Annotated in this window: 211 protein-coding genes, 7 tRNA genes, 3 pseudogenes and 1 riboswitch (1 of these 222 cut by a window edge); of the genes and pseudogenes, 127 read left to right on the forward strand and 94 right to left on the reverse strand. The window is 41.1% G+C overall.

The features are described 5' to 3' along the window. The first annotated feature begins 136 nt into the window (after nt 1-136). The 6 genes and pseudogenes from MMO42_RS09255 (at nt 137) to MMO42_RS09280 (ending at nt 3,744) form a co-directional block, all read left to right on the forward strand. Nucleotides 137-478, forward strand: a pseudogene (locus tag MMO42_RS09255) (hypothetical protein). A gap of 97 nt (nt 479-575) precedes the next feature. Continuing rightward, a complete protein-coding gene (locus MMO42_RS09260; protein WP_241320301.1) occupies nt 576-968 on the forward strand; it encodes a DUF2007 domain-containing protein in 393 nt (130 codons plus the stop codon). An 83-nt stretch (nt 969-1,051) separates the two neighbouring features. Continuing rightward, nucleotides 1,052-1,435, forward strand: a complete 384-nt coding sequence (locus MMO42_RS09265; protein WP_241320303.1) for a hypothetical protein — start codon at nt 1,052-1,054, stop codon at nt 1,433-1,435. A 78-nt stretch (nt 1,436-1,513) separates the two neighbouring features. After that, nucleotides 1,514-1,861: a GFA family protein gene (locus tag MMO42_RS09270; protein ID WP_241320305.1), complete on the forward strand. Its 348-nt coding sequence runs from the start codon at nt 1,514-1,516 to the stop codon at nt 1,859-1,861. A 22-nt stretch (nt 1,862-1,883) separates the two neighbouring features. Continuing rightward, nucleotides 1,884-2,447 carry a DUF4256 domain-containing protein gene (locus MMO42_RS09275; RefSeq protein ID WP_241320306.1) on the forward strand — a complete coding sequence of 188 codons (564 nt, stop codon included), beginning with the start codon at nt 1,884-1,886 and terminating at the stop codon, nt 2,445-2,447. A 133-nt stretch (nt 2,448-2,580) separates the two neighbouring features. Then, nucleotides 2,581-3,744 (forward strand): acyl-CoA dehydrogenase family protein, encoded by a 1,164-nt coding sequence (locus MMO42_RS09280; RefSeq protein WP_241320308.1) that lies wholly within the window; start codon nt 2,581-2,583, stop codon nt 3,742-3,744. Nucleotides 3,745-3,772: 28 nt separating this feature from the next. Here the strand turns inward: MMO42_RS09280 and MMO42_RS09285 are convergent, their stop codons facing one another. From MMO42_RS09285 to MMO42_RS09300, 4 genes are all read right to left on the reverse strand, one after another. After that, nucleotides 3,773-4,168 carry a hypothetical protein gene (locus MMO42_RS09285; protein ID WP_241320310.1) on the reverse strand — a complete coding sequence of 132 codons (396 nt, stop codon included), beginning with the start codon at nt 4,166-4,168 and terminating at the stop codon, nt 3,773-3,775. 22 nt (nt 4,169-4,190) lie between these two features. Continuing rightward, nucleotides 4,191-4,547: a hypothetical protein gene (locus tag MMO42_RS09290; RefSeq protein ID WP_241320312.1), complete on the reverse strand. Its 357-nt coding sequence runs from the start codon at nt 4,545-4,547 to the stop codon at nt 4,191-4,193. A gap of 91 nt (nt 4,548-4,638) precedes the next feature. Then, nucleotides 4,639-5,148, reverse strand: a complete 510-nt coding sequence (locus MMO42_RS09295) for a GNAT family protein (protein WP_241320314.1) — start codon at nt 5,146-5,148, stop codon at nt 4,639-4,641. Then, on the reverse strand, nt 5,145-5,744 hold the full coding sequence (locus MMO42_RS09300; RefSeq protein ID WP_241320317.1) for a TetR/AcrR family transcriptional regulator: 600 nt from the start codon (nt 5,742-5,744) through the stop codon (nt 5,145-5,147). The genes MMO42_RS09295 and MMO42_RS09300 overlap by 4 nt, the downstream gene beginning before the upstream one ends. Nucleotides 5,745-5,939: 195 nt before the next feature. Between MMO42_RS09300 and MMO42_RS09305 the strand changes: the two genes are divergently transcribed. Continuing rightward, nucleotides 5,940-7,742, forward strand: a complete 1,803-nt coding sequence (locus tag MMO42_RS09305; RefSeq protein ID WP_241320318.1) for an acyclic terpene utilization AtuA family protein — start codon at nt 5,940-5,942, stop codon at nt 7,740-7,742. A gap of 69 nt (nt 7,743-7,811) precedes the next feature. Here the strand turns inward: MMO42_RS09305 and MMO42_RS09310 are convergent, their stop codons facing one another. Next, nucleotides 7,812-9,779 carry a DUF2075 domain-containing protein gene (locus tag MMO42_RS09310; RefSeq protein WP_241320319.1) on the reverse strand — a complete coding sequence of 656 codons (1,968 nt, stop codon included), beginning with the start codon at nt 9,777-9,779 and terminating at the stop codon, nt 7,812-7,814. A gap of 180 nt (nt 9,780-9,959) precedes the next feature. Here MMO42_RS09310 and MMO42_RS09315 point away from each other — a divergent pair, with 180 nt between their 5' ends. From MMO42_RS09315 to MMO42_RS09335, 5 genes are all read left to right on the forward strand, one after another. Further along, complete coding sequence (locus MMO42_RS09315) at nt 9,960-10,835, forward strand: SDR family oxidoreductase (RefSeq protein WP_241320320.1); 876 nt, start codon at nt 9,960-9,962, stop codon at nt 10,833-10,835. A gap of 2 nt (nt 10,836-10,837) precedes the next feature. Beyond that, a complete protein-coding gene (locus tag MMO42_RS09320; protein WP_241320321.1) occupies nt 10,838-12,451 on the forward strand; it encodes a carboxyl transferase domain-containing protein in 1,614 nt (537 codons plus the stop codon). 99 nt (nt 12,452-12,550) lie between these two features. Further along, nucleotides 12,551-13,711 (forward strand): acyl-CoA dehydrogenase family protein, encoded by a 1,161-nt coding sequence (locus MMO42_RS09325; RefSeq protein WP_171551105.1) that lies wholly within the window; start codon nt 12,551-12,553, stop codon nt 13,709-13,711. 10 nt (nt 13,712-13,721) lie between these two features. Next, nucleotides 13,722-14,555 carry an enoyl-CoA hydratase-related protein gene (locus MMO42_RS09330; RefSeq protein WP_241320322.1) on the forward strand — a complete coding sequence of 278 codons (834 nt, stop codon included), beginning with the start codon at nt 13,722-13,724 and terminating at the stop codon, nt 14,553-14,555. A gap of 72 nt (nt 14,556-14,627) precedes the next feature. Next, on the forward strand, nt 14,628-16,586 hold the full coding sequence (locus MMO42_RS09335) for an acetyl/propionyl/methylcrotonyl-CoA carboxylase subunit alpha (protein ID WP_241320323.1): 1,959 nt from the start codon (nt 14,628-14,630) through the stop codon (nt 16,584-16,586). Nucleotides 16,587-16,617: 31 nt separating this feature from the next. Here the strand turns inward: MMO42_RS09335 and MMO42_RS09340 are convergent, their stop codons facing one another. From MMO42_RS09340 to MMO42_RS09385, 10 genes are all read right to left on the reverse strand, one after another. Next, nucleotides 16,618-17,091 carry a hypothetical protein gene (locus MMO42_RS09340; RefSeq protein WP_241320324.1) on the reverse strand — a complete coding sequence of 158 codons (474 nt, stop codon included), beginning with the start codon at nt 17,089-17,091 and terminating at the stop codon, nt 16,618-16,620. A 126-nt stretch (nt 17,092-17,217) separates the two neighbouring features. Beyond that, the gene (locus MMO42_RS09345) at nt 17,218-18,144 is read right to left on the reverse strand and encodes a lipase secretion chaperone (protein ID WP_241320325.1); all 927 of its coding nucleotides are present in this window, start codon (nt 18,142-18,144) and stop codon (nt 17,218-17,220) included. Nucleotides 18,145-18,157: 13 nt separating this feature from the next. Next, nucleotides 18,158-19,501, reverse strand: a complete 1,344-nt coding sequence (locus tag MMO42_RS09350) for a sphingomyelin phosphodiesterase (RefSeq protein WP_241320326.1) — start codon at nt 19,499-19,501, stop codon at nt 18,158-18,160. 359 nt (nt 19,502-19,860) lie between these two features. Continuing rightward, complete coding sequence (locus MMO42_RS09355; RefSeq protein ID WP_101235518.1) at nt 19,861-20,280, reverse strand: roadblock/LC7 domain-containing protein; 420 nt, start codon at nt 20,278-20,280, stop codon at nt 19,861-19,863. 22 nt (nt 20,281-20,302) lie between these two features. Next, entirely contained in the window at nt 20,303-20,845 is a 543-nt protein-coding gene (locus MMO42_RS09360; protein ID WP_241320327.1) for an ATP/GTP-binding protein, read from the reverse strand. 8 nt (nt 20,846-20,853) lie between these two features. Continuing rightward, the gene (locus tag MMO42_RS09365; RefSeq protein ID WP_005296888.1) at nt 20,854-21,822 is read right to left on the reverse strand and encodes a hypothetical protein; all 969 of its coding nucleotides are present in this window, start codon (nt 21,820-21,822) and stop codon (nt 20,854-20,856) included. A 147-nt stretch (nt 21,823-21,969) separates the two neighbouring features. Next, the gene (locus MMO42_RS09370) at nt 21,970-22,329 is read right to left on the reverse strand and encodes a hypothetical protein (RefSeq protein WP_005296886.1); all 360 of its coding nucleotides are present in this window, start codon (nt 22,327-22,329) and stop codon (nt 21,970-21,972) included. 386 nt (nt 22,330-22,715) lie between these two features. Continuing rightward, nucleotides 22,716-23,381, reverse strand: a complete 666-nt coding sequence (locus MMO42_RS09375; RefSeq protein ID WP_241320328.1) for a hypothetical protein — start codon at nt 23,379-23,381, stop codon at nt 22,716-22,718. Between the two features lie 15 nt (nt 23,382-23,396). Next, the gene (locus tag MMO42_RS09380; RefSeq protein WP_005149684.1) at nt 23,397-23,822 is read right to left on the reverse strand and encodes a ClpXP protease specificity-enhancing factor; all 426 of its coding nucleotides are present in this window, start codon (nt 23,820-23,822) and stop codon (nt 23,397-23,399) included. Nucleotides 23,823-23,836: 14 nt separating this feature from the next. Beyond that, complete coding sequence (locus MMO42_RS09385) at nt 23,837-24,496, reverse strand: glutathione S-transferase N-terminal domain-containing protein (RefSeq protein WP_005296879.1); 660 nt, start codon at nt 24,494-24,496, stop codon at nt 23,837-23,839. 127 nt (nt 24,497-24,623) lie between these two features. On the opposite strand from MMO42_RS09385, the gene MMO42_RS09390 reads away from it, so the two are divergent. Further along, entirely contained in the window at nt 24,624-25,028 is a 405-nt protein-coding gene (locus tag MMO42_RS09390; protein ID WP_241320329.1) for a hypothetical protein, read from the forward strand. A 64-nt stretch (nt 25,029-25,092) separates the two neighbouring features. Here the strand turns inward: MMO42_RS09390 and rpsI are convergent, their stop codons facing one another. Continuing rightward, nucleotides 25,093-25,479 carry a 30S ribosomal protein S9 gene (rpsI, locus tag MMO42_RS09395; protein WP_004640839.1) on the reverse strand — a complete coding sequence of 129 codons (387 nt, stop codon included), beginning with the start codon at nt 25,477-25,479 and terminating at the stop codon, nt 25,093-25,095. 12 nt (nt 25,480-25,491) lie between these two features. Next, nucleotides 25,492-25,920 carry a 50S ribosomal protein L13 gene (gene rplM, locus MMO42_RS09400; protein WP_004802631.1) on the reverse strand — a complete coding sequence of 143 codons (429 nt, stop codon included), beginning with the start codon at nt 25,918-25,920 and terminating at the stop codon, nt 25,492-25,494. Nucleotides 25,921-26,187: 267 nt separating this feature from the next. Here rplM and MMO42_RS09405 point away from each other — a divergent pair, with 267 nt between their 5' ends. The 17 genes from MMO42_RS09405 to MMO42_RS09485 all read left to right on the forward strand — a co-directional run bounded on the left by MMO42_RS09405 (nt 26,188) and on the right by MMO42_RS09485 (nt 42,243). Continuing rightward, a complete protein-coding gene (locus MMO42_RS09405) occupies nt 26,188-26,808 on the forward strand; it encodes a hypothetical protein (RefSeq protein WP_241320330.1) in 621 nt (206 codons plus the stop codon). Nucleotides 26,809-26,897: 89 nt separating this feature from the next. After that, on the forward strand, nt 26,898-27,866 hold the full coding sequence (pdxA, locus tag MMO42_RS09410; RefSeq protein ID WP_241320331.1) for a 4-hydroxythreonine-4-phosphate dehydrogenase PdxA: 969 nt from the start codon (nt 26,898-26,900) through the stop codon (nt 27,864-27,866). 32 nt (nt 27,867-27,898) lie between these two features. Further along, complete coding sequence (gene rsmA / locus MMO42_RS09415) at nt 27,899-28,711, forward strand: 16S rRNA (adenine(1518)-N(6)/adenine(1519)-N(6))-dimethyltransferase RsmA (RefSeq protein ID WP_005296871.1); 813 nt, start codon at nt 27,899-27,901, stop codon at nt 28,709-28,711. Then, complete coding sequence (locus MMO42_RS09420) at nt 28,711-29,550, forward strand: symmetrical bis(5'-nucleosyl)-tetraphosphatase (protein WP_241320332.1); 840 nt, start codon at nt 28,711-28,713, stop codon at nt 29,548-29,550. The genes rsmA and MMO42_RS09420 overlap by 1 nt, the downstream gene beginning before the upstream one ends. A 430-nt stretch (nt 29,551-29,980) precedes the next feature. Continuing rightward, on the forward strand, nt 29,981-31,252 hold the full coding sequence (locus MMO42_RS09425; RefSeq protein ID WP_241320535.1) for a glycosyltransferase family 1 protein: 1,272 nt from the start codon (nt 29,981-29,983) through the stop codon (nt 31,250-31,252). A gap of 37 nt (nt 31,253-31,289) precedes the next feature. Next, complete coding sequence (locus tag MMO42_RS09430; RefSeq protein ID WP_241320333.1) at nt 31,290-31,841, forward strand: phosphatase PAP2 family protein; 552 nt, start codon at nt 31,290-31,292, stop codon at nt 31,839-31,841. Between the two features lie 96 nt (nt 31,842-31,937). Continuing rightward, nucleotides 31,938-32,138, forward strand: coding sequence for a Fe-S cluster assembly protein IscX (gene iscX, locus MMO42_RS09435; RefSeq protein ID WP_004652532.1), 201 nt, complete (start codon nt 31,938-31,940; stop codon nt 32,136-32,138). Nucleotides 32,139-32,245: 107 nt separating this feature from the next. After that, nucleotides 32,246-32,677 (forward strand): nucleoside-diphosphate kinase, encoded by a 432-nt coding sequence (ndk, locus tag MMO42_RS09440; RefSeq protein WP_005296864.1) that lies wholly within the window; start codon nt 32,246-32,248, stop codon nt 32,675-32,677. Nucleotides 32,678-32,798: 121 nt separating this feature from the next. After that, nucleotides 32,799-34,034 (forward strand): 23S rRNA (adenine(2503)-C(2))-methyltransferase RlmN, encoded by a 1,236-nt coding sequence (rlmN, locus tag MMO42_RS09445; protein ID WP_241320334.1) that lies wholly within the window; start codon nt 32,799-32,801, stop codon nt 34,032-34,034. A 17-nt stretch (nt 34,035-34,051) separates the two neighbouring features. After that, nucleotides 34,052-34,858 carry a type IV pilus biogenesis/stability protein PilW gene (pilW, locus tag MMO42_RS09450; RefSeq protein WP_241320335.1) on the forward strand — a complete coding sequence of 269 codons (807 nt, stop codon included), beginning with the start codon at nt 34,052-34,054 and terminating at the stop codon, nt 34,856-34,858. Next, nucleotides 34,849-35,646 (forward strand): helix-turn-helix domain-containing protein, encoded by a 798-nt coding sequence (locus MMO42_RS09455; RefSeq protein ID WP_005208885.1) that lies wholly within the window; start codon nt 34,849-34,851, stop codon nt 35,644-35,646. The genes pilW and MMO42_RS09455 overlap by 10 nt, the downstream gene beginning before the upstream one ends. Before the next feature lie 22 nt (nt 35,647-35,668). Further along, the gene (ispG, locus tag MMO42_RS09460; protein WP_005296856.1) at nt 35,669-36,784 is read left to right on the forward strand and encodes a flavodoxin-dependent (E)-4-hydroxy-3-methylbut-2-enyl-diphosphate synthase; all 1,116 of its coding nucleotides are present in this window, start codon (nt 35,669-35,671) and stop codon (nt 36,782-36,784) included. After that, on the forward strand, nt 36,781-38,073 hold the full coding sequence (gene hisS, locus MMO42_RS09465) for a histidine--tRNA ligase (protein WP_241320336.1): 1,293 nt from the start codon (nt 36,781-36,783) through the stop codon (nt 38,071-38,073). Before ispG ends, hisS begins: the two co-directional genes overlap by 4 nt. Before the next feature lie 29 nt (nt 38,074-38,102). Next, the gene (locus MMO42_RS09470) at nt 38,103-38,801 is read left to right on the forward strand and encodes a tetratricopeptide repeat protein (protein WP_005296851.1); all 699 of its coding nucleotides are present in this window, start codon (nt 38,103-38,105) and stop codon (nt 38,799-38,801) included. Further along, nucleotides 38,801-39,943: an outer membrane protein assembly factor BamB gene (gene bamB / locus MMO42_RS09475; protein WP_241320337.1), complete on the forward strand. Its 1,143-nt coding sequence runs from the start codon at nt 38,801-38,803 to the stop codon at nt 39,941-39,943. The genes MMO42_RS09470 and bamB overlap by 1 nt, the downstream gene beginning before the upstream one ends. 174 nt (nt 39,944-40,117) lie before the next feature. Further along, on the forward strand, nt 40,118-41,527 hold the full coding sequence (der, locus tag MMO42_RS09480; protein WP_005149719.1) for a ribosome biogenesis GTPase Der: 1,410 nt from the start codon (nt 40,118-40,120) through the stop codon (nt 41,525-41,527). Between the two features lie 62 nt (nt 41,528-41,589). Continuing rightward, on the forward strand, nt 41,590-42,243 hold the full coding sequence (locus MMO42_RS09485) for a 4'-phosphopantetheinyl transferase superfamily protein (RefSeq protein WP_241320338.1): 654 nt from the start codon (nt 41,590-41,592) through the stop codon (nt 42,241-42,243). 84 nt (nt 42,244-42,327) lie between these two features. Here the strand turns inward: MMO42_RS09485 and secF are convergent, their stop codons facing one another. The 7 genes from secF to queA all read right to left on the reverse strand — a co-directional run bounded on the left by secF (nt 42,328) and on the right by queA (nt 50,143). Then, nucleotides 42,328-43,296, reverse strand: coding sequence for a protein translocase subunit SecF (gene secF / locus MMO42_RS09490; protein ID WP_241320339.1), 969 nt, complete (start codon nt 43,294-43,296; stop codon nt 42,328-42,330). A gap of 10 nt (nt 43,297-43,306) precedes the next feature. Beyond that, a complete protein-coding gene (gene secD, locus MMO42_RS09495) occupies nt 43,307-45,208 on the reverse strand; it encodes a protein translocase subunit SecD (RefSeq protein ID WP_241320340.1) in 1,902 nt (633 codons plus the stop codon). A gap of 51 nt (nt 45,209-45,259) precedes the next feature. Then, complete coding sequence (gene yajC / locus MMO42_RS09500; protein ID WP_005149729.1) at nt 45,260-45,589, reverse strand: preprotein translocase subunit YajC; 330 nt, start codon at nt 45,587-45,589, stop codon at nt 45,260-45,262. Between the two features lie 109 nt (nt 45,590-45,698). Next, complete coding sequence (gene tgt / locus MMO42_RS09505) at nt 45,699-46,829, reverse strand: tRNA guanosine(34) transglycosylase Tgt (protein WP_005193126.1); 1,131 nt, start codon at nt 46,827-46,829, stop codon at nt 45,699-45,701. A 441-nt stretch (nt 46,830-47,270) separates the two neighbouring features. Next, nucleotides 47,271-47,840: a LemA family protein gene (locus tag MMO42_RS09510; protein WP_241286117.1), complete on the reverse strand. Its 570-nt coding sequence runs from the start codon at nt 47,838-47,840 to the stop codon at nt 47,271-47,273. A gap of 63 nt (nt 47,841-47,903) precedes the next feature. Continuing rightward, nucleotides 47,904-48,932 (reverse strand): hypothetical protein, encoded by a 1,029-nt coding sequence (locus tag MMO42_RS09515; RefSeq protein ID WP_241320341.1) that lies wholly within the window; start codon nt 48,930-48,932, stop codon nt 47,904-47,906. A 173-nt stretch (nt 48,933-49,105) separates the two neighbouring features. Then, complete coding sequence (queA, locus tag MMO42_RS09520; RefSeq protein WP_241320342.1) at nt 49,106-50,143, reverse strand: tRNA preQ1(34) S-adenosylmethionine ribosyltransferase-isomerase QueA; 1,038 nt, start codon at nt 50,141-50,143, stop codon at nt 49,106-49,108. A 180-nt stretch (nt 50,144-50,323) separates the two neighbouring features. On the opposite strand from queA, the gene MMO42_RS09525 reads away from it, so the two are divergent. The 11 genes from MMO42_RS09525 (at nt 50,324) to MMO42_RS09575 (ending at nt 63,126) form a co-directional block, all read left to right on the forward strand. Continuing rightward, a tRNA-Leu gene (locus MMO42_RS09525) sits at nt 50,324-50,410 on the forward strand. Nucleotides 50,411-50,967: 557 nt separating this feature from the next. Beyond that, nucleotides 50,968-51,765, forward strand: coding sequence for a nucleotide-binding protein (locus MMO42_RS09530; protein ID WP_241320343.1), 798 nt, complete (start codon nt 50,968-50,970; stop codon nt 51,763-51,765). Between the two features lie 199 nt (nt 51,766-51,964). Then, nucleotides 51,965-52,765, forward strand: a complete 801-nt coding sequence (locus MMO42_RS09535; protein WP_241320344.1) for a nucleotide-binding protein — start codon at nt 51,965-51,967, stop codon at nt 52,763-52,765. Nucleotides 52,766-53,073: 308 nt separating this feature from the next. Continuing rightward, a complete protein-coding gene (locus tag MMO42_RS09540; protein WP_241320345.1) occupies nt 53,074-54,345 on the forward strand; it encodes a HAMP domain-containing sensor histidine kinase in 1,272 nt (423 codons plus the stop codon). Nucleotides 54,346-54,417: 72 nt separating this feature from the next. Continuing rightward, nucleotides 54,418-57,165, forward strand: a complete 2,748-nt coding sequence (gene glnE / locus MMO42_RS09545; protein WP_241320346.1) for a bifunctional [glutamate--ammonia ligase]-adenylyl-L-tyrosine phosphorylase/[glutamate--ammonia-ligase] adenylyltransferase — start codon at nt 54,418-54,420, stop codon at nt 57,163-57,165. Nucleotides 57,166-57,194: 29 nt separating this feature from the next. Further along, nucleotides 57,195-58,121, forward strand: a complete 927-nt coding sequence (locus MMO42_RS09550) for a branched-chain amino acid transaminase (RefSeq protein WP_005149867.1) — start codon at nt 57,195-57,197, stop codon at nt 58,119-58,121. Between the two features lie 138 nt (nt 58,122-58,259). Continuing rightward, entirely contained in the window at nt 58,260-59,420 is a 1,161-nt protein-coding gene (locus MMO42_RS09555; protein ID WP_241320347.1) for a nucleotide sugar dehydrogenase, read from the forward strand. A gap of 173 nt (nt 59,421-59,593) precedes the next feature. Then, nucleotides 59,594-60,349 carry a glycosyltransferase gene (locus MMO42_RS09560; RefSeq protein ID WP_241320348.1) on the forward strand — a complete coding sequence of 252 codons (756 nt, stop codon included), beginning with the start codon at nt 59,594-59,596 and terminating at the stop codon, nt 60,347-60,349. Nucleotides 60,350-60,372: 23 nt separating this feature from the next. Further along, the gene (locus tag MMO42_RS09565) at nt 60,373-61,368 is read left to right on the forward strand and encodes a Stealth CR1 domain-containing protein (protein WP_241320349.1); all 996 of its coding nucleotides are present in this window, start codon (nt 60,373-60,375) and stop codon (nt 61,366-61,368) included. Between the two features lie 15 nt (nt 61,369-61,383). Further along, nucleotides 61,384-62,142 (forward strand): glycosyltransferase family 25 protein, encoded by a 759-nt coding sequence (locus tag MMO42_RS09570; protein ID WP_241320350.1) that lies wholly within the window; start codon nt 61,384-61,386, stop codon nt 62,140-62,142. Between the two features lie 72 nt (nt 62,143-62,214). Next, on the forward strand, nt 62,215-63,126 hold the full coding sequence (locus MMO42_RS09575; protein ID WP_241320351.1) for a capsular polysaccharide synthesis protein: 912 nt from the start codon (nt 62,215-62,217) through the stop codon (nt 63,124-63,126). Nucleotides 63,127-63,143: 17 nt separating this feature from the next. Here the strand turns inward: MMO42_RS09575 and MMO42_RS09580 are convergent, their stop codons facing one another. Together MMO42_RS09580 and MMO42_RS09585 are read right to left on the reverse strand one after the other, a co-directional pair. Beyond that, nucleotides 63,144-64,040 carry a lipopolysaccharide biosynthesis protein gene (locus tag MMO42_RS09580; RefSeq protein WP_241320352.1) on the reverse strand — a complete coding sequence of 299 codons (897 nt, stop codon included), beginning with the start codon at nt 64,038-64,040 and terminating at the stop codon, nt 63,144-63,146. A gap of 79 nt (nt 64,041-64,119) precedes the next feature. Then, complete coding sequence (locus MMO42_RS09585) at nt 64,120-65,022, reverse strand: glycosyl transferase (protein WP_241320353.1); 903 nt, start codon at nt 65,020-65,022, stop codon at nt 64,120-64,122. A 115-nt stretch (nt 65,023-65,137) separates the two neighbouring features. Here MMO42_RS09585 and MMO42_RS09590 point away from each other — a divergent pair, with 115 nt between their 5' ends. The 4 genes from MMO42_RS09590 to MMO42_RS09605 all read left to right on the forward strand — a co-directional run bounded on the left by MMO42_RS09590 (nt 65,138) and on the right by MMO42_RS09605 (nt 70,020). Further along, the gene (locus tag MMO42_RS09590) at nt 65,138-67,105 is read left to right on the forward strand and encodes an HAD-IA family hydrolase (protein ID WP_241320354.1); all 1,968 of its coding nucleotides are present in this window, start codon (nt 65,138-65,140) and stop codon (nt 67,103-67,105) included. Nucleotides 67,106-67,539: 434 nt separating this feature from the next. Further along, nucleotides 67,540-68,316, forward strand: a complete 777-nt coding sequence (locus MMO42_RS09595) for a glycosyltransferase family 25 protein (RefSeq protein ID WP_241320355.1) — start codon at nt 67,540-67,542, stop codon at nt 68,314-68,316. Beyond that, on the forward strand, nt 68,313-69,086 hold the full coding sequence (locus MMO42_RS09600; RefSeq protein WP_241320356.1) for a glycosyltransferase family 25 protein: 774 nt from the start codon (nt 68,313-68,315) through the stop codon (nt 69,084-69,086). The genes MMO42_RS09595 and MMO42_RS09600 overlap by 4 nt, the downstream gene beginning before the upstream one ends. Nucleotides 69,087-69,213: 127 nt before the next feature. Beyond that, on the forward strand, nt 69,214-70,020 hold the full coding sequence (locus tag MMO42_RS09605) for a glycosyltransferase family 25 protein (RefSeq protein WP_241320357.1): 807 nt from the start codon (nt 69,214-69,216) through the stop codon (nt 70,018-70,020). Nucleotides 70,021-70,033: 13 nt separating this feature from the next. Here MMO42_RS09605 and MMO42_RS09610 read toward each other — a convergent pair whose 3' ends face one another. The 4 genes from MMO42_RS09610 to MMO42_RS09625 all read right to left on the reverse strand — a co-directional run bounded on the left by MMO42_RS09610 (nt 70,034) and on the right by MMO42_RS09625 (nt 73,984). Continuing rightward, nucleotides 70,034-70,909 (reverse strand): lysophospholipid acyltransferase family protein, encoded by an 876-nt coding sequence (locus MMO42_RS09610; RefSeq protein ID WP_241320358.1) that lies wholly within the window; start codon nt 70,907-70,909, stop codon nt 70,034-70,036. 4 nt (nt 70,910-70,913) lie between these two features. Then, nucleotides 70,914-71,135 (reverse strand): hypothetical protein, encoded by a 222-nt coding sequence (locus MMO42_RS09615; RefSeq protein ID WP_005296760.1) that lies wholly within the window; start codon nt 71,133-71,135, stop codon nt 70,914-70,916. A 152-nt stretch (nt 71,136-71,287) separates the two neighbouring features. After that, on the reverse strand, nt 71,288-73,069 hold the full coding sequence (gene aspS / locus MMO42_RS09620; RefSeq protein WP_241320359.1) for an aspartate--tRNA ligase: 1,782 nt from the start codon (nt 73,067-73,069) through the stop codon (nt 71,288-71,290). 150 nt (nt 73,070-73,219) lie between these two features. Then, nucleotides 73,220-73,984, reverse strand: a complete 765-nt coding sequence (locus MMO42_RS09625) for a DUF4184 family protein (protein ID WP_241320360.1) — start codon at nt 73,982-73,984, stop codon at nt 73,220-73,222. 198 nt (nt 73,985-74,182) lie between these two features. On the opposite strand from MMO42_RS09625, the gene MMO42_RS09630 reads away from it, so the two are divergent. The 4 genes from MMO42_RS09630 to MMO42_RS09645 all read left to right on the forward strand — a co-directional run bounded on the left by MMO42_RS09630 (nt 74,183) and on the right by MMO42_RS09645 (nt 80,130). Then, nucleotides 74,183-75,433: an O-antigen ligase family protein gene (locus tag MMO42_RS09630; RefSeq protein WP_241320361.1), complete on the forward strand. Its 1,251-nt coding sequence runs from the start codon at nt 74,183-74,185 to the stop codon at nt 75,431-75,433. A 219-nt stretch (nt 75,434-75,652) separates the two neighbouring features. Next, nucleotides 75,653-77,749, forward strand: coding sequence for a zinc piracy TonB-dependent receptor ZnuD (gene znuD, locus MMO42_RS09635; protein WP_241320362.1), 2,097 nt, complete (start codon nt 75,653-75,655; stop codon nt 77,747-77,749). Nucleotides 77,750-77,828: 79 nt separating this feature from the next. Beyond that, nucleotides 77,829-79,292 (forward strand): phospholipase D family protein, encoded by a 1,464-nt coding sequence (locus MMO42_RS09640; RefSeq protein ID WP_241320363.1) that lies wholly within the window; start codon nt 77,829-77,831, stop codon nt 79,290-79,292. Nucleotides 79,293-79,317: 25 nt separating this feature from the next. Next, nucleotides 79,318-80,130: a hypothetical protein gene (locus tag MMO42_RS09645; protein ID WP_241320364.1), complete on the forward strand. Its 813-nt coding sequence runs from the start codon at nt 79,318-79,320 to the stop codon at nt 80,128-80,130. A gap of 80 nt (nt 80,131-80,210) precedes the next feature. Here MMO42_RS09645 and MMO42_RS09650 read toward each other — a convergent pair whose 3' ends face one another. Then, complete coding sequence (locus MMO42_RS09650; protein WP_241320365.1) at nt 80,211-80,657, reverse strand: hypothetical protein; 447 nt, start codon at nt 80,655-80,657, stop codon at nt 80,211-80,213. Nucleotides 80,658-80,826: 169 nt separating this feature from the next. Here MMO42_RS09650 and MMO42_RS09655 point away from each other — a divergent pair, with 169 nt between their 5' ends. Then, nucleotides 80,827-81,318, forward strand: a complete 492-nt coding sequence (locus MMO42_RS09655) for an RcnB family protein (RefSeq protein ID WP_241320366.1) — start codon at nt 80,827-80,829, stop codon at nt 81,316-81,318. Nucleotides 81,319-81,471: 153 nt separating this feature from the next. Then, on the forward strand, nt 81,472-81,843 hold the full coding sequence (locus MMO42_RS09660) for an RcnB family protein (RefSeq protein ID WP_016660161.1): 372 nt from the start codon (nt 81,472-81,474) through the stop codon (nt 81,841-81,843). A 42-nt stretch (nt 81,844-81,885) separates the two neighbouring features. Here MMO42_RS09660 and MMO42_RS09665 read toward each other — a convergent pair whose 3' ends face one another. The 4 genes from MMO42_RS09665 to MMO42_RS09680 form a co-directional block, all read right to left on the reverse strand. Beyond that, nucleotides 81,886-82,383: a phosphate-starvation-inducible PsiE family protein gene (locus MMO42_RS09665; protein WP_005296737.1), complete on the reverse strand. Its 498-nt coding sequence runs from the start codon at nt 82,381-82,383 to the stop codon at nt 81,886-81,888. Nucleotides 82,384-82,504: 121 nt separating this feature from the next. Then, nucleotides 82,505-84,286 (reverse strand): acyl-CoA dehydrogenase C-terminal domain-containing protein, encoded by a 1,782-nt coding sequence (locus MMO42_RS09670; protein ID WP_241320367.1) that lies wholly within the window; start codon nt 84,284-84,286, stop codon nt 82,505-82,507. A gap of 162 nt (nt 84,287-84,448) precedes the next feature. Continuing rightward, a complete protein-coding gene (locus tag MMO42_RS09675; protein WP_241320368.1) occupies nt 84,449-86,251 on the reverse strand; it encodes an acyl-CoA dehydrogenase C-terminal domain-containing protein in 1,803 nt (600 codons plus the stop codon). A 289-nt stretch (nt 86,252-86,540) separates the two neighbouring features. Further along, on the reverse strand, nt 86,541-86,915 hold the full coding sequence (locus MMO42_RS09680; RefSeq protein WP_241320369.1) for a heavy-metal resistance: 375 nt from the start codon (nt 86,913-86,915) through the stop codon (nt 86,541-86,543). A 131-nt stretch (nt 86,916-87,046) separates the two neighbouring features. On the opposite strand from MMO42_RS09680, the gene baeS reads away from it, so the two are divergent. Together baeS and MMO42_RS09690 are read left to right on the forward strand one after the other, a co-directional pair. Beyond that, entirely contained in the window at nt 87,047-88,717 is a 1,671-nt protein-coding gene (baeS, locus tag MMO42_RS09685) for a sensor histidine kinase efflux regulator BaeS (RefSeq protein ID WP_241320370.1), read from the forward strand. A gap of 44 nt (nt 88,718-88,761) precedes the next feature. Further along, nucleotides 88,762-89,448 (forward strand): response regulator, encoded by a 687-nt coding sequence (locus MMO42_RS09690; RefSeq protein ID WP_241320371.1) that lies wholly within the window; start codon nt 88,762-88,764, stop codon nt 89,446-89,448. 275 nt (nt 89,449-89,723) lie between these two features. Here MMO42_RS09690 and MMO42_RS09695 read toward each other — a convergent pair whose 3' ends face one another. From MMO42_RS09695 to MMO42_RS09705, 3 genes are all read right to left on the reverse strand, one after another. Beyond that, the gene (locus MMO42_RS09695; RefSeq protein ID WP_241320372.1) at nt 89,724-90,305 is read right to left on the reverse strand and encodes a L,D-transpeptidase family protein; all 582 of its coding nucleotides are present in this window, start codon (nt 90,303-90,305) and stop codon (nt 89,724-89,726) included. Nucleotides 90,306-90,376: 71 nt separating this feature from the next. Further along, entirely contained in the window at nt 90,377-91,819 is a 1,443-nt protein-coding gene (locus MMO42_RS09700; protein WP_241320373.1) for a protein adenylyltransferase SelO family protein, read from the reverse strand. A 135-nt stretch (nt 91,820-91,954) separates the two neighbouring features. Continuing rightward, nucleotides 91,955-93,124 (reverse strand): acyl-CoA desaturase, encoded by a 1,170-nt coding sequence (locus MMO42_RS09705; RefSeq protein ID WP_241320374.1) that lies wholly within the window; start codon nt 93,122-93,124, stop codon nt 91,955-91,957. 211 nt (nt 93,125-93,335) lie between these two features. Between MMO42_RS09705 and MMO42_RS09710 the strand changes: the two genes are divergently transcribed. Continuing rightward, nucleotides 93,336-93,863: an META domain-containing protein gene (locus tag MMO42_RS09710; RefSeq protein ID WP_241320375.1), complete on the forward strand. Its 528-nt coding sequence runs from the start codon at nt 93,336-93,338 to the stop codon at nt 93,861-93,863. A gap of 34 nt (nt 93,864-93,897) precedes the next feature. Here MMO42_RS09710 and MMO42_RS09715 read toward each other — a convergent pair whose 3' ends face one another. The 3 genes from MMO42_RS09715 to MMO42_RS09725 form a co-directional block, all read right to left on the reverse strand. Then, a complete protein-coding gene (locus MMO42_RS09715) occupies nt 93,898-94,614 on the reverse strand; it encodes a glycerophosphodiester phosphodiesterase (protein WP_241320376.1) in 717 nt (238 codons plus the stop codon). Between the two features lie 22 nt (nt 94,615-94,636). Next, nucleotides 94,637-95,224, reverse strand: coding sequence for a cob(I)yrinic acid a,c-diamide adenosyltransferase (locus MMO42_RS09720; RefSeq protein ID WP_241320377.1), 588 nt, complete (start codon nt 95,222-95,224; stop codon nt 94,637-94,639). A 103-nt stretch (nt 95,225-95,327) separates the two neighbouring features. Further along, nucleotides 95,328-97,190 (reverse strand): TonB-dependent receptor, encoded by a 1,863-nt coding sequence (locus MMO42_RS09725; RefSeq protein ID WP_241320378.1) that lies wholly within the window; start codon nt 97,188-97,190, stop codon nt 95,328-95,330. Nucleotides 97,191-97,226: 36 nt separating this feature from the next. Further along, nucleotides 97,227-97,441, reverse strand: a riboswitch (cobalamin riboswitch). Between the two features lie 119 nt (nt 97,442-97,560). On the opposite strand from MMO42_RS09725, the gene MMO42_RS09730 reads away from it, so the two are divergent. The 3 genes from MMO42_RS09730 to MMO42_RS09740 are packed head-to-tail and all read left to right on the forward strand — an operon-like array spanning nt 97,561 to nt 99,967. Next, the gene (locus MMO42_RS09730; protein WP_241320379.1) at nt 97,561-98,220 is read left to right on the forward strand and encodes a phosphoribosylanthranilate isomerase; all 660 of its coding nucleotides are present in this window, start codon (nt 97,561-97,563) and stop codon (nt 98,218-98,220) included. Continuing rightward, the gene (trpB, locus tag MMO42_RS09735) at nt 98,201-99,445 is read left to right on the forward strand and encodes a tryptophan synthase subunit beta (protein WP_241320380.1); all 1,245 of its coding nucleotides are present in this window, start codon (nt 98,201-98,203) and stop codon (nt 99,443-99,445) included. The genes MMO42_RS09730 and trpB overlap by 20 nt, the downstream gene beginning before the upstream one ends. Before the next feature lie 9 nt (nt 99,446-99,454). Further along, nucleotides 99,455-99,967, forward strand: a complete 513-nt coding sequence (locus MMO42_RS09740) for a DUF1543 domain-containing protein (RefSeq protein ID WP_241320381.1) — start codon at nt 99,455-99,457, stop codon at nt 99,965-99,967. 59 nt (nt 99,968-100,026) lie between these two features. Here the strand turns inward: MMO42_RS09740 and MMO42_RS09745 are convergent, their stop codons facing one another. Continuing rightward, on the reverse strand, nt 100,027-101,802 hold the full coding sequence (locus MMO42_RS09745; protein WP_241320536.1) for a bifunctional metallophosphatase/5'-nucleotidase: 1,776 nt from the start codon (nt 101,800-101,802) through the stop codon (nt 100,027-100,029). Nucleotides 101,803-102,019: 217 nt separating this feature from the next. On the opposite strand from MMO42_RS09745, the gene MMO42_RS09750 reads away from it, so the two are divergent. Further along, the gene (locus MMO42_RS09750) at nt 102,020-103,015 is read left to right on the forward strand and encodes a DUF2804 domain-containing protein (RefSeq protein WP_241320382.1); all 996 of its coding nucleotides are present in this window, start codon (nt 102,020-102,022) and stop codon (nt 103,013-103,015) included. Nucleotides 103,016-103,071: 56 nt separating this feature from the next. Here MMO42_RS09750 and MMO42_RS09755 read toward each other — a convergent pair whose 3' ends face one another. Then, nucleotides 103,072-103,947, reverse strand: a complete 876-nt coding sequence (locus tag MMO42_RS09755) for a metal-dependent hydrolase (RefSeq protein WP_241320383.1) — start codon at nt 103,945-103,947, stop codon at nt 103,072-103,074. Between the two features lie 116 nt (nt 103,948-104,063). Here MMO42_RS09755 and MMO42_RS09760 point away from each other — a divergent pair, with 116 nt between their 5' ends. Further along, a complete protein-coding gene (locus tag MMO42_RS09760; protein WP_241320384.1) occupies nt 104,064-105,086 on the forward strand; it encodes an AraC family transcriptional regulator in 1,023 nt (340 codons plus the stop codon). 261 nt (nt 105,087-105,347) lie between these two features. On the opposite strand, the gene MMO42_RS09765 is transcribed toward MMO42_RS09760, so the two are convergent. Then, the gene (locus MMO42_RS09765) at nt 105,348-106,679 is read right to left on the reverse strand and encodes a Na+/H+ antiporter NhaC family protein (RefSeq protein WP_241320385.1); all 1,332 of its coding nucleotides are present in this window, start codon (nt 106,677-106,679) and stop codon (nt 105,348-105,350) included. A 275-nt stretch (nt 106,680-106,954) separates the two neighbouring features. On the opposite strand from MMO42_RS09765, the gene trpA reads away from it, so the two are divergent. The 5 genes from trpA to MMO42_RS09790 all read left to right on the forward strand — a co-directional run bounded on the left by trpA (nt 106,955) and on the right by MMO42_RS09790 (nt 112,017). Continuing rightward, on the forward strand, nt 106,955-107,758 hold the full coding sequence (trpA, locus tag MMO42_RS09770) for a tryptophan synthase subunit alpha (RefSeq protein WP_005149961.1): 804 nt from the start codon (nt 106,955-106,957) through the stop codon (nt 107,756-107,758). After that, on the forward strand, nt 107,755-108,651 hold the full coding sequence (gene accD / locus MMO42_RS09775) for an acetyl-CoA carboxylase, carboxyltransferase subunit beta (RefSeq protein WP_005296685.1): 897 nt from the start codon (nt 107,755-107,757) through the stop codon (nt 108,649-108,651). Before trpA ends, accD begins: the two co-directional genes overlap by 4 nt. Beyond that, entirely contained in the window at nt 108,648-109,934 is a 1,287-nt protein-coding gene (gene folC / locus MMO42_RS09780; protein ID WP_241320386.1) for a bifunctional tetrahydrofolate synthase/dihydrofolate synthase, read from the forward strand. The genes accD and folC overlap by 4 nt, the downstream gene beginning before the upstream one ends. Continuing rightward, nucleotides 109,925-111,001, forward strand: coding sequence for an SPOR domain-containing protein (locus MMO42_RS09785; RefSeq protein ID WP_241320387.1), 1,077 nt, complete (start codon nt 109,925-109,927; stop codon nt 110,999-111,001). Before folC ends, MMO42_RS09785 begins: the two co-directional genes overlap by 10 nt. A gap of 89 nt (nt 111,002-111,090) precedes the next feature. Next, on the forward strand, nt 111,091-112,017 hold the full coding sequence (locus MMO42_RS09790) for a hypothetical protein (RefSeq protein ID WP_241320537.1): 927 nt from the start codon (nt 111,091-111,093) through the stop codon (nt 112,015-112,017). A gap of 144 nt (nt 112,018-112,161) precedes the next feature. On the opposite strand, the gene MMO42_RS09795 is transcribed toward MMO42_RS09790, so the two are convergent. The 3 genes from MMO42_RS09795 to MMO42_RS09805 form a co-directional block, all read right to left on the reverse strand. Continuing rightward, nucleotides 112,162-112,746 (reverse strand): dual specificity protein phosphatase family protein, encoded by a 585-nt coding sequence (locus MMO42_RS09795; RefSeq protein WP_241320388.1) that lies wholly within the window; start codon nt 112,744-112,746, stop codon nt 112,162-112,164. Beyond that, a complete protein-coding gene (locus MMO42_RS09800) occupies nt 112,743-113,561 on the reverse strand; it encodes an MBL fold metallo-hydrolase (protein WP_241320389.1) in 819 nt (272 codons plus the stop codon). The genes MMO42_RS09795 and MMO42_RS09800 overlap by 4 nt, the downstream gene beginning before the upstream one ends. A gap of 269 nt (nt 113,562-113,830) precedes the next feature. Continuing rightward, the gene (locus MMO42_RS09805; RefSeq protein ID WP_005296677.1) at nt 113,831-114,466 is read right to left on the reverse strand and encodes a peroxiredoxin; all 636 of its coding nucleotides are present in this window, start codon (nt 114,464-114,466) and stop codon (nt 113,831-113,833) included. A 362-nt stretch (nt 114,467-114,828) separates the two neighbouring features. Between MMO42_RS09805 and secA the strand changes: the two genes are divergently transcribed. Then, nucleotides 114,829-117,552 carry a preprotein translocase subunit SecA gene (gene secA, locus MMO42_RS09810; protein WP_241320390.1) on the forward strand — a complete coding sequence of 908 codons (2,724 nt, stop codon included), beginning with the start codon at nt 114,829-114,831 and terminating at the stop codon, nt 117,550-117,552. A 146-nt stretch (nt 117,553-117,698) separates the two neighbouring features. Next, nucleotides 117,699-118,103 carry a hypothetical protein gene (locus tag MMO42_RS09815; RefSeq protein WP_241320391.1) on the forward strand — a complete coding sequence of 135 codons (405 nt, stop codon included), beginning with the start codon at nt 117,699-117,701 and terminating at the stop codon, nt 118,101-118,103. A 64-nt stretch (nt 118,104-118,167) separates the two neighbouring features. On the opposite strand, the gene lpxO is transcribed toward MMO42_RS09815, so the two are convergent. The 3 genes from lpxO to MMO42_RS09830 form a co-directional block, all read right to left on the reverse strand. Then, nucleotides 118,168-119,073 carry a lipid A hydroxylase LpxO gene (lpxO, locus tag MMO42_RS09820; RefSeq protein WP_241320392.1) on the reverse strand — a complete coding sequence of 302 codons (906 nt, stop codon included), beginning with the start codon at nt 119,071-119,073 and terminating at the stop codon, nt 118,168-118,170. A 163-nt stretch (nt 119,074-119,236) separates the two neighbouring features. Beyond that, complete coding sequence (locus MMO42_RS09825) at nt 119,237-120,547, reverse strand: MFS transporter (protein WP_241320393.1); 1,311 nt, start codon at nt 120,545-120,547, stop codon at nt 119,237-119,239. Nucleotides 120,548-120,648: 101 nt separating this feature from the next. After that, nucleotides 120,649-121,290, reverse strand: coding sequence for a hemolysin III family protein (locus MMO42_RS09830; RefSeq protein ID WP_241320394.1), 642 nt, complete (start codon nt 121,288-121,290; stop codon nt 120,649-120,651). Nucleotides 121,291-121,391: 101 nt separating this feature from the next. Between MMO42_RS09830 and MMO42_RS09835 the strand changes: the two genes are divergently transcribed. Both MMO42_RS09835 and MMO42_RS09840 read left to right on the forward strand, forming a co-directional pair. Further along, entirely contained in the window at nt 121,392-122,609 is a 1,218-nt protein-coding gene (locus tag MMO42_RS09835) for a methyltransferase (protein WP_241320395.1), read from the forward strand. Nucleotides 122,610-122,626: 17 nt separating this feature from the next. Then, the gene (locus tag MMO42_RS09840; protein ID WP_241320538.1) at nt 122,627-123,055 is read left to right on the forward strand and encodes a GNAT family N-acetyltransferase; all 429 of its coding nucleotides are present in this window, start codon (nt 122,627-122,629) and stop codon (nt 123,053-123,055) included. Nucleotides 123,056-123,069: 14 nt separating this feature from the next. On the opposite strand, the gene MMO42_RS09845 is transcribed toward MMO42_RS09840, so the two are convergent. The 5 genes from MMO42_RS09845 to MMO42_RS09865 form a co-directional block, all read right to left on the reverse strand. Further along, nucleotides 123,070-123,306: a hypothetical protein gene (locus tag MMO42_RS09845; RefSeq protein ID WP_241320396.1), complete on the reverse strand. Its 237-nt coding sequence runs from the start codon at nt 123,304-123,306 to the stop codon at nt 123,070-123,072. A gap of 202 nt (nt 123,307-123,508) precedes the next feature. Continuing rightward, nucleotides 123,509-124,363 (reverse strand): patatin family protein, encoded by an 855-nt coding sequence (locus MMO42_RS09850; protein WP_241320397.1) that lies wholly within the window; start codon nt 124,361-124,363, stop codon nt 123,509-123,511. 65 nt (nt 124,364-124,428) lie between these two features. Continuing rightward, on the reverse strand, nt 124,429-124,653 hold the full coding sequence (locus MMO42_RS09855; protein WP_241320398.1) for a hypothetical protein: 225 nt from the start codon (nt 124,651-124,653) through the stop codon (nt 124,429-124,431). Nucleotides 124,654-124,820: 167 nt separating this feature from the next. Further along, a complete protein-coding gene (locus MMO42_RS09860) occupies nt 124,821-126,956 on the reverse strand; it encodes a 3-hydroxyacyl-CoA dehydrogenase NAD-binding domain-containing protein (RefSeq protein WP_241320399.1) in 2,136 nt (711 codons plus the stop codon). 10 nt (nt 126,957-126,966) lie between these two features. After that, nucleotides 126,967-128,172, reverse strand: a complete 1,206-nt coding sequence (locus MMO42_RS09865; RefSeq protein WP_241320400.1) for an acetyl-CoA C-acetyltransferase — start codon at nt 128,170-128,172, stop codon at nt 126,967-126,969. Between the two features lie 226 nt (nt 128,173-128,398). Between MMO42_RS09865 and MMO42_RS09870 the strand changes: the two genes are divergently transcribed. The 3 genes and pseudogenes from MMO42_RS09870 to MMO42_RS09880 all read left to right on the forward strand — a co-directional run bounded on the left by MMO42_RS09870 (nt 128,399) and on the right by MMO42_RS09880 (nt 130,537). Then, nucleotides 128,399-129,496 carry an agmatine deiminase family protein gene (locus MMO42_RS09870; protein ID WP_241320401.1) on the forward strand — a complete coding sequence of 366 codons (1,098 nt, stop codon included), beginning with the start codon at nt 128,399-128,401 and terminating at the stop codon, nt 129,494-129,496. An 83-nt stretch (nt 129,497-129,579) separates the two neighbouring features. Beyond that, nucleotides 129,580-130,112: pseudogene (locus tag MMO42_RS09875) on the forward strand (adenylate kinase). Beyond that, nucleotides 130,109-130,537 carry an NUDIX hydrolase gene (locus tag MMO42_RS09880; protein ID WP_241320402.1) on the forward strand — a complete coding sequence of 143 codons (429 nt, stop codon included), beginning with the start codon at nt 130,109-130,111 and terminating at the stop codon, nt 130,535-130,537. Before MMO42_RS09875 ends, MMO42_RS09880 begins: the two are co-directional and overlap by 4 nt. Before the next feature lie 14 nt (nt 130,538-130,551). Here MMO42_RS09880 and MMO42_RS09885 read toward each other — a convergent pair whose 3' ends face one another. Together MMO42_RS09885 and MMO42_RS09890 are read right to left on the reverse strand one after the other, a co-directional pair. After that, nucleotides 130,552-131,022, reverse strand: a complete 471-nt coding sequence (locus MMO42_RS09885) for a GNAT family N-acetyltransferase (RefSeq protein ID WP_241320403.1) — start codon at nt 131,020-131,022, stop codon at nt 130,552-130,554. 92 nt (nt 131,023-131,114) lie between these two features. Next, a complete protein-coding gene (locus MMO42_RS09890) occupies nt 131,115-132,128 on the reverse strand; it encodes an AraC family transcriptional regulator (protein ID WP_004652394.1) in 1,014 nt (337 codons plus the stop codon). 213 nt (nt 132,129-132,341) lie between these two features. On the opposite strand from MMO42_RS09890, the gene MMO42_RS09895 reads away from it, so the two are divergent. The 6 genes from MMO42_RS09895 (at nt 132,342) to MMO42_RS09920 (ending at nt 140,107) form a co-directional block, all read left to right on the forward strand. Further along, nucleotides 132,342-133,460, forward strand: a complete 1,119-nt coding sequence (locus MMO42_RS09895; RefSeq protein WP_241320404.1) for a CaiB/BaiF CoA-transferase family protein — start codon at nt 132,342-132,344, stop codon at nt 133,458-133,460. 144 nt (nt 133,461-133,604) lie between these two features. Next, complete coding sequence (locus tag MMO42_RS09900) at nt 133,605-134,828, forward strand: carbohydrate porin (protein ID WP_241320539.1); 1,224 nt, start codon at nt 133,605-133,607, stop codon at nt 134,826-134,828. A gap of 140 nt (nt 134,829-134,968) precedes the next feature. Continuing rightward, nucleotides 134,969-137,374: a glucose/quinate/shikimate family membrane-bound PQQ-dependent dehydrogenase gene (locus tag MMO42_RS09905; protein WP_241320405.1), complete on the forward strand. Its 2,406-nt coding sequence runs from the start codon at nt 134,969-134,971 to the stop codon at nt 137,372-137,374. Between the two features lie 173 nt (nt 137,375-137,547). Continuing rightward, the gene (locus MMO42_RS09910; protein WP_005296633.1) at nt 137,548-139,191 is read left to right on the forward strand and encodes a nitrite/sulfite reductase; all 1,644 of its coding nucleotides are present in this window, start codon (nt 137,548-137,550) and stop codon (nt 139,189-139,191) included. Continuing rightward, on the forward strand, nt 139,184-139,669 hold the full coding sequence (locus MMO42_RS09915; protein WP_241320406.1) for a DUF934 domain-containing protein: 486 nt from the start codon (nt 139,184-139,186) through the stop codon (nt 139,667-139,669). The genes MMO42_RS09910 and MMO42_RS09915 overlap by 8 nt, the downstream gene beginning before the upstream one ends. Nucleotides 139,670-139,753: 84 nt before the next feature. Then, nucleotides 139,754-140,107, forward strand: coding sequence for an SMR family transporter (locus MMO42_RS09920; RefSeq protein WP_241320407.1), 354 nt, complete (start codon nt 139,754-139,756; stop codon nt 140,105-140,107). A gap of 54 nt (nt 140,108-140,161) precedes the next feature. On the opposite strand, the gene MMO42_RS09925 is transcribed toward MMO42_RS09920, so the two are convergent. From MMO42_RS09925 to MMO42_RS09935, 3 genes are all read right to left on the reverse strand, one after another. Continuing rightward, on the reverse strand, nt 140,162-140,605 hold the full coding sequence (locus tag MMO42_RS09925) for a VOC family protein (RefSeq protein ID WP_241320408.1): 444 nt from the start codon (nt 140,603-140,605) through the stop codon (nt 140,162-140,164). A gap of 133 nt (nt 140,606-140,738) precedes the next feature. Further along, nucleotides 140,739-141,914 (reverse strand): thiolase family protein, encoded by a 1,176-nt coding sequence (locus MMO42_RS09930; RefSeq protein WP_241320409.1) that lies wholly within the window; start codon nt 141,912-141,914, stop codon nt 140,739-140,741. Between the two features lie 110 nt (nt 141,915-142,024). Then, nucleotides 142,025-142,540, reverse strand: coding sequence for a GspH/FimT family pseudopilin (locus MMO42_RS09935; protein WP_241320410.1), 516 nt, complete (start codon nt 142,538-142,540; stop codon nt 142,025-142,027). 368 nt (nt 142,541-142,908) lie between these two features. Here MMO42_RS09935 and omp38 (MMO42_RS09940) point away from each other — a divergent pair, with 368 nt between their 5' ends. Both omp38 (MMO42_RS09940) and omp38 (MMO42_RS09945) read left to right on the forward strand, forming a co-directional pair. Continuing rightward, entirely contained in the window at nt 142,909-143,967 is a 1,059-nt protein-coding gene (gene omp38, locus MMO42_RS09940; protein WP_241320411.1) for an outer membrane protein Omp38, read from the forward strand. A 451-nt stretch (nt 143,968-144,418) separates the two neighbouring features. After that, complete coding sequence (gene omp38, locus MMO42_RS09945) at nt 144,419-145,534, forward strand: outer membrane protein Omp38 (protein ID WP_241320412.1); 1,116 nt, start codon at nt 144,419-144,421, stop codon at nt 145,532-145,534. A gap of 129 nt (nt 145,535-145,663) precedes the next feature. Here the strand turns inward: omp38 (MMO42_RS09945) and MMO42_RS09950 are convergent, their stop codons facing one another. From MMO42_RS09950 to MMO42_RS09970, 5 genes are all read right to left on the reverse strand, one after another. After that, nucleotides 145,664-145,822: a hypothetical protein gene (locus MMO42_RS09950; protein WP_241320413.1), complete on the reverse strand. Its 159-nt coding sequence runs from the start codon at nt 145,820-145,822 to the stop codon at nt 145,664-145,666. A 4-nt stretch (nt 145,823-145,826) separates the two neighbouring features. Next, nucleotides 145,827-147,032: an RtcB family protein gene (locus tag MMO42_RS09955; protein ID WP_241320540.1), complete on the reverse strand. Its 1,206-nt coding sequence runs from the start codon at nt 147,030-147,032 to the stop codon at nt 145,827-145,829. Nucleotides 147,033-147,321: 289 nt separating this feature from the next. Beyond that, nucleotides 147,322-148,779 carry an amino acid permease gene (locus tag MMO42_RS09960; RefSeq protein WP_005296608.1) on the reverse strand — a complete coding sequence of 486 codons (1,458 nt, stop codon included), beginning with the start codon at nt 148,777-148,779 and terminating at the stop codon, nt 147,322-147,324. An 18-nt stretch (nt 148,780-148,797) separates the two neighbouring features. Next, nucleotides 148,798-149,814 carry a methyltransferase gene (locus MMO42_RS09965; RefSeq protein ID WP_241320414.1) on the reverse strand — a complete coding sequence of 339 codons (1,017 nt, stop codon included), beginning with the start codon at nt 149,812-149,814 and terminating at the stop codon, nt 148,798-148,800. A 62-nt stretch (nt 149,815-149,876) separates the two neighbouring features. Next, the gene (locus MMO42_RS09970; protein ID WP_005150035.1) at nt 149,877-151,235 is read right to left on the reverse strand and encodes a nucleobase:cation symporter-2 family protein; all 1,359 of its coding nucleotides are present in this window, start codon (nt 151,233-151,235) and stop codon (nt 149,877-149,879) included. A gap of 176 nt (nt 151,236-151,411) precedes the next feature. Here MMO42_RS09970 and typA point away from each other — a divergent pair, with 176 nt between their 5' ends. The 3 genes from typA (at nt 151,412) to MMO42_RS09985 (ending at nt 154,411) form a co-directional block, all read left to right on the forward strand. Then, on the forward strand, nt 151,412-153,247 hold the full coding sequence (gene typA / locus MMO42_RS09975; RefSeq protein ID WP_005150036.1) for a translational GTPase TypA: 1,836 nt from the start codon (nt 151,412-151,414) through the stop codon (nt 153,245-153,247). Nucleotides 153,248-153,493: 246 nt separating this feature from the next. Then, complete coding sequence (gene mscL / locus MMO42_RS09980; RefSeq protein WP_241320415.1) at nt 153,494-153,925, forward strand: large conductance mechanosensitive channel protein MscL; 432 nt, start codon at nt 153,494-153,496, stop codon at nt 153,923-153,925. Between the two features lie 153 nt (nt 153,926-154,078). Then, the gene (locus MMO42_RS09985) at nt 154,079-154,411 is read left to right on the forward strand and encodes a gamma-glutamylcyclotransferase family protein (RefSeq protein WP_241320416.1); all 333 of its coding nucleotides are present in this window, start codon (nt 154,079-154,081) and stop codon (nt 154,409-154,411) included. 63 nt (nt 154,412-154,474) lie between these two features. Here the strand turns inward: MMO42_RS09985 and MMO42_RS09990 are convergent, their stop codons facing one another. Together MMO42_RS09990 and mutM are read right to left on the reverse strand one after the other, a co-directional pair. Further along, nucleotides 154,475-154,765 (reverse strand): peptidylprolyl isomerase, encoded by a 291-nt coding sequence (locus MMO42_RS09990; RefSeq protein ID WP_005150039.1) that lies wholly within the window; start codon nt 154,763-154,765, stop codon nt 154,475-154,477. 32 nt (nt 154,766-154,797) lie between these two features. Continuing rightward, complete coding sequence (gene mutM, locus MMO42_RS09995) at nt 154,798-155,619, reverse strand: bifunctional DNA-formamidopyrimidine glycosylase/DNA-(apurinic or apyrimidinic site) lyase (protein WP_241320417.1); 822 nt, start codon at nt 155,617-155,619, stop codon at nt 154,798-154,800. 208 nt (nt 155,620-155,827) lie between these two features. Between mutM and MMO42_RS10000 the strand changes: the two genes are divergently transcribed. Further along, a complete protein-coding gene (locus tag MMO42_RS10000; RefSeq protein ID WP_241320418.1) occupies nt 155,828-157,957 on the forward strand; it encodes a TonB-dependent receptor in 2,130 nt (709 codons plus the stop codon). A 44-nt stretch (nt 157,958-158,001) separates the two neighbouring features. Here the strand turns inward: MMO42_RS10000 and MMO42_RS10005 are convergent, their stop codons facing one another. From MMO42_RS10005 to MMO42_RS10025, 5 genes and pseudogenes are all read right to left on the reverse strand, one after another. Further along, nucleotides 158,002-158,814 (reverse strand): sel1 repeat family protein, encoded by an 813-nt coding sequence (locus MMO42_RS10005; RefSeq protein WP_241320419.1) that lies wholly within the window; start codon nt 158,812-158,814, stop codon nt 158,002-158,004. Nucleotides 158,815-159,070: 256 nt separating this feature from the next. Further along, the gene (locus tag MMO42_RS10010; protein WP_241320420.1) at nt 159,071-159,796 is read right to left on the reverse strand and encodes a DsbC family protein; all 726 of its coding nucleotides are present in this window, start codon (nt 159,794-159,796) and stop codon (nt 159,071-159,073) included. Nucleotides 159,797-159,870: 74 nt separating this feature from the next. Further along, nucleotides 159,871-160,224, reverse strand: coding sequence for a protein tyrosine phosphatase (locus MMO42_RS10015; protein WP_241320421.1), 354 nt, complete (start codon nt 160,222-160,224; stop codon nt 159,871-159,873). Then, nucleotides 160,196-160,426 (reverse strand): annotated as a pseudogene (locus MMO42_RS10020) (hypothetical protein). Before MMO42_RS10020 ends, MMO42_RS10015 begins: the two are co-directional and overlap by 29 nt. Before the next feature lie 90 nt (nt 160,427-160,516). Further along, the gene (locus MMO42_RS10025; RefSeq protein ID WP_241320422.1) at nt 160,517-161,239 is read right to left on the reverse strand and encodes a folate-binding Fe/S cluster repair protein; all 723 of its coding nucleotides are present in this window, start codon (nt 161,237-161,239) and stop codon (nt 160,517-160,519) included. Between the two features lie 182 nt (nt 161,240-161,421). Between MMO42_RS10025 and MMO42_RS10030 the strand changes: the two genes are divergently transcribed. From MMO42_RS10030 to MMO42_RS10050, 5 genes are all read left to right on the forward strand, one after another. Next, nucleotides 161,422-161,871, forward strand: coding sequence for an SRPBCC family protein (locus MMO42_RS10030; protein ID WP_241320541.1), 450 nt, complete (start codon nt 161,422-161,424; stop codon nt 161,869-161,871). Nucleotides 161,872-161,932: 61 nt separating this feature from the next. Further along, nucleotides 161,933-162,271 (forward strand): DUF2004 domain-containing protein, encoded by a 339-nt coding sequence (locus MMO42_RS10035; protein WP_241320423.1) that lies wholly within the window; start codon nt 161,933-161,935, stop codon nt 162,269-162,271. A 24-nt stretch (nt 162,272-162,295) separates the two neighbouring features. Beyond that, nucleotides 162,296-162,652 carry a DUF488 domain-containing protein gene (locus MMO42_RS10040; protein WP_241320424.1) on the forward strand — a complete coding sequence of 119 codons (357 nt, stop codon included), beginning with the start codon at nt 162,296-162,298 and terminating at the stop codon, nt 162,650-162,652. Nucleotides 162,653-162,704: 52 nt separating this feature from the next. Further along, nucleotides 162,705-163,049 (forward strand): zinc ribbon domain-containing protein YjdM, encoded by a 345-nt coding sequence (locus tag MMO42_RS10045; RefSeq protein ID WP_241320425.1) that lies wholly within the window; start codon nt 162,705-162,707, stop codon nt 163,047-163,049. A 150-nt stretch (nt 163,050-163,199) separates the two neighbouring features. Continuing rightward, a complete protein-coding gene (locus tag MMO42_RS10050) occupies nt 163,200-163,535 on the forward strand; it encodes a YegP family protein (RefSeq protein ID WP_241320426.1) in 336 nt (111 codons plus the stop codon). 56 nt (nt 163,536-163,591) lie between these two features. Here MMO42_RS10050 and MMO42_RS10055 read toward each other — a convergent pair whose 3' ends face one another. Continuing rightward, nucleotides 163,592-165,307 (reverse strand): proline--tRNA ligase, encoded by a 1,716-nt coding sequence (locus MMO42_RS10055; RefSeq protein ID WP_241320427.1) that lies wholly within the window; start codon nt 165,305-165,307, stop codon nt 163,592-163,594. 198 nt (nt 165,308-165,505) lie between these two features. Further along, on the reverse strand, nt 165,506-166,159 hold the full coding sequence (locus MMO42_RS10060; RefSeq protein WP_005296575.1) for a hypothetical protein: 654 nt from the start codon (nt 166,157-166,159) through the stop codon (nt 165,506-165,508). A gap of 279 nt (nt 166,160-166,438) precedes the next feature. Between MMO42_RS10060 and pilG the strand changes: the two genes are divergently transcribed. The 6 genes from pilG (at nt 166,439) to MMO42_RS10090 (ending at nt 175,630) form a co-directional block, all read left to right on the forward strand. Then, complete coding sequence (gene pilG / locus MMO42_RS10065; protein WP_004652356.1) at nt 166,439-166,822, forward strand: twitching motility response regulator PilG; 384 nt, start codon at nt 166,439-166,441, stop codon at nt 166,820-166,822. 20 nt (nt 166,823-166,842) lie between these two features. Further along, complete coding sequence (locus MMO42_RS10070) at nt 166,843-167,205, forward strand: response regulator (RefSeq protein ID WP_004652355.1); 363 nt, start codon at nt 166,843-166,845, stop codon at nt 167,203-167,205. A 40-nt stretch (nt 167,206-167,245) separates the two neighbouring features. Further along, nucleotides 167,246-167,782 (forward strand): chemotaxis protein CheW, encoded by a 537-nt coding sequence (locus MMO42_RS10075; RefSeq protein WP_005150072.1) that lies wholly within the window; start codon nt 167,246-167,248, stop codon nt 167,780-167,782. Nucleotides 167,783-167,828: 46 nt separating this feature from the next. After that, entirely contained in the window at nt 167,829-169,913 is a 2,085-nt protein-coding gene (locus tag MMO42_RS10080; protein WP_005296573.1) for a methyl-accepting chemotaxis protein, read from the forward strand. Between the two features lie 157 nt (nt 169,914-170,070). Next, entirely contained in the window at nt 170,071-175,161 is a 5,091-nt protein-coding gene (locus MMO42_RS10085) for an Hpt domain-containing protein (protein ID WP_241320428.1), read from the forward strand. Between the two features lie 13 nt (nt 175,162-175,174). Then, complete coding sequence (locus MMO42_RS10090) at nt 175,175-175,630, forward strand: hypothetical protein (protein WP_005296569.1); 456 nt, start codon at nt 175,175-175,177, stop codon at nt 175,628-175,630. Nucleotides 175,631-175,678: 48 nt separating this feature from the next. On the opposite strand, the gene dapE is transcribed toward MMO42_RS10090, so the two are convergent. The 3 genes from dapE to MMO42_RS10105 all read right to left on the reverse strand — a co-directional run bounded on the left by dapE (nt 175,679) and on the right by MMO42_RS10105 (nt 178,058). Beyond that, nucleotides 175,679-176,812 carry a succinyl-diaminopimelate desuccinylase gene (gene dapE / locus MMO42_RS10095; RefSeq protein ID WP_241320429.1) on the reverse strand — a complete coding sequence of 378 codons (1,134 nt, stop codon included), beginning with the start codon at nt 176,810-176,812 and terminating at the stop codon, nt 175,679-175,681. Between the two features lie 123 nt (nt 176,813-176,935). Then, on the reverse strand, nt 176,936-177,079 hold the full coding sequence (locus MMO42_RS10100; RefSeq protein ID WP_016541456.1) for an entericidin A/B family lipoprotein: 144 nt from the start codon (nt 177,077-177,079) through the stop codon (nt 176,936-176,938). A 121-nt stretch (nt 177,080-177,200) separates the two neighbouring features. After that, on the reverse strand, nt 177,201-178,058 hold the full coding sequence (locus MMO42_RS10105) for a DUF1853 family protein (protein WP_241320430.1): 858 nt from the start codon (nt 178,056-178,058) through the stop codon (nt 177,201-177,203). A gap of 100 nt (nt 178,059-178,158) precedes the next feature. Between MMO42_RS10105 and MMO42_RS10110 the strand changes: the two genes are divergently transcribed. From MMO42_RS10110 to MMO42_RS10150, 9 genes are all read left to right on the forward strand, one after another. Further along, the gene (locus MMO42_RS10110; RefSeq protein ID WP_005288785.1) at nt 178,159-178,524 is read left to right on the forward strand and encodes a YbaN family protein; all 366 of its coding nucleotides are present in this window, start codon (nt 178,159-178,161) and stop codon (nt 178,522-178,524) included. 213 nt (nt 178,525-178,737) lie between these two features. Continuing rightward, on the forward strand, nt 178,738-179,247 hold the full coding sequence (elsL, locus tag MMO42_RS10115) for a cell wall-recycling L,D-carboxypeptidase ElsL (RefSeq protein ID WP_241320431.1): 510 nt from the start codon (nt 178,738-178,740) through the stop codon (nt 179,245-179,247). Between the two features lie 163 nt (nt 179,248-179,410). Next, a tRNA-Val gene (locus MMO42_RS10120) sits at nt 179,411-179,486 on the forward strand. Between the two features lie 23 nt (nt 179,487-179,509). Beyond that, nucleotides 179,510-179,586: transfer RNA gene (locus tag MMO42_RS10125), tRNA-Asp, on the forward strand. Between the two features lie 43 nt (nt 179,587-179,629). Continuing rightward, nucleotides 179,630-179,706, forward strand: a tRNA-Asp gene (locus MMO42_RS10130). Between the two features lie 92 nt (nt 179,707-179,798). Then, nucleotides 179,799-179,874: transfer RNA gene (locus tag MMO42_RS10135), tRNA-Val, on the forward strand. A gap of 40 nt (nt 179,875-179,914) precedes the next feature. Continuing rightward, nucleotides 179,915-179,991 (forward strand) — tRNA-Asp (locus tag MMO42_RS10140). Between the two features lie 101 nt (nt 179,992-180,092). After that, nucleotides 180,093-180,168, forward strand: a tRNA-Val gene (locus MMO42_RS10145). An 88-nt stretch (nt 180,169-180,256) separates the two neighbouring features. Next, nucleotides 180,257-180,739 (forward strand): DUF2750 domain-containing protein, encoded by a 483-nt coding sequence (locus MMO42_RS10150; protein ID WP_241320432.1) that lies wholly within the window; start codon nt 180,257-180,259, stop codon nt 180,737-180,739. 22 nt (nt 180,740-180,761) lie between these two features. On the opposite strand, the gene MMO42_RS10155 is transcribed toward MMO42_RS10150, so the two are convergent. After that, the gene (locus MMO42_RS10155) at nt 180,762-181,547 is read right to left on the reverse strand and encodes a YdcF family protein (protein WP_241320433.1); all 786 of its coding nucleotides are present in this window, start codon (nt 181,545-181,547) and stop codon (nt 180,762-180,764) included. Between the two features lie 122 nt (nt 181,548-181,669). Further along, nucleotides 181,670-184,207: a sulfite reductase flavoprotein subunit alpha gene (locus tag MMO42_RS10160; RefSeq protein ID WP_241320434.1), complete on the reverse strand. Its 2,538-nt coding sequence runs from the start codon at nt 184,205-184,207 to the stop codon at nt 181,670-181,672. Nucleotides 184,208-184,646: 439 nt separating this feature from the next. On the opposite strand from MMO42_RS10160, the gene MMO42_RS10165 reads away from it, so the two are divergent. Then, nucleotides 184,647-186,842 (forward strand): TonB-dependent siderophore receptor, encoded by a 2,196-nt coding sequence (locus MMO42_RS10165; RefSeq protein ID WP_241320435.1) that lies wholly within the window; start codon nt 184,647-184,649, stop codon nt 186,840-186,842. A gap of 54 nt (nt 186,843-186,896) precedes the next feature. On the opposite strand, the gene MMO42_RS10170 is transcribed toward MMO42_RS10165, so the two are convergent. Together MMO42_RS10170 and yccS are read right to left on the reverse strand one after the other, a co-directional pair. Beyond that, nucleotides 186,897-187,478, reverse strand: a complete 582-nt coding sequence (locus tag MMO42_RS10170; protein WP_005150099.1) for a YcxB family protein — start codon at nt 187,476-187,478, stop codon at nt 186,897-186,899. Nucleotides 187,479-187,557: 79 nt separating this feature from the next. Further along, nucleotides 187,558-189,732 (reverse strand): YccS family putative transporter, encoded by a 2,175-nt coding sequence (gene yccS / locus MMO42_RS10175; protein WP_241320436.1) that lies wholly within the window; start codon nt 189,730-189,732, stop codon nt 187,558-187,560. A 107-nt stretch (nt 189,733-189,839) separates the two neighbouring features. On the opposite strand from yccS, the gene MMO42_RS10180 reads away from it, so the two are divergent. After that, nucleotides 189,840-191,054: a multidrug effflux MFS transporter gene (locus MMO42_RS10180; RefSeq protein ID WP_241320437.1), complete on the forward strand. Its 1,215-nt coding sequence runs from the start codon at nt 189,840-189,842 to the stop codon at nt 191,052-191,054. Between the two features lie 22 nt (nt 191,055-191,076). Here MMO42_RS10180 and MMO42_RS10185 read toward each other — a convergent pair whose 3' ends face one another. After that, on the reverse strand, nt 191,077-191,781 hold the full coding sequence (locus MMO42_RS10185) for a nitroreductase (RefSeq protein ID WP_241320438.1): 705 nt from the start codon (nt 191,779-191,781) through the stop codon (nt 191,077-191,079). A gap of 423 nt (nt 191,782-192,204) precedes the next feature. Here MMO42_RS10185 and MMO42_RS10190 point away from each other — a divergent pair, with 423 nt between their 5' ends. The 6 genes from MMO42_RS10190 (at nt 192,205) to MMO42_RS10215 (ending at nt 201,385) form a co-directional block, all read left to right on the forward strand. Beyond that, the gene (locus MMO42_RS10190) at nt 192,205-193,557 is read left to right on the forward strand and encodes a DcaP family trimeric outer membrane transporter (protein WP_005296551.1); all 1,353 of its coding nucleotides are present in this window, start codon (nt 192,205-192,207) and stop codon (nt 193,555-193,557) included. Between the two features lie 189 nt (nt 193,558-193,746). Beyond that, nucleotides 193,747-194,982, forward strand: coding sequence for a sodium/glutamate symporter (gltS, locus tag MMO42_RS10195; RefSeq protein ID WP_241320439.1), 1,236 nt, complete (start codon nt 193,747-193,749; stop codon nt 194,980-194,982). A 94-nt stretch (nt 194,983-195,076) separates the two neighbouring features. After that, the gene (locus tag MMO42_RS10200; RefSeq protein ID WP_005296547.1) at nt 195,077-196,558 is read left to right on the forward strand and encodes an alanine/glycine:cation symporter family protein; all 1,482 of its coding nucleotides are present in this window, start codon (nt 195,077-195,079) and stop codon (nt 196,556-196,558) included. Between the two features lie 157 nt (nt 196,559-196,715). Then, nucleotides 196,716-197,699, forward strand: coding sequence for a patatin-like phospholipase family protein (locus MMO42_RS10205; RefSeq protein ID WP_241320440.1), 984 nt, complete (start codon nt 196,716-196,718; stop codon nt 197,697-197,699). A 224-nt stretch (nt 197,700-197,923) separates the two neighbouring features. After that, complete coding sequence (gene sbmA, locus MMO42_RS10210; protein ID WP_241320441.1) at nt 197,924-199,117, forward strand: peptide antibiotic transporter SbmA; 1,194 nt, start codon at nt 197,924-197,926, stop codon at nt 199,115-199,117. A 216-nt stretch (nt 199,118-199,333) separates the two neighbouring features. Then, a complete protein-coding gene (locus MMO42_RS10215; protein ID WP_241320442.1) occupies nt 199,334-201,385 on the forward strand; it encodes a M13 family metallopeptidase in 2,052 nt (683 codons plus the stop codon). A gap of 55 nt (nt 201,386-201,440) precedes the next feature. Here MMO42_RS10215 and MMO42_RS10220 read toward each other — a convergent pair whose 3' ends face one another. Next, nucleotides 201,441-201,956, reverse strand: coding sequence for a chromate transporter (locus tag MMO42_RS10220; RefSeq protein ID WP_005296540.1), 516 nt, complete (start codon nt 201,954-201,956; stop codon nt 201,441-201,443). Next, nucleotides 201,953-202,525: a chromate transporter gene (locus MMO42_RS10225; protein ID WP_241320443.1), complete on the reverse strand. Its 573-nt coding sequence runs from the start codon at nt 202,523-202,525 to the stop codon at nt 201,953-201,955. The genes MMO42_RS10220 and MMO42_RS10225 overlap by 4 nt, the downstream gene beginning before the upstream one ends. Before the next feature lie 99 nt (nt 202,526-202,624). Between MMO42_RS10225 and MMO42_RS10230 the strand changes: the two genes are divergently transcribed. Beyond that, complete coding sequence (locus MMO42_RS10230) at nt 202,625-203,524, forward strand: LysR family transcriptional regulator (protein WP_005296537.1); 900 nt, start codon at nt 202,625-202,627, stop codon at nt 203,522-203,524. A 13-nt stretch (nt 203,525-203,537) separates the two neighbouring features. Here MMO42_RS10230 and MMO42_RS10235 read toward each other — a convergent pair whose 3' ends face one another. Further along, nucleotides 203,538-204,287 (reverse strand): DUF4850 domain-containing protein, encoded by a 750-nt coding sequence (locus MMO42_RS10235; protein WP_241320444.1) that lies wholly within the window; start codon nt 204,285-204,287, stop codon nt 203,538-203,540. A gap of 132 nt (nt 204,288-204,419) precedes the next feature. Between MMO42_RS10235 and MMO42_RS10240 the strand changes: the two genes are divergently transcribed. From MMO42_RS10240 to MMO42_RS10250, 3 genes are all read left to right on the forward strand, one after another. Next, nucleotides 204,420-205,484, forward strand: coding sequence for a DUF1176 domain-containing protein (locus tag MMO42_RS10240; RefSeq protein WP_241320445.1), 1,065 nt, complete (start codon nt 204,420-204,422; stop codon nt 205,482-205,484). A gap of 36 nt (nt 205,485-205,520) precedes the next feature. Then, nucleotides 205,521-206,291 (forward strand): hypothetical protein, encoded by a 771-nt coding sequence (locus tag MMO42_RS10245; RefSeq protein WP_241320446.1) that lies wholly within the window; start codon nt 205,521-205,523, stop codon nt 206,289-206,291. A gap of 153 nt (nt 206,292-206,444) precedes the next feature. Further along, complete coding sequence (locus MMO42_RS10250; protein ID WP_241320447.1) at nt 206,445-206,960, forward strand: hypothetical protein; 516 nt, start codon at nt 206,445-206,447, stop codon at nt 206,958-206,960. Between the two features lie 51 nt (nt 206,961-207,011). Here MMO42_RS10250 and MMO42_RS10255 read toward each other — a convergent pair whose 3' ends face one another. The 4 genes from MMO42_RS10255 to gatC all read right to left on the reverse strand — a co-directional run bounded on the left by MMO42_RS10255 (nt 207,012) and on the right by gatC (nt 210,910). Further along, the gene (locus tag MMO42_RS10255) at nt 207,012-207,494 is read right to left on the reverse strand and encodes a hypothetical protein (protein WP_241320448.1); all 483 of its coding nucleotides are present in this window, start codon (nt 207,492-207,494) and stop codon (nt 207,012-207,014) included. 97 nt (nt 207,495-207,591) lie between these two features. Continuing rightward, nucleotides 207,592-209,061 (reverse strand): Asp-tRNA(Asn)/Glu-tRNA(Gln) amidotransferase subunit GatB, encoded by a 1,470-nt coding sequence (gene gatB, locus MMO42_RS10260; protein ID WP_241320449.1) that lies wholly within the window; start codon nt 209,059-209,061, stop codon nt 207,592-207,594. Next, complete coding sequence (gene gatA, locus MMO42_RS10265; protein WP_241320450.1) at nt 209,061-210,539, reverse strand: Asp-tRNA(Asn)/Glu-tRNA(Gln) amidotransferase subunit GatA; 1,479 nt, start codon at nt 210,537-210,539, stop codon at nt 209,061-209,063. The genes gatB and gatA overlap by 1 nt, the downstream gene beginning before the upstream one ends. A gap of 53 nt (nt 210,540-210,592) precedes the next feature. Next, nucleotides 210,593-210,910, reverse strand: coding sequence for an Asp-tRNA(Asn)/Glu-tRNA(Gln) amidotransferase subunit GatC (gatC, locus tag MMO42_RS10270; RefSeq protein WP_004652310.1), 318 nt, complete (start codon nt 210,908-210,910; stop codon nt 210,593-210,595). 133 nt (nt 210,911-211,043) lie between these two features. Between gatC and MMO42_RS10275 the strand changes: the two genes are divergently transcribed. The 6 genes from MMO42_RS10275 (at nt 211,044) to MMO42_RS10300 (ending at nt 215,811) form a co-directional block, all read left to right on the forward strand. Continuing rightward, a complete protein-coding gene (locus MMO42_RS10275) occupies nt 211,044-212,084 on the forward strand; it encodes a rod shape-determining protein (RefSeq protein WP_004652309.1) in 1,041 nt (346 codons plus the stop codon). Between the two features lie 17 nt (nt 212,085-212,101). Further along, nucleotides 212,102-212,959, forward strand: a complete 858-nt coding sequence (gene mreC, locus MMO42_RS10280; protein WP_241320451.1) for a rod shape-determining protein MreC — start codon at nt 212,102-212,104, stop codon at nt 212,957-212,959. Continuing rightward, nucleotides 212,946-213,437 (forward strand): rod shape-determining protein MreD, encoded by a 492-nt coding sequence (gene mreD / locus MMO42_RS10285; RefSeq protein ID WP_241320452.1) that lies wholly within the window; start codon nt 212,946-212,948, stop codon nt 213,435-213,437. The genes mreC and mreD overlap by 14 nt, the downstream gene beginning before the upstream one ends. Next, on the forward strand, nt 213,425-213,985 hold the full coding sequence (locus tag MMO42_RS10290; RefSeq protein ID WP_241320453.1) for a Maf-like protein: 561 nt from the start codon (nt 213,425-213,427) through the stop codon (nt 213,983-213,985). The genes mreD and MMO42_RS10290 overlap by 13 nt, the downstream gene beginning before the upstream one ends. 62 nt (nt 213,986-214,047) lie before the next feature. Beyond that, nucleotides 214,048-215,502 (forward strand): ribonuclease G, encoded by a 1,455-nt coding sequence (rng, locus tag MMO42_RS10295; protein WP_005296508.1) that lies wholly within the window; start codon nt 214,048-214,050, stop codon nt 215,500-215,502. A 135-nt stretch (nt 215,503-215,637) separates the two neighbouring features. Continuing rightward, complete coding sequence (locus MMO42_RS10300) at nt 215,638-215,811, forward strand: PA1571 family protein (protein WP_005296506.1); 174 nt, start codon at nt 215,638-215,640, stop codon at nt 215,809-215,811. A 36-nt stretch (nt 215,812-215,847) separates the two neighbouring features. On the opposite strand, the gene MMO42_RS10305 is transcribed toward MMO42_RS10300, so the two are convergent. Together MMO42_RS10305 and MMO42_RS10310 are read right to left on the reverse strand one after the other, a co-directional pair. Further along, on the reverse strand, nt 215,848-217,233 hold the full coding sequence (locus MMO42_RS10305; RefSeq protein ID WP_241320454.1) for a wax ester/triacylglycerol synthase family O-acyltransferase: 1,386 nt from the start codon (nt 217,231-217,233) through the stop codon (nt 215,848-215,850). A gap of 186 nt (nt 217,234-217,419) precedes the next feature. Further along, on the reverse strand, nt 217,420-218,040 hold the full coding sequence (locus tag MMO42_RS10310; protein WP_005192766.1) for a phosphoadenosine phosphosulfate reductase family protein: 621 nt from the start codon (nt 218,038-218,040) through the stop codon (nt 217,420-217,422). Nucleotides 218,041-218,248: 208 nt separating this feature from the next. Here MMO42_RS10310 and thrH point away from each other — a divergent pair, with 208 nt between their 5' ends. After that, the gene (gene thrH / locus MMO42_RS10315; protein WP_005296503.1) at nt 218,249-218,866 is read left to right on the forward strand and encodes a bifunctional phosphoserine phosphatase/homoserine phosphotransferase ThrH; all 618 of its coding nucleotides are present in this window, start codon (nt 218,249-218,251) and stop codon (nt 218,864-218,866) included. A gap of 74 nt (nt 218,867-218,940) precedes the next feature. Here the strand turns inward: thrH and MMO42_RS10320 are convergent, their stop codons facing one another. Beyond that, nucleotides 218,941-220,170, reverse strand: a complete 1,230-nt coding sequence (locus tag MMO42_RS10320; protein WP_241320455.1) for an outer membrane protein transport protein — start codon at nt 220,168-220,170, stop codon at nt 218,941-218,943. 252 nt (nt 220,171-220,422) lie between these two features. Continuing rightward, nucleotides 220,423-221,913 (reverse strand): long-chain fatty acid transporter, encoded by a 1,491-nt coding sequence (locus MMO42_RS10325; RefSeq protein ID WP_241320456.1) that lies wholly within the window; start codon nt 221,911-221,913, stop codon nt 220,423-220,425. 487 nt (nt 221,914-222,400) lie between these two features. Here MMO42_RS10325 and kdpA point away from each other — a divergent pair, with 487 nt between their 5' ends. Genes kdpA through MMO42_RS10350 form a run of 5 tightly spaced genes read left to right on the forward strand, consistent with a single transcriptional unit; the run spans nt 222,401 to nt 230,116 of the window. Further along, nucleotides 222,401-224,098, forward strand: a complete 1,698-nt coding sequence (kdpA, locus tag MMO42_RS10330; protein WP_241320457.1) for a potassium-transporting ATPase subunit KdpA — start codon at nt 222,401-222,403, stop codon at nt 224,096-224,098. A gap of 16 nt (nt 224,099-224,114) precedes the next feature. Then, the gene (kdpB, locus tag MMO42_RS10335; protein ID WP_241320458.1) at nt 224,115-226,127 is read left to right on the forward strand and encodes a potassium-transporting ATPase subunit KdpB; all 2,013 of its coding nucleotides are present in this window, start codon (nt 224,115-224,117) and stop codon (nt 226,125-226,127) included. Nucleotides 226,128-226,136: 9 nt separating this feature from the next. Continuing rightward, nucleotides 226,137-226,748, forward strand: coding sequence for a potassium-transporting ATPase subunit KdpC (gene kdpC, locus MMO42_RS10340; RefSeq protein WP_241320459.1), 612 nt, complete (start codon nt 226,137-226,139; stop codon nt 226,746-226,748). 12 nt (nt 226,749-226,760) lie between these two features. Beyond that, entirely contained in the window at nt 226,761-229,406 is a 2,646-nt protein-coding gene (locus MMO42_RS10345; RefSeq protein WP_241320460.1) for a sensor histidine kinase KdpD, read from the forward strand. A gap of 11 nt (nt 229,407-229,417) precedes the next feature. Beyond that, nucleotides 229,418-230,116 (forward strand): response regulator transcription factor, encoded by a 699-nt coding sequence (locus tag MMO42_RS10350; protein WP_241320461.1) that lies wholly within the window; start codon nt 229,418-229,420, stop codon nt 230,114-230,116. Between the two features lie 29 nt (nt 230,117-230,145). Here MMO42_RS10350 and MMO42_RS10355 read toward each other — a convergent pair whose 3' ends face one another. Beyond that, a protein-coding gene (locus tag MMO42_RS10355; protein ID WP_241320462.1) for a long-chain fatty acid--CoA ligase crosses the window boundary here: on the reverse strand, nt 230,146-230,686 show its end. The gene runs 1,085 nt beyond the window's last position; only the last 541 of its 1,626 coding nucleotides appear in the window; the start codon falls outside the window, past its right edge — the gene reads right to left on this strand; it ends in the stop codon at nt 230,146-230,148.

Genomic DNA, 230,686 nt, shown 5'->3' on the forward strand with positions numbered 1-230,686 from the left:
CCCGAACTCAGAAGTGAAACCTCTTAGCGCTGATGGTAGTGTGGCACTTGCCATGTGAGAGTAAGTCATCGCCAGCTTTTAAATACTAACACCCCTCAACTAACGTTGAGGGGTGTTTTTTATTGCATAGATGAAAATGATTAATAATAATGTTTCTATTGCCTCAGAAGAATTCGTACAGGAATTTAAAGACTTAAGGGATGAGCTAGTTCGGAACTACTTTACTATTGATTCCGACACATCACGAATTGATTTATTAGACAAATCTGGAATGAATAATGAACAAATTAATTTAACTGAAAAAATTGTTTCGGAGGCTTTAACCGATGCACTATATACCGTCTTACTAGGTCTTTAGGGTAGTGCATCAATTGGTCAGCATCAAATCATGTATAAGCTATTTGATGAGCAATCAAATGAACTGACTGGCAATATAGAATCCATAGCATGGGAAAAATTTCACAGCGAAAATACATAACAAGGTATTGCTGAGTGCAGCATATGAATATATTTTTGCAATATACACTTAAATGAGTTGAGATTAGAATTCAGTTTTATCCCTATTAGTTATTCTTATGCAATGGCTTGTCGCTGAAACGTATTCTTTTCCCTACGAGGCTCATATTGCCAAAACTCAATTAGAAGCATCTGAGATTCCAGCACGTATTGAGAATGAACATACTATTAATATGGATTGGCTTTATTCCAATGCATTAGGTGGTGTTCGGTTATTGGTTCCAGAAAGCTATGTAGAGGAAGCAAAAATGATTCTCGGACAAGATTTTAGCCAAGAATTAGAACAAAAGTTCGGTTCAAGCGAGTGCTGTCCCAAGTGTGGAAGTACAGATATAAAGCCCTATACGGAAGGAAAAAGGCCTGCATATTTGGTTTTTTTATTGCTTGGATTCCCTTTATTTTCTTATAAACATGGAACTAAGTGTCAGCACTGTGATCATTTTTGGTGTTAGTATTTCTCTTAGAAATAAAAAGTTAGTAAATAAAAACAAATGGTTGGCTTGTTCTAAAAACTAAAGCAGAAGAGCATTCAAGCATGAATATTGCAAAGAATATTTTGTGGGTAGATTGCTGCGCAGCTGGATTCGCAGGCCTCATCGTCTTGTTTGCGAGTGAGTGGTTCAGCCAGTTGTATCATTTACCTAGGTATGTCGTCATTTTCATTGGTTGTATTAACCTATTATATGCATGTTATTCATTTACATTAGCCAATTATAAAAAACGCTCACTGTTCCTCATCAACATCTTGGTGATTGCGAATGCCATTTGGGTTATGGCTTGCTTAATCATGTTGGGCATGTTTTGGGATGAAATGACGATCTTTGCCATGATTCATATTGGTGGAGAAGCTATTTTTGTTGGCACTTTAGCTCGATTGGAATATCAATGGCGGTATCAACTTACATTTCCTTATCGCTAAACAAGTAACCAAACTAACTGGACAGAAGTTAAACAGCTTTGTTTAATAGAGAAGAAAAAGATAAGAAAGGAAAACAAAATGGAATATAAGGGAAGTTGTCACTGTGGAAAAATCTCCTTTGTGGCGCAAGGGGAATTAACCGAGGCTCTGTCATGTAACTGTTCGATTTGTCAGAGAAAGGGTTCTTTATTGTGGTTCTTGCCTACGGATCAAGTCGACATCTCCGTTGAAGAGAACGCGTTAGCGAGCTATCAATTTAATAAACATGTGATCGACCATCATTTCTGTAATACCTGTGGTATTCATCCTTATGCAACTGGAGTTGATCCAAAAGGCAAGCAGATGTATGCCATTAATATAAGGTGTATTGAAGATCTTGATTTGGAAAGCATCAAGATCAACCATTTTGATGGCCGTTCAGTGTAATCATAAAATCTAGAGTATAAAAATGACCAAGAGTAAAAAGTTAGAGCCTGAACAAGCTACAGTGTTACTAGAAATCTTGAAAAAGCGTTTTGAAAAAAATATGCATCGTCACAAAGACTTGAATTGGTCTGATATCGAAGATCAATTACAACAGCAACCAGAAAAATTATGGTCTCTTAATCAAATGGAAGATACGGGTGGAGAACCAGATGTGGTCTCGTTTGATCTGACAGCATCTGAAATTGTGTTTTATGATTGTGCTATGGAAACACCAAAAGGTCGTAGAAGCCTGTGTTATGATCGTGCGGCTTTAGAGGCGCGCAAAGAACATAAACCTGAAAACAATGCAGTTGAGCTTGCTGAGGTTATCGGAATTGAACTGTTAACAGAAGAACAATATAGGCAGTTACAGTCAGTTGAGCATTTCGATTTAAAAACTTCAAGTTGGGTCAAAACATCTGAGGATGTGCGTAAATTGGGTGGTGCAATTTTTTGTGATAGCCGTTATGGCCGAGTCTTTACTTATCATAATGGAGCCCAATCTTATTATGCGACCCGTGGATTTCGTGGCCGATTAAAAATATAGTTTCTCGTCTTCACTGGCATTTCTAAGTATTTTTTAACTTTTAATTTTGCCAAGCGCTTGCTTGGTTTTTCTGGTTTTGCTACTTTAGTGCTCATTCAATAAACAATGATCAATAATTGCTAGGAAGCAGAATATGCACCTTAATCCTTTGTACTATAACGAGCAGCATCTTGAGTTTTCCAAGAGTATCCGACGCTTTGTAGAAAAAGAGATTTCACCTTTTATCAATGAATGGGATGAAAGTGAAACCTTTCCGAGAGAACTCTATAAAAAAGCTGCAGACATTGGTTTGTTAGGATTAGGGTTTGAAGAGCAATATGGTGGCATTGCAGGAACAGATGCATTTTATACCCTGTTAGCCTCTATTGAGCTGGCGAAATGTGCATCGGGTGGTTTAGCTGCTTCTTTACTGTCACATACAATTGGCGCGCCACCCATCCAGCATTTTGCCAATGAAGAGGTCAAAGCTCAGGTACTTCCGCAGATTTTATCGGGTGACAAGATCTCAGCATTGGCGATTACTGAGCCTGGCGGTGGTTCAGATGTCGCTGCTCTTAAAACCAAGGCAGTGCGTGAAGGTGATTATTTTCTGGTGAGTGGAGAAAAGACCTTTATCACTTCAGGGATACGAGCGGATTATTACTCGGTTGCAGTTCGTACTGATCCAAATGCCAAAGGTGCAAATGGTATATCCATGCTGTTGATTGATGCGCATAGTGAGGGGATCAGCAAAACCAAACTAGACAAAATGGGCTGGTGGGCGTCAGATACGGCACATTTACATTTTGACAATGTCAAAGTGCCTGCTAGCCATTTATTAGGTCCTGAAAATATGGGCTTTCTGGTGATTATGAATAACTTCAATATGGAGCGTTTTTTCCTTGCTGCCAGTAGTTATGGCTTTGCTTTGACTTGCTATGAAGAAGCATTGGATTGGGCACAGCAACGCCAAACCTTTGGTAAGCGTTTGGTCGATCATCAGGTGATGCGTCATAAGTTGGTGGATATGGCAACTCGATTGACTGCAACGCGTGCTTTATTGGAGGATACTGCTTATCGCTTGGGTAAGCCTGAATTGCAAGGCAGTGAACTGATTGCCCAGATTTGTATGCTTAAGAATGTTGCTACTCAAACCATGCAATTCTGTGCAGATGCTGCGGTACAGACGCTAGGTGGAATGGGCTTTATGCGCGGTACTAAATCCGAACGTATTTATCGTGAAGTGAAGGTGAATATGATTGGTGGTGGCGCAGAAGAAATTATGAAAGATTTAATTAGTAAACAATTGGGTTATTAGTTAACGTTTGCATGCTTTATCGAACAATCTAAGAGCTGATCTCTTTAGTGAAAATATCAATAATTCGAGTTTCTGTATTTTCTAAGGTGATTAATATTTTAGAAGGAGAAACTTGTTGAATGGCATCAATCCACCAGATAGAGGGTGGATTTCGATGTAATTCAAAATACTGAGAGGTCGGCTGGTCGTATTGATAAGGAGTAAATGGTTCTTTGATAAGGTAAACAATCAGTCCACACCCTCCAATTGCACACCATTTCTCATGATGATCAATGATCGCCACTTCTGGATTACCATAAAAATCACCTATTTCAATGTAGTCTTTTATACAAGTAGACTCTAACGGTGCAATATAAACACTTTCATGAAGGTGAATAATTTTAAAGTTCTTAGACTGTGTAAGTTGAATATAATTCGTGTGCATGATTATAAATTCCTCCTTCTTCTTACTCTAGCCATGCATTGCCAATATTCCGAATATACACTTTATCAGGTTCATCCTCATCTTGATAAAGATAACCATTATCTTTCAATATATTGAGCTCAATAAGCTCTTTAATAAGCTCGGATGTCTTATCAGGATAAGACCAGAGTGTCTGTCTGTCTCCAGATTCAAATGGCCAATCTAATTCCGTATCTGATACAAATTGAATAAGATCTCCTTGGTTATTTAATAAATACCACGTGACAATAGCTGATTGGGCTACGTTACCTGCTAATTCTTTTTTCTTATTGCCATTCAAATGAATAAACGAGATGATTTCTTTTTTAGTCTCATTAACGAGTACGTATTGTATTCCCATAAGATGCTCATCTTCTCACTTAATAAACTATATTTATTATTTCTAGTAATAGAAATAAAAGTACCATGAGCATAATTTAGAAGCTTAATTTTTAGAACGCCAGATATTTCTTATCTGTCCAATCCGAATTTAAAATTGCCCAACGTTCATGATCTTTCCATTCTTTTCCACCGACTCGTAGGTACTTGCGAGAAAAGCCTTCTTTCACAAAACCTGCATTTGATACAAGGCGAATAGAGGTCAGGTTGTCTGGTTGAATATTAGCTTCTAGTCGATGTAGATTCAGTGTTTGAAATGCTTTTTCTAAAACCAGTTGTAGTCCATGTCGCATATAGCCATGTCCTGCATAAGGATAAAAGGCTTCATAGCCTAAATAGGCAGAATGGAAGTAACCACGAACAATATTCGATATATTAAAGGTGCCAACAATGGCATGATTTTCTGTTAAACAGACAAAATAACGGTGTTCTTGAGCGAGGTAGTGTTCAAAATCAGTCGGCGGATAGGTCCACGGTTGATGTAGATGAATACTATTTGAGTAGGCATGTTTGATTTCAGCTAAATCACTGAGTTGAGGCTTACGCAAATAGACTGGACTCATTTCACCGTCATTTCCCAAACCATTTCAGTCAATTCATCAATTTTGACTTTGCCTTCTGGTCGATACCAAGTCACCGTCCAAGAAATCGAACCACCAAGTAAACGACGCCAGATAAAAGCATCATGTTTCACCTTGCCTTGAGCCCGTAATTTTTCAATCACATCCAGCCAAACTTGCTCATATTCATTACGCATCTTCAAAAGATAGTCTTGTTTTTCTTTTGATAGCGCAAACCATTCATGTACCAGTACGGCCATAGCCGCACCTGTATCACCAGCAATGGAGAGTAATTCAGCTTTGATCAAATGACGTAATTGCTGTTCAGGATCAGTTGAACGTTCAGCTGCTTCTTTTAAGCGGGCAAAGTTATAAATGATGGTTTGTTCCATCACTGTCGCAAGAATCTCATCTTTACTTTTAAAATGATGAAACAGGCTGCCAGATTGAATTCCAATAAACTCACCGAGTTGACGAACCGTGGTTTTATCATAACCCTGCTTATAAAAGAGATAGGCTGCACCTTGCAATAAACGCCCACGTGGACTGTCATCAAAACAAACAATTTTGGGGATTTGTTCAATTGAAGTTGCGATCATGCCTATCCGTCTATCCTATTTAAGCTGAGGTACATTGTAACAAAATTCATTTGATGCATTGTCTTATCTTTTTATAACAAGCATTTGCTTTAATTTGACCATTTTTGCCAATACATCATAGCATTATGCACTTTACAAACCAAGCACTTGCTTGGTAGTGTTAAGGCGTTTTTAGCAATAACAATGAGAAAGCGTATGACAAGTGTCAAACAGGATGACCAGAGGGTAGTCAAAATCGGGTGTGCATCAGGGTTCTGGGGCGATACCAATACCGCTGCTTTTCAGTTGGTACACCTAAGTGATATTGATTATCTGGTCTTTGATTATCTGTCAGAAATCACCATGTCGATTATGGCCAAGGCGATGATGATAGATCCAAGTCATGGTTATGCTTTGGATTTTGTCAGTCGAGTCATGACACCACTGATCAATAAAATTGCTGAGAAAAAAATTAAAGTAATTAGTAATGCGGGTGGGGTAAATCCGCTGGCATGCCGTGATGCATTACAAAAAATGATTGATGAAAAGGGCTTAAATTTAAAAGTCGCAGTGGTACTGGGTGATGATGTACTAGCAAAGCATGCTGAATTACTCACCCAAAATATTCAGGAAATGTTTAATGGCGATGCCTTGCCTGCACATGTTGCCAGTAGTAATGCCTATTTAGGCGCTGTTGCGATTCGCGATGCGCTCGATTTGGGTGCAGATATCGTGATTACAGGTCGTGTAGTCGATTCAGCCGTTGTGCTTGCACCACTGTTGCATGAGTATAAATGGTCACTTGAGGATTATGACAAGCTGGCGCAAGGCGCATTGGCAGGGCATGTCATTGAATGCGGTGCGCAATGTACAGGTGGAAATTTTACTGATTGGCGGCTAGTTCAAGGCTTTGACAATATGGGCTTTCCTATCGTGGAAGTGAGTGACGATGCTTCATTTATCGTGACCAAGCCGAAAGGGACGGGGGGATTAGTTTCGACTGCGACTGTGGCAGAGCAGATCGTTTACGAAATTGGCAATCCGCAAGCCTATCTTTTACCTGATGTGGCTGCTGATTTTAGTCAGGTCCGTTTAGAACAGGTGGGTGAACATCGAGTCAAGGTGACAGGTGCAACAGGGCGTGCACCCACCCAGCAATATAAAGTCAGTGCAACCTATGCCGATGGCTACCGAGTTTTAGTCAGTTTCTTAATCGCTGGTCGTGAAGCACCAGAAAAAGCACAAATGATTGCGGATGCCATTATCAACAAATGTGAACGCGTTTTGGCATTGCGTTCAGTCCCACCGTTTAGTGAAAAGTCTGTTGAGATTCTCGGGGTTGAAAGTACTTATGGTACACATGCCCGAATCAAAGACAGCCGTGAAGTAGTGGTTAAAATAGCGGTCAAGCATTTGTTCAAAGAAGCTTGTATGTTCTTTGCTTCTGAAATTGCCCAAGCTTCAACAGGCATGGCACCTGCATTGGCAGGAATTGTCGGAGGCCGTCCTAAAGCATCGGCAGTGGTGAAATTATTTTCATTTTTGATTGATAAAGATCAATTAAAGGTAGAAGTCGATTTTGCAGGACAGCGTTACCCCGTACAGATTCCTACGGGGCAAAAGGCACCAGCTGTCGAACTACATCCCGTCGGTGAAGTGGCCACCTATCAAGGTGATGAAGTTGAAGTGCCTTTGATTGAGGTGGCACATGCGCGCAGTGGTGATAAGGGCAATCATAGCAATATCGGGGTGATTGCACGCCAAGCGGAATATTTACCTTGGATTCGTGCGGCACTGACTGAAACCAATGTTGCCGCGTATATGCAGCATGTTTTAGACCCAGACAAATCCAAGGTGATCCGTTATGAATTGCCAGAGATGAATGCGCTGAATTTCATGTTGGAAAATGCTTTGGGTGGTGGTGGGATTGCCAGCTTGCGAATCGATCCACAGGGTAAAGCCTTTGCACAGCAATTATTGGATATGCCGGTGAAAGTGCCTAGAAAACTGATAGTTTAAGCTGTACTTTACTAATACGAGATTTTTCGCTTGTAATAGAATCGAGCAAGCGAAAGTCTCATGTCTTTTTTATATTTTATCTAGTCCGCAAGAGACGAGATAGTTATAGATTGAGTCATAGTATTTTTGGGGTCTTGTTGGATCCGTACCATCTACTGCCGGAATAAAAATAACCATACCTTGTCGGGCTCGAGTCAGTAACACTCTATAAGCATTAAGAAGATAACTTTTGGTAGCATCTTTCTTAATATTTTGCCACTTAGAACCTTTAAAACTTTGAAATTGCCAACCATTCTCGTAATAGAGATTTATATCCCAGCTTACACAGGTATAGTCGATTTCAAGTCCTTGGATATCAAACTCAGTCGCGATATCCTCTAAGTAATAAGACGAGCGTGTATCCTCTTGAGTGTTTAAAAACCAATCAGTTGGAGATATATCATTCTTAACATAGATTCCTTCTGCTTTTAGTCGTTTAGCACCTGAACTTGCAATCAAGCCAATTCTTTCAGTACCTCTAGCTTGATTTCTTAACCAGATTTTTGCCTTGGCTAAGTCCCTAGTGATTTTAATGGGATAATTGTGTTTAATTTCTTGATAAATCTGAGCAGCTTGATCATTTTCATTGTCTAAAATGGATTGGATCAAGGATGCAACTTTTTCACTTCGAAATGAGCGGACAGAGGTGGATAAATGAAGATCAGTTCTTTGATGTCCATGTTGTTTTAGCCAATTTGATAAATTTAAATCATTCAGATAGGTGTTAGGTTCTGCCAAAATCTTATCTGAATAATAAATATCCCAAGATTGGTATTTTGTTTTTAGCGACTCAATCCATTCTGAAACGCCTGCTTCACCTGTATTAATTTCTTGTCCACCACCGATTAAGCATATAATTGCACACCAATCTTCATGTCGATCCATCACACTAATTAGATATTCTGGTTCAGACATGTCAAAGTTTTGGATTCCCTTTTTCTGTTGCATGAACTTAGAGACCTGGTCCTTCTGCCAAGCTCTTTGTGCTTCATCGAAAACAACAACTTTTTCAATAGGGGCATGGGGCGTTCTTAAATTGTCATCTCTAAAATGATGAATGTTTTGGATAAAAGCTTTTGCTTTCCTTTCAGCTTCTGTGCGTAAAATTTTCTGGCCACTTTTTTTAGCAGATTGTACAGAGTCTCTAGAGAGCGCTTCTCTTAATACATCTACCAACGGGCCATTACCTGATAAAAATACCGAATGTTCAGATTCATCTGCTTTTAGTCGTTCATTCGCGATGTTTAGACCCGCAAGCGTTTTTCCAGCGCCAGGAACCCCTGTTAAAAAGCAGATTGATTTTTTATGCTGAGTTTTAGAGTTTTCGATAATTTCATTTATTAAATTCGAGGTGTTTGATAGGTTAATTGCACCTGCATCACTTCTTGAAATTTCTTTAACGCTATGGCCCCTATATAAGGCTTGAGCGGCCTCAATAATAGTCGGTGTCGGCTTATAGATACTATTTTCCCAAGTATGAATATTTAAACTATCTTTTGTCTTTACTTGGTCCAAAATTTGAATCAACGTTGCTTTAAAATTCTCTTTATTGCATAAGATACAGCTGGTTAAAGCTAAAGTGCTATCGATCTTAGAGGTGGCACTTGGGGCATTTGTCGCAATAAGGATAGGGACAATTGTTTTATTATGACTTCCTCCATGAAAATTTTGTAAATCTAGGCAATAGTCGATGGTTTGATTTTGAGCATGTTTTGAATAACTTTTTTCGCCTACTTTGAACTCCATTACAAGGATTAAATTATTTATAATTAATATGTTATCTACTCGTTTTCCCATTCTAGGGATCGAGAACTCGAAATATAAATGACCATATAAATCTTTGAGCTCTTGTTTTAGAAAATCAATTTGCTCAAGCCAAGCATTTTTCTGTAAATCTTCTAAATCATGTTGATGATGGCGTGCAAGTTGTCCAAAAATTGCATTTTTATTTTCGTTTAAAAATAAATCTATCGAACTTTGATAATAACTTGTATTCATTGTGAGTTTTTAAATTTTTAAAAATCTTAAATTGAACAGTATGTTAGCACTAGAAATAATGTTTTAGCAAAAAATGACATTTAAATTCGGATGATAAAGGCATCTTTGCACTTTACAAACCAAGCACTTGCTTGGTAGTGTGTGATCAGTTAAAAATAATATATGCATGGATCATAAAACATGGGTTATCAATCAATTTTCAGGGCAGATGCATTTGCTAACAAAGTGATTATCGTGACAGGCGGTGGCTCTGGTATTGGCCGTTGTACTGCACATGAATTGGCATCCTTAGGTGCGCAAGTCGTGATCACGGGACGTAAAGTTGAAAAATTAGAAAAGGTCAGTCAGGAAATTTTAGAAGATAGAGGTAAAGTTCATTTCATCGTCTGTGATAACCGTGATGAAGAACAAGTTAAAAGCATGATTGCTGAAGTCATTGAAAAATTTGGCAAGCTCGATGGTTTAGTCAATAACGCAGGTGGACAATTTCCTTCTGCGCTTGAAAATATTTCTGCCAATGGTTTTGATGCGGTGGTCCGTAATAACCTGCATTCAACCTTCTATCTGATGCGTGAAGCTTATAATCAATGGATGGCAAAGCATGGTGGCAGCATTGTCAACATGACCGCAGATATGTGGGGCGGTATGCCAGGTATGGGCCATTCAGGTGCAGCACGTTCAGGTGTAGATAACCTGACTAAAACAGCTTCAGTTGAATGGGGTAAATCAGGGGTTCGCGTCAATGCGGTTGCACCAGGTTGGATTATTTCTTCAGGCATGGATAACTATAGTGGTGATTTTGCCAAAGTGATTATTCCAAGTTTGGCGAGCAATGTCCCATTAAAACGTATGGGTACAGAGTCAGAAATTTCTTCTGCGATTTGTTATTTACTCTCCGATGCCGCTGCTTTTATCTCAGGGGTAACACTCCGCATCGATGGGGCTGCTTCACAAGGTACACGGATGTATCCATTGGCAGATGCGACCAACAATGAAGCCTTTAATGGTTTCCATCGTGCTTTTATTCCTGACATATTCAAAACAGATGGAGAATAAATATGAGTATTCTCCAATCTGAAATTGCAGTGGGTAGTGAGCAATACGAGCAAAATAGAGAGGCGTTATTAACGCAGCTGGCTGAAGTTCGTGCGGTGCAGCAAAAAAGCATCGATAAATCTTATGCGGCAAAACCCAAGTTTGATAAGAAAGGCAAAATTTTGCCCCATGAGCGTATTCGACTGTTATTAGATGCGGATTCACCTTTTGTCGAGCTGTGTGGCTTGGTTGGCTACAATATGCATGATGATAAAGATGGCTCCGAGGCTGGTGGTGGCGTTATCGCTGGGATTGGTTTTGTCAGTGGTGTACGTGCGCTGGTTTCTGCCAGTAATAGTGCGATCAAAGGTGGCACCATGTCACCGATGGGGGTACATAAAACCCTCCGCCTGCAAAAGATTGCATTAGAGCAAAAGTTGCCGATGGTCACCTTGACTGAAAGTGGTGGGGCTAACCTGAACTATGCTGCGGAAGTGTTTACCTATGGTGGTATGACCTTTGCCAATCAGGCACGATTGTCTGCTGCGGGGATTCCACAAGTCGCGGTGGTGCATGGTAATGCGACCGCTGGTGGGGCTTATCAGCCGGGTTTATCTGATTATGTGATTGCCGTACGCAAACAGACAGAAATGTTATTGGCAGGACCACCATTATTATTGGCGGCAACAGGTGAGGTTGCAACGGCAGAAGAGCTGGGTGGGGCAGAAATGCATACTCAAGTCTCAGGCGTGGCGGAATATCTGGCGGAGAATGATGCGGATGGTATTCGTTTGGCGCGTGAGATTTTTGAACATCTGAACTGGAAAGAACAAACCGCGCAATCGAATCAGAATTATAAGGAACCACGTTATGCTGCGGAAGAATTGTTAGGTATTGTTCCTCAAGATCCGAAGCAACCTTTTGATATGAAGGAAATCATTGCACGGATTATTGATGATTCAGACTTTCTGGAATTTAAACAGGAATATGATGCTTTAACGGTCTGTGGCTGGGCAAAAATGGGGGGGCTGCATATCGGCATCATTACCAATAATGGCCCGATCACACCACAAGGGGCAGCTAAAGCAGCGCAATTTATTCATCTGTGTGAACAGACCCAACGTCCACTTTTATTCTTGCACAACACCACAGGTTTTATGGTCGGAACGGATGCAGAGCAGAACGGTATTATCAAGCATGGCTCTAAACTCATTCAGGCAGTCGCCAATGCGACGGTGCCAAAAATCTCGATCGTGGTTGCGGGTTCTTATGGGGCAGGCAACTATGCGATGTGTGGGCGCAGTTTGTCACCGCAATTTATCTTTGCATGGCCAAATTCGCATGTGGCGGTAATGGGCGCGGCACAAGCAGGTAAGGTGTTGCGTATCGTGGCTGAGGGTAAACAAAAAGCATCAGGGATGGAACCCAATCCACAGATGCTGGATTTCTTGGAACAAAGTACAGCAATGAAACTGGAACAGCAGTCGACGGCTTTATTTAATACCGCAATGCTCCATGACGATGGGATTATCGATCCAAGAGATACCCGAAAAGTACTGATTTTCTTATTACAAACCATTTTTGAAGCACAACAACGTGAGTTAAATCCAACACGATTTGGTGTGTCGAGATTTTAAAAAATCTCCCCTAACCCCTCTTTAAAAAGAGGGGGGACTCCTCCCTTTTCTAAAGGGAGGCTGGGAGGGATTTACAAGATTAAATTTAAGGAAAAAACAATGAAATTTACCGCAGAACATGATGCTTTACGCCGTACCACACGCCAGTTTGTGGAAAATGAATTGAATCCCTTTATTCCAGAATGGGAAGAGGCAGGACGTTTTCCCATTCATGATGTGTTTAAGAAAATGGGGGATTTAGGTTTATTGGGGATTTGCAAGCCTGAAGAAAATGGTGGTTTAGGGCTCGACTATTCTTATAATCTCGTGGTGGCAGAAGAGTTAGGTCGTGCTGCGTGTGGGGGGGTGCCACTGGCGATTGGCGTGCAAACCGATATGGCAACGCCTGCACTGGCACGTTTTGGCAGCAAAGAACTACGAGATGAGTTTTTAAATCCTGCGATTCGTGGTGAATATGTCGCGTCGATTGCAGTATCCGAAGTGCATGCGGGTTCTGATGTGGCAGCCATTAAAACGACTGCAAAAAAAGATGGCGACGACTATGTGATTAACGGCAGTAAAATGTGGATCACCAACTCATTACAAGCAGATTTCTTCTGTTTACTTGCCAATACCTCTGATGACAAACCACACGTCAACAAATCCATGATTATTGTGCCAGCAAAAACGGCAGGGATTAGTTTCTCTGAACCCTTAAATAAACTAGGTATGCGCTCAACCACCACTGCACAGGTCTATTTCGATAATGTTCGTGTACCGCAACGCAACCTTGTGGGTGCAGAAGGCATGGGCTTTATGATGCAAATGATGCAGTTCCAAGAAGAGCGGATGTGGGCTTGTGCCAATGCGGTGGGCGGGATGGAAAAAGTCATTCAGCAAACCATTGATTATGCTAAAGAACGTACCACCTTTGGTCAGCCTTTGATTCATAATCAGTATGTACATTTCCGTTTTGCTGAGTTGATGACCGAAGTAGAAGCATTGCGTGCCTTAACTTATCAAGCATGTGAACAGCATATTGCAGGTGAAAATGTCACGATGATGGCCTCAATGGCAAAGTTAAAAGCGGGTCGTTTAAGTCGTGAAGTGGCGGATAGCTGTCTGCAATATTGGGGCGGTAATGGCTTTATGTGGGATAACCCTGCGTCGCAACTATTCCGTGATGGTCGTCTAGGTTCAATTGGCGGCGGTGCAGATGAGATTATGTTGGGGATTATCTGTAAGCTCATGGATATTCTGCCTAAAAAGCAGAAAAACTAGGAGACGAAAGATGGTGCTTTCAACTTCTCTTGCAGACTTGAATATTGATGACAGCATTGAACTAGAGCAACAGGGCAGCATTTTGACCTTATGGCTGAATCGTCCTGAAAGCCGTAATGCCATGAGTTTGAATATGGTGACTGCCATTCAACAGGTGTTTAGCCAGATTGCCGATGATTCCTCAATTCGAGCTGTCGTTCTCAGAGGTAAGGGCGGGCATTTCTGTGCGGGCGGTGACATTAAGGATATGGCGAGCTTACGTATTGAAGCTGCAAATAGTGGCAGTTTGCAACCCTACGTCGATTTTAACCGCCGTTTTGGAGCCATGATTGAACAGGTTGATCAAGCACCCCAAACCGTTGTTGTTGTACTGGAAGGGGCCGTACTTGGTGGTGGCTTTGGTTTAGCGTGTGTTTCGGATATTGCCATCAGTCGTGATAGCGCCCAGTTTGGTCTGCCAGAAACAGGTTTGGGCATCTTACCCGCGCAAATTGCGCCTTTCGTGGTAAAGCGGATTGGTCTGACTCAAGCCCGCCGTTTGGCTTTATTAGGTTTACGTTTTGATGGTCACACTGCTTTGAATTTAGGTGTGATTCATCAATTGGCACAGAATGACGCTGAACTGGAACAGCAGCTTGCTGAGACCATTCAACAGATTAAGCGTGCTGCACCTTTGGCTTCCCGTGCCACCAAAGCTTTATTACATCGAACGCTCAATGAACCTTTAACCTCTCTTTTAGATGATGCTGCACAACAATTTGCACAAGCAGTCGGTGGCGCAGAAGGACAAGAAGGAACGATGGCTTTTATTCAAAAACGTTTGCCAAACTGGACTGAGCAGTAAAAGAGCAAAGTATGTCTTTGCGCACCGTATCGGTCAAAACCATATAAATACGGTGCTTTGAGGGATTAAATAATGAAATTTTCAAAAGTGTTAGTGGCAAACCGTGGTGAAATCGCTGTTCGTGTCATGCAAACGGCCAAAGCGATGGGCTATCAAACGGTTGCCGTGTATTCAGATGCCGATGCCAATGCACGCCATGTCCAGTTGGCAGATGAGGCGGTTTATATCGGTGCTTCTAAAGTTTCAGAATCCTATTTATCCATTGCCAATATTATTGAAGCCTGCCAAAAAACAGGTGCGGATGCGGTACATCCCGGTTATGGTTTCCTGTCTGAAAATACTGATTTTGCTCAGGCTTGTCTTGATCATGGTATTACCTTTATTGGACCAACAGCGGCTGCGATCGAATTAATGGGCAGTAAGCGCCTGTCTAAAATTGCCATGATTCAAGCTGGAGTACCTTGTGTGCCCGGTTATGAAGGTGATCAGCAGGATATTGATTATCTAGCTGAACAGGCAGAGAAGATTGGTTATCCTTTGATGGTTAAGGCATCGGCTGGCGGTGGTGGACGTGGCATGCGCTTGGTCCATCAGGCTTCGGATGTCTTGGATGCCTTAAAAACAGCGCGTTCAGAAGCAGAAAATGCCTTTGGCTCAGGTGAGCTGATTTTAGAGAAAGCGGTGATTGCCCCACGCCATGTCGAGATCCAGATCTTTGGCGATACGCATGGCAATTATGTGTACTTGTTTGAGCGTGATTGTTCAATTCAACGTCGTCATCAAAAGGTGGTAGAGGAAGCTCCTTGTCCTGTGATGACGCCTGAACTGCGTCAGAAAATGGGTGAGGCAGCTGTTGCAGCGGCTAAAGCTTGTGATTATGTCGGGGCAGGTACAGTGGAGTTCTTGCTGGATCAATCGGGCGAGTTCTATTTTCTGGAAATGAATACCCGTTTGCAGGTCGAACATCCTGTCACGGAAATGATTACAGGGCTAGATTTGGTGGAATGGCAGCTTCGTGTTGCCAATGGTGAAACTTTAGCTTTGCAGCAACATGAACTGACCCTGAATGGGCATGCGATTGAAGTCCGTTTATATGCAGAAGATCCGCGGCAGGATTTCTTGCCACAAACAGGTAAAGTGCTTCGTTGGCAACCCGCTGGTGCTGATGGTATGTTGCCGCATGTCCGTATTGACCACGGCATGTTAGAACAAGGTGAAATTAGTCCGTTCTATGATCCGATGGTGGCCAAGGTCATTGCTTATGGAAAGACCCGTCAGGATGCGATTCGACTGCTCGCTCGTGCCGTTGATGATTGTGTCTTGTTGGGTGTGAATAGTAATAAACAATTCTTGAGCAATTTATTACGACATCCGATTATTGTTGCTGGAGATACCAATACTGCCTTTATTCAGCAGCATTTTCAGGATGATATTAGTCTGCATCAACAAACCTTAAAGATTGAAACGCTTGCAGTGGCAGCAGCACTATTCACTCAACAAAATCAGCAGCGCGTTGCTTGGCAAACGGGTGTTGGCATGCCATTTCCGCTGAAACTGAAATATGCAGACCAACAGTTATTGTTACATGTACAAAATGATCAGCAGCAGGTCAAAGTTGAATTATGTGACCAACAGGCAACGATCAAAATTATAAGCATCAATGGTGGAGAGATTGTTTATAGCTGTGGAGGTGTTCGCCGTAAGCTCGCGTATGTGTTTGATCAAGATCAGCTGTATTTAGATGCGGACAATGGCAATGTGGTGATTGAAAATATGACCTATGCAGCTCCAGAAGCCGCAGAAGTTGTAGGGGATGGAAAAATCCGAGCACCAATGGATGGGGCTATCGTGAATCTGTTGGTCAATGTTGGCGATCAGGTGGTGAAAGGACAAACCTTATTGGTGCTCGAAGCCATGAAGATTCAGCAACAGATCAAATCCGATGTCGATGGTGTAGTCGAGGAACTGATTGGTCAGGTTGGGCAGCAGGTGAAAAAACGACAATTGCTGTTAAATCTAAATATGGTCTAGTCATCTATAACAGCAACTAAAAAGCGAGGTTTTATGCCTCGCTTTTTAGTAAGCTCAATACAGCTTCTAAGGAATGTTGATGGTTCCCTTGTAATTCCTGTGCTGCAAACTCTGCTAAGGCTTGTTCATGAGCCAGTAAATAACTTAGAAATTCTTGAGTCGTTGCATCGGCATGTTGAGTCATTCTCTCAAACGTTTCCATAAAAGGTTTTGTACCTTGTTTGAGTAAATGCATGGCAGCTTTCCAAGGAAGCTTTGCCATAGCGATACCTGATGCTTTGGCTTGCAACTTAATGTGTGGTCGAATTGAAGCAGTGTGACTATGTTGCGCTAAGAAATCCTCTAACCGTTGAAGTGTTTGAGTTTCCAGTTTAGCCAAGGTTTGCCATTTTTGTTGTTGTTCGATTGAACGCGTATATTTAGCGGCATTGAGAAAAATCAGTTCGCCCAATATTTCTGATTCGAGTGCAGTATTTAGATCTTGTTGATATTGTGGGTAATGCATTCCTTTGATTTCCATGAATAAGAATCGATTGAACAGTGGTAAGTTGACTCATTATAAATAGCATAAAAATTGTGCAAGACAAGCACTTAACCATCTATGTTGGTTATATAGATGGTTGAAGCGAAATCAAGGAAACATTTTTAAGCGCAAATTCTCTAAATGGCTTTGATACTGCTTTTGCCATTCTGTTTCTGAGAGTTGTGCTTTTAATGGTTCCATCTCTTGTTGTAACTGCTGCAAGGCTTTTTGGTATTGATCGACTTGCTGCTGTTGCTGAGCTTCACGTCGTTCTCTTTGCTGAACCTCTTGGCGTTCCTGTTCTGTCAAATATTGCTGTTGCAATTTCTGCTTTAAACGTTCAGTTTCAGCAGCATTTTGTTGGCCTTGCTGAATCAAATTTAAGGCTTGTTCATATTGCCCGATTTTGCTTTGTTGTTGAGTCTCAGCAGGATACTGTTTTTGTAACTCTTCAAAGGCTTTTAAACGTTGTTCAGCACTGAGTTTTTGATTCTGAGCTAAATCATTGTAGGCAAAACGATAATCCGCATACTGGCGTTCTTGCCCAAAACCAAGCATTGTCTCTGCTTGTCCTAACGTCTGCTCTCTCAGTTTCCACAAAGCATCAAACCGTTCTTTTGGCGATAAAGCGGTTGATAGCACTGTACTTTGCATACGTTGCTCGTATTGTGGCAGGCGTTTTAATAAGTTCGCGACCAGTTGTGCGAATTTCTGATCTGGGTAATTGGCCAAGGCTTTTGCCAAAGCAGCATTACAGTCAGATACAGGGCAGTTGGCCTTAAAGTCATTGAGAAACTGAGTGATATTGCCAGGTTGTTGTTGTAACTTTTTGAGTTGTTTCAACAGCGCGTCCTGAAAAATTTCATCCTTGTTTTTATGAGGCATGTTGTCATCACTCATCGGTGTCGATGAATCTTGAGATGATGTGGATTTGGTGTGCTGGATTGCAGCGGAAGAGGCGGTGCTCTTCCAGACTACAATCGCAACCAAGACCACGAGAACAATAACAATTGTTAGCAATAGTCTTTTATTCATACCGCCTTCCGCTTTATGGGTTGTAATTAAATTGTCCCATCACAGGGAAGTGATCTGAGAGATCCCATGTCATGTACAGTGGATCAGCTGTAGTACGCAAGATACGAACATCATTACGCGCCTGAGTGGGCTGGCGATGGTTATTCGATGCTACGATATAGTCCAGATATTCAACAGTTGAACCCCCAGAACCTGCTGCTCCTGCCAATTTATTCACACGTGGGTCAAAGGTTGACGCGGTATAGCCTGTGCTCGTTGCTGCGGTGGCATTCAGATTGGTTAACATGTCTTGATAGTCTTGCGGCCAAAGTAATTTATTCACATTAAAATCGCCACCCATCAATACGGCATCAAAACTTGGAATATTTTGTTGATTGACCAATTGGCGGATTTGTTTGAACTGAACTTGGCGTAGGGCGCGTGCTTCATCGGTATCAAATGAGGCGGTATGCGTTGAAGTCACATGATAAGCCTTACCATTTTTAATGATTTCAGCATACAGCACACCTTTATCGGCGAAGCAATCGGTCCCTGTACAATCTGGATATATCAATTGAGCAGTTTTCGCGATTGGATAACGGCTGACAATCACTAGACCGCTATCAAACAAGTTATAGCCAGAACCGACAGGAATATGGGTTTGATAAGGATATTGTTGTGCCAGTTGATTCAACATGCCTGTACGCGATGATGCAAAGGCTTCCTGCATCATAATCACATCATAGCCATTTAGATGATTTGGCAATTCAGCCAAACGTTCGCTGATTTTACTCGCGACCATTGGCAGCGCATAAACATTATAAGTCAGGACTTTGAGTTCATCTGCACTAGCTGAAACAGGCTCTTGTACCGTGTTTTGATGAATAGTGTAGTGGAAGTCATCATAACCACCTGTATATTCAGCTTTTACTGCTGCCTGAGCAGATAAACCCGCATAAGTTGTACTGATACGATGTACATCACGGTCCGAATACCACGGAGATGTGGTAGTCGCCGTTTGAATACCGTGCTTAATGTTGCTACCAGACCACGTACCAGTCATGGTTTGTTTTAAGGTCACTTGTGAGTTGCCGCTGCTGAGAACGGTATCAAAGTTATAGGTTTTACCTGATTTGATTCCTGTATAACGGTTGATACGTAATACCCGTTTGGTCTCGTATGGTGCAAGTTGGGTCGCTTCCTGCGCCCATTCATTGCCTTGCTGTAAGCTTGCCCCAGTTTGATTGACTTGTATCGATACGGTTTGTGGCGTGGTGTTGGTCACGAACACGTAGGAATCAGCCAAGGTCTGTTGGGTGGAAAAACCACCGATTAATAGCGCGACCCCTGCACCTAGTTTTAAGCTCTTCAGCTTCATCTTTTATCTCTCCATAGTGCTTAATAATGTCAGAACAAACACAATCGCATATTGTTTAAATTATTCATTTATGAAAATTTTGTGATTGTTATTTGTTCGAAAATTATAATAATGAAAAAATATTGCTAAATCATTTAAATTTACGACCATTCATCTGATGTTTTTAAAAACAATATTTTATTTAATATTGCTGACTTAAATCGAGATTTTTTGGCAGATAAAGGCGATTAATTAGTGAAATTGAGCGAAGGTTGATATTCAAAAATGAAAATTGAAAAGTGGTGTATTGAGTATATCGTCAATAAATGAAAAAAATCTGACAAGCCGTTTAGACCTGTCAGATTTTTTGATGTGAAAAATTAAGCTTGGTCAGCGTCAACAATTGCGCCGCTGGTTTGTTTTAAGCTATAGAGCAGTTGCCCCAATAAGACATCTTTATTGCTCAAGGTCACCATCACCATCGGGTGATGTGGGGCTGGAATTGAAGTTAAAATTGCTTTACCGTTCTCTGCATCCAAAGTAATACTCTGGCATCCCGTCAGCTGAATTTCATTGAGAAAGGCCGTCACCATCGCCAAGATCGAACTACTCACAGCGGCAAGTTTGGTGCTGTTATAGGGATTCTTCTTGTAAATTGAGGCAAGTTCAAATCCATCTGTAGAGCAGAGCATAATATAATCTACTCCGCGAATATTGGTTAAAATATCGTTGGCTTGAGCCTTCGCAAATTGGATCAGCTCTTTGGGTGCCGTACGTTGCTGACTGGGAATACTGAACATAATTCTTCTCTTTATAAAGTAATTAATTTGTTGCTTTTAAATTGACTTCTAATGCTGCAATGAGTGATTCAATCATCAGCAAGATATGTTCTTGTTTACGTGCATCGATAAAAAATAGAGGATAGTGGTAGTCGTTTTGAACCAACCACTCACGATATATGGTGGTGGGTTGTCCTTTATTTTCATCGACATGGGTGATGCCAATGGAAATGTTCTGGGTATAGTCTTTAAAGGTGTCTAAGTAGCCTTCAAGTTCTTCAATTGGAACTTTACTATTGTGATCGACCAGTAAAATAACACCTAATGCACCTTGGCAAATGACCGGCCAGATAAAATCAAAGCGTGATTGTCCAGGGGTGCCATATAAGCCCACTTTTACACCGTCATCTAATGTAATCTCGCCATAATCAATACCCACCGTAGTTTGCATTTTATTATGAGCCTGACTATCTGTATTGAATGCTTCGGTCGCGAGTACGGGAATTTCTGAAAGCGATTTGATTGCTTCCGTTTTACCGGCGCCCATGCTTCCTGCAAAAACAATTTTGTATTGTTGGAGAATCATATCAATCCTTAAAGCCCAAAGCGGCGTCTAATCTTGCCGAAAAATTTATTTAAAAAGCCTTGTTGTTCAATTGTTTGCTCAGTAGTTTCTGTTTTTAAATAATGACTTTCTGAAGCAGGGATAATGCCACCATTGTCTGAAAGAATGCAGGCAGCGATAAATTGTTGAACCGTTTGAATAGGAAGTTTTAATTGTGTTGCAACTTGGTACAGTTGGGCTCCTTGTATAAAGCAAGCGGCAAGTAATAGAGTGGTTTTCCGCTCTGTGTTTTGCGCTGGCTGTGGCCAATATTCGATTTTGTAGTATTCATTTTCATTTGGTGCCAAGCGTTGGAACTCAAGTGAATGCCAAAATAGATTCCATAACCAATCATTGAGATTGTATTCAACCTTACGCGATACTTTGGTGAAGTTCGATGTGGTTGCGAACTCATATTTAAAGCTGTGGTTGGTTTGCGTATGGATACGCGTGGGTTCTAACCATGCAATCTGGCTGCGGGTGTCGATGATGGCTAGGGTGCCATGATCATCAAACAGGTGCAGTCGGGCATTTTCAGGATTCAACATGTCAGTTAAATACTTTTCATTGATTGCATTATGAGTCGAAACGGATTCAACTTTGGGCTGTTGTGCTTGTTGATGGGTGAGATAACTTAAAAGGCGAATATGAATCCAGTTTTTTAATGCATCAGTGTGCTGAAAAGGTAAATAAAGCGTATTGTGTTCTTCTATATGTTGGGTGCCTTCTCCTTTCGATACTTTTAAGCAGGGAAGTTGTTTTTGTTCTAAAATGCGTTGAATACCTTCAGTATCAAAAAAGTTTTCATTTATTAATAATAAGTCGATATTTGGATCGGCAATATTGATCCAGTTAATGCCAAATTCATGAGGTATTGTTTTTCTAAGCTCTATTTTTAATTCATCTGAAACTTTTAAACTTATACCTGAAATTGCGATATTAATGCAATGTCCATTCATAGTATCACTTTAATGTTTTATAAAATATTGGACTGCACAGAATTAGTCTAATAATAGACTGCTTATATAACTCTTAATTTATTTTAAATAAATAAAATAAGAGTATATACAAGTAGCCTAATATATTAAATGTATTTAAATTGAGAGTTAAGCAAAGTCTAACTCTTTTTCAAATGTTTTTAATTCGTGACGAGCCATCGCTAGGTTAGATTTAGTGCGGTCTAATACAAGATAAAGGAACAGGTTGCCATTGCTTTCTAGTGGGCGGATTAAGTGATATGCCTTACCAAGCGTGATGAGGATATCTTCAATATCATCGTTAAGTTTCAGTGAGTTAGCTACACGGCGTTTTGCACGAATAACTTCGGTATTACCCGCAGCTGCCAATTCTAAGTCGATTGAGCCCCCACCTTGTGTTGCTAGCGCCAAACCACTTTCTGTGTCTACTAAAGCTGCTGCAACGAACCCATCAATATTTGTTAAGCTTTCTAATGAAATTTTAGCCATGATTTTATCTCTACTAATACATCTTTGTTTATGAATTTATATTTGCCACTTCTGTTTTTGATTAGTTTTCAAAAGTAGTTAATCTCATTATAGGAAACTCTTTTATTAAATCAATCATACTTTAAAATAATTGAATTGACTGATTTGCTAATAATTGACAATTTTTGTCAAATAAACAAATAAAAATATTAATTGAGGATTGTATTCTGTTTTTATTGTGATATTAAGCACATTAATATCTAGGTTTAAAGCTAATCTTTGATTGTAAATAAATGTAAATTATTTTAATTAAAATAAATTAATTAATATTTTAAGCGAAGTTAATTTTTTCGTAAGCCTATGATAAAGAAAGTAAATACACTTTCTTTATCATTTTATTGTGAGTCTTAGGTTGAAATTAATTGGCAATATGAACAATACAAAAAGATCAAAATGACCAATGCCACAAAAGGAGAAACAATATACGCCCAAGCAGGAACTGCAGGCGTTTCAACCTCAACTATTTCCTCATGATCATCATGTGCAGTTGGTTGTGCTTGATGAACCATTTGATTGAATTCTTGCATGGTAGCTTCAAGCGACACTTCTTGCTGTACCACAGGCTTGGAACCGAGTAATTCGGTCAGTTGATTGGTTGACCAGACCCAGTCTTCCGCTTGCCCAGATAAATGTTCAATTTGACCGACTAGAAGTTCTGTCAATCCTGTTTGCCCAAAGCTTCCAGTTTGATCCAGTTGCTTCAATTCGGCCAACTGTAGCGTCAGTACATCAGAGAGGCTGGTTTCCAACTCAGCGGCTTTCAGCGTGGATTGATTATGGGCTGAGGTAGTAAGATGGCGAGCAACCTCCTGAATGTAAAGCGGATCAGCAGTTTGAACTTCTTGATATAGCTTTTGTGGATTTTGTTTCCACAGACTAATCAATTGCCCAAGTGCTAACACGTTCACTTCATCAATATAAGCTTGTTTTTCTTTAGGAGAATATTGATTAAAAAGTTGTGGTTTTTGAATTTTAATTTGTTCAGAAAAATATTGAACTAAGTCAAATGCCATCTTGTCTATCCTCGCTTAATCTAAAATTCTGAGTGAAGGTTTCTTTTTAGTTGGTTCAGCGTCTTGCTTACCTTCATCCACTGGAGGGGCAGTTGTATCTTCGATTTCTGCATATTCAGAAGCATCAAAGAATAAACCTTGTCCATTTTCTCTTGCATAAATCCCTAATACAGCACGAATAGGCACATAAATCTCTTTTGCAACACCACCAAAGCGAGCCGAAAAGGTGATTGCGTCATTGCTCATATGGAATTGATGAATGGCATGTGGTGCAAGATTTAAGACAATTTGTCCATCTTTGACAAATTGTAATGGAACATCGGTATGGGGTTGTGTTGCATCAACCAATAAATAAGGGGTCAGCTGGTTATCGCAAATCCATTCATAAATGGCACGAGCAAGATAGGGGCGTGTAGGCGTAAAAGTTATTTGCTCAGACATAATTGAAAAACTTATTAAATCGTTGAAATCAATTCATTGTAGCTGTTTTTTTCTTGAGCTGTCATTGATTTAATGAAAGATGGTCGGCTAAAGATACGATGACAATACAAGAATATAGGCCGACAGTGCTGTGCAGGTAATTCAATCCCCATACTTTTTAGACGTAGAAAGATTGGGGCCAACATACAATCAAGGATTGAAAATGTTTCTGACATGAAAAATGGGAAATGCTGAAAGAGTGGTGTCAGAGAAATCAGCGTATCTCTTAGCTCTTTCTGAGCCTTTTGTTTTTGTTTAGGGTCTAGCGTATCTGTGTGTCTCAACATGTGATCGGCCAATTTGAACCAATCCTGTTCGAAACGCCAAATATATTGACGTTGTTCCGCTCGCGCCATGGGTGCATCAGCATACAGCTTATTTTGGCGGTAACGATCATCTAAATATTCAGCAATGACATTGGCTGAAAAAAGTTTCAGGTTTTGTTCAATCAACATCGGAAGTTGGTTATAGGGATTAAGATCCGCTAAATCCTCATCTTCATGGTCGGTAAGAATAAGATGATATTTGATTTGTTTTTCAGCCAGTAAAAAACGGATCCAGTGTGAACGGAAATCGTCTGCATGACTATAAAGCGTAATGCCTTGGACAGGGGTTGGGGGATTTTCTAAAGACATAAGTCCAAAAAATTATGGTTGACTGTTTAGAATACTAAAATTAACGTTGGAAATCACTTAAAGCTGAACAATATGATTGTTACAGAATAGATTTATGATTCAATAAGTTCAAAGAGAGAAAAATACAATGAAGCGATATTATCTGACGACCTTATGTGCAGCACTTATGCTCGGTGGATGTACTAGCTTAGCATCTACTTCAGAGAAGCAGGCAGTCGCATCTTCAGATCATGAGATCGGTGCTGCTGCCGATGCTGTTATTGCGGATGCGGCCGATGAGGATAACGGGCAACAGTATGGCGGCATAAAAAAACAGTATGTCGTGAAAGGTTGTCAGGTCACTATTTACAATGATGGGCCGATCCAAATGGTGGATGAAAAAACTGACCAACCATGTAATGCACCTATTCCCAAAGACCACCAATTTTCTAAAGTGAGTAAGACCTATACACAGAATGGCTGTAAGGTCACGGAATTTTCTTCTGCCGATGGCACAGGTGATGCAATAATGGACTGTTCTAAAAAGAAATAACCAACGCTAAGCAATAAAAAAACCTCGGAAAATTCCGAGGTTTTTTGTCCAATTCGTAAAACGATTAACGTTTAGAGAATTGAGGACGTTTACGAGCTTTACGTAAACCAAGTTTCTTACGTTCAACTTCACGAGCATCACGAGTAACGAAACCAGCTTGACGAAGAGCAGGTTTTAAAGTTTCGTCAGCAGCGATCAATGCACGAGTAATACCGTGACGGATAGCGCCTGCTTGACCACCGATACCACCACCTTTAACAGTGATGTAAAGGTCAAATTTTTCAGTAACTTCTAAAAGCTCTAAAGGCTGACGCACAACCATACGAGCAGTTTCACGACCGAAATATTGCTCAAGCGTACGGTTGTTAATTACGAGTTTACCTGTACCAGCTGATAAGAAAACACGTGCAGTTGCGGTCTTACGGCGACCTGTACCATAATTAGTAGCCATGTGCTGTATCCCTTAGATGTCCAAAACTTGTGGCTGTTGAGCAGTATGAGGATGCTCAGTACCAGCGTACACTTTCATTTTTTTGATCATTGCATAACCAAGAGGACCTTTTGGTAACATACCTTTAACAGCTTTTTCTAAAACTGCTTCAGGTTTGTGAGCAATTAACTTCTCGAAGTTAGTCTCACGGATACCACCAGGGAAACCAGTATGGCGATAATATTTCTTATCAAGCGCTTTTTTACCAGTCACTTGAACGTGTTCAGCATTGATCACAACGATGTAGTCGCCAGTGTCAACGTGAGGAGTATAAGAAGTTTTGTGCTTACCGCGTAAACGACGAGCGATTTCAGTCGCAAGGCGACCTAAAGTTTTGCCAGAAGCATCAACAACATACCAGTCGTGTTGAACTTCAGCTGGCTTAGCGCTGAGAGTTTTCATTTAAACCACTACCTATTATAGTTGGTTTGGACGGTGAAATCTGTCCAAACAAAAGGAGACGGAATTCTACATGGATTTATAAAAATGCACAAGAAAAAATCAGCTGAAAGGTCAGAAAATGCTGCAATGTGACTGAATTTGTAAGTAAGGCGACCTTTATTGAAGGCAACATTATTTGCCTTGTGAGGGGGGCGGATTTGACCTATTATTTTTTTAGCAAACGTTTGAAATAAATAGAAGTATTAAGCTTTTCTGCTGGGGAATTTGATGAAGTTGTCGTTTTCTACAAAAATTGTTGTAGTTACATTATTAATAGGTGTTTGTTCTACACAGACAAATGCACGACGGCTTTATAAGTGGGTGGATCAAACCAGTGTGACCAATTATTCAGAGTTTCAGCCGAAAGAAGGGACCAGTCGAAAATTAGAGGTTCTGGAAAGTCGAGGCAATGATCACGTCGATCCCGCTATGGCTGTAACGGCTGAGATGAAAGCGATCGAGATTCCTGTCGATCAACTCAATCTTCAGGGGCAAGCTGCCAATGCAACGGTTCAGCAACCGACGACACAAACTGTAGTGAAACAAGGGGTAATTGCAGCACCCTATACTCGGTCTGTAAGTACTGTGGTTGCAACACCTGTGATAGAGAAGAAGGAATCTCCGATTGCACAGCCCGTTCAGGTTGCAGAAAAGAAAGACGTGGTTAGCAATCCATTGGTAGAAAAAGCCTCAAGTAGTGTTGTGGTCGCTGAGAAAAAAGAAGAAGTCGCTGTGGTACAGCCTGAGAAAAAAGTCCAACCAAAGATCAATCCCTGGACACGTCAGGTGGAGTTTGTACCATCGAATTTAGTTCCACAGAACTTACCAAAAGTTTCAGCAACACCTTAAAGTAATTAAATTATTAAAAATGAAGCACTATAGCTGCCCTGAGATTTTCGTTACACTAGATGGGAATCAAAAAAAGACTGGCGGAATAGATGCTTCCTTTATATGTTACTTCAGGCGAACCAGCAGGAATAGGTCCTGATATTTGTCTCAGTCTGGCAGAACGTGTAGATGAGCGACCGATTGTTATCCTTGCCGATCTACAGATGTTACAGCAGCGTGCCGATCTTTTAGGAATCGATGTTGAATTGATTGCTTATCAAGGACAAGCAGAATCCAGTTTGAGGGGGCAACTTTTTGTTGAACATGTCCCTTTAGCAAAACCAGTCACTTTAGGTCAGTTAGATTCAGCCAATGCCGCTTATGTATTGGAACAATTACGCCGTTCAGCCGATTATGCGGTGTCTGGGCAGAGTGTTGGGGTTGCGACAGCGCCAGTGCAAAAATCGATTATCAATGATGCGGGCATTGCATTTAGTGGGCATACCGAATATTACCAAGAATTTGCTGGCATTGATCGGGTGGTGATGATGTTGGCCACCAAAACATTACGTGTTGCCTTGGCGACGACACACCTACCTTTGCGGGATGTAGCGGATGCAATTACGCAACAGCGTCTACATCAAGTGATTGATATTCTGATTCATGATTTAAAAACAAAATTTAAAATTGCACAGCCTCGTATTTTGGTGTGTGGCCTGAACCCACATGCAGGTGAAGATGGCTATTTGGGTCGTGAAGAAATTGAAGTGATCAACCCTGTGTTGGAAAGCTATCGAGCGCAAGGGATTGGAATGAGTTTAAGCTTACCCGCAGATACCTTATTTACCCCTGAAAATCTAAGCCATGCAGATGCAGTTTTAGCGATGTATCACGATCAGGGCTTACCTGTGTTAAAATCACAAGGCTTTGGTGAAGCAGTTAACATTACATTAGGCTTGCCATTTATTCGAACCTCTGTCGATCATGGTACAGCACTTTCTCTTGCAGGCACTGGACAAGCAAAAGCATCGAGCTTGCATGTCGCAGTGGATTTAGCACTTGATTTAGCTCGTCAGTGATTAACGAGTAAATTATTCACGTTGGAATTATTATGTATCAAATTAATGCCCTAAACCCTAAAGATGAAGGGCATCAGGCTCGAAAACGTTTTGGTCAAAACTTCTTACATGATCAACGTGTGATTGCCAAAATTGTACGCTCAGTGAATCCACGTACAGGCGAAAATATTGTTGAAATTGGACCTGGTTTGGCTGCATTAACATCACCATTGATTGGTGAGTGTGATGCTTTGACCGTAGTTGAGCTTGACCGAGATTTGGCAGCAGGGTTACCTGGGCGTGTGCCGCATCCTGAACGTTTGACCATTATCGAAGCCGACGCATTAAAATACGATTTCACGGAATTGTTTAAAGATGGCCGCCCACTGCGTGTCGTTGGAAATTTGCCATATAACATTTCTACGCCTTTGTTATTCCATCTCTTGGAGTTTGGTGACAAAGTCAAAGATATGCACTTCATGTTGCAAAAAGAAGTGGTTGACCGTATCACTGCGACGCCAAATACTAAAGAATATGGTCGTCTGTCGGTGATGATTCAGTATTACTGCAAACCAACGTTTTTGTTTGAAGTACCACCAGGATCATTTAATCCGCCACCGAAAGTGACATCGGCAGTGTTCCGTTTAGAGCCATACCAAACCAAGCCCATCGTGGCAAAAGATGAGAAAGCCTTGGCACGTTTGGTTGGACATGTATTTACCCAGCGTCGTAAAACGCTACGGAATAGTTTGAAAGGCATGTTGGCAGAAGATGGCTTTGAAAAAGCAGGTGTTGATCCAATGGCGCGTCCTGAAACTTTAAGTTTGGCTGATTTTGTTGCACTTTCTGATCAGATGGTGTCTTAATGTCAAAACGCTATAACTATGTCATTGGTGATGTGCAAGGTTGTTTTGAAGCACTGAAAGCGTTGTTGAAAGAAATTCGCTTTGATCCAGATCAAGACTTTTTATGGTTTACAGGTGATTTGGTTGCACGTGGTGAAAACTCTGTCGGTGCATTGCGCTTTATTAAAAAGCTTGCTGATCGTGGCGCTGCAGCAACGGTACTGGGCAATCATGATCTTACGTTGATTGCCTGTGCGCGTGGTTTTAAAAAAGCCAAAGACAAAGATCATACGCAAGAAGTGATAGATGCGATTGATGGTGATGAGCTGATTGATTGGCTGCGAAAACAGCCTTTGAGCCTATCTCCAAATGAACACACTTTGATTACCCATGCAGGCGTACCCTGTATTTGGACTGTGGCAAAAACAGTTGCACTGGCGCAAGAAGTGCAACAGGTGGTTGGTCATGATGATCTTGCAGTATTAGACAGTTTTCTTGCTGAGATGTATGGGTCTCAACCCGATCTGTGGTCAGACGATTTAACGGGTTTAGCGCGTTTGCGCTGTATTACCAATTATCTGACCCGGATGCGTTTAACCGATGCGGAAGGGCGTTTGGAATTCGATTTTAAAGATGCGCTTGATGCACCGATGCCAGCAGGCTTTCAGCCGTGGTTTGAGTTTGAAAGTCAGGCGGCACAAACTCATCAATTAATTTTTGGACATTGGGCTGCATTACAAGGCAAAACCATTAGCGCTCACATTCAAAATGTGGATGGTGGTTGTGTTTGGGGACAGCAACTGGTGGCTTTCCGCTTGGAAGATCAGCAAATTTTTGCGGTGGATAATCCTTTGGCTTGAATAAGTGCAATTTGAGTTTGATCTAAATATTTTTATCTAGAGTCTGTTGGAAAAAATTATCTTAACGGTTTCTTGATAAATTCTCATCGAATTACAGGATCAGCCTGCGGCTCGCCCTACTTTTCGTTTGGGAAAAGTAGGCAAAACCATTGTCATCAGCAAAACCTGTTCATTTTTTGGATGTATTAAAAATATATCGCAGAAACATTATCTTGCGTACATTGCGCAGGTTGCTGACGACGTTTCCGAGTACCATATTTCTGATCAAATTTAGGTTAAGTATTTATTGTGTTGTATACAAATACCCAGTTTCAGGCTGGGCATTTTTTATTTTAAGACTGTCAAAAAACTGTCATACACTGATCATTAAAGTGTCAAATAATGTTTTTAAGCTGAAAGCATGAAAATAACGACACAAATGGATGGCGATATGCAGAGTACATACGCGACATCTCTATTCAAGCAAGAGTTTCCTGAAAATTTTAAATTTTACTTTAAAAGGAAACAACTCAAAAATAAACAAGATGAATTGTCTGAACTACGTGATCTCGTTCGTCCTCGTCTCCGAATCGCTATTGTGACTGAAACATGGCCGCCAGAAATAAATGGTGTGGCTTTGTCGATGATGCAATTGTGTCAAGGTTTACAACGACTAGGGCATAAAATTTTACTGGTACGACCAACCCAAAAAGCAATCTGTACCGAGTTTCACCCTGAGCAAGAATGCTTGGTGATGTCACAACCCATTCCTAAATATCCAAGTATTCAATTTGGTTGGCCGCAATATATCAAGGTCTCAAAAGCCTTCGAAAAATTTGCGCCAGATGTGGTGCATATTGTGACCGAAGGACCTTTGGGATTGACTGCACTACAAGCAGCAAAGTCGAGAAAAATCGCAGTATCCAGTGGTTTTCATTCAGCATTCCATGATTTTAGTCGCTTCTTTGACTTGGCTTTTTTAGTCAAGCCAATTCAACGCTATTTGACTTGGTTTCATAACAGTACCGATGTGACGTGTGTCCCGAGCCAATATACCGAGCACGCTTTACGTGGTTTCGGTGTGACTTGCCCATTGGTGGTGGTTGGTCGCGGTGTGGATACCGAAAAATTTTCACCTCAGCACCGTTCGCAACAGCTTCGCCAGCAGTGGGGTGTCGATGCCGATACTCGGGTGATGCTATATGTCGGACGTTTATCACCCGAAAAAGAAGTCGATGTGCTGATTAAAAGCTTTCAGGCGCTACAGGCGCAACAAGGCAAAAATAGCAAATTTGTGATTGTCGGTGATGGCCCAGATCGTGCTCGACTCAGCAAAATGGCCCAATCCGAAGATGTTATTTTTATGGGAAGTTTAAGCGGACGCGAGCTATCAGCAGCTTATGCCAGCGCAGATGTTTTTACCTTTGCTAGCCAAGCTGATACCTTTGGCAATGTGGTGTTAGAGGCGATTGCCAGTGGCTTAGCCGTCGTTGCCTATGATTATGTGTGTGCACATCAACATGTTCAACCTAATGTGACTGGTTGGCTGAGCCCATTGGGGCAACCAGATCATCTAATTCAGTCGATTTGCCAGTTACCTGCGCTACCGCAGTTAAGACAGATGGGTTTGCTGGCCAGTGAAAGTGTGCAACAAAGCAGTTGGCAGTTTCCAGTACAACAATTAGAACAAGCATTATATCAAGTCGCGAGGAGTCTCCCATGACCGCGACTTAAAGTATTCTCATCAGAGGAGAAAAAGTATGAATCTTCAAAATGCAAAAATAAAAATACTTGATTTAGATTTAAAAGGGTGTGTCTACCTCAATCATCTCTCCCATTCGCAGCGAGTTGCTTTATTTTTTAAAACGATCAGTCGTTTGGGGGATGGGCCATTTTGGTATGTCATGTTGTTGTCGGTTTGGGCAATGCAAGGTTTGGCATATGGTCTGCAAATTTTGTACTTGATTGCGGCTGGTTCAGTGGGAACCTTGATCTATAAAATTTTGAAAAATAAAACCACACGTCCAAGACCCTATCAGGTGCATCAAGTGATTGTCTTGGGGGAACGAGCATTGGATCATTTTAGTTTCCCATCAGGTCATACGTTACATGCAGTGATGGTGACCATCACTTTAGGTTATGTTCAGCCGCTGTTATTGATCTTGATGTTGCCGTTTACCATTCTCGTCGCATTGTCGCGTATGGTATTGGGCCTGCATTATCCAAGTGATGTGATCGTTGGGGCGATGATTGGTGCATCGGTTGCCAGTGCTATTATCTTGTTGGCACCTAGCCTGAATATCGCGTTGTAATGTATTTTATGCTGAATTTCGCAATCGAACACTATCTCTTAAATTACATGATTTGTTAAAGTATGCTCAATCACATACATTTATTTAGGTTGTCATATGGGCTTACGTTGGACAGATACGATTGATATTGCGATTGAACTCACCGAAGCACATCCAGATGTAGACCCACAATGGATCCGTTTTACCGATTTACATGCATGGGTTTGTGCTTTGCCTGACTTTAGTGATGATCCAAATAAGTCGACTGAAGGTTTGCTTGAAGCCATTCAAATGGCATGGCTGGATGAAGTTCGTTAAAAATTCGTCAGAAAACGCTTAAGTTTTGCATATTCAAGCTGATTATTAGCGATGACATCGGTATAATGCGGCAAATTTTTTAGTTTAAACCATAATAGGAGTCAATCATGGCGATTGAACGTACTTTATCTATCGTAAAACCAGATGCAGTTTCTAAAAACCACATCGGCGACATCTTTGCTCGTTTCGAAAAATCAGGTTTGAAAATTGTTGCTACTAAAATGAAACAACTTTCTCAAGCTGATGCTGAAGGTTTCTATGCTGAGCACAAAGAACGTGGTTTCTTTGCTGACTTAGTTGCATTCATGACTTCTGGTCCAGTCGTTGTTTCTGTTCTTGAAGGCGAAAACGCTGTTCTTGCTCACCGTGAAATCTTGGGTGCAACGAACCCGAAAGAAGCGGCTCCAGGTACAATCCGCGCTGACTTCGCTGTAAGCATCGACGAAAATGCTGCTCACGGTTCTGACTCAGTTGCTTCTGCTGAGCGTGAAATCGCTTACTTCTTTGCTGATAACGAGATTTGCCCACGCACTCGTTAATCCAAAGTATTCAGACCAGATAAGTGGTATACTACTTATCTGGTTTTTTATTTCTTATTGCTTGTTTTGTGCGAATAATGCACAGCATTTTTTAGCGTCGATATTGTTTAGGTAAATATACATGAGTTCTGCAGTGGTCGTTTCATCAGAAAATTTGGATGAAAAACAACAGTCCTTCGCTACGTCTGTCGTTTATGCTGCCGAGAAAAAAGTAAATTTACTTGGCATGTCGCGAGCTGAATTAGAAAAATTCTTCGAAGACTTAGGCGAAAAGAAATTTCGTGCGGGTCAAGTGATGAAATGGATTCATCAATATTTCATAACTGATTTTGCTGAGATGAGCAATATCTCAGGAAAATTGCGAGAGAAACTCGAAAAGATTTGTGAAATTAAAGCCCCTGATGTCGTGCATCGTAACTACTCTAAAGATGGAACCCGTAAGTGGGTATTCCGTGTTGGAGATGGTGAGGGATCATTGGTTGAAACCGTATTGATTCCTGCGGAAGATAAGACGGGTGCTCGTAAGACTTTGTGTATTTCATCACAAGTGGGCTGTGCCTTGGATTGTTCATTCTGCTCGACAGGCAAGCAAGGGTTCCAACGTGACTTAACCCCAGCCGAAATCATTGGCCAATTGTGGATGGCAAATTATTCCTACATGGAAGAAGTGCCTGTTGCCGAACGTGAGCGTACGGTTACCAATGTTGTGATGATGGGAATGGGTGAACCATTGTTGAACTATGATGCTGTGCTCAGTTCTATGCGGTTGATGCTGGACGATTTTGCTTATGGCATGTCGAAGCGCCGTGTAACGTTATCAACGTCTGGCGTGGTGCCTAAAATTGACCAATTGGCACAAGACATTGATGTGGCATTGGCGATTTCACTGCATGCACCGAATGATGAGTTGCGTAACGAACTGGTTCCAATCAATAAAAAATATCCATTACAGCAGTTAATTGCTGCATGTCAGCGCTATTTGGGCAAAGATGGCAATGAAAGCTCACGTCGCCACGTTACCATTGAGTATGTGATGTTAGACGGTGTCAATGATAAGCCTGAACATGCACAACAACTTTTAAAGTTATTGAAAAACTTACCGAGTAAGATCAATCTTATTCCATTTAACCCGTTCCCGCATGCACCGTATGGTCGTTCGAGCCGTAACCGTATCATTGCGTTCCAAAAAACTTTGTCGGATGCAGGATTTGTGTGTACGATTCGTCAGACACGTGGTGATGATATCGATGCAGCGTGTGGACAATTGGTAGGACAGGTTGCTGACCGTACTCGTCGTGCTGAACAATGGAAAAAGAAAGTGGCGCAACAACAAGAAATTTTGCGCACACAAGGATAATACTTGGGGAAAAGGCGTTGAATACCACTCGACCAAAAACGATTATTGCGACAGCTGTTGTGTTTACTTTACTTGGCCTAACAGCATGTCAAACACCCTCTACAACATTAAAAAAAGATCCAGAAAAAGCAGTGCAAGTTCGTACCCAACTTGCAGCAGAGTATATTCGCAGCCGTGATTTAGATGCAGCCAAGCGTTCGCTTGACCAAGCTTTAAAGATTGATTCCCGTGATGCCAATGCCAACATGATGATGGGAATCTTGCTGCAACAAGAAGGCAGCACGACAAATATGGAAAAAGCCGAAGCTTATTTTAAGCGTGCAATTTCCTCAGAACCTGATAATGCTCAAGCGCGTAATAATTACGGTACATATTTGTATCAACAGCAACGCTATAATGATGCCATTGAGCAATTTACCCGTGCGGGTGCAACCTTAGGGTATGAACAACGTTTTCAGTCGTTGGAAAACCTAGGGCGAATCTATTTGAAATTGGGCGATGTTGCGAATGCTGAAAAATCATTCAAACAGGCGCTACAAGCGAATCGAAATGCAACCATTTCAATGTTAGAGTTGGCGGAAATTTTCTATTTGCAACAAAATAATAGAGATGCAGCGCAACTATACGAACAATATGTTCGTAACGTGGGACAGAAAAACCAAGGTGCTCGGGCGCTTTGGATTGGTCTACGCATTGCTCGAGCGAATGCGGATCAATTAGGAATGCAAGTGTTAGTCAATCAACTACGTGCGCTATTTCCTGATAGTCCAGAATATCAACGTTATTTGCAATTACAGTACAGTACTGAGGCCGTATGGAAATAAATCCAAATTCACATCAGCCAACTGGCTCAACCTCGCCAGCGTCAACGTTAGGAAATATTCAACGACCTGGTGAGTATTTGCGTCAAATTCGTATTGCACAAAAGAAAGAAATTGATGAGATTGCAAACGTATTGAATATGCCTGTCAAAACATTGACAGCATTAGAGCAAGACGACTATAAATCATTACCTGAAGCCACGTTTATCAAAGGCTATTATCGTGCTTATGCAAAGCATTTAAATGCAGATGCCAGTGCGATCATTCAGCGTTTTGATGAAATCTATGCCAATGATACTGGGCTTAAAGCGAGCCATGCCTTGAATAATTCTCCTATTAAAATTATGGGGAAATTATCAGGTTCGAAAAGTGTACGTAACCGTATCTGGTTAAAGCGTATCGCGATCGTGGTTGCCGTTGCCGTATTGGCTTGGTTAGCGGTTATGGCAGTTCAAAACTGGACATCAAGCCATAAAGATGATGAAGATGTGCCGAAGATCAAGAATTCTGACGTTCAAATTCTACCCATGAGTGGGACTACCACGACTGCAACATCTGGTGACCAATTGGTGTTGAGTTTTAATCGTCCGACCTCTGTGCATATTGTAGATGCAACAGGTAAAGTATTGGCAACAGGTCGCCAAGCATCGACATTGACTTTAAGTGGCGAATCGCCATTTCAAATTCGTTTAGATGATGCGACAGCAGTAGCATTGACTTTAAATCAGGAGCAAATTTCATTGTCTCCATATACAGTTAATGGAAAAGCAGAATTCCGTTTGTCTCGTTAATGCCAAAGAGTAGAGCTATACGATGATTGTGAACCCTATTAAACGCCGTCCAACACGTAAAATTCGCGTCGGTTCGGTGTATGTCGGTGGTGATGCACCGATCAGTGTTCAAAGTATGACGAATACTGAAACCTGTGATGTCGATGCAACTGTCGCACAGATCCAGCGTTGTGCAGATGCAGGTGCAGATATCATGCGTGTTTCTGTGCCTTCGATGGAGGCGGCAGAGGCATTTGGTGCAATTCGTAGACGTGTGACTGTTCCTTTAGTTGCAGATATTCATTTCGATCATCGTATTGCACTTGCTGTTGCAGATTACGGTGCAGATTGTTTGCGTATCAATCCAGGGAATATTGGCTCGGATCAGAAAGTACGTGAAGTGGTTGCTGCGGCAAAACATCATGGTATTTCGATTCGTATCGGTGTGAATGCGGGTTCATTAGAAAAAGATTTACAAGTGAAATATGGTGAGCCAACAGGACAAGCGTTGCTTGAGTCTGCTATGCGCCATATTGATATCCTTGATCGTTTAGATTTTCATGAGTTCAAGGTGAGCGTAAAAGCATCGAATGTGTTTTTGACCATGGATGCTTATCGTTTACTGTCTCAACAGATTGATAATCCGCTACATCTTGGTGTAACTGAGGCAGGGATTTACCGTACTGGTACGGTGAAGTCTGCGATTGCACTAGGTGGATTATTGATGGAAGGCATTGGCGATACCATGCGTATCTCGCTGGCTGCTGAACCAGAAGATGAAATTAAAATCGGTTTTGATATTCTAAAATCGTTGGGCTTACGCTCAAACGGTATTAACTTTATTGCTTGCCCAAGCTGTTCACGCCAAGAATTCAATGTAATTCAAGTGATGCAAGCATTGGAAGAGCGTTTAGAAGATATCCGCACTCCGATGGATTTGTCTGTGATCGGGTGTAAAGTGAATGGTCCTGGTGAAGCCAAAGAGGCAGATATCGGGATTGTAGGAGCATCTCCTCGTTCACTGGTCTATCGTAATGGTGAAAAGAGCCATTTGATCGACACAAATCAGTTGGTTGATGAAATTGAAACAATGGTTCGTCAACGTGTCCAAGAGCTTGAAGAAGCAAAATCTAAAGAAATTATTCGTAGTTCATCATGAGTTCAATCGTCGCTATCAAAGGTTTTAATGACATCCTTCCAACGCAAACTGCGGCTTGGAGAAGTCTGGAACAACAACTTGCATCTCTGATGGATGCGTATGGTTATCAACAGATCCGTTTACCGATCGTTGAGCAAACTGGTTTATTCAAACGTGCTATTGGTGATGCGACCGATATCGTCGAAAAAGAAATGTATACCTTTTTCGACAAAGGCAATCCACCTGAATCACTTACGCTACGTCCAGAAGGGACTGCGGGTTGTGTACGTGCGTTGCTTGAACATAATTTGTTGCGTGGCGCGACACCGCGTGTGTGGTATATGGGACCTATGTTCCGTTATGAAAAACCGCAAAAAGGCCGTTACCGTCAGTTCCACCAGTTTGGTGTCGAAACTTTTGGTGTGGCAACGCCAGATATTGATGCAGAATTAATTTTACTCACAGCGCGTTTGTGGAAGCATATGGGGATTGCTGACAAGGTTCAACTTGAGTTGAATACCTTAGGCGAAACCGATGAGCGTACAGAATACCGTGCAGCATTAGTTGAGTTTCTAAACCAACACAAAGATGCGTTGGATGAAGATTCTCAACGTCGTTTAACCACCAATCCATTGCGTATTTTGGATTCTAAGATTGAATCGACCCAAAAGATTCTGGAAAATGCACCGAAGTTGCATGATTTCCTTAAAGAAGATTCAATCAATCACTTCCAGCAATTGCAGCAATATTTAACCGATGCTGGTATTGAGTTTGTGATTAACCAAAAGTTAGTGCGTGGTCTGGACTACTACAACAAAACTGTATTTGAATGGACCACCACGATGTTGGGTTCACAAGGTACGGTGTGTGCAGGCGGTCGCTATGATGGTTTGGTTGGTCAGTTGAAAGGTAAAGCCGATCAGTCTGTACCTGCAGTTGGTTTTGCGATGGGGATGGAGCGTTTGCTACTGTTGCTTGAGCAAGTTGAACAAACCAAAGAGGTTCGTGATTGCGAAATCTTCTTGTTGGCTGAACCTGCTTACCAAGCCAAAGCATTGGTCTTGGCAGAGCAAATTCGTGACCAATTGGAAGCGGCAAATAGCTCGATTCGTTTGAAAACTGGATCTCAAGGCAGCATGAAAAGCCAAATGAAAAAGGCGGATCAGTCTGGTGCAACCTTCGCGGTTATTTTGGGTGAGCGTGAGTGGGAATCTCAACAGCTTCTCGTAAAAGAGCTTGCAACGGCTGAACAGTCGCAAGTTGCTTTAGCTGAACTGACGCCATTTTTTATCGAAAAATTTAAACAATAAATTGCAAAATTTAGGAAAAGGACAATCACATGAGTTTAAGTGATGATGAACAACTCGACAGTTTAAAGTCGTTTGCCAAAAAATATGGTTCTGCAATGATTAGCGGAATTCTCATTGCCTTGATTGCCTTTTTCGGATGGGAATACTGGCAAAAGAAAAACCTTGCTGAAGCCCAGAACCAAACCGCAAAGGTACAAAAGTTGATGGATGAGGCAAAAGCCGCATCAGGTCAACCGAATGCCTTTGCAAGCTTATCTGAAACAGCTGATAAAATTGTGAAAGATGACGCTGACTCTGCTCAAGCGATTCAAACACAATTTATCATGGCGAAACTTGCTTATGACAAGCAAGATTATGCTGCTGCTGAAAAAGCCTTGAAGAAAGTTGAAAATTCAAAGGTGAAAGATGCAGGTTTGCTGCAAATTGTTAAAATACGTTTAGCTGATACGCAATTGGCGCAAAGCAAATACGATGAAGCTTTGAAAACCTTATCAAGCGTGACTGATCCAGCATTTAAAGCATCAGCAGAAGAGCTGCGTGGTGATATTTTTGTTGCGAAAAAAGACAACGCATCTGCGCGTAAAGCGTATCAAAGTGCATGGGATAACTTGCTCGAACGTAAACAAGAGCGTCAGCTTTTACAAATTAAACTCGAAAGTGTTGGCGTTTTAGTAGATGATCCTGAGTTTGAGCGCCCGATCTTAGATACCAAAGTGGATGAGTCTTAATGCAGAATAAACTAAAACTACCTTTGGCAATTGCAATTGCTTCAGCTTTATTGGTTGGTTGTTCAAGCAATAAAGTAAAAGAAGTCAAACCAAATCCATTGCCAAAAATCACGCAAGAACAAAGTTTAAACCTTGTGTTTTCACAAAGTGTTTCGTCGACCAATGCCGCTGAAGCTTTACGCCTGCAGTTGGATACCGACAATGGTGTAGTTTTTGCGATTGATCCTGATGGTCAGGTGTCTGCGTACAAAGGTAAAGAACGTCTTTGGAAAAGTAAAATTACCAAACAAGAACTCACTGCGGGTGTAGAAGCGGGTGAAGGGATTGTGGTCAGTGGTAATCGTAAAGGTCAGTTATTTGCTTTAGACCAAGCGACTGGCGAACAAAAATGGACAGCGAAATTGTCTGGAGCAATTTTGTCTCCATCACTGATCCAGTCTGGTCGTGTCATTACCATTGCCAATGACGGTACGGTATTTGCGCACGATGCAGTGACAGGACAACAGGTTTGGGCATATAAGCTGCCAAATGTACAATTCAGTTTGCGTGGCCAGCCAGCACCAGTTCGTTTAGATGAGCGTACTGTACTGATTGGTTCTGCCAATGCCTATGTGTATGCCTTAGATATCATTAGTGGTATACCGCGTTTCCAACGTCGTGTCGCGATCAGTGAAGGTCGTTCTGATATCCAGCGTTTGGTGGATGTTGTGGGTGATCCAGTTGTTTCAGGACAATATTTGGTGACTACAAGCTTCCAAGGCCAAGTGACTGTGACGGATCTTGCAACACAACGTGTCGTGTGGAGTGAAGATGCAAGCAGCACCAATAGTGCTGAAGTGGCTGATGATAAAGTCTATGTTGCAACGACTGACGGTAAATTGAATGCTTATAATTTAGCGACAGGTGAGTTGGTTTGGCAAAATGAAGAGTTGCTGAACCGTAAGCTCAGCAATCCTGTGATGTTAGGACAAAACCTTGTTGTGGGTGATTTGGATGGTGTGATTCATCTGATTAATCCAGCCTCAGGTAAGCTCATTGGCCGTGCTAAAACCAGTGGTGAAGTGCGTTCATTACGCGTGATTGACAATCAACTTTATGTTGCGACGCGTAAAGGTGCATTAAGCATTTGGCAGAATCGTTAATTTTTCCTAAATGTGGTAAAATTAAAATAGCGAATTGCACTTTTAACAAATTCTTCGGGGTATTTGTCAGACAAATCCCCGAATTTTTATTATGATCATTTGATCACCAAAATCTTCCCTACAGTTTCTGATACGATGTCATCAACGATGGCTCGTCTGAATTAAGGTTAATTTATGAAACCCGTTATTGCGCTCATTGGTCGACCAAACGTCGGAAAATCAACGCTATTTAACCAAATCACCAAAAGTCGTGATGCTTTGGTTGCCGATTTTGCTGGTTTAACCCGTGACCGTAAATATGGTGATGCTGTTTTTCAAAATAAGTCATTCATTGTCGTCGATACTGGTGGTATCGGTGAGAATGAAGGTGGTATTGACTCGTACATGGCTGAACAGTCGAAAACTGCGATTCATGAAGCAGATATCATTGTTTTTGTTGTGGACGCGCGTGCTGGCTTATTGGCATCAGATGAACAAATTGCACGTGAATTACGTACGCTAGGTAAGAAAGTTTACTTGGTTGCCAACAAGGTGGACGGTGTCCATGCTGAGGCTGCATTGGTTGAGTTCTACAAGCTCGGTATGGGTGAACCCTTACAAGTTGCTGCAAGTCACGGACGTGGCGTACAGCAAATGCTTGAAGATGTTTTGGCTGAAGTTCCTGAAGATGAAAATCCAGAAGAACATGACAAGGCGACTGGTTTACGTTTGGCGATTATTGGTCGTCCGAATGTCGGTAAATCGACCTTGGTCAACCGTTTGTTGGGCGAAGACCGTGTGGTTGCATTTGACCAACCAGGAACAACCCGTGATTCGATTTACATCCCGTTTGAACGTGATGGACGTCAATATACGTTAATCGATACTGCGGGTGTGCGTCGTAAAGGCAAAGTAGAGGAAATGATTGAGAAGTTCTCAATTGTGAAAACCCTACAAGCCATTAAAGATGCGCATGTCATCGTGGTGGTACTGGATGCCCGTGAAGGGGTGGTCGAACAAGATTTACATTTGATTGGTTATGCACTTGAAGCTGGCCGTGCCATGGTGATTGCGATCAACAAATGGGACAACATGACCGAGTATGATCGTAAGCAATGTAAGTTGGATGTTGACCGCCGTTTTGACTTTATTCCTTGGGCCAAAGTACATTTAATTTCAGCATTGCATGGTACTGGCGTCGGGGAAATGTACCCAACGATCCACCGTGCTTATGATTCATCGCATTTAAAAGTTTCTCCTGCGAAATTAACTCAGATCTTGAATGATGCAACTGAAGCGCATCAACCGCCGATGATCGGTGGTAAGCGTATCAAAATGCGTTATGCGCATATGGGCGGACAAAATCCACCAACGATCGTGATTCACGGTAACAAGGTAGACAAAACGCCTGCGGATTATCGTCGTTATCTGGAGAATGTGTTCCGTAAAGTTTACAAACTGGAAGGAACGCCAGTGCGTGTTGATTTTAAAACTTCTGAAAATCCATTTGAAGGGCGTAAGTCACAAGTGGATGAACGCGTTGCAGCACGTAAACGTCGTTATGTACAGAAATTCAAAAAAGCAGAAAAGAAATTCAAGCGTTAAGCTGATCTTGATGCCAAGAGCCCAAAGTTTGCTTTGGGCTTTTTTATATCAAAGGAGAGTGAGTGGTGACACGTCAAATTGAAATCCATGTTCAGGCATTGGCTCAACTCCTTGAACAAAGTAAAACTGATTTTGCCGATTTAAGCAGCTTTAACCATTATAAAAAAGAACAAATCAAACAGTATCGTAATGTTCTTTTAGCTGAGCGACTGCATTGTCCAGTTGAGGCATTAAGCTTTTCAAAACATGAACATGGGAAGCCTTTTTTAAGTTCTCATCCCTTGCATTTTAACCATACGCATAGTCAGCTGTATTATGTATTGGCCATGAGTGAACGCGTAAAAGATCTTGGTGTTGATGTGGAAGAACTCGATCGTAAAGTACGCTTTGATGCTTTGGCACAACACGCTTTTCATGCCGAGGAATACCAAACTTGGCAGCAGCAGGATCAAGATCCAGAATATTGGTTACGGGTGTGGACCACCAAAGAAGCAGTATTAAAAGCGTCAGGGTTGGGGATTCGTTTAGATCTGAATAGCTTAAATACTCAAGTTCATCCATCCAATCATGGTGGCATGTGCTCTCATCCTTTGATTGGTAGTTTTGCGTATCAGAATTTTATTTTAAATCAGACGATTGTGCTGACAGTGGCATGGCGGGCAGAGCAGTCCTGTCGTGGCTTTCAATTTCCTCAGATCCAGATTATTCAGCATTAACCGTAATTCAAATTATTCAATTGCCTTAAATAAAAAATGCCAGCATGTCGCTGGCATTTTATTTGAATGAAGAACCGAAAAGATTTAAGGAATCTCTTCTTCTTCAAACTCAGGTTTAACTTGAACAATAAAGTCCTGACGATTCAGACCGCGCCATAATGCGAATGCAGTACCGATATAGATCGATGAGTAGGTACCGACAAAGATACCGACAAACATCGCCACAGAGAACCAATGTAGACCATCACCGCCTAAGAACATCATGGCAAGGACCACAAGTAATAAGGTCATCGAGGTATGGATGGTACGACGTAAAGTTTCTGTCAGCGCGATGTCCACGATTTCACGCGGAGTCGCACCACGAATCTTACGGAAGTTCTCACGGATACGATCCGATACAACGATGTTATCGTTGAGCGAGAAACCAATGACCGCGAGTACCGCTGCTAAAACGGTTAAATCAAATGGCCATTGGAATACCGCAAATGCACCAATAATGATGATGATATCGTGGAATAACGACATCACCGCACCCATCGCCAGTTTAAATTCGAAGCGAATGGTGACGTAGATCAACATCAGGATCAATGCCAGCGCAACAGCACCCGCAGAGCGTACATACAGCTCGTTACCTACAGCACCGCCCACAGCATCGACCTTATGGACTTCTACTGTGTTATTTGGCAATTGCACTGCTTTGGTAATGCTATTGCTCAGGTCTTCTACATTGAGGTCTTCTTGTACTGGCATACGTACAATCAGGTCAGTATTACTTCCCAATGTTTGTACAACAGCATCTTTAAAGCCAGCACGATCTAAAGCTTGAACCACTTGAGCAGGTTGAACCCCTTGCTTATAGTTCAATTCAGCTGAAATACCCCCAGTAAAGTCTAAACCGAGGTTCAGACCTTTGGTGACAATAAAGAAGATACTGGCAATGGTAATCAGGACTGAGAAGATAGCCGCTGGTTTGGCAATCTTCATGAACGGGATGATTTTTAGATCATCTGGGCGACCGTATTGCTTTGAGTCTTGTTGAGTCAGATCAGTCATGTGAATCTCCTTAAATACTCAACTTGGTCAAATTACGGCGTTTGCCATAAATGAGCTGTACGATTGCACGTGTTACGGTAATTGCAGTAAACATCGAACAAATAATACCGATCATCAAGGTGACTGCGAAGCCTTTGATTGGACCAGTACCAATCGCGAATAAGATAAACGCAACGAGGAATGTGGTTAAGTTCGAGTCAAGAATGGTGTTATAGGCCCGATCGTAACCCGCAACAATTGCCTGTTTGGGTGAGGCACCCCAGATCATTTCTTCCCGTATTCGTTCACAGATCAGGACGTTGGCATCGACCGCCATACCAATGGTAATGACGATACCCGCAATACCCGGCAAGGTGAGCGAAGCACCAATCCAAGACATCACTGTTAAGATCATGGCAAGGTTAAATACCAAAGCAAAGTTCGCGATTAAACCGAATAAACGGAAGAACACAACCATCCAGATGGCAACCAGCAAGAAGCCGATTTGAGTAGATAACACACCCTTGTCAATGTTTTCTTGACCAAGGCTTGGACCAACTACACGTTCTTCAACGAAGTACATTGGCGCAGCCAAAGCACCTGCACGTAGCATGAGCGCAAGTTCAGCAGCTTCTTGTGGTGAATCAAGACCAGTAATACGGAATTGTGAACCCAATACCGCTTGAATAGTTGCGGCATTAATGACTACAGATTCGGTATATGGAGTACGAACTTCAGTTTGTACACCTGTGTTTGGATCAGCAACATAAGAGATTTTTTGTTTATTTTCGATAAACAAAACCGCCATACGTTTACCCACAGCACCACGGGTTGCATCAGCCATGAGCTTACCACCTGAAGAATCTAGGGTGATATTAACTTCTGCACCACCAGAGTCTTGGCTGAAGCCAGAGCTTGCATTTTGAACACGTTCGCCCGTCAAAATACGGTTACGTTGCAACAGTAACTGACGACCACTGTCTAAAGACTGATAAGCAAATACTTCAGTGCCTGGAGGAAGTGGCTGACCATTATATTTACCTGTATATGGATCGATATATTGATCGTTGCTGTCCGCAACTAAACGGAATTCCAAGTTCGCCGTACGACCCAAGACACGTTTTGCTTCCGCAGTATCTTGTACACCTGGTAATTCAACTACGATACGATTACTACCTTGGGTTTGTACCAGTGCTTCGGCTACACCCAGTTCGTTAATACGGTTACGTAGAGTCGTTAAGTTTTGGTTCACTGCATAAGATTGAATTTCCTGACGACGTGCGTCGGTATAAGTCAGTCTTAAAGTTGCACCAGATGATGTTGCAACCGCTTGTTGAGTATATTCATTACCATTACGACGTAAAAAATCAGTCGCAGCATCACGGTCTGCATTGCTGGCAAACTGGACAGTAATGGTATTGTTACTTAACGCAAGGTTGTTAAATTTGATTTTGTTATCACGGAATTGACGACGCAAATCAGTCGCAGATGTTTCCATGCGCTGACTAATTGCTTTATCCATGTCGACTTCGAGCAAGAAGTGTACACCACCACGTAAGTCCAAACCGAGTTTCATCGGTTTTGCCCCAATCTTTTGCAACCATTCTGGTGTAGTCGGTGCAAGGTTGAGCGCAACAACGTAGTCTTCACCTAAATCACGACGCAATACTTCTTTGGCTTTTAACTGTTCTTCAGAAGAGTTTAAGCGTAATAATGCTGCGTTATTGGTAAAGCTATTGTCGTGACTGCTAATGTCGGCAGTTTTTAAAATCTGCTCAGCTTTTTGCACGATGGTCTGATCAATTTTTGTGCCTGCTTTTGCGCCAGAAATTTGGACAGCAGGTTCATCTGGATACAGACTTGGAAGTGCATATAACGTACTGATCACAAGTACCACAAGGATCAGCAAATATTTCCATGCAGGGTAACGCATTTGCTTTCTTCTTAAATGAAAAAGTCGTGCTGAGGCACGACTATTTTATGATTAAAGGTTATTTAGTGTGCCTTCAGGTAAGACTGAAATGACACTCGCACGTTGAATTTTTACATCAACACCACGAGCAAGTTCAACTACTGCAAAGTCACCTTCAAGTTTGGTAATTCTCCCCATTAAACCACCCGCAAACACGATTTCACTGCCTACGCCCAAGCTTTCGATTAAAGAACGGTGTTCTTTGGCACGTTTCGCTTGAGGTCTCCAGATCAAGAAATAGAAGATTGCAATAAAAACAGCAATCATCAAGATGTTTGCCATCAGGCTAGGACCTTGTGCAGCCGCAGGTGCAGCGTGAGCAGTAGAGATTAAGAAGCTCATTTCGTTTTCCTAAAATTAAAAAGCCAAAAAATTAACAATAAATTCCAATTTGTTTTGCAATGTACCTTGTCTTGCGATCAGGCGCAAATCTTGATGCATTTACTTCACATTAGTCTTCAGGGCATGGTGGAACGTCTAATCCACGACGCGCATAAAAGTCCTGAACATATTCATCAAATGTGCCGTTATCCAATGCATCACGCATACCTTGAGTGAGGCGTTGGTAGTAACGCAAGTTATGAATAGTACCGAGCATCGATGCCAGCATCTCACCACACTTCTCTAAATGATATAAATAGGCACGACTGAAGTTTTTACAAGTGTAGCAATCACAATGTGGGTCTAAAGGACCTTGATCATGACGATAGCGACTGTTGCGGATTCGGACCAAACCATCGGTGACAAAGTAGTGACCATTACGTGCATTGCGGGTTGGCATCACACAGTCAAACATATCGACACCACGACGAACCGCTTCGACGATGTCTTCTGGTTTACCGACACCCATTAAATAGCGAGGCTTGTCCTGTGGCATTTTGTTAGGTAAATAATCAAGCACCTTGATCATTTCCTCTTTCGGTTCACCTACCGATAAACCGCCAATTGCATAACCATCAAAACCAACTTCCAATAAACCAGTCAATGACTCATCACGTAGGTCTTCATACATGCCACCTTGAATAATGCCGAATAAGGCATTTTTATTCTTGAGCTCATCATGATGATGGGTTTTACAACGCTTTGCCCAACGCAAAGAAAGCTGCAATGATTTTTGCGCTTCTTCATGGGTTGCAGGGTAAGGGGTACATTCATCAAAGATCATCACGATATCTGAGTTGAGTACGTGTTGAATCTCCATTGAAATTTCTGGAGACAAGAACACCTTAGAACCATCAATCGGAGAGCGGAAGGTCACACCTTCTTCTTTGATTTTACGCATTGCGCCCAAGCTAAAGACTTGGAAACCGCCTGAATCAGTCAAAATCGGTTTATCCCAGCGGATAAACTCATGCAGACCGCCATGCTCTTTAATCACTTCAAGGCCTGGACGTAAATATAAATGGAAGGTATTTCCCAAGATAATTTGTGCTTGAATTTCTTCAATATCACGCGGGAGCATGCCTTTGACTGTACCGTAAGTACCCACTGGCATAAATACAGGGGTTTCAACCACACCATGTTCTAAAGTAAGTCGACCACGACGGGCGCGCCCCGACTGGCCTAATTTTTCAAATTTCATGTAATAACCTGAGCAAGATCGAAGTGCTACTTTGATTGCAGCGCAAGAAGGCGAAAAAACAGTTCGCTGATCGAAAGCGGCTATTTTCCCCGATTATGGCGTGTAGTTCTACTACTAAATGTAGCGAGAGATAAAATAGATTTAGTTTGATAAGTTTTGGGTGATATTTGCTCGAATGTTGATGAGCAAATACTGATTTACGTGAATAAGGTTTTTGCATTTTGTAATGCGACATTTGTGAGGAAATTTGCTATCGAGATGGCGGCATGGATGCCGCCGCGTTAGACTGCGGTAGCAAGGATGTACCGTCAGCCTATGAACAGCGATTAAAGCTGTGCAAGGGTTTTGGTTACTTTTGCCAAAACAAAAGTAACTCCAACCGAAGGTTTTTACTGAAATGAGTGAGATAACTATAAGACGCTAATATGTTTAACTACCGCACTAAAAATTCGGTTTATAGTCAAAATTTTCAGTCGCCAGATTATCTTTAAATGGGCGAATTGCTTTCTTGGATAATGTCAGGGTATTGATCAGGTTGTTTGGAAACACCTCAATCTGGTTATTAAACAATTCCACGTTGCGGTTAAAAATGGTAATTGCAGCACCGACGTTCTCGTTTTGCTCCTGAATATCATCCATCATTTTGCTGTATAGCGCATCTGCTTTCAGTTCAGGATAATTTTCAACCACCACATTGAGGCTACGAATCAGCTCTTTGCTCATTTTCTCGATCTGTTGTAACTGTGAAATATCCGTGTCATTCACATTCAGATTGAGAATCTGCTGGCGCAATTCAGTGACTTTTTCCAAAGTGGATTTTTCAAACTGGGTGTATTGATCCAGCGTTGCTTCCAATGCTTCTAAGGTCTTTATTTTTTGACGTTCGAAGTTAGCCACTTCGGACCATGCACGTTTGGTGGCATTAAAATACCGTACGATGTTGTTGCGAATAGAAACGCCCCATACAATCAGTACTACAAAAATCCCCAAGAAGATCAGTAAACCTGTCATCGTCATTCCCCTTATTGTTATTTCCCTTAAATTCTCGCTTTATTAAAAGAGAGCTCGGGAGAATTATTGAATTACATTGAGCATCAATTGTTGAAATTTCTGATATTGCGGCATGGTCATGGTGCGTAAGTGCCCGCGTAATGCTGAAATATCATGAATTTCACTGCGTTTACTGGCGGTTTGGAAAAGATTTTGTTCGCCTACATAACACAGGATTTGCTCTTCATGATGATAAATTAAATCACCTCTAAAATGTTGAAAAAAATCATGTAATTTTAAAGTCAGACTCGGGCTGATTTCTTTCGCTAACTGATGCTGATTGAGGCCAAAAATATTCAATTCTTGATTAATCAAAATATCACTGCTTTGCCATGAACTGGTATATGGTTCAAAAAAACGAGAACGCTGATTACTCACTGCAATACCAAGAGCAGGCATTTGAAAGATAAATGCGCCCCACAAATCTTTATGGATCTCTTTGACGATTTTTTTATCGTTACCTTGGTCCTGAAGAATTGGCATTTCGCTAACATAGTGGTACTGGAACAGTAACACCTGATGGTCGGTTGTGCCATCGTTCCATGTGGTAGACGCGTATTGGGTAATCTCGTTCGATTCATTGCCACGATTAAATAGCGGGAAATGCTGCTTTAACTTACTCAGGACCAAGAGGGGCTGCGCCTGAATGGGTAAATAAGCAGGCAATTGCTGGAACTGCAAACCATAACGTAATACGGTCATTCGTTCTTCTAAATAGCGAATTACTCGTGTTAATGGCTCTTGTGGCTCATAAAGTAAATAGGCTAGAAAACCTGTCAAAAATGCGCCGAGCAGACTCCAGATATATTGAATATGCGGATGGAGAAAATAGCCAAACACCAAGGTTCCAATACTAATGAGCGCTAGTAAATAAGGCAGCACATTAAAAAAACGCAGGCTATGATCGTCACGCCACGGATGCAAGGCATCTAACAAGTCTTGATCCGTATGCGACTTTTGTCCTGCCTCCCAAAGCCGAGCAATATTGTGAAAAACCTGCGCATTTTTTTTACGTCGGATATGCAGTGCTTGTTGTACAGTGTCGATCGGCATGGAATTAATGGATTCATTATAATTGGTCTGTATTGTTTTGATTATGCTTTAAATTTCAGAAACTAAGAAGTCTATAATCTAAATCTAACGGTCTTTTTTTATTTTAATGAATGGTGGTTTATTTGAAGTTTTGAGGAGATAGGCTAAACCGTGATTTAGCCTATTGATCCATATTAAGCGTCGAGTTTGTCCACTAACATCGCATCGCCATAACTAAAGAAGCGATAACGTTGTTCTACTGCATGAGTATAAGCAGCCAAGATATTATCTCGATTCGATAATGCTGAAACTAGCATTAACAAGGTCGATTCAGGTAAATGGAAGTTGGTAATCAAACGATCCACGATACAGAACTGATAACCTGGGTAGATAAAGATTTGCGTATCACCTGTCCAAGCTGCAATTTGGCCTTGATTGGCTTGTGCTGCACTCTCTAGGGCGCGGGTCGCCGTAGTGCCTACCGCAATGACTTTATTACCGCGTGCTTTGGTTTCTAAAATCAGGTCAATGGTCGCTTGTGGCACATCACACCACTCACTGTGCATAATGTGATTGGTAATATCCGTAGTACGTACAGGCATAAATGTACCTGCACCAACATGCAAGGTTACAAAGGTTTTTTGCACGCCTTTAGCAGCTAGTTTTTCTAATAAGCCTTGGTCGAAATGCAGACTGGCTGTTGGCGCAGCGACACTGGCAATTTTTTCAGGATCGTGGAATACGGTTTGATAACGCTCGGTATCAATTTCTTCGGCTTCACGGTTGAAATAAGGTGGGATCGGGAGCTGACCGTATTGATCCAGTACCGACAAAATTGGTTGTGAAAACTTCACCACAAACAGATTTTCATGGCGACCTTGTACCGTGACAGGAACAGCATCTTCACCGATATACAGTTCTGCGCCAGCTTTAGGTGAGTTGCTTGATTTGATATGGCAATGAGCAGTGTGGATGTCCAACATGCGTTCAACCAGCACTTCGATTGCACCTCCAGTAGCACGTTTGCCTTTTAAGCGTGCTTTCATGACTTTGGTGTCATTCAGCACCAGTAAATCACCGTCTTCAAGTAAATCCAGAATATCGGTAAACGCATGGTCATGATATTGGCCTTTGGCATCGATATGGAGCAGGCGAGATGCGCTACGGCTGTCTAATGGGTAGCGAGCAATAAGTTCATCGGGGAGATCAAACGAAAAGTCGGAGAGTTGCATACATCTAAAACATTGCAAAAATTGGGCGTAGTATAGTCTTTTTTGTATTTTCTCGCTGAGTTCGCGTGTTTATAAGCAGAAAAATATCTGAATGATTTAAAAGTGAGCAATAAGCGTGAGTTAGTGTTTGACAATAAAATCAAACAGGTTATTATACGCAACACAAAGCATCGCACTCTTCCCGAGGTGGTGAAATTGGTAGACGCGGCGGACTCAAAATCCGCTGTCAGAGATGACGTGTCGGTTCGAGTCCGACCCTCGGGACCAAGATTCAAAGACCCCAAGCTGGTATTAAAGGCTTGGGGTTTTTTCATTTCTAGCGGTTGTGTTTTTTATGGTATTTACGGGTTTTTTTAGGTATATATTTCCACATGTTTTTCACATTTTTTTGTGGGTTTATTTTTGAAAATTAGGAACTTGTTGCATAAAATGAGTTTGTCTGTTTATCAACAAGCAAACGGCTCATGGCGAGCTCATTTGCGTGTATTGGATGTGCGTTGCAGTAAGGTTGGGAAAACAAAAACTCAAGTGCTGAAATGCGCGAAAGAGTCATGAACCGAGAGGACTTAGAAGCTTTACACTAAGAAAGAGTTGATATCTGGTTTCTACGTACAGGGGACGTTTTTGTTCTGATCTACTTTCAAATGATGCCAAGGAGTTATTAAAACTTTGGGAGCAAGTTGACCCAGCACAGCATGCAACTTTACTGACGTTGGTCAGAAATTTTGCTGAGAGTTTTGGCAAAAAATAAGGAAAATTAAAATATTAAAAGATAATTTATAAATGATAAACTCCTAACAATTTAACGAAATTAAGGGTTTATTATGGATAAAAATGAATTGCTAGAAAAATTAAATGGATATCATTCAAGAATAGTTTCAGATGTACGTGCTGAGCTACAAATAGATTATGAGATGGGTGCTGCAAGATGGGAATCTTGGTGTATAAGTGTTCAACAGTTTTTTGAAGCTAATTTGCCAGGTTATTTAAATAAGCTTAAAAGAATTTTTAGCGCACCCCTAAGAATAGGTATGTATACTACTAAAGCCAATTCATTAGAGGTTGCTCAGATTAGTCCATCTTATGCTTTTTTATCATCTTTAATACGAGACATTGAATCAGATGATTATTTAAATTTACCGCAGAAAATAAATGCAGATACTAAGAAAAATAATAGTTTGGATCGGAAAGCTTTTATCGTCCATGGGCACGATGAAGCAACTAAGTTTAAAACAGCTCGATTCTTAGAAAAACTAGGATTTGATGCAATCATTTTGCATGAACAGGCAAATGGTGGCAAAACGATTATTGAAAAATTAGAACATTTTATAGATGTTGGATTTGGGATAGTTCTTTATACACCTGATGATGTAGGTGAGGCTGTTAGTAAGAAAGATCAGCTTCAACCTAGAGCAAGGCAGAACGTTGTATTTGAACATGGTTTACTTATTGGTAAGTTAACACGTGAAAGGGTTTTTCCTTTGGTAACTGATCATAGTGTGGAATTACCAGGCGATATTGGCGGAATGGTTTATCTATCTGATAGAAACTGGGAAATTGACTTAGCAAGAGAGATAAGATCTTTAGGTTATGAGGTCGATCTAAATTCTTTATTTAATTGACTTACTATTTGAGGGTGTTAATCAAAGACACAAATTTTTGATAAATTATTATAAAGAAGCTATTTAAAAAGTTTAGATTTAACATAAATCTCCAAACGAGATAATTTAAAATCTTTTATATCCTTAGTTTTTGCTTGGAAAAAATGATAATATTTTAACAATGTTAAGTAGTTATAACTAAATCTAAATAGAGCTATGTATGGATAAAGAACAATTAATTGCTGAATTAACTAGATTTAAGGAACGATTGGAAGGGGAGGTTTACTCAGCATATCTGCATAAAGGAAGCGATTTTGGTACAGAACGCTTTGGTGCTTGGACAAGAGCTATATACCATTTTTTGGAAAATAACCTACCATCGTACAAATCTAAGCTTCACACAATACTCAATCCTGGTATTTATTTTGGGTATGGTGATCCAGTTAATCAGTTTTTAAATGATGAGTATTCCCCGTCATTGTCATTCATAGATTCTTTGATATTAGATATAGAAAATAATGAGGTGGAGTTTGTTTTAGCGAAGACACCAGAAAAAGAATCTCAAAAGATAAAGCCTAGTAAGCTTTTGAGAAAAGCATTTATCGTTCATGGGCATGATGAAGCAACTAAATTTAAAACAGCTCGATTCTTAGAAAAACTTGGGTTCGATGTGATTATTTTACATGAACAAGCGAATGGTGGGAAAACGATCATTGAAAAATTAGAGCACTTTACTGATGTTGGGTTTGGTATTGTTTTATATACACCAGATGATGAAGGATCAGTAAAAGATAAAAAAAATTATCAGCCTCGCGCCCGTCAAAATGTTGTATTTGAACATGGTTTATTGATTGGAAAACTAGGTAGAGATAAAGTTTTCCCATTAGTCACAGATCATAGTGTTGAATTACCTGGAGATATCAATGGTATGGTTTATTTATCTGATACAAACTGGGAACTTCAATTAGCTAAAGAAATAAGAGAGCTAGGATATGAAATTGATATGAATAAAGTTATCTAATGCTAGTCCCCCCGCCCCCAAGAGGGCTTTTTACTCTTTATTGATAGATTTTTGGACAAGTCGAACTTGCTCTTGAATAATTAATAAAGTTGCATTGACATAATAAACTAAGTAATAGAGGTAGCTCACCTGTTGTTAATGTTGGACAGGGCTCAAGTTAAAATTTAATGAAATTTCACGTTTTGTTGCGAATTGATTGAATCAACAATTGCCTTTTCTGTTAAAGTTTGTTAATACTAAGTGATAGTTTTCACATTTTTTTTATAAAACGTAAAGAACCGTATAACGATAATATTCGAGAGGCGGGAATGACGATTCAATTATTAGAACTACAGCAAGCTGAAAAGTTAAGCGCTTGTAAAATCTCTCTTTCTTTGGGGCTAACTTCAGAGCAGAACTTGCTTGAGCAATTTTTACAATTCAACCGAAAGCTGATGCAAGCCAGTACCGCATTACTGTCATTTCATCAAGAACCCTATCTGTGGCACCGCTGTCCTGAAAAACTCAAAGCGATTGATTCTGCAAAAGTTACCAAAAGTTTAAATACCTTATTCGTCAATGGTGATCTGGTCGATAGCGATCATCCGCAATATCAAACATTGTTAGCATTTCTTGTACCACTGAAAAAGAAAATCCAAACTGCGATTGCTCTGCATCTCAGGCATCCAGATCAAACCTCACTTGGGTATATCATTCTGTTTGATGAAGCTGCTCAAGGCTTTAATGAATTACAAAAACAACTCCTCCAAGAACATTGCATCAATTTCATGCAGCAACTGGAATTGAAGTTTAACCATGACGAGTTGAAAGAATTATACGAACAAGAATCCGCACTGAATTTTAGTAAAACCAAATTCTTTTCCATTATTTCACATGATTTACGTGCACCATTTCATGGTCTATTAGGCTTCTCTGAAATCTTAGCCAAAGAACGTGAAACCTTAGACGAATCCAGTATTCAAAATATTGCGGACTATCTCTACGACACTTCGCAATCGACCTATAACTTATTGGAAAGTTTACTGAATTGGTCAATGGCAGAAGGTGGTCGCTTTGTCTATCATCCGATTAATTTCAAGTTACGTCAAATCACCAGTATTGTGACCGATATTCTCAAAACCTTGGCAATCAAGAAGAATATTCAACTGATTAATGAAGTAGATGAAAATCTAAAAGTCTATGCCGATATGAATATGATCACTTCGGTGATTCAGAACTTAGTCTCCAATGCACTGAAATTTACCGATGTTGATGGAACGGGCAAAGTCTATATCCAAGCACAACACAAAGGCACCTATGTCGAAATCTATGTCAAAGACACAGGCTTAGGCATGACCCAAGAACAAATTAAAGATCTGTTTCAGCCGCGCATCACCATGAGCTATAAAGGTACGGCAGGAGAGAAGGGCGCGGGTTTAGGTTTGAGTTTATGTAAACGCTTTGTGGAAATGAATTTGGGTGAAATCAACGTCACCTCCAATGAAGGTGAAGGCACGATCTTTACCGTATTGCTGCCGATTGAACGTGAACAGGTTGATTTATGTACCGATCAACAAAAAACTAAAGCGAAATTAGTCTAAAGAGATTTTAAAGATAAGCTTGTAACTGATATAACTAACCAAGATGACATGACATCAGTCGAGCCTTTTTATATGAATGCGCAACAGCTACAAAAAACCTTAGTTGCAAGCCAATATGCTGAACAAGTTTTAAATTTATACAAAGCAGAATTAGAACAAGACTATTCCGAAGCTCAATTTCTTGACTCGCTGTCGACTGAAACCATCCATCAAAAAGTCCAATTGGCTGTAGCCGAAGTCACAGATGAACAGGCGTGGATGAAAGCCTTACGTATCTTACGTGCCAAGTTGATGTTCCGCTGGATTTGGCAAGATGCCAATCAACTGACCAATGTGGTGACGCTGACACGTGAACTGTCTGATTTTGCCGATGCCAGTATTTGTGCAGCCAAAGCCTTTGCATTACCTCCTTTATTAGCCAAGCATGGTGAACCGATTGGTTACTCTGGGCAATTACAAGACCTGATCGTGATTGGTATGGGTAAGCTCGGTGCACAAGAGCTGAATTTATCCAGCGATATTGACTTGATTTTCGCCTTTGATGAACAGGGCGAAACCAATGGGCGTAAATGTATTGATGTACAGCAGTTTTGCATTCTGTGGGGACAGAAGCTGATTTATTTGCTTGATCATATTACCGCAGATGGTTTTGTATTCCGTGTCGATATGCGTTTACGTCCGTGGGGTGATGGTTCAGCGTTAGCGATTAGCCATAGTGGTCTGGAAAAATATTTAAGCCAGCATGGGCGTGAATGGGAACGCTATGCTTGGATTAAGGCGCGGGTAATCACGGGCAGCAAAGCAGGTGCCGAGTTATTGGATATGTCGCGTCCGTTTGTATTCCGCCGTTATGTCGATTATTCCGCTTTCGCAGCCATGCGAGAAATGAAAGCCATGATCGAGCGTGAGGTTATGCGCCGTAATATTGAAGATGACATTAAATTGGGTGCAGGCGGGATTCGTGAAATCGAATTCATCGTGCAGGTGTTTCAATTGATCTATGGTGGATCGAAGCGTGAATTACAAGATCGTCAGTGCTTGGTAAATTTGCATCATTTGGGCGAAGCTGAATTATTAGATCAGCAAGCGGTAATTGATCTGGAAGATGCTTATTTATTCTTGAGACGGGTTGAGCACGCGATTCAGGCCTTGAATGATCAGCAAACCCAGTCTTTACCAACCGAACCAGAACTTCGACAACGGATGTTGGATACGCTTGGTTTTGCCGATTGGCCTGCGTTCTTAGCCGTGCTGAATCAGAAGCGTGATAAGGTCAAAGTTCAGTTTAAACAATTGATTCAGGAAAAAGAGTTCTCTGAACCTGTGGATGACTTTGTCCTCCTTGAGCAAAAACTCAATGCAGTGCTGGATGATAACGCCAAGAATCTGATTCAAAACTTTTGGCATGGGCAAGCACTTCGTAAGATCCCAGCCAGTGCTTTAGAGCGCTTAAAGAAATTTTGGCCGCATTTGATTGAGGCGATTTTACAGTCTGAGCAACCGCAAGTGGCTCTGTTGCGTTTGATGCCTTTAGTTGAATCCGTACTACGCCGTACGGTCTATCTGGTGATGCTGATGGAAAGTCGTGGGGCATTGCAGCGACTGGTCAAGATGGCAACTGTTAGCCCGTGGATTTGTGAAGAGTTGGCGCAATATCCAGTGCTTTTAGATGAGTTCCTGTCGATGGATTTTGGCTTGCCGCAACGCAAAGATCTTGAAGATTCACTGCGTCAGCAATTACTGCGCATCGAGATTGATCAAGTCGAGGATCAGATGCGTGTGCTGCGCTTATTTAAAAAGAGCAATGTCCTAACCGTTGCTGCTAGTGATGTGTTGGCTGAAAGTCCGTTGATGAAAGTCTCAGATGCACTGACTGATATTGCTGAGGTGAGTGTGCAAGCGACACTGCGTTTGGCTTATGAGGCAGTTGCAGAACGTCATGGTTATCCTGTAGGCAATGATGGACAGCGGTGTAGTCTGGATAACAAAGGCTTTACGGTGATCGCCTATGGTAAATTGGGTGGCATCGAGTTGGGTTATGGCTCAGATTTGGACTTGGTCTTTATTCACGCCTTTGAAGAACAAAGTGAAACCGATGGCCGCAAGGGCATTAGTGGGGCTGAATTCGCGATTCGTGTGGCACAAAAATTTATGTCACTTATGACTACACAAACGCTGGATGGGCGTGTCTATGAAATTGATACACGCCTTCGCCCTTCGGGTGAAGCAGGGATGTTGGTCACCAGTTTAAAAGCCTATGAACAATATCAGCAAAAGAGCGCATGGTTGTGGGAACATCAAGCCTTGGTGCGTGCCCGTTCGATTGCTGGTGATACTGGATTATGCAAGCAATTTGAACAGATTCGTTGCCAAATTCTGACTCAAGTTCGTGATGAAAATGAAGTGCGTGAAGAAGTGCTGAAAATGCGCCAAAAGATGAAAGATCATTTGGGATCATCTTCTGAGCAAAAAAAACATGGGATTTTTCATTTAAAACAGGACTCAGGTGGTATCGTTGATATCGAATTTATGGCACAGTATGCTGTGCTTGCATGGAGTGGGACGAATACAGATCTCGCCCATTTTTCCGACAATGTAAGAATTCTAGAAGATGCTGCTAAAGCAGGCTGCTTATCCAGTGAAGATGCCACAGCATTAATACACGCTTATCTCCGTGAACGAGCTGAGAGCCACCGTCTAGCGCTTGCAAATCAATCTATGCAAGTCAATGCTGCGGATTGGCACGATACCCGCGAGATCGTTTGCAAGTTATGGCAAAGATTAATTGATCCAACTGCGCAAGCATTGGAAAGTGAATAATTGTGTAAAAAGAAAATGGAGTATGTGCGATGAGTTTGGCTGATCGTGATGGTTTTATTTGGCAAGATGGAAAGTTAGTTGATTGGCGTGATGCAAAAATTCACGTCTTAACTCACACACTACACTACAGCATGGGTGTCTTTGAAGGCGTCAGAGCTTACGAAACACCGAATGGTACAGCAATCTTCCGTTTGCAAGATCATACTAAGCGCTTATTAAATTCAGCAAAAATTTATCAAATGAATGTTCCATTTGATCAAGCGACACTAGAACAAGCACAAATTGATGTTGTGCGTGAAAATAAACTAGCATCTTGCTACCTGCGTCCATTGATTTGGATTGGTTCTGAAAAACTCGGTATCGCAGCGACGGATAATACCATTCATGCAGCAGTTGCAGCATGGGGTTGGGGCGCATATCTAGGTGAAGAAGCAATGGCACACGGTATTCGTGTCAAAACCTCTTCATTCACGCACCACCATCCAAACGTGACTATGTGTAAAGCAAAAGCCTGTGGTAACTACACAGTGTCAATCTTGGCACATCAGGAAGTTGCGCGTTCAGGTTATGACGAAGCTATGTTACTTGATCCACAAGGTTTTGTTTGCCAAGGTGCAGGCGAGAACGTGTTCTTAATTAAGGATGGCGTATTGCATACCCCTGATTTGGCAGGTGGTGCATTGGAAGGGATTACGCGTCAAACCGTGATTACCATTGCCAAAGATCTGGGTTATGAAGTAGTTGAACGCCGTATTACACGTGATGAATTCTACATCGCAGATGAAGCATTCTTTACCGGTACTGCTGCGGAAGTAACGCCAATTCGTGAATATGATGACCGTGAAATCGGTTGTGGTTCACGTGGCCCAATCACTACTGTAATTCAAAAGACCTTCTTTGATGCGGTACAAGGTCGCAATGACAAGTATGCACACTGGTTAACTTATATTAAATAAGTTGAAACCATTGCAAAGGCGAAGCTTAGGCTTCGCTTTTTTATTGTCTGACTGTCAACAGATTGCAATCAAAGCATCATCAATCTTTCATTTAACTGGACTAGCTTGAGGCTAAGTACAATTAAAAATCGAGAAAGAATGAAAATTACGGTCGTTGGTGCAGGTTATGTCGGCTTATCAAATGCCTTGTTATTTTCAAAACAACACGATGTCATGATTTTGGACATTGATAAAAATAGAGTAAAAAGCATCAACCAGAAAGTGTCGCCGATAAGTGATACCTGTATTCAAAGCTATTTATCCGAATCACATATTGAAGCAACTTGCGATAAAGCGCTGGCCTATCAGAATGCCAAACTCATTATTATTGCGACACCAACCAACTATAATCCTGAAACCAATTACTTTGATACCAGTAGCATTGAAGCGGTGATTGAGGATATTCAGAATATTAATCCCAAAGCCTTGATACTGATCAAATCTACCGTTCCAGTCGGTTATACCGCTGAGACTTCTAAAAAATTCGGTCTTAAAAATTTAATCTTTTCGCCTGAGTTTTTGCGTGAAGGGCAAGCTTTGCAAGACAATCTCTATCCCTCACGGATTATTGTGGGGGAAAAATCCAAGCGAGCGGAAAAAATTGCCAAACTCTACCTCAAGGCAACCATTACAAAAGATGCGGTCCTGTTGTGTGTCGATTCGACTGAAGCTGAAGCGATTAAACTTTTTTCCAATACATACTTGGCCATGCGTGTAGCATTCTTTAATGAGTTGGATACCTATTGTATGAAGCATAAGCTGAGTGCATTGGATATTATTAATGGTGTGGGTTTGGATCAGCGTATTGGTGATCATTACAACAATCCTTCCTTTGGTTATGGGGGCTATTGCCTGCCCAAAGACACTAAACAGTTATTGGCCAATTATCATGAAACACCGCAAGAGTTGATTTCAGCGATCATTCGTTCTAATCAAACCCGCAAGCAGGCCATTATTGAAGATATTTTGAGTCGTAAGGTTTCGAGTGTTGGTGTTTACCGCCTGACCATGAAAGCGGATTCAGATAATTTCAGAGAGTCGGCAGTACACGATGTGTTACAGGGTTTGGCTGATCAGGGGATTAAAATCATCATTTATGAACCGACCCTCGATGTAAAAGAATATTTGGGTCATCCTGTGGAAGCGAGCTTGCAAAAATTTAAATCAAAATCCGATTTAATTATTGTTAATCGAATGGTGCCTATGTTTAGTGATGTGATGGAAAAGATTTATACCCGAGATTTATTCGGGGTAAATTAGTCGTAATTTGAGTGGGATAAAAAGTAAATAAGCTGAATACGTTGACGAATTAATACTAAAAAAAATGATCAGCTCTATGCTAAGATGAGAATATATTCAGTGCATATGATTGAACGCTCTTGGATTTTTATGACAACGCGAACTTCCATATCTCAAGCATTTAAGGTTATCAGATGGTAGATATTCAACAAAATTCGGCAACTCATGAAGACAATGTGATTTTGTGCATGAAGTGGGGAACCAAATATGGTGCTGAGTACGTAAACCGTTTGTATAACATGGTCAAACGTCATCTGACCTTGCCCTTTAAAATGGTGTGTCTGACAGACCGTACCGAAGGGATTGACCCGAATATTCAATGTTTCCCAATTCCATCATTAGACTTACCTGCAGGTAGTCCTGAACGTGGTTGGAATAAGCTTTCAACCTTTGAGCCAGACTTGTATGGTCTAAAAGGCAATGCATTGTTCCTCGATCTGGATGTGGTCATCATTGATAATATTGACTGTTTCTTCCAAGCGGAAGGCGAGTTTTTGGTGATTCACGATTGGAAACGTCCATGGCGTATTACAGGAAATAGTTCGGTATATCGTTTTAAGTTGGGCGCTTTTCCTAAAATTCTGCCGTATTTCCGTGCAAACTTTACTGAGATCAGTCAAAAATTCCGTAATGAACAAGAGTACTTGTCTTGGTTTGTACATAAAGAAGGCAAGCTGAGCTATTGGAATAAAGACTGGTGCAAGAGCTATAAATATCACTGCTTAAGACGAGTGCCATTTGCTTATTTCCAGCCGCCAGTAAAACCGAAAGGCGCAAAAATTATTATTTTCCATGGCGAGATCAATCCACCTGATGCAATCAGTGGTGGTGGCGGTAAGTGGTATCGCTATGTGTTGCCATCGGACTGGATTAAAGAGTCTTGGCAGTAATAATCACAGATTGAGTTTTAGAAATGACCGATACTATACAACCAATTGATATCGTGATTGCTTGGGTTGATGGTAACGATCTCAACCTAAAACATAAGCGTCAGCAATATTTAGGTCAGCAAGAAGCATCTAATGCAGTTGAAGCGACCCGTTTTGCCAGCAATGATGAAATCTATTTTTGTATTGCGTCAATTTTAAAATACGTACCGTATTGTGGAAAGATCTATGTTGTGACCGATCAGCAGAAGCCAATTTGGCTCGATCAGTTTGAACAACAGGGTCTTTGTGCTGCAGGAAAAATTCATGTAGTCGACCATCAGCAATTATTCCGCAATTATGAATCAGCTTTGCCGACGTTTAATTCCTTAAGTATTGAAACCATGTTGTGGAATATTCAAGGAATCTCGGATTATTTTATTTATTTAAATGACGATTTCTTTTTCAATCAACTTTCCCAGCAGCAAGATTTTCTGGTCAATGAACAGATGGTGATCTATGGGCACTGGGAAAGTAATTTTATTAAGAAAATGAAGTACCTTTTGAGAAAGTTTATTCAAAATCGATTTGGTAAAGTTGCTCAGCCTAAGTATTCAATGGCTCAAATGTTGAGTGCGGATTGTATTGGATTAAATCGCTATTACGAGATCCATCATCGCCCACATATTTTAAGTAAAGTACTTTTAACAAGATATTTTGAGCAAAATACTGCGCTATTGTGGCAGCAGATCGCGTATAGATTTAGAAATATCGATCAGATATTGCCAGTAGGTTTATCAAATCATTTGGCTATTCAGCAGCAAACAGCCATTTTAAAAGAAGATGTTCGGATTGCGTATTTGAAAGATGGTCGTGATCTCAGTTCATTTATACAGACTTTATCAAATGAGCAGATCAAATTTGGCTGTATACAAAGTTTGGATCAATTGAATAAGGATGATGAGGCACGCGTCCGTCTCGCTCTCATCGAAAAGTTTAGAGATGTTTTGCCTAGTCAAATTCAACCGACTATTGCAGTATAAGCGAAGGAAAATCGGATGAAAGTTGTTACGTATCTCATTAACCTGGATGGTAGTGATCAGCGCCTAGCAAGTGCGACTGAACAATTACAGCAAGCGAATTGGGATTTTACTCGTTTTCCAGCCTATGACGGCCGTGGTAAATCTTTATCAGAATTTAAAGATTATGATGATGTAGAGGCGCAACGGATTTTAGGACGTAGTCTGATCAATTCTGAGTTAGGGTGCTATTTGAGCCATTATGGCTGTGCTGAAAAATTTCTTGAAACCGATGCAGATTATTTGGTGGTACTCGAGGATGACATTCAGGTTTTGCCTGAGTTTAAAGAAAAAATGGATGCTCTTTTCACATATCTGGATCAACATAAAGAACTGGATTGGTATGTCCTAAATATGGCTGCAAAAAAGAAAAAGCTAACCAAAGATATTGTACAACTCTCTGATTTTACGTTATGGCATGCCTATTATTTTCCGATTCGTGGGGTAGGTTTAGTGTGGTCTCGTAAGGGCGCTGAAGCATTTGTCAGATCTGGCAAGACCATTCAACTCCCTGTTGATGTGTTCTTTCAGAGCTGGCTCAGCAAAAATGGCAAAGGACTTGGAGTCTGGCAACCATTTGTACAACCCGCTGGCTTAGATAGCGATATTTTAGGCACGGTTGCCACTCAGGGTATTAAACGTAAAGCATTAGAAAACCGTAGCGCATCGCATGGTTTAAAAAAGCAAAAACGTATGTGGCGTGATCGTTTTTATGCAGTTAAGCATCTAATTTCTTGATATTTACTCAATAAGTAAACTTGTTCATTATGAATAGATGAAGATGATTTTTCTCTATAGCCGGATAGTTTTATGAAAATATTTAAAAAAATATTCTATATCCTGAAGTTTTATACGATGTATTCAAATAAGAAACGGGATATGAACGAGGCGATAGAAAATTACGCTGATGTTATTGTACTGAATCCCCAGTCTGAGAATGCTGCGATTCCCAAAATTATCTGGATGTATTGGGAAGGGGCTCTACCTAAGTTTGTAGAAAAATGTGTAGAAAATATCAGGACTAAAAACCCAGATTATCAGGTGAATTTTCTGAATCCTGAAACAGTGAAATCTTTCTGTGATATTGATTACAGTCGTCTGCAACATGCAACACCACAACAAAAAGCTGATCTCATTCGTTTTGAATTAATCTATCAATATGGTGGAATTTGGCTAGATGCAAGTACCATTGTTTATGAGAATCTGGATTGGATTCAGGAACTGATAGAGCGTCATAACACCAATAGTTTTGCTTATTATCGTGCAAAAAACACCACTCAGCTAGATTTCCCTGTACTAGAGAACTGGTTGTTGGCAAGTACAGAAAAAAATATCTTTTTTAAGTATTGGTTTGATGAGTTGGCTCAAGCTGTTGCAATGAGCCCTAAAGCGTATATTCAGCAGATCAGACAGACAGAACCACATTATCAGGAATTATTTCAGGAAATTGGACGTCTTGAATATCTGGTGGCTTATGTGGCGTGTCAGAAGGTCATGCGACATCATTTACCAAGCATGACTTTAATTAACTGTGATAAAAATGCGTTTTTCTATCAAGTAAAAAATAAATGGATGAAAGAAAGGGTCTTGATTGATCTAGCTATTAATCATTCGCCTGCAGAAAAACCGAAATTGATCAAATTAGCGGGAAAAGAAAGAAACATATTGAGTCACTATTATGTGAAAGGGATGTATTTCAAAGATTCTCTCATCGATATCTGAGTTATTTCCCGCATCTATTAAATAATGATATTGGGGTCAATTTTTTCAAAAGCTTGTACAGCACTTGTTCGAGATAGATTAAAAACCTGAATATCTTTTTCTTTAAATAAAACTGCTACAGTATCAAATGCTTGAAATACTTCATCGAGATGATGATTTAGGGTTGTAGGTTGTTGCTTTTCGGTATCTTCATAAAAACGCGGCTGAGAAAAGTTATTCATGTCTAAACCAGCAAGATAAATTTCTTTATAACCCTGAGTATAGAGAATCTGAAAAGCAACATAAGCCACTGTAAAATAGTCGAATGCCCCTTTATAAATATCGAGTGAAAAGCCAAAGCCTTTGTGAATAAAGAAGTCTTTTTCATTCTGATCGAAGTGTTTGGCATAATCTAAAAAACTCTCGACGTGGCCATCAGTAATTGTTTCAATCGTTTTGATCTGACAATGAATATCTTCAATTCGCACTTGCCTTAAAATCATGTCTAGACAACGGGGGGTAGTGAAAAAGATACAATTGCTATTCAAAACTTTTTTGACTAGATCGAACCGGCAGCCCACAAAGTTATGATCAATGATTACATAACTAGAAAAAGAGATTGAGTCAAATGCGATGGCACCATTTACACCAATATAGTCAAGGTCAGATCGATGCAGAATTTTAGGATCTAAATCCTGTATAGAAGGACCTGTTGCTACTAACATGCATTTTTTATGAGAAATTGGTTGTGGAATGAGGTTATTAGAAACCAAACTCTTCCTAAAATAAATTTTCTCGATACGATTCTGTGAATCTCTTTCAACAGTATAAAGTGGCCAGTAGCGACGGTTATGCTTTGCTGCCTTAGGGAAGAAAATTTTATAAATTAATTTATAAATACTTCTAGAAATACGACCTGAAAAGAAGCGAACCATTTAAAAACTCATTTATAAAAATAATCGAAGGCAATGAAACTAGATAACTGTATTTAGGTCATCTAGTTTCAGTTCTATTTTAGTCATCTAGAGAAAAACTTTTCTTTTTCAATTTTGTTTTTAAGTTATGTAAGGAGCGAGCAAACCAATTTTTATCTTCAGGTCGGGTGACTTTATTACCCCGATAATGAATTTGAGTTGCCTTAGAAAATTCACCAAATGGCTCAATTCGATAATTCTCAGGGTCATAGCCAGCTGCTAAAGCTTCTTGGTAATATTGGTCAAACAGTTCCGTCAGGTCATCGCGTGGATGAGGCATGATTTTACCATCGAACCAGTGTTTCTGACCCGCAGCCTCTAAACGCGGTAAAGAATACTTATGGCTGAACTGTGTACCCATATCAGAATAATGAAGGATTTTGATTTCATCGGCGGCTAAACCTTCACCATCAATGTTGTTATACGAGTTTTGATAGTTCTGTACTAATTTGGGCTTATCTTTTAAAAGCTGCATTAATTTCTTATGGCTTTCAGGGTCTGCTTGAATATCTTTTAATGAAGGAAGGTATGCTTTGGCTTTTTCACAGTCCCATACACAGGTACACAATCTCGCTGAATTCTTACCACCTTTGGCGATCACGATTGCTTCCTCAGTTTTAGGATGTGCCCAAAGCTCTGCAATGTCACATAAGACAACTACATCAGCATCCATATAAATGGCACGCCCTTCAAAGTTACATGACTCAGGAATTGCCCATCTAAAACCAGAAAAAGGGGTCGCCCAATGTTCTGTATGCCAACCTTCACCAGTTTGTTGATTGGTATACCATGGACTATTTTGATCATGACTCAGCTGCATCCATATAATTTCAACTGGATGTTTGGTATGCTTGCGGACACTATAGTCCAGAACCATCATTTGTTCTAAGTCGCAGTTATTTGGGTCGCAACCAACAAAAATTTTAATTGTGGAGTTAGACATTACTAGCTTCCAGTTTTATGGCTTTATTGATAATTATAGTCTAAAAAGAGGAGCTCTTTTTGAAATATTTCTCTACTTCTGGTTATGTTGTAAAGTGATTATGTGAGGCAATGTAATGATAATAAATACATTTATTGAAAAAGCAAAAAGGAAAATTGCCCAAGCTGAAATTGTCTCCTTTGATATTTTTGATACTTTACTATTACGTCCATATTTATCCCCACGAGATTTATTCTTACACATTGAGATTGATCAATGTCTAGAAGGTTTTGCTCTGGCACGAAGAGAGGCTGAGCTTAGAGCAAGAAAGAAAAATCCAGATCGGCAAGAGATTTGTTATGACGATATTTATAATGAAATTGATATTCAGTTTAAATCTGCTAAAGAAATTGAATTAAATTGGGAGTTTAGGTTACTTCAGCCAAATCCTGAAATGAAAATACTATGGAATTATGCACTTGAATTAAAGAAAAAAGTGATTGTGATTTCGGATATGTATCACTCATTTGAGAGTTTGGAACAATTACTGATTAAAAATGAATTTTATGCCTTTGAGCATTTATATGTTTCCAGTACCTATGGTAAAACCAAGAAAAAAGGAACGCTGTTTGAGCACGTTTTTAGTGATTTAAAAGTTAAAGCGCAAGATATCGTGCATATTGGAGATAATAAAAAAGGAGATTATCGAGCCCCTGTAAAATTAGGTATCCAAGCAATTCTATATAAGCAAGTTGCGCAGCAATTTTTAGCTGTTGATGAACGGGCAAGACGATTTACTGAACAAGGCCCTTTAAATTTAGGGAAAAGTATCCTGGTCGCGATGTTGGCTTTGAGGTGGTTGAAGCAGTCTTTAGCGCAGACACAGCAGCAATATTGGCAAGAGATCGGGTATGCATATGCCGCACCCCTCGCTTATGGTTATAGTAAATGGATTGAAACTACAGCATCAGAAAAGAAGCTAGATCATCTTTTATTTGTTGCTAGAGATGGTTATTTATTGCAGAAGGCTTTTCAACACTTTCATCTCGGTGGAATTAAAACAAGCTATGTGTACGCACCACGCTTACTTAACCTGATTTATCGGCTAGATTATGATAAGCGGAATACGGATAGTGCCAAGTCGATAGTCAACTTTTATGCTGAAAAATACGCAGATATAAGAGAATTAGCTGAGGGGAAATTATTTAATAAAGCTATTGATTATCATAATTTTATTCAAAAATATAAACAACATTTTGAGGCTTACTCAGCGCAGATGTATATGGATTATCATCATTATATTGATACGATCGTGGTCGAAGATGAACGTGTTGGTGTGATTGATAGTAAAACCGTTGCTTTTACCTCTCAGAAAATGTTGGAAGACGTCTTACAGCGCCCAATCACTGGTTTTTATTGGTCAACTTTATTACCTTATCGAACTAAAAAATATGCCTTCAATACATTTATTCCCAATAATTTGAATATATTAGACACCAATGTGTTTACCAAAAATTGGAAATTCATTGAATTACTTCTAAGTTCTCCAGAACTTCCAATTTACGGGGTTTCGAGAAATGGGCAACCTAGATATAAAAATGATCCAAGCAAAGATGAAAGCGTCATTCAGAAAAATTATGCCGAAATTGCTTTAGGCGCTGAATCCTTTTTTACGGATATAAAAGCTATTTTTGGCCAAACAAATCTTTATATTGAAGGTGGAGATCTTGTTACTTGGGCCAATGTGTTTTGTGATTATCCAAACCGTATCGATGTCGAGAAAATGACTGAGATTAAATTAGCTGTTGATATTTCTCATCATTCTTATATGCCTTTATTTTCAATGAAGATCTCTTGTCGGGATTTTTTGAAAAGACCAAAAGTAACCTTAGATATATTAAAAAATATTTTATGGAGAACACCAATACAATCAATGGTTTTACATACTTTTAGACCCATAAAAGTAAAAAAAGAGTCTTCGAGAAAAATTAAAATTAGCTTACTGCCTTATCTTAAAATTCGATATTTTATGTGGACCTTATCTTTGTTTAATAAGTTTTCATTTCAATTTAGCCTAGGGAACTATAAAAAAAATCATTTTTGAATCTAAAATCATCTCTCACTTGTCTCACTATACAATAGCGTCTATTCAGCGTTTGTAGAGCTAGAGAGAAGTGAGGTGAATGTGATAAAGATTTTTCATGAAAACTTTGGCAGAACAGGTTTTGTATTCTTGTCATGAATTTGTTGTAATTGTTTTTTGGGACGTAAATGAATGATACTCTTCTTATATTTTAAGATGATGAATTTGTTCAATTATTTTGTTAAATATGAATATTATGTAATTACTGGAAAGCAAAATATAAATAAAAAGTGCCTTACTTTTTTGAAATCTTATTTATTCTTAATCACTTATGTTCTATTCGCATAGTCAGCAGCCAAGTGCATTTCAAATAATGTACATAATAATGAAAAACAAGTATTCTTACGCGCACATAGGCATGTGGCCTAATCTGTCTGAATTATCTCCATCTCAATATGAAAAAGTTTGTTATTAGTCTCTCCAGTGCGATCGAGCGCCGTAATCATATCTCATCTCAGTTTGAGGGACAGGGAATAGAATTTAGCTTTTTCGATGCTGTCACTCCCGACATCGCTGCTGCTGACGCGCAAGCGATGAAACTAAGTGTGCATGAAAATTATATTGCTAAAGGTGAACTTGCCTGTTTTATGAGTCATGTACATTTATGGAAGAAAATTGTAGATGACAATATTCCATACATGGCAATTTTCGAAGATGATATTCATTTAGGTGAAAAAGCAAATAGATTTTTAAATCAATCTGATTGGATAGAGCAAGACTGGCATCTGATCAAATTGGAAGCGTTTACTCCCAAAGTGATATTAGGCGCCAAATGTAAAGATTTTCCTAATGAAGGGCGAGAAATTTATAAACTAATTGGTAAAAATTTAGGTACAGCAGGTTATATTCTCTCTCTACAGGGGGCAAAATTTTTATTGAATGAAATTGAAAAAATTGATTATATTATTCCTCTTGATAACTTAATGTTTGAATATATTGTTAAAAATCATTATTTTACAATGTGTCAAATGCAGCCTGCACTATGTATTCAAGATACAATATTGCACTATCGTTCAACCAATATTCAACTTAAGAGTCAGCTCACCTCAGAAAGGAAGAAGAGGATGAGAGCAAATAAAATCAATGGATTACAAAAGATTTTTTTAGAATTGGCTCGTATTACTACACAGTTAAAAATTATATTTTTTGCTCGCCGGATAACATATAAGTGAAAAATTTTGTAATTAGTTTAGTGTCTGCAGTTGATCGTAGAAAGCATATTGAAGAACAGTTTGATGGAAAAGGGATTTCATTTGATTTCTTTGATGCGATTGAACCTCCTCAAATTGACCTTCAAGCTGAAAAGATTGGTTTTACGCTTCGCCAAAGTGATCTAAGTCGAAATGAATTGGCATGTTTATTAAGTCATGTTTCTTTGTGGCATAAAGCTGTTGATGAGAAAATTCCAGCCATCGCAATTTTTGAAGATGATATTCATTTGAGTGATGATGCCGAGCTGTTCTTAAAAGGATCAGACTGGTTAAACTTTGATATTGTTAAGATCGAAAAGTCTTATACAAGTGTAATCATGGATTTAGATAAAACACAAATTTTTGATCATAAAGATTTTATTTTAAGAAGGTTGAAAAAAGCTCATCTTGGGGCTGCAGGTTATATTCTCTCTTATAAGGGAGCAATAGAGTTACTGGATTATATGAAAGAACAATCTGTTTTAGATCATGTCGATCAAATTGTTTTTCGAAAGTATATTGCGGATGGGAAGCTAGGTATCTATCAGTTAAATCCAACATTATGTATTCAAGACTATATATTAAATCCACATGATCAAAAATTTAAAACAAGTCTTCAATGGCGTAACAAAGATAAAATTAAATTGAAAGGATTCAAAAAGTTGCTTCGTGAGCTCAATCGCCTTTTGACTCAATTGAAAGAATCACCCTATAAAACTAAGCTAAAGTTTATATCGACTGATAAAAATTAAACTATGGCATTGTTTATTCTAGGATTATTAATTCTGATTTGAGGTTTGAGACAGAGGTGATATTTCCTTATAGTTTAGTTTATTTGTATAATTCTAATATTGATTCTCAAATATGATGGTTTCTTAAGTGAGTATTTTTGTTATTAGTTTAGACTCTGCGGCCGAGAGACGAAAGCATATTGATGCGGAATTTAAAAATAATTTAGTTGATTTCAGCTTCTATGATGCAATTACACCAGTTACCTCTGATGAGGCTGCAAAAAGTGTAGGGATTGATTTAGATCGACGAGGGGACCTAACAAAAGGAGAAGTTGCGTGTCTGTTAAGTCATATTATGTTGTGGAAAAAAATTGTCGATCTTGACCTAGACTATATGGCAATTTTTGAGGACGATGTCTACCTTGGGAAGGATATACAGGGCTTTTTTAATAACTTTTCTTGGATACCATCAGATGTTCATGTTATCAAATTAGAAGTTTTTGATAAAAAAGTTGATTTGTCCTTTTTCTTGAAATTATCAAAAAATGGAAGAAGCCTATATCATCTTAAAGGGATGCATTTGGGTGGAGCTGGTTATATTTTATCAAAAGCAGCAGCTGAGCATTACCTTAAGCTGATCACAGAAATGCCAAAATTAGTTCCTGTAGATCATATTTTATTTGGCCGTGATGTCAAAAAAGGGAAATATAAAGTTTATCAAATCACACCTGCAATTTGCGCACAGGATTTTTATCTTAATGATAAATATCATAATTTTGGAAGTCATTTAGAAGAGGATCGGGCTGTCCGGCATAAAGCGGAAAAACTTGTGAGGCTTAAACAAAAGCAGAATATGAGCTTATCTTTAAAAATTAAAAAAGAGGCTTTAAGATTACTTTTTCAAATTTTGAAACTTAAGGATTTTTCCGCTTATCGTTCAGTAAAATTTAAATAAATTTAGAGTCTTATCAAGATTCATCTTTAGAGTAAGATTCTGAGTTTCCACCTCTAAATCGTTTATAGCCCCACATATATTCAGCAGGGAAGCGGTTGATCATCTGCTCAACTGCTTGATTGAGTGCTGTTGTCGCAACTTCGATATCTCGATCATACAGCTGCGGATCATTCAGATCATCACAATAGACATCAAAACCCTCTCCATCATCGCGACGGAAACAGCTTAATCCAACTAAACGACATTGGGTTTTCTGTGCCATTTTGCTGGCAAGTGTACTGGTTAGGCAGGGAATTCCGAAAAAAGGAACAATGACACCGCCAGAAGGATCGGGGACATGGTCCGGCAGAATCACACTAAAGCCACCTTGCTTTAGATTTTTAAACAAAGCTTTTACACCAGAAGCATCCGTTGGGACTAAGGTTGCATTGAGTCGTTGACGTGCATGCAGGGCAAAAGTATTAAAGCCAGAATCTTTCATGGGCTTGTACATGATGGTCGGGATACCATATTGATGTACCCAAGCATTCATCATTTCCCATGTACCCAAATGTGGGGTGATAATCAGCGCACCACGTGGATCTTTTAAAGCATCTGTGAGTGCTTTAAGATGATGCACCGTATGGATTTGCTGAATGCTCCATTCTGGTGGCATTGCCCAACATTTTCCAGATTCAATATAACTGAGACATTGTTTGGTGACACTTTCTCGAGCGAGCTGTTCTTTCTGATCATGACTCAGTTGCGGGTAGGCTAATCCAAGATTGACTCTGGTTTTCCACAGCATACTTTTATCTGGATTTTGATTGATAAAGTAGGCTGCCACTTTTGCGATACTACGCAAAAATGCTAAAGGTAGAAGACGAAGTAAAGTAACGTAAAATGACATGATTTTAATCTTGTTTATTTACGTTGCCTTTGAGCACCATGTAGATCAACGCTACAAAAATCAGTAATGCGCCTGCTAGGCTACTTACGCAGAAGTATAAAATGCGTTGGTTGGTGGTCATATTGAAGAGTTCATTTGCCAAGATGTAACGCATGAAAAACCATTGAGCAAGTGAAAAAATAATAATCACGATTGCATGTCGACGTACATCAGGACGCATTGCCATAAGACTGACCTCTCAATAAAAAGCAGCTTATTATGCCACTAGCGAGCATGATCGCAAAGTATAAATTACCTCACCTAAAAGGAGAGGGATGCTATGGATATAAAAAAACCCTGCATGGAGCAGGGTCTTTTATTGAATCGTAAACGCAGGGTTTATTTTTCTTCAGCTTTTGGTTTTTCGCGTAAACGAATACCTAAGTCACGTAATTGATTCGCTTCAACTGGTGCTGGTGCTTGAGTCAACGGACACTCAGCAGTCTTGGTTTTCGGGAATGCAATCACATCACGAATCGAAGACGCACCTGTCATCAACATGATCAAACGGTCAAGACCAAATGCCAAACCACCGTGCGGAGGCGCACCGTAACGTAATGCATTCAGTAAGAAGCTGAATTTCTCTTCGGCTTCTTCTTCACCAATACCTAAAGCTTCAAAGATCGCTTTTTGCATTTCGAGCGTATAGATACGCAGTGAACCGCCACCAACTTCTGTACCGTTGAGTACCATATCGTAAGCAACAGATAATGCAGCACCAGGATTGTTCTTCACTTCTTCAACACTTGATTTCGGTAGGGTGAATGGGTGGTGAACAGAAGTCCATTTGCCGTCATCAGTTTCTTCGAACATTGGGAAATCAACAACCCAAAGTGGTGCCCACTCACAAGTTGATAGATTGAGATCATGACCGATTTTCACACGAAGTGCGCCCATCGCATCATTTACAACTTTGGCTTTGTCTGCACCGAAGAAGACGATGTCACCATTTTCAGCACCAACGCGTTTTAATAGATCAAGTACAATTGGCTCGATGAATTTAACGATTGGTGATTGTAGACCTTCGATGCCTTTTTCAAGTTCGTTGACTTTGATATAAGCCAAGCCTTTTGCACCGTAGATACCTACAAATTTAGTATATTCGTCGATTGCACTACGTGGTAATGAACCAGCACCAGGTACACGTAAAGCAACGATACGGCCTTTAGGATCTTTTGCAGGGCCTGCGAATACTTTGAACTCAACGTCTTGCATCAAGTCTGCAACGTCAATAAGTTTCAAAGGAATACGCATATCTGGCTTGTCTGATGCATAGTCACGCATTGCATCTGCATAAGTCATACGCTCAAATTTATCGAATTTTACATTCAATAATTCATTGAACATTTTAACCGTTAAGCCTTCCATTAAATCCATGATGTCATCGTCACTCATGAACGATGTTTCAACGTCGATTTGGGTAAATTCAGGCTGACGGTCCGCACGTAAATCTTCGTCACGGAAACATTTAGCAATTTGGTAATAACGATCAATACCACCCACCATTAACAACTGTTTGAACAATTGCGGTGATTGTGGAAGTGCGTAGAAGCTACCATTTGAAACACGGCTTGGTACTAAATAGTCACGTGCACCTTCTGGGGTTGCGCGTGTCAAAATTGGTGTTTCAACGTCAAGGAAACCGTGATCTTCAAAATAGTTACGGATCAAGTTGGTGACTTTAGAACGGAAACGTAAGCGTTCTAACATTTCAGGACGACGGATGTCCAAGAAACGGTATTTCAAACGAATTTCTTCTGAAATATTGGTGTTTTCGTCATTTAATGGGAATGGCGGAGTATCAGAAGCTGCAAGAACTTCGATCTCTTTACCTAAAACTTCAATCTGACCACTCACCATGTTGGCATTTTCAGTACCTTCATAGCGACGACGAACACGACCTGTAATTTTTAAAACAAATTCTGAACGTGCTTTATCTGCTGTTGCGAATGCTTCAGGGGTATCTGGATCGATAACAACCTGTACAAGACCATCACGGTCACGCATATCTAGGAAAATCACGCCACCATGGTCACGACGACGGTGAACCCATCCGCATAAAGTAACTGTTTGATCGATTTGGGCTTCAGTTAAAGAGCCACAGTAATGAGTGCGCATCATATTGAATTATGTATCCAAACTATATTGGCTGTAGACGGTGAATGCGTAAACAGCGCACCACCAATGAAGGGGAGATTATGCCTTGTTGAACGTAGAGTCTCAAGTCTTAATGCTTTCAAGCGAATTTTAAACAGACGCTTTTGGTTAAAACTATTTTAGATCAGCTGTTCGATCTAAAAACAAGAATATTAGACAAGCCATGGTAAAGATGGTTAAGCCTGCTTGTGTAAATTCATTGATCGATTTGCCAATAAAAAAATAGCGTTCACTGTTCCAAAGTTCAGCACTGATATGACGGTTATAGTCGAAAACTGAAAAAAGCCCATATAAGATGGAGAAGATGATACTGATCAGTGCAAATTTCTTCAGTCTAGATGGAACAGGTTGGCTATGTTTATGATGCTTATAATAATGCCAGCACATTCTGATGAGAAAAGGCAAAGCAACAATGGATGACCCGATCTGTAATATAAAATGGAGTGGATAACTAAAACCCAGCAGTGAAATGTTCTGAGCCAGAATCTCTTTAAAAGCAAAACTTCGAAAATCAAGATGGGTGAGTCCATCCCAGATCAAATGTGTACTGATCCCAAGGATAAGTGCCAGACAACTCAGAAAACTGAACGAAATAAAATTATCCAGTGAGTGGATATTTAAAGGATCTTTAATCTCAAGGCAACGATAGCTGACAGGGCGATAAATGAAATACCACAATAAGCAAAAGCACAGGCCAATAGGCAGATTGGGAAATAAGATACCGGACCATTGGTGCGTTAACGCGATATTTTCTTGGGTAAATAATCGATAAAGATCAGGTGTCATACAGCCAATTGCCAAGGCTGCAACAGGCAAATGTCCTTGACTTAATTTAGACAAAGGTGGGGCAAGTACGGCATGTGAAAGAGTGAAGGGCATAATAAGAAAAGTAATATAGATAATAGGATCTTACGCGAATGTAGTGGGAATATATAACAGGATTTGTAAATGGGAGTGATTATCATTTGTTTAGCTGTGTTGTATTGGAAGTATATTTTTGTTTAAATAATAAAAATGGAAAAAGTCCATTTTTATTATTTAAACGTTTGTAAATGTTGATGAGGTTTTATTTTTGTAATGGGGTATAATTTAAATTTTATTGGTGAAAATAAATCTGCAAAACTTATTTCATTGACAATATTGATTTTATTTTTCTATTATATTTTTAATGAGAAATTTAGAGTCTGGTATGTTTCAATTGTTTATGCTCTAATGTTTGCCTATGTTTTTTTTAAAAATAAACAAATAATCATAAATATACCCTTAATAGTCTTCTGTTTGATCAGTTTTCTCACTTTTAGTTTAAGTTATTATCTATTTGATCGGTTGGATGTTATTCCTCAAGGAGGTCCTTCTCGAACATATAAAAATATTGTTAATCAGTATCTATGGGTCATTCCTTTTTGTTTTTTACCAACTCTATATCGTTATTCTGGTTTTAAAACTAAGCATTTTTTCAATGTTTTATATATTGTTATTAGTTTTCTGCTAATCTATAGTTGGGTTATTGGGTTTCAACTTGATTTTCACCGTGGGTTGTTGGCAGATTTTTATAACCCGATTATCTCGTATGATATTGTTTTTGTTTCTTTAAGTATTTTTACCTTAGTTGTTTCATTCTATTTTAAATCAGCTTCCTCATATTTGCTAACCACTATAAGTCTGTTGACTTTATTTGTTTTTATACTACACGGCTCAAGAGGGACGTGGTTAATTGTTCCATTTTTATTGTTATTTTTAACTCTATTTTATTATAAAACTCAGAAGAAAAAACTACTGTTTAGCGGGGCGCTGCTTTTAATTTTTTTGACTGTCAATGCCATTATTCCAAATTCACCAGTATTTAATCGTTTTGAAGATTTTCAAAATGATAAGGCACATATCGAAAACCATAGTTATAATAATAGTACAGGTTCTAGACTGGTAATGTGGCGCAATGCGATTGAACTATTTCAACAACAACCTGTCATAGGCGTTGGTGTTTATGGTGTGGAGCAAGAACAATGTCATTTAGCAGAACAAGGAATTTTACCTAGTTGCTTTCAGCATAAACATAATATTTTCTTTCAAGATCTCGCCGCTAATGGTTTGATTGGTTTGATTGGTCTGATTATTTCATTGTTTACGCCACTTATATTTTTCTTCTCTCAATTTTTTAGCAAAAATGAATTGGTTAGAAATTTGGCACTCGCTGGATTCTTATTTGTATTTTCATTTCTTTTGAGTGGGTTAACCGAATATTATTTATTTTTCCCTCATGTGACTTATATATTCTTTTTTATAACAGCTAGTCTAATGAGCTTTATCATATTGAAAAATAGGGACTAATTAGTGAAAAATCAAGGAAGAGGATGTTGAAATATCTTGAGATAGTATCTGTTTTATAAAATATCTATTGTACCTAGTATGATCATGGTTAGGTACACCATTCATTGAATCATGGAGAAGTAGTGTAGTAAATGTTCATTGTTGCACTGTTTTTTATTGCAAAATAAATGAAATGTTATAATATAACAAAAATAACGATCGACTGATTCGAGACACGATATGTCATTTCCACAGAATATTTTGACTTTATCTATTTTAGCTGTTGTATCTGTATCTACTTTTGCAACAGAAAATGAACAAGTTGCAACTTTAGATACCATACGAATTAAAGCGCATCCACTAGAGCAAACATCAAAAGACTTTGCGGTTGCAGATACGGTTGTAGATGAAAAACGTCTGCAACAAGGGGCAGTCACCATTGGTGAGGCTTTGAGTAGCGAACCTGGTATTTATTCCAATCAGTTTGGTGCGGGCGCTAGCCGCCCTGTGATCCGTGGTCAAGATGGACCACGCGTTAAAATTTTACAGAACTCTTCTGAAAATATTGATGTATCTACATTGTCTCCTGACCATGCGGTCACTGTAGATCCTGCACTGGCTAAACAGGTTGAAGTGATTCGTGGGCCATCCACTTTGCTATTTGGTGCTGGAACAGTAGGTGGTTTGGTGAATGTGACGGATAGCAAGATCCCAACGAAAATGCCTGAAAATGGCTATGAAGGCAATGTGGGCTTACGTTACAACACGGGTAGTGATGAGAAGCTGGCTACGGCTGGAGTAACAGTGGCCTTAGGTGACCAAGTGGCGTTGCGTGTTGAAGGCTTAAACCGCGAAGCCAATGACTATATTGCACCAGGTTATGTGCATGAAGGTGAGAAGGAACGTCGGGTTGGTAATACATTTGCCAAAGGTGAAACGGTAAATGTCGGTTTGTCTTGGATTTACGATCGTGGCTTTACGGGAATCTCGTATAGCAATCGTCAAGATAAATATGGTTTACCTGGGCATAGCCATGAATATGAAAGCTGTAGCGCGCATCTTACAGGGCGTCCACATCTACATTGTGGTGAGCACGATCATGATGATGATCACGATCACGATCACGATCACGATCACGACCATGGCCATGACGATCACGACCATGATCACGCACATGAGGCAGGACCTTGGATTGATCTAAAATCTGAGCGTTATGATGTACGTACAGAATTGAATGATCCATTTGCAGGCTTTAAAAAGCTACGTGCTCAAGCCAGCTATACCGATTATAAACATGATGAAATTGAAGAAGATACCATTGCAACTCGCTTTAAAAACAAGGGTTATGATGGACGTTTAGAGTTGGTACACAATCCACTGGGCCCATGGGAAGGTGTGATTGGAACGCAATATGGTCAACAAAAATTAGAATTAACAGGTGAAGAAGCCTTCTTGGCACCAAATACCACCAAGAAGTGGAGTGTTTTTGCCTTAGAACACGCTCAATTCAATGATGTACATGTTGAGTTGGCAGCACGTGCTGATCAACAAAAAATTGATATTGATGATTCAACTAAAAAAGATTTCGACGGTTCAGCCTTTTCTGTTTCTGGTGCAGCCAACTGGGAGTTTGCACCGAACTATAAGCTCTCTTTCGTGACCTCTCATCAGGAACGTTTACCATTAGCGCAAGAGTTGTATGCGAATGGCGGACATTTCGCGACCAACACTTATGAATTGGGTGATGATCAATTGAAGAAAGAGAAGTCAAATAATGTGGAACTTGGTTTCCATTATGACAATAACAAGTTTGATTATCACGTCCATGTTTATCACAACTGGTTTGATGACTATATCTACGCTCAAACTTTAGATCGTTATAAAGATTTCCGTTTGGTCAAATATACCCAAGATCAGGCACGTTTCTACGGTGCTGAAGCAGAGGCGGGTTATCAGATCTCGGACATCTATAAAGTTGGAGTATTTGGTGACTATGTGCGTGGCAAAATCGACAATGAAAATGCACCACGTGTTCCAGCTGGTCGTCTAGGAACTAAAGTAAATGCCAACTTTGGCGATGGCTTTAGTGGTTCGGCTGAATACTATCATGTGTTCCAGCAAGACAAGATTGCTGCTTATGAAACAGATACCCAAAGCTATAACATGCTGAATTTGGGTGTGGCATACGCAGGTAAATATAGTAAGGCTACAGATTATCGTGTATTCCTAAATGCCAATAACTTGCTCGATGATCAAGTTTACCAACATGCATCGTTCTTATCGACGATTCCGCAAGTGGGACGTAACTTTACCGTTGGTGTTAATTTTAACTTCTAATTTTTCACTTAAATCTTATTGAAAAATCAAAGCATAAGCTCTAGCCTTAAACCATTAGGCTAGGGCTTTTTTTGTTTATATGCGTATCTTCCAACGAATCCATCGAAAATTAAACTGGTCAGGTCGACGTTACATGGCAGTCATATTGAGTATTTTTGTGATTGGATACATTGCTTCGGCAATCTATCACACCGTAAAACCACTCCCGAAAGGGCTGGATTTTACTGGGCAATTGCGTCATGCCAATGTGAAATTTTTAGCAGATCAGACCTATATCGATGCACAAGGTCAGCAGCAAGTTGATCAGCATATTTTCAAAGAAGTATTTCAGCTGATTGATCAGGCACAAACGACGATTGTGCTGGATATGTTCCTGTTTAATCAGGAAGTGGGCAAGTCCAAAGTCAAACAGTTTCCTTTGATGCAAGAGTTAACAGATGCATTAATTGTGAAGCGTCGTTTGCATCCAACCGTTGAAATTGTGGTGATTACCGATCCAATTAATTCGGTTTATGGTGGGCTCACACCGAAGCATTATCTACAGTTACGCCAAGCAGGTGTGGATGTCATCGAAACTGATTTAAAACCCTTGCGTGCTTCTAATCCACTTTGGTCGGGCTTTTGGTATATCTGCTGTCAGAACTTGGGCAATAATCCAGAAGGTGGTTGGCTCAGCAGTCCATTTGGCAATGATAAAATTACCTTAAGAAGTTATCTGGAACTGTTTAACTTTAAGGCCAATCATCGTAAAACCTTGGTGGTTGATACTGCCGAAGGTTGGAAAAGCTTAGTAACTTCAGCAAATCCACATGATGGTAGTTCGCATCATAGCAATGTAGCGTTGGTGGTGGATGGGCCAACCGCAATTGATGTGTTGCAAACAGAACAAGCGGTTGCACATATGTCACAAGGTTCAAGCCCATTTGTGATTATGGGGGGGCTAGCCGAAGACAAAAGCCTGCCACAAGTGCAAGTACTGACTGAAAAAGCGATCTATGATGCTGTGCTGAAAATGATTCAGACTGCGAAGAGCAAAGAACATTTGGATATGGCGATGTTCTATCTGTCTGAACGGAATATCATTGAAGCCTTAAAACAGGCACAGCAACGTGGTGTGAATATCCGGATCATGATTGACCCGAATAAAGATGCATTTGGTCTGAAAAAGAATGGTATTCCAAATCGCCAAGTGGCTTCAGAGTTGAATGCTGCAGGCATTCCAATTCGTTGGTGTGATACCCGTGGTGAACAATGCCATAGCAAAATGATATTCAAATACAATGCACAGCAAGCGGAAATTATTCTTGGTTCAGCCAACTTAACTGCACGCAATTTGAAAAACTATAATCTTGAGACGGATATGCGTGTGATTGGTTCCGCGCAAGCGCAAGTGTTTAAAGATGCAGGACAGTATTTTAACTCTGCATGGACAAACGCCAATGCACGTCAAATCACGGTTGATTATGCAAAGTATGCAGATGAATCGAAAGTGAAATACTGGATCTATCGTTTTATGGAATGGTCAGGTTTATCCACTTTTTAATTCAGCATATATAGAGTTCTACACAATGGCGAAAATTAAACTGAATATCAGACAGGATGAGCAGATTGATTTAGATATACATCAATTTAATCACTATGCAGATATTGTTGAAATTCAAAGTTGGGTGGAACTCATAGAATGCTATCTCGCTCTTAAACAGGATGTTTATCCTAAAAAAGTGTTTCTGGTTTTAGATGATAGATCACAAGCAGAATATACTTCTATGCATGCTCAGTTGGGTGATCAGCTTTATTTTGATGATAGCCAATATTTTGAAGGAATCGAAGATATTGGCAGTCGAGACAGTCATTTAATTGAGAGTAATATTGTCACACCTTTAGTGTTTCAGCATCATGTGCAGCAACTGACTCATTTAGACCATCAGCGAAGCTTTGAAAGCCTTGCTGAAAAAATGCAGCACTATGATGAGAATGATTTAGAGGCACTGCTTTATTTCAATCAAAATCTATTGATCGCTACCAATACTGAAATTATGGTTAAAATTGCCGCTGTTGAAACAGAAGCACTTAAATTGGCGATGATGCCGAATGGTTATTTTTCGTGTGATTTTGATTCATTTGAAAACTTTGCCATTATTCAGCAGATGCAGCATTATGGCTTTGAATTTATGGGGTTAGGCGCATCTTTATTGGGGTGGATCAAAACATCAGATTTTAAAGCAGATAAAATTGAAGATTTAATTCAGGATCTCGCTTTAATTTATCCTTTAGACTCATCTCATCAAATGGCAATGAAAGCCCTGATTTTAAAAAATAATTATTTGATTTTACCTTATTCTGAATCACCACAAGAATATTTAGGTTACGACTTATCTTGATCAGAATGTGATTTCAACAAGCTGAATTAGGGTGTTTGCTCGGTATTCAACTTGTTGAAAGCTACATCAGCAATAAAAAATTAAGGGTTCGGCGGAATCAATTGATCTAAATCTTTATCTGCCATTTGATCAAGTTCAGTTAAATCTGTTTTGATTTTCCACTGGTTTTCATCATCAACTGGGTTTGGCAAACGTGCTTCTAACCAATCGCAGACCACATCTGGACTAAATTCTGGATGATTGCATTGGATCACCCATGCCAGAAAGTCTTTAGCTTCACCATTCATATAAGGCGGAGGTGAAACTGGAAAAAATTGGGTCGGTAAACGTTCGTTGGTGGATAAATAATTGAGAACATGTCCGAGTTCTTGAACGGTTTGCCATGCGAGAGAATGCTCAACATCAATGTTAAATTTAAACCACCATGCATGTTGACCATCAGCACCGTGCGCAACAATTCGCGCTTCTTGTACACTCGGAACTTTGCAGAAGAACTGATAAAGACGATCAAAATTCATTTCAGCCACAGATGTTGTCTCAAAAGCAAAAAAATGATTTTAGCATATCTAGGCAAGGGTACAGGTAGATGCAGTTTATCTCAGGAATTGGACAGTTAATCTGAAAAAATATTATTACAACAGTGGTGTTTATTTTTTATTCTAAAATAAAGAGATACTCTGATTTTGGGAGACCTCGATGAAGCACACTAAACTTTATAGCTATGGCTTGACCGCTATGCTGAGTTATCTCCCTGTGATGGCATTTGCAGACAATGCGTGGAGTGGCTATAGCGGGGTAGAGCGTCGTTCTTATCATCAGACTTCTCCTACATATCAGCAACCCGCACAAGATCCATTTGCGTTCTCTAATCAACGCTCTACGCCGACAGCGCCACCGAAAGGCTATTATTACCAGCCGAATCAAAATAACTATTACCCACATCCAAATCATCGACCTGGCGTTCGTATCGAATATTATCCAGAGACTCAATATGACCGTAGCTATCGCCGTGAGTCTTTTGTGGTCGGAAATGAATTACCTGGTGAGTTCCGTAGCGAGCGTTACGTGGTTCGGGACTGGGGTTATTATTCATTGCGGGAACCACCGCGTGGTCGACATTGGGTAGTTGTGGATGGACGTTATCTTTTAGTGACCGATGATAATTTTACTATTGAGATTATTCGCTGATTTGAAATCGTTTTTTTCAAAGTAGGATGGAGCGTGTTCTCCATAATTTCTTGCTATTCATTACAAAGCTTTGCAATGTCGCGGGTTTTATTCATGCTTTCTCCCAGAGTTTTTCTTAATCTGATCTCAGATCGAAAAACAGAGGATCAAACAATGAAAAAGACAGTGGTATTGCTTGTATCAACCCTTATGCTCGGTGTATCTGCCTCGGCCATGGCGGATTCAAATCGTTGGAATCATGATCATAAAGATCGCTACGATAACCGCTATGATCGTTATGACCACCGTTATGATCATCGAGAACAACCACGTTGGTCCAATGGTGATCGTGGTAATCATTATGGTCAACGTATTAACTTCAAGCGTGGTGAGCGTTTACCTTCAGAATTCCGTAGCAACCGCTATGTGGTTTCGAACTATCGTACCCACCGTTTATATGAACCACCTCGTGGCTATAACTGGATGCAGGTACAAGGCAAATATGTACTGGTTGATTCTAAATATCGTGTGTTTCGAGTGGCTTAAACGAAGCAATAAAAAAGCAGGCAATCAGCCTGCTTTTTTTGTTTATGCTAACTCATCGTCTTGTGGTCGAGGGGTTTTGTTGGAAGGCAATTGTTGTTCCTGATCTTTACCACGGATCACAGAAGGGTAGTTCCACGACGCAAAACGTACCACCAGAATCGCAAACGCTAAAATCAAGATCGAACCTGTGGTAATCACCAAATCCATCGATGCTTTATGATTGTGCTGAATATCGGCAATCAGTAAACGGGTCAGTGCAGTAATCGCGACATAGATCAGAAAGCGCACTGGCATATGATTGGTTTTGAAATAAATCCCGACCATGGCGCCTAATTCTAAATAGATAAACAGCAGCAAGATGTCATCAATGGTGGCGTACTGTTTAACTGTCAGAATTTCAATAACGGTATGCACGGCTGACCATGCAATCATACAGCCAATAATAAACAAGGCTAAGTAATGAAAAGCTTCAACCGCGTAGTGACCAAAGCGGTCAAGTAGACGAGGTAAGCCTTCAAGCTTCTCTTTAGAGTTCGACATAGAGATTTATATTCTCGATAAGATCATTAGAATGTTATGCAAGTTTTGTGCTGGTTTTATTATAGCCATAAAAAAACTGCCTCAACCAAATGACTGAGGCAGTTTTTATTAGCAAACTAAATTAAGCTTGATTAGTGAAGTAATCTTCGCTGAAGTTCATGATCAAGTCAGAACCCGCTTTGATTTTCGCTAAACGCGTGTCTAATTCAGGCAAGATACGGTCTACAAAGTATTGTGCTAAAGCAACTTTGTTCTGGTAGAAATCACCAGATTTGTCTTTTGCAGCAGCAGCGATTTTTGCAAACATATATGCAAAGCTGAGTAAACCAACGGCATGTAAGTAATCAACCGCAGCAGCATTCGGGAAATCTACGTTTTCAGCCGCTTGCTCAATGATGAATTGAGTGATTGCTTCAATTTCAGTTGCCGCGTCTAAGGTAGCATCTTTAATGAAGTTCAAATCAGTATCTAATGCGTTGGCAAAGTCACGAATTTCAGTGATGTACTCAGCAATGAATGCGCCACCACATTTAATCGTTTTACGACCAATTAAATCTTGAGACTGAACGCCATTTGTCCCTTCGTAAATCTGAGCAATACGAAGATCGCGGATACATTGTTCCATACCCCATTCACGGATATAACCGTGACCGCCAAACACCATTTGTGCATCTAAGGTTGCTTGGAATGCAGTATCAGTGAGGTAAGCTTTTGCGATAGGTGTTAATAGCGCAACACGGTTGTTCGCTTGCTTTACAGCTTCCGCATCAGTTGAGAATTTAGTGATATCTAGTTGTTGACCTACATAAACTGCAAATGCACGTGATGCTTCATTATTAGCTCGTACGTTAAGTAACATACGACGTACATCACCGTGAACTAAAATGCTGTCCGCTGGTTTATTTGGTGATTGAACACCTGCTGCACTACGACCTTGTAAACGGTCAGTCGCGTATTGTGCCGCATTTTGATAAGCAAATTCAGAAGCACCGAGACCTTGGATACCCATCGACAAACGTTCGTAGTTCATCATTACGAACATCGCAGCAAGACCTTCATTTTCTTTACCAACGAGGTAACCTTTCGCACCATCAAAGTTCATCACGCAAGTTGCAGAGGCTTTAATCCCCATCTTGTGTTCGATAGAACCTGGGCCAACTGGGTTACGTTCACCTAAAGAACCATCTGCATTCACCAAGAATTTAGGTACGATGAATAACGAGATACCACGTGAACCCGCAGGTGCATTTGGTGTCTTCGCAAGGACCAAGTGAATGATATTCTCAGCTAAATCGTTATCACCACCAGTGATGAAGATTTTCGTACCCGTAATGTTGTAAGTACCATCTTCATTAGGCTCAGCTTTAGTCTTGATGATCCCTAAATCTGTACCTGCATGTGGTTCAGTTAAGCACATGGTACCTGACCATTCGCCAGAGTAGATTTTAGGTAAATAAGTTTCTTTTTGCTCTTGTGATGCATAGCTGTTTAAGGCCATACCTGCACCCACAGAAAGAAGCGGGTAGAGCATGAATGATGGGTTCGTCGCGAATAGCATTTCATCAGACAGTACAGTCAGCATTTTCGGCATGGCCTGACCGCCCCATTCCTCGTCTGCACCTAAGCCGATCCAGCCGCCGTCAGCATATTGACGGAATGCTTCTTTGAAACCTGCTGGGGTGAAAACTTCGCCATTTTCCCAACGTGCGCCTTCTTCATCACCCGTACGGTTTAACGGATGTGTCACGTTTTGGGCAAACTTTGCCATTTCTTCTAAAATTGCTTCAGCTGTTGCAGCATCTACATGAGCAAGTTTCTCATTAGACTGCCAAAATTGTTCTGCTTTAAATACATCATTTAAGATGAATTTCATGTCTGCTAAAGGAGCATTGTAAATTGGCATAATCGTTCCCTTCTACGCACAGTTTGATGTGCAAAGTGATCAAATAAAACGAACAAATAAATTGAATAGTGTAAATTTAGCATTGATTAAACAAAAAAAGGACGGTCAAAACTGACCAGTCCTTTTTTTGTGATGAACGTTGCATCTCATTCTAAACTATGTTTAGAAAGCGAAGTGTTCCGCATCGAGTTCAAACAATGGCGCAACGCCAGTTGAAAGTACGTCTACATGCGAACGAACACGTGGCAAGATCTTCTTGAAGTAGAAGCGAGCAGTCGTCACTTTTGCATTGTAGAAGTCAACTTCAGTTGTACCTTCAGCTAATTTCTCTTGAGCAACAAGTGCCATGCGCGCCCATAAGTAAGCAAGCGTTACATAGCCAGAGAAGTATAGGTAGTCAACCGCAGCTGCACCAACTTCATCAGGGTTTTGCATCGCACGCATACCGATTTGCATGGTGATGTCGCCCCATTCTTTGTTGGCAGCAGCCAACGGTGCAACGAATTCTTGCATCGCAGCATTGTCTTTGTTTGCTTCAACAAATTTGTGGATGATTTTGGTGAAGTCTTTCAACATTGCACCTTGAGTTTGCAAGACTTTACGACCTAATAAGTCAAGTGCTTGAATCTCAGTTGTTCCTTCGTATAAGCAAGCGATACGTGTATCACGTACGATTTGCTCCATACCGTGTTCAGAAATAAAGCCGTGACCACCAAAGACTTGTACACCGTGCTTCGCAGATTCAGAACCTGTTTCAGTTAAGAATGCTTTTGCAATTGGCGTTAACAAAGACAAAATGTTGTCAGCAAACTTACGCTCTTCTTCAGTTTCGCCTTTTTCAACGATATCTGCATATTGAGCCAATAAGTAAACCAACGCACGACCGCCTTCAGCAAAAGATTTTTGCGTTAAAAGCATGTTACGAACAGCAGGGTGAACGATAATTGGATCGGCATCTTTCTCAGGTGCTTTAGGACCAGAAAGAGAACGCATTGCCAAACGATCTTTCGCATACGCCAAAGCGCCTTGGAAAGAAGATTCAGATGCAGATAAACCTTGAACCGCTGTACCAATACGTGCTGTGTTCATGAATGTGAACATGCAGTTTAAGCCACGGTTTTCAGGTCCGATCAAGTAACCTTTTGCTTGGTCAAAGTTAATGACACAAGTTGCGTTACCATGAATACCCATTTTGTGTTCGATTGAACCACAACGAACTGCATTACGCTCGCCAACTGAACCGTCAGCATTCACGTGGAATTTAGGTACGATGAATAAAGAAATCCCTTTAGTGCCTTTTGGTGCACCTGGTAAACGTGCAAGTACGATATGGATGATGTTCTCAGCCATGTCGTGTTCACCAGCAGAGATAAAGATTTTCTCGCCAGAAATCGCGTAACTACCGTCAGCATTTGGTTCAGCTTTAGAACGGATGATACCCAAGTCTGAACCTGCATGAGATTCAGTTAAGCACATGGTACCTGTCCAAACACCTGAAACCAGGTTTGGCAAGTAAGTGTTCTTTTGCTCATCAGAACCATGGTGTTCTAAAGTACGAACAGCACCGTGAGATAGACCAGGGTACATACCCCAAGACCAGTTTGCTGTACCAACCATTTCAGAGATTGAGATCCCTAAAGAGTTTGGTAATGCTTGACCGCCAAATTCTTCATCAGCAGAAAGAGATGGGAAGCCAAGTTCGATATATTTTTGATACGCTTCTTTAAAGCCTGTAGGTGTCGTTACAACACCATCATTCCAAGTACAACCTTCACGGTCGCCGACTTGGTTTAACGGAGAAAGTTCATTCTCACAGAAATCAGCCGCTGCTTCTAAATATTGATCAACCAATTCACGGCTTACAGTGTCTTGAAATGCAGGAAGTTTCGCGTAATGTGCTTCAGCATTTAATAATTCGTGCAATACGAACTGCATATCACGTAAGGGTGCTTTGTATTGTGGCATAGCGGGTTCCTCAATACTGGTTAAACCAGAGTTATAATCTTAGTCAATGATAAATATGCCCAACGGCATCATTTTGTACTGCTAATCGTGCAACAAGTTATAGTTCGGTACAAGCTTTTGCAGGTCATTTCTTAGTGACTGCTAAGTCAAAGTTTATGATTCAACCTGTTTAAGCGTTTAGATTGTAGGTGTTTTTTTAGCTTTTGGCTTAAACTGCTGATGTAAAATCGTAAGCAGCTGTGTAAATAAAAAAAGGCGCTATAAAAGCGCCGATGAGGAAGATGGGGAATTAAGTTGTTGGGTTGGCTTGACGCTTGAATTGTGATTTGTCTGGGGTGAAACGAACTTCACAGGTGCCTTCAATTACGCGCTTATTCCATTGAATATTCACACGATCACCAATACGTTTCCCTTGGCAAGCTTGTTCAATCTGAGCGCGTTGTGCTTGATGTTCTTGGCGCATTTGTTCGCGCTGCTCTAGGCGTTGCTCTCGTTTTGCTTGCCATTCAGCACGTTGCTCTGGTGTTAGGGGCGCGCGTTGCATATTATGGCGGTGGTGGTCACGGTTCATCGACTGTTCTGCTGGCGTCGTCGATTGACAGGCAGCCAAACCTAAAACAGAACCGAGTAGGGTGGTCATCATTACGATTTTTGTCTTGTTCATTGTTTTATCCAGCATTGTCAGTGTTGATTTGATGGTTAAAGATTAGATAATAAAGATGAAGAAACAATGGAGAGTTTTTTTCGACCATGTTGGTTACAATCCACAAATAGAACACTATTGAGAATCTGCTTTTGAATGTTCGTCGCGTACCTTTAGCCTTACGTTTGTTTTTAACGGTATTACTTACGACCTTGCTGATTGCTACGATTAGCTTGGGGGTGTTGCATTGGACCATGCAAAAGAACTTTGCACGTTATGTGGCCGATGTTGAAATGCAGAAACTGGACCGTTTAATTGCGAACTTAGGCAATGTCTATACGGTTTACCATGACTGGGGCAATGCGATTCAGGCACAGATTCTACAAATTGAGGGAAGTGCAGCCCCTGACGACTATGATCGATTGTCACAATGGTGGCTGCGTCGTCAGTATGATATTGCCTTGCAGCAACGTTATTTTAATGACCATACCTTGTTAAGCCTGTCTCCAACCTTGGCGCAAAATAATGTCGAAATCAAAAACCGCCAAATCTTTAATGATGAAGAATTAAAAATCCTGAAACAGAATTTGCCTTCAGAATATCAGCCCTTTGAAGGTTTGCGTTTTCCTTTAAGTCAAAGTCAATTCCGTTTGAAGAAAGAGAGTAATGACGCTAAGCAAGAAAACAAACTGAATACGCCTGCAGAACATGGCAAAAAGCGTTTTGTCTCGATTCCTGATCGGTTGGGCCTAAGCTCGCGTTTATCTTTATATGATGAAAAACAGCAATTTATTGTGGGCGAACCTGCAACGGATCAAATTGCTTTCCGTCCAATTATCGTAGGGCAAAAGGTGGTTGGCTATTTAGGATTGAAGCCTGTTTTAGATCAGGATGATGCATCGAGTATTAATTTCTTTAGCAATCAGAAACGTTATTTACTTTTGGTCTATGCACTTACCGTACTTTCAAGTCTGGTTGCTGCCTTGCTAATGGCGACTTATTTTAAAAAACCGATTCAGCGTTTGCTGAACGCAACTCGCGAACTCACGCGCGGTAATTATCAGCATCAAGTGAAGATCAGACGGAATGATGAATTAGGTGATTTGTCCAATCAGCTCAACCATTTGGCTGATATCTTGCATCATCATGAAGAATCGCGCCGTCAGTGGGTATCTGATACCTCACATGAATTAAAAACACCATTGGCGGTCTTGCAGGCACAGATCGAGGCGATGCAGGATGGCATTCGTAAAGCCACACCTGAACATCTCGATGCCATGATGCGTCAGGTCAGCAGCCTGAAAAAGTTGACTCAGGACTTGGCTGATTTGGCACAAGCTGATGCACAACAACTGAAGTGCTATTTTGCTGATGTCAACCCGTGGGATGTCGTGCTGCAAGAAGTTGAAAACTTTAGATCTACATTTGAGCAAAACCAACTCGAGGTAACATTGTCTGGAGAAGGTGCTGTCCTATCTTTAGACCGAGATCGTTTTAAACAGATTATTGTCAATTTGCTGGGTAACTGTGTTCGCTATACCGAGCAAGGTGGAAAAATACAGATTCACACTCAACAAAATGAGCAACAATGGATAATGTATGTGGATGATAGTCCATTGGGTGTGAATGATGAGCAGCTTTCACGCTTAGGCGAGCGTTTCTATCGTGTCGATGATTCGCGTACCCGAAGTACGGGCGGTACCGGTTTAGGCTTGGCTTTGTCATGTAAACTGGCACAGGCTTTAGGTGGTTCACTGACTTTTGACCATTCACCTTTGGGTGGATTGCGTTGTGTACTGACGTTTCCAAAACAGATTAAATAACTTTTAAATCCTCTTTGATGGGGATGATGGATAGGATGAAGACCATGAAACATATTATGTTGGTTGAAGATGAAGTTGAACTCGCACAGTTGGTTCGTGACTATTTAGAAGCTGCTGGGTTTGAAGTCAGTATGTTCCATGATGGTCAAGATGCTTATGCTCAGTTTCAGCAACGTAAACCAAGTTTGATGATTTTAGACTTGATGGTCCCACGCATGGATGGTTTGACCGTTTGCCGTAAAGTACGTGAGCAGTCTGATCTGCCGATCATTATGGTCACCGCTCGTACTGAGGAAATTGACCGTGTATTAGGCTTAAATATGGGCGCAGATGACTATATCTGTAAGCCATTTAGTCCAAAAGAATTGGTTGCCCGTGTGCAAGCTGTTTTACGTCGTTTGGAGCGTAAAGCTGAGCCTGAACAAAATGATTTGTTCCGTATTGATAAAGCACAACAACGGATTTGGTATCAACAAAAAGCATTGACGTTGACACCAACCGAATTCCGTTTGCTGGAGTTGTTTTTAGAACATTTAGGTCAAGTGTATTCACGTGCACAATTGCTCGACCATATCAATCCAGATAGCTTTGATGTCGCGGACCGTGTGATTGATAGTCATATTAAAAACCTGCGCCGTAAAATTACTGAAGCTGCGGATACCGGTAATCGCCATGAGTGGATTCAAGCAGTTTATGGGGTTGGATATCGCTTTGAATATCCTGATGAGTAATTGAGTTTACGTTATCCTGTGGATAACCACAGCGTTATCCACAGAAAATGTGGATAGTTTCGCAAAGATTTTGTAGAAATTATCTGCTGTTAGGTTGTTAAGTGAGAAATTGACATCTTATTCATCCAAAAATATTACATTACTTTACAAAAGGTTGTGATGATCTTGGGAGTCTAATTAAGATCAATTCTCTTTATATAACTTATCCCCTGAATAAGCCTTGCTCGGTTTAATCACTGCCTTTATCCGCAAAGCCAGCCTAAACGTTTAACTCATTATGGATGAATAATAATAGAGGTATGATCGGAGACCAGTTGCCATATTTCATCCATATCAGAATTGGTCACCGCAATACAACCTAAGGTCCAGTCTTTACGTGGCATATAGCGTGCACTTGTAGGTATCGAGGTTGCTTGTGTTGGCACACTGCCATGAATCATGACATCGCCACCTGCCGAACGCTGATGCTGTTTCGCATAAGCACTATCTTCTTGGTTGGGATAGGAGATGTGCAAAGACTTGTAATACGCACTCTGTGGATTGCGCCAATCGATAGAATAAACACCTTCCGGGGTTTTACCATCACCTTCAAACTGTTTGTGTCCGATGGGATCAAAGCCTAACCGCATGGGATAGCTGCGAATGACTTCTTGTTGATGTTTCAATTGCAGAATGCGCTTGCTTTTAAAGACCTCAATTGATGTGACGGGTTTACTTTGTTTCAGTTGCTGGATTTCTTCGGCTGAAAGCGCTTTGTGGGGGAAGATCAGGGTCGGCAAAAATTTACCATATTGGTAAAAAGCCAACCCCAATAAAATCACCAGAATTGCAGCTACAACAAGTAATCCAATTTTCATTATTTTCTTCTTTTAAAATGAATACGCCCTGAGTCGCGATAGCGTTGCAAGGGAGCCAAAACGATTCAAAATTAAGATGAACAACTCACCATGACCTCAGGTACATCGCTTGGTAAAGGTGCAGTATCTTGTTCCGTTTCTAAATTAGGTTGCTTTTGATAAGGCTGATTCAATAGCTTAAATAGACGATCAACCTCACTAAAATCACCACGCTCTGCACGCTCAATGGCTTTCTGTGCCATATGATTGCGCAGAATATACTGTGGATTGACTTGCTGCATGGTTCGATTTAATTCATCAGTATCTTGATGTTGTCGGATGTTTTGATAGCGTGTCAGGAAATCATCAAATTGCTGTACATGAATACAATCATCTCTCAATGCCTTGTAATCCTGCTGTTGCAAGCGAAGAAAGCTCTGGGTGTAATCCAGTTGTTCAGTTTGCAAAATTCCAAGAAAGGCAAAACTACAATCGAGACTGTCTTTATGAAACGCTGGTAGCCCCATCTTTTGGCATAGACCTTGGCCATAATGGTGTAAGAAGCTGGGTTCAAATTTTTCTAAGCAAGTCGCTAAGTTGAGTTTGAATTGTTCTTTATCCTCAGCTGATGCTAAAGGAATCAAATTATTTAGCCATGTCCATAGATTCCAGTGTCCGATACTCGGCTGGTTTTGATAGGTATAACGACCTTGGTAATCGGAATGGTTGTTGATCCAATTTGGGCGGAATCGTTCCATAAACCCGTACGGGCCAAAGTCCAGTGTTGAGCCAGTAATATTTAAATTGTCGGTATTCATGACCCCATGCGCAAAACCAACCAATTGCCATTTGGCAATCATGATGGCGGTTCGCTCAATCACGGCTTCGGCAAAAGCGAGTATTGGGTTTTCAGCATCTAAACATTGTGGATAATGCCATTCGATACATTTTTGGGTGAATTCAGCTAAGAGCTCAGGTGCGTATTGATTGATCCATTCAAAATGACCTAAACGGATATGACATTCGGAAGTACGTAATAGCATTGCACCCAGTTCTAAGGTTTCGCGCTGTACGCCCTGAGTCGAGGTTGTGAAACCCACGGCATGACTGGATGTAACACCCAAAGCATTTAATGCATGTCCCGCTAAATATTCACGAATCACGGAACGTAGTACAGCACGACCATCACCCATGCGTGAATAGGGGGTAGAGCCTGCACCTTTGAGATGGAGATCAATGGTTTCACCATGCTGTTTCAGGATTTGCCCGATCAATAAACCTCGACCATCACCGAGTTGTCCCGCCCATTGTCCAAATTGATGCCCTGCATAAACCATGGCGAGAGGAGGAAACTCAGCAAAGGTTTTTTGTCCGCTACAGATTTCAACCCAGTTGGCTTTATCTTCTTCGCTCCACTGCAATTCATTGGCGAGTGCTTCATTAAAATGACCTGCTTTGGCACCACGCAACGGACTCGGCTGTTGTTGGTGATAGAGCTTGGAATTGAGGGAAGCATAGCGAGGATTGAATTGCATAACTGAAACATCGTGTCGAGCTGAATCATGACTATAGCAAATATAACGGTGAAAGAGTGAATGGTTGGGAGCAGGGAACACGATCTGTAGACATAAAAAATGGCCTCTAAAGAGACCATTTTTCACAACTATGTTTTATTCAGAAACAGGCGCTTTTTTGATGTTGCGCATCAAGGTTTCTAAACATTCACGGTGGTGACTTAAGCGATGTTCAAGCAATTGGAAATCAACTTTAAGTTTGTGATCCATTTGATGGATTTTTTCAGCCATCGCTGCTTTTTTCGCTTGAAGCTCTTGCTCTTTTAACTTTGCCCAATCATTTAAGGTATGGGTGAAAGCTTCATATTCTTGTGCAATGCGTTGTTTCATTTGCACGATGTCGGTATTTACATCATGACCATAAATCGCCAAGTCACGTTCAGCATATTTAAACTTCATCGCAAGTTCAGCTTTCTTGATATTAAAGCTTGGAATACGACGTAAATTTTTAGCTAAACCTAGCTTTGAGCTGGTCCAAATTAACCATTTGGTTGGGTCATATTGCCACCATTTCACTCCATTACGATAGTCGTATTGGAAAATGTGGTGGTAGTTATGGTAGCCCTCACCCCAAGTGAAAATAGCCAAGACAAAGTTGTCACGCGCCGTATTTTCATCGGTATAAGGACGTTTGCCCCACATATGACACAGTGAGTTGATGAAGAAGGTGACATGATGGCTGATGATCAAACGTAATAGACCACCGAGTAGGATTACACCCCAGATATCGCCAGTTGCCCAACCAATTAAGCCTAATACACCCACGTGAACTGCGATCACCATTGGGACATAGTAGTTATGTTGGAACATCACTAATTTATCATTCAGCAAATCAGGTGCATTTTTAAAATCTGGTTTAGATGGAGAGTGATCGCGAATCATCCAACCTAAATGTGCATACCAAAAGCCACGTTTGATTGAATACGGGTCTTCATCAACATCATCGACATGGCGGTGATGGGTACGATGACCTGAAGCCCAGAATAGAATACTGTTTTGAACAGCAAAGGTGCCGCCAATCATGAGTAAAATTTTAAGCGGTAATGCCGCCTCATAAGCACGGTGTGCCCAAAGACGGTGATAACCTGCTGTAATTCCTAGGCTACTAAGTGCCAATAGGAAAACCATACTCACCCATGCACTTACACTAAAATCATAATAATAGGCGTACAAAGGAATTAATATAGCAGCAAGAATTGGTGTTCCAATTAAGGTAATGCTAGCAGTCCAGTTAATGGGTGCTTTTTTGAGTGGGGCGGAAGTCATATCCGTCAGCGCTCCTAAAAACCTTGTTTGCACAAGATAATAAAACTAAACGAGATAGCAAAACCAATCATGACGATATATTGCTATTTTATCACCGATATTAGCATGTCCAAATCAAATAGCACTAGCATTATTCTACAGTTGTATCGAAAGAACAGTAACAGAATTCATTTGTACAATTAATCAATGAATTAAAAGGTGAAATAAATCAATGTCTGAGCAAATTATCGTGAAAAATCCTATTTTTTCTTTGAAGGCATTTTTTAACAAAACTTTAATATTCTCTGCAGCAATCATGCTTGCTGCCTGCCAAAGTCAGCCGAAACCCGTACAAAAAAACACCTTGCAGCCCAAGCGAGTAACTCAGCCACCGGCAATGCAAGTGCGTAAGAGTACAGATGGTGTTCAGGATGTCGAATGGCAGATTACAACGATTCAGGGCAAGCGAGCATTGTTCTTTAACCAGTATCCGAGTTTCTTGCTCAACTCTGCCTCAAAAATGGTGACGGGTCATACAGGCTGCAACAATATTTATGGTCGTTATAAATATGATTTCGCTCAACGTAAACTGGATTTTGATGTGATGGCACAACATCAAAGCTGTAACCGTGCTTTGGCGCAAGAGGCGGATTTGATGGATGCGATTCAACGGGTTGAACGTTTTCAGTTAGATGGCGCAAATTTATATTTATTAGATGCGAAAGGACAACGTCTCATTCAGGCACAACGTAAAAAATAACATAAAAAAAGGCGGAATTTATTCCGCCTTTTTTTTACTTCAAATGCTGTAACATCGTAGTGGGTAGATCGGTAATTAAACCCTGAATACCCAATTGCTGTAGGTGCTTGGCACGTTCAACTTCATTGACCGTCCAGACGCTGATTTCAAGATTCGCCTGCTGGGTACGCTGAATAATTTCATCTGTCGCCAGTACATCTCCCCAACCAATTTGACAGCAGCCATATTGCTGAGCAAGTTCAATCGCATATTCCCCAATTGGAATTTCAACCAGCAGCCCACGTTTAAATGAGCTCTGATGTTGTTGTAAGGCCGCCAAAATTTTGATATCAAAACTGGTAATGGTTGCCGTTTTTTCAAAGCCCTTCAAATCTTGATGTAACTGATGAATTAAGCGTTCAGCTGCGGTATCATCTGTAACCGCTTTGACTTCTACTTCAATATGCTCAAAGTCAGTAAGGCAATCCAAAACATGCGGCAGGCTTGGTGTGTATTCTTCAAAAGCCCATGCTTGCCATTGATGGCGATGATCGAATTGCTGAGCTTCGAATAAACTACAGCTTTCAACCTGTTGCGATCGGCCAGCGGTACGGACAAAGTCATCATCATGGATGACCACCAATTGACCATCTTTCAGTTGTCGCACATCAAATTCGACTGCACGCACACCTAAATCGTGCAAATAGCGAAAACCACCTAAAGTGTTCTCAGGCGCTTCACCACGTGCACCACGATGACCAATAATTCGCATTCGTTTCTGCCTTATTGAAAAGTTATGCTTGATCGATACTGTCGTTAATATTTTTTTGCCAAAGCACTTCGCTACCACCTTCAGCACGTTGCAGAGCACGTGAGGCAACAAATAGCCAGTCTGACAAGCGATTGAGTAATTGTAATGCGGTTGCCTGAATGTTTTGGTCGCGATTATGTACTGATAATAAAGCACGTTCAGCACGACGGCAGACAGCACGGGCTTGATGTGCATAGCTGCATGCCAAACTACCTGATGGCAAAATGAAATCTTTCAACATCGGTAAAGATTCATTCATGTGATCAATTTCTTTTTCTAGAAACTCAATACATACAGGTTGAAGTAAGTGATAACTTGGAATACATACTTCGCCGCCTAAGTCGAACAGCCAGTGTTGAATAAGACTTAAGCTTTTATCCCACTCAGCTTTATTTTCAACTTGGCTGGCACTGATTTGTGCACGAAGCACACCAATGGTTGCATTGAGTTCATCGACATCACCTAGCGCAGCAATACGCAAATCATCTTTGGCAACACGTGAGCCATCTCCCAGACCTGTCGTGCCTGAGTCACCTGTACGTGTATAGATTTTACTTAAACGATGTCCCATAGTTCTGTTTCTCTGATCCTGAAAATAAAAAGGGGATAATGTCGGTCAGAACATTACCCCGAAACTGGAGTTAAGAAAATATTTTTATTATTTTAGCGCGTGATTAATAACGGAATGTGACACCCGCAGAAGCTAAGCGACCACCGTTGATGTAGTAATAACCACTGCCATAAGCCGCAGTTTCATATTGAACATCACCTATGTTTTGAATATTGGTAAATACTTTAATATTAGGATTGATATTCCAATAAGCATTTACGTCTACAGTGGCATAACCTCCAACTTTTGAATTGTCTCTAGGCTTTGATTTTGCAGATAGTGACGTACTAATGCCATAGACTTCATTTTGTAGACCTGCGGTTAAAGTCAAGCTTTGACGTGGTCGACGGGCTAAGTCTTTGTCAGTTTCCTTATCTTTTGGTTGAACATAAGCATAACCAAGGTTTAGCAATAAATCATCTTGAGCCCAGTTTAGATTAAGCTCACCACCTGTAAACGTTGCTTCTTTTTTGTTGATATTATGACTATTTTCCCACGTAATTAAGTTATCTACTTCATTGCGATAAGCAGATAAGCCAACTGTAAGATTGTCGGTAAGATTTTGATCTACACCGATTTCATAAGAAACACTTTCTTCTGGTTTTAAGTCTGGGTTAGCTCCCCAACCAATAGCATAGAGATCATTATTGCTCGGTGCACGAAATGCAGTTCCAATATTACTATAGACACTAGTAGCAGGCAGAATTTGGTAACGTGCGGCTAATTGGCCTACAGTATGTGTACCAAAGGTTTTATGGTCTTCAACGCGTAGACCTGCTTGGGTATTTAACTTCTCGTCTTTATATTGGTGTTGAATAAAATAGCCTGTACTGTTGACATCTTTTAAGTAATCAACCGTACTCCAGTCACTGATAGATAATAGATCTGTTTCAGTTTTTTGATGGGCAACGCCAACCATAATGTTTTGGTGTGGTGTAAACTGCCATTTCGTTGAAAGTTCAGCTTCCTGTGTCTTATTATTAATAAAGTCTGAACTATTTCTTTGCGCAAGATCATCTTTAAATTGAGACAAACGGGCGTTTACAGACACAGTGTCTGTCACATTCACACGTCCCTTAAGATTAATAATTTCATTTTTAAAATCTTGAGCTACGTTTTTTAATCCAATTAGTGCAAAGTTTTCATCAAAAATGTCTTTAACATACATTGAATTACCTTTGTTTTGTGCATAATCTAAAGATGCCGCATATTGCTCTTTTTCGACACCAATTTTTGCACTAAAACCTTTCTGGTCATAAGATCCAGTTTTTACATTACTATTTTTAAAGTCAGTTACCTGAGTTCCATCAGACTCTAAGCGTTGCCCACGAATTTGTGCATAGAAACCATCTTCTGCTAAGTCAGCGCCTAGAATTGATTTATATGTATTATTCTCACCAATTTCGCCTGTCACAAATGCCGAAGTTTTTTCAGGTGTTTTGGAAATCAGTTGTACGACGCCACCAATTGCATCGGTTCCGTATAAAACAGAGGCCGGCCCTTTTAGAACCTCGATCTGTTTGATGTCTGTTGTATCAATAAAGGGTAATGACGCAGCTCCTAATGAGCCTGTATTTAAACGAACGCCATCACGTAAAACAAGTGTATGTGTTGAGTTCGTACCACGTGTAAAAATTGATGCTGATTGACCATAACCGCCTGTTTGCACCATATTAATAGATGCATCTGTTTGTAGTAGCTGTGGTAAAGCAGCAATTGGAGATTGCTCTAGAATTTTTGGTTCAATAATATTAATACGTGCTGGCACGTTTTTAATTGATTCAGGTGTTTTTGATGCCGTGACAACAATCGTATCTAGCGTCGCAGTTTTATCGCTTGATTGATCTTGAGCAAAAGCAGGTGAAGAAAACCCCATCGCAATAGCGATAGCACCAACTAAACGAGTCGGTTGAAAAGCAATAGACATGATGTCGCTCCAGACATTCACCCTTCGTGAATGATAATGTGGAAATACGCAACAAGCAGGTCTCCGGACTCCACTATAATCATCAAATAAATGATGTTACTCATCATCTTCCCACATCATACCGATGCAGTGATTTGGCGTTGAGCTAAGATGAGTGATTCGGTGTTACCGTTGCGAGGGCAGTGTTGGAATTCCACCAACTTCCCTATAAGCAAAAGAATTTGCTTTAGACTTGTTGCAAGATTACGCAAAGTATAAAGTGATAACGTTTTTTAAACAATTGCATTTCAGAATGAACTTTGCCCAAAGTGGGTCAAATTGCATTACAATGCGAGAGTTTCAAAAATATTCAGTTTAAATTGGACAGCTCATGCGCCAAAGCCAGATGCGAACCCGCGCCAAGATTTGTGGAATTACCCGAGTACAAGATATTCATGCAGTTGTACAATCAGGTGCAGATGCAATCGGTTTTGTATTTTTTCCGCCAAGCCCACGTCATGTCAGCATTGAACACGCTCAAATATTGGCACAACAAGTTCCTCCTTATGTACAGTTGGTAGGCTTATTTGTAAACGCAAGCGCTGAAGAAATTCAAACGGTGCTTGATTCAGTTCCTTTGGATGTATTACAACTACATGGCGATGAAACGCCAGAACAATGCCAATTAATTGCAGCACAATGCAAACGCCGTTGGTATAAGGCTATTCAGGTTAAACCCGATTTAGATGTTGTGGCTGAAATCCAGCGCTATCAAGCAGCGGGTGCCAGTGCAGTTTTATTAGATGCATGGCATCCTGAACTGAAAGGCGGTACAGGGCATCGCTTTGATTGGGAGCAATTCCCCCAACTCAATATTCCACTAATTTTGGCAGGCGGATTAACCCCTGAAAATGTGAGTGAAGCTATTGATACTACAGCAGCTTTTGCTGTGGATGTCAGCGGAGGCGTCGAATCCGCAAAAGGTATAAAAGACCAACAACTCATTGAAAAATTTATGCAAGGAGTCCAACGTGGATCAGCAAAACTCTAATCAAGAAAATCAGGTTATTGATTACACCCAGTTTCCAGATGCGCAAGGGCATTTCGGTATTCATGGTGGACGTTTTGTATCAGAAACGCTGATGGCTGCACTTGAAGACCTCGAAAGTCTTTATGGTCGTATGAAGAATGATGCTCAATTCTTGGCAGAGTTTGATCGTGATCTTGCGTTCTATGTTGGTCGTCCTAGTCCGCTTTATTATGCTGAGCGATGGTCTCAGCACCTCGGCGGTGCGCAAATTTACCTGAAACGTGAAGACTTAAACCATACGGGTTCGCATAAGGTCAATAACACCATTGGTCAGGCTTTATTGGCAAAACTTTCGGGTAAGAAGCGCATCATCGCGGAAACTGGAGCAGGTCAGCACGGTGTGGCGACGGCGACCATTGCAGCACGTTTGGGTATGGAATGTGTGGTGTATATGGGCGCTGAAGACGTGAAACGTCAGGCCATGAATGTATATCGTATGCGTTTGTTGGGCGCGACGGTTGTACCAGTACAAAGTGGTTCAAAAACCTTAAAAGATGCCATGAACGAGGCGATGCGTGATTGGGTGACCAATGTCGATAGTACCTATTATGTGATTGGTACAGTGGCAGGTCCACATCCATATCCACAACTCGTTCGTGATTTCCAGTCGATTATTGGTCGTGAAGCTCGCCAGCAAATCCAAGATCAAGCAGGACGTTTGCCTGATGCTTTAGTGGCGTGTGTGGGTGGAGGTTCAAATGCGATGGGCTTGTTCTATCCATTCCTGAATGATCAGGATGTGAAAATGTACGGTGTTGAAGCGGCAGGTTTTGGCATTGAAACAGGCAAACACTCTGCGCCATTAAATGCAGGACATGTGGGTGTATTACATGGCAACCGTACTTATTTGATGTCGGATGAGCAAGGTCAGATCATTGAAACACATAGTATTTCAGCTGGTTTGGATTATCCAGGTGTAGGTCCTGAGCACAGTTTCTTAAAAGATATGAACCGTGTGGAATATGTGCCGATCAATGATGATGAAGCGCTGCAAGGTTTCCGTGATTTAACGCAGATCGAAGGGATTATTCCTGCGCTTGAAAGCTCACATGCCATGGCTTATGTCACTAAACTGGCACCAACCATGTCGAAAGATCAAATCATTATTGCCACGGTTTCAGGTCGTGGTGATAAAGATTTAATGACGGTTGCACGCATTGATGGCGTTGAAATGGTCGAGATGTAAGCTGTTCCTATGCCAAGTTTGTTTATGGTGATGTTGGGTGGTCGACATGCCAAAGCCAATATGGAAGTACATGATGTGGTGATGGCGATTGGTGAGACATTGCCAGAGCTTGCACCACAGTTGAAACAGGCTTGGTTTGGTGAACTCAAAGGTTTACATATTGATGCTTGGGCACAGCTTACAGGTGTGCAGTCGCAAGGTGTGAATTATCAAATTCAGTTCTCAGACGCTGCACCATCAGCGTCTGATCCAAAACTATATTTAATAAATTTGGGTGGATATACACCAGATGCATTTGGTGAGTTACATCGCTATCATCTTGTCGTTGCGTCTGATGCTGTGACTGCAAAACAGTTGGGTAAACAATTTATTGAGCAACACTGGGATAAGCCGCATACGGATCGTGTCGTAGATGTTGATGATTGTCTTCCGATAGATCATGTTGCAGGGCGTTATATCCATTTGGTTCAAGGCGAGTTTAGCCCCACAATTTGGGAAAATACCTATCTGACTTTGGATTAATCCAATATGAAATGAAAATAGGGAAGCAGTGGCTTCCCTATTTTCATTATAGATACAGCTTATGGCAGTAATTTGATTCGATCTGTTTTTGGTGCAGTTAATGGAGAATACTGAGACACATATTTTTCTAGTGCATCTATATCTTGCCCACCTCCGATAGGATTTTTACCTTCTTTTAATACCGTAAAGTTATCACCACCATCGGCAAGGAAGCTGTTTACGGTAACACGATAAACCTTCGTATCATTTAAAGCTTGTCCTGCAACTAAAATATTGCTGGCACGTGGTGAAGTCGAATTGTCTTTCTTATAGGAATAACTGAACTCTTTAGACGGCTGTAAGATACGTACCGTGGCTGTATTGGCGCCAGACCATTGCTGTTCTAACACATCGCGAATCTGTTTGCCTGTTAGGCTTAGCGTCACAATCGAATTGCCAAATGGCTGTACTGTAAAGACATCACCAAAAGTGATCTGATTACTGCTATTCACCAATAAGTCGGCACGAACACCACCCGGATTCATCAGGGTAAAGTCTGAACCTTGATTACTCGCAGTTAAAGCCATGGCTTGTTGTGCATCGGCAATTAAATTACCGAGTGCGCTTTCACCACTTTCTGTTGCATTACGATTAATGACACCGTTGGCTGTACCCACCACGCGTGCCGAAATGGTAGTGACAGCTTGACGATATTTATCAAGGATCGCTTCAATGCTTGGCGTTTTATTAAACTTCTCATATAGATCAGTTAAGTTCACTGTGGTTGAGCCAGAGGTATAGGCTTCACTTTGAATCGGAACTTGTTTGGCATCTTTTTTAATGACATTACCCGTTTTGCCATCTAGTTCTAATTGGATGTTGGTAATCGCCGTGCCATATTGTCCCGCAGACGTTAGTAAGAACGGTTTTTGTGGATTCTTGGTTGAGTAATCACAAATATAAGATTGGTGCGTATGACCAGAAACGACCACATCAACCGCAGGATCTAAACGATCAAGGATCCCGAGTAACGGACCGCTGAGACCATCACAGGTTTTTTTATTAAATTTGGTACTTGGTGCAACACCTTCATGCACCACCACCACAATCGCTTCAATGCCTTGTTTCTTTAACTCTGGAATTAAGGCATTCACCGTATCCGCTTCATCATTAAAGTTGACATCTTTAATACCCGCAGCCGACACAATGCTTGGCGTCGCTTTCAAGGTCATGCCAATAAAGGCAACAGGAATACCACCATAGGTTTTGACTTTATAAGCAGGGAATAAGGTTTTGTTTGGATCCGCCTTCATCGAGACATTGGCAGCCAAGAAATTGAATTTAGCGCCAGGAAATTCTTTATTAATTTGACACGGTTTGGCACTGGTGAATTGCTGACAGCCACCATTTTGCAAACGACGAAGTTCATCGGTTCCACGGTCGAATTCATGATTACCCACCGCATTGAAATCAATCTGGATATCATTCATCGTCTCGATGGTCGGCTCATCTAAAAACAGCGATGAAGTGAGGGGGGAGGCGCTAATCAAGTCACCTGCTGAAACCACAGCATTGTTGGGGTATTGGGAGCGTAACTTTTTTATCGCATCTGCAAAGTAACTGACCCCACCGACAGGAATACGTACTGTTTTATTACTATCGCTTGGATCATCTGCTTCGATAAAGCGTTTTGGTGGCTCCAGATTACCGTGAAAATCATTGAAGGCGAGGATATTGATACTTTGGTTTTTGCGTTCTGGCGTTGGTACTTCGTTATCATTATTGTCATCATTACACGCCGTTAAAGACAGCATCATGAGACAGAGTACATTTGCTTTTAATAATTGTTGAGTCATCATGTTTTTTTGATCGAGTGGTATAAGATTGTTTTTAAAATAAAACTTCTGTATGAATTTTTGATGAAATGATGAGCTAAAAAAGTTCGTTAGGGGCTTGGCTTATTCGGATAAAATGTGAAGTACGGGGTATTTTAAAATATAAAAATAGTAGTAAATTTGATCACTTACCGTCTATTATTGGCATAGATGCGACCTAGCAATCATGGAATATAAAATGGATTTGATACAAGCCAATGGTCAACCTCGTTATGGACGTTTTGATCAAGTACCTTCGCGGATTAACTTGGAGGACTATATCTATAAAACGCCTTATGGGCAGATACTTAAAGGCTGGCGCAAACAGCTTAAATATAAGAAATTTAAATTCTGTGGTTTGCAACATGAGCATTACAGCATTGGCGTGGCGATTGTTGATTTATCTTGGGCAGGACATGGTTTCTTTTATGTTTATGATCATCAAACTCAAAAAGTGATTGAGTGGAATGCGATTCAGCCATTGGCATTTAAAACACAGCTTGATGAGCAACCGTTATTTAGTCAAAGCCATTTTAAGAAATCAGCCTATCAATTCGATATGCAACATGCCAATGGCGTGCGTTATATCCAAGTGACTAAACATGGCGAAATCCAGTTAAAAGCACGGATTTTTTGTGCGGGCACGGATGCACTTAGTTTATGCAGCCCGACAGGGATTAATGGTTGGACCTATACCCAGAAGCAAACCACGCTGGCAGTTGAAGGGTTCTTTATCAGTCCCGATCAACAACAGATCGAATTCAATGCACACAGCCTTGCAGCTTTAGATGATACCTGTGGTTTTCTGCGACCTGAAACGGCTTGGTTCTGGCTATCTTGCCAGTTTCGTGATGCACAGGATCGTCGGATTGGGTTGAATCTTGCATCTGGGGTCAATGAAAGTTTTGGTAATGAAAATGCCTTGTGGGTCAATGGCCGTTTGTATCCACTGACAGATGTTCTATTTGAACAGCAAAATGAAAACACTTGGTCGATTCGTTCTTTGGGTGGATGTTTAAATCTAGTAGTGGAAACAGGTTGGTGTCGTTTTGAGAATATTAACTTGCGTTTGATTGGCAGTCAGTTTAATCAATGGCAAGCCAAAGTTAGGGGGACGATTGCCCATGAACAGGTCGAATTAGTGTCATTAGATAGCCAATATGGTTTGTTAGAACAACATTACGCGAAGTGGTAACAACGGAAATAAAAAAATCCCCTCAATCGAAAGGGGATTTTTTTATGGGCAATGAACTAAAGCCCTGCTTGCCAAAAAGCTTCACCGGCCGCAATAGGATCATTGGTTTTAGCTAACGTATCAATCCAGACATCATACTGGCGAATAACAGGGTGTTGATTTGGATGGAAATCTTTTTTAAACCAGTCACTATATTGCGCTCTTTTCGCAGTCAAAATACCGTTACGACCAAAGAACCACGGCAAGCCTTTACGTGCCATATCAAAACGTTGTCTCAAGTTGAAACCATCAGTTTTGAGCATCACATCGGTACGATATAAAGTAAAACCAAACATCATTACTGTGGTAAAGACCAAGGCAAAACGACGGGTTGCTTCTGGCACTTCACCAACTTCTCGCATCACATCAAATGCCACATCACGATGTTCCATTTCTTCAATTGCATGCCAAGCAAAAAGTGCACGGACAAAAGGATCTGCTTCTGCCAACGTTTCTTTTTTACTATAAAACGTATCTGCCATCAGTGCGGTTAAATGCTCGGCTGCTGCGGTCATGGCAATGTTGTATTGGGGAGAACGATTGTTAAGTTCAAATCTAAAAATTTTCTTTAAGCGGGTGGTGAATTGATCCACCGGCATGCCTTGATCTTTCATGACCTGATTCATTTTGTCATGTGCAATGCCATGCTGTGCTTCCTGACGGATAAAATCAGCGACACGTTCCTGTAAGTCTGGATCATCAATTTTGTCACGGAATAAACGGACAGATTCAATAAAATAACGCTCGCCATCAGGAAAGGTTAGGCTGAGCGCATCAAACATACGGGTACGGAACGGGTCTCCCCCAAACCAGAAGCGTGGTGCCTGATCGAGATGGAAGTCCAACTTTGTTCTCACCACAGGATCAACTTGATAGGAAACATGTGCATTCATCTTGACTATTCCTTGTTTTTCTTCATGAACTCAGTATGAAAAAACTCCGATGAAATGTTTTGACAGTTACAGCCAAGTTTTATACAAATAACGACAGATCAGGATGAGATTGGCGTATGTCAGTTAAAATAATCATTGGATATTTGCGATTGTTTAATCGTGTTTTACAACAGGAACAAATTGATTTGTCTAAAGTTGTTGCGCCTGAACTTTGGCAAGCCTTTCAAGCCTGTTTAGAAAATCCAGATGAAAAAGACTTTGATGTTGAACGTTATGCCTTATTGCTACAGGCTGCTCAGCCGCACTTTACTCGTCCAATTACGTTGGTACTGGCGGAACATGCCAACTTACAAGATCTGGGATTAATGGGCTATTTGGCATCGACCAGTATCGATCTACAGCAAGCTCTGCAATTATTACAACGTTATTATTCTTTGGTATTTAAACAGACCAATTTAGAGCAGCTCGATGTACAACAATTTTCTGAATATATTCAAATCGTTTGGAGTGCATCCTACAGTGATTATCGGGAAATGTATGAGTTGAATCTGGCCTTGATCTTTAAAATTTCACAATCGATCGTGCAAGATGCCTTGGTTCCCCCTCAGATGATTCAATTTGGTTATGCACCGCATACTGCACTTTATCATTTTGAAAAATTTTATGGCTGTCCGATTCAAATTCAGCAGGGGCAATATGCCATCCGCTTTTCCAATCAAATTTTGAAGGCAAAAAGTATTGCCGCAGATCTGCAATTGAACCATGTGTTATCTACTCAGGCACAACAGTCATTGAACAGTGTCAGTTCTTTTGAGGTTCAGCAGCAGCAGTTTCGTCAGAAGATACATAGCTTTATTGAGCAAGGCTTAGTGCAGCAGGAAGAGGTGTTGCAAAGTTATGTCGCTAAGCGTCTGCATTGTTCAGAGCGAACTTTACAACGTCAACTTAAAGCCTATGAACTGAATTTTCAGGATGTGCTGGATCAGTATCGTTTGGAGCAAAGTAAGCTGTATTTGCAACAAGGTAAGTCTTTTTCTGAGATTGCGGAGCGGCTTAATTATGCAGATCAGAGCGCGTTTGGACGGGCGTTTAAGCGTTGGACAGGAGTTACTCCCAAGCAGTTTTTAAAATCTCTTTAGATTTTAGATCAGACTGCTAATCAAACTTTTAATTAATAAGTGAGTTTAACTAAGGTTGTTTAATTGATGAATAATCAGATGGGTTTGATATTTTCCTTACTTTTCAGGGATGAAAAGTAACAAAAATCCTCTGTCGGACTGACGGTACGTCCATGTTACCGCAGTCCAACGGGCGACATCCATGTCGCCTATCACGATAGTAGATTCTTGTCTAAATTAAAGCGTTATTGAGAGTGGGATTTGATCAGTAACTCAAACTTCCTATTGGTTTTTTAACCGTGGATAATTAAAGACGATGGCAAGGACTGCGCAAATCGCAAGAATCCAGCAATAGTAGATATTGCCAATCAATTCAACGGGTGAGAGTTTGGCAATCGAACAGGCAAGTAGTAACTGCGCGCCGTAGGGGATCATTCCCTGAACTACACAAGAAAAAATATCGAGTAACGCAGCACTACGCTTGGGGTCAACGCCATATTCTTTAGCCACTTCACGCGCCATATCGCCAGAGAGAATAATCGCGACGGTATTATTGGCCACAAATAAATTCGAGAAGACCACCAGAAAACTGATACCGAATTCACCTGCACGTTGTTTGCCGAATTTAAACAGGCGAGTAATGGCATAGATACGTTGAATCAACCACTGCAAACCGCCTTCTTTTTGCATCAAAGTCGATAATCCACCCAATAACATGGAAAGTAATGCCACCTCAAACATACTGACAAAACCATCATAAATCGCGCTATTTAACTTGAGTAAGTCAAAGTCTGGCTTTTCAATCAGTCCCATCAAGCCCGATAAAATCACACCGATCATCAGCACGGCAAGAACATGTAAACGGGTAAAAGCAAGAAAAAATACTGCCAAATAGGGCAGAATCAGCCAGATATCATAAGGGGTTGATTGAATCGCTTCTGCTTGATGGCTCATTGAAATATAAACCATTAAAGTAATGATAGCCGCGGGGAATGCAATCCAGATATTGACTCTAAATTTATCTCGAAGTTCAACATTTTGGCTACGTGTTGCCGCAATCGTGGTGTCGGAGATCATCGATAAATTATCGCCAAACATGGCACCACCAACTACAGCACCAATCGCATAGATAGGTGCAATATCAGTGGCTTGGGCGAAACCAAAGGCAATCGGTGCACAGGCCGCTATGGTACCCATAGAGGTTCCCATTGCGGTTGCAATAAATGCTGCAATGATAAACAGCATGGGTAACACATACTCAGCTGAAATCAGTGAGAGTCCGAGCTGTACGGTTGCATCGACACTGCCAATCGCACTGGATACACTGGCAAAAGCCCCTGCCAGCATAAAGACCATAAACATTAAGATTAGATTGGGATGGCTGGCACCGTGTAAGAATTCTTCAATTGCTGCATTGAGTTTTTGTTTGTATAGCAACAGCGCCAAAATCACGGCTGGAATCGCGGCCACAGGTGCTTTGATCTGATAAAAGGCAAATTCTGTTCCGATTATTGAATGATAGACACCACTCCCGAGAAAGATGATCAAAAATACCAATAGCGGTAGCAAAGCAAGAGCATTGCTTTGTACTTTTTCCTGAAGGTGGGCAGACATAAAAATAAAAAGAAAACTTAAAAATTGCGGCTAGTATAAAGGAGCTTGGCTCATTTCTAAAATGCAGTGTGATCAGGCCAAAATTAGGAAGCTTTGATCATTGAGAAAAAACTCAAAATATAGATAAATGTAGCAAGGCTGTTGTAAGTAGCAAGATTCACTGTCTCAATCACGTCAAACTCTGTTCAATGAACAAAAAATAGCGTTACAATGCAGTGTTTTTGTATGACTACAAACAACTCCTTAATTTATATAAATCAGGAAAGCATAATCCTATGTCACGTCTTGCCACTCGTTTTGAACAGCTTAAATCTCAGCAACGTAAAGCGCTTGTTTCTTATGTGATGGCAGGTGATCCGCATCCGCAGGTAACTGTTCCATTGCTTCATCAAATGGTTGAAGCAGGTGTTGATGTGATTGAATTGGGTCTCCCATTCTCTGACCCGATGGCGGATGGCCCTGTGATTGCTTTAGCTGCTGAGCGTGCTTTGGCAGGTGGAACCAATACACTTGATGCATTGGATATGGTGAAAACCTTTCGTGAAAAAGATCAAACAACACCAGTGGTACTGATGGGATATTTAAATCCTGTTGAAGTGATTGGTTATGAAAAGTTTGTTGCTTATGCGAAAGACTGTGGTGTTGATGGTGTCCTTTTGGTGGATTTACCACCAGAAGAATCGAAGCAATTAGGTGAAGTTCTTAAACAAAATGGAATGGATCAGATCTTCTTGCTTGCGCCAACTTCAACCGACCAGCGTATTCAGCATGTGGTGAATCAAGCCAGTGGCTTTGTTTACTATGTGTCATTAAAGGGTGTGACAGGTGCAGCAACTTTAGATACTTCTGAAGCAGCAGCACGTATTGCAAAAATTAAGTCTAAGACCAATGTGCCAGTGGGCGTCGGTTTTGGAATTAGTGATGCTGCGTCTGCAAAAGCGATGGGTCAAGTTGCCGATGCCGTTATTGTAGGAAGTGCTTTCGTTAAATCTTTTGCGACATTGCCAGCGGATGAAGCTGCGCAACAGACGGTGAATAAAGTGAAGGAGCTTCGAGCGGCGCTCGATGAGTTAGTATGAGTCAAGAGTTAACGTCAGGGAAGGTTCTTAACCCTTCAACACCTTGGACTGATCGTCACGTCCCTGGTATTCAGGTTGCAGATCAACAGCAGATATTTAAATCGACTTTTACTGAGCCTACGATTGAATGTCCTGAGTGTCATGCACTGGTAACGCGTACGGCAATGTCATTTAATGCCTATGTGTGTCCTCAATGTGATGAACACTTACGTATGCGTGCCCGTGATCGTTTGAACTGGTTCTTTGATCAAGTGAATGGTGAGTTGGGGCAAGAATTTAGTGCCAAAGACCCATTAAAATTTGTCGATAGCAAACCTTACCCAGATCGTATGCGTGAAGCGCAAGATAAAACGGGTGAAACTGAAGCACTTGTGGTGATGCAAGGTTCACTTAAAGGTTTGGACTTGATTGCTTGTGCATTTGACTTCGACTTTATGGGTGGTTCAATGGGAACCGTCGTTGGTGACCGTTTTGTACAAGCGGCTGAACGTGCAATCGCATTGCATCAACCGATGATCTGTTTTGCTGCTTCTGGTGGCGCACGTATGCAGGAAGGCATGTTGTCTTTGATGCAAATGGCACGTACAGCAGCTGCAATCCAAAAAATGAAAGAAGCACGTGTTCCTTATCTGGTGGTATTAACCCATCCTGTGTATGGTGGCGTGACTGCATCATTGGCGATGCTGGGTGATGTGCATATTGCTGAACCGAAAGCGATGATTGGTTTTGCAGGCAAGCGTGTGATTGAGCAAACCGTACGTGAAAAACTGGAAGAACCGTTCCAGCGTGCAGAATATTTGCTTGATCATGGTGTGGTCGATCAGATCGTTCATCGTCATGCATTACGTGATACTGTATACAGACTTGTCGCTAAGCTGATGAATTTACCTTGAAACCACTCGCTCCACATTCAACAGATACATTAACAACATGGCTCGATTATTGGGGCCATGTTCATGTTACAGGCATTGATTTAGGTTTAGAACGTGTCATTCCCGTTGCTGAAAAGCTCGGGGTGATGCAGCCTCAAGCGAAAGTGTTTACCGTCGCTGGGACCAATGGCAAAGGTTCAACCACCACGATCTTGGCTGCGATTTTAAATGCGCAGGGCTATAAGGTTGGCCTATATCAATCACCGCATATTTATCGCTTTAATGAACGGGTAAAGCTGGCGGGTGCTGAGGTTGATGATCGAAGTCTGATTGATGCTTTTGTTCTGGTTGATCAGGCACGACGTGAATGTGGTTTAAGTTTATCTTTTTTTGAAGCAACCACTTTGGCTGCTTTTGTTATTTTTAAACAGCAACAATGTGATGTTTGGGTACTTGAAGTCGGTCTTGGTGGTCGTCTAGATGTAGTCAATGTCATTGATCCTGATGTCGCAGTGATTACCAACATTGGTTTAGACCATGTAGATTGGCTCGGTGATACGGTCGAAAAAATTGCATTTGAAAAAGCAGGGATTATTCGTCCGAATATTCCTGTGGTTTTTGCAGGTCAACAAACATTACCACAAGCTATTCAAGATAAAGTGGCTGAAACTCAGGCCCAGTTATATGCGTTGAATCGTGATTATTTTTATCAGTTGAATGATGATGGCCAAACTTGGTCATTTGCGTCTTCTGGAACCACATTACAACTGCCTATTGGACAGCTTGCGCTAGATAATATATCTACCGCAGTTGCCGCTGTATTGGTGAGTGGTGTTGAGGTTTCGCAAGCAGCGATTGCAACGGGTATCCAGCAAGCACGCTTACAAGGCCGTTTTGAAATACGACAGATCCAAGATAAAACCGTGATTTTTGATGCTGGGCATAATGCGCATGGCGTCGAATTTTTATTGAAGCAGTTGCGAAAATTCTTAAAATACAATAAACAGTACACAGACGTTGTTGCAGTATTTTCCATGCTGGCAGATAAAGACATTGCTTCTGTCACCGATTTACTAAAAACAACAGTAAAAGATTGGTTTATTGCTAACTTAGATGTGCCTAGAGCCGCACCAGTGCAACAGATACATAATGCATTGCAAGGGCAACAGGTATACGAGTTTGGCAGTATCCAGCAAGCGTTTGAAACTGTGCTGAAACAAAGTAATAACAATCAGCTGATTTTAGTCTGTGGTTCGTTTCATACTTTAGAAGCGGTCTGGGAGTATTTAGAAGAATGTCGATGAATAACAAACAACGTTGGATGGGCGGCGTTGTTCTACTCGGTGGTGGTGTTTTATTAGCTGCATTGCTGTTAAAGGGCAATGATGAAATTGAGCAAGATCACACGCAAGCTCCAGTTACTCATCCGATTCCCAAAACTGAGTCTAAACCGAAAACCGCACAGCCAGCACAAGACAGTGAAATGGTGTCATTACAACCATTGGCTGTCGATGTGGAAACAGAAAAGCGTTTATTGGAAGAGCAGCGTCGTTCACGTGAAAAAGCAGTCGCTGAACAAGAAGCACGTGCAGCTGAATTCTTAAAGATGCAGCAACAGGCTGAAGCTGCAGCTGCACGTAAAGCAGCGGAAGAATACGCAGCGATTAATGCGCGTCGTACAGCAGCGCAAGAAAGTTCGGATAATATTCCGCCAGAATTGGTTGAAGACGAAAAAGCCAAGGCTCAACGACTTGCGGATGAAAAGCGTAAAGCAGATGAAAAGAAACGTGCTGAACAGCAAAAAACAGATCAACAAAAGTCAGATGCCGATAAGAAATTAGCAGAAGATAAACGTAAAGCCGAAGCTGACAAAAAAGCAGCAGAAGACAAACGTAAGGCTGAAGCTGATAAGAAAGCAGTGGAAGACAAGCGTAAAGCAGAAGCAGCAGACAAGAAAGCCGCTGAAGATAAACGTAAAGCCGAAGCTGACAAAAAAGCAGCAGAAGATAAGCGTAAGGCTGAAGCTGACAAAAAAGCAGCTGATGAGAAAAAACGTAAAGCTGACGAAGATAGCAAGAAGAAAGCTGAAGCAGAGAAAGCACGCGATCTGATGGAAAATGGCGACAAAAAGTGGATGGTACAAGTGGCTTTGGCTGCAAACCAAGCCAATGCAGACGCCGTTGTATCGAAATTACGTGCCAAGGGCTACAAGGTAACGACCAGTCAGACCTCGAAAGGGATTCGTATTATGGTTGGACCAGCCAAAGATCGTGATACCGCAGATAACACGCGTAAGAAAATCACAACGGATGAAAGCTTAAATATGAAATCTGCTTGGGTGATTGATTGGGTTCCGCTTGACCAGCGATAAATGCTGATCTTCCCCTAGACAAATTTGAACAATCTCGCAGGCGTTACGCTCTGCGAGTATTCTATTGAATAGGGGGAAGCAACGTGAATATAAATACTGATGTTTGGATATTAGAACAGTTTATTTTTGAACATGGTTCTGCGATTAGCGCACTATCTGGTGTTGCTTGCGTGGGTGAGGACATTTATTTTGTGGGTGATGATGTTCGTTACTTACTCAAAACCAATCGAAACAATAGCCTGCTCAGTGCAACGGTTTTTGAAAAAGTCCCGTTATCTGAATCGTCTGAACCCATACTGCTAATTGCGTTAAGTAAAGAAAAAAAACCTGACTTTGAAGCATTAACCTGTCTCATCTTTAATGAACAGCCGCAATTATTGATTATGGGGGCGGGTTCTACAGAAAATCGGAAACAAGCATTACTTTATAATCCATCTAATAATCAAATCAGCATTTTTCTGGATGCAGTTGATTATCACTTTTTAGAAAGCAGCGCTGAATTAACGGGTGGGGCTGATCTCAATATAGAAGCAGTATGTTCAGACCATCGTCATCTCTATATCTTTCAACGTGGCAATATTAATCGCCATCATGGTGTTTTAGTCTTTGATTTAGCCAAAATGCAACAAGGTAAATCGTTAGAAAATGCACTTATCAACTCGCTTAGTCTCAACTTACCTGAGATTGAGGGGGCTGCGAGTGGGATTTCCGATGCCTATTTTTTTGTGGATAAAAATCTAATTGTTGCCACGGCTGCGGTTGAGCAAACATTAAATACCTATGATGATGGTGAGGTGTTAGGTAGTTTTATTTTGCTGTTTTCGCCAGATGGTCAAGCGTTATCCAGTCATCTGATTCAGGATGTAGAAGGTAAAACGCGACCATTGAAAGTTGAAGGGATTACTTGGCTAGAGTCGCGATCTGATGGCGAAGTATTTTTATTGGTCACCGACAGTGATGGCGGTGATTCTGAGGTTTTGAAGGTATTGCTGGCTCATTCGGCTTTTGAAAATTAGACGTTTAAATAAAAAGTACTGGATGGTTATGCAATTTTGAGCAATATGCTTTGCAGGCTGCTCGATAATAACTGGATAAATTCGTTTGTTTAATAGGCTCTATTTCTTCGTAAATAGAGCTTCATCTACAATAAATCCAATATTTTAACGAGATGGGTTCGACAGTTGCTCTTGAATCCATTTTACGTTTTCAGGGGTAAATAAGTGATCGATATTTTTCCAGATCACATGGAAGCCATATCCGCCTTGTTTCATTTCTTTTACGGCATCTTCAATCGACCAGTTTTCAAAAATAATACGATACATGGCAATGGTTGCACCGGTACGGTCAGATCCATGATAACAATGGACTAAAATTTTATGATTCTTTTGTTTGGCAGTTTGAATGGCCTGCATCGTATGTAACAGGTCTTCACGATTAATCGCCCAGGTATAAATCGGAATATGTACAAGATTAAAGGGTTGATCTTTTAAAACCTTAGCATCTTCATTTCTAGCGCGTAAATTAATCACTGTGTCGATTTGATACTGCTTTAACGTTGGGATTAATGCATTGCTAGGCTGATCACTGCGGAACACATCATTACTGATTTGATAAAAATTATGCGTATTGGAGATCAGTGTGCCCCAGTTTTTTGGACGTTGCTCATCATCCAAACTTGGGTGTTTCATACACCCGCCAAGTGTTAAGGTTGAAACAAGAGCAACGGTAATGAGTGTTTTTTTCATAGGCTTGACTGATAACGATTGAATTCGACTGGATCGTGCGCACAAATTAACTCAATGCTTGGCTCATGTTGAGCGAGATATTGTAACTGTTTCAGGTTTTGCAGACGGAGTTGGTTGTCTTCGGCCAATAATCGCTCAGTCAGGTCTAGCGCTCTGAGTTTATTTTTCGGATTGAGTTCTAAATGGGTGTAATAAGCATCACCACAGAATAAAATCCAGCCATCAGACTTCTTAATGGCAATACCACAATGTCCAGCTGTGTGTCCTATCATGGGAATCATCAGGATTTCATCTTGAAATAGAGCCAATCCTTTGACTTTTTGTAGATTAAACCAAGATTCGCCTTCGCTATGTTCGGCAAAGTTCCAGTATCGATGTTGTTTAAATTGCTCGGTTTTATAACGAAGCTTGCCTTTGGCGGTAAGCGATTGTGTGGCATTAAACTCTGCGGCTAAAAGGTGCACTGTGGCATTGGGGAAATCGGAAATTCCGCCTGCATGGTCAAAATCCAGATGGGTCACAAAAATATGTTTTACATCATTGGGATTAAACCCGAGCTGTTGAATTTGTTGGATGGCGGTGAGTTTTAAATTCGGGACAATTGAGCCAAACTGTTTAAGTAAACGGCCCAAGCGTTGTTCCGTGTGCAAATAGTCTTGAAGCCCTAAGCCAGTATCAATTAAGACTAAGCCACGATCAGTTTCAATCAATAGACAATGACAGACCAGATGAGCTTTCCAGCCTTTTTGTCCAAACAATGGCGCGCAAGTCGGGCAGAAACTGCCACAATGCAGATGATGGATATTGTAGATCATGATGCTTTTTTTATTGTGTGGCGGATCGAATTATTTTTATAACCGATTGATTCAGAAATACCAAAACAATTTTAGCTTGGATATAAAAAAGCCTATCTAGGGGATAGGCTGAGATGCATGTTATTCAGTTTGAATATTATTTTATTATGACTTTGTTCTATCTTTTAGGTACTCCGTTTGTCTTGTACAGCCTTAACTCACAGCATAGCTGTTCGTCTTCTTACGGAGCTTTAGTCGCTTCTCGGGAACGAGCGTTGCTCGTTTGGTCCTCACTCAGGCTGTGGGGTTAATCTTAAATAAGGTTTAACTGCTTTATAGCCTTTAGGGAAGCGTTGTTTGATTTCTTCCTCATCTTTCAATGAAGGAACAATGACCACATCTTCACCATGTTGCCAGTTCGCAGGGGTTGCTACTTTATGCTTGTCTGTCAATTGCAGTGAATCAACTACACGCAATACTTCATTAAAGTTACGACCTGTTGAGGCTGGATAAGTAATAATCAAGCGAACTTTTTTATTTGGATCAATAATCACCAAAGAACGTACTGTTAAGGTTTCACTGGCATTTGGATGGATAAAATCATAGAGCTCAGACACTTTACGGTCTTTATCCGCAATGATTGGAAAATTAACAGTCGTATTCTGTGTTTCATTAATGTCCTGAATCCAGCTGTGATGTGATTCAACATCATCAACCGAAAGAGCAATCGCTTTGACACCACGCTTGCTAAATTCATCTTTGAGTTTTGCAGTGAAGCCAAGCTCTGTGGTGCAGACAGGCGTAAAGTCTGCTGGGTGTGAAAATAAAATCCCCCAACCATCACCTAAAAATTCATAAAAATCAATGTTACCTTCACTTGATTGTTGCTGGAAATTCGGGGCAATGTCGCCTAAACGTAGTGTCATGATCAGTCCTCAATACATTCTTTATGTTTTTGTCTGTATCCAATATGCAGCATCTACTTTATAAATAAAAAGATTGTTTTTTCATTTTGTTATGAGTTTTTGAGATATTGAGTGTTGGCTATGCTAAAAAATGATCAGAAATACACATTCAAATCGATGTAAGTTCAGGGCAAATTTGCTACATTAACGCTCTTTGGTTGTGTAATGTCAGAATCGCCTCGCAGATTTTTTTACCTGTTTGGATGCAAAGCACTTGTAGTTCTTATTTCTGACTCCATAATAACAGCTAAGAAAAAATTAACCGACCTAGGGTTTGTTGAATTTGACAAACCTTATAACAAACAGGATTAGAGAGTTTATTCATGTTGGCAAGTCTGATCGGAGGTATCTTCGGTACAAAAAATGAGCGCGAGCTCAAACGCATGCGTAAAATTGTTGAACAAATCAATGCGCTTGAACCGACGATATCTGCTCTTAACGATGCAGACCTCTCTGCAAAAACTCCAGAATTCAAACAACGTTTTAATAATGGCGAAAGTTTAGATAAATTATTACCAGAAGCTTTTGCGGTGTGCCGTGAAGCAGCAAAACGTGTCATGGGTATGCGTCATTATGACGTGCAGCTCATCGGTGGTATTACCTTACACGAAGGTAAAATTGCTGAAATGCGTACAGGTGAAGGTAAAACCTTGATGGGTACTTTGGCTTGTTATCTCAATGCGTTAAGTGGTAACGGCGTTCACGTGATTACTGTGAATGATTACTTGGCACAACGTGATGCTGAGTTGAACCGTCCATTATTCGAATTCTTAGGTCTCAGTATTGGCGTGATTTACTCCATGCAGATGCCTGATGAAAAAGCACAAGCCTATATCGCTGATATCACTTATGGTACCAACAACGAATTTGGTTTCGATTATCTACGTGACAACATGGTGTTTTCTCTACAAGAGAAAAAACAACGTGGTTTAAGCTATGCCATTATCGATGAAGTTGACTCAATTTTAATTGATGAAGCGCGTACACCATTGATCATTTCTGGTCAAAGTGAAGATTCATCGCAGCTTTATCAACTGATTAACAGTATTCCTCCAACGTTGCGCCCTCAAAAAGAAGAGAAAGTAGCTGATGGTGGACATTTCTGGGTGGACGAGAAACAACGTTCAGTTGAAATGACGGAAGTGGGTTATGAAACGGTTGAGCAGAAACTGATTGAAATGGGGCTGTTGGCTGAAGGTGAAAGCCTGTATTCAGCAACCAATTTAAATTTGGTTCACCATGTCACTGCTGCGATTCGTGCGCATTATCTCTATCAAAAGAACGTGCACTACATCATTGGTGTGAATCCACAGACTCAAAAAGAAGAAGTCATTATTGTGGATGAGAGCACGGGGCGTACCATGCCTGGTCGTCGTTGGTCAGAAGGTTTGCACCAAGCGGTTGAAGCCAAAGAAAACATGGAAATTCAACCTGAAAACCAAACACTTGCAACCACAACTTTCCAGAATTATTTCCGTCTGTATAAAAAGCTTTCTGGTATGACCGGTACTGCCGATACCGAAGCTTCAGAAATGAAAGAAATTTATGGTTTAGATGTCGTGATTATTCCGACACACCGCCCAATGGTACGTGTTGATCATAACGACTTAATCTATTTAAACCGTAATGGTAAATACACTGCAATTATTGAAGAAATTACCAATATTCGTCAGCAAGGTGTTGCACCAATCTTGATTGGTACGGCAACCATTGAAGCGAGTGAAATTCTTTCTTCTAAGTTATTACAAGCTGGTATCCATCACGAAGTTCTGAATGCGAAGCAGCATGAGCGTGAGGCGGATATTATTGCGCAAGCGGGTAGTCCAAATGCCGTGACCATCGCAACCAACATGGCGGGTCGTGGTACGGATATTTTGCTGGGTGGTAACTGGAAAGCTAAACTTGCCAAAATTGAAAACCCAACCCCTGAAGATGAAGCACGTTTACAAGCGCAATGGGAAAAAGATCACGAAGACGTTTTAAGTTCGGGTGGTTTACATATCATTGGTTCTGAGCGTCATGAATCTCGTCGTATTGATAACCAGTTGCGTGGTCGTGCAGGTCGTCAAGGTGACCCAGGTGTATCGCGTTTCTATTTATCACTTGAAGATGATTTGATGCGTATCTTCGCGGGTGATCGTGTGGTTGCCATGATGCGTGCAATGGGCTTGCAAGAAAGTGAAGCCATTGAACACAAAATGGTCAGTCGTTCAATCGAGAATGCACAACGTAAAGTTGAAGCTCGTAACTTTGATATTCGTAAGAACTTATTGAAGTATGACGATGTCAACAACGAACAACGTAAGATCATTTACTCGCAACGTGATGATGTCTTGGCTGAAAGCTCACTACAAGACTATATCGAAGAAATGCATCAGGAAGTGGTGAAAGGGTTAATCGCCAACTTTATTCCACCAGAGTCAATCCATGATCAATGGGATATTGAAGGCCTAGAAAATGCATTGCATGCTGATTTAGGTATTGAATTACCTGTACAGCAATGGTTAGACCAAGATCGTCGTTTAGATGAAGAGGGTTTAGTTGCGCGTATTTCTGATGAAGTGATTGCACGTTATCGTCAACGCCGTGAACAAATGGGGGATGAATCAGCAGCAATGCTTGAGCGTCACTTCATGTTGAATTCACTTGATCGTCATTGGAAAGATCATTTGGCTGCGATGGATTATCTACGTCAAGGGATTCACTTACGTGGTTATGCACAGAAAAATCCTGAGCAAGAATACAAGAAAGAAGCGTTCAACTTATTTGTAAATATGTTGGGTGTAATTAAATCTGATGTGGTGACTGATTTATCTCGTGTGCATGTACCAACTGCAGAAGAGCTAGCGGAGTTAGAAGCACAGCAGCAACGTCAAGCTGAATCTATGCGTTTGTCTTTCGAACATGATGATGTAGATGGCTTAACAGGTGAAGTCACTGTTTCTGAAGAAATTGTTGACCATACATTCCCAGTACCAGAAAGTCGTAATGCACCATGTCCATGTGGCTCTGGCTTAAAGTACAAGCAATGTCACGGTAAAATCTAAGTTTCGACGTAGATTAAGCTGAAATAAAAAGCAGAGCATTGGTCTCTGCTTTTTTTACGAGAATTTACTTGAGTCGAGGCACGCTTTGTAGTTTCATTATTGGACTTATAGATCTTGATTGAGTTCGCATTAAAAGCGGGAAGACAATGAAAAAACCATTACAACTTTTAATTTTGGCAAGTGCGGCGGTATCTGGTTTTGCATTTGCAAATGATGCGCCACAAACCACGACTGTCGATAAAGTATTAGCAGCCAAAGGTACCAATACCGCTGAAGCGCAAATAAAACGCGAAGTGACGACTGTCGTGAGTCCACGTACTGGTATTCGCTATACACTAGGTGATACGGGTAATCGCCCAATCGTATTGCAAACGGCGGCTATCGCACCTGCAAACTCTGCCAATATCAATCGTATTGTGGCATCGAACCCTGCATTATCAGCGCAAAGCCAAGAGAAAGCCAAGGTTGCTTTAATTGGTGAAACGGCGGTTCAAGCTGCCAATGCTGCAGCTGCACAAACAGCAAGTACACAGATCGCAAAAGCAAATTAATCACGATTTGTTTAAAAGAAAAAAGAGATGCACTAGGCATCTCTTTTTTTTATCGCAAGATGGGCTATAGAAAACTTGGTAATAAAATTAAGCCAATCAACACCGCAAATAACAACCATTTAGACACATAATACAATGGGCGGTTACGCTCTTTTAAACCGCGACCATAGTGATGCACTGCATAACCATATTTGAAAATACGGTTAATAAAACCAGTTTTGTCTTGATCATCATTGGGTGAGCTGGCTGCTGACATTACATTACGACCAAACCAATAATTCAATTTTTGTGCCCAGCCCCATTTCATCGGGCGTTCGATATCGCAGAACAAGATAATACGGGTTTCATCGGTCTTGTTTTCAGCCCAATGTACAAAGGTTTCATCAAACACGGTTGCTTCGCCATCTCGCCAGCTATAACGCTCTTGATCGACTTCAATAAAGCAATCATCGCTATTTGGCGTGACTAGACCCAAGTGATAACGCACTGAACCTGCATAAGGATCACGATGCTTGCCTAAGTAACTGCCAGAAGGGAGTTCGGTAAACATTGCTGCTTTGACGGAAGGAATGCTTTCCAGTAGGGCTACTGTTTTTGGGCACAGTTGCTGAGCTGAAGGATGGCTATCTTGATACCATTTCAGATAAAAACGTTTCCATCCACGTTTAAAGAAGGTGTTAAAGCCTGCATCATTATTTTTTTCAGACGCTTTAATTTGATTTTGCAGTTGAATTGCTTCTTCTCGAATGATTTGCCAATTCTCTTGCAATGGTTTCAGTTCCGGAAACTGTGCCACGTCGAAGAAGGGTTGGTTCGGCAATTTAGAAAAACCAGTCATGAACATGTTCACTGGTGCTAAAAATGTCGAATGGTCAAATAATTGTCGAGATGCTTTTAATCGTTCTTTACCTCGAAAATAGGTATATAAAAAGCTGATTAAAAATACGGCAACGATAATCACTGCGTACATAACACAATCGTCTAAAGAAAAATGAAGGCGGTTATTTTAGCATAAAAAATATTTGGAAGAATGCTGTTATAAAAGCAACTTTATAAGATAAAAACTATGGGATTGAATGGTATTTCAGATGATCTGAGCAATCATTTTACCCAGATCATCTGAACAATAATGCTTAGATTTGGTTATTCACATCATCATTTTTGGTTTCGCGCATCAGTAAGAAGGCGATTAAAGAGAGGATAGAAGCCAAGCTAAGATATAAGCCGACCGCACCTAGACCATAGCTTTCTGCCAGTTTAGTTGCAATATAAGGTGCAAAAGAGGCACCAAAAATACCAGCCAAGTTAAAAGTCAGTGCTGAACCGGTATAGCGAACTGAGGTCGGAAAGATTTCAGATAAGACGGTGCCAATTGGTCCATAGGTTAAGCCCATGATGGAAAGGCCAATACATAAGAACAAGAACACCAGAATCGGGCTACCTGAACCTAATAGCGGTGCAAAACACAATCCGAACAGGGCTGAAAGAATACAAACCGCGATCGAGGTGTTTTTACGGCCAAACTTCTCGGCAAAGATTGCAGAGAGTGGAATAAAGGCAGCAAAACAAAGCGTTGCCACCAGTTGTAACACCAAGAAGTCACCACGTGCATAACCAAGTTTCGTGGTTCCCCAGTTCAAGGCAAACACGGTGGTGAGGTAAAACACCACAAAGGTACAGATCGCTGCAATAGTCCCAAGCACCAACATTGGAAAATGTTTAGTCATCACTTCTTTAAAAGGGACATTCACTTCTTTCTGTTTATTTAACACCTTTTGGAAGGCGGGTGTTTCATGCAGCTTTAAGCGGATGTATAAACCGACCAACACCAAGACTGCACTTGCAATAAATGGAATACGCCATCCCCAAGTCATAAATGCTTGTTCAGACATAAAGGCATTGAGTAACAGGAATGAGCCAGTCGCAAGAATAAAACCGATTGGTGCACCGAGTTGCGGGAACATGCCATACCAAGCACGTTTGCCTTCTGGTGCGTTCTCAGTCGCCAGTAAGACTGCGCCACTCCATTCACCACCTAAGCCCAAACCTTGCCCTAAACGGCATAGAGCAAGCAGCAATGGGGCTGCCAGACCAATTTGTGCATAGGTTGGTAACAGACCAATACAAACCGTAGAAATACCCATGGTGAGCAAGGCTGCAACCAATGTGGCTTTACGTCCGATGCGATCACCGAGATGTCCAAAAATTGCTGCACCAATCGGGCGGGCAATAAAGGCGATTGCAAAGGTTGCAAGCGACTTGAGTACTGCTGCGCCGTCACTACTTTCAGGGAAAAATAAATGTGGAAAAATCAGCACAGCTGCTGTGGCATAAATATAAAAGTCGAAAAACTCAATGGTAGTGCCGACAAGGCTGGCAAATAATACTCGTACTTTTGAATTGCTGGCCACTTCAGTGGTGGCAGTCGTAGTGCTTGACGACATACAAGACCTTCATGTTATTCATTCAAGAAACAGAAGACTGTCTTGAAAAATTCCTTTTGAATGTGCAGTCTTACCCTGAAAACTTAATGTTATATATGAATTTATAATACATAACAGTAGATTGCCAAAAAGTGTAATCCTGCCCCTAATAGCACAAAAACATGCCAAATTGCGTGGGTATATCTTACCTTTTTTAAGGCATAAAACAATGTGCCGATGGTATAGGCCAAGCCGCCTGCAATCAGCAGTTGTACAGCATCTTTGGAAAGGTAACGCTGCATATCATCCATGACTAAAACAGCCAACCATCCCATGACTAAATAAGCCGCTAAAGAAATCTTTTGGAAACGGTGAATAAACACCAATTTAAAGAGTGTGCCGATCAATGCGATTGCCCATAATGCAATCAGTAAATAATGTGCTTTGGCGGTTGGAATCGCGATACTCAAAAATGGCGTATAGGTGCCTGCGATGAGATAATAGATCGCAGTATGATCCAGTTTTTTATACCAATAGCGCTTACGTTCATCCACAGCAAAGTGATACAGCATCGAACTCGCAAGCAAGAGGACTAGACTAAAACCATAGACCCATAAGCTGATCCATTGCCCCAACGGCAAATGCTGACCTTTAATAATCATGAAGATCGAGGCAATTAAAGCCAGTGCAGCACCAATACCATGACTATAGGCATTAATCAGTTCTTCTTTCGGGTCATAGTCCAGCAATGTTTTTGTGTTCATCAAGCGTTCAGATTGAATAAAAATACAACTGTATCGTAATGCAATTTCCCTTTTAAAGTAAGACGCTTTAAAATTTAGTTTCTATTTGTTAGGTTTTCATTATGTTTGCGCCGAAATTTTCTTTTGAACAAGAACAGCAGTTTTTCTTGGATATCCAGCAATCTATTGAAAATAAAAGCTTTGATCGCCTTATTTTGAGTCAGTATAAAGGTGAAATGGCACAATTAGAAAAGATAACGTTTCGTGTGATTGAACTGCAAGGACAAGCCATGCTGTCTGGTTTGTACCACCATATCACACAAGATGTGACCAAAAACCATACGATTAATGAAGGTTTAGAAAAAATTGCTGAGTTATTGAACCAGTGTAAACAGGCCAATCTATTTAGCTTGGACCAAGATATTCAGCTCAAAAAAAATAAAAAGAAGGCGATGCTAAATAGCCAGAAAAAACAAGCATCTACTACCAAAACAGAACAACAGCAGCATGATCGTGAAAAGCAGCGTTATGTACAGCAGCAGAGTCCATTTCTAAAGTATCTGGGGATTACTGATGAAAAAGGACAAATCATTCCAAGTATGGCGCGTAAGTGGAAACAGATTAATAAATTTATTGAAATCTTTTCGCATGCTTATGAACAGATTGATGCTTCACAGCAAGAATTGAATATTGTGGATTTTGGTTCGGGTAAAGGCTATCTCACTTTTGCGCTCTATGATTATTTACAAGCACAGCAAAAAACGCCTTTAATTACGGGTGTTGAGCTACGTTCAAACTTGGTTGAGTTTTGCCAGAATGTAGCTGGTCAGGCCGGTTTCAGCCATCTCGACTTTTTTGAAGGTGATGTACGTAGTTATCAGCCAGAAAAACTGGATGTCATGATTGCGTTGCATGCCTGTGATATTGCCACCGATTTTGCCATTCATACAGGTATTCGTTTAAATGCGTCGATGATTATGTGCGCCCCATGCTGCCATAAAGAACTACGTCCACAATTACAAAGTCCAGAAGTCTTACAACCGATGCTTCAGTTTGGCATTCATGCAGGGCAGCAGGCAGAAATGTTGACCGATACCTTGCGTGCTTTGTTGCTGAAAGCCTATGGCTATGAAACCAAAGTATTCGAGTTTGTATCTTTGGAACATACCAGCAAAAATAAAATGATTTTGGCGACTAAACGTAAACAGATGCAGCAGCCAGATGCAAAGATCATGCAGCAAATTCAAGCGTTGAAAGCCATGTATGGCATTGAAAAGCAGAGTCTGGAGTTGTTATTACAAGATCAAATGCCGATCGAAAATATAGGCTGTAAGTGTTAATGATGTCCGAGGAACATATGCTTCGAGTTGAACGAGGAAGTTGGGATCAATTACAGCAACATGCAAAATTGATCCGAGAAAAGGTTTTTATTGCTGAGCAGGGTATTGCAGAAGCAGACGAATGGGATGAGCAAGATGCGATTTCTCAGCATTTTGTCATCTTCGATCAAGATCAGCCGGTTGCGACAGCGCGCTTATTGCAAAAAAATAGTGTTGGGCGTGTTGCTGTGTTGCAAACCTATCGTGGCCAAGGCATTGGTCAAATGATCATGTTAGACATTATTGACTACGCACGGGAACAGTCCCGACCTTGCCTCTATTTGTCCTCACAAGTACACGCGATTTCTTTTTATGAGCAATTGGGATTTATCGTACAAGGCGATGAGTATGATGAATGTGGCATCCCACATATAGGAATGCAGATGCCAATCACGGTGGAAATTTAAACCCATTAGGTTGTTTATGGATGCTGTTCAGTGACCACTTCTGATGTTGCTGAACCTGTGTCCTGTTGAGACAGCTCTTTTTGTTGCTGTGCCTTACGCTGTGCACCAGGCATGTAGTCAGGCTCTTGGGTCATAGCCAAATAGAAAAAACTTAAAAAGATGGTACTGAGCACCCCGACAATAATCACAAATTTCCATCCCAATACTGTTTCTTCATTTGAATCTTTTTGTGGGGATGGTTGGTTACTCATTATAAATTCCAAAAATAACAAAATATAAAACTAGATTTTGCGCCTTTTTAGCAGAGCTTGCCAAGAGGGGATGCTGAATTCTTCATTATTTTAAGCTCAAGCGTGTTTAGAATCGAGGGTACGTTCCACTGCGTTTCGAGATTGCGAACAAAGCCAAAAAGAAACGTACCCATCACTTATTATCTTACTGATTTAGCTGGAACTAGAGTTTGTTCCAGTCTTCAATTACCTTAAATCCTGTTTCTATCCCGACATCATAGCTGTAGCGGATTTTCGCTTTGTTTTTTGAAAGTCGACCTGCCATGTTTTTTAAATCAGGTGGACAAACCTCCAAAATTTTTTGTTCCGATGCAGATCGCACAAATGCGACAGAATCATTGTAGCGTTGTGTTCGGGTCAATAGGCTTTGTGCAAAGCCCCGTTGTTGCTTAAACAGGTATTTTGCAAGGAACTCATCACCTTTGCTGGTGGCTTTATAATAATTTCTAGGACGTGTTCTAAGCACCATTAACTTGGAAACATCATGTTGTTGTGCGGCCCAATGGATGGGTAAAGCATCTGCTACACCGCCATCAAAATAGGGCTCACCAAAGACATCAACCGCTTGACGAGTGAGTACTGGAATAGAGCTGGATGCTCTTAAACCATCAAGAATGTTATCTCTAGATGCTTTGATATAGGCTGCTTCGCCCGAGAGCGCATGCGTAAGCACCATGTAAAATTCAGGATGATTGGCAAATAAATGCTCTTGATTAAGTGGATTTTCCTGCTCAACAGCATCCCACATCCATTTTAAATCCAGTAAGTCACCACCTTTAAAAAAGCGGCCATAATGGATGAATTCAGAGCGGAGAGAGTGATCTAAATAGATCTGGAGAATACGACCTTGTTGCGCTGCTAGATAACTTGCAACATTGGTGGAGCCCGAAGAGACACCAACACAGAGGTCAAAGGGATTAAATTGTTGCTGTAAAAATGCATCTAAGACACCGCTGGTGAATGCACCACGCATTCCACCGCCTTCAACGACCAGTGCCTGACGATTTTGTTGAAGCATTGAATATCTCGAATAACATGATAAATCCATGTTAAACGGGATTTATCATGTTTGACAATAACACTTTAGTGATTGTGCTGATGTGCTTCTGGAGCGTTTGTTTCTGAGCTCATTGAAGATTGTGACATTTCAGCAGGGGTTGCTGCTTTCTTTTGGTTCATTGGCATATAGTCTGGTTCATTGTTAATAGCCAAATAGAAAATCACCATAAACAAAAAACTAAGAATAGTGGTGATAATTAATGCTTTCCAACCCCAAGGTGAAGTTTCTGGACAGAGTTTTTCAGACATAACAGATTTCCCAATGATGCAAAAAATAAAGCTGAATTCTGCAACTTATAGCATAAATTGTGATGTATTACTCAGATGTTTTGCTGTGATTTTGTCGATAAAACAAAAAAGCCCGCACAGACAAGGAGTTCCGTGCGGGCTTCTATTTGAGGCGTTAAAGAAAGTAATTATTGAATGATTTCTTTCTTGCCAGCTTTTTCTTTCAATAATTGTGGCGGAGTAAAACGTTCGCCATACTGAGCCGCTAACTGTTCTGCACGTTGCAATGATTTTTCAATCCCATTTTGATTCAGGAATTGAATCGCGCCACCGGTCCAAGGTGCAAAACCAATTCCAAAAATTGAACCGACATTGGCATCAATCACAGACTCTAGAACACCTTCTTCATAGCAGCGTAAGGTATCAAGCGCCTGTACAAACAGGAAGCGATCAATCATGTCCTGTTCAGAAATGCTGCTCTCTTTCTGCCAACGATTCAGTCCATCCCATAAATGCTTTTTGCCATTTTCAGGATAGTCATAGAAGCCTGCACCCGCAGCTTTACCTTTACGATTAAGCTCATGAATCATGGTGTGTACCACTTCATCTACTGGGGTTTTTGGTAAATCTTTACCTTCTGCTTGCAGCGCTTTGCGGGTTTCACCAGCCACATGCTCAGTCAGCGTTAAAGAGACTTCATCCTGAATCGCGAGTGGACCAACAGGCATACCTGCTTTTAATGCTGCCATTTCAATTTTGGCAGGATGTACACCTTCTGCGAGTAAACGCATACCTTCTTGAATAAAAGTACCAAATACACGGCTGGTAAAGAAACCACGGCTGTCATTGACCACGATAGGCGTCTTGGCAATTTGTTGAACAAAGTCATAGGCTTTAGCCAATGTGTCCGCAGAGGTTTCTTTGCCTTTGATAATTTCAACCAATTGCATTTTATCCACTGGGCTAAAGAAATGTAGTCCAATGAATTTCTTGGTATCTTTACTTGCCGCGGCTAAACCCGTGATAGGTAAGGTAGACGTATTCGATGCAAAGATGCCACCTTCCGCCAAGTACTGCTCAGCCTCTTGCGTGACTTTGGCTTTTAGTTCTTGATTCTCAAATACCGCTTCAATAATCAAATCACAGCCTTGTAGATCTGCGGCATCTGCTGTTGCTGTAATCAGCGATAACACTTGATCACGTTTTTCAGCCGTCATACGACCTTGTGAAACACGTTTATCGAGAAGCTTTTGCGAATAAGCTTTACCTTTTTCTGCATTTTCAACTGATACATCTTTAAGTACCACAGGGATACCTTTGATCGCGGTTGAGTAGGCGATACCCGCACCCATCATGCCTGCACCCAATACACCCACTTTGCTGGCTTGCCATTTTGCAACATCCGCAGGACGACTCGCACCTGATTTGATTGCATTCAGACCATGCCAGAAGGTACCGATCATATTCTTAGAAACTTGACCCACAGTAAGCTGGGTGAAGTAACGCGATTCGATACGCAAAGCAGTATCGACATCAACTTGTGCACCTTCAACAGCGGCAGCCATAATTGCCTCTGGCGCAGGGTAGCAACCTTTGGTCTTGTCGCGAAGCATCGCAGGAGCAATGGCAAGCACTTGAGCCACAGCCGGTGTTTTCGGATCGCCACCTGGAATCTTGTAACCTTTGACATCGAATGGTTGTTGCGATTTCGGATTGGCTTTGACCCAAGCAATTGCTTTGTCTAAAAGCTCTTGTTCGTTCTCAGCAGTGTCATGCACCAAACCCAGTGATTTTGCTTTATCGACACCAAATTGCTTTCCTTCCATCAAGAATGGAAAGGCATTCTGTAAACCAAGCAGGCGAACCATACGGACGATACCGCCACCGCCTGGCAACAAACCTAAAGTCACTTCTGGTAAACCAAATTTGGTTTTTGGATCGTTAATGGCAATACGATAATGACAGCCTAAAGCGATTTCCCAACCGCCACCGAGCGCCGTACCATTTAATGCAGCAACCACGGGAACACCTAGGGTTTCAATCGTACGTAAATCACCTTTGAGCTCTTCAATCATTTTGAAAAACTCAGTGGCATGTTCTGGTTGAACTTGAATCAACTCATCCAAGTCACCGCCTGCAAAGAAAGTTTTCTTGGCAGAACGGAAAATAATGCCTTTTAGATCCGTTTCAGCTTTGAGCTTTTGACTGACTTCTTGTAGAGAAGTACGGAATTCTGCATTCATGGTGTTGGCAGATTGACCCGACGAATCAAGGGTAAGAATTACAATATTGTCAGCGTTTTTTTCGTATTTAATAGCGCTCATGTTGTGCTCCTTACACCAACTCAATAATGGTGGCGATCCCCATTCCACCACCCACACATAATGTGGCTAAGCCACGTTTTTTTCCTTGACGCTCTAGCTCATCAAGTAAAGTTCCTAAAATCATGGCACCCGTAGCACCCAATGGATGACCCATGGCAATTGCACCACCATTAACATTGACTTTCTCGGCAGGAACTTTGAGCTCATTGATAAAGCGCATCACGACTGCGGCAAAGGCTTCATTGACTTCAAATAGGTCAATATCATCAATAGTCAAGCCTGCTTTAGCCAAGGCTTTACGCGCAGCAGGTGCAGGGCCTGTGAGCATGATTGTTGGGTCTGTACCAACCAAGGCAGTTGCCAGTACTTTGGCACGTGGTTTTAGGCCTTGCTCTTTGACTGCTTTTTCAGAAGCCAATAACACCACAGCAGCGCCATCAACGATACCCGATGAGTTGCCAGCATGATGTACATGGTTAATTTTTTGCGCTTCAGGATATTTTTGTAATGCAACGGCATCGAAGCCCATTTGTCCCATCATTTCGAAGCTGGCATTCAGTTTTGCCAAGCCTTCAACTGTGGTAGTACCTCGAATAAATTCATCTTTTTCTAAAATCAGCACCCCAGAATGATCTTTAACAGGCACCACTGATTTGTCGAAATAACCATTGGCTTGAGCCGCGGCTGCTTTTTGTTGTGAACCAACCGCAAAAGCATCGACATCTTCACGGCTATAGCCATCTAAAGTTGCGATGAGGTCTGCACCGACACCTTGTGGCACAAAAGAAGATTTTAAGTTGGTTTCAGGATCAAGTGCCCAAGGACCACCGTCAGAACCCATTGCAATACGTGACATTGATTCAACGCCACCTGCGACAACGACATCTTCCCAACCTGAACGGACTTTTTGTGCCGCCAAATTGACAGCTTCTAAACCAGATGCACAGAAACGGTTGATTTGAACGCCTGCAACATCATCATTCCAACCTGCTGCAATCGCTGCGGTTTTGGCAATATCACCACCTTGGTCAGCAATCGGCGTGACGCAACCCAAAACGATATCATCCACTTTTGACGTGTCGAGTTGGTGGCGTAGTTGTAATTCATTCAATAATGATGTGAGTAAAGTAATTGGTTTGACTTCATGCAGTGAGCCATCTTTTTTTCCTTTTCCGCGTGGCGTGCGAATGGCATCAATAATGTAGGCCTCGCTCATAGGTTTTCCTTGTATCACCTTAAAATTGTTGTTTATCGAGTGTACTCAATTTAAGTGTCAGTGCAATGATGATAAACATTGGCAAGTTTGATGTTTTTCGCCAATTTGATTGATTAATATGCTGATCAAGCACATACCTAATTTGAGTATTTTTCTGTGTGGCTTGCTCAGTCTTCGATTAGACTAGTGCTTGTAAATGATTGACAGAAAAGATGGGCAAAACGACATGATAAAATTAAAGCGTCACTATGCCGCTATGGCATTGATCCTGTCACTTTTTGGATGTGATTCATCTGGACAGAATGTAGAAAATAAAAATGTAGCTGAGGATAAAAACAAGGTGAGCCAAACGTATTCAAATCAAGTTGCTGACGACAAAATGCTGTTAGTGTTATCTGCACCTTCTGTACATGATCCATATTATAAATCTGCGTTTCAACGGATTATCAATTTTCAGATTGATTATGCCAAGTCGATTTTGGGCAATGATAATGTGGTGATTCTAGTAGATAAAGATACTAAGCCTTATTTCGCGGGCAAAGTTCCAGAAGATATTTTGCTGGTGGATGATGTGCGTGATATCTGGATGCGCGATTTCACTACAGTCAATCCAATCAAACCCGTGCAATTTACCTATACTTGGGCTTCAATGACACAGAAGCAGAGTAAAGACGTACAAAAAAGTTTTAACCGTTTTGCAGATCATTATCAGATTCAAAGAACTAAGACCGATTTAATGCTGGATGGCGGTAATCTGGTGGATGATTATGCAGGACGCGTGATTACGACCACCCGTTTTATGGAAGATAATGAGCTTAGCTACAATGAGGCTAAACAAGAGTTAAGAGCCACTTTGGGTGCGAAAGAGGTTGCTATTCTAGAGCCTGATGAAGAGGTGCTGGCACATTCGGATGGTATGGTCAGTTGGGTGGATAAAAATACACTGTTAGTCAATGACTATTCAAAAACACCTGCATTTAGAACAACTGTAATGGATGAGTTGAAAGCTTCATTTCCAACTGCGAAAATTGTCGAAGTTCCTGTTGAATATAAAACCAATCCCAAAGGTGAGTGGGAAGGCTTTGAATCGGCATGTGGTGTTAATCTGAATGCCACAGTCACGCATAATAATATTTATGTACCGACCTTTAATATGCCGCATGATCAAAAAGCACTCACGATCATCAAGCAAAACACCAGCAAGAAAGTGATTCCTATAAATGCCGAATCCGTTTGTCCAATGGGTGGCAGTGTGCGTTGTCTTACTTGGCAGGTGACAGGGGCGAATGCAGTGAAACTTATCCAAGCAGCGAGAGATAAGTAATTGATTTGCAACTTGCATCTGCTGATTCACATGTCGATGCAAGTTGTATAAACTCACCTGCCGTTTTATTGGGCTAATAAAAAATGAAATTTATTAATGTTATTGGTACCACTGGTTCGGGTAAGTCTACGTTTGCCCGAAAATTGGCAGATAAACGAAAATTACAATACATTGAACTTGATAATTTACTTTGGCTGGATGACTGGCAGGAATCACCCAATGAAGCCTTATTCTTGAAGCTGAAAATAGCAATCGAACAGGCTGGACAATTGATGGACTTTATACCCGTACTGTTCCGATGATTATGGAAGAGGTCGATACCGTAATTTGGCTAGATTATCCATTTCACATCAATTTATACCGTCTTACCAAGCGTACACTGGGGCGAGTAATTAGCCGAAAGAAGTTGTGGGAAAATTCAAATAATCGAGAAAGTTTAAAACTGATGCTGTCGAGAGAGTCTATTTTTATCTGGTTAATTAAATCGTATCCTAAAAATCGTAAGAAATATTCTGATTTAATGCAAAATCCAGCGTATCAACATATTCACTTTATTCGTCTGACGTCACCTCAGCAGGCTGCTAGATTTTTAAAGCAGATGAAGGCGACACCATGACAGCCATTAAAACCAAAGCACTCTGTATTTTTCGATACCAAGATAAGGTTTTACTGTCACAAGGCTATGACCCAAGTAAAGATGAAACTTATTTTAGGCCAATTGGTGGGGGTATTGAGTTTGGAGAAACCTCTAGACAGGCGGTTGAGCGAGAAGTTTTAAAAGAAATTGATCAACAGATGACTGATGCAAAACTTTTGTGCGTATTAGAAAACTTATTTACTTTTGATGGCCAATCAGGCCATGAAATTGTATTTGTATATGAAGCCAAATTTATGGATGAAACTCTGTATAAACAGCCAGAAATACAGGGTAGGGAAAGTACTGGATTAAGCTATATCGCTCGGTGGTTGAGTGAAGAGCAGATCACATTAAAGCAATATCCTGTTTATCCAAAAGGAATTGGGTACTGGCTATTTAAGTAATTGTTTATTTTGTTTCATACTGAATTATTTGATAAAGATAAGTGAAAGAATTGGTTATATGGTGATTCAGTATATTCTGCAAACGCCTCACCTTGGACAAAACCAAATTGCTTATAAAGGCCAATCGCGGCATCAAAGTGAGCATCTTTTCCTGTTTCTAAACTCACTCGTTGATATTGACGCTGTTGAGCGACTTTCAATAAATACTCCAGCAATTGCTTCGCAACACCTTGCCGTAAATGGTCGGGATGAGTCCGCATTGATTTGAGCTCAGCATGTTGAGGTGTCAGTTCTTGAATCGCGCCACAACCAAGAAGTAGATCGTTATGCCAAAGCGTATAAAAACTTATAGAATCGTCTTGGAGATGGGAGAGGTCTAACGCAAAACTATGTTCAATAGGTGTGTTTTGATGCAGGCCATGCAAATGAATATGAATCAAATTTTGCACTTGAGGGTGGGAGAAGTCGCCTTTTTTAATAATCATTGTCGTTCAAGCTCATTGCTGAATTATGTTTGATTATTACCATATTTAAAAAGTAGTGTTCAACTTATAAATTGAACACTACATTGCCATTATTAGTTGTGATGACCGTGTAATTGGCGATATAGACCAGGGGTAACACCTGTCCATTTTTTAAAGGCACGGTGGAAAGTACTGGTTTCACTAAAGCCCACTTGTTGCGCTACATCTTCAAGCGTCAAGTTTGGTGTGAGTAATAAGTGAATTGCAGCATCACGACGCAATGCATCTTTCACGCCTTGATAGCTTTTACCTTCTGCAGCCAAACGACGACGCAAAGTTTGTGGCGATAAATACAGCATTGCCGCTACATCGTTGAGTGTTGGCATTTCCTCGCCAATCTGGCTCTTTAATACATCACGAATACGCGAAGTCAACGAGTTGGTATTTTTGAATTTGACCAAGAGTTGTGCAGGTGCTGCTTTTAAGAATTCTTCTAAAGTCTTTTCATCTTGACGGATGGGAAGATCAAGATAATCAGCAGCAAAGGTAATTTCGGTACGTGGTGCATCGAATTGCATAACAGGGGCAAAGAACAATGCATCGTATTCATCGGCGTGGTTTGGACGTTCATAACCAAAATGAACACGTTCCAAAGGCAGGCGACGTTCAATTAACCATGACGCCAAACCATGCCAGATCATCAGCATGCTTTCAGTAATGAAATGGTCTGGATCCAACGCTTTAGGAATATGTGGCACTAAGCGAGCTTCATGTTTGTCACGTTCCAAGCTAACCGACCATTCATCTCCAAATAGTTTGTAGAATTGAGATGAAAGTTCGAGTGCCTGTCCGAGTGTTTTGGAATGGATAATCAATTGGCACATGATCGCAAATGTACCCAAGCGACGTGGCTGTACATCGAAACCGACGTGTTCGTCTTGGGTGACCATCCATAACATTTTTACAAAACGGGTGTACTGCTCTGGAGAGATTCGAGCCTTCGGTTGGCGCAGTAACTCTGCTTCTATGCCGACATGTGAAAGTAACGTTTCAACGTCCATGCCTAGGCGTTTAACACCTGTTAAAGCCGCATTCACGAAGTGGATGCTGATCGTATCACGGCTCATATTGAATCCTTCAGTTTCTTTACTATTCACGATAATTGACCTAAATAACCGTCTAAAATATCAAATTGGGCAATTGACAAGAAAAATAATTGCGCCCTGTATACATGTTAAATTGCCGAAACTATCAAGGTAAATGGCTGAACATGACATTGTTTTTGTGTTTATCCACACCTAGTATAAAAGAAAATTTGAACAAATTGAGTAAAAATTATTATGCCATCTGCATTAAAGGGATTGAAAGTCCTAGATTTTTCGACTTTATTACCAGGGCCGTTTGCCAGTATGTATCTTGCAGACATGGGTGCAGAAGTTATCCATGTTGAATCACCGACGCGTCCAGACCTTGTACGGATTATGCCACCCTATGCCAATGGTCAGGCCACTGCACATAGTTATCTGAATCGGAATAAGCAGTCGATTGCACTCGACCTCAAAGATGCAGCCAATATTGAACTCATCAAAAATAAAATTTCTGAATTTGATATTGTGTTGGAGCAGTTTCGCCCAGATGTCATGCGCCGTTTGGGTTTGGATTATGAAACGTTGGCGGAGATTAATCCACGTTTAATCTATTGTTCCATTACAGGCTATGGGCAAACAGGAGCTTATAAAGATCGAGCAGGACACGACATTAACTATTTAGCATTGGCAGGAGTATCTGGACATAGTGGTCGCCAGGATGGTGGTCCGCCACCTTTGGGTATTCAAATTGCAGATGTGGCGGGTGGTTCTTTGCATGCTGTGATTGGTATTCTTGCAGCTGTGGTTGAACGTCAACGCAGTGGTTTAGGTCAATATCTTGATATTTCGATGACGGATTGTGTGGCGAGTTTAAATAGTATGGCGGCTTCAGCCAGTCTGGCCGGGCAAACGCCACAAGCACCAGAGGCGGGAATGCTGAATGGTGCAAGCTTCTATGATTATTATCAAACCAAAGATGGCCGCTATTTTTCAGTGGGAAGTTTAGAGCCACAATTCATGGCTGGTTTGGCTGCGGCTTTAGAGTTACCGGTGTTGCTTGCAAAAGGAACCTCATTTGATCCTGAAGATCGCCAAACAGTAAAACAGGCGTTGCAAGAAAAGTTCAAAACCCAAGACTTTGCAGCATGGCAGCATTTATTCCAAAGCTTGGATATTTGTGTGGAACCTGTACTCAGTCTGGATGAAGCATTAGTTTCACCTATGGCACAACAACGCGGTTGGGTGGTTGACGTGCCTGTATCGGAAAATGCATCACAAACTGAGCCTCAGTTGGCCTGTCCAATCAAGTTTTCTCGTTCGCAAATGAAGTATGACTTTATTGGTCAGGGCTTGGGTGAGGGCAAATGGTAGAAAATATGTGCGACTAATCACTGATTGTTAAAATATTGTACAGATTGTTAACATTTTGAATAAGTTGTAATTTAAAAATGAGAGTAACCTTTTATACACAATAACATAAAAGGTTACGTAAACATGACAATCTCTAAATCTTTGATTGTTTCTTGTTTATCCGTTCTATCATTGAGTCTTTTCACACAACATACTCAAGCAGCTTCTTCCGCATTTGACCCAAATGGTCAATGGCTGTTTGGTGATTGGAACGGTCAACGCACTGCGTTGCAAGAACAGGGTTACAAATTTTCTGCTGATTACACTGGTGAATTTGCAGGGGTTTTAGATTCTAAACAACACTCAAGCCATGGCAGTGAATTCACTGGACAACTGGCGTTGGGCACACACTTCGATCTAAATAAAATTTTAGGTTGGCAAGATACTGAGGCGCAGATCACTGTTACTTATCGTGATGGTCAGTCTTTGTCACAAACCGCAGATGGCTTACAAGGTCACCAAAGTTCTGTACAAGAAGTATGGGGCCGTGGCCAAACTTGGCGTTTAACCGATCTATGGATCAAAAAGAAATTTTTAGATCAAGCTTTAGATATTAAAGTCGGTCGTTTCGGTGAAGGTGAAGACTTCAACAGCTTTGACTGTGACTTCCAGAACTTGGCCTTATGTGGCTCGCAAGTAGGTAACTGGGTGGGTGACCAATGGTACAATTGGCCCGTCAGCCAATGGGCATTGCGTGTCAAATATAACTTGCAGCCAAACCTTTATGCACAAATCGGGGCATATGAATATAACCCTGAGAACTTACAGCGCGGCAAAGGTTTTAATCTAAGTACTGATGGCTCGCATGGTGCAATTATTCCTGCGGAAGTAGTGTGGACACCTAAACTGGGTGCACTTTCTCTGCCAGGTGAGTATCGCTTTGGTTATTACTACAGCACAGCGGATGCCGCAGAAATTGAGAATCCTGCCAAAACTGGACATAAACAGGGTGGTTGGTTTACAGCGAAACAACAGCTGACCCGTCATGATGGTCAGTCTGATCGTGGTTTGACTGGTTTTGTCAATGTCACTGTGCATGATTCAAAAACCAATGCTGTTAAAGATATGCAAAATGTCGGTTTAGTTTATAAAGGCTTACTTGATCAACGTCCGCAAGACGAACTTGCATTGGGCGTTGCACGCATTCATGCCAATGACAAAAACAATGGTCTTTTGGATGAGGAGTACAACACAGAGTTGTATTACGGCATCCACGCCACCAACTGGTTGACGATTCGTCCAAATATTCAATATGTCCATCATGTGGGTGCGTTGAAAGATGGCGATAAGACTTGGGTTGGCGGTATTAAGTTCCAAACGATTTTCTAATTTCGATACTCGAGCAATTTTGCAGATTAAGTTCATTCCATGGGCTGCATCTGCAAAGTTGCTGTGATTTGAACTCGACCATTAAATCGATAAGTCATCTTTTTAGTGGATCCAAAATATAAAAGATGCAAGGTGATCTTATGAATCAATCTGCTTCAAAATCTGGGCTTAGAACATTGACGGTGATCATTATCGCCCTCATTGCATTGTTCTTGCTCGTTGGCGGTATCTGGCTCGCAGCGATTGGCGGGTCTTTTTATTATGTGATCGCAGGCGTACTGCTGCTGATTGTGGCAGTACAACTCTATAAACGTGCATCAGGTCCATTATGGGTCTATGCCGCATTGATGTTAGGTAGTGTGGTTTGGGGTGTTTGGGAAGTCGGTACTGACTTCTGGGCACTCGCACCACGCCTTGATATCCTTGGAATTTTAGGTTTGTGGTTATTGATCCCAGCGGTAACGCGTGGCATTGATAACCTCACTTCGAGTAAGGTGGCATTATCATCAACCTTGGCAATTGCCATTGTGGTGATGGTGTATGCAATCTTTAATGATCCGCAAGAAATCAATGGCGTGATTCAGACCCCTCAACCAGCACAAGCGAAAGCAGTGGATGGCATTGCCCCAGAAGACTGGCCTGCTTATGGTCGTAGTCAGGGCGGTGAGCGTTATTCTCCATTGACACAGATTAATGATAAAAACGTCAAAGATCTTAAAGTAGCTTGGACATTACGTACTGGTGATTTCAGAACTGAAAATGATTCTGGTGAAACCACCAACCAAGTCACGCCAATCAAAATCGGCAATAACATGTTTATGTGTACGCCACATCAACATTTAATTTCGATTGACCCTGCAACAGGGAAGGAAAAATGGCGTTTTGATCCAAAACTCAAAACCGATAAAACCTTCCAACATTTAACTTGTCGTGGTGTGATGTACTACGATGCTGCCAACACCACTGAGTTTGCAACCAGTTTGCAGGCGAAGAAGTCGAGCTCAACCGAGTGCCCACGTAAAGTCTTTGTTCCTGTGAATGATGGTCGTTTGGTGGCGGTGAATGCAGATACAGGTAAAGCATGTTCTGACTTTGGTCAAAATGGTGAAGTGAACTTGCAAGAGTTCATGCCGTATGCGTATCCGGGTGGCTATAACCCAACTTCACCAGGTGTGGTTTCTGGTACAACTGTGGTGATTGCGGGTTCAGTGACCGATAACCATTCGAATAAAGAGCCATCAGGCGTGATTCGTGGTTATGACGTGAACACTGGTAAATTGTTGTGGGTGTTTGATACAGGCGCAGCTGATCCAAATGCGATGCCAGGTCAAGATACGCAGTTTGTTCATAACTCACCAAATGCTTGGGCACCGCTTGCCTATGATCCTAAACTGGATATCGTTTATGTCCCAACAGGTGTGGGTACGCCAGATATCTGGGGTGGTGATCGTACCGAGTTGAAAGAGCGTTATGCCAACTCAATGCTAGCGATTAATGCGACCTCGGGTAAATTGGTATGGCATTTCCAAACCACACATCATGATTTGTGGGATATGGACGTACCATCGCAACCTTCATTGGCGGATATTCAAGATAAATCAGGCCAAACAGTTCCTGCAATTTATGTATTGACTAAAACGGGGAATGCCTTTGTTTTAGACCGTCGTAATGGTCAGGCGATTGTTCCAATCAATGAAAAACCAGTTCCACAAACGGTGAAATGGGGACCACAAACCAAAGGTGAGTTCTATTCAAAAACTCAACCATTCTCTGACCTGAATTTAGCACCGAAAGATAAATTAACCGATAAAGACATGTGGGGTGCCACAATGTTTGATCAGTTAATGTGTCGTGTGAAATTTAAACGTCTGAACTACGATGGTATTTATACACCGCCTTCTGAAAACGGTACTTTAGTTTTCCCAGGTAACCTCGGTGTATTTGAGTGGGGCGGTATGTCGGTGAATGCAGATCGTCAAGTTGCGGTGATGAACCCGATTGGCTTGCCATTCGTTAGTCGCTTGATTCCTGCTGATCCAAACCGTCAACCTGTGGCACGTGGTGCTGGTACAGAACAGGGTATGCAACCGATGTATGGTACGCCATATGGTGTTGATATCAGCCCATTCTTGTCTCCATTCGGCTTGCCATGTAAACAACCGGGTTGGGGGTTCGTTGCTGGTGTGGACTTAAAAACACATGAAGTGGTTTGGAAAAAACGTATTGGTACAATTCGTGACAGCTTGCCGCAATTGTTCCAATTACCGCCAGTGAAAATTGGTGTGCCGGGTCTAGGTGGTTCTATTTCGACTGCGGGTAATGTGATGTTCGTTGGTGCAACACAAGATAACTATATTCGTGCATTCAATGTTTCAAATGGTGATAAGTTATGGGAAGCACGTTTACCTGCAGGTGGACAAGCAACACCAATGACTTATGAAGCCAATGGCAAACAATATGTGGTGATTATGGCGGGTGGACACGGTTCATTCGGTACCAAAATGGGTGATTATCTCGTGGCTTATGCATTGCCAGATAAGAACTAATTTCATTTAGAAATTGATTGAAAAAGCTCAGATTGGTCTGGGCTTTTTCTTTTTGTGGTAATTAGATAGGCTTATCAATAAAACCGTTATTAAATATGCAAAAAAAGCATTTTGTTGATGAATAAAAGCTCGCTATGCTAGTCGCCTTTATAATGAATGACTAGCCATACGCCATGTATTTATATACGGATTTCGATCAACAACTGATTAACCAACGTGTTGCTCAGTTTCGCGATCAAACAGAACGCTATTTAGCAGGAAAATTAACAGAAGACGAATATCGTCCACTACGTTTGCAAAATGGTTTATACGTGCAACGCTATGCGCCTATGCTTCGTATTGCTGTGCCGTATGGCTTGATGAATACTAAACAACTCAGAAAAATTGCTGAAATTGCGACAGAGTACGATCGTGGTTATGCTCACGTTTCTACCCGTCAAAATATTCAGTTGAACTGGCCTGCATTAGAAAATGTACCTGACATTCTTGCTGAGCTGGCGACGGTACAAATGCACGCAGTACAAACCTCAGGTAACTGTATCCGTAATACCACCACTGACCAGTTTGCAGGTGTTGTTGCAGGTGAGATTGCCGATCCACGTCCAACCTGTGAATTGATTCGTCAATGGAGTACGTTCCACCCTGAATTTGCCTTCTTGCCACGTAAATTCAAAATTGCAGTTTCTGCATTGGAAGAAAAAGATCGTGCTGCAACGGCGTTTCACGATATCGGTGTATATCTGGTTCGTAATGATGCGGGCGAAATGGGCTATAAAATCATGGTGGGTGGTGGTCTAGGCCGTACTCCAATCATTGGTAGTGTGATCCGTGAGTTTTTACCACGCGAAGATTTAATTGCTTATTTAGAAGCGACATTGCGTGTTTATAACTTACATGGCCGTCGTGATAATAAATACAAAGCACGTATCAAAATTTTGGTGAAAGCATTAACACCAGAAGTTTTTGCACAAAAAGTGGAAGCCGAATTTGAGCACACGCGTGAAGCATTGAAGATTCAGCCTGAGATCTTGAAAAAATTAGATGAAGAATTTACACCATTTGATTATCAAGATTTAGAAGATCAGGACTTTACGGCTTTATTTGCTGAGTATCCTAAATTCAAACAATGGTTCAACGTTAATACCAATGCACATAAAGTGAAAGGCTATCGTATTGTCACGATTTCTTTGAAACGTGCGGGTATTGCACCAGGTGATGTCACCACTGAAGAAATGAATTTAATTGCTGATTTGGCAGATAAATATACTTTCGGTGAGTTCCGTACGACGCACGAACAGAACATTTCATTGGTTGATGTACCACAGAAAGATTTATTCGAATTGTGGCAAACGCTTGAACATAGCGACATGGCACGTGCACATATCGGCTTTATTACCGATATTATCTGCTGCCCTGGTGGTGATTTCTGTTCATTGGCAAATGCGAAATCGATTCCAATTTCAGAAGCGATCAGCCGTCGTTTTGATGATCTAGATACCATCTATAACTTAGGTGAACTGGATTTGAATATTTCGGGTTGTATGAATGCTTGTGGTCACCACCATGTCGGCAATATCGGTATTCTTGGTGTTGATAAGAAAGGCGCAGAATTCTATCAAATTACTTTAGGTGGTCATGCAGATCATGATGCGTCTTTGGGTGATATTTTAGGACCGTCATTTGCTGCCGATGTTGTGCCAGATGTGATTGATGAAATCTTGAATACTTACCTTGATTTACGTACAGAAGGTGAACGCTTCATTGATACGTATCGCCGTGTTGGTATTCAACCATTTAAGGAGCGTGCTTATGCTTAATACAACGCTACAAGTGCTCTCTAAAGATGGCACAATTACAGATAATACTTATCAAGTCATTGCTGAAGATGGCGTGCTTCCACAAGGTGATGTGGTTGTAACAACTGAACAGTTGGATCAATTGGCAAATGTACAAGGCAAAAAAGCCCTTTACCTCACAGTCAATGATTCTCCTGAAACACATCAATTTCCATTGAATGAGCTTGATGCCATTTTTATTGAATTTGCTGGTTTCAATGATGGCCGTGGTTATTCATTCGCTGCGTTATTACGTCGCCAAGGTTACCAAGGTGAATTGCGTGCGGTCGGTGATATCTTTAAGGATGTTTTAAATTATTTAAAACGTTCTGGCTTTGATACATTTGTGGTGAAAGAAGGTAAAGATATTCATGAAGCTGCTACGGGGCTTCAAGATTTCACCAATCCTTATCAAGCTTCAACAGCGGTACCTAAAGCAAGCTATCAGACTGGCGCATAAGTCAGTCGCCAGTGATTAAAAAAGCTGAACTAAGGTTCAGCTTTTTTATGAGTCATGATTTTAGCAACTCAATTGAAGAATAAAATGTTGAACTTTATTTTTAAAATAAATCCTGGGGTGGTGTGGTTACTCTTTGCGATCGCAACGGATGTACTTTCGACATTTTACTCGGCAAAGGGTAATGGACTGGTCAATAAGCTTGATCAAGGTATTGCCCTAGTTTTATATATTATTTCTTTTACCTGCGCTGCTATTGCTTTGAAATATATGCAGGCTGGGATTTTATATGTGCTTTGGTCGGGTATTGGGGTTATTGCAACAGCCGCTTTGGCGAAGGTGTTTTTAGGGCAGCATATTGATTTAGCAGGCTGGGTTGGTATTGGCTTTATTACCATTGGCCTTATGATTATCGCGCAGTATTCCAATATTGATGTGTAGTACTTCCTAGAAATAACCATGTACTTCTAGGAAGTCTTATTTGATTAATTTAGCTTACCCATCTAACTGGCAATTGATCATCCATTTGATCCCGAACTGATCAGTGAAAGCACCATAGAGTGCACCCCAGAAGGTTTTTTCTAGCGGCATTTCAATTTGACCATTTGCAGATAGACTGTCGAATAGCCTTTGCGCTTCACCCAATTCATCTGGGTCTAGGTTAATTGAAATATAGTGGTTATTACCTTGCGTAAAGACACTGTTCTGCGCACAAAATTGGTCATTGACATCCGAAGCCATCAGTACAGTGAACTCATTGATTGGTAACGAGACATGTAAAATGAGGTTCTTATCTGCATCTGAGAGAGTAATCCCTTCGGTTGGTGGCATATCACCATAACGGCTGATCATGGCAAATTCACCGCCAAAAACGGATTTATAAAAATTGAATGCTTGTTCTGTTTGTCCTTTAAAGTTTAGATAATGATTGAGTTGCATGTTGGGCTCCTTGTTGTTTTTTTATACACAGCATAACTTATCGGGAATTTAACAATTGGTGCATTATTTTTTGTAATCCCCAAAAATAAAAAATCCTGCATCAAGCAGGATTTTTTGAATAAATTGAAAATATTTAGATCAATTCAATCGCAACAGCTGTTGCTTCGCCACCACCGATACACAATGCAGCAACGCCTTTTTTACCGCCAGTACGTTTAAGTGCGTGAATGAGTGTAAGAATGATACGAGAGCCTGTAGAACCAACTGGGTGACCTAGTGCACAAGCACCGCCATTGATATTCACTTTTTCAGCGTCTAATTTAAAGTCATCAATAGGGCACATGGTGACCATGGCAAAGGCTTCGTTGATTTCCCAGAGATCAACCTCTTGAGCATCCCAACCTGCCTTTTTCAATACTTTCTCAATTGCGCCCACTGGTGCAATGGTGAATTCAGAAGGGTGTTGTGAGTTTGAAGCAGTTGCAAGAATTCTTGCCAAAGGTTGTAAACCTCGTTGTGCAGCAACATCACTTGAAGTTAATACCAGTGCAGAAGCACCATCAGAAATTGAACTCGCATTGGCAGCGGTAATCGTACCATCTTTTGCAAAAGCAGGTTTTAATGATGGAATCTTGTCGATTTTTGCACTTAAAGGTTGCTCATCTTGGTCAACAACTACATCACCTTTACGGGTAGAAACTGTTACAGGAGTGATTTCATCTTTAAAGTAACCTTCAGTAATCGCTTTTTGAGCACGTTGTAATGAACGAATGGCAAAGTCATCCATTTGTTCGCGTGTATAGCTACGTTTATTTGCCATATCTTGAGCAAATGAACCCATTAAGCGACCTGTTTCTGCATCTTCTAAGCCATCAAGGAACATGTGGTCTTTAATTTCACCATGACCCATACGGTAGCCAGCACGTGCTTTAGGTAATACATATGGCGCATTGGTCATCGATTCCATACCACCAGCGACAACAATCTCAGCACTTCCAGCTTTAATCATGTCTGCAGCTTGCATCACGGCTTTCATGCCAGAACCACAAAGCTTGTTAATGGTCACTGCACCTGTTGAATCTGGTAAACCTGCTTTGCGCATGGCTTGACGCGCTGGACCTTGTTTTAAGCCTGCTGGTAAAACACAACCGATGATGACTTCTTCTACATCAGTCGGTTGTAGACCAGAACGCGCAATTGCTTCTTTAATGGTAACAGCACCTAATTCTGGCGCAGTTACACCAGATAATGCACCTTGGAAGCCGCCCATTGCTGTACGCGCGCCATTAACAATTACGATATCAGTCATGCTGTGTCTCCACACTTATAATTTATAAAAATGTTCCAAACTTAAGCAGTATAGTAAAAAAAGGATCGGAATAAAGAGTTTTAACTATTTTAGGCTAGACTGAAGAGTTTTTAGCAAGATGAAATTTTTTCTGTACGAGTATTGCCCATCTTGCTTAAGGAAATTTTAATATGATGAGAAGGTGACTCTGAACAATAGATAAAACTACCATTGGATGCGAGGGGGAGGCCATTACCTGCTTGAAAAATAATAGCATATGGTGTTGAGCCAAAAGCACGATAGTTTAAATTGCCGTATTTAATATTGAGGGGTAGGCTAAATAATAAAGTTTCCCCATGATCACGGCGATGATTTCGATTGGTATCAATAAATCCGATAAACCCTTTATTCCAATCTTTATGGCAGTTCTCAAAATCTGAACTTGGGCATAGCATCACATTTTTATGATAAAGTTGTGCATCAGTTTTTGCTTTTTGTATATGAATTGTGAGGTTTTTTTTGAGGTGATTTACCTCATTTGAAATCATCATTTCATGAAAGTGGGGTATGGCAAGTGTACATAGAATAGCCAAGATTCCAATGGTGATGATGAGTTCAATTAAGGTAAAGCCAGAAGCTTTAAACATATTTTACCTATCTATTTTTATTAATTTTTTTATTAACAACATGTTAAATATAAATTTTGGCTTGTTAGTGAATCTTTCTAAAGAATAAGTTAAGATAGACTAAAACGTAAGCTCTTGAACAGTAAATCATTCCGATACCTGATGGGAATTGAAAATTTACTGAACTACAACGGAAATTGTAAGAAATTTTGTCAATAATTTACGAGGTTAAAGTTATCAAGCACTTGGAAAATTCATCAAGTGTTTGTATGATTCAAAGTGAAGTGAATAGCTGAAAAAATAATACTGCAGAACATCACTGTTCTCAGGGCGAAAAATCATTAGGCTGAGCTTACACAACAAACAATTGTTATCTCTGGAGGATATCCATGAAATTGAGTCGTATTGCACTTGCTATGCTTGTTGCTGCTCCTTTAGCTGCTGCGAATGCGGGCGTAACAGTAACTCCATTAATGTTGGGTTACACATTCCAAGATTCTAAACACAACAACAGTGTTAATAATTTGACTAATAGCGCAGAAATCCAAGACGATTTGTTCGTTGGTGCGGCATTAGGTATTGAATTAACACCATGGTTAGGTTTTGAAGCTGAATATAACCAAGTTAAAGGTGATGTTGACGGCGCTACAGCTAACGCTGAATACAAGCAACAACAAATCAATGGTAACTTCTACGTTACTTCTGATTTAATCACTAAAAACTATGACAGCAAAATCAAACCTTACGTATTGTTAGGTGCTGGTCATTACAAATATACATTCGATGATGCTAGCTCAACTCAATTGGGTCGTGCTGGTCGTGGTTTGAAAGAAGAAGGTACTTTAGGTAATGCTGGTTTTGGTGCTTTCTGGCGCTTAAATGATGCTTTATCTCTTCGTACAGAAGCTCGTGGTACTTATAACATCGATGAAGACTTCTGGAACTATACAGCGCTTGCTGGCTTAAACGTAGTTCTTGGTGGTCACTTGAAACCAGCTGCTGCAGTTGTAGAAGTTGCTCCAGTTGAACCAACTCCAGTTGCTCCACAGCCACAAGAGTTGACCGAAGATCTTAACATGGAACTTCGCGTATTCTTCGATACGAACAAGTCTGACATCAAGCCACAATACAAGTCTGAAATTGCTAAAGTAGCAGAGAAGTTAGCTGAATACCCGAATGCGACTGCTCGTATTGAAGGTCATACAGATAACACTGGTCCACGTAAGTTAAACGAACGTTTATCTTTAGCGCGTGCTAACTCTGTTAAATCTGCACTTGTAAATGAATACAACGTGAATGCAACTCGTTTGACAACTCAAGGTTTTGCTTGGGATCAACCGATCGCAGACAACAAAACTAAAGAAGGTCGTGCTATGAACCGTCGCGTATTCGCTGCGATTTCTGGTAGCCGTACTGTTCTAGTACAACCAGGTCAACAAGCTCAATAATTTGAGTTTTTGAACTGAATAAAAAAAGCGACTCGTCAGAGTCGCTTTTTTTATAGATATAGAGGTTTTTGTAGCATTGATGTAAAACTAAAACATAAGCATTAAAAACTAGAATAATCTTGCCTTAACTTTGGATACATTGTGAGAATTATTTAGTTTTATTGAAAAGATTTTGATACCTTGTTAAAATTTTGATTAAAAAGTGATAAGCTCTCACAGCTTTATTAGATGTTGTTAAATTAGAATTTTCTAGATTTTTTGGGAGAGAAATAAGTAATTTTTTCAGTGGCTGCTAACTAAATGTTGTCAAATACTTGGAAAATTGATCAGGTGTTTGTATGATTCAACATAAAGTGAATGACTGAAAAAGATACAATAAGACTATTTCTCAGTATTCAAAAACTATTAGAGTTTAGAGAACAAACAAATTTTTGTTTTTGGAGGATATTCCATGAAAATGAGTCGTATTGCACTAGCAATGTTAGTTGCAACACCAATGGTCGCTGCGAATGCTGGTGTAACAGTAACTCCGTTGATGCTTGGTTACCATTGGTATCCTGAGAGTGCTCAGGACAAGATGCGTGATACTCTGCGTGATCGTGATCCGCAAGGTCGTGGTGATGCTGGTAGCTTAAAAAATGGTGTTGCGTTACAAAGTGATTTACTTGTAGGTGCTGCAATTGGTGTTGAATTAACTCCTTGGTTACAAGCAGAGCTTGAATACCAACAAACTAAAGCTGATGCTGCTCGTAATGAAAAAACTAACTTTAATGGTCAGCCATGGGATGCTAAGCAACAAACGTTAAGTTTGAATGCGATTGCAACTGCTGATGTATTTACTGGTAACTATGACAGCAAAATCAAGCCATATGCTTTATTAGGTGTTGGTCACTCAAAAATTACGATTGATAACCCAGGTTGGGATCGTCGTTCGTATGACACAATTAGTAATGTAGGTGGTGGTGTGTTATGGCAAGTAAATGATGCTTTAACACTTCGTACAGAAGGTCGTGGTGTATATAACTACGATAATAAGTGGTGGGAAGCACAAGCTCTAGCAGCATTACAAGTTGTTGTTGGTGGTCACTTGAAACCAGCTGCTGCAGTTGTAGAAGTTGCTCCAGTTGAACCAACTCCAGTTGCTCCACAGCCACAAGAGTTGACCGAAGACCTTAACATGGAACTTCGCGTATTCTTCGATACGAACAAGTCTGACATTAAGCCACAGTACAAAACTGAAATTGCTAAAGTAGCAGAGAAGTTAGCTGAATACCCGAATGCGACTGCTCGTATTGAAGGTCATACAGATAACACTGGTCCACGTAAGTTAAACGAACGTTTATCTTTAGCGCGTGCTAACTCTGTTAAGTCATCTCTTGTAAATGAATACAATGTGAATGCAACTCGTTTGTCTACTCAAGGTTTTGCTTGGGATCAACCGATCGCAGACAACAAAACTAAAGAAGGTCGTGCTATGAACCGTCGCGTATTTGCTGCGATCACTGGTAGCCGTACTGTTCTCGTACAACCAGGTCAAGATGCTGCAGCTCCTGCAGCGGCTCAATAATTTGAGTTTTTGAACTGAATAAAAAAAGCGACTCGTCAGAGTCGCTTTTTTTATATAAATAATTTGTGTTGTTAGACATTTTGATTACTCCTATATGGATGTATATGTATTTAAGTCGTATGTTGCAGCCTACCAAACTTCTTTTTTAAGCTGCTGTTTGGAATTCTGTCTATCACGACGGTGTTGTGCACGAGGCTTCTCTGTTTCATGGACTCCACCTTTATGTAATAAAGGGGAGAGTGCGACAGGATTACGTACTTTGATTTTAGGCATATCTTTTAGTTTCATTTGATTAACCTTTGATACATAAAATTTGCTTGAGGGTATGCACGATCTCGATCAAATCTGATTGGTTTGCCATGACTTGATCAATATCTTTATATGCACTTGGTATTTCATCAATAACGCCACTATCTTTTCGGCATTCGATACCCTGAGTTTGCTGAATCAAGTCATCTTGGCTAAAGAGTAGTTTTGCTTTACTACGGCTCATTTTTCGCCCTGCGCCATGTGAACATGAGCAGAATGACTCAGGATGAGCTTTACCTTTAACGATATAGGAACGTGCTCCCATTGAACCTGGGATTATTCCTAGTTCATCTTGACCAGCACGAATTGCACCTTTACGGGTGATCAGTAAGTCCTCACCAAAATGATTTTCTCGACTGACATAATTGTGATGACAGTTAATTGCTTCTTTGGTCATTTGAAAGGGTGGCAGTAGTGGACGGATTGCCTCTAAAATCAGACGCATCATTTCACGTCTATTTTCAAAAGCATATTCCTGTGCCCATTCAACTGCTTCAACATAATCATGAAAACTATTTGAACCTTCGGCAAAATAGCTCAAATCTTTATCGGGCACATGTCCAAAGCGATGTTGAGCTTCTTTCTTTGCCAATTCAATGAAATAGGTACCAATCACATTACCTAAGCCACGGCTGCCTGAATGCAGCATCACCCAGACATCTTGATTCTCATCTAAACAGAGTTCAATAAAGTGATTACCTCCACCTAAGGTGCCAAGTTGTTTTTGCCAAGTTGCATCAAACTTTCTTAACATCCGAACCAAACCTGGATGTTTTTTTATGATTGGTTGTAAGCGTTTCTCCAGAGGGATGATACTCGAAGCTTTTGCTTTTACCTGTTTGTGTAATTCAAAGCCCACGGGGACTTTGCGTTCAATAGCATGGCGTAGCGGTGCGAGGTTGTCTGGAAGCTGGGAAGCTTTTAGATTGAGCCGTATTGCATTCATACCACAACCAATATCAACACCGACAGCTGCGGGAATGATTGCATGTTTGGTGGGTATGACACTGCCTACAGTTGCGCCTTTGCCAACGTGTACATCAGGCATCACCGCAATATGTGAATACACAAATTGCAGTTGTGCCATTTTTTTTAGCTGTTCAATACTTTCACTATCAATATCGTTGGTGAAAATTTTCACTGGAACGCCATATTGAGCATCGGCATTGAGTATTTTTTGTATGCCCATTTTCTTGTCTCGGGTAGGAGGGGACGCAAACATTTGTGAAATGTCAGCACCCCCTCTTTATTTTTCGTCCGAATAGGCGTAAAAAAACCTAGCGAATGCTAGGTTGAATAGAGCATTCGGACAAGTGATCAACAGATTTGTACACTTGTCCGTGAGTCGACAGTGCCAAATCTTATGGTGTAGTTCCTAGTTGTAATGGCATGCTGTCGTCCTCCTATATGTGCTGTGGTTGAAAATATGAGCGAAATTCTACTCATATTTTCATTTGGGTCAAGTGAAAAGTGGTTTTTTATTCGCCTTCTTTCACATTCATGTCTTTATAAGCAATCAGTTTGGTTTTATGTTTCCACTTATAACCCAACCAAATTGCCAAGAATAATGGAATACTGATATATGTTGACACTAGACCTAACCAATCAACTTTACCACCAAGCAGTGCTTGGTAGTTCTGTCCCAAAATAATGATTGAACACAGAATAAATGCAAACCATGGCGCAAAAGGGAAAAACTTGGCACGGTAGGCCAGATCTTCAACTTTATAGCCTTGAGCAATATAACCTTTACGGAAACGGTAGTGTGAAATCGCAATCCCTAACCAGACAATGAAACCGCACATACCAGACATGTTGAGTAGCCAGTTAAATACCTGTTTCTCACCAATAAACGTGGTTAGGAAGCACAATGCAGCTACGGCAGTGGTTGCATAAAGCGCATTCATTGGTACGCCACGACCATCCAGTTTTGAGAACCATTTCGGTGCACGACCTTGTTTTGCCATATCAAATAGCATACGGGTAGAAGAGTACATGCCCGAGTTACCCGCAGATAAAATCGCACTGAGAATCACTGCATTCATCAAACTTGCTGCAAAGGCAAAACCTGCTTTTTCATACAATAACGTGAATGGTGAAAGTGCTATATCTTCGCTTTGTGCCGCTTTTAACAACAGTGGATCATCATAGCTCACCAATGTTCCGATGATGAAAATACACAGGATATAGAACAGTAAAATACGCCAGAAGATTTGTTTGATTGCCAATGGAATAGTCTTTTTCGGATCTTTTGATTCACCTGCAGCAACACCCACCATCTCAGTCCCTTGGAATGAGAATCCGGCAATCATGGCAACCCCGATCAAGGCTTGCAAACCACCTACAAAAGGTGCTTCCTTGTAAGTCCAGTGCTGAAATACCGATACATTTGGCGTCATCATGATTTTAGCAATCATCCAGATACCAATGACAATAAACACGATAATGGCAATGACTTTGATCAAGGAGAATAAGAATTCACTTTCACCAAAACCTTTGACCGTTAAAGCGTTAATTCCAAAAATAATGGCAAGGAAAATCGCACTCCAGTAGAAGCCGGGGATATCAGGGAACCAGAACTTCATAATGAATTGAACAGCAACCAATTCAAATGCAACAGTAATCGCCCAATTATACCAATAGTTCCAACCTAGGGCGAAACCAAAACCATCTTCGACATAACGGCTGCCATAGGTAAAGAATGCACCTGATGTTGGATTATGCGTGGCTAATTCACCTAAACTGGTCATCAAGAAATAAATCATGATCCCGATCAGGGCATAGGCCAATAACGCACCACCTGGACCCGCAGTGGCAATGGTTGAACCTGAAGCAAGGAATAAGCCTGTGCCGATCGATCCACCAATGGCAATCATGTTCAGGTGGCGTGCCCCGAGCTTGCGCTGTAGGTGTTGAGGAGCAGATGTATCGCTCATAAAAATTCCTTAAAACGTTTATTTTGCACAGGCATATAACACCTTGAATCCTTGTTGATCAGTTTTCACCACACATTGACCAAAACTTTGTTCAATGAGAGGAGGGTAGTTCAGAAAACGATTTGCCACGATCCATAATTCACCTGAATTTTTCAGATGTATTTTCGCAAGTTGGCAAAGTTCTTCACTTGCATCGTAATTGGTATGAATCCCCTGATGAAACGGTGGATTACTTACGATGGCATCCAAATCTTTGGGTGCATCTTTAAACCCTGTTACAGGCTGTAGAGTTAACTGATTGAAATCCAGATGATTTTTCTGAAAAGTCAGTTCAGTTGACCGTAAAGCAAATGCATCAACATCAAGTGCAAAAATTTGCTGGTTCAGATTTAGCTTGGCTAAATAAGCACTAATAATTCCAGCGCCACAACCAAAGTCGGCAATCTTACCTGATTTTACTTGGCTAAGGTAAGGGACTAATACGGCTGTTCCGACATCTAAATGATCTTGACTAAAGACACCAGGTAGTGCGCAAACTTCTAATTGTTCTTGATTCACTTGAACTGTATAGCTTTTTAACCAATATTCAAGTGGTTTCAACTGCTCAGTTTTTTCAATTTTCATTTGCCATAATTGGCAATGGCGTGCGCTATCAAGTTTTAGGACTTTACCGTACTGCTGTAATTGTTTTGCTGCCCGCTCAACGCCGCCTTTTTTTTCACCAACGAGAAAAACGTTTTGATTGAGTTTTAAATGACTAGCCACAACGTGCAGAAGATAATTCAGTAATTCTTTCGACTTGGGAACGAAAATAATAACTTGATCAAACGTTGCTTGTGGAAATTCCACGGAAAAATGAGAGCGAATGTCAGAGCTGATAAAACCTTGATGATCAGCATAATTCCAAGTCCATACAGAAGCTTGAACTGTGTTGGGTAAATTTTTGGCGAGTTGATCATTTGGAGCATTAATCAATAAGACTTGCCCATTTAAATAATTTTGTTGTCGGATGACAACTTCACTACGTGGATCCATTTTGATCTCTCATCAAAAACAAAGCCCAGTCGTGAAACTGGGCACTTGTGATGGGTGGATGATTATTTATGTGTTTCAGGTAAAACAATATTCAAAATCAAAGCGGCAATACCACCTGTTGCGACACCCGAACTAAAAATATTCTTAAATAGCTCTGGGAGGTGCTCAAGAATTTGAGGTACTTGCGCAACACCTAAGCCAAGCGCAAGTGAAATCGCAATAATCAGCAATGCACGACGGTCAAGGTGAATACTAGAAAGAATATTGATTCCAGACGCAGCGACAGCACCAAACATGACCATCACAGCACCACCAAGCACTGCTTGTGGTACGGCTTGAATCACCGCAGCAACAGCAGGAAACAGCCCTAAAATAATCAATAACACTGCAATCCAGATGCCGACATAGCGACTTGCAACACCAGTAAGTTGAATGACACCATTGTTTTGTGCAAACACTGAACTTGGGAAGGTATTGAAGATACCGGCTAAGAAAGAGTTCGCACCATTGACCAGAACGCCACCTTTAATTCGCTGCATCCAGATTGGGCCATCAACAGGTTCATTTGAAATTTTACTGGTTGCCGTGACATCACCAATGGCTTCAAGTGAGGTGACTAAGTAGATGAATGCCATTGGAATGAATAAGCTCCATGAGAAGCTAAGTCCAAAATGCATCGGTGTTGGAATTTGAATCAAGGGAGCATCATTGAGTACTGAAAAGTTTAAATGTCCCATGAATCCAGCAAGAATATAGCCAATCACGAGTGCAATTAAAATTGCTGAACTTTTCACCCAAATTATTTTAATACGATTTAACAGGATGATAATGCCAAGTACGGTGCATGACATAATCAGGTTATCTGCATTGGCAAACGTATTGTCTTGCATTGCAGTATAGCCACCACCCATGCTGATCAGGCCTTCTTTAATCAAAGTTAAGCCAATCAGAAGTACTACAATACCTGTCACCAGTGGCGTGATCAGTCTTTTCACCCAAGGTAGAATTCGAGAAACGCCCATTTCAATAAACGAACCCGCAATCACAACACCAAAAATGGCTGCCATGACTTGTTCAACAGGTGTACCAGCAGCAACCATTGCACTACCAATACCAATAATTGGACCGATAAAGTTAAAACTTGTGCCTTGAACAATCAAAAGTCCTGCACCAAAGGGACCAACTTTCTTACATTGTAAAAAGGTTGCAATTCCTGAGATGATCAAAGACATCGATAAGATCATATTGGTGTCTTCGCGCGACACGCCTAATGCCAAACAGATCAGTAAACCTGGGGTGACAATCGGGACTAAAATCGCTAAAAGATGTTGAAGTGCGGCTAAAAATGCAACAAAAGGTTTCGGACGATCATTGAGCCCGTAGACTAGATCAAGCTGTTGTTGAGGTTGTGAATTCGACATGGGAGTATAAAAAGCCAGAAGCATTAGTGGAATATTCTAATAGAGTTAGCTCGCTTTACCAACGATTCTATAACACTTCGTCAGAAAAAAAGTGCTCTGTCAATAAACTGTCACTACTAAAGTTTAGGATTCTTCTGTATAATTTGCCCTCAAATTTAAAGCGTATCGAATTTTACATGTCAGATATTAAAACTCTCCGTAACATTGCCATTATTGCGCACGTCGATCATGGTAAGACGACTCTTGTAGACAAACTTTTACAACAATCAGGTGCTCTTGGTGATCGCGCAGGCGAGATTGAACGTGTTATGGATTCTAACGCGCTTGAGTCTGAACGCGGTATTACCATTCTTGCAAAAAACACTGCAATCAAATGGTTAGATGCCCGTACAAACACCGAATACCGCATTAACATTGTGGACACCCCAGGACACGCCGACTTCGGTGGTGAAGTGGAACGTGTAATGTCGATGGTTGACTGTGTATTGCTACTTGTAGACTCACAAGAAGGTCCAATGCCACAAACTCGTTTCGTAACGCAAAAAGCGTTCGCACGTGGTTTGAAGCCAATCGTGATTATCAACAAAGTCGACAAGCCAAGCGCGCGTCCAGATTGGGTTATCGACCAAGTTTTTGATTTGTTTGATAATCTTGGTGGTACTGACGAACAGTTAGACTTCCCAATCGTTTATGCTTCAGGCTTACGCGGTGTTGCTGGTCCTTCACCAGAAGAATTGGCGGAAGACATGACTCCGTTGTTCCAAACCATCGTAGATATCGTTGAACCACCAGCAGTTGATGTTGATGGTCCATTCCAAATGCAGATCTCATCACTTGACTATAACAGTTTCGTAGGTGTTATCGGTGTTGGTCGTATCCAACGTGGTTCAGTAAAATTAAACACTCAAGTTACTGTAATTGATAAAGAAGGTAAGACTCGTAACGGTCGTATCTTAAAAATCATGGGTTACCACGGTTTAGAGCGTGTTGATGTTGAAACAGCATCTGCAGGCGATATCGTATGTATTACAGGTATTGATGCATTAAATATTTCTGACACGATTTGTGATCCGAAAAATGTAGAAGCTTTACCGCCATTGTCTGTAGATGAACCTACAGTTTCGATGACATTCCAAGTAAACAACTCTCCTTTTGCTGGTAAAGAAGGGAAATTTGTAACTTCACGTAACATTCGTGAGCGTCTTGATCGTGAGTTAATTCACAACGTAGCATTACGTGTTGAAGATACTGACAGTCCAGACCGTTTCAAAGTTTCTGGTCGTGGTGAACTTCACCTTTCAGTTCTTATTGAAAACATGCGTCGTGAAGGCTTCGAAATGGGCGTATCACGTCCACAAGTGATCATGAAAGAAATCGATGGCGAAAAACAAGAGCCATTCGAAAACGTAACTTTTGACGTTGAAGAACAACACCAAGGTTCTGTAATGGAACAAATGGGCTTCCGTAAAGGTGAGATGACTAATATGGAAGTTGACGGTAAAGGCCGTATCCGTATTGAAGCAACTGTACCTTCACGTGGTTTGATTGGTTTCCGTTCAGAATTCTTAACCATGACTTCTGGTACAGGGATTATGACATCAAGCTTCTCGCATTACGGTCCAGCAAAAGCAGGTACTGTTGCGAAACGTCAAAACGGTGTGTTGATCTCTATGGTTCAAGGTACTTGCTTGGGCTATGCACTTTTCACACTTCAAGACCGTGGTCGTTTGTTCGCTAAACCACAGTTAGAAGTATATGAAGGCATGATCATCGGTATTAACTCTCGTTCTGATGACATGGTTGTTAACCCAACTAAAGCGAAACAGTTAACTAACGTTCGTGCATCAGGTACAGATGAAGCTTTGACTTTAACACCTGCAATGGAATATACGCTTGAACAAGCGCTTGAATTCATTGAAGATGATGAATTAGTTGAAGTTACTCCAAAATCGATTCGTATTCGTAAGCGTTACTTGACTGAAAACGAACGTAAGCGTAACCGTGACAAATAATTTTTCTTTATTGAAAAATGAAAAAACCGCTAAATTTATTTAGCGGTTTTTTATTGCATAAAATAAATCACTGCTTCATGCTTAAGTTCATATTTTTATTAAAATAAAATATGTTGTTAAAGTGTGAAATAACTTTCTTTTTTTGATAAAAATATTAAATTATCATCATTATCATGAATAACTGCACCTGTGTAATAAAGAATGCAAAAACAGGCTGCGATCAAGTTCAACTCTGGAGAGTTATAGATGAGTATTATTAAAGAATTTAAAGAATTCGCCATCAAAGGCAATATGATGGATTTAGCGATTGGTGTCATTATTGGTGGCGCATTCGGTAAAATCATTGATTCATTAGTTAAAGATATCGTGATGCCCGTGATCTCGTGGATCTTGGGTGGTGATGTTGATTATAGTAATTGGTTCCTAGTGCTTGGAGATAATCCAAATAATCTGACGAGCTTAAAGGCGGCTCAGGATGCAGGATTAAATATCTTTGCCTATGGTAATTTCTTAACCATTCTGATTAACTTCTTGTTATTGGCATGGGTAGTATTCTTGTTGGTGAAAGTCATGAACCGTATCCGCAAACAAGAACAAGCTGTACCTGAGCCAGAAGCGACTCCTGAAGATGTTCAATTGTTGCGTGAAATCCGTGATGAATTGAAAAAACAAGGCTAAACCATCTTGAGTGAAAAACGGCATTTTGATGCCGTTTTTTATTGTCTATTGGAATAAGAAGCTGCTGAAGATGGATGTGAAAATAGTCGTTTTGACATAGAAAAATTGCTGCTTTCATTTTAAGATGCTGTGCATATTGTGAGGGGATCAATCATGAATCGACTATTTGTTTACGGTACACTTTGCCCAAATCGAGAAAATGCCCATATTTTGGGTGAGATCGGAGGGGAATGGCAGCAGGCCTTTGTACATGGCATGATTCATATTTTAGATTGGGGCCCAGATAAAGGTTTACCTGCAATCGTGTTGAATGACGCAGATCCTCTGGTTGAGGGTTATTTATTTAGCACAGAAAAATTAGAGCAGAACTGGCAGATGCTGGATGATTTTGAAGGGATGCAATACCAAAGAGCGCTTGTAGATGTCACACTGGCTACAGGCGAAACAATCCAAGCATGGACTTATGTGATGAAGGCCCAAGACTAAAATAATGAGTAAGTAGGCCAAATCGTATGATTGAGCTTAAATCGGAATTTAAGCTCAAACGTGCTATCTCAGACTATCCATACGGAATTTAACTTCGACCAAATGGAAACCAAATTGGCTTTTAATTGGACCATGTAAAATACGTTCAGCAGCAGTGAATACCAGCTTATCGATCACTGACACCAGCTGTCCTTTTTTGACTTCGCCAAGTTCACCGCCACGTTTTGCAGAATTACAGGTCGAATATTGCTTGGCGACTTTTGCAAAATCAGCACCAGACTGAATGCGCTTTTTAAGCTGTTCAGCTAAATCTTTATCTTTGACTAGAATATGTCGAACAATCGCCGTTTGCATGATTTGTTCTCCTTGGGTACATCTCAATTCGTTTAAGCTTTCTTTAACTTCAGTGGTTGGCATTGTGGGCAGAATACGCTGGCACGCTGTCCTAACTTTAAGTTTTCCAATGTCGTTTCACAATTTACGCACATCTCACCAGCACGACCATATGCTAAAAGTGTTTGCTGGAAATAACCATTTTCGCCCATGGCATTACTATAGTCCCGTAAAGTTGAACCACCTAAATCAATTGCTTGTTTCAAGATACGTTTAACTTCAATCACCAACTTATCGATTTGTAGCTTGCTCAAGGTTGAAGCAGGTTGTGCTGGATGTACTCCGATATTGAATAAACTTTCAGTCGCATAAATATTGCCGACACCAACCACCACATGGTTATCCATTAAAGCAATTTTAATGCCTACATTTTTTTTACTGAGTTTTTCACGCAGATAGGCAGCATTAAAATCTTCGCTGAGGGGTTCTGGGCCGAGGGTATCAATTAACTTGGTCTGATTAGCTTGGTCTAACCACAGAATGCAACCAAAGCGGCGTGGATCATGGTAGCGAAGTTGCTGATCTTCAAAGTCAATGATCAGGTGATCGTGCTTTCTCAATTCATCACTCGGTTTGCAAAGACGAAAGCTACCAGACATACCCAAGTGCCAAAGCATCTGATCTTGTTCAAATTCCGCTAAGATATATTTAGACCTGCGTTTAAGCTGGGTTAAACGTTGTCCAATTAATTTATCAAGGTCATTGGGAATCGGCCAACGTAAGCTTGCATTCAATACTTGGACGGCTTGAACGCGTTGCTCTAACAAAGGGAGTAGGCTGGTTTTAGTGGTTTCAACTTCAGGAAGTTCGGGCATATTGAGCTCAAGTTGTTTCAACAACAATACAATGAGGGTAAATGTTTCACTTACAATTATGACGGTATTTAATTTTATTTGCTAATGCAGATCGGTAACGCGATTGATGGTTTTAGCTAAAGTTAAATGTGTAAGATAAATATAAAATAATCAGACTCTTACTTTTTAAAAAGCCTTTCTTTGAAATTTTGAGAAATAAGGAATCTTCATGCCTTCACCAAAAATTAACCTTTTATACGGTTGCGTTGCAATGTGTATGGGGTTAAGCAACTCCCTTGTTTGGGCTGCTGCACCTGATGCAGAACAAGCCGTGCAGCTTCCAGCGATTAGAGTTGAAGCAACGCGTACCGATACCACTTATATGCAAACCCCTGCATCAATTTTTAGGGTCGATATGCCTAAAAATGATCAATCTGCACAGGTCAATTTAACCGAAGTGGTTAAAGGTATTCCAAGTGTGCAATTGCGGAATCGTGAAAATTATGCTCAAGACTTGCAACTCTCGATGCGTGGTTTTGGTGCGCGCTCTACCTTTGGTGTGCGTGGGATTCGCTTATATACAGATGGTATTCCAGCTACGATGCCAGATGGTCAAGGTCAAACCTCCAATATTGATTTAAATAGCTTAAGTCATCTGGAAGTGCTAACGGGTCCATTTTCTTCGTTATATGGCAACTCATCAGGTGGAGCGATTCTCGCAACAACTCGAGAGGGACAGGGCAAAGATTCGATTGAGATGAGTTATGTGGGTGGCAGCCATAACAAAAATCGCGCAGGTCTGGTGTTGCAGGGTGGCGCAAAAAATCAAAATGAACCGAGCTATATCATCAGTTCATCGTACTTTGATACGGATGGTTATCGTGATCATAGCAGTGCAGAAAAAGTATTAAATAATGCAAAATTGACGTGGAATTTAGATGATGGCAGCAAAATTAACTGGGTCACCAACTATGTCAAAATTCATGCAGACGATCCACAAGGATTAAATAGAGCACAGTGGCAGCAAAATCCGCGTCAAGTGAACGATGCAAAGAATCTCTACAATGTACGTAAGGATATTGAGCAAACCCAAACCGGTGTGACTTGGTCTAAACCGATTAATGATCAGCATGAATTATATGCAATGGCCTATTTGGGCAATCGTCAGGTGACTCAATATCAATCAATTCCCCAATCCGCTCAGGCTAACCCCAATCATGCGGGTGGTGTGATTGATTTCGAACGTAATTATTACGGTGCTGATTTCCGTTGGACAGGTAAAGAACTGTTACCTAATACCACTTTTAGTGCTGGGGTTGCCGTTGATAGCATGGATGAAGACCGCAAAGGCTATGAAAACTTTAATCTACAAAATGGTCAGCCTTTTTATGGTGTAAAAGGCAATTTACGTCGTGATGAAGACAATAGCTTGTGGAATGTTGATCCATATTTACAGGCCTCATGGCAATTCTTACCGACTTGGCGTTTAGATACGGGTGTGCGTTATAGTAATGTGCATTACAAGTCTAAGGATCGCTATTTAAGTAACGGCAATGATAGTGATAAAACGGATTACAACAAGGTGTTGCCATCAGCCGCTTTAAGTTGGCAAATTGCACCTGAGTTATTGGCTTATGCCAGCTATGCCAAAGGTTTTGAAACACCAACGTTTACTGAGATGGCCTATCAAGCGGACCCTCAAAAGTCTGGATTTAATTTTGCTCTAAAACCATCGACCAGTGATAACTATGAAGTGGGTTTGAAGTCGCAAAATCCGTTTGGTGATTTCACTTTCGCGATTTTCCAGAGCGAAACGAAGGATGATATTGTTTCAGCAGGTACTTCGAATGGTCGTGCAACCTTTAGAAATGCAGATAAGACCTTACGTCAAGGTGCTGAATTCGCTTGGAACAAAAAGCTTTGGAAAGACTTGGAAATCAGTACCAGTTATGGATATTTGGATGCTAAATTTGACGCAGCTATTCCTGCTGTCGGTGCGGTAAAGGCAGTTGAAAAGGGCAATGCGATTCCTGGTATTGCCAAGAACCAAGCCTTTATTGGACTGGCTTGGAAACCAGATCAGGGTTTCTATGCAGGACTTGATACTCAATACATGGATAAGGTCTATGTCGATGATATCAATAGTGATGCAGCTGAAAGTTATACGATTGCCTCAGCTTATACCGGCTATGCATGGAAATATGCAGACTGGGGGATTAATGGCTTTGCGCGTGTAGATAACCTGTTTGATAAAAACTATGCAGGTTCTGTCATTGTAAATGATAGCAACAGCCGATTCTTTGAGCCTGCCGATGGGCGTAATTGGAGTGCTGGAATTAAAGTCAGCAAGCAATTCTAGAAAAAGAAAAACAGCAGCTTAATATTGAGCTGCTGTTTACTGATTTATTTCTTAGGGGCCTGAGCTGGAGCGGCTTTTTTTGCAGCAATGGCTTGTTCAACTTTAGCTAAGGATTCTTTTGCATTTGGATAGTTTGCTGCGGCTAAACGAGAAAAAATGTTTTTCGCCTGCTCTAAGTCTTGATCAATAATAGTGCCATTGGCCAGCATATTGCCAAGGATTACTAGAGAGGGTGCATAGTCCTTCTTAGCAAGATCTTTTAAACTTTCAATGGCTTGCTGTTGCATAAATGGATTTTTGTTCTTCACTCCAATCCCAAGGTCATACACTGCCTTTAGGTTTTTTGCTGGATAATAATCTTTGCGAAGTAAAGGCAGTAGCTTTTGCACAGCCAATTGGTCATATTCAGGTTTTCCCTGTCTGAATAGTAAATCAGCAAATTCAACTGTTGCTTCATCTGAGCCTTGAACCGATGCTTTTTCTAAATACTGTTTATATTTTTGTGGGTCTTTGGCAAGACCGAGTGTGCCTTTATGGTAGGCTTGAGCCAAGCTAAAACTTGCTGGTCCATAGCCTTTATTAGAAGCATCTTGATAATATTGCAGTGCTTTTTTTTCGTCTCGTGCAGTGCCTTGCCCAGCTTGAGTCATATAACCGAGGTTATAGATGGCTTGCTTGTTGCCTGTATTGGCCAAACGTTGCATTTCTTGAAAAGCAGCAGGATAGTCCTTTGCTTCATAGAGTTGAGTTGCTTTGGTAAACAGTGGATCTGTTTTGGTAGCCGAAGTTTTACTGTCTGCGGCGAATGCTGCATGGCTTGCAATAGTGATTAAACTCGCAATGAGCAATTTTTTCATCTTTATTTTCCTTTCACGTTGATCTGCTTTCATCCTTTGCATAGCAGAACTCAATATGCTGTCTCCATCATAAAAGCTTGCTGAAAAATGTAAATAAGGATTTTGTATAAATCGTGACGAAGAAGGACGGGATGGCGAAGCTTATTTTTTATTAAAATATTTAAAAATCAATTAAATAATATTGAATTTTAAAAGAATGGCTTGCGAGTCATTTGTGGCAAAATGGTCAACAAGCCTCCATATTTGATCTATATTTCTAGCGACTGGCTTCTTCTAAGAGCTGCTCAATTTGTTCAGCATTTTGTGGACTGCCCGAGAGACGTATACCATTTTGCAAGAATAAAGTTGGTGTGCCATCGATTTGTAATTTTTGACCTAATGCGAGGTTCTTCTGTATTGGCGTTTCACATTGTGCGGTATTTTTAGGGGCTTTGCGGTGCAGCATATAATCTTCCCAAGCTTCATACTCATTTTTCGAGCACCAAATTTTATTGGCAACCGCTTCAGCTTGTGGGTGTAATTTTTTCAGCGGGAACAAGAACAGATACACGGTGACATTATCAACCGAAGTCATGTGTTGCTCGAGCTTTTGGCAATAAGGGCAATCAGGGTCGCTAAAGACGTAGAGGGTACGTGCTCCATTCCCTTTTACATATTTAATTGCCTGATCGAGTGGCAGTTGTTTGACATCAATTTTACCAAATTCAGCTAAACGCTCTTCGGTTAGATTTTTTTTGTTTTTGACATCGAGGAGATTGCCGAAAAACAGGTATTTGGCTGTTTCATCCGTATAGATAATTTTACCCGCGGCATAGACTTCATAAATACCGGGTAAAGGAGAGGAGCTGACGGATTTGACTGGAATATCTGGATAATTCTGTTTGAAGTTTCGTTCCAGTGTTTTGCTATCGGCATGTAGGTTTTGTACGCTGAGAAGACTCAAGCCGAGTACAGATAACCATGTCTTGATCATTATTTTCATTGTGCATTTAGATTGATGAGAATCATTGAACAATAACGTTCATTTTGGCTTTCGACAAGAATCTAGATCAAACTTTATTTCAAATAAGGCTGCATTGCCAATTGTAGCAATTCGATCAGTTCAGGATCCATGTATTGATAGTCGTCAGGGATGTCGAGGACAAACACTTTTTTATGCAGCAATTGTTTTGAAAATTTTTCTTTGATCTGTTGTTTATGTCGTGATTCCATCACAAAAATTTGCTCGGCCCAAGCAATATCTTTGAATGAAATCGTATGTTGAGCATGACGACTGGTTCCTGCTGAACGGGTATGTAGACCATACCCTTGAGCGAAGATACGTTCGGCAGTTGGACTGCGCCATTGATTGCGGCTACAAATGAAAAGTGTGTTCAGTATTTTAAATCCAAGAATTGAATTGGGCTTCACGTAAATATCTTGCGTTAGAAATTCGAGGATATTCGATTCCTAATTGTCTGGCACGTGCAAGTTTGTCTTGTCGTGTATACAGATATTTCCATTGTTTAGGGGGCTTCTAACACAGAGATGTATGTCTGCAGTCTCGACCACGAAATAGAAATTTTTGTTTACGTCGCCATGCTCGATTACGTTGTTGTGATAAATCATCCATATTAAAAAAACTCACGAGTTGATCGGGTTCAGCAGCCGCGATAACACATGAGTTTTTAATATAAAATCAAAGCCTAACTTTTACAAGTATTTAGCTTGGTCTTGCTACATCGCCATTAAGCGCTTCAGGAAGTTCTAAAACCGTCACACCAAGTTCTTCCAGTGCAGCTGGTTTAGCAATGACCAAAGCCAAATAGCCTTCTTCAAAAGCAATACTATTCACTACTTCGACGTCTTTACTAAGTTGCGTTGCAGATGCAGGCACTGCATCTTTGGCTTGAATTAAGTGCAACCAGTGTTTAGGCTTTGCTTTAAACCAAAGACGTGCCACGATTTCTTGACCAAGGTAACAGCCTTTATCAAAATGCACGCCATCACGTTGATGTAAGCGTAATTCTTGAGGTTGGAATAAATGCTCTGTGGTTTGGGTAATCCAAGCTTGTCCAGATTGGATTGCTTGAATTTGCCAAGTCGTGATATCTGTAGCTGTTGCAGAGAACTCGGTTTGCGTACCGACAACAGTTGGATAAACTGTTCCAACTTCTTCTAACTTCATTTTAGAAAAAGCACCAAACTTTTTAATGTGTTTGGACAATTCTTCAGCTTGATCTTGAGTGGCTACAAACTCAAAACTTTCTGGATTTAATCTTTTAATCCATAAACCAAAATGAATACGTCCTTTTAAATCACAAATAGCGGTATAGCGACTTTCATTCTTAGGCAAGCGTTCTACATGAACAGTCACTTGACCTTGCAAAAATTTTTGTGCATCGACACCATTTAAACTAAAAGCAGTAAAAGCAAGCTGACTCATAGATCAATCCTAAATCTGCATTCTGAACACTAAAATATGGTCTGTTATTTTGCGCCATTTTTCACAAAAAAGCAGCTTGAGATTCTCGATATTCGTGCTCAAATGGGCGATTGAAGGCATAGCATTTGTACAATAAATCGCTATGATGAATCGATCCAACAGAATAATAGTGATATTGGAGAATAAGAATGACAGGTACAGTCCGATTACATCGCGTATTTAATGCGCCACCTGCACGGGTTTATCAGGCATTTCTTGATCCTGATGCATTGGTTAAATGGTTGCCACCGCATGGATTTACCGCAAAAGTGCATCATTTAGACCCACAACAGGGCGGGACTTATAAAATGTCATTTACCAATTTCTCAACGGGGAGTTCACATTCCTTTGGTGGCACCTATGTTGAGCTGGTACCCAATGAACTTCTGCGTTATACCGATCGCTTTGACGATCCGAATTTACCCGGTGATATTCAGGTCACCATTCAATTGAAGCAAGTGCTGGTCGGTACCGAAGTGCATATTACACAAGAGGGAATCCCTGATGCGATTCCTGTTGAGGCCTGTTATCTCGGTTGGCAAGAATCACTTTATTTATTGGGCTTGTTGGTACAAGCACAAATACCAGATTAATAACGCAAACAACTTAATCTTAACTACAGAGTTTAGGAAGATCATTACATCGGGGGATGCTATGTCAGAACAAGCGATTGTTGAACGCCGTGAACAACTTGCGCGTATCGCCATGCGTGAAGCTTTGGACAATCAACAAGCCGAAGATAGTGTGGAATTGTTTATTCAACACCATTTGGAGGAAGTGGAGCCAGCATATTGGAAAAAACACTTTGCAACCTCAACACCAACACCTGTGCAGGTGCTAGAATTTTTGGTGCTTGCTCATCAATGGGAAGATGAGGACATAGACAGTTATGACATGCTGGATTTTACCTTGCCAGATGACATCACTAACTATGTTATTTGCGTGAGTTTTGATGCAAAAGGGCAAGTGATCGATATATCAATGGAAAGTTGAACGGATAAGCTGTAGGAGAATCACGTGCAAGTTCAGATTAAACGTATTTATGATCCTGTAGAGCCAAACGACGGGCAGCGTGTATTGGTTGACCGTTTGTGGCCTAGAGGAATTTCTAAAGAGCGTGCGCATTTAAATCTATGGTTGAAGGAAATTGCACCATCGACAGAATTACGACAAGCCTTTTGCCACAAGGCTGAACACTGGCTCAGTTTTCAGGAGGGATATTATCAAGAGCTTAAAGAGAATCCTGATGTACAGCAGCTCCGAGAAATGGCAGAGCAACAGCAATTGACGCTGATTTATGCCGCCAAAGATCCTGAACTTAATCATGCTTTGGTACTTCAAAATTATTTACTCGGAAAAGCGATTCAAACCTAAAATTTTGAAAAACTGCGTCTATCCATCATAATAGTCGTTTTGAGTTTCTTTTATGTCTTTTCCACATTGCCCACAATGCCAATCAGAATATACTTACCAAGATGGCGACTTATTGATTTGTCCTGAATGTTCACATGAATGGAAGGAAGGGGAAGCAGCAGCTTCAGAATTACAAGACATCATTAAAGATGCCAACGGCAATGTTTTGACTGATGGAGATAGCGTTACGGTTGTCAAAGATTTAAAAATTAAAGGCTCTTCATCTGTGGTCAAAGTCGGAACGAAAGTAAAAAGTATCCGTTTGGTGCCTGATGCAAGTGATGGCCATAACATTGATTGTAAAATTGATGGTGTGGGTGCAATGAAATTAAAATCTGAATTTGTAAAAAAAGTTTAATTTATTTTTATTTGGGAGCATGAAAATGCTCCTTTTTATTCATTACATAAATTACCAAAAATGAACAAAATTTAATCTTCTTAAACGGCAATTGCTGATCTATATTGGATGAGATAACAATCAATAGTAACTCAAAAAATAGAGGTCTTTATGTCAGGATGGTTTGAAGTGAGTCAGGCGAGTGATGGGCAATATCGCTTCGTATTAAAAGCAGGAAACAGTGAGACTGTTTTAACAAGTGAATTATATAAAACCAAAGCAGCTGCATTGAACGGGATTGCATCAGTACAAAAAAATAGTCCTGATGATGGCCGTTATGAACGATTAACATCTAAAAACGATAAGCCGTATTTTAATTTAAAAGCTGCGAACCATCAGGTGATTGGTAACAGCCAGCTGTATTCAAGTGAGCAGTCACGTGAGAAAGGGGTTGAGTCGGTGAAAAAGAATGGGCCATCGGAAACCATTAAAGACCTCACTGTTTAATCTTCAAATAAAAAAGCCGTTTCATTGAAACGGCTTTTTTAGCTTCAAAATTTAAATTAGCGAATAAATTTAGCTAATAGTTCTTCTTTATTCAGGTTGCTGGCTTCAGCATCACGACGGCCTTTATATTCAAAAGTACCCGCATCCAAACCTTTCTCACCAATCACAATACGATGAGGAATACCCATCAACTCAAGATCAGAGAATTTCACACCCGGACGCTCATTGCGATCATCGAGTAATACATCATAACCCTGTGCTTGTAATTCAGCATAGAGTGCTTCAGCAGCTTCAAGCGTACGTGGTGATTTATGTGCATTCATTGGTACAATTGCAACTTCAAAAGGAGCAATCGCTTGTGGCCAGATAATGCCTTTGTCATCAAAGTTTTGTTCGATTGCTGCTGCAACCACACGTGTAACCCCGATCCCATAGCAACCCATAGTGACAGTAAATGGTTTGCCATCTTCACCTAAAACTTTACAGCCCAAAGCTTCAGAATACTTTGTACCCAGTTGGAAAATATGACCGACTTCAATACCACGTTTGATTAAAATCGTACCTTTACCATCTGGAGATGGATCGCCTTCAACCACATTACGCAGATCGAAGATTTCTGTAAATTTCGCATCACGATCCCAGTTTACACCTGTTGCATGCTTGTCGACTTCGTTGGCACCCGCGATAAAGTCAGATAAGACCGATGCAGCACGATCTGCAATCACGGTTAAGCCTTTTTCAACCAAGCCTTGAGGACCACAGAAACCTGCAGTTAAGCCGTGATGTTGCAATTGCTCTTCAGTTGCGAAAGTTAACGGTGATGCAATCAATGGATGCTTTTCAGCTTTAATATCATTCAGTTCATGATCACCACGTAAGAATAAGGCAACAACAGGTGTGTGGCCTTTTTCATCGGTTGGACCTTGTACCAATAATGCTTTGACGGATTGCTTTGCGTCTGCATTTAAGAACTGACACACATCAGCGATGGTTTTCTGGTTTGGTGTATCCACCAAGGTCAATGCTTGAGTCGCTGCAGCGCGCTCTCCGACTAAAAGTGCCTCTGCCATTTCAACGTTTGCGGCAAAGTCAGACTCAGTTGAGAAGGCGATGTCATCTTCACCACTTGACGCAAGTACATGGAATTCATGCGATGCAGAACCACCAATTGAACCTGTATCTGCCTGTACTGGACGGAAGTCCAAACCGAGACGAGAGAAGATACGACTATAAGTGTCATACATCACGTCATAAGTTTCTTGCAAAGAGGCCTGATCAGCATGGAAAGAATAAGCATCTTTCATGATGAATTCACGCGAGCGCATGACACCAAAACGTGGACGAATTTCATCACGGAATTTGGTTTGAATTTGATAGAAATTCAATGGTAATTGCTTATAGCTTTTCAGCTCATTACGCGCGAGGTCGGTAATGACTTCTTCATGTGTTGGACCCAACACGAATGGATTGTCATGACGATCTTTAAAACGTAATAACTCTGGGCCGTATTGTTCAAAACGACCAGATTCTTCCCACAGTGCAGCAGGTTGTGTAACAGGCATGAACACTTCTAATGCGCCAGAACGGTTCATTTCTTCGCGAACAATGGCATCCACTTTCTTTAAAACACGCGTTCCCATGGGCAACCAAGAGTATAAGCCAGAAGCTAATTTACGAATCATCCCCGCACGTAACATGAGCTGGTGTGAAATGACCTCAGCATCATTTGGGGTTTCTCTTAACGTTGCAAATAAAAAGCGGCTTGCGCGCATGGAAACTGTCCTAAAGTTAAGTGTTATTTAAAAAGTGCTATAAAATGAGCAAAATAATGAGCTCAGTTTTGAGCAATTGGCATTATGACATGAATCATTCAATTTCGCGCAGTATAAAGTATCGCAAAGACTGTAAATATTGGAATTGTTTAAAGATTAATGTCGAGATGGGAATGCAATTTATTGAATATCGAGAGCTTAAGTTGAACTCAGCGCATTTAAACGATTAATAATGTCGGTATATTCCACTTCGGTCTTGTGATAGGCATTTCGTAAGCTTTCAACGGTTTTTTTGACATTTTCAATATTTTGGGCGTTATTTTCCAGATTGCTTTTGAGCTGTGCGGGCAGCATTTCGCCTTTACGGTGATATTCCATTTCTTGGCGTTTAAAGCCAATTTTATCCTTCTGCAGCTGTTGTAATTGTTCTTGTTGGTAATTCAGCTGTTTTTTTAGGGTGGCTAAAATCTGATCTCGTTTCGCTGCAGCAATTTGCGGACTGCCATAGGCACGTTTTAGTTTCAGATCCTGTTCGCGGCGACGAGCAATCGATTCTCGTTGAGAGGATTGTTGGGCATCTACGGCAGCATTGTAAGGTCGATTACGTTTGATCACTTGCATATTGCGGTCAAGTGCTTCATAACCATAGCGGATATGTTCTGGTGTGACAGAGGTGCTGACATTGGCAACTCTGTTTTTGTCATAATAACGATACCAAACTGCTTTAGACTGTTCAGTCGTGGCAAAGGATGAGCTGCTGACAAAGAGCAATAGGAAAAAACAACAAATGTAACTACGAGTAATCGTTGTAAAGTGACGAATGCGGAAACCGCACTTTAACGAACCAGTCATTACATTCCCCGTAAAAAAGTTAATTAAATCACTTATTTTTAAATAATAATCAGTTGTATATTAGTGCTAATTTATACATTTAAAAATAGTTATCCAGCAAAAAAAATAGGAATTTAATTAAAAGTGTGAACTGTTTAGGATTGTTTAGAGAAACTGATAGATTGGTTCAAAAAACTTCATTGATAATGCAAGTAAAGATATGTTAAAAATATCAACTAATGTGTATAAAACAAATTAAACCAACCATAATTTGTATTGAGTATTGGGGCAGGACAATAAATGGAAGATAAATTTCAAAATTTAAAGGTGATGGTGATTGACGATTCAAAAACGATTCGTCGTACAGCTGAGACCTTGTTGCAACGTGAAGGTTGTGAGGTCATTACTGCTGTTGATGGCTTTGAAGCATTATCAAAAATCGCAGAAGCCAATCCAGATATCGTTTTTGTAGACATCATGATGCCTCGTTTAGACGGTTATCAAACCTGTGCATTAATTAAAAATTCTCTAAATTATCAAAATATTCCAGTGATTATGTTGTCAAGCAAAGACGGTTTGTTTGACCAGGCCAAAGGGCGTGTTGTGGGGTCGGATGAATATTTAACCAAGCCGTTTAGTAAAGATGAGCTGTTAAATGCGATTCGCAACCACGTTAGCGCATAAAATTAAAGATTGAGGAAAAAATGGCTCGTATACTTATTGTAGATGATTCACCTACTGAAACATTTCGCTTTAGAGAAATTTTGACGAAGCACGGTTATGACGTTATAGAAGCGACCAATGGTGCTGATGGGGTGACCATGGCGCAGGCAGAACTTCCTGACTTGGTGCTGATGGATGTGGTCATGCCAGGGATGAATGGCTTTCAGGCGACACGCCAAATCAGTAAAGGCAAAGACACACAGCATATTCCTGTTGTGATCGTTAGTACAAAAGATCAGGCTACAGACCGTGTATGGGGTAAGCGTCAAGGGGCTTGTGATTATTTGACCAAGCCGATTGATGAACAGCAGTTGATCGATGTCATTAAACAATTATTAAGTTAATTTTTTGCTCAAGATGAGCCTTCTCAATACGGGATAGGGTATGGCAGCAAATGGATTTATCGAATTGCTTCGCTTATCCAAGCGAGGTAACAAGCAATACACTGCAACTCAAAATGAAGTCAGCCGTTGGTCTGGTATTGCATTTGAGATGTTGGGGCAATATTTTGTTGCGCCTTTAGGGGAAATTTCGGAGGTCATTTATCCTCCGAAATATACACCTGTACCAAATACTCAGGCGTGGGTACGCGGTTTGGCCAATATTCGTGGACGACTACTTTCGGTTTCTGATTTAACACATTTTATCTCAGGGCAACGAAGTCAGTTTTCCCCGACGCAAAAAGTTATTTGTATTAGCCATCAAGACCATTATGTGGGGTTGGTCGTTGATCAGGTTTTGGGGATTCAACACTTTAATAAGAAGAGTTTTTTCTCCCAAAATAATGAGTTGGATAATAAATTGAAAGATTATTGCCAAGGTCATTTTCATCAACATAATCAACAATGGCATGTATTTTTATTGAGTCGTTTGTTAAACAATCCTCAGTACATGAATGCATCAATAAAATTTATAAACTAATTTAATACGCTACGGAAGATAAACGCGTATTTGGGGAGAAGCTGATATGGGCTTTAAACTTAAAAAAAAGAACGGCAATGGCGATAGTGCAGGGCTGAAAAAAGGCGGTGTGTTCTTAGATAATATTCGAACACAACTTGACCAGTTTTCACGCTTATTCGGTGAGACTGAAAAATCAAAACCGATTATCTATCGTGCTTTAATTGCGTTGGCCCTTGCAGTCATCCTCTTAATATACTTATTCGTCAGCGTACCGCGTTCGAATCAATTGACTCGTAGTTTGGGTGAGTTGCGTTTGTTATCGCAAACGATTTCACGTCAAGCCACTGAAGCAACGGCATCTGGTACACCAGAAGCAATGAAAAAATTGGTCGAGTCAGAAAAGCAGTTTGCTGAAAACTTAGACACTGTTGAAAGTGTCTACGGTAAAGGCTCTGATGAATATAAAAAGGTGAGTGGACTTTGGGACAATGTCGCAAAGAATATTGATCTGATTGCATCGCAACAAAAAGTCATTAACCAACTTTACGATACCAACATCTCGATCAGTGAAACGATTCCTGAAATTCAGGCGGAATACAACTTGATGGTCGACCAGATGGTTCGTGAAAACATGCCAAGTAGTCAGGTAATTATCACTAAAAACCAGGTGTTCATTGCAGAACGTATTTTACGTTCGATCAACTCGGTGCTGGTGGGTACAGACAACTCTAGCGTGTCAGCAAACGACTTTGGTGCTGATATTGATACCTTTGGTGTTTATCTGAATGCACAATTAAACGGTAGCTCTGAGCTTGGTGTAGACCGAATTAGTTCTTCGGCTTTACGTGAATCGGTAGATAGTATCAAATCTGATTATGACGCTGTATTGAAATCTGCAGCAGCAACCGTATTGCAAAACGCCAACCAGATTGTTCGCGTACGTCAGGCATCTTCACAAATTTTCTCTCAGTCTGATGCACTTTTGACATCATTGAATGATTTGTCGAATAAAGCAGAAGGTGGTTGGGGCAATGTCATTGCTGGTATCGTACTGATCGGTGCTTTAGGCTTGCTGGTATTCTCTGCACTACAATTACTTGCGTTACGTAGTAATACTGATAAAGAGCGTGTGACACGCTTACAAGATGAATATGACCGTAACCAGAACGCGATTTTACGTTTACTGGATGAGATTGCCGACTTAGCGGACGGTGACTTACGTTCGTATGCAACGGTATCGGAAGATTTTACGGGTGCGATTGCGGACTCGATTAACTTCGCGATTGACCAGTTACGTGACCTTGTATCTCGAATTACAGATACATCTCAAGAAGTTGCACGTTATACCCAAGATACGCAAAGCATTACCAACCAGTTGGCAGAAGCTTCTGAACATCAGGCGCAAGAAATTGCAGGTGCATCTGCGGCGATGAACGAAATGGCATTGTCGATTGACCAAGTATCTGCCAACGCTTCTGAGTCTGCTGACGTAGCACAACGTTCGGTACAAATTGCAACCAATGGTGCGCAAGTTGTAAACCGTTCGATTGAGGGTATGGATCATATTCGTGAACAGATTCAGGAAACTTCAAAACGTATTAAGCGTTTGGGTGAGTCTTCTCAAGAGATTGGTAACATCGTCTCGCTGATTAACGATATTGCCGACCAAACGAACATCTTGGCATTAAATGCTGCAATCCAAGCATCGATGGCAGGTGAAGCGGGTCGTGGTTTCGCGGTCGTAGCGGATGAGGTACAACGTCTTGCAGAACGTTCTGCATCAGCAACCAAACAGATCGAAAGCTTGGTAAAAACCATTCAAACAGATACCAACGAAGCCGTGATTTCAATGGAACAAACCACGTCGGAAGTTGTACGTGGTGCGAACTTGGCAAAAGATGCGGGTATTGCACTGGATGAGATTCAGACGGTATCGGGCGACTTGGCGAAACTGATTGCAAGCATTTCGGATGCAGCAAAACTTCAGTCTGCTTCTGCCAGTCATATTGCCACTACGATGAATGTCGTGCAGGAAATTACTTCACAAACCACAACAGCAACGTTTGATACAGCACGCTCAGTTTCTGAGTTGGCAAATATGGCTGAATCATTACGTGAATCAGTAACTGACTTTAAGTTACCTGATTAAACCGAATTGGGAAGGCAGATGGGGGTGTCTGTCTTTCCATTTATTTTAGAGATGTTGGATATCTCAACAAGGTGATGGCGAAATGGAACTACATCTTGTGTGATAGATATACGTAATTTTTACCCACGATTGGTGGATAAAAACGAAAGAAGCAGCTATGAAACAAATATTAAAAACGTTAGTTGAAACGATGACGCTTCCTGAAGACAGTTATCTTGAACAAGATGCAGAGATTCTTGAAATTTTTATTGAAGAATTAGATGAGATCTTTGTTGAGTTAGAACCATTATTAGTTCAATGGACGGAACAACCACATCAGCAAGATGTGCTTACAGACATTCGTCGCCATTTTCATACGCTGAAAGGCTCTGGAAGAATGGTGGGGGCGAAGTCGTCTGGAGAGTTGGCGTGGACGGTTGAAGATACCTTAAATCGTGTCATTGCAGGTACGATTAGCTTAAATACTGATATCCAAAGCTATATACAAGCAGTTTTCAATCTTTACCGTTTTAAACTGATTCATGATTTTAAAGCAGTTCAAAGTCATCTGATCGATTTCAGACCACTGGTTTTATTGGGGCAACAATTACAACAACAGCACAGTCCTGAGCCAGCATTGGCCGAGTTATTTAAGCTTGCTACTGATCTGACACATGACGATGTACTGACAGGTCTTGAATTGGCAGATGCAGACGCCGTTGAAGAAACTGTACCTGATAGCCTTGCAGTTGAATCCCTCGCTGCTGAGACAACAGTTCATACAGATGATGAGGTTCTTGCGAAGGAAACTTTGGCCATCTTCTTGGAAGAAGCAGAAGAACATCTTGCTACGATTGATCAATTCTTGGTGAATGAACGTCCAAGCAATGATCACTATAATACACTGATTAGAGCATTGCATACCTTACGTGGTAGCTCTGCCATGGCACATGTTGATCATGTATTTGAGGCCAGCTCAAAAGTTGAGAATCTGTTTAAAACATTATTACAAGAAGAACTGGATTCAAGTTCAGATGAAACCGCATTACTCACGCATTATGCTCAATTCGTACGTGATTATTTACACACCTTGAAACAGCAAGGTACACAGCAGAAATTTGATGAAATCTATGCAACCTTCAACGTTGCGTGGGATAGTTACGACTTCCAATTAGAAGAAAAGAATGGAACGACTGTACGACCACAAGGCTTGGTTTCTGAGTTGCTCGAACTGAATATTAATGACCTCTTAGATGTCGAGTTTGATTTTGAAAAACGCGCACGTCAGGAATTTCCTCAATATATTCAGTTACTCAGCCAGCAAGCAGAGACCTTGTTGCAGCACACCCATCATCATGCAACCATTGGGATGTATCAATACACCAGTCAGTTGCGTTCTAGCTATCAAGATATTCTCTTTAAGCCAAGCCTACTCAATCTTGATTATGCATTTGAGCTTTATCATCAAGTACATCAACAGTTTATCCAACTGTTTGATACCTTGGCGGCAGGACAGCGTGTTACCTTAAGCAAAGCGCATGAACTTGTTTTAAATGAATTAAGTTCATTCACTCAACAAAATGTTGAGTCTTTGGAAACCCCTGTCATTGAAGAGACGTTGACGGTTGAAGATACGAGTACAGTTGAATTACAACAGGCAGCTACGCCTGTTATTGCGAGCACAGATCTAGCAGCCCAATTCGCTTTAGATAAGCAACAGTTACAGTCGGATGATGCGAATCGAGACTTTGATCCTGACTTATTGGATATCTTCCTTGAGGAAGCCGATGAATTACTGGGTGGGATTGATACTGATCTGAATACATGGACTGCGGACCATCAAAATATCAATGCCTTGAAAAATTTGATGCGCTATCTGCACACCTTAAAAGGTGGTTCGAATATGATTCAAGCGCGTCATATTGGTTTGATTGCGCATGAATTAGAAACCATTTATGAAAAATTGATCAACCAACAGATTCAGGCAACACCACAACTGATTTCTGTGATTCGCTCGGTTCAAGATGATATTGCTGATCGAATTCAAACCATTCGTGATCAAAAAATTGATTATCCTTCAACGCATACTTTAACTGTTCTAGCCGACTTAGCCCAAACAGCGCCAGCTGCTGATCTGGCTGAAACTGAATCGAAAAGCATAGACGTAGAAGATCAGTTTGAATCCATCCAAGACGATACTGTAGCAGCAGAAACGATTGTTTCTGCAGCACCTGTTCAACTTGAAGCATCAGCATCTACAACGATAGATGTCACTGCATTCGCTGCACAGTTGGCCTTGGATAAGCAACAGTTACAATCCAGTGATGCAAACCGAGACTTTGATCCAGACTTATTGGATATCTTCTTAGAAGAAGCTGATGAATTGATGGGTGGGATTGATGCTGATCTCAATACATGGACTAGTGATCATCAGAATATCAATGCTTTGAAGAACTTGATGCGTTATTTGCACACCCTCAAAGGTGGTTCAAATATGATTCAAGCGCGTCATATTGGTTTGATTGCACATGAGTTGGAAACGATTTATGAAAAGCTGATTAACCAGCAGATTCAGGCAACGCCACAACTGATTGCGATTATTCGATTAGTCCAAGACGATATTGCAGATCGTATCCAAACCATTCGTGATCAGCAAACCGATTATCCATCAACCCATGTGGTGCAGCTACTTCAACAGGCAGATCAAGCAGTTGTTTCAGCTACTGTCGAACCTGTGCTTGAGACTGTAGACATACTGGAAACAGCTGAGACTGAGACAGTCGAGACTCAAACGGAAGCACTTGAGTTCGTCGAAGCTGAAATTGAAGTACAGCCGATAGTGCTTGAAGAGCAAGTCAGCAGCGTTGAAGTTGACGAGGAAGTACTTGAAGATACTTCAGCAGCTCAAACCGTTGAGACAGAGACGGCATCGGCTGAAGACGATGTTCGCTCTCTAGTTGAGCAAACCTTCCTGGAAGAAGCGGAAGAGTTAATAGAGCAGGCCCAAGGCCTATTAAAACAATGGTTTGATCAACGTGGTAACCGTAGTTTACTGTTGCAGTTACAGCGTAACGCTCACAGTCTTAAAGGTGGGGCGCGTATGGCAGAAATGGATGCGATTGCCATTATTGCCTACCACCTAGAAAATGCTTTCGAGCAATTTGGTGTACATCATTTCAACTCGAATGTGTATGACAATCTGCTTAACACTGCATTTGCTTGGCTTGAAGATGCAATATCTAAACGCCAATATGCGAACTTTGATGGTTTAAAACAAAGTTTAGAGAAGATGGAGTTTGTGGACGTTTCTGCACAACTACCACAGAAGCTTTCTGCGAAAGATATCTTTACCCCTGACTATACAATGGAGTTTGTTCAGGGCGATGGTACTGAGCCACCGTCAATGTTAGGCGAGTGGGAAACCACAGAACGCATTGAACAGAATAATGAAATGATCCGTGTCTCTGCTGACGTCATCGAGAAGATGATTGATCTGTCAGGGGAAAATGCGATCAACCGTTCACGTATCGAGATGGACTTAGGTCAGTTGGGCGGTACGTTGACGGAAATGGAGCTGGCGATCAAGCGTTTGGCCGATCAGTTACGCCGAATGGAAGGTGAGCTGGAAAGTCAGATTATTGCGCGTCATGGCGGTGAGAACTCGCGTTATGCAGACTTTGACCCGTTGGAAATGGACCAATATTCTTCATTAAACCAATTGTCTAAATCATTGGCAGAATCTGCATCGGACTTGGTTGACTTTAAAACCACGCTGTCTGAAAAGATTCGTGATACCGAAGGTTTGTTATTACAGCAGTCTCGTATCCAAGCCGAAATTCAAGAAAGTTTAATGCGGACACGTCTGGTTCCATTCTCACGGCTATTGCCGCGTTTACAGCGGATCGTGCGTCAAACCGCTTCAACCTTAAATCGTCCTACAGAGCTGGTGGTCAATAATACCGAAGGTGAATTAGACCGCAGTATTCTTGAGCGTTTGGTTGCTCCGTTTGAACATATGTTACGTAACGCGATTGACCACGGGATTGAAGATCGTGAGCAACGTTTGCAGGCACAAAAGCCAGAAACTGGACATATCGTACTGAACATTGGTCGTCAGGGTACCGATGTGGTGGTGACCTTCAGTGATGATGGTAAAGGGATTGATGTTAACCGCATTAAAGAAAAAGCCTTACAAACGGGGTTGATGACCAAAGATCAGAAGTTGGATCAGGAAGAAATTCTACAATTTATCTTCCATCCTGGCTTTAGTACAGCAGCTCAAGTGACGCAGATTTCTGGACGTGGTGTCGGTCTGGATGTGGTGCAAAGTGATATTAAAACCTTGGGCGGTCATGTCAGTGTCGACTCAACTTTAGGCAAAGGCACGACCTTTACCATTCGCGTTCCAACCACCGTGGCGGTAAGCGATGCCTTGATGGTAAAAGCAGGCGATCAACAATTTGCTTTCCCATTGGCACAGATCGATCGTATTGTTCGTATTTCGCCAATGGCATTAGAGCAGTACTTCGATAGCCAAGAAGACTACTTCAGTATCGACCAAGAACGCTATCGTTTACGTTATTTGTCGGAGTTCGTTGCAGGGCAACCAATTCCACGTTTGAGTGGTGTAGTTCATTCACTACCTGTACTGTTGATTAAAGGTGCTCAAGGTCAAACCACAGCCTTGCTGGTCGACCAACTGATTGGTTCACGAGGACAAATTGTTGTAAAACCTGTGGGGCAACAGTTCTCAAGTATTGGGGTGATTGCGGGTGCAACGATTCTCGGTGATGGTCAAGTCTGTTTGATTCTGGATGGTCAAAACATTGCTCGACAAGCACAGTCGACTGCCCGCAGTAAACAAGCAGATGAGACTTATACCAAGCAGCGTTATGATGAACGTCGCCTGATTATGATTGTCGATGACTCGGTAACGGTACGTAAGGTGACATCACGCTTGCTAGAACGTCAAGGTTACGATGTTGTCACTGCGAAAGATGGTGTTGATGCAATCGAACAACTTGAGACGATTAAGCCAGATCTGATGTTGCTGGATATCGAGATGCCGCGTATGGATGGTTTTGAAGTATCGAATCTGGTACGACACCATGAAATACACCGAGATCTACCAATCATTATGATTACATCACGTACCGGTGAGAAGCATCGTGAACGTGCATTATCGCTCGGTGTAAACCAATATATGGGTAAACCATTCCAAGAAGAGGCACTTCTGGAAAATATTGAAAGCTTACTGACTGTGCGCTAAGAGGTGAAAAATAATGGCTAAGAAAAGCGCAAATTCGACACTGGGGCAGATTGACCAGCAAGAGTTACAACATTTAATTACGGTTTCAACGGGATTTATTGATGCATATATTATTCAATGCCATCAAAAAGTGCCGATGCTGTTACCACAAAATATTGTGCTATCAGCAATGGATACGCAAACCAATGTAGATCATATCGAATGGCATGATCTAAAACTTCCTGTCTATGCGGTGAATGATCCGAAGCAGAAACAGGGGGTTGCATTGGTGATTGAAGGGGACGATGTTTCTGAGCGATTTGCCCTTGTCTGTAATGAAATGCCTGAATCGATTCGTGTGCGTATTTCGGAGATTGTAGATGAAGAGCGCGAAACCGATGATGACAAAGTCTTTAAATATGTAAAAATGGGTGAACATGAATTCTATGTTCCCCATCTACAAAATATACAGACCCAGCTTGGGTTGTAATAAAAAAGGAACTCATTTGAGTTCCTTTTTCGTTGATATCTTTTATTTTTAAGCAAGCAGCTCGATTAGAATCTGTTCATAGATTTCAGCCAATGGTTCAAGCTCTGCCACATTGACATGCTCATTGATCTGGTGGATGGTCGCATTCAACACACCTAATTCAAGTACTTGTGCGCCTGTGGGTGCAATAAAGCGGCCATCTGACGTTCCACCGCTGGTTGAAAGTACCGTATCAATACCCGTGACATTTTTAATTGCAGTTTTTGCCGCATTCACCAATTCACCGACAGGCGTCAGGAATGGTAAACCCGATAAAGTCCACTGAATATCATAATTCAGTTGATGTTTATCTAAGGTCTCAAGTACACGTTGTTTTAAAATGTCAGCAGTGACTTCGGTTGAATAACGGAAATTGAAAGTGACTTTTAAGGTACCAGGAATAACGTTGGTTGCGCCAGTGCCTGCTTGAATATTGGAAATTTGAAACGAAGTTGCAGGGAAATATTCATTGCCATTGTCCCAAGTCGTTTCGCACAATTCATTGATGGCTTTTGATGCAGAGTGAATTGGGTTTTCAGCAAGATGTGGATAGGCAACATGACCTTGCTTACCATGAACCGTAAGTACGGCATTGAGAGAGCCACGACGACCGTTTTTGACGATATCACCCAATTGATTTGTGCTCGATGGTTCACCCACCAAACACCAAGTCATCTTTTCATTACGCGCTTCTAATGTTTCAACGACTTTAACGGTACCGTTAATCGATGGGCCTTCTTCATCGGAGGTGATCAGATAGGCGATCGAGCCTTTATGATTCGGATGCTTTGCGACAAAGCGTTCAGACGCAACAATCATTGCAGCCAAAGCCGTTTTCATGTCCGCAGAACCGCGACCATATAACTTACCATCGCGAATGCTCGGCAGGAATGGATCTGAATTCCATGCATCTAAATGTCCAGTGGGTACCACATCGGTATGTCCTGCAAAGCAGAATACCGGATTTTCAGTACCGCGACGCGCCCATAAATTATCAACATCTTCAAAACGCATGTGTTCGATATTAAAGCCAATCTTTGCCAAGCGTTCAGCCATGATGTTCTGGCAATCATGGTCTACAGGAGTAACAGAAGGTTGACGTAGGAGTTGTAAACTAAGTTCAAGCGTATCGGAATGGTTCATGCGGGATGTAGCTAAATCTGGTGAAATGTGAACCGATATAATAGGGGAATATGCAGCAGAAAGGTATGGAAAAATAAACCTTATCTAGGTTTAGATAAGGTTTTGGTAAGTTGCTTTCAGGGATTACATTTTATCTTGTGTTTTCTCCGCAGTTTGTGTGACTTTATCACCTGCCTTAGACACATCTTTACCAATACCTTTGAATGTATTACAGCCAGTTAAAACAAAAGCAGTCATGATTGAAGCAACTAAAATTTTTTTCATCATCGTCTCCATTTCAATTTAATTATGATGTACTTAAGAGGCTAAAAAAGTTAACAGAAAATGACTATGTGGGTTTGATGGTAGATATGTTATAAAATGTTAATTTTTAGAATAATAATTCATTTTATTTCATAAATAAAAGTGAAGGTTGGCGGAACATATAAAAAGCACAGGTGGGAGTCTTTTGATAATAAAGCCCATTGGTCCACCAGACTGCGGTTTGTGATGAGGGCGCTAAATCAGGACAGAGCCATTCATGTCGTTGTAAGCGATAATAAGGCGTTTGTGGGATGGATGTACCCCATTGGCCTAAACGTCGTGATGCATTGATCCAAGACGGTAAAGTTAAGCTGTTTTGTGGTTCAGGTAGATAGAGTTGGCCTTTCATCACGGCAAACTTTCTTTGAATTTGATGGTGACTAGCTTCTGAAAATTGAAATTGACGTTCGGTAAAATGTTTTAACTTTCGATGCAAGGTATCTTCTCTGTTTAGTCCGTACCATTCCGCTAAATCTAATTTATTTTCACCTAGGTAATATTTTAAAGCCACTTCCCAGTGTTCAACTTCATCTGTCTGTGTATTCAGTACAACAAAATCAAGCTCACCTAAGGTCACGGCACCTGCGATTTTTTGGATACTATGCCCTAACAGCTGATAAGGATGGTAAGCATCATCTTGTAGCCAAAACCACAATAAATTTTCAAAGCGCAAACCGAGGCGCGTACTTTTTAATTGTGCAAGAAAATCCATCAGAGGCTGAGGCTGTTGATCGAGCTGCTTCAATCTTTGTTCATAGTTCTGGTAGTGACTGTGCCAAATCGAATCGTGATGCAGCTCAAAATGATGTTTTACTTTCAGGTCATTGGGAATTTGAGCCAAAATATTAGGACTAGCAATACAAAACGCTAAATGCCGTACGATAGGATGCTTAAACTGTAACCACGGTTCAAAATAACTGGAAGTGGCAATCAGGTTAGACATGAATTAACTCAATCATTGAAATAATAAGTGAAGTTTAAGAAAGAACGATAAAAACACTTTATACTAGCACGGTTGTAAATCGGTGTTGGTTAATTGCTCAATGAAAACATTATTCTGGCGTAGTTTAGTCGTGATTTTTATTACGTTAGGAATTATTGGGGCAATTCTGCCGGGGATGCCGACCACTGTATTTCTGATTTTGGCAGCATGGGCGGCGTCGAAAGGCTGGCCTGAAATGGATGCATGGTTATTGAATCATCCTAAATATGGTCCGACCTTACGCAATTGGCGTGAACATGGCACGGTTCCTCGTAAAGCAAAATGGATCGCCAGTATCATGATGTTGCTCAGTGGTATTTTGATGCTATTTACCAATGCGCCATTTTGGGTAAAAGTCTTTACTGATGTGACTATGTTTATTGTGGCAGTGTGGCTGTGGTTAAGACCCGAGCCTGAACGAGGATAAACAAACTTTAAGTATCGCTTTAAGGATTTGTCCTGAGAATCGATTAAAGCGCTACTTATCGCAGATCCAAAAGATCAGAACAAGATCAAATCATGTTGCATTGTTTTGTTTCTATATTTAGAACCAACGAGTAATTAAAACTACCTAAAAATACAAGAAAAAGATTGCAGTCTATGTTGAAATAAAACTGTTCTATCATCTATCGAGATAAAAATGAGCTATACCCTAGATCAGGCAGATATCGTCATTGATTTAGCAAAACAAACCTTACATTTGCCAAAACATAATAAATTCTATGTGATCTCTTCTGGTAAAAACGGTATTGGCGAACAGGAAAATAGTGGTAAAACCCCAAGGGGCTGGCATCAAGTTGCACAAAAAATTGGGGGAGATGCCCCTAAAAATGCCGTATTTATTGCACGTCAGCCTACAGGTGAAGTGTATAACCAACAATTGGCGCAGCAATTTCCACAACGTGATTGGATTTTATCTCGCATCTTATGGTTGGATGGTTTAGAGGACGGTTTTAATCATGGGGAAGGGTGCGATACCTTTAAGCGCTATATCTATATTCATGGTACGCCAGATACTGAACCGATGGGCATTCCGATGTCACATGGCTGTATTCGAATGAAGAATGATGAAGTTCTTGAATTGTTTGAACTCGTTTCTGAGCAAGCTGTGGTTTATATTTCTGAGCAAGGCTTAGAAAATAATGCATGAAAATGCAAATAAGTGCTTAAATAAAATACGGAAATGTTGGTTTTTTCAAAGAATTACTTATTTTTTAATCATTCACACGGTTTTTTCGGAAAAGAGTGGCAAAAGCGTTTGACAGGCTGTAAAGATTCTCTATAATGCACCTCACAAACGATGAAGACGTTAAGGGCGCTTAGCTCAGTTGGTAGAGCGTCTGCCTTACAAGCAGAATGTCGGCGGTTCGATCCCGTCAGCGCCCACCAAGCCTTTACGTTAAAACTCAAGTGCAGCGGTAGTTCAGTTGGTTAGAATATCGGCCTGTCACGCCGAGGGTCGCGGGTTCGAGCCCCGTCCGCTGCGCCACTTAAGTTTTAATAATTGTTTGTCATGATTGCAAAATTATCGTGCAGCGGTAGTTCAGTTGGTTAGAATATCGGCCTGTCACGCCGAGGGTCGCGGGTTCGAGCCCCGTCCGCTGCGCCACTTAAATTTGCAAGAATGAACACCTTGGAATACAAGATGATAATTTTATCTTGCGTCATAAAGATTGATAGTTAATCAGTTTTTATTCCTTAGGGCGCTTAGCTCAGTTGGTAGAGCGTCTGCCTTACAAGCAGAATGTCGGCGGTTCGATCCCGTCAGCGCCCACCATAATTTGTGACTTTTACTTCTCGTTATGAAGTAATCCAGTGCAGCGGTAGTTCAGTTGGTTAGAATATCGGCCTGTCACGCCGAGGGTCGCGGGTTCGAGCCCCGTCCGCTGCGCCATTCTCTTGATTCCCTGTTCAAGAGGGTGAAAATGTAAGACACTACGCACTCCGTTCGTCTTGCGTCATAAAAATTGATATTCAATCAATTTTTATTCCTCAGGGCGCTTAGCTCAGTTGGTAGAGCGTCTGCCTTACAAGCAGAATGTCGGCGGTTCGATCCCGTCAGCGCCCACCATATCTCTCTTCAAAGCTCATATCATTGTAATCAATACAAAGTTATTCTATGATTAGCGTCAATAATGATTCTAATATTGAAGTACTTTATGAGAAACCCTTATCAACGCAAGGCTGCGTCGAAATCTCAAACCACACCTTCTGGTTCTTCACTCAAAGACGCTTACCGTCAGTTTATTCAAAATATTATTATGCAACGCCACGTGATTGCGCTTTATCATGACGGGTGGGCTTTATGCTCAACGCCTTCTGGACAGCATGCATTATCCGTTTGGCAGAATAAAAGTTTGGCAAAATTACTGATTAAAGATAATTGGGCGCAATACGAAATCCAAGAAGTGCCATTACTGGCTTTCATTGAGAAGATGATTCCATTTTTAAAAGAAAACAATACGATTTTATCTTTAGATTTAACACCAGAGGGAAACAATCTGTTGGTTTCCCCTGATGCTTTATTATTGGATATTAAGAATTTTTTATATCAAGTTTATTTACAACGCCCAGATGTATTTGCTGAGTTAAAACTACCATTACCACGTGATATTCGTTTGCATAACTCAGCATCATCCTGAGATCGAGAGAATAATCTCTCAATCAATACTCATTTAACAGCCAACCACTGGCATAGGCAAAGTATTCTCTTAACCATGCGTTATAACGTGTCGCCAAAGGTGTGGTTGCACCCAGCAGGGTGATATTGCTATAACCTTGTTTCTTGGCAATTGCTGAAGCGCGTAAAGTATGGAAATCACTGGTCACGATTGCAATGGGTTGCTGGATGTTGATGTGTTGTGCCTGTAATAAAGTCTGACTATTTTTGAGATTTAGCTCAGTGCTGGTACTTTTGTCTTCTAAAATAATTTGTGATGCAGGTACATGGTAGTGCTGTTGTACATAGCGTGACATCACTGCAGCTTCGCTCGTAGTTTCACCAAAATCGATACCACCAGTCATGACTAATTTGGCTTGAGGTTGAGCTAAAGCAACCGGTGCGGCACGGTCTAGGCGTTTCGCCAATGTGGCAGAAGGTTGTCCGTTTTCAACACCACTGCCCAATACAATGATGGCTTTAACAGGAGGGACAGGTTGAGTCTGCTCATTATTATCTGATAGATAATTAAAAAAATAGCCTAAGCTGACGACCCAGATCCAAAAGCAAAGCCAACCAAAACGCCAAATGGAATGCAAACGGAAATGATAGAAGAAGAAACGTTCAATGTGATAATAGAAATAAGCATACAGGCAGAAAAATAACCCAAGCAGCAGCGGGAGTACGGTTCCGATATGAATCTTTTTAAAGGCGATCAGAATTGCGCCATCGATGAAAAGAATTGAACCGATAAGGGCTAAAGCAATACGAACCCATGAACTTATTTGCATAATCTTAATTGTGTCGATTTGAACCGTGCTAAGTGTATGCAAAATTCTAAGAAAGGCAAATTCTCTTATCGTCTTATGAAAAAAACGAGTGGCTGGCACTCGTTTTTTTAGATTGAAAAGAATTAATACACGTCTCGACGATAACGTCCAGCTTGTCTTAATGCATCAAGTTTTTCTTCACTCAAGATATCAATCAATGCTTGATCTACACCTGAAGCCATACCTTCAATGCTACCGCAGACGTAAATGACGGCGCCTTGATCAACCCATTTAATCAGTTCATCAGCATTATTGCGTAATACATCCTGAACATAGATTCGTTGTTCTTGATCACGAGAGAAAGCCAGATCTAGACGCTGTAGTGTTCCCATGTTTAACCAGGTTTGAATGTTTTCTTGGTAGAAGAAATCATGTTCGCGTTGGCGCTCACCAAAGATCAGCCAGTTGGCCGTGTAATTTTGTCGATTACGCTGTTGTAACAGGCTCATCAAACCAGCAATACCTGTACCATTACCAATACAGATAATCGGGCGGTTATCGTCAATTAAATGGAAGGATTCATTGGTCCGAATACGTAAAGCAACCGTTTGCTTAAGCTCTGCAAATTCGGTTAACCAACCAGAACCAAGGCCGAGTTGATCATTTTCATCGCGTTTTTGTCGGATCACCAATCGCAGTATTTGTTGCGATGGGATACTGGCAATCGAATATTCACGTGTTGGTAGTGTCGGCAGCTGTTCCAGTAAATTTTCGAGTGAACTAAATGGCTTGATTTCAACACGTAGATTTCTATCCCAAAGCACTTGTTCAATATTTTGGTTCAATGATTGAACGATACTGTGTGCTGGGGTTTGGTACTTGATCAAGAAGTCTTGAATTTCAGCTAGGTTATTGGCTGGTTGAATCTCAGCAATATCACCTGCATGCCATGTCATATCAGAAGCTGTAGTGAGTTCGATGTTATATGCTGCTTGTCCTAAACTGTCTGGATTGAGCAGGGAACGTTCGCTTAAGGTCCATTGATCAAATACTTTCTCAATATTCATCGCATGTAACTCATGCTGAGTCACCGCAGATAAGCCTTGATTCCAACGTTGAATATCGTTGGCATTGGCATTATCGACTTCGATCACATCGAACAATGGTTGTGCTTTGCATTGTTTTAGCCATGCATCTACGGCATAACCAAAGCTGCAATAACTATCTGGATATTCTTTTGATCCCATTGCCAAGACTGCATATTGCATTTGACTGAGATCAAGGTTTTGCTGCATCAGTTTCTTGCTGAAACTTGCGGCGAGATCGGGTGCCTCACCTGTACCATAAGTACTTACAACAAATAAAACTTGCTCCGCCTGCAATAGGTCTTGCTCGGTGAGCTGTTGAATGGGTTTAACCGTGGTTGGCTGTTGTGCTTCCTGTAAACTTGTTGCAGTACGCCAAGCCAGTTGTTCAGCTACACCTGTTTGTGTTGCATAAGTGATCAGCCACGGTGTTGCATTCGGGTCAATGTGCTGAGCGCTTAAAGACTGACGTGCAGCTTGGGTGAGCTTCTTCTGCTTGCGACGTTTAAGATATAGCATCCAACCCGTCACGAAGAATAAAGGCATGGCCAATGAAGCCAGCATGGCAATAAATTGATAGGTTGATCCAAAGAAGCTACCACGATGCACAGGCAGCATGCTGCTCATGATTTTTTCATTGAGCTTCTTGTCTTCATACAGTTCAAATTTTTCAAAGCGATTATTCTGATAATTATAAACTGCTTGGTTACGTGCACGTTCATGTTGAGGAATGACATCGACAAAGGACAATTCAACCTTGGCATCATCGTGTTTAGGAATATTCAAAGTAAGACTAGAATATTCACGCCCAATTTGAGCATTTACACCTGTCCATGTTTGGGTGAGGATGGTATTGACCTGCGTTTTTGCCAATTCAGGTTGTTTATCTTTACCACGTTCATTATTTTGTTGATTGCGTTGTGGTTGTTCAACCCCCATGACTTTGAACATACCTGCGCGCCACCAGTCATAAGACCAATATAAGCCAGTGCAGGCAAATAACAGATAGAACACGATGACCCATGTGCCAACAACGGCATGTAGATCCCAAATGAAATTGCGACCTTTAAGTTTTGGCTTAATAAAGAACCATTGTTTGATAGTATGTTTCTTTGGAAAGCGTAGATAGATACCGCTCAATACAAAGAAAATCAGCATCAGAGTAGATGCACCTGTAATCTGCGCCCCAAACTCACCAGCGGTTAAATTACGGTGTAAACGCTGAATAAATTGCAGCGTATCACGGCCTTTAACTTCAGGTAATACTGCTGCTGTATACGGGTTTACCATCATATTATAGCCACGACGCGTACCTTCTTTTTTAATATTGACGGTAGACGATTCGGTCGGATCAGCAGCGATGGTAATACTATTAATTTCAATCTCTGGTTGTTGCTGATTGAAATGCTGATACAGCTGGGCCGGAGTGAGTTTTGGTGTTTGAGCAGCCTCAACCACATAACTGTCTTGGTTGATCCATTTTAGAATTTGTGGCTCGTAAGAGTAAATTGCACCCGTCACACCCATTAAAGAAAGAATGAGCCCTGCGGTAATCCCTAAAAACCAATGGATTTGGAAGAAAACTTTTTTAAACATGGTCAAAAAATGGAAAGATAATGAAATTCATGTAAAAAATTATAACCTAAGAATAAGAATACAATATAGATTTTGCAGGTAATATTGATTTTGATTCTTATTTACCTTTTTGGGACAAAATAATCGAATCAAAAAGCAAAAAGTTTAATAAGAATAATAGTTTAAATTTTTCCTCTAAGACACTGCGAGAAAATTTGTTTTGAGTTTTAACTCTCTAAAACGATAATAATTATTATTTTCATGATTGAGAGGCAATTAAAAGTCATTTTATCTCTCACAAAAACAACTTTTTCAGCTCAATATTTGCAATGCATGTATGAACAAATAACAAACTTTACTGTGAATATCGATATTGCATAACAGAGCTAAGACAGTCTTTGAATACGACAACCCCGCAGCAGGATAGAAGGAATATTATTCTGACCGCGTAGGAGCGAATATGCAGGTCCAACAGGGAAAAACAGTACTCACGATAGCAATACAGATCGCATTATTGAGTATGGTACATGGTGTGGTGGTTAATGCTTATGCTGCCAATGAGGGGCAATTAAATCCTAAGACCTTGACTGGTGAAGCGGAATTAGTGACAGAGAGGAATCCATCACGACTTCCTGTGATTAAAGTTGCTGCTGAACCTCAGGAGGTTGGATTAAAAAAGCAAACGGAAACAGGTGCTTTGGGTAGTCGTTCCATCTTAGATACTCCTTTTTCTATGGCAGTGGTGGAAAGCGAGGATATTCGTAAACGTGGAGCCAAATCTATCGCACAAATTTTTGTCAATGATGCCTCTGTTTATTCACCAACCAGTTCAGCAACAACTGATTGGTGGGGAGCGCATATTCGTGGTTTAGGTGTTCGCAATTTTTATGCGGATGGACTGCCAATGGATCTATATTGGGGTGGGGATTTTCCAGTGGAAGCAGCAGAAACGGTAACTGCTTTAAAAGGATTAAAGGGTTTTATGTATGGTTTTGGCTCACCAGGTGGGGCCATTAGCTACAGCTTAAAACGCCCGAAAGATGTTCCTGAAACCGTGGTGGATGTGGGTTACCGAAATAGCAGCTTATTTTCTGCGTTATTAGACAGTAGTGATCGAACCGATATGGGAGATATTGGTTATCGCGTGGTGATTGGAGGTGAAAAGGGCGAAGCCTATAATGTTGCTGAAGCAAATCGTTTCGTGGGTTCTTTGGCGTTGGATAAAAAATTCAATGATCAGTTCAGTTGGAATGCAAATTTTACTTATGAGAAGAATAAGCTCGAACATGAACCTCTTCAATTTTATTTAGGGCGTTATGATGTGACAGGGAGTGCTAGAAAATTACCTAAAGTCACCTATAACTATGAAAATATAAATGTTGATAATGCCTATTATGATACTTCCACTTTTGCGGCATCGACTGGCCTAAGTTGGAAGTTGAATGAGAGCTGGGAAAGTAAATATCAGTTTGGTTATACACGCAAAGAGCATGAATCAAGAAAAGCCTTTGCAAATTTACAAAACAGAAATGGGGATTATTCGGGCAGGTTATATGATTTTGCTGGCGTGTTGGAAAGCTATGTTAATCAGGTGATGTTAAATGGCAAATTTAACACTGGACTGATTGGGCATGATGTGGTGATGGGTGTCGGCTATCAACGAAGCCAAGATCGATATAGCAATGAAATGTATTATGGAAATGATTTTAATGGAAATATCTACCAAGACCAAAAGTTTATGATTAGCCGTCAACCAAATTTTAGTCTTGCACCTAAAAGTCGTGATGAAAGCCAAACTTACGGATTTGTAAGTGATACAGCTCATTTCAATGATCAGTGGCAGACAATTTTTGGTTTACGCTATACCTATTATGATCGCGAAGATGTAGATCGAGATCCAACTAAAAATTCAGGCTATAGCACCAAAACTACCACACCAACAGTTGCGATTTTATATAAACCTACTCCAACAGCAACTTTGTATAGCAGTTATGTCGAGGGACTGGAAGCAGGCTCTCGTGTGAGTGAAATGTATGCCAATGTTGGGGAGATATTGAAAGCCACGGTCAGTAAGCAATATGAAATGGGGTTTAAATATGACGCTGCGCCATTTAGCTTTAGCTCTGCCTTATTCAAAATTGAACGGGTTGAAGCAATTGATCGTATTCAAGATGGACAACGATATTTAAAACAGGATGGTCTAACTACGTATAATGGGATGGAGCTAAATGGGAGCTACAGTCCAATAGATGCATGGAAGCTTGGGATTAGCTTGATTGGTTTAGATGCGACGATTGACCAAGTATCAGAAGCAAATCAAGCGACTCAAGGAAACCGACCCGCCAATGCCTCTAAATGGCAAGGTGTGATTCATACTGAATATCAGTTAAAAGCCATTGAAGGACTCAGCGTGCATGGTAATGTTCGTTACAACGGGACTTCTTATGCATCTACAAGTAATGATCTTAAACTTCCCGCTTATCGCATCGTCAATGCAGGTCTGTCTTATAAATTTAAATTGAGCAATCGTGATGCGGTCCTGAATGCCAATATGAATAATGTATTGAATAAAAAATATTGGGCAGGTGGTGACTGGGGAGCAGCCAATGTTGGCGAAGCACGCAATGGTTCGCTGGGTTTGAGTTTTAATTGGTAGGCTAGAAACAACAAACCCAGCCTCTTGGCTGGGTTTGGGTATACTTTAAATCGATTAGATTGATTTAGGCGCACCAACCGTTTCATTCAAGTGTCTACGTACGGTATTGAACGAGAAATTCTTCGAGTCCATACGCTTTGGTAAAATATAGGCACCTTGTTGTTCTTCGCCTTTTGTTTTTACCTTGAAGTTCACTAAAATAAAGTCTGGCGAGCTATACCATTCGTAAATGTCTTTCCAGCCAATCGTTGCAGTGCCTTCTTGAAGCCCCATTTTTTGGCGCATCACGATACCATGAGGTTGCACCCCTAAACGAAGCCCTTTAATTTCTTGAACAGGGAATTCGGTCATCTTGCGTTTGACATACCATTCCAGACCAAATCGTTTGATGAGGTAGAAAAGTGCCACACCGATAATCACCACCCAACAAATCACAGTTGAGTAGGTGGAGTAATATTTAATAAGTCCTGCAGCAACTAAAGAAAGCACGACTAGTGCAATCATAATCATCCATGCTTTGCGGCTGAATTTGTTAGTACTACGCCAAATCATAAGTTGAGCTTGACGTTGTTCAGCTTCAGAAACTTCGTAAGGAACAGGTTGTAGCGTATAAGCGTATAGCGTTTTGGCGGTCATAGTGTAAAAAATGAGTTTAGAACTGGGTTAAGTTTATCACCTATTGGCATGCAAAGATATTATGCCAAAGGTGGATACGTTACAGAGATGCAAACTCAGTGCCATCTTCATTAGGTTCATGGCTTAAACTTTGTTTCAGCATACTTAAACGGGTTAAGACACTCAGCATCAATGAAAGCTGCTGCAAAATAATTAATGCTTTGGGATCATGATCTTCATCTGTGTTTAAACGCTCACGGATGGTTTGCATCATATTTTGTGCTGATAAATCAGGGACTTCATCTCGGAGCAGCGCACCTTGAATATCATCTAAAGCCTGATCCAGTAAGGTCAATACTTGTTGATCTTGAATTTGCTCACGATGCGCACCTAAGGCAGCAATATAACTTAAAAAAGTATGACTCAGACATAAAAACTCAAATGCCAAGCTTTTTTGATTCACATCAATATTTGGTTCAGTGGCAATCGTCGAAATGAGTGACGCCACTTCTGCATCGGTATTATGTGCAGCACGTCGAACCACCCGATAATTCAAGGCATTGTTCCGCCCCTGATGATACTGTGCAACCACTTCTGCTAGATATTTACACTGTGCCTGTAACGAGCGTTGAATCGAACGAGGCAGTCTGCGGAATTTCCAGTCTGGCCAGATAAAACTAACACCAAACCAAGCTAAGGCACAGCCAATCACAGTATCGATTAGGCGCGGCAAACCCGCTGCAAAAGCTGAGCCGTCTAGATTAAAGTTGATTAACGCCAGAATGGTAATAAATGCAGTGGCTTGCGCATATTGCTTACTACGTAATTCTAAAAATAGAACACCGCTCAGCACCAACATGACCAATTGACCTTCTATTGAAGGAATAAAGTAGATAATCGCGAGACCAACAATAATCCCGACCAAAGTTCCGACGATACGAAGATATAAACGTCGTTTGGTAGCATTGAAGTTGGGTTGGCAGACAAACAGCGCGGTGAGTAAAATCCAGTAGCCGTACGCAATATTGGTGAGCTGAATAAACAGATAACCAATAAATAAGACAATCGACAAGCGGATTGCATGTCGGAATAACACGGACTCAGGGGTGAGGTGTTGTTTCACTCGAACAAGGATGTCATTCCAACCTTTCAGATCATCGTCCTTCAATTGACTTTCTGCATGTTGGGCATTGATCTGTTGTAGATTTCGCTCAGTTTCTAAGTTTTGTAATTGTGCATCAATGGATTTAAGGTTTTGATACAGTGCAAATAGGGCATTAATTCGCACCTGATCGTAAAGACCTTCTTGTTTGAGCTTTTCCAGCGATAAGCGTAGATTTTCAAAAGTATGTTTAAAGCGTTTGTTATGTACATACCGAGTACGGCTCAAAATGGATTGAGCCAGATCCTGACAAGCTTTACCTTGAATCGACAGGATACGCTGGAAGCGAAACAAGATGTCGCTGTGCTGAAATACTTTGGCCAGCTTTTGATAATCAATATGTGCGGAATCTGCACGTTCATGAATATCTTGTGCCACAAAATAATATTGAAGACTACGCCGCGTATCTTTTTGCCCACGGTCACCTTTTAAGCGGGTCAACAGGGACATGCGCATATCATTAAAGATCGCCACTAATTTGCCGTTCTCCAAGGCAATATCAATCATGCTTTGTTGATAGCTTGAGGGCGTCATATCCACATCAAATAAATTTGATTTGGCAAATAAGAAGCTGCCCAATGCCGTATATGAGGCAGATAACTGATCTTGTACTTTTCGCACTGGAAAAAGTAGAAAACTAATGGTAGAGAGCAGTCCGTACCACGCTGCCCCAAGCACTAACAGCGCGGGTTGTAGATACCATTGTTCAAATAAGTGCACTCCGAGCATGGTATAGACCGAGACCACCAAACACCCGTAAGCAATCGTCGCATAGCGCCGACCTAAAGAGCCGAGTAAGATCCAGCCAATACATGAGGCAATCAGTCCAATTGCAAAAGCAACAGGGTAGGGAAAGAGCAGTTGAACCGAAGCAGCGGTAATGAAGAATCCAATATAGGTATAGATCAGATTCATGATCCGTACAGAAAAACGGTCATCAATATCACTAATCGCTGCGGCAACCACACCCAAAGTTAGTGGAATAGTCGCCAATTGATAATTTAAAAGATAGGGAACAAAAGCTGTGCCCGTAAAGGCGATTAACATGCGCACGTTATACATTAACGTGGTGTTATAGGTTGCTTGTCTTAAACGTCCGAACCAAGGATTCAAAGTTTGTCCTTTTTATATTCTGCAATCGATTTTCTGATTCTTATTATGCACAAATATGTTGAGGATGCTAAGCTTAGAATCCAGTAATAAGTGAAAAGTAGTGCATTATGCAGGCCGAGCAAACCAATCAACGTCAATATTCAACAGCATGGATTTTGTTGCTTGCTTTGTTAACCGCATTGGGGCCGTTGTCGATTGATATGTATTTACCTGCTTTGCCTCAAATGGCAGATGAGTTTGGGGTAAGTACGCAAATGGTGGCGAATACCTTACCCGCGTATTTCTTGGGGCTGGCGATTGGACAATTGATTTATGGTCCTGTCAGTGACCGCATTGGACGTAAAAAGCCGCTATATTTCGGTTTAAGCCTCTACGCTATCGCCAGTTTGGTATGTGCTTTTGCCACCAATGAATGGGCGCTGATTGCAGCACGTATTTTTCAAGCTCTGGGTGGTTGTGTGGGTGTGGTGATGGCCAGAGCAGCAATTCGCGATCGACTTGATATGCAAGGTTCTGCGCAAGCATTTTCAAGCATGATGATCGTTATGGGGTTGGCACCTATTCTTGCGCCGATGTTTGGTGCATGGATTCTGAACTTTTTCCCGTGGCAGGTGATTTTTATTACGCTGTCTATAATTGGGGTGATTTGCTGGTTGTGTGTCCACTTCTTCTTTAAAGAATCATTGCCTGTCGAGCGCCGTTTAAAATTATCTGCGTATCAAGTCACAACACTCTATGCGGCCATCTTAAAAGATGAAAGTTTTCGCGTACCGATGCTCGCAGGCTGTTTAACAGGTGCGGCCTTATTCTGCTATATCAGCTCGGCTTCAGCGGTCTTTATGGGGCAGTATGGATTGTCTCAGCAGCATTTCTCTTATGCATTTGCATTGAATGCAGCGGGGATCATGTTGATGTCATCCATCAATAAACATCTCAACACTCGCATGGGAATTTTTCAACGCTTGCGTTTGGGTGGTTCAATTCAATGTTTTGGTGCATTGATTGTGTTGAGTGCAGGCTTGATGGCAGACGCACCACTTTGGTTGCTCATGTCGGGTCTATTCTTGGTGATTTCAGGTATTGGTTTGACTGGCCCAAATGCAATGGCATTGGCAATGTCTCAGCAAGGCGCACGTGCTGGAACAGCCAGCGCGATTATGGGCAGTATGCAATTTGCGTGTGGTTTATTGGGTGGCGTGATTCTTAATTTTCTGATCTGGAAAGCATCATTGAATATGGGCATCATGATGTTGCTATTTACCAGTGCTGGTCTGTTTGCGATTATAAAGGTTGGAAAACAGCAAAGCAGTCTCTCAGTTTAGAGAAACTGCTTGAGTTAGCAGCTTAATCGAGAAACACCGTAAAGTTTTCTACGGGTTCGCGGGGTGTAATGAAGGTATTTACAATATGCTCAGGGTCTGCATAACCCAAAGCCACTGCACAGACCAATTCTTCATCCTCAGGCGCGCCTAGGATATCTAAGACGATTGGATGGAAATGATTCCACGCTGCTTGAGGACAGGTGTCTAAACCACGTGCTTTGGCAGCAACCATGACATTTTGGATCATCATGGAAATGTCCATTTTTGAACCAATGCCCATGATTTTGTTGACTGTGAAATACAATGCAACAGGCGCATCAAACAATTGAAAATTGCGCAATTGCTGCGCTGCCATTTTTTCTTTTTCGCCTTTCTGGATACCTAGTAGGCCATATAGTCCCCAACCATTGGCACGACGACGATCAATAAAAGGCGAAATCCAAGTTTCTGGATAGTACGCAAAAGTTTCTGGGTACTGTGCTGCAAGCTCAGGCTTTTGAAATAGTTCAATTTGAGCCGCACAAACACGGTTAATCATTTCTGCGCGTTTTTGTCCTGTAACCACATAGACTTTCCATGGCTGTACATTGGTGCCAGAAGGTGCACGACTTGCCACGGTCAAAATATCTTTAATGGTTTGTGTTTCTACTGGGGTATCTAAAAAGGCACGTACGGAGTGGCGAGATGTGATAGCGTCATCCACATGGCGGACTTGTTCCGTGTTCATAAAAACTCCTTATCATTTGATCTTGTCATCTGAGCAAGACTATAAAGCAATCCGTTATATTTGATGAGGACTTTTCGTTTATTGATCTGATTTTGTTTAAAAAATAATCATTAAAATAAATAAATTAAGCAAAGTTGTTGTGGCTTTTTTATGTTTTGTTAAGTTTGTGTGAAAAAGAAAACTAATAGTAACATAATGAAATCGAAAAATTATTTTATGATTTTAAGTCAAATGCCAAAAACTCCTTAAATAAAAAGTACACACAATATCCGAAATTTATGCATAATACGCCCTTTTTAAAATATTGATTAGGCCTTCCTTACTGATCAGGTGAGGGGATTTTCTATTTACAGACATCTTGAATTTATCCAATTTATGTCTGTGGGAAATGTTGAAATATACACCATATACAAGGAGCTTCTCATGAGTTTATCTCTCATCCGTAAGCCGTTCGTAATGCAAGGTTTAGCAATCACTGTTGCAGCCTTAATGATGAACAGTACACACGCTGCTAGCGAGCAAGAACAGATTCAACAACTTCGTGATGAAGTGAAGGAATTAAGAGCACTATTACAGCAATATGTTCCCCAAGCAAAACAACAAAATAGCATTGCTCAAACGCAACAGCATTCCAATCTAGCAGAAACCCATCCTGATCACCCAGCAAATGTCTCGGTGGTATCTGAAGTACCTAAAAAATCACAATTGGTATTTAATACAGCTTCTGGTGCAGAAGTGAAATTGCATGGTTTCTTACGTGGCGATGCCTCTTACCAAGCCAAAGGTGGAGACGGAATCTTTAACCGTATCAATAAAGTCGATCTAGAAGGTGCTGAAAAGAACAGTGACCGTTTCTATAGCACGGCAACGGTAACGCGTTTAGGTCTTGATTTCAAAGCACCTGTTGAAGGCGCAAATGTTGGCGGAAAACTCGAAGTTGATTTCCGTGGAGGTACCAGCAATGACACCATTCGTATTCGCCATGCTTATTTAACCTTGAATGATTGGCTATTTGGTCAAACAACTTCAACCTTCTTGGCAACAGATTTACAGCCAGAGATGCTTGATTTTAACTCGCCATTGGGAATTGGTACTTATCGTACGCCAATGGTTCGTTACAGCGGCAAGTTTAATCCAGATACAAGTTATGCGATTGCTTTAGAAAAAGGTAATGATGACAATCGTGCGCCCGCGTTAACGTCAAAATTGAAATATGATTTTGCTGAAGGTCAAGGGACCACGTCTGCACGTGCCTTACTGACAGAGGCACGTAGCAAAGCGACTTATGACAAAGATAATAACCGTCTCAATGCAGGTGACTCTGAGTTGGGTTGGGGGGTCGCAGTCGGTGCAAAATATAAATTCACTGATGCATTACAAGCCATGATTGACTATTCGCATGTCAAAGGTGATAGCAAATTCTTGCTGTATACCAACAATGCCTACAATGTAAATCCAAATAACTTTGGCTTAAATTTGAATGAATTTGATGCATTAACAGTGGGTACAACCTACCAAATCACGCCGAAACTACGCAGTACATTGGCCTATGGCGCAATGTTTGCAGATGACAGCAATGACTTTGCAAAACAGGCGATTGTCGCAAAAGATACTGCGCAGAATAAAACCTTGCAACAAGGTTGGTGGAATATCATGTATTCACCGGTAACACCAATTACGTTTGGTCTAGAGTATATCTATGGCGAACGTAAAACCTTTGATGGGCAAAAAGGGAAGGATAATCGTGTAGGGGCAATGGCTCGCTATAACTTCTAAGCCATCTATCCTATAGGTGCAAATCATCTGTGAAAACTGAATAGCTTAATCCCACTGAGGTTCTTGCTTGGAACTGTATGCTTTTTATTAAGTTGATTGAGTTTTCACTCATTTTGAGAGTTACTATTTTATCTGCTATGGCGTGGTGAAAAATCATCGGCATAACAAATAAAATAAACGGAAGAAGATATGGAATTTACTTTTAATGGTTTCTATACCCTAATTTCGGCGGTTATCGTTTTGTTATTAGGGCGTTTGCTCGTTAATAAAATTGACTTCTTAAGACGCTATAACATTCCTGAACCTGTTGCAGGTGGTTTAGTTGCAGCTGTACTTTCACTACTTGTACACTCGTTTTGGGGTTACAGCATTGTTTTTAGTAGTGAATTACAAACCAGTTTTATGTTGATCTTCTTTGCTTCTATTGGTTTAAGTGCCAATTTTATGAAGCTCAAAGAAGGTGGCATTGGGTTAGTGATCTTCTTGATCTGTGTCGCGTCATTCATCGTGGTACAGAACGCTGTCGGTATAAGCCTTGCAACGCTGTTGGGTATTGATCCTTTGGTTGGTTTGATTGCAGGTTCAATCACATTGACGGGTGGACATGGTACAGCTGGTGCATGGGGCGAGATTCTTGAAACTCAGCATGGGATTCAAGGTGCTTTAGCTTTAGGTATGGCGAGTGCAACTTTTGGTCTGATTATCGGTGGTATTATCGGTGGTCCATTGGCGAAATTGTTGATTAACCGCTATAGCCTTTCTCAAGCTCAGACGCCAGCAGAGATCAAAGATCGCGATACACATTTAGATCAACATCCTGACGACTTAGCGCCATTTGAAAATCCACATCAAGTCCGTTTAATCACTGCGGACAATGCCATTACGACTTTAGGTATGTTTGCTGCGTGTTTAGCATTTGCAGAATTCATGACTGGTTTTAGTAAAGGAACTTGGTTCGAGTTACCAACATTTGTTTGGGCACTTGGCGGCGGTGTGATTTTACGTAATATCTTAGAAAGCGTATTGAAAATTGATATTTTTGATCGTGCAATTGATGTGTTTGGTAATGCTTCATTATCGCTTTATTTAGCAATGGCATTGCTGTCGTTGAAATTATGGCAATTGGCAGACTTGGCTGGTCCACTTGTCGTAATTTTAGGTGCGCAAACCATTACTATGGCATTGTATGCAGCATTCGTGACCTTCCGTGTCATGGGTAAAAACTACGATGCGGCAGTCTTGGCAGCAGGTCACTGTGGTTTTGGTATGGGGGCAACACCAACTGCGGTTGCAAACATGCAAGCGATTACCAATATGTATGGACCATCTCATAAAGCATTCTTGATTGTTCCGCTTTGTGGTGCGTTCTTCGTTGATTTAATTAACGCAACAGTAATTCAATTAATTTTGAAATTCTTTGCCTAAGTCGGATCAAAAGCTCCAAGCGGGGCTTTTTTGATTCATCCATTGTTATCGTATATGTACGGATGTACATAAAATATTTAAAAGCGAATAAGTGATGAATGAAAAATTAAATGACACCCTGATGGCTTGGGTAAGTTTTTTCAATGATCCTTTATGGGACTTCCTCGTTGTTTTCCTGCTTGCTGTAGGTATTTTCTATACTGTTGCGACCAAAGCTGTACAGATTAGAATGTTCTTCCACAGTATCAAGGTCATGAAGAGCAGCCGTACCAAAGGTGAAGAGAAAGATTCACATGGACTTACACCATTTCAGGCTTTTGTAACGGGGTTAGCAAGCCGTGTGGGTGTAGGTAACATTGCGGGTGTTGCAATCGCGATCGCGATTGGTGGACCGGGTGCGGTGTTCTGGATGTGGTTTACTGCGATCTTGGGGATGAGCTCAGCGTTTATTGAGTCATCACTCGCGCAGTTATTTAAGGTCAGAGATAGTAATAGTAAGCAGTTCCGGGGTGGACCAGCCTACTATATTACCCAAGGCTTACGTAGTAAAACCTTTGGTGTAATCTTTGCCGTTGCATTGATCTTTACTTATGGCTTTGTATTCAATTCAGTTCAAATCAATGCGATCGCCAATGCGTCTTCACATGCATGGGGTTGGGACAAAGCCAATCTGATTGCACACTTAGGTGGCGTTGATCTAGAAATTTCATGGGTCGGTCTGGCATTAGTTGTTTTGGTTGCTTTGGCAATTTTTGGTGGTATTAAACGTATTGCTAAATTTGCAGAAATGTTCGTACCGTTAAAAGCAGGTCTTTATCTTGCAGTTGCGATGTATATCGCAATCAGCAATTACGAACTTCTACCAGGTATCTTCAAACTGATCTTTACTGAAGCATTCCAGTTTAATGCGGCAGCGGGTGGCTTCTTCGGTGCAATGATCTCGATGGCAATGATGCAAGGGATTAAGCGTGGTTTGTTCTCAAACGAAGCGGGTATGGGTTCTGCACCGAATGCGGCAGCAGCATCGGATGTAAAACATCCAGTGAACCAAGGTTTGGTTCAAATGCTCGGTGTGTTCGTCGATACCTTCATTGTGTGTACCAGTACAGCGATCATTATCTTGGTATCAGGTGTGTACCATGATGCGGGCTTCGTTGGGGTTGAACTGACCCAACGTGCATTGGAGACACAAGTAGGTAGTTGGGGCGGTGACTTCCTAGCGATCTTGTTATTCTTATTCTGTTATTCAGCTGTTCTAGGCAACTATGCTTATGCAGAAAGTAATGTGCAGTTTATTAATAACAATCCGAAAGTGATGTTCATCTTCCGAATCTTTGTGTTGGTGATGGTGTATTTCGGTGCGATCGGTAGCGTTCCACTGGTTTGGTCAATGGCGGACTTGTTCATGGGTATCATGGCAACCATTAACTTGATTGCAATCTTGCTGCTCACACCAATGGCGCGTACTTTGTTGAAAGATTATACCTCGCAGCTTAAGAAAGGGATTAAAGAGCCTGAGTTTAAGATTGATAACTATCCAGAGTTGAAGAAAAGAGTCGACTCTGATATTTGGTAATTCGATTTAACTCAAGTTTCGTCATATTAAAAAAGCTCCTTTCGAGGAGCTTTTTTGTGAAGTTTTTATGAAAAATACAAAAAATTGATACAGCATTTAGACTTGGCAAGCGCTAAAATTTAGTCAAGAAATATCGTAAATATGGCAATTGTTGCGTATGAAACAGCTTAAATTATGGATGCTTGGTCTTTCAATGACGATTTTGGCAGGTTGCCAAACCACATCTCATTTGACTCCAGTTGTTGAAGATGCCCAAGCTCAAGCTGTCAGCCAACCGTTTAGTTCGATTAAACAGCAGCAAAAACGTCCAGTGATTGCATTGGTATTGGGTAGTGGTGGTGCACGCGGCTATGCGCATATTGGTGTGATTGAAGTATTGGAGCGACAAGGTATTCGCCCTGACTTCATTGTTGGAACCAGCGCAGGCAGCATTGTTGGTTCTATTTATGCCAGTGGTAAAAGTCCTGCCGAATTACGCGATATTGCCTTAAAACTTAAAGCCAATGATGTTCGAGAAGTGAATGTCAGTTTAAAGGGTTTTTTTGATGGCAAGAAGGTTGAGGACTATATCAATCAACAAGTGCATAACATGCCATTAGAAAAGATGAAAATTCCAATGTATGTGGTCGCGACTGAATTAAAAGATGGCACCAGAACAGTCTTTAACTATGGCAATACAGGGCAGGCAGTACGTGCTTCTGCATCGATTCCAAGTATGTTTGTGCCAACCAAAATTCATGATGTTGAGTATGTCGATGGCGGTTTAGTCAGCCCAGTACCTGTTCAGGTTGCGCGTGAGCTTGGCGCAGATGTGGTGATAGCGGTCGATATTTTGGCTCAGCCGATCCATACCGAGACGAGCAATGTGTGGGGATTGTTCAACCAAAACATCAATATCATGCAAGGGCGTTTGGCTGAGGAAGAGCTGAAAGATGCAGACATCGTGATTCAACCTGACCTACGTGAGAAGGCGCATATCTTTGATGTCAAAGGCCGTGAGCTAACCATGCAGGCAGGTGCGGATGCTGCTAATGAAAAGTTGGCAGAGATTCAATGGGCAATTCAAAGTAAAACTTATCCATCTCCAACGGAACGGCAAGATATTGCTTTGAAAATGAGTACGGCATCACCGCGTCAATAAGTCGAGGGTAAGCTTCGAATGGACTTAACTGTTTGAGTCCATTTACTAAACTGATATTCAGGCAAAAAAACAAATTGTAAATCATCTACAAAAAGCTATTAAAAAGAGAGAAAAACAGGTAAATAACTACAAATCATAAAACTTTTTTATCAGTTAATCTTAAGTTTTAGGTCATAGGATGACCTATACGATTAATTGCAACATAACAAGGATTGTTAAACACGATGTTTAAGTCATTCTTTCCAAACCCACGCCTGTTCTTTATTTCAGTGCTGGTGTGGCTAGCACTCAATATGCTGTTGTGGTACACAGGTGGGCATAGCTGGGGTGAGTATCTTGGTTTTCCCAAAGGCTATGCTGATGCGGAATTACCCATTGATGTCAGTCGCTTTTGGGCTCCTTCCTTTATTTGGTTTTATGCTTGGTTTTTTGCCGCAACTGCTCTATTTGCTGGTTTCTGGCGTATCTTTTCAGACAATAAATGGCAGCGTTGGTCAATCTGGGGCTCTGCTTTTATTTTGTTTAATGTTTGGTTTTCGGTACAAGTCGATGTCGTATTGAATGCTTGGTATAACCCCTTTTATTCATTAATACAGAAAATGGTTTCGAGTGGTGGAGGTGATTTAAAGCAGCTTTATAGTGGAATGTTTACTGTTATTTTGATAGCCATGGTCTATGTCACCATCGCTATATTGAATTTATTTTTTGTTAGCCATTATATCTTTCGCTGGCGTACAGCAATGAATGATTATTATACCCAGTATTGGGAGCGACTACGTCATATAGAAGGTGCATCTCAGCGTATTCAAGAAGATACGATGCGATTTGCTGGGACTTTAGAGGGGCTAGGTGTAAGTTTGATTGAGGCGATTATGACTTTAATCGCCTTTTTACCGATTTTGATCCAGCTTTCAGTTCACGTCAAAGTTTTACCTATAGTTGGCGAAATTCCCCATACACTAATGATAGCTGCTCTAGGTTGGGCAATTTTTGGAACCGTAGTCTTAATGGTAGTTGGTGCTAAGCTTCCGGGATTGGAGTTTAATAATCAAAAGGTTGAAGCTGCATATCGTAAAGAGTTAGTTTATGGTGAAGACCATGCTGATCGAGCTGATCCTTTAACACTAAAAGAGTTATTTAGTAAGGTACGTTTGAACTACTTTAAATTGTATTTCCACTATACCTATTTTAATTTAGTGCGGTTTTGGTATTTACAATTGGATAATTTATATGGATTTTTTATTTTAGCACCTTCAATTGCAGCAGGTGCGATTACTCTAGGGATCATAATGCAGATTATGAATGTATTCCAATTGGTTAGAAAATCTTTTCAATATCTTATCACTTCATGGCCAACGATTATTGAGTTGCTATCAATTTATAAACGTCTTCGCACATTTGAAAAAACGTTAGATTAGTTTGAATGACCTAATTTTAGTCAGCCTTCAGTTGATGTGAAGGCTTTTTTATTGGCTATATGCTGAGTGGATTTGTTTCTTATGTGACGTTTGCATATGTATTTCTGTGAAAATGACTTTATTTGAGCCTGTGGTTTCACTATAGTCCCTTGATAAAATTAATGATCTTTCATTTCTCTCTTATACAGTTGAAAACGTAAATAAATAGGATAATGCATGAAACCTGTATTGCTCAAAAGTGCATTAGCGCTTGCACTGACTGCTTGTACTGTACATGTATGGGCAGACCAAGCAATTAAACCTGCTCAAGCTGAAAAAATCTCAGGTATAGATCGACAATATATTGATCAAAGCGTAAGTGCCAATCAGGATTTTTATGATTATGTGAATGGAACATGGCTTAAACAAACTGAAATTCCAGCCGATAAGTCTCGTTGGGGCGCATTCAATGAGTTGCATGAATTATCAACCAATCAATTGCATCGTATCGTTGACGACTTGGCTGCACAGAAATGGGCCACGGGTACGGTCGAACAAAAAGTTTCAAGTTTGTATGCCAGCTTTATGGATGAAAAAGCGATTGAAGCTCAAGGTATTAAACCTTTACAACAGGAGTTGGCACGGGTTGATGCACTTCAAAAGAAACAAGATTTTGCTCAATTAATGGGACATTTCTCGCGTATTGGAGTCAGAACACCATTTGATGTCAGTATCGATCAAGATATGAAACGCTCTGATGTGATGATTGCAGGTTTAGTGCAACGCCGACTCGGTTTACCAGATCGCGATTATTATTTAAAAGATGATGAAAAGTTTGTCGAGACGCGTGCCAAATATCTCAAGCATATTGAACGAATGCTCCAACTGGCAGGTGATCAGCAAGCCGCTCAGCATGCAAAAGACATTCTAAAGCTTGAAACGGAATTGGCCAAAATCCAATGGAGCAACGTACAGAATCGTGATTTATCCAAACGCTACAATATCTACCCGCTCAAAGACTTAACTAAGTTAAGTCATCGCTTTGATTGGGATACTTATCTAACGACTGTGGGTGTAAAAGATAAAGTTCAGACGATTCAAGTTCATCAGCTCAGTTATTTCAAAGCGTTTGATCCAGTCTTGAATAAAACACCGTTAAATGTTTGGAAAGCTTATTTCAAATGGAACTTGATCAGTAATTTTTCGCCATTCTTAAACAAAGCGTTTGTAGATGAGAGTTTTGAATTCTACGGTAAAACCTTACGTGATGTCGCAGAGCAAGAAGTTCGCTGGAAGCGTGGTGTACAAACCGTAAATGCAGTATTGGGTGATGGTCTGGGCAAAATCTATGTGGAAAAACATTTTTCTGCAGATAAAAAACAGCGCATGGATACATTGGTTCAAAACCTGATACAGGCTTATGATCAAAGCATTAGTCAACTGGATTGGATGAGTCCTGAAACCAAAGTACAGGCCAAAAAGAAATTAGCCAGCTTATCGATTAAAGTGGGCTATCCAAAGAAATGGCATGATTATTCAGCTCTGGATATTAAAGAAGGTGATTTGATTGGCAACGTGATTCGTGCCAGAGAGTTTGAACATCAAGACGATTTAGATAAGTTAGGCAAGCCAGTTGATCGTGATGAGTGGTTTATGACGCCTCAAACTGTGAATGCTTATTACAATCCATCCTCAAATGAAATTGTATTTCCTGCCGCGATTTTACAACCACCATTTTTTAATATCGATGCTGATGATGCGGTGAATTATGGTGGAATCGGTAGCGTCATTGGTCACGAGATTAGCCATGGCTTTGATGATCAGGGCAGCCAGTTTGATGAATTGGGCAATATGCGTAATTGGTGGACCGCACAAGATCACAAACGCTTTAAAGCCAAAACACAGGCTTTGGTGGCGCAATACAATGCTTATGAACCAATTGCAGGCTATCACGTCAATGGTGAACTGACTTTGGGTGAAAATATTGCAGATAACTCAGGTCTATCGATTGCTTATAAAGCCTATCAAATTTCCTTAGCAGGCAAGCCCGCACCCGTGATTGATGGGCAAACAGGTGAGCAGCGTTTCTATATGGGCTGGGCGCAAGTTTGGCGTGCCAAAACCCGTGAAGCTCAAGCGATTGTGTATTTAAAAACAGATCCACATGCACCTGATAAAGTTCGCGCCAACGGTGCTTTAGTTAATCAAGCGCCGTTCTACGATGCCTTCAAAATCAAAGAAGGGGATAAAATGTATTTGGCACCTGAAAAGCGTGTCAGTATTTGGTAGTTCAATTTTTAGCAATAAAAAACCTGCATCGAGCAGGTTTTTTATTGCTGCTGACTTAAAGGAAGGCAATTCCAAGTCCTGCACCCGCAGCCATCACCCAGAGCGGATGAATCTTTTTAAACATGCCGAGGATTGCAGTAACAATCACGATCATCACCAACAACAGATTTTGTGCAGATGCATCGGCAATCAACCACGCACTGACCAGAACTAAACCCACGGTAATCGGTTTCAATGCTTTTTCAAAACGAGCGCGTAAGGGATTGGCTTTAAAACGTTCCCAGAATTTAAGTGCATAAATGGTAATAATTGAAGAGGGCCCAAACTTGGCCAGCGAGGTGACCAATAATCCTGCTGGTCCTGCGACATGCCAACCCACCAAAGGCACAATCATCATATTGGGACCAGGTGCAGCTTGGGCCATCGCAAACAGTGAACTAAATTGCTCCGCAGACATCCATTGATGTACTGTTACAACCTGATGCTGCATCTCAGGCAAAATGGCATTACCACCACCAAAAGCCAGTAGAGAAAGTTGAGTGAATACAATGGCAAGGGTAAGTAGGATCATGATTTTTTCACTCCTAAAACCAACATGTTAATGGCGAGCAAAATAGCCAAAGTCAGCGCCAACGGCAGCTTGATCCAAATCATAAACACGAAGGTCAATCCAATCGTGAAAATAGTCAGATAACTTTTTAAAATGGGCCTGAGCATTTTAAATCCTGTTGCAAACAGTAGGCCTGCTGCCGCTGCGGCTAGACCTTGGATCATATGTTTGACTGCGGGGAGGTATTGAAAATACTCGTAGACTTGGTAGATGATCAGGACGATTGCAGTCGGTGCGGAGATCAAACCAAGCACTGAACTGATTGCACCTTTTACACCTTGGAATTCCATACCAATTGCAACTGACATATTGATGATGTTTCCACCCGGTAATAATTGGCAGACACCAAGTAAGTCGGTAAATTTACCTTCATCAATCCATTTGTGCTCTTCAACGATGATGCGATGTGCCAAGGGTAAAACACCCCCAAAACCCATCAATCCCAATTTCATAAATCCCGTGAATAGTGCCTTACAATCAGGAGCAGTGGTGAGGGGCTCATTCTGTATTGATAGGGCTTGGGCTTTCATTGGACGACCTTTTGTTCAACCTTGTGAGCTATAGAATGGATGATTTGTGGTATATTCACAAATGCTATTTTTGCTGTTATCTATACTTTTAAGGTATGTATGATTGATATTCACAAGCTCAATGCATTTGTTGCGGTTGTTGAAGAAAGTAATATTTCTAAAGCAGCTGTTCGGTTACACATGCAACAACCTCCACTGACCCGATTGATTAAAAGTTTGGAAGAGGAGCTAGATACCGCTTTGCTCAAACGTCTGCCACGAGGTGTGGAAGTGACCGAGGCAGGCAAAGCTTTATATCAAGAAGCGATCACGATTTTGGCGCATGCACAGTCGATTCCGAAACGGGTTAAAAACATTGCCCAAGGCTTGGAAGGACAGATCAATATCGGTTTTACTAACTCCGCAGGTTTGCATCCCTTTCTTCCTGCATTATTGCGTCAGTTCCGAGAGAAGTTTCCTGCTGTTGCCATCCATTTGGAAGAGGACAGTAGTACGGCTTTAACCGATGCGGTGATCAATGAAAAACTGGATATCGTATTTTTACGTAAACCCGCCCCAATCCATGCACAAGTACAAAGTATTCATGTTTTGAATGAACCTTTAATTGTCGCATTACCTAGCAATCATCCGTTAACGGACAAAGAGGGGGTAATCCGCTTAGTCGATTTAGAGCCTTATGAGTTTGTGCTGTATCGCCGTATTGCTGGGCAAGATCTGTTTGATAATATTTTGGCAAATTGCTATCAGGCGGGGTTTAGTCCCAATATCGTACAAGAAGCACCACGCTTAACCTCCAGCCTGAATTTGATTGCTGCGGGGATTGGGCTTTCGATTGTGCCTGCTTCGATTCAGGACTTTTGGAATAAACAGATTATCTATCGACCTTTAGAAGCAAAGAAACCCTGTATCGCACCGATTTATGCGATTTGTCGAGCCAAAGAAAATAATATTCGGGTTGAACATTTCTTGACTCTACTCAAAGCCAGTCAAGCGGTTTGAAAGCTATTGGCTGCTAATGGCTAAAGTGATAGAAGTTTAAAACCGGCCCAAGCAAGTGCTGTTGTGATTTATCCAGAGTTACGATGATTTCTCTAAAATTGAATGTGTCCTCGTCATGGTATTTGGCGACGCCATGGGTTTTATTATTCAAGTTAGGAATTTGATAACTAAAGAAAGCCACTTGTTTCGAAGGATGCACTACATTGATTAATTTCTGCGAATCTTTATAGCCGCCAAATTCATTTTCAACACTTTCTTTTAACAGGCTAGGAAAATAAAGCGTGGCATTGGGCATGCCGCAACCGACACAGAAGGATGAATCGTATAATTCTATGGCTTGTTTTTGATTTGGGCTCATTAACAGAGCCGAACCTGTACCATTTGCCCCAGCACTTGCTTCCGCGTCGCGCCAATCTTTAGGGACAAGGACCAGACCAATTTCAGGAAGCGCAAATAATTTAAGTTGCTTGACCAGATTAGGTGCAAGCTTGAAATCAAAATGACAGCTTTTTGCGGTACAGCTTTTAAAGTCTTTGAGTAGACCATCATCAGCAGGATTGAGTGCGGTGACGCCATAAAAAGGAACGCGGACATCATTGGCAAAGGATACTTCACCAAGTGCATAAATTTGATTTATGGCTTTTCGCTCTTGGGCTGTATTTGAAAATTTGGGAAAAACTGGTGTGAAATTACGCACCTCTGCATGTGCCATTGCAGTTGAGCCAGCCAGTAAAATAATAGAGAGTAAGTGGGCTATTTTCATTTTAATTCAGTGTTTTGAGTTTCAGTTCAAATTAACATATTCTTGAATACAAGAACCTACAACCAGATCAATTGAAAAGATTTAGAATATTTTGACTGAATAATAAATAAATTGCATTGAGAAATACGTCTTATGAACAAGATCCTTTCAGCCTGTTGCTTGCTTGCGATGAGTGTCAGTGCTTTTGCCCAAGACCTCAAGGGGATTTCATTCTCTCATCAAGACTGGGAAATTTATTGTAGCAATACTGGGACTTGTCGTGCCGCGGGTTATCAGAATGAAGAATATCGTAATGAACCTGCTTCTCTGCTGTTAACGCGTCAGGCTGGCGCACGACAGCCTGTTCAAGTGGAATTTGCATTGGCGCGTTATGAAGAGCCTTCTTTTCCCGCAGCCAAACTTAAAAATATTCACTTCTATGTTAATGGTAAAGATTTTGGGCAAGTTGCGGTGGATGGAACTGAATTCCCATTGATGGGACGCTTGTCTGGACAACAGGTCAACGCCTTATTGAAGCAATCTAAGAAAAAGACTGAAATCATCTTTAAAAATAATACATTGCAATGGCAAATATCAGATTTGGGGATGACTGCTGTATTGCTCAAAATGGATGATTTTCAAAAACGTATTGGGACTGTGGGTGCATTGATTAAAAAGGGAAAAGCGGATGAATCGCATGTCTTAACGGCACAGTCAAAATTCACGGTAAAACAGATCAAAACCCCAAATAAGCCTTATCTGACTTTGCAGCCAAATCATAAACGCTATCCGGCGTTATATCGTAATTTGATGGCAGCACAGCCTATCCCAAAACAAGAGGGATTTTGTGAGGGGATTTATGATGGTGATGCAACAAAGCCTCAACCAATAGAGTTGTATAAACTGACCAATAAAAAAGTGTTGGCGATGACCTTATGTTGGCGTGGTGCCTATAACGAAGGTTATGGTGCATGGGTTTTGGATGAATCACTCACGGCAAAACCGAACTTTGTGACTGAACATGCCTCAGAGTTTTATGCAGGTATTATCAGTAGTTCACAAAAAGGTCGTGGCATTGGTGACTGTTGGTCGAGTGATGAATGGGTGTGGGATGGACAGAAGTTTGTGCATACTAAAGATATGTGGACGGGGATGTGTAAAGGACTTGCTGCGGGTGGCGTATGGGAGCTTGATCAGGTCGAAGCGATCGTAAAATAATACTGTGAACAGATAAAAATAGCCTAAGGAAATATCATGCTGAAGAATAAGATTGCGCTGGCTACAATGATTTTGGTGGGGATATCCACCTGTTTTAGTACATCTACTTTTGCTGCTCCTTTACAGATTCTTGAATTTAAAAAGAGGCAGATAAGTGCAACAGAACAGACGCAACTCTGTGAACAAGTGAAAGAGCTGTGTCAGCAAGGTGTGCAATCGCGTAGCCTAAAAACCTCAGACCAAAATTTATGGATATTATCAAGCCGTAATGATATTGCTAGATTTAAATCTACATCTGCAGGTCTTAAATTAATCGGTAAATGGAGTATTGTGACAGTTGCAAGCGACGATAGTCGCCATAAGCAATATATATTTCCTAAGCTTTTTCCACTCACTCAACAGCGTTATACGATTGCAATCATCGATCAGTTTTCTGAGATGTATTCAGGTGGTGGGGCTGGAATTGAACGAGCCAGCTTTTATGAGTTAGAGGATTCGGGCAACGAACGTCCTTTTATTAAAAATTATCCTTTTAGCTTTAATCGTATGATTCGAGCCTGTTTCTCTGAACAGGATTATGAAAGTTCTAAAGGCAAGTGCCATGATGAAGATGGTCTGAGTCTGGATATTCGTCCGATCAAGCCGATGGTCTGGCAATTTCGTTATCGCTACAGTTTGGATGTATCACCTGCATCAGATTCGGGTGGGAAATCGTTTAAAGGCAGCCGTAACCTAAATATTGATTTAAATAAAGCACCTGAGCAGCCGAATATTCCAAAAGAATGGGATTATGCTGGTATGGAATAAATGTGCATTCAGGAATATAGGATTGTTTTAGCGGGGCATTTTACATTTTGCCAAAGCTTTAAGGGCGTGGGCTTACGTAATTTACAGCGTCATAACAGATGATATAGACAGAGCGTGGTACAAAGGGAAAGATTGCAATTTGGAACTGTGCTTATGTCTCGTGTTTATTCTTCTGCCCGCGGTAAATTCTCTCATTTGAGTCGCTCTGTGTTGATGGCTGCGGCTGTGTTGGGTACAACCCAAGTGGCAATGGCAGGGCCAACAGTCGATCAACTCAGTGATTGTTTGGTAAAAGCGACCACCGCAGCGGATAAGACCACGGTTTTGCAATGGACTTTTAGCGCTTTGGCAGCACATCCTGATTTAAAGTCTTTTAGTAATGTCACGCCTGAGCAGAAAACCCAGTTGGATCAGAAGTTGGCACAGGTTTTACAGCGTGTGATTGTGGAGCAGTGTTCGACACAAACTAAGGCTGTGATTCAGGCTGAAGGAATTCAAGCAGTCGGGCAGGCTTTCCAGCAGTTAGGTCAGAGTGCAGGGCAGGATATTGTTAAAGATCCAGCGGTAAGACAGCAGTTGCAAGGTACCTTGCGTTATATCGATTTAAATAAATTGGTTACGACTTTTTTAACCCCTGATATTTGGAATAAGTTGGGTGTGATACGTTAATAAGTTATAAAATCCCTCGTTCATGAGGGATTTATTTTATTGCATTTTCATTTATCGTAATGAACAGGCTTTGCCTTCATATTCATAACGGTGAACCTTATATTCTTGACCATCCCAACGAAATACAGCAAAGCAAAAACCAGAACCTGCATTAATAAGTTCTGGCCAACCATCTTTACCTTTTGTGTCTAAGAAAGTTGGAGTGCCTCGGTTTTCGACGATCATTTTCCATATCCCTTTTTTCTGCTGGGAGATGATGTGGTAACCAACCATTTCTCGACCATAACATGTTGAGTCAGCATCTGAAATAATGGCATCTTTTAGTCCATCACCATTTAAGTCTTTATATGTAGTGATTTCACCTATATCGCAGTTTCCTTCCCAACCATATTTTGTTTTTGTAAAACCTGCTGCTTTAAAAATAGCCTCAGCATCGGCTTTAGGAACTTGGAGTTTTTGTGCAAAATTAGAACTGCTGATTAAAAGTAAACAGGTACTCAGGAGTAATCTATTTTTCATAAGTTGAATGATCATGTCAGTTTTAGTTTAAAAATTTATTGTGTGAATATTTTATCCTATAAAAACCAAAAAACCCGCTTTAAAGCGGGTTTTCTTTTGAAATTGGATTGTATTAACCAATCAATTTTTTCATTAATTCATTGACTTGTGCTGGGTTGGCTTTACCTTTTGCAGCTTTCATGACTTGACCAACCAGACCGTTAAAGGCTTTTTCTTTACCCGACTTGTACTCTTCAACCATTTTTTCATTAGCTGCAAGCACGTCTTTGATGATCGCTTCAATCGCACCTGTATCGGTTTCTTGCTTTAAGCCTTTCTCAGCAATGATGTCATCCGCAGATTTTCCTTCTGCTTCCCACATAAAGCCAAACACTTGCTTCGCAATTTTGCCGTTAATGGTGTTATCCACGATACGCGCAATCATGCCGCCCAATTGCTCAGCAGAAACAGGAGAGTCTGCCAATTCTAGGCCTGCTTTGTTTAAAGCACCTGAAAATTCACCCATCACCCAGTTTGCAGAGACTTTACCTTGTGCAGCACCACCCGCAGCAGCTACAACTGCTTCGTAGAAGTCCGCCATTTCGCGTGATAGCGTCAATACGTGTGCATCGTATTCGGTCACAGCGAAGTCAGCGATAAAGCGTGCACGACGCGCTTTAGGCAGTTCTGGAAGGGCAGCACGTGCCGCTTCGATTTGCTCGTCGGCAATGATCACTGGCAATAAGTCTGGATCTGGGAAGTAGCGATAGTCGTTCGCTTCTTCTTTCGAACGCATTGAACGGGTTTCCATCTTGTTCGGATCGAACAAACGGGTTTCCTGATCGATCGTGCCGCCGTATTCCAAGATTTCCATTTGGCGTTCAATTTCAACATTGATCGCTTGTTCAATGAAACGGAATGAGTTGAGGTTTTTCAACTCACAACGTGTACCAAAAGGCTGACCCGGACGACGGAGTGACACGTTACAGTCGGCACGGAATGAACCTTCTGCCATGTTACCGTCAGAAATACCTAACCAACGCACGAGCGTGTGAATCGACTTGATATAAGCAACCGCTTCTTCAACTGAACGCATATCTGGCTCAGATACGATTTCAAGCAATGGTGTACCCGCACGGTTTAAGTCGATACCCGACATACCTTCGAACTGGTCATGAATCGATTTACCTGCATCTTCTTCAAGATGGGCACGGGTTACGCCAATACGCTTCACAGTGCCATCTTCAAGCTGGATGTCGATATGACCCAAGCCCACAATCGGATTGTCCATCTGGCTGATCTGATAGCCTTTTGGCGAATCTGGATAGAAGTAGTTCTTACGCGCAAATACAGACGCTTGGTCGATATACGCATCAATACCCAAACCGAAGCGAATCGCAAGATCAACCACTTCCGCATTCAATACAGGCAATACACCCGGCATGGCTAGGTCAACAAGGCTGGCTTGCGTATTTGGGTCTTGACCAAATTCAGTCGATGAACCAGAGAAGATTTTAGACTTGGTCGCCAACTGCGTGTGGATTTCGATCCCGATAACGACTTCCCAACCGTCAATTAGCTTTAACTTTTGAGCTTCAGTCATTATGCATTCTCCTCAGCAATTGCCGCACGTTTGGTATGCCAGTCTGTATTTTGTTGATATTGATGCACAATCGAAAGCAATTGTGATTCTGACCAGTAGTTACCAATCAACTGTAAGCCTACAGGCAGGCTGTCTTTATCAAAACCAACAGGTGCGTTGATGGCGGGTAGACCTGCCAAGTTCACAGCAAGCGTATAGATATCGCCTAAATACATTTCAGTCGGGCTGAGGTTGGCACCGATTTTGTAGGCAGTGGTTGGCGCAGATGGTGCAGCAATCACGTCAACATTTTCAAATGCTTTCAAGAAATCTTGCTGGATCAAACGACGAACTTTTTGTGCTTTCACATAGTAAGCATCGTAGTAACCCGCAGAAAGGGCATAAGTCCCGATCAGGATACGACGTTGTACTTCTGCACCAAAACCTTCTGAACGTGAACGCTTGTATAAGTCCATCAAGTCCACAGGATTTTCACAACGGTAGCCATAACGAACGCCATCAAAACGTGACAGGTTTGAAGAAGCTTCCGCAGGTGCAATCAAGTAGTAAGTTGGTACATAGGCTTCAGTCATGTTGAGATCAATCTCAACCAAGATCGCACCCATGTCTTCAAGCTTTTTCAATGACTCTTCAACGCGTGCTTTCACATCTGCATCTAAACCAGCAACATTGAAGTACTGTTTTGGAATACCAATGCGTAAGCCTTTGACCGCTGTGCCGTTTAGGTTCGCAACGTAGTCATCGACTTCTTTATTGATCGAAGTAGAGTCTTTGGCGTCATGACCAGCAATGACATTCATCAAATACGCACAGTCTTCCGCTGAACGTGCCATTGGACCGCCTTGATCGAGAGATGATGCATACGCAATCATACCGAAGCGAGACACACGACCATAAGTTGGTTTTAAGCCTGTTAAGCCACAGAATGAAGCAGGTTGACGAATTGAGCCACCTGTATCCGTGCCTGTTGCGATTGGCGCAAGATCAGCCGCCACAGCCGCTGCAGAACCACCAGATGAACCACCCGGAACATGATCTAGTGCCCAAGGGTTAGACGTTGCACCGACATACGAGTTTTCAGAGGTCGAACCCATGGCGAATTCATCCATGTTCACCTTACCTAAAGTCACGAGACCCGCAGCTTTCGCTTTCGCAACGACGGTTGCATCGTAAGGAGAAATGAAGTTATCCAGCATTTTTGAACCAGCAGTGGTTTTAATGCCTTGGGTACAAAAAATATCCTTGTGGGCAAGTGGAATACCCGCCAACGCATGTGCATGACCTGCTTTCAGTGCAGCATCGGCAGCATTTGCTTCAGCAAGGGCCTGTTCTGCAGTCACGGTCACATAACTTTTTACTTTTGGGTCAATGTGGGCAATACGCTTTAAATAATGTTCAGTCAATTCGCGTGATGAAAATTGGGCTGTTTTTAAGCCTTCAGAGAGTTCACGGATTGATAAGCGATGTAAATCTGTCATATGAAAAATTTCTTTACATTCTAAATATAAAATATTGACTAATTGAATAAATCTTATTCAATTACGCGAGGTACGAGGTACAAACCTGCTTCTGTAGCAGGCGCGACCGCTTGATATTCATCACGATGATTGCTTTCAGTCACAACATCAGCGCGTAACGGTTGAGGGTTGTCAAATGGGCTCTTTAAAGGCTCAACATCATCGGTATTAATGCCTTTCAAGCTTTCCATCATGCCAAGGATTTTATTTAAACTTTGAGCATATTCAGCAGATTGCGTGTCATTGAGAGATAAACGGGCAAGGTGTGCAATTTGCGATACCGTTTGCGCATTTAAGTCTGTTGTCTGCTGAGCATCTGATGATGTAGACATAACTTTACCTAATTCAGTATTAAAAAATTTCAAAATATCGTGCGTTATAATAAGCGATTGACTTGTTCAAATCATCACATTTAGTTAAAGTTGCCACCTTGTATTCACACAAAGTTTAATTGAGAACGCCCCCGTGATTCTAAAACGACTAATTGGCTTGTTTTCGCCGGATTTAGCCATTGATTTAGGTACTGCAAATACACTTATTTATGCACCAGGCCGTGGCATTATATTAAATGAACCAACTGTTGTGGCAATTCGCCATAGTGGTTCACAAAAAATTGTTGCCGCTGTAGGTATTGATGCTAAACAAATGTTAGGCCGTACACCAGCGAATATTTCAGCAATTCGTCCGATGAAAGACGGTGTGATTGCTGATTTTGAAGTCACTGAGACCATGTTGAATCAGTTTATCGGCAAAGTGCATGAAAAGCGGTTATTCCCGCCAGCACCGCGTGTCGTTGTCTGCGTACCTTGCAAATCAACACTGGTTGAGCGTCGTGCGATTCGTGAAGCTGTATTTAATGCAGGTGCGCGTGATGTACGTTTAATCGAAGAGCCAATGGCCGCTGCGATTGGCGCAGGTATGCCAGTTGAGCAAGCATGTGGTTCGATGGTTGTGGATGTTGGTGGTGGTACCACTGAAATTGCAATTATTTCATTACAAGGTTGCGTCTACGCTGATTCATTACGTATCGGTGGTGATGTATTTGATGAGCAAATCATCAATTATGTGCGTAAAGCACACGGTTGTGTGATCGGGGAAACAACAGCCGAAGTCATTAAAAAAGAAGTGGGTATGGCTGTTGCTGACGGTAAGACCCTCGAGATTGAAGTTCGTGGTCGTAACTTGGCAGAGGGTGTACCTCGCGCGATTACCGTGACTTCTGATGAAATCACTCAGGCAATTTCTGATCCGTTACAAAGCATTGTAAGCGCTGTAAAATCTGCACTTGAGCAAACGCCACCTGAATTGTCTTCGGATATTGCAGAGCGTGGTATTGTGTTGACAGGTGGCGGTGCATTATTGCGTAACCTTGATAAATTACTTGCGCAAGAAACAGGTTTACCTGTGATTGTTGCAGATGATCCTTTAACTTGTGTCACTCGTGGCGGCGGTAAAGTATTAGAGTTCTTTGACAATCCAAACCACGACATGCTTTTCGTTGGTTAAATCATAAGGACTAGGCGGTGCAACCGAATCTTTTTTCAAGACAACCGCCATCTTTTCGCTCATTTGTCATTGCGGCGATTACATGCTTGGTGGTGCTTTTCTTTGATTGGCGCATGCCTTATGTGATTCAACCTGCAAGGGATGTCTTGTACGCCGCGTATAATCCAATTTATGCGCTGGCAAGCTATCCTGTACTGTCGCGAGAATGGCTTAACCAACAAACCAAATCTGAAGCGCAATTGCGACGTGAAAACACGGCAATGCAAGCTGAACTGCTACAAGCACAAGTCCGTCTACAAAAACTTTCAGAACTTTCTGCGGAAAATAACCGTTTGAGAGGGCTTTTGGATACGCCACTGATTATTGATGGTCGTATGCAGATTGCGGAGGTGATCGGCACTGATGCTGATCCATTGCGTCATATTATTATCATTAACCGTGGTTCAGTTGATCATTTAAGTACAGGGCAAACTGTGCTCGATGACAAAGGGATTATGGGGCAGATTATTAATGTGTACCCGCATAGTGCCCGTATCATGTTGCTGTCTGACAAAGAGCATTCATTGTCTGTGCGTTTAGAGCGTACTGGCATGCGTGCGATTATTTCGGGCACAGGTGATTTAGGTCAGCTCAAAATGGAATATGTGCCGACCAGTGCCAATATTCAGGTTGGGGACAAAGTCTTTAGTTCAGGCTTGGGTGAACATTTTCCTGCGGGTTATTTAGTGGGAACCGTGTCTAAAGTCAGTCGTCATACTTCAGGTGAATTTGCCGAAATTGATGTCACACCTGCTGCTCAACTTGCCAGCGGTCATCATGTGGTGGTGCTCTTCTCTGAGTCCTTAGCGCAGGAGCAACCTTATGCTGATCGCTAAGCTTAATTACGAGAAACGCAAAGATCCACTTTGGATGATTATCCTCTCCATCGTGATCGGCTCTGTATTGATGGTTTATCCAATGGCCTATGAGGCCTCAGGCTGGCGACCATCAATCATGCTGATGATTATGCTGTTCTGGATTTTATATCAGCCTGTATGGTGTGGTGTCTGGTTTGCTTTCGGTATGGGGCTTTTTGCCGATTTGCTGTTGGATGCACCCTTTGGCTTAAATGCACTCAGTTTCGTCGTGATCAGTTTCGGGATACGTTACTTAATTCGTGAACGCCGTATTCTGACTTTTGGAAATTCGTGGGTGATAGCCGTTATCGCGGTTGTGACACACATTACGTTCCTCTGGATTAGCCAGACCATTTCAGGCACACATTTTTCGATTGCACGCCATTGGCAACCAGTTGTGACAAGTGTACTGATATGGCCACTGGTTTATTATTGCTTACATAAATGGCGCATATAATCCTCGCATCGAGCTCGCCTCGTCGGCAGGAGCTATTACAGCAACTGGGTTTGGACTTTGAAATTTATAGTCCCGATATCGATGAGGCTGTGCGAGATGGGGAAGCGGTTGAGCAATATGTGGAGCGTCTAGCACGAGCGAAGGCGCAGACAGTTTTAAATCAGTATCCTGACGCTATTGTGATTGCGGCAGATACCAGTTTAAGTTTTGCAGGGCAGATTATTGGTAAGCCAGAATCAAAGCAGCATGCCTTTGAAATCTGGTCAACACTTTCTGGACAATGGCATGAGGTCTACTCTGGAATTTGTGTGGCAAGCTCTGCTCGCATATTGAGTCATGTTGTAAAAACTAAAGTTGAGATGCAACAACTCAGTCATGCAGAAATGGAACAATATTGGGCGACGGGTGAGCCTTTAGGCAAAGCTGGCGCATATGCCATACAGGGAATTGCGGCAAAATATATTCCGCAGATTCGAGGCAGTTATAGCAATGTTGTTGGCTTGCCTTTATATGAGATTGCACAGTTATTAGAAAGCGTTAAAGCATAGGCGTTAGATGCCTGAGCTGACACTTTCGGATATAAGAATTTTTATAAAATTTTGAGTTTGTTATGGCAGAAGAGTTGCTGATTAACGTCACGCCGATGGAATGTCGTGTGGCATTGATTGAAAATGGAACAGTCAATGAATTATTCGTTGAACGCACTGTAAAGCGTGGCTTAGTGGGTAATATTTACAAGGGTAAAGTGGTACGCGTACTCCCAGGTATGCAGGCTGCCTTTGTTGATATTGGTTTATCTCGAACTGCTTTTCTACATATCAACGATATGGTGTGGTCTCGTTCGCAACCCACGCCAAACGTTTTCGAACTTTTACATCCTGGGCAAATGCTCACTGTCCAAGTCATGAAAGATATGCTGGGTACCAAAGGCGCTCGCCTAAGTACTGATCTTTCCATCCCATCGCGTTACCTCGTTCTCATGCCTTATGGCAATCACATTGGCGTGTCTCAGCGCATTGAGTCAGAAGAAGAGCGTGACCGTTTACGTGGCATTATTGAACATATTCAGGCAGAACATAATTTGCCGGGAAGTGTGATTGTTCGTACTGCGGCAGAAGGCGTGGATGAAGCTGCGATTGCACAGGATATGTGTTATCTGAGTAAACTGTGGGAGTTTATTCAGCGTAAGCAAAAAGAAGCGGCAACGGCTGAACTGATTTTTGAAGAACTCCCTTTACCACAACGCATCATCAGAGATTTAGCCAGTGATGAAACTGCTAAAATCTATGTGGATTCACGTGAGATTCATGGCAAGCTTAGTGAGTTTGTAGATGAGTTTGTTCCAACCATTCAAAATCGCCTAATCCACTATCCAGGTGAAAAGCCACTTTTCGATTTGTATAACGTCGAAGAAGATATTCAAAAAGCGTTGCAAACCCGAGTCGCTCTCAAGTCTGGTGGCTATCTGATGATTGATCAGACCGAAGCCATGACCACGATTGATGTCAACACAGGTTCATATGTTGGTGGACGTAGTTTAGAAGACACCGTATTTAAAACCAATATGGAAGCAACTCAAGTGATCGCACGACAACTTCGTCTGCGTAATTTGGGTGGCATTCTGATTATTGATTTTATCGACATGCAAGAAGCTGAGCATCGTGAAGAAGTGATGCGTCAATTTGAACGAATGCTGGAACGTGATCACGCCAAGACTAAAATTACCCAAGTTTCGGAACTGGGTTTGGTTGAAATGACCCGTAAACGCACCCGTGAATCGCTAGAACATTTGCTGTGTGAGTCATGTCCAACCTGCCAAGGGCGGGGCTATGTGAAGACAGCAGAGACAGTATGTTACGAGATATTTCGAGAGGTCATGCGTTATGCGCGTGCATTTGATTCCAAGGGTGGCTTTACTGTCGTTGCTCATCCAGCCGTGATAGATCGGCTATTAACAGCAGAAGCCCCAGCTGTCGCGGATCTAGAACATTTTGTGAATCGGGTGATCAAATTCCAAGTGGAAAATCTATATACGCAAGAGCAATACGATATCATTTTGACCTAAAGTTGTAACAAGATTTCGCTTAATCCTTGTTACAACTGAAATTTTACTTTCTATCACGAATTTTAAATACTAGAACCATAAAATGAGCCATAGGTACTTTTCGGTGCCTTAGCAAATAATATGAGGTATCTAATTATGAATGTGAGTGAAAGATTAGTGAATCACGGTTTTAAGCATGTATTAGACAGTAACCCTGTAAACACATGTTATATGGTAGATAGCCAAGGTAAAGAAGTTCCGATTACCACGGCAATGATTCGTTCAGCCTGCCATCAGCTATTACAGCGCTGCCGCACAATTAAAAAATAAGGGGCTATTCGAAGCCCCTTAATTTTTTCTCTACACTTAATTCGCAACTTTTTGTTGAGGCAAGCCTTGAATTGCTTGTTCAAAACGTTGAATTTCTTCTTCTAAATGTGTCAGTAGGTTTTGCATTTTTGGCAAAGCATTACGACATGCAATCAGACCCACTTCCAGTTTATCTAAATAACTGGTCATGGTGATATTCAGTGCCTGACCATCCATCACAATCGATGCAGGGTAGAGCGCATCGAGTTTGGCACCATTCCAGTACAGCGGTTCACGCGGACCTGGTACGTTTGAGATGACAAGGTTAAATGCCTGCCGTTTAGGTAACATGCCTGATGCAATGTTTAAACCTGCTGGGCCATACACTACCGCACTATAATTCAAAATTTCATTGGCAGTCATACGGCTAAAACGTTGTTTCGAGTTCTGCACGCTGCGACGAATGATTTCCAGACGTTCAATTGGATCTTCAATATGTGTTGCCAGATTTGCCAAAATCATGGTGATGCGGTTACTGACATCTGAATCATCTGTACGAAGTGATGCAGGCACCATCGCAATCAACGGTTTCTTTGGCAAGCTATTGTGACTGATTAAGTATTCACGTAATGCACCAGAACATACCGCTAAGATGACGTCATTCAACGTTACACCCAAAGATTTGGCAATACGACGGAAACGGCCCAGCTCAAAAGATTGCGCTGCAAAACGACGTGAGGAGCTTACACGTTGATTCAGAATCGACGGTGGGGCTTGGAAGGTTGAGACATAGTCAGGATTTTTGCCAATCTCTTTAAAGATGGTTTGAGAAAGCTCTTGCATCACTTTCGGTGCAACTTCAAGTTGAGATTTAATCCCTTCCATGACACTCTTAATTTTGCTGACTGTTGGTGGCTTAGGGGCTTTTAAACGCTTGGTTCGTTTTCCTTCCACACACCAAAGTGGCACAACATGCTTTTCATTTGGATCATGAGAGAGTGATTTTTCAATCAGACGCATGCCAGCCACGCCATCTACCATGGCATGATGTATTTTGAAATACATGGCAAAGCGATTGCCTTCAATGCCTTCAATCACATCACAGGTCCAGAGCGGCTTAGCACGATCGATTAATGAGCTATGCTGCTGCGAAATATACACAAGTAATTCGCGAATACGTCCTGGATTAGGCAAAGCGATATGACGGAAATGATGGTCGATATCAAACTCGCTATCTTCACCCCAAAACAAACCATTCAACTGATTGTTAAAGGGTGGAACAGGAATACTTTTAGATTGGCGAATTTCATTGACTAGATCGTGCACAAATGTGGGTGAAGCGTTCTCTGGAAGCTCGAATAAAAACAATCCACCTACATGCATAGGTTGTTGCCTTTTCTCTAGCGAGAGAAAGATAAAATCAATCGGGTGTAGTGGGCGCATAGCAGATCTAGCCTCTTCATCGCATTTTTTCTAAGATACTCTCATGGAGCTCTTATTAGAATTATTGGAACCGTTCTGCGCAGTATATACTGTTTGTTCTGGTTAAAATATGACTTTAGACAAGCGAGTCAGAAAAAGTAAAACCACTGACGAATCAGTGGTTTTACTTTAATAAAGGTCTTGAATTTAGTGATTTAGGTGTAAACCACATTCGCGGTGTTCTTCACCTTTGGTCGGATCAAAATAATCTTCATTGTCAGGTAAGTTGTGTTTTTGCATATATTCCCATAAGTCTTTTGAAGTCCATTTTAATAATGGGGCAACTTTGATAAGACCATCTGGATTAATACTCACTGGATCCATTTCTGCACGAACAGCAGTATCCGTTGCGCGTAAAGCGGTAAACCAAACTTTTGGTGCAGTTTCACGTAAGGCACGTTCAAATGGTTCTAGCTTTACTTCAGCAGTAAAAGCTTCATGTTTTGGATCATCAAGCGCAGGAACAGTGCCTTCCAATGCCTCTCGATGAGCACGTGAACGTTTTGGTAAATAGGTGAGAAGGTTCAAATTGAGTAATTTTGTAATTTCATCGACATATTTATAAGTCGTTTCAGTATTGTAGCCATTGTCCATCCATACCACTTGGATATCAGGTTTGACACGGGTCAACATATGTAAAATGACAGCTTCAAATGGACGAAAATTAGTGGTCACAATAGCTTTTTCATTTAAGCTTAATGCCCATTCAACTAATTTTTCAGCATCATTGCCAAATTCTGTATTGATTTGATCCAAGTTTAAAGTCATAACGCGTTGCCTTTTATGCTCATCGGTCTTCGTCGTATACACGACACACTACATCATATAGTAATGCAATTATGTTGAGTCGGATATGTCCCCGACGGAAATTCTTATTCAAAAAATCTATGGTTAGAGCATGAAAAAAGGGCGATTCTTGAACAGCTCTCCATGTTAAACTAGCGCAATTTTTAACAGATAGGACAGGTGGATAAGCATGGAAATTGTATGCCTAGATCTTGAAGGGGTTTTAGTTCCAGAAATCTGGATTAACTTTGCAAAAAAAACAGGGATTAAAGAACTTGAAGCAACCACACGTGATATTCCAGATTACGATGTGCTCATGACTCAACGTTTGAATATCTTAAAACAGCATGGTTTGGGTTTAAATGATATTCAGGCAGTGATTGCAGATATGGGGCCTTTTGAAGGTGCAAAAGAGTTTGTGGAGTGGGTGCGTACTCATTTTCAACTGATTATTTTATCTGATACGTTTTATGAGTTCGCTCATCCATTGATGAAACAATTGGGATGGCCAACGATTTTCTGTCATAAACTTGAGACAGATGAAAATGGCATGATTACCGCGTATAAATTGCGTCAACCTGATCAAAAGCGTCAAGCGGTAAAAGCATTACATGGCTTAAACTTCCGCGTTATTGCGGCGGGTGACTCTTATAATGATACCACCATGCTGGGTGAAGCTGATCACGGTTTCTTGTTTGATGCGCCAGACAATGTGATTGCCGAGTTCCCACAATTCCCACCACTGCATGGCTATGAAGCTTTAAAACAGGCGATTCGTTCTGTATCACAACGTGATATCCCAGAGTAAAGAATCCTCCCCAACCCTCCTTTAGAAAAGGAGGGAGTTTCCCCTTTTTTTAAAGAGGGGTTAGGGGAAATTGCTTAGAACTTATAACCAATTTTTAAGCCATATGCGATTGCATCATTATTCTCAAATTCAGCTACATAGCCGGGTGTATTGAATTGAGAACCTGATTGCGCTTTTGCATCGCCAAGCCAGAAGTATTTCACACCACCTGCAATAAAGGTCGCAGGCGTAGGGCTATATTGAACACCGACACCAACATTCCAATAGCCTTCTGTTGGACCTAATGTAGTGACTGGGTTACCTGCACCTGAATCCCAGCCCACTGATAGATTGCCTGCCCATTGGTCATTGATTTTACGACCGACACCCGCAGTAATCGAGTATTGATCTTCGGTATAGGCAACAAGATCAAAACCGTCTTTTTTACCTGTATTTTTTACAATAAATGGTAGAACTGAACCTTCACCAAATTTATATGGACGGATGGCAAAGTCTTTCCAGTTCACCCAACGTAAATTGGCAAATGCAACCGTGTTTTCCATGATCCCCGTTTGGAAATCAAGATTGATGGATTGCGGTGTAGTGATTTCAGTTTGGCCTTCAGCATTATTAATTTGAGTAAAACCTGCATTAAGCTCTGGATATGGTGTCATACCCGCCGAGCCATGCTTTTCATAAGCATTCATTTCATGCTTGATTTTGGCACGGTAAGTTAAAGAGGCTTTGAGTGCAATTTCAGGAATTTGATAAGCAACCCCTGCTAACCAACCCACAGCTTCATCGCGGCCTGTTTTAAAATCATAGCCGTTATAAGCACTATAGCTTGCACCACGTAATAACACAGTACTGTCTAAAGTTTGGTAAACCGCACCTGCATAGAGGTTCCAGTTTTGATTCGGTTGGTAACCAAATAACAGGTTTAAGTTTTCGGTATCAACGGTAACAGATGTACCACCCTTAAATGGAACAGGGCGGCTTTCGATAAAGTTACTTGTGCCCGTATATTCTGCATCGGCGCCATAAGGCTGGTCATAAATAAGACCAATCGAGAATTTTTCGGTTGCTTGAATTTTTAAGGCTGCATTTGGCGAGTAGTAATGATTCGCCATATTCCCTGTATTGTTTTGAGATATGTCCTTACCTGATACGTTTGGATCAAGAACTGTAATACCCGCTTCAAAATAATTGTTTGGCTGTAGGAACGCTGCAATTGATTGACCTGAGCGATCCAGTGCTGCGGCAAATGTTGTCGTTGTTGGGACTAAGCTAAGTAGTAGAGCCGTTTGAATAGCATTCAGCTTCATTAATATGTTCTCTCAAATCACTTTGTAACAGAATGGCGCGGAAAGTAACATAATTTTTATTCGCTTAAATATTTTACAAATGTCAATAAATGAACTGGCAAGGTCACGAAAAATAGTTGAGCATTCAAGTTTTATCTTGGTGTTTATAAGATTTGAAAGGAATATTAAATATTGATCTATTGATTTGATTTTATTTATTAAAGCACAATAAAAAAGGCCATCCTAAGATGACCTTTGTTTTATAAATTCTGATTAGAATTTATAACCAATTTTCAAACCGTAAGCGATTGCATTGTTGTCTTCAAACTTAGCAACATATTCATTACCGCCTGCTTGAGCACCAGTTTGCGCTTTAGCATCGCCTAACCAGAAGTATTTCACACCGCCAGCAATAAATGTTGCAGGAGTAGGGCTATATTGAAGGCCTACACCAACGTTCCAATAACCTTCTGTTGGGCCAAGTGTTGTTACAGGGTTGCCTGCACCAGAATCCCAACCTACAGAAACGTTACCCGCCCATTGCTCGCTCAGTTTACGTCCAACACCTGCGTTTACAGACCATTGGTCATCAGAATATTCAACTAAGTTAAAGCCATTTGGACGACCAACTAAGCCACCAATTTGTTTAGACAACAAACCAAACTTATATGGTTGGATCGAGAAATCTTTCCAGTTGACCCAACGAACGTTTGCAAATGCAACGGTGTTCGCCATGATACCTGTTTGGAAATCTAAGTTAACAGATTGAGGTGTTGTGATTTTGGTTTTTTTACCTGCGCTACCTTCTTCAAGTGCTTGAGCTTGAGCCAATGCTTCAGCAGGAGAAATACCTAATAAGCCAGCCAAAACAGCAGGGTTACTTGTTAATGCTGATGTGACTGCAAATTTTTCATTGATGTTAACTTTATGATCGATTTCAGAACGGTAAGTCACTGATGCTTTTAATGCGATTTCAGGAATTTGATATGCTGCACCGACTAACCAACCCGCGCCGCCAGTTTCTTTGATATCAGCATCGTAACCATTATAGATACTGTAAGCAGTACCACGTAGGTTTACTTTACCTTTTACAGTTTGGTAAACACCACCAGCATAAAGGTTCACATTTTTAATTGGTTGATAACCAAAAACCAGTGAAATATTTTGGGTGTCAACTTCAACACCAGTGTTACCTGTTCCTAATGATGCATTGGCATCCGCAAGGCCTTTTTGTAATGCTTTAACTGGAGCACTATTTAAGAAACCTTGAGTTACTGCAGCTTGAGCTTGAGCTGGAGTCATACCGCCCTGTACAAGCCCTGCAATTTGTTGTTGACCTGTTGGAGAAGTTAAGTAGTCACTTACTTTCTTTTGCACTAAAGCATTTGTTCTTTCAACAGGTAAAACAGTATCAGAACCAGGATTTGATACAAATACATTATTGCCTGTGTATTGGGCATCAGCACCAAATGGTTGGTCATAAAGAAGACCAAAAGAAACATTGTCAGTCAGTTGAAGTTTTAATGCAGCACTTGGGAAGTAATAATCATCACCCATATCGCCGATTTTACGGGTAGTTGATGATGAACCTGCTTCCTGACCTTTAACTGTTGGGTCTAGAACCGAAATACCCGCTTCAAAATAGTTACCCGGCTGTAAAAATGCAGACATAGATTGACCTGAACGGTCTAACGCAGCTGCAAAAACTCCAGTTGCAGGTAGCGTTGCTAAGATCATGGCAGTGCTAAGATGTTTTAATTTCATTGTAATCTTTCCTTGAACTTCAAGATTCTTAAGTGTTAAGAAGCTATGATCTGACAACAAAAAAGTTATCTATCGTGATTGGCTATAACTTCATGTAACAAAAATACCATAATTAAAATAAGAGTAAATGTTCTAAATGAACTAAGCAGTACGAAGGATTAGATGAAAATGGACAAAAATAAATCTTAAAAAATTTATATACATATGTGTTTTTATTTATAAAATAATGATAAATATGAATTATTATTTTAAAATAAGAATCATTATTTTTTGCATTTTTTAGAAAAAGTTTTTTCATATGGTCAAAGATTTTTTGTAAAAAGTAGGTTTTATTTCTCCATATTTACTTTTTAGGCATTTTTTTAAACACTTTTAATCTCGCTCAAATAATTTACGCAAAATTTACGCCTTCTGATTCTTTCAATATAGAGAATTTACGTCCCCAATTTCCATACTAAAGCTGACCTATTTTTAAATGGCATTTGCTATGTGGGAATTTATTTCTGTATTTGTCCTTTCCTTACTGTTGGCTTATCCGCTCGGTGCTTATCTTGCCGACGTGATGCAAGTAAAGCCAATGAAAAGTGACAGGTTGTTTAACTGGATCGAGCAACCAATTTATGCCGTACTTGGCGTAAAGCGCTGTGGTATGAACTGGCGCCAATATCTTGCTGCTTTTATCTTTAGCAATATTTTACTGCTTGGAGCAAGTGTCACAATCCTGATGACACAGGCATGGCTACCACTAAACCCAGATCATATTCCCAATATGAATTGGGATTTAGCATTGCATACCACGATTTCATTTTTGACCAATACCAATCAGCAGCATTATTCAGGGCAGGCCCAATTGTCTTATTTATCGCAAATGACCGTGATTGTCGGTTTGCAATATTTATCGCCAATTATTGGGCTTGCATTATTGGTCGCAATGTTAAGAGCTTTGTTCTTGCAATCAGATCAAAACAAAGCTTCAGCGCCAAACAATTGGAATCAGATCAATTTAGGCAATTACTGGATGGATATCATCCGACCATTGTTTAGATTCTTTATTCCACTTGGTTTAGTTTTTTCTTTGCTGCTTACTTTTCAAGGTGTGCCAGCAACCTTGTCTGCGGGACCAACAGCGCAGGTCTTAGATCAAAGCGCTGAGGTGCAGACACAACATATTCCATTTGGTCCTGTTGCGCCCATGGTTGCCATTAAACAGCTTGGCAGTAACGGTGGTGGTTGGTATGGCCCAAATAGTAGTGTGCCTTTAGAAAACCCTACACCGTTGTCCAATGTGATTGAGATGATGGCGATCTTACTGATCCCGTTGTCAGTTGTGTTTATGGTTGGACGCTTTATCCAACGTAAAAAACTGATGTGGATGATTTTTGGCAGTATGTTGTTGATGTCATTGATTTCTACCTCTTTGGCTTTCTGGGCTGAAAAATCATCTTTGAGTCCTAATGTCGCTTTGATGGAAGGCAAAGAAGTACGTTTTGGGGAGGATGCATCGGCACTTTGGGCAAGTCTCACCACACAAGTGAACAATGGTTCAGTCAACATGATGCATGACTCAGCCTCACCACTCACAGGCTTGGTTGAACTGTGCAATATGCTGATCAATGCCATCTGGGGTGGGATTGGCTGTGGTTTATTACAGTTCTTTATTTATCTATTTTTAGCAGTATTTATCGCGGGCTTAATGACGGGACGTACCCCTGAATTATTTGGTCGAAAAGTAGAAGTCACTGAAATTAAGCTTTTGGCTCTTGTGATCTTGTTACAACCTGTGGTGATTCTTGGTTTGACTGCGATCGCAATCGCATTTCCAACGCTGACAGGCAATTCCAATCCAGCTTTTCATGGTATTAGCCAAGTATTTTATGAATATGTCTCTGCCTATGCCAACAATGGCTCTGGTTTTGAAGGACTAAGCGATAACACACTATGGTGGAATCTGAGTGCCAGTGTGGCTTTATTGGCAGGTCGTTATAGCGTGTTGATTATTCCTGTTTTAATTGCAGTCAGCCTAGCAACCAAACCACAAGCTGCTGAAAGCAAAGGATCTTTACACATCGAATCACCCACATTTGCACTGACTTTAATCGGGATTGTGTTGATTCTCACCTTATTGCAATTCATGCCAGTGTTGGTGATCGGACCAATTGCTGACTATCTGTCTATAAAAGTTTAAGTGTGGAGCAAGCACAATGAAACATTCAAATGCGACACAACACATGGATATTTTGAATAAAGAAATCCTTCAACAAACTTTTTATAAGCTATTGCCGCAATATGCATTTAAAAATCCAGTCATGGCATGTGTATGGGTGGGCACACTCTTAACAATTGCAGCGACCTTGATGGGAAGTACCAGCTTCGGTTTCGGTGTAGTGTTGAGCTTGATTCTATTGGTCACCGTATTATTCGCCAATTATGCTGAAGCAGTCGCAGAAGCTAAAGGACGCGGGCAGGCAGCATCCTTACGCCAAGCGCGTGAAAACTTAACTGCTAATCGGATTGCTGATCTGGATGCAGCGCCGGTGGTCATCTCTGCAAACCTACTCAAAAAAGATGATTTAGTCATTGTTAAAGCTGGTGAAATTGTCCCTGCGGATGGAGAGATTATTCAAGGTTTCGCGACCATTAATGAGTCTGCGGTGACCGGTGAGTCTGCGCCAGTGTTACGTGAAGCCAATACTGACCGTTCAGGTGTCATTGGGGGAACCAAAGTTTTATCTGATGAAATTATGATTCGGGTCAGTAATGAAGCGGGACATAGCTTTCTAGACCGTATGATTGCATTGGTTGAAGGTGCCAATCGCCAAAAAACACCGAATGAGATTGCACTAAGTGTCTTACTCAATATCATGACCATCACCTTTATTGTCGTGGTCGCGACCTTGCCATTCATTGGGGCAATGGTCGGGATCAAAATCAGTCTAGTCTTGTTGATTGCTTTACTGGTGTGTTTGATTCCAACCACGATTGGAGGATTGCTGCCTGCGATTGGGATTGCAGGCATGAACCGCGCCTTAAAAGCCAATGTTCTCGCTAAATCAGGCAAGGCTGTCGAAGTTGCGGGTGATATTGATGTGCTGCTATTAGATAAAACAGGCACGATCACCTATGGCGATCGTCAAGCCACTGCCTTTTATCCTTTGGCAGGCGTAAGCCCAAGTGAGTTACGCCAAGCCGCAATGTTAACTTCTTTTGCCGACCCAACTCCTGAAGGGAAGTCGGTAATCAGCCTTGGGAAAGAATTGGGTGAAAGCATTCAAGAGCCAAAAGATGCAGAATTTATCCAGTTTAGTGCTGCAACACGCTTATCTGGTGTGGATTTAGTCACAGGGCAAAGCATTCGTAAAGGTGCTGTGGATGCGATTCTTAAATTTACCAACCAAGACATTAGGGATAACGTTGAGCTTAAAACCCGCGTGGAACAGGTTGCATCGAAAGGTGCGACCCCACTCGTGGTTGCTTCGAATCACAGTATTTTAGGGGTGATTGAACTCTCAGATGTGATTAAACAAGGGATTAAAGAACGCTTTGCACTATTACGTGAGATGGGCATTAAAACCATTATGGTCACAGGGGACAATCCATTGACTGCCGCTGCGATTGCAGCTGAAGCAGGGGTAGATGATTATATTGCCGAGGCACGACCTGAAGATAAACTGGCTTGTATTCGCAAAGAACAAGCGGCTGGTAAATTGGTGGCGATGGTGGGTGATGGAACCAATGATGCGCCTGCTTTGGCTCAAGCAGATATTGGTTTAGCCATGAATTCAGGCACCCAAGCAGCCAAAGAAGCAGGCAATATGGTGGACCTTGATTCAGATCCAACCAAACTGTTGGATGTCGTGGAAATTGGGAAGCAGCAATTAATCACCCGTGGTGCATTAACCACCTTTTCTTTGGCAAATGATGTGTCTAAATACTTTGTAATTTTACCTGCATTGTTTGCTGTGGCAATTCCTCAACTTGGGGTGCTCAATATTTTGCAACTGAGCAGTCCAAGTAGTGCTGTGATTTCAGCATTGATATTTAATGCGCTAATTATCCCGATGTTGATTCCATTGGCACTAAAAGGGGTACAGTTTAAGCCTGCCAGTGCCTTGCAATTATTACGCCGTAATATGTTGATCTATGGTGTTGGTGGAGTGATTTTCCCTTTTATTGCGATCAAGTTGATTGACCTTGTTGTGTCATTGTGGATTTAGGAGAAAGAAATGAATACATTAGAAAATCTGCCCTTATCAACCGAAGTTCAGTCTGCGCTACGCCCGAGTATAGGTTTGATCTTGGTTGGCTTTTTGATTGCAGGTGTGTTGTATAGTGCGGTAAGCGTTTCTATCGCTCAATTGCTCTTCCCAAAGCAGGCGAATGGTAGTTTGATTGAGCTGAATGGAAAGATTGTGGGTTCGAGTTTAGTTGGGCAGAATTTCGTGAGTGAGCAATATTTTCATGCTCGCCCCAGTGCGGTAAATTACAGTGTAGATGGAATGGCAGGGAGCAATTTAGCGGTCTCCAATCCTGATTTGCAAAAACACATTAAAGAAAGAACACTACACTTTGCGCAGTACAATCAGATTGCTGAGCAGCAGGTACCACTGGACATGATCACTGCATCAGGCAGTGGGATTGATCCAGATATTTCACCTGAAAGTGCCTTGTTACAGGTGAAACGAGTGGCACAGCAGCGTCATTTATCAGAATCACAGGTCAAAGATTTAGTACAGCAACAGATTCAGCCTGCACAGTTTGGTTTATATGGGCAAGCGAGGGTTAATGTTCTACAACTGAATTTGGCCCTAGATCAATTGTCATCGACCACACGTTGATAGAGTGTAATTATGCAGATCGACCGTAATAACAAAGCTGATGCATGGCTGGCACATAGTCAACGTGAACAGTCTGGACGTCTGACCATTTTCTTGGGGGCTGCGCCTGGTGTAGGGAAAACCTATGCGATGCTGACCCGAGCACATGAGTTGATGCAGCAAGGGCAGCAGGTTGTGGTTGGATTAGTCGAAACCCATGGTCGATCTGATACCGAACGTTTGATTCAGGGGCTTAATGTTATTCCTAGAAAGATTATGGAATATCAAGGGCGAGACCTGGAAGAGATGGATCTCGACCAAATTCTTAAGTTAAAACCTGAAATTGTGTTGGTTGATGAGCTGGCACATCGGAATGTACCAAATAGCCGGCATGAATATCGCTGGCAGGATGTGAATGAATTATTAGATGCAGGTATCGATGTCTATAGCACCTTGAATATTCAGCATCTGGAAAGTCTCAATGATGTGGTGTATCAGATCACGGGGATTCGGGTTAGCGAAACCGTACCTGATGCGTTGTTAAAACGTTTGAAAGATATTCGTCTGGTCGATCTACCTGTGCCTGAATTATTAGAACGTATGAATCACGGCAAGATTTATTTGGCTGATGTTGCACCGCATGCACTGCAAGGTTTTTTTAAACCCGCACATTTAACCGCCTTACGTGATTTAGCGATTCAAACCGTTGCAGGACAAGTTGAAATTGATTATCGGGAAAAGTTTGTCGCACAAGGACAGATTATCCCGATTCAGAATCATGTCATGTTGGCGATTGATGGATCAGAGTTTTCGGAGGACTTGGTACGGCGGGCGCATCGTATTGCCGAAAGGCGCAATGCAGCTTGGAGTGTGATTTCGATTCAAAAAAGTCAGAATTCCAATACACAAGTTTTTGCAGTGACCAAAGCCTTTAATTTGGCACGTAAACTAGGTGCAGATACCTATTTGCTCTATAGCAATCATATTGCGTCGACCATTTTACAGGCGGCCTATGATTATGGTGCATCGAATATTCTGCTCGGCAAAAGTCCTCAGAAATCATTATGGCAGCGTTTGTTCTCAGACCATATTGCCGATCAACTATTAGAAAAGCAGCATCCTTTTGAAATTACTTTTGTTCAGCCCTTAAAAACCAAAAATCATGAGATGAAGCAGGTCGATAGCACTGCTTCAGCGTGGTCGAAACAAGCATTGACGTTTCATCCACGTGAAATGATTGAAAGTATTTTGATTGTGTTATTGGGTTTAATCGCGGCAACGGTGAGTGATCATTTTATTGGTTATAGTGAGTTAGCTTTAATTTTTGTGGTCACGGTGCTTGTGGTTGCAATGCGTGCAAGGATGTTCATCACGATTCTAAGTGTTTTGATTTGTTTCTTGCTCTATAACTATTTATTTATTGAGCCACGCTTTACCTTTCGAATTAGTGCCGAGCGTGGGGTGATGACGATTGTTATCTTTATCGTTTCAGCCCTGCTGGTGGGGCGTTTGGCCAATCAGTTACGTGCTCAGGTATTGAGTTTACGTGCAGCGAACTCGCTCTCTTTACAGCTACAAGAATTGGAACGGAAATTATCCAACTGTGTTGATATTGAACAAGTCTTAAGTGTCGCCAAACAACATTTGGAAAGTTCTTTAAATGCTGTGGTTTTGCTTCGGATCGGAACACAGGAATTGGGCGATTATTCTGTATTTAATGAAAAAGATCAGATTGCAGCAAATTGGACTCAGAAAAACGCTAAGCCGTGTGGCCGTTTTACCAATACCTTAACCCAGTCTGAATGGTGGTTTAATCCGCTCAATCTCGTCGGTGGATTTGGGGTGATTGCGATACGTTTTCAGCAAAATGCAGAAAATATCAGTTTTGAACAACAACGTCTGGCTGAGTTGATGATCGATGATATTGCCCAAACGGCTTCTCGGGTGCAGTTGTCTTTACAGTTAGAAAATTCACGAGTGGTGGCTGAAACTGAAAAGTTACGTTCTGCGCTCTTGTCTTCGGTTTCGCATGACCTACGCTCACCTTTGGCCGCGATGATTGGTTCTGCGGATAGTCTGAAATACTACGGTGAGCAAATGTCAGAACAAGATCGACATGAATTGTTAGATACCATTCATGTCGAAGGTGAACGCTTGGATCGTTATATTCAAAACTTATTGGATATGACCCGACTCGGTCATCAAGGTTTAAGTTTAAGCAGAGACTGGATCGGGGTGGAAGAACTGATAGGATCTGCCACCCAACGATTGAAACGATATCAACCCAAGGTCAATATTAATGTGGCTTTGAGTGAGGATTTACCCCAACTCTACGTACATCCAGCATTAATTGAACAAGCGATTTTCAATGTATTGGAAAATGCTGCCAAGTTTTCACCTGATGATGTACCCATCAAAGTAACAATCAAACAAGAGGATAATTTCCTGCAGATTGATATCGTCGATCAAGGTGTTGGGATTCCCGAAGATGAACGCGAGCAAATCTTTGATATGTTCTATACCATGCAACGTGGAGATCGTGGTAAAACAGGAACAGGCTTAGGTCTCGCCATTGTAAAAGCCATTATTGGGGCGCATATGGGCAGTATTGAAGCCTTGGCAAGCACACAGGGTCAGGGCACCTTGATTAGAATACGATTACCACTTCATCAGGATTAAAATCATCATTTATGCCGCAAACATTCAATCAGCATGCCTCTATTCTCATTATTGATGATGAGCCACAAATTCGGAAATTTCTGGATATCGCTTTGCGTGCGCAAGGCTATCAAGTGTATGTCGCTGAAAATGGTATGAAAGGGTTGGAGGCGTTGGCGACACGTGGCGCTGATCTGTTGATTCTAGATCTGGGTTTACCCGATATGGAAGGACAAGAGGTTTTAACAGAATTGCGGCAGTGGTCAGATATTCCTGTCATTGTGCTATCGGCACGTCCAGACGAAAATCAAAAAATTAAACTGCTGGATGCAGGCGCCAATGATTATGTCACCAAGCCCTTTAGCATTCAGGAGTTATGTGCTCGTATTCGTGTGATGTTTCGAAATAAACCACAGCACTCAGAGCAAAATATGGTGTTTAATGATGGGCAGCTTTGGGTCGATGTCGCAGAACATGCAGCCAAACTGGCAGATGAAGAAATCGCGTTAACCAAAAAAGAATTTCAGCTATTGGCGTTGTTGATCCGTCATCAAGGCAAGATCGTGACACAAAAACAGATCATGACCGAGTTATGGGGAATTACCCATGAAGAAGATACCCACTATCTGAGAATATTGGTGAAAAAACTCAGAACTAAAATAGGCGATTCTGCAGTGACACCCAAGTATATTTTTACCATTGCTGGGGTTGGATTACGCTTTGGCGAATAGTGAGTTTCTTCTGTCGTGGTATTCGGTTACTAGGATTTTAGTAAAAAATCCCCATATTTTTCGCGTAGTTCTGCTTTAACAATTTTCCCTGTTCCATTGATAGGCAGAGCCTCAACAAAAATCACAGCATCTGGAACCTGCCAAGATGCGATTTTATCTGCAAAATATGCAAGCACATCTTGTTCGGTTAAAGAAGCGTGCTCTTGTTTTACAGCAATTAAAATTGGACGTTCATCCCATTTTGGATGGCGCGCAGCAATGGCTGCTGCCATACGAATTTCAGGATGGCCCACGGCAATATTCTCTAATTCAACTGATGAAATCCACTCACCGCCAGATTTGATTAAATCTTTGGCGCGATCACGAATGGTCATGTATCCATCTGAATCAATGGTTGCGATATCACCGGTATCAAACCAACCATCTGAAGTAAGAGAACTTTTCGCTTGATTAAAATAGTGATCAACGACCCATGGACCACGGACTTGTAGGTTTCCTTGGGTGTGCCCATCGTTTGCTAGCGGTGTGATGCTATTTTCATCAACAATGCGTAGCTCTATACCAAAAGGT

The sequence above is a fragment of the Acinetobacter sp. ANC 3882 genome, from assembly GCF_022549545.1.
In the GTDB taxonomy this organism is placed as follows: Bacteria; Pseudomonadota; Gammaproteobacteria; order Pseudomonadales; family Moraxellaceae; genus Acinetobacter.

Bases quoted from the DNA above. Each gene is read 5' to 3' on its own strand.
- MMO42_RS09260 (WP_241320301.1), top strand. From the start codon at position 576: ATGCAATGGCTTGTCGCTGAAACGTATTCTTTTCCCTACGAGGCTCAT.
- MMO42_RS09265 (WP_241320303.1), top strand. From the start codon at position 1,052: ATGAATATTGCAAAGAATATTTTGTGGGTAGATTGCTGCGCAGCTGGA.
- MMO42_RS09270 (WP_241320305.1), top strand. From the start codon at position 1,514: ATGGAATATAAGGGAAGTTGTCACTGTGGAAAAATCTCCTTTGTGGCG.
- MMO42_RS09275 (WP_241320306.1), top strand. From the start codon at position 1,884: ATGACCAAGAGTAAAAAGTTAGAGCCTGAACAAGCTACAGTGTTACTA.
- MMO42_RS09280 (WP_241320308.1), top strand. From the start codon at position 2,581: ATGCACCTTAATCCTTTGTACTATAACGAGCAGCATCTTGAGTTTTCC.
- MMO42_RS09285 (WP_241320310.1), bottom strand. From the start codon at position 4,168: ATGCACACGAATTATATTCAACTTACACAGTCTAAGAACTTTAAAATT.
- MMO42_RS09290 (WP_241320312.1), bottom strand. From the start codon at position 4,547: ATGGGAATACAATACGTACTCGTTAATGAGACTAAAAAAGAAATCATC.
- MMO42_RS09295 (WP_241320314.1), bottom strand. From the start codon at position 5,148: ATGAGTCCAGTCTATTTGCGTAAGCCTCAACTCAGTGATTTAGCTGAA.
- MMO42_RS09300 (WP_241320317.1), bottom strand. From the start codon at position 5,744: ATGATCGCAACTTCAATTGAACAAATCCCCAAAATTGTTTGTTTTGAT.
- MMO42_RS09305 (WP_241320318.1), top strand. From the start codon at position 5,940: ATGACAAGTGTCAAACAGGATGACCAGAGGGTAGTCAAAATCGGGTGT.
- MMO42_RS09310 (WP_241320319.1), bottom strand. From the start codon at position 9,779: ATGAATACAAGTTATTATCAAAGTTCGATAGATTTATTTTTAAACGAA.
- MMO42_RS09315 (WP_241320320.1), top strand. From the start codon at position 9,960: ATGGGTTATCAATCAATTTTCAGGGCAGATGCATTTGCTAACAAAGTG.
- MMO42_RS09320 (WP_241320321.1), top strand. From the start codon at position 10,838: ATGAGTATTCTCCAATCTGAAATTGCAGTGGGTAGTGAGCAATACGAG.
- MMO42_RS09325 (WP_171551105.1), top strand. From the start codon at position 12,551: ATGAAATTTACCGCAGAACATGATGCTTTACGCCGTACCACACGCCAG.
- MMO42_RS09330 (WP_241320322.1), top strand. From the start codon at position 13,722: ATGGTGCTTTCAACTTCTCTTGCAGACTTGAATATTGATGACAGCATT.
- MMO42_RS09335 (WP_241320323.1), top strand. From the start codon at position 14,628: ATGAAATTTTCAAAAGTGTTAGTGGCAAACCGTGGTGAAATCGCTGTT.
- MMO42_RS09340 (WP_241320324.1), bottom strand. From the start codon at position 17,091: ATGCATTACCCACAATATCAACAAGATCTAAATACTGCACTCGAATCA.
- MMO42_RS09345 (WP_241320325.1), bottom strand. From the start codon at position 18,144: ATGAATAAAAGACTATTGCTAACAATTGTTATTGTTCTCGTGGTCTTG.
- MMO42_RS09350 (WP_241320326.1), bottom strand. From the start codon at position 19,501: ATGAAGCTGAAGAGCTTAAAACTAGGTGCAGGGGTCGCGCTATTAATC.
- MMO42_RS09355 (WP_101235518.1), bottom strand. From the start codon at position 20,280: ATGTTCAGTATTCCCAGTCAGCAACGTACGGCACCCAAAGAGCTGATC.
- MMO42_RS09360 (WP_241320327.1), bottom strand. From the start codon at position 20,845: ATGATTCTCCAACAATACAAAATTGTTTTTGCAGGAAGCATGGGCGCC.
- MMO42_RS09365 (WP_005296888.1), bottom strand. From the start codon at position 21,822: ATGAATGGACATTGCATTAATATCGCAATTTCAGGTATAAGTTTAAAA.
- MMO42_RS09370 (WP_005296886.1), bottom strand. From the start codon at position 22,329: ATGGCTAAAATTTCATTAGAAAGCTTAACAAATATTGATGGGTTCGTT.
- MMO42_RS09375 (WP_241320328.1), bottom strand. From the start codon at position 23,381: ATGGCATTTGACTTAGTTCAATATTTTTCTGAACAAATTAAAATTCAA.
- MMO42_RS09380 (WP_005149684.1), bottom strand. From the start codon at position 23,822: ATGTCTGAGCAAATAACTTTTACGCCTACACGCCCCTATCTTGCTCGT.
- MMO42_RS09385 (WP_005296879.1), bottom strand. From the start codon at position 24,496: ATGTCTTTAGAAAATCCCCCAACCCCTGTCCAAGGCATTACGCTTTAT.
- MMO42_RS09390 (WP_241320329.1), top strand. From the start codon at position 24,624: ATGAAGCGATATTATCTGACGACCTTATGTGCAGCACTTATGCTCGGT.
- rpsI (WP_004640839.1), bottom strand. From the start codon at position 25,479: ATGGCTACTAATTATGGTACAGGTCGCCGTAAGACCGCAACTGCACGT.
- rplM (WP_004802631.1), bottom strand. From the start codon at position 25,920: ATGAAAACTCTCAGCGCTAAGCCAGCTGAAGTTCAACACGACTGGTAT.
- MMO42_RS09405 (WP_241320330.1), top strand. From the start codon at position 26,188: ATGAAGTTGTCGTTTTCTACAAAAATTGTTGTAGTTACATTATTAATA.
- pdxA (WP_241320331.1), top strand. From the start codon at position 26,898: ATGCTTCCTTTATATGTTACTTCAGGCGAACCAGCAGGAATAGGTCCT.
- rsmA (WP_005296871.1), top strand. From the start codon at position 27,899: ATGTATCAAATTAATGCCCTAAACCCTAAAGATGAAGGGCATCAGGCT.
- MMO42_RS09420 (WP_241320332.1), top strand. From the start codon at position 28,711: ATGTCAAAACGCTATAACTATGTCATTGGTGATGTGCAAGGTTGTTTT.
- MMO42_RS09425 (WP_241320535.1), top strand. From the start codon at position 29,981: ATGCAGAGTACATACGCGACATCTCTATTCAAGCAAGAGTTTCCTGAA.
- MMO42_RS09430 (WP_241320333.1), top strand. From the start codon at position 31,290: ATGAATCTTCAAAATGCAAAAATAAAAATACTTGATTTAGATTTAAAA.
- iscX (WP_004652532.1), top strand. From the start codon at position 31,938: ATGGGCTTACGTTGGACAGATACGATTGATATTGCGATTGAACTCACC.
- ndk (WP_005296864.1), top strand. From the start codon at position 32,246: ATGGCGATTGAACGTACTTTATCTATCGTAAAACCAGATGCAGTTTCT.
- rlmN (WP_241320334.1), top strand. From the start codon at position 32,799: ATGAGTTCTGCAGTGGTCGTTTCATCAGAAAATTTGGATGAAAAACAA.
- MMO42_RS09455 (WP_005208885.1), top strand. From the start codon at position 34,849: ATGGAAATAAATCCAAATTCACATCAGCCAACTGGCTCAACCTCGCCA.
- ispG (WP_005296856.1), top strand. From the start codon at position 35,669: ATGATTGTGAACCCTATTAAACGCCGTCCAACACGTAAAATTCGCGTC.
- hisS (WP_241320336.1), top strand. From the start codon at position 36,781: ATGAGTTCAATCGTCGCTATCAAAGGTTTTAATGACATCCTTCCAACG.
- MMO42_RS09470 (WP_005296851.1), top strand. From the start codon at position 38,103: ATGAGTTTAAGTGATGATGAACAACTCGACAGTTTAAAGTCGTTTGCC.
- bamB (WP_241320337.1), top strand. From the start codon at position 38,801: ATGCAGAATAAACTAAAACTACCTTTGGCAATTGCAATTGCTTCAGCT.
- der (WP_005149719.1), top strand. From the start codon at position 40,118: ATGAAACCCGTTATTGCGCTCATTGGTCGACCAAACGTCGGAAAATCA.
- secF (WP_241320339.1), bottom strand. From the start codon at position 43,296: ATGACTGATCTGACTCAACAAGACTCAAAGCAATACGGTCGCCCAGAT.
- secD (WP_241320340.1), bottom strand. From the start codon at position 45,208: ATGCGTTACCCTGCATGGAAATATTTGCTGATCCTTGTGGTACTTGTG.
- yajC (WP_005149729.1), bottom strand. From the start codon at position 45,589: ATGAGCTTCTTAATCTCTACTGCTCACGCTGCACCTGCGGCTGCACAA.
- tgt (WP_005193126.1), bottom strand. From the start codon at position 46,829: ATGAAATTTGAAAAATTAGGCCAGTCGGGGCGCGCCCGTCGTGGTCGA.
- MMO42_RS09510 (WP_241286117.1), bottom strand. From the start codon at position 47,840: ATGACAGGTTTACTGATCTTCTTGGGGATTTTTGTAGTACTGATTGTA.
- MMO42_RS09515 (WP_241320341.1), bottom strand. From the start codon at position 48,932: ATGCCGATCGACACTGTACAACAAGCACTGCATATCCGACGTAAAAAA.
- queA (WP_241320342.1), bottom strand. From the start codon at position 50,143: ATGCAACTCTCCGACTTTTCGTTTGATCTCCCCGATGAACTTATTGCT.
- MMO42_RS09530 (WP_241320343.1), top strand. From the start codon at position 50,968: ATGGATAAAAATGAATTGCTAGAAAAATTAAATGGATATCATTCAAGA.
- MMO42_RS09535 (WP_241320344.1), top strand. From the start codon at position 51,965: ATGGATAAAGAACAATTAATTGCTGAATTAACTAGATTTAAGGAACGA.
- MMO42_RS09540 (WP_241320345.1), top strand. From the start codon at position 53,074: ATGACGATTCAATTATTAGAACTACAGCAAGCTGAAAAGTTAAGCGCT.
- glnE (WP_241320346.1), top strand. From the start codon at position 54,418: ATGAATGCGCAACAGCTACAAAAAACCTTAGTTGCAAGCCAATATGCT.
- MMO42_RS09550 (WP_005149867.1), top strand. From the start codon at position 57,195: ATGAGTTTGGCTGATCGTGATGGTTTTATTTGGCAAGATGGAAAGTTA.
- MMO42_RS09555 (WP_241320347.1), top strand. From the start codon at position 58,260: ATGAAAATTACGGTCGTTGGTGCAGGTTATGTCGGCTTATCAAATGCC.
- MMO42_RS09560 (WP_241320348.1), top strand. From the start codon at position 59,594: ATGGTAGATATTCAACAAAATTCGGCAACTCATGAAGACAATGTGATT.
- MMO42_RS09565 (WP_241320349.1), top strand. From the start codon at position 60,373: ATGACCGATACTATACAACCAATTGATATCGTGATTGCTTGGGTTGAT.
- MMO42_RS09570 (WP_241320350.1), top strand. From the start codon at position 61,384: ATGAAAGTTGTTACGTATCTCATTAACCTGGATGGTAGTGATCAGCGC.
- MMO42_RS09575 (WP_241320351.1), top strand. From the start codon at position 62,215: ATGAAAATATTTAAAAAAATATTCTATATCCTGAAGTTTTATACGATG.
- MMO42_RS09580 (WP_241320352.1), bottom strand. From the start codon at position 64,040: ATGGTTCGCTTCTTTTCAGGTCGTATTTCTAGAAGTATTTATAAATTA.
- MMO42_RS09585 (WP_241320353.1), bottom strand. From the start codon at position 65,022: ATGTCTAACTCCACAATTAAAATTTTTGTTGGTTGCGACCCAAATAAC.
- MMO42_RS09590 (WP_241320354.1), top strand. From the start codon at position 65,138: ATGATAATAAATACATTTATTGAAAAAGCAAAAAGGAAAATTGCCCAA.
- MMO42_RS09595 (WP_241320355.1), top strand. From the start codon at position 67,540: ATGAAAAAGTTTGTTATTAGTCTCTCCAGTGCGATCGAGCGCCGTAAT.
- MMO42_RS09610 (WP_241320358.1), bottom strand. From the start codon at position 70,909: ATGTCATTTTACGTTACTTTACTTCGTCTTCTACCTTTAGCATTTTTG.
- MMO42_RS09615 (WP_005296760.1), bottom strand. From the start codon at position 71,135: ATGGCAATGCGTCCTGATGTACGTCGACATGCAATCGTGATTATTATT.
- aspS (WP_241320359.1), bottom strand. From the start codon at position 73,069: ATGATGCGCACTCATTACTGTGGCTCTTTAACTGAAGCCCAAATCGAT.
- MMO42_RS09625 (WP_241320360.1), bottom strand. From the start codon at position 73,984: ATGCCCTTCACTCTTTCACATGCCGTACTTGCCCCACCTTTGTCTAAA.
- MMO42_RS09630 (WP_241320361.1), top strand. From the start codon at position 74,183: ATGGGGTATAATTTAAATTTTATTGGTGAAAATAAATCTGCAAAACTT.
- znuD (WP_241320362.1), top strand. From the start codon at position 75,653: ATGTCATTTCCACAGAATATTTTGACTTTATCTATTTTAGCTGTTGTA.
- MMO42_RS09640 (WP_241320363.1), top strand. From the start codon at position 77,829: ATGCGTATCTTCCAACGAATCCATCGAAAATTAAACTGGTCAGGTCGA.
- MMO42_RS09645 (WP_241320364.1), top strand. From the start codon at position 79,318: ATGGCGAAAATTAAACTGAATATCAGACAGGATGAGCAGATTGATTTA.
- MMO42_RS09655 (WP_241320366.1), top strand. From the start codon at position 80,827: ATGAAGCACACTAAACTTTATAGCTATGGCTTGACCGCTATGCTGAGT.
- MMO42_RS09660 (WP_016660161.1), top strand. From the start codon at position 81,472: ATGAAAAAGACAGTGGTATTGCTTGTATCAACCCTTATGCTCGGTGTA.
- MMO42_RS09665 (WP_005296737.1), bottom strand. From the start codon at position 82,383: ATGTCGAACTCTAAAGAGAAGCTTGAAGGCTTACCTCGTCTACTTGAC.
- MMO42_RS09670 (WP_241320367.1), bottom strand. From the start codon at position 84,286: ATGCCAATTTACAATGCTCCTTTAGCAGACATGAAATTCATCTTAAAT.
- MMO42_RS09675 (WP_241320368.1), bottom strand. From the start codon at position 86,251: ATGCCACAATACAAAGCACCCTTACGTGATATGCAGTTCGTATTGCAC.
- MMO42_RS09680 (WP_241320369.1), bottom strand. From the start codon at position 86,915: ATGAACAAGACAAAAATCGTAATGATGACCACCCTACTCGGTTCTGTT.
- MMO42_RS09690 (WP_241320371.1), top strand. From the start codon at position 88,762: ATGAAACATATTATGTTGGTTGAAGATGAAGTTGAACTCGCACAGTTG.
- MMO42_RS09695 (WP_241320372.1), bottom strand. From the start codon at position 90,305: ATGAAAATTGGATTACTTGTTGTAGCTGCAATTCTGGTGATTTTATTG.
- MMO42_RS09700 (WP_241320373.1), bottom strand. From the start codon at position 91,819: ATGCAATTCAATCCTCGCTATGCTTCCCTCAATTCCAAGCTCTATCAC.
- MMO42_RS09705 (WP_241320374.1), bottom strand. From the start codon at position 93,124: ATGACTTCCGCCCCACTCAAAAAAGCACCCATTAACTGGACTGCTAGC.
- MMO42_RS09710 (WP_241320375.1), top strand. From the start codon at position 93,336: ATGTCTGAGCAAATTATCGTGAAAAATCCTATTTTTTCTTTGAAGGCA.
- MMO42_RS09715 (WP_241320376.1), bottom strand. From the start codon at position 94,614: ATGCGAATTATTGGTCATCGTGGTGCACGTGGTGAAGCGCCTGAGAAC.
- MMO42_RS09720 (WP_241320377.1), bottom strand. From the start codon at position 95,224: ATGGGACATCGTTTAAGTAAAATCTATACACGTACAGGTGACTCAGGC.
- MMO42_RS09725 (WP_241320378.1), bottom strand. From the start codon at position 97,190: ATGTCTATTGCTTTTCAACCGACTCGTTTAGTTGGTGCTATCGCTATT.
- MMO42_RS09730 (WP_241320379.1), top strand. From the start codon at position 97,561: ATGCGCCAAAGCCAGATGCGAACCCGCGCCAAGATTTGTGGAATTACC.
- MMO42_RS09740 (WP_241320381.1), top strand. From the start codon at position 99,455: ATGCCAAGTTTGTTTATGGTGATGTTGGGTGGTCGACATGCCAAAGCC.
- MMO42_RS09745 (WP_241320536.1), bottom strand. From the start codon at position 101,802: ATGACTCAACAATTATTAAAAGCAAATGTACTCTGTCTCATGATGCTG.
- MMO42_RS09750 (WP_241320382.1), top strand. From the start codon at position 102,020: ATGGATTTGATACAAGCCAATGGTCAACCTCGTTATGGACGTTTTGAT.
- MMO42_RS09755 (WP_241320383.1), bottom strand. From the start codon at position 103,947: ATGAATGCACATGTTTCCTATCAAGTTGATCCTGTGGTGAGAACAAAG.
- MMO42_RS09760 (WP_241320384.1), top strand. From the start codon at position 104,064: ATGTCAGTTAAAATAATCATTGGATATTTGCGATTGTTTAATCGTGTT.
- MMO42_RS09765 (WP_241320385.1), bottom strand. From the start codon at position 106,679: ATGTCTGCCCACCTTCAGGAAAAAGTACAAAGCAATGCTCTTGCTTTG.
- trpA (WP_005149961.1), top strand. From the start codon at position 106,955: ATGTCACGTCTTGCCACTCGTTTTGAACAGCTTAAATCTCAGCAACGT.
- accD (WP_005296685.1), top strand. From the start codon at position 107,755: ATGAGTCAAGAGTTAACGTCAGGGAAGGTTCTTAACCCTTCAACACCT.
- MMO42_RS09785 (WP_241320387.1), top strand. From the start codon at position 109,925: ATGTCGATGAATAACAAACAACGTTGGATGGGCGGCGTTGTTCTACTC.
- MMO42_RS09795 (WP_241320388.1), bottom strand. From the start codon at position 112,746: ATGAAAAAAACACTCATTACCGTTGCTCTTGTTTCAACCTTAACACTT.
- MMO42_RS09800 (WP_241320389.1), bottom strand. From the start codon at position 113,561: ATGATCTACAATATCCATCATCTGCATTGTGGCAGTTTCTGCCCGACT.
- MMO42_RS09805 (WP_005296677.1), bottom strand. From the start codon at position 114,466: ATGACACTACGTTTAGGCGACATTGCCCCGAATTTCCAGCAACAATCA.
- secA (WP_241320390.1), top strand. From the start codon at position 114,829: ATGTTGGCAAGTCTGATCGGAGGTATCTTCGGTACAAAAAATGAGCGC.
- MMO42_RS09815 (WP_241320391.1), top strand. From the start codon at position 117,699: ATGAAAAAACCATTACAACTTTTAATTTTGGCAAGTGCGGCGGTATCT.
- lpxO (WP_241320392.1), bottom strand. From the start codon at position 119,073: ATGTACGCAGTGATTATCGTTGCCGTATTTTTAATCAGCTTTTTATAT.
- MMO42_RS09825 (WP_241320393.1), bottom strand. From the start codon at position 120,547: ATGTCGTCAAGCACTACGACTGCCACCACTGAAGTGGCCAGCAATTCA.
- MMO42_RS09830 (WP_241320394.1), bottom strand. From the start codon at position 121,290: ATGAACACAAAAACATTGCTGGACTATGACCCGAAAGAAGAACTGATT.
- MMO42_RS09835 (WP_241320395.1), top strand. From the start codon at position 121,392: ATGTTTGCGCCGAAATTTTCTTTTGAACAAGAACAGCAGTTTTTCTTG.
- MMO42_RS09840 (WP_241320538.1), top strand. From the start codon at position 122,627: ATGCTTCGAGTTGAACGAGGAAGTTGGGATCAATTACAGCAACATGCA.
- MMO42_RS09845 (WP_241320396.1), bottom strand. From the start codon at position 123,306: ATGAGTAACCAACCATCCCCACAAAAAGATTCAAATGAAGAAACAGTA.
- MMO42_RS09850 (WP_241320397.1), bottom strand. From the start codon at position 124,363: ATGCTTCAACAAAATCGTCAGGCACTGGTCGTTGAAGGCGGTGGAATG.
- MMO42_RS09855 (WP_241320398.1), bottom strand. From the start codon at position 124,653: ATGTCTGAAAAACTCTGTCCAGAAACTTCACCTTGGGGTTGGAAAGCA.
- MMO42_RS09860 (WP_241320399.1), bottom strand. From the start codon at position 126,956: ATGAGCGCTATTAAATACGAAAAAAACGCTGACAATATTGTAATTCTT.
- MMO42_RS09865 (WP_241320400.1), bottom strand. From the start codon at position 128,172: ATGAGCGAGGCCTACATTATTGATGCCATTCGCACGCCACGCGGAAAA.
- MMO42_RS09870 (WP_241320401.1), top strand. From the start codon at position 128,399: ATGATAAAATTAAAGCGTCACTATGCCGCTATGGCATTGATCCTGTCA.
- MMO42_RS09880 (WP_241320402.1), top strand. From the start codon at position 130,109: ATGACAGCCATTAAAACCAAAGCACTCTGTATTTTTCGATACCAAGAT.
- MMO42_RS09885 (WP_241320403.1), bottom strand. From the start codon at position 131,022: ATGATTATTAAAAAAGGCGACTTCTCCCACCCTCAAGTGCAAAATTTG.
- MMO42_RS09890 (WP_004652394.1), bottom strand. From the start codon at position 132,128: ATGAGCCGTGATACGATCAGCATCCACTTCGTGAATGCGGCTTTAACA.
- MMO42_RS09895 (WP_241320404.1), top strand. From the start codon at position 132,342: ATGCCATCTGCATTAAAGGGATTGAAAGTCCTAGATTTTTCGACTTTA.
- MMO42_RS09905 (WP_241320405.1), top strand. From the start codon at position 134,969: ATGAATCAATCTGCTTCAAAATCTGGGCTTAGAACATTGACGGTGATC.
- MMO42_RS09910 (WP_005296633.1), top strand. From the start codon at position 137,548: ATGTATTTATATACGGATTTCGATCAACAACTGATTAACCAACGTGTT.
- MMO42_RS09915 (WP_241320406.1), top strand. From the start codon at position 139,184: ATGCTTAATACAACGCTACAAGTGCTCTCTAAAGATGGCACAATTACA.
- MMO42_RS09920 (WP_241320407.1), top strand. From the start codon at position 139,754: ATGTTGAACTTTATTTTTAAAATAAATCCTGGGGTGGTGTGGTTACTC.
- MMO42_RS09925 (WP_241320408.1), bottom strand. From the start codon at position 140,605: ATGCAACTCAATCATTATCTAAACTTTAAAGGACAAACAGAACAAGCA.
- MMO42_RS09930 (WP_241320409.1), bottom strand. From the start codon at position 141,914: ATGACTGATATCGTAATTGTTAATGGCGCGCGTACAGCAATGGGCGGC.
- MMO42_RS09935 (WP_241320410.1), bottom strand. From the start codon at position 142,540: ATGTTTAAAGCTTCTGGCTTTACCTTAATTGAACTCATCATCACCATT.
- omp38 (WP_241320411.1), top strand. From the start codon at position 142,909: ATGAAATTGAGTCGTATTGCACTTGCTATGCTTGTTGCTGCTCCTTTA.
- omp38 (WP_241320412.1), top strand. From the start codon at position 144,419: ATGAAAATGAGTCGTATTGCACTAGCAATGTTAGTTGCAACACCAATG.
- MMO42_RS09950 (WP_241320413.1), bottom strand. From the start codon at position 145,822: ATGAAACTAAAAGATATGCCTAAAATCAAAGTACGTAATCCTGTCGCA.
- MMO42_RS09955 (WP_241320540.1), bottom strand. From the start codon at position 147,032: ATGGGCATACAAAAAATACTCAATGCCGATGCTCAATATGGCGTTCCA.
- MMO42_RS09960 (WP_005296608.1), bottom strand. From the start codon at position 148,779: ATGAGCGATACATCTGCTCCTCAACACCTACAGCGCAAGCTCGGGGCA.
- MMO42_RS09965 (WP_241320414.1), bottom strand. From the start codon at position 149,814: ATGGATCCACGTAGTGAAGTTGTCATCCGACAACAAAATTATTTAAAT.
- MMO42_RS09970 (WP_005150035.1), bottom strand. From the start codon at position 151,235: ATGTCGAATTCACAACCTCAACAACAGCTTGATCTAGTCTACGGGCTC.
- typA (WP_005150036.1), top strand. From the start codon at position 151,412: ATGTCAGATATTAAAACTCTCCGTAACATTGCCATTATTGCGCACGTC.
- mscL (WP_241320415.1), top strand. From the start codon at position 153,494: ATGAGTATTATTAAAGAATTTAAAGAATTCGCCATCAAAGGCAATATG.
- MMO42_RS09985 (WP_241320416.1), top strand. From the start codon at position 154,079: ATGAATCGACTATTTGTTTACGGTACACTTTGCCCAAATCGAGAAAAT.
- MMO42_RS09990 (WP_005150039.1), bottom strand. From the start codon at position 154,765: ATGCAAACGGCGATTGTTCGACATATTCTAGTCAAAGATAAAGATTTA.
- mutM (WP_241320417.1), bottom strand. From the start codon at position 155,619: ATGCCCGAACTTCCTGAAGTTGAAACCACTAAAACCAGCCTACTCCCT.
- MMO42_RS10000 (WP_241320418.1), top strand. From the start codon at position 155,828: ATGCCTTCACCAAAAATTAACCTTTTATACGGTTGCGTTGCAATGTGT.
- MMO42_RS10005 (WP_241320419.1), bottom strand. From the start codon at position 158,814: ATGAAAAAATTGCTCATTGCGAGTTTAATCACTATTGCAAGCCATGCA.
- MMO42_RS10010 (WP_241320420.1), bottom strand. From the start codon at position 159,796: ATGAAAATAATGATCAAGACATGGTTATCTGTACTCGGCTTGAGTCTT.
- MMO42_RS10025 (WP_241320422.1), bottom strand. From the start codon at position 161,239: ATGAGTCAGCTTGCTTTTACTGCTTTTAGTTTAAATGGTGTCGATGCA.
- MMO42_RS10035 (WP_241320423.1), top strand. From the start codon at position 161,933: ATGTCAGAACAAGCGATTGTTGAACGCCGTGAACAACTTGCGCGTATC.
- MMO42_RS10045 (WP_241320425.1), top strand. From the start codon at position 162,705: ATGTCTTTTCCACATTGCCCACAATGCCAATCAGAATATACTTACCAA.
- MMO42_RS10050 (WP_241320426.1), top strand. From the start codon at position 163,200: ATGTCAGGATGGTTTGAAGTGAGTCAGGCGAGTGATGGGCAATATCGC.
- MMO42_RS10055 (WP_241320427.1), bottom strand. From the start codon at position 165,307: ATGCGCGCAAGCCGCTTTTTATTTGCAACGTTAAGAGAAACCCCAAAT.
- MMO42_RS10060 (WP_005296575.1), bottom strand. From the start codon at position 166,159: ATGACTGGTTCGTTAAAGTGCGGTTTCCGCATTCGTCACTTTACAACG.
- pilG (WP_004652356.1), top strand. From the start codon at position 166,439: ATGGAAGATAAATTTCAAAATTTAAAGGTGATGGTGATTGACGATTCA.
- MMO42_RS10070 (WP_004652355.1), top strand. From the start codon at position 166,843: ATGGCTCGTATACTTATTGTAGATGATTCACCTACTGAAACATTTCGC.
- MMO42_RS10075 (WP_005150072.1), top strand. From the start codon at position 167,246: ATGGCAGCAAATGGATTTATCGAATTGCTTCGCTTATCCAAGCGAGGT.
- MMO42_RS10080 (WP_005296573.1), top strand. From the start codon at position 167,829: ATGGGCTTTAAACTTAAAAAAAAGAACGGCAATGGCGATAGTGCAGGG.
- MMO42_RS10085 (WP_241320428.1), top strand. From the start codon at position 170,071: ATGAAACAAATATTAAAAACGTTAGTTGAAACGATGACGCTTCCTGAA.
- MMO42_RS10090 (WP_005296569.1), top strand. From the start codon at position 175,175: ATGGCTAAGAAAAGCGCAAATTCGACACTGGGGCAGATTGACCAGCAA.
- dapE (WP_241320429.1), bottom strand. From the start codon at position 176,812: ATGAACCATTCCGATACGCTTGAACTTAGTTTACAACTCCTACGTCAA.
- MMO42_RS10100 (WP_016541456.1), bottom strand. From the start codon at position 177,079: ATGATGAAAAAAATTTTAGTTGCTTCAATCATGACTGCTTTTGTTTTA.
- MMO42_RS10105 (WP_241320430.1), bottom strand. From the start codon at position 178,058: ATGTCTAACCTGATTGCCACTTCCAGTTATTTTGAACCGTGGTTACAG.
- MMO42_RS10110 (WP_005288785.1), top strand. From the start codon at position 178,159: ATGAAAACATTATTCTGGCGTAGTTTAGTCGTGATTTTTATTACGTTA.
- elsL (WP_241320431.1), top strand. From the start codon at position 178,738: ATGAGCTATACCCTAGATCAGGCAGATATCGTCATTGATTTAGCAAAA.
- MMO42_RS10150 (WP_241320432.1), top strand. From the start codon at position 180,257: ATGAGAAACCCTTATCAACGCAAGGCTGCGTCGAAATCTCAAACCACA.
- MMO42_RS10155 (WP_241320433.1), bottom strand. From the start codon at position 181,547: ATGCAAATAAGTTCATGGGTTCGTATTGCTTTAGCCCTTATCGGTTCA.
- MMO42_RS10160 (WP_241320434.1), bottom strand. From the start codon at position 184,207: ATGTTTAAAAAAGTTTTCTTCCAAATCCATTGGTTTTTAGGGATTACC.
- MMO42_RS10165 (WP_241320435.1), top strand. From the start codon at position 184,647: ATGCAGGTCCAACAGGGAAAAACAGTACTCACGATAGCAATACAGATC.
- MMO42_RS10170 (WP_005150099.1), bottom strand. From the start codon at position 187,478: ATGACCGCCAAAACGCTATACGCTTATACGCTACAACCTGTTCCTTAC.
- MMO42_RS10180 (WP_241320437.1), top strand. From the start codon at position 189,840: ATGCAGGCCGAGCAAACCAATCAACGTCAATATTCAACAGCATGGATT.
- MMO42_RS10185 (WP_241320438.1), bottom strand. From the start codon at position 191,781: ATGAACACGGAACAAGTCCGCCATGTGGATGACGCTATCACATCTCGC.
- MMO42_RS10190 (WP_005296551.1), top strand. From the start codon at position 192,205: ATGAGTTTATCTCTCATCCGTAAGCCGTTCGTAATGCAAGGTTTAGCA.
- gltS (WP_241320439.1), top strand. From the start codon at position 193,747: ATGGAATTTACTTTTAATGGTTTCTATACCCTAATTTCGGCGGTTATC.
- MMO42_RS10200 (WP_005296547.1), top strand. From the start codon at position 195,077: ATGAATGAAAAATTAAATGACACCCTGATGGCTTGGGTAAGTTTTTTC.
- MMO42_RS10205 (WP_241320440.1), top strand. From the start codon at position 196,716: ATGAAACAGCTTAAATTATGGATGCTTGGTCTTTCAATGACGATTTTG.
- sbmA (WP_241320441.1), top strand. From the start codon at position 197,924: ATGTTTAAGTCATTCTTTCCAAACCCACGCCTGTTCTTTATTTCAGTG.
- MMO42_RS10215 (WP_241320442.1), top strand. From the start codon at position 199,334: ATGAAACCTGTATTGCTCAAAAGTGCATTAGCGCTTGCACTGACTGCT.
- MMO42_RS10220 (WP_005296540.1), bottom strand. From the start codon at position 201,956: ATGATCCTACTTACCCTTGCCATTGTATTCACTCAACTTTCTCTACTG.
- MMO42_RS10225 (WP_241320443.1), bottom strand. From the start codon at position 202,525: ATGAAAGCCCAAGCCCTATCAATACAGAATGAGCCCCTCACCACTGCT.
- MMO42_RS10230 (WP_005296537.1), top strand. From the start codon at position 202,625: ATGATTGATATTCACAAGCTCAATGCATTTGTTGCGGTTGTTGAAGAA.
- MMO42_RS10235 (WP_241320444.1), bottom strand. From the start codon at position 204,287: ATGAAAATAGCCCACTTACTCTCTATTATTTTACTGGCTGGCTCAACT.
- MMO42_RS10240 (WP_241320445.1), top strand. From the start codon at position 204,420: ATGAACAAGATCCTTTCAGCCTGTTGCTTGCTTGCGATGAGTGTCAGT.
- MMO42_RS10245 (WP_241320446.1), top strand. From the start codon at position 205,521: ATGCTGAAGAATAAGATTGCGCTGGCTACAATGATTTTGGTGGGGATA.
- MMO42_RS10250 (WP_241320447.1), top strand. From the start codon at position 206,445: ATGTCTCGTGTTTATTCTTCTGCCCGCGGTAAATTCTCTCATTTGAGT.
- MMO42_RS10255 (WP_241320448.1), bottom strand. From the start codon at position 207,494: ATGATCATTCAACTTATGAAAAATAGATTACTCCTGAGTACCTGTTTA.
- gatB (WP_241320449.1), bottom strand. From the start codon at position 209,061: ATGACTGAAGCTCAAAAGTTAAAGCTAATTGACGGTTGGGAAGTCGTT.
- gatA (WP_241320450.1), bottom strand. From the start codon at position 210,539: ATGACAGATTTACATCGCTTATCAATCCGTGAACTCTCTGAAGGCTTA.
- gatC (WP_004652310.1), bottom strand. From the start codon at position 210,910: ATGTCTACATCATCAGATGCTCAGCAGACAACAGACTTAAATGCGCAA.
- mreD (WP_241320452.1), top strand. From the start codon at position 212,946: ATGCTGATCGCTAAGCTTAATTACGAGAAACGCAAAGATCCACTTTGG.
- MMO42_RS10290 (WP_241320453.1), top strand. From the start codon at position 213,425: ATGGCGCATATAATCCTCGCATCGAGCTCGCCTCGTCGGCAGGAGCTA.
- rng (WP_005296508.1), top strand. From the start codon at position 214,048: ATGGCAGAAGAGTTGCTGATTAACGTCACGCCGATGGAATGTCGTGTG.
- MMO42_RS10300 (WP_005296506.1), top strand. From the start codon at position 215,638: ATGAATGTGAGTGAAAGATTAGTGAATCACGGTTTTAAGCATGTATTA.
- MMO42_RS10305 (WP_241320454.1), bottom strand. From the start codon at position 217,233: ATGCGCCCACTACACCCGATTGATTTTATCTTTCTCTCGCTAGAGAAA.
- MMO42_RS10310 (WP_005192766.1), bottom strand. From the start codon at position 218,040: ATGACTTTAAACTTGGATCAAATCAATACAGAATTTGGCAATGATGCT.
- thrH (WP_005296503.1), top strand. From the start codon at position 218,249: ATGGAAATTGTATGCCTAGATCTTGAAGGGGTTTTAGTTCCAGAAATC.
- MMO42_RS10320 (WP_241320455.1), bottom strand. From the start codon at position 220,170: ATGAAGCTGAATGCTATTCAAACGGCTCTACTACTTAGCTTAGTCCCA.
- MMO42_RS10325 (WP_241320456.1), bottom strand. From the start codon at position 221,913: ATGAAATTAAAACATCTTAGCACTGCCATGATCTTAGCAACGCTACCT.
- kdpA (WP_241320457.1), top strand. From the start codon at position 222,401: ATGTGGGAATTTATTTCTGTATTTGTCCTTTCCTTACTGTTGGCTTAT.
- kdpB (WP_241320458.1), top strand. From the start codon at position 224,115: ATGAAACATTCAAATGCGACACAACACATGGATATTTTGAATAAAGAA.
- kdpC (WP_241320459.1), top strand. From the start codon at position 226,137: ATGAATACATTAGAAAATCTGCCCTTATCAACCGAAGTTCAGTCTGCG.
- MMO42_RS10345 (WP_241320460.1), top strand. From the start codon at position 226,761: ATGCAGATCGACCGTAATAACAAAGCTGATGCATGGCTGGCACATAGT.
- MMO42_RS10350 (WP_241320461.1), top strand. From the start codon at position 229,418: ATGCCGCAAACATTCAATCAGCATGCCTCTATTCTCATTATTGATGAT.